General features: G+C 38.0%; 215 protein-coding genes and 3 pseudogenes (1 of these 218 only partly in view). 89 read left to right on the top strand and 129 right to left on the bottom strand.

Features of this window, described 5'->3' with window-relative positions; all coding sequences use genetic code 11:
- The 7 genes in view from JGE69_RS08455 to JGE69_RS08425 are tightly spaced (at most 15 nt apart) and all read right to left on the bottom strand, a layout consistent with a single transcriptional unit that may run on beyond the window.
- On the bottom strand, window positions 1-504 hold the 5' portion of the coding sequence (locus tag JGE69_RS08455) for an RraA family protein (RefSeq protein WP_069123562.1). 123 nt of this gene lie to the left of the window's left edge; 504 of the gene's 627 nt are visible here — the first part of the coding sequence; its start codon is at window positions 502-504; the stop codon falls past the left edge of the window.
- Complete coding sequence (locus tag JGE69_RS08450) at window positions 489-1367, bottom strand: (2Fe-2S)-binding protein (protein WP_199112776.1); 879 nt, start codon at window positions 1365-1367, stop codon at window positions 489-491. Before JGE69_RS08450 ends, JGE69_RS08455 begins: the two co-directional genes overlap by 16 nt.
- A complete protein-coding gene (locus tag JGE69_RS08445; protein ID WP_199112777.1) occupies window positions 1345-3255 on the bottom strand; it encodes an IucA/IucC family protein in 1911 nt (636 codons plus the stop codon). The genes JGE69_RS08450 and JGE69_RS08445 overlap by 23 nt, the downstream gene beginning before the upstream one ends.
- 12 nt (window positions 3256-3267) lie before the next feature.
- Window positions 3268-5103, bottom strand: a complete 1836-nt coding sequence (locus JGE69_RS08440; protein ID WP_069123566.1) for an IucA/IucC family protein — start codon at window positions 5101-5103, stop codon at window positions 3268-3270.
- A gap of 11 nt (window positions 5104-5114) precedes the next feature.
- Window positions 5115-6566, bottom strand: coding sequence for an MFS transporter (locus tag JGE69_RS08435; protein ID WP_199112778.1), 1452 nt, complete (start codon window positions 6564-6566; stop codon window positions 5115-5117).
- A gap of 15 nt (window positions 6567-6581) precedes the next feature.
- Window positions 6582-7979: a lysine N(6)-hydroxylase/L-ornithine N(5)-oxygenase family protein gene (locus tag JGE69_RS08430; RefSeq protein WP_199112780.1), complete on the bottom strand. Its 1398-nt coding sequence runs from the start codon at window positions 7977-7979 to the stop codon at window positions 6582-6584.
- Entirely contained in the window at window positions 7972-9762 is a 1791-nt protein-coding gene (locus tag JGE69_RS08425) for an IucA/IucC family protein (RefSeq protein WP_104074382.1), read from the bottom strand. Before JGE69_RS08425 ends, JGE69_RS08430 begins: the two co-directional genes overlap by 8 nt.
- 264 nt (window positions 9763-10026) lie before the next feature.
- Between JGE69_RS08425 and JGE69_RS08420 the strand changes: the two are divergent.
- The 6 genes and pseudogenes from JGE69_RS08420 to accC all read left to right on the top strand — a co-directional run.
- Window positions 10027-10299, top strand: a pseudogene (locus JGE69_RS08420) (aldolase); the annotation flags it as partial.
- Window positions 10300-10453: 154 nt separating this feature from the next.
- The gene (locus JGE69_RS08415; protein ID WP_199112781.1) at window positions 10454-12724 is read left to right on the top strand and encodes a TonB-dependent receptor; all 2271 of its coding nucleotides are present in this window, start codon (window positions 10454-10456) and stop codon (window positions 12722-12724) included.
- A gap of 267 nt (window positions 12725-12991) precedes the next feature.
- Window positions 12992-14317 (top strand): Y-family DNA polymerase, encoded by a 1326-nt coding sequence (locus JGE69_RS08410; RefSeq protein ID WP_033847358.1) that lies wholly within the window; start codon window positions 12992-12994, stop codon window positions 14315-14317.
- A gap of 235 nt (window positions 14318-14552) precedes the next feature.
- Complete coding sequence (gene aroQ / locus JGE69_RS08405; RefSeq protein ID WP_017480934.1) at window positions 14553-15008, top strand: type II 3-dehydroquinate dehydratase; 456 nt, start codon at window positions 14553-14555, stop codon at window positions 15006-15008.
- Between the two features lie 17 nt (window positions 15009-15025).
- On the top strand, window positions 15026-15445 hold the full coding sequence (accB, locus tag JGE69_RS08400; protein ID WP_000354611.1) for an acetyl-CoA carboxylase biotin carboxyl carrier protein: 420 nt from the start codon (window positions 15026-15028) through the stop codon (window positions 15443-15445).
- Between the two features lie 17 nt (window positions 15446-15462).
- Complete coding sequence (gene accC, locus JGE69_RS08395) at window positions 15463-16830, top strand: acetyl-CoA carboxylase biotin carboxylase subunit (protein ID WP_199112783.1); 1368 nt, start codon at window positions 15463-15465, stop codon at window positions 16828-16830.
- 47 nt (window positions 16831-16877) lie between these two features.
- Here the strand turns inward: accC and JGE69_RS08390 are convergent, their stop codons facing one another.
- From JGE69_RS08390 to JGE69_RS08365, 6 genes are all read right to left on the bottom strand, one after another.
- Window positions 16878-17381 carry a hypothetical protein gene (locus JGE69_RS08390; RefSeq protein WP_002115710.1) on the bottom strand — a complete coding sequence of 168 codons (504 nt, stop codon included), beginning with the start codon at window positions 17379-17381 and terminating at the stop codon, window positions 16878-16880.
- A 155-nt stretch (window positions 17382-17536) separates the two neighbouring features.
- Window positions 17537-18703: an MFS transporter gene (locus JGE69_RS08385; RefSeq protein ID WP_199112784.1), complete on the bottom strand. Its 1167-nt coding sequence runs from the start codon at window positions 18701-18703 to the stop codon at window positions 17537-17539.
- Between the two features lie 571 nt (window positions 18704-19274).
- Window positions 19275-20303 (bottom strand): spore coat U domain-containing protein, encoded by a 1029-nt coding sequence (locus tag JGE69_RS08380; RefSeq protein WP_199112785.1) that lies wholly within the window; start codon window positions 20301-20303, stop codon window positions 19275-19277.
- Window positions 20294-22702: a fimbria/pilus outer membrane usher protein gene (locus JGE69_RS08375; RefSeq protein WP_227602401.1), complete on the bottom strand. Its 2409-nt coding sequence runs from the start codon at window positions 22700-22702 to the stop codon at window positions 20294-20296. The genes JGE69_RS08380 and JGE69_RS08375 overlap by 10 nt, the downstream gene beginning before the upstream one ends.
- Window positions 22703-22742: 40 nt before the next feature.
- Window positions 22743-23450, bottom strand: a complete 708-nt coding sequence (locus tag JGE69_RS08370; protein WP_032063415.1) for a molecular chaperone — start codon at window positions 23448-23450, stop codon at window positions 22743-22745.
- A gap of 82 nt (window positions 23451-23532) precedes the next feature.
- The gene (locus tag JGE69_RS08365) at window positions 23533-24063 is read right to left on the bottom strand and encodes a spore coat U domain-containing protein (protein ID WP_060466594.1); all 531 of its coding nucleotides are present in this window, start codon (window positions 24061-24063) and stop codon (window positions 23533-23535) included.
- A gap of 682 nt (window positions 24064-24745) precedes the next feature.
- Here JGE69_RS08365 and JGE69_RS08360 point away from each other — a divergent pair.
- The 3 genes from JGE69_RS08360 to JGE69_RS08350 all read left to right on the top strand — a co-directional run bounded on the left by JGE69_RS08360 (window position 24746) and on the right by JGE69_RS08350 (window position 28243).
- Window positions 24746-26419: an FMN-binding glutamate synthase family protein gene (locus JGE69_RS08360; protein ID WP_016145697.1), complete on the top strand. Its 1674-nt coding sequence runs from the start codon at window positions 24746-24748 to the stop codon at window positions 26417-26419.
- 211 nt (window positions 26420-26630) lie between these two features.
- Window positions 26631-27686: a linear amide C-N hydrolase gene (locus JGE69_RS08355; protein ID WP_174723368.1), complete on the top strand. Its 1056-nt coding sequence runs from the start codon at window positions 26631-26633 to the stop codon at window positions 27684-27686.
- Between the two features lie 65 nt (window positions 27687-27751).
- The gene (locus JGE69_RS08350; RefSeq protein WP_174723370.1) at window positions 27752-28243 is read left to right on the top strand and encodes a hypothetical protein; all 492 of its coding nucleotides are present in this window, start codon (window positions 27752-27754) and stop codon (window positions 28241-28243) included.
- Between the two features lie 56 nt (window positions 28244-28299).
- Here the strand turns inward: JGE69_RS08350 and JGE69_RS08345 are convergent, their stop codons facing one another.
- From JGE69_RS08345 to JGE69_RS08325, 5 genes are all read right to left on the bottom strand, one after another.
- Window positions 28300-29328: an alpha/beta hydrolase gene (locus JGE69_RS08345; protein WP_002115207.1), complete on the bottom strand. Its 1029-nt coding sequence runs from the start codon at window positions 29326-29328 to the stop codon at window positions 28300-28302.
- Window positions 29328-30452: a YdcF family protein gene (locus tag JGE69_RS08340; protein ID WP_199112787.1), complete on the bottom strand. Its 1125-nt coding sequence runs from the start codon at window positions 30450-30452 to the stop codon at window positions 29328-29330. Before JGE69_RS08340 ends, JGE69_RS08345 begins: the two co-directional genes overlap by 1 nt.
- A 4-nt stretch (window positions 30453-30456) precedes the next feature.
- Window positions 30457-31491: a UDP-N-acetylmuramate dehydrogenase gene (gene murB / locus JGE69_RS08335; protein WP_174723372.1), complete on the bottom strand. Its 1035-nt coding sequence runs from the start codon at window positions 31489-31491 to the stop codon at window positions 30457-30459.
- An 18-nt stretch (window positions 31492-31509) separates the two neighbouring features.
- Window positions 31510-32013 (bottom strand): low molecular weight protein-tyrosine-phosphatase, encoded by a 504-nt coding sequence (locus tag JGE69_RS08330; protein ID WP_032005952.1) that lies wholly within the window; start codon window positions 32011-32013, stop codon window positions 31510-31512.
- A 257-nt stretch (window positions 32014-32270) separates the two neighbouring features.
- Complete coding sequence (locus JGE69_RS08325; RefSeq protein WP_174723374.1) at window positions 32271-32498, bottom strand: tautomerase family protein; 228 nt, start codon at window positions 32496-32498, stop codon at window positions 32271-32273.
- Between the two features lie 62 nt (window positions 32499-32560).
- Here JGE69_RS08325 and JGE69_RS08320 point away from each other — a divergent pair, with 62 nt between their 5' ends.
- A complete protein-coding gene (locus JGE69_RS08320; protein WP_044100709.1) occupies window positions 32561-33028 on the top strand; it encodes a winged helix-turn-helix transcriptional regulator in 468 nt (155 codons plus the stop codon).
- Between the two features lie 279 nt (window positions 33029-33307).
- On the opposite strand, the gene JGE69_RS08315 is transcribed toward JGE69_RS08320, so the two are convergent.
- The 3 genes from JGE69_RS08315 to JGE69_RS08305 all read right to left on the bottom strand — a co-directional run bounded on the left by JGE69_RS08315 (window position 33308) and on the right by JGE69_RS08305 (window position 34937).
- Window positions 33308-33856: a cysteine hydrolase family protein gene (locus JGE69_RS08315; RefSeq protein WP_044100710.1), complete on the bottom strand. Its 549-nt coding sequence runs from the start codon at window positions 33854-33856 to the stop codon at window positions 33308-33310.
- A 231-nt stretch (window positions 33857-34087) separates the two neighbouring features.
- The gene (locus JGE69_RS08310) at window positions 34088-34318 is read right to left on the bottom strand and encodes a hypothetical protein (protein WP_005068773.1); all 231 of its coding nucleotides are present in this window, start codon (window positions 34316-34318) and stop codon (window positions 34088-34090) included.
- Window positions 34319-34607: 289 nt separating this feature from the next.
- Window positions 34608-34937 carry a YcgJ family protein gene (locus JGE69_RS08305; protein WP_199113250.1) on the bottom strand — a complete coding sequence of 110 codons (330 nt, stop codon included), beginning with the start codon at window positions 34935-34937 and terminating at the stop codon, window positions 34608-34610.
- 340 nt (window positions 34938-35277) lie between these two features.
- Between JGE69_RS08305 and JGE69_RS08300 the strand changes: the two genes are divergently transcribed.
- Both JGE69_RS08300 and JGE69_RS08295 read left to right on the top strand, forming a co-directional pair.
- Complete coding sequence (locus JGE69_RS08300) at window positions 35278-36435, top strand: iron-containing alcohol dehydrogenase (protein ID WP_199112788.1); 1158 nt, start codon at window positions 35278-35280, stop codon at window positions 36433-36435.
- The gene (locus JGE69_RS08295) at window positions 36435-36869 is read left to right on the top strand and encodes an acyl-CoA thioesterase (protein WP_032042460.1); all 435 of its coding nucleotides are present in this window, start codon (window positions 36435-36437) and stop codon (window positions 36867-36869) included. Before JGE69_RS08300 ends, JGE69_RS08295 begins: the two co-directional genes overlap by 1 nt.
- A gap of 48 nt (window positions 36870-36917) precedes the next feature.
- Here JGE69_RS08295 and JGE69_RS08290 read toward each other — a convergent pair whose 3' ends face one another.
- The 6 genes from JGE69_RS08290 to amvA form a co-directional block, all read right to left on the bottom strand.
- Complete coding sequence (locus tag JGE69_RS08290) at window positions 36918-39146, bottom strand: phosphocholine-specific phospholipase C (RefSeq protein ID WP_199112789.1); 2229 nt, start codon at window positions 39144-39146, stop codon at window positions 36918-36920.
- Window positions 39147-39172: 26 nt separating this feature from the next.
- Window positions 39173-39325: a hypothetical protein gene (locus tag JGE69_RS08285; RefSeq protein ID WP_155279910.1), complete on the bottom strand. Its 153-nt coding sequence runs from the start codon at window positions 39323-39325 to the stop codon at window positions 39173-39175.
- Between the two features lie 145 nt (window positions 39326-39470).
- Window positions 39471-41600 carry a DNA polymerase III subunit gamma/tau gene (locus JGE69_RS08280; protein WP_199112790.1) on the bottom strand — a complete coding sequence of 710 codons (2130 nt, stop codon included), beginning with the start codon at window positions 41598-41600 and terminating at the stop codon, window positions 39471-39473.
- A 123-nt stretch (window positions 41601-41723) separates the two neighbouring features.
- Window positions 41724-42356 (bottom strand): metalloprotease secretion chaperone CpaB, encoded by a 633-nt coding sequence (cpaB, locus tag JGE69_RS08275; protein ID WP_032007409.1) that lies wholly within the window; start codon window positions 42354-42356, stop codon window positions 41724-41726.
- 22 nt (window positions 42357-42378) lie between these two features.
- Window positions 42379-44160: a metalloendopeptidase CpaA gene (gene cpaA / locus JGE69_RS08270; protein ID WP_199112791.1), complete on the bottom strand. Its 1782-nt coding sequence runs from the start codon at window positions 44158-44160 to the stop codon at window positions 42379-42381.
- 267 nt (window positions 44161-44427) lie between these two features.
- Window positions 44428-45906 carry a multidrug efflux MFS transporter AmvA gene (amvA, locus tag JGE69_RS08265; RefSeq protein ID WP_199112793.1) on the bottom strand — a complete coding sequence of 493 codons (1479 nt, stop codon included), beginning with the start codon at window positions 45904-45906 and terminating at the stop codon, window positions 44428-44430.
- Window positions 45907-46030: 124 nt separating this feature from the next.
- On the opposite strand from amvA, the gene JGE69_RS08260 reads away from it, so the two are divergent.
- Window positions 46031-46609: a TetR family transcriptional regulator gene (locus tag JGE69_RS08260; protein WP_199112795.1), complete on the top strand. Its 579-nt coding sequence runs from the start codon at window positions 46031-46033 to the stop codon at window positions 46607-46609.
- A gap of 47 nt (window positions 46610-46656) precedes the next feature.
- On the opposite strand, the gene JGE69_RS08255 is transcribed toward JGE69_RS08260, so the two are convergent.
- The 3 genes from JGE69_RS08255 to JGE69_RS08245 form a co-directional block, all read right to left on the bottom strand.
- Complete coding sequence (locus JGE69_RS08255; RefSeq protein WP_199112797.1) at window positions 46657-47916, bottom strand: serine hydrolase domain-containing protein; 1260 nt, start codon at window positions 47914-47916, stop codon at window positions 46657-46659.
- 71 nt (window positions 47917-47987) lie between these two features.
- Window positions 47988-48842 carry a MaoC family dehydratase gene (locus JGE69_RS08250; RefSeq protein ID WP_068562765.1) on the bottom strand — a complete coding sequence of 285 codons (855 nt, stop codon included), beginning with the start codon at window positions 48840-48842 and terminating at the stop codon, window positions 47988-47990.
- A gap of 74 nt (window positions 48843-48916) precedes the next feature.
- Entirely contained in the window at window positions 48917-50308 is a 1392-nt protein-coding gene (locus tag JGE69_RS08245) for a 3-oxoacyl-ACP reductase (RefSeq protein WP_016145715.1), read from the bottom strand.
- 235 nt (window positions 50309-50543) lie between these two features.
- Between JGE69_RS08245 and JGE69_RS08240 the strand changes: the two genes are divergently transcribed.
- Window positions 50544-52112, top strand: coding sequence for an acetyl-CoA C-acetyltransferase (locus JGE69_RS08240; RefSeq protein ID WP_199112799.1), 1569 nt, complete (start codon window positions 50544-50546; stop codon window positions 52110-52112).
- A gap of 67 nt (window positions 52113-52179) precedes the next feature.
- Here JGE69_RS08240 and aceI read toward each other — a convergent pair whose 3' ends face one another.
- Window positions 52180-52614: a chlorhexidine efflux PACE transporter AceI gene (gene aceI, locus JGE69_RS08235; protein WP_139841498.1), complete on the bottom strand. Its 435-nt coding sequence runs from the start codon at window positions 52612-52614 to the stop codon at window positions 52180-52182.
- Between the two features lie 90 nt (window positions 52615-52704).
- Here aceI and JGE69_RS08230 point away from each other — a divergent pair, with 90 nt between their 5' ends.
- The 3 genes from JGE69_RS08230 to leuE all read left to right on the top strand — a co-directional run bounded on the left by JGE69_RS08230 (window position 52705) and on the right by leuE (window position 55442).
- Window positions 52705-53598, top strand: coding sequence for a LysR family transcriptional regulator (locus JGE69_RS08230; protein WP_199112801.1), 894 nt, complete (start codon window positions 52705-52707; stop codon window positions 53596-53598).
- A gap of 130 nt (window positions 53599-53728) precedes the next feature.
- The gene (gene tal, locus JGE69_RS08225) at window positions 53729-54718 is read left to right on the top strand and encodes a transaldolase (RefSeq protein ID WP_162285091.1); all 990 of its coding nucleotides are present in this window, start codon (window positions 53729-53731) and stop codon (window positions 54716-54718) included.
- Between the two features lie 73 nt (window positions 54719-54791).
- A complete protein-coding gene (gene leuE / locus JGE69_RS08220; protein ID WP_016803130.1) occupies window positions 54792-55442 on the top strand; it encodes a leucine efflux protein LeuE in 651 nt (216 codons plus the stop codon).
- Between the two features lie 53 nt (window positions 55443-55495).
- Here the strand turns inward: leuE and JGE69_RS08215 are convergent, their stop codons facing one another.
- Window positions 55496-55969: an Lrp/AsnC family transcriptional regulator gene (locus tag JGE69_RS08215; RefSeq protein ID WP_199112803.1), complete on the bottom strand. Its 474-nt coding sequence runs from the start codon at window positions 55967-55969 to the stop codon at window positions 55496-55498.
- Window positions 55970-56155: 186 nt separating this feature from the next.
- Here JGE69_RS08215 and JGE69_RS08210 point away from each other — a divergent pair, with 186 nt between their 5' ends.
- Window positions 56156-57334 (top strand): benzoate/H(+) symporter BenE family transporter, encoded by a 1179-nt coding sequence (locus JGE69_RS08210; protein ID WP_199112808.1) that lies wholly within the window; start codon window positions 56156-56158, stop codon window positions 57332-57334.
- Between the two features lie 57 nt (window positions 57335-57391).
- Here the strand turns inward: JGE69_RS08210 and JGE69_RS08205 are convergent, their stop codons facing one another.
- The 3 genes from JGE69_RS08205 to JGE69_RS08195 form a co-directional block, all read right to left on the bottom strand.
- Window positions 57392-57835, bottom strand: a complete 444-nt coding sequence (locus JGE69_RS08205; RefSeq protein WP_002115195.1) for an RDD family protein — start codon at window positions 57833-57835, stop codon at window positions 57392-57394.
- A gap of 267 nt (window positions 57836-58102) precedes the next feature.
- Entirely contained in the window at window positions 58103-58276 is a 174-nt protein-coding gene (locus tag JGE69_RS08200; protein ID WP_005068723.1) for a hypothetical protein, read from the bottom strand.
- 175 nt (window positions 58277-58451) lie between these two features.
- Window positions 58452-58679, bottom strand: a complete 228-nt coding sequence (locus JGE69_RS08195; RefSeq protein WP_199112809.1) for a hypothetical protein — start codon at window positions 58677-58679, stop codon at window positions 58452-58454.
- 290 nt (window positions 58680-58969) lie between these two features.
- Between JGE69_RS08195 and JGE69_RS08190 the strand changes: the two genes are divergently transcribed.
- Together JGE69_RS08190 and JGE69_RS08185 are read left to right on the top strand one after the other, a co-directional pair.
- On the top strand, window positions 58970-59413 hold the full coding sequence (locus JGE69_RS08190) for a universal stress protein (protein ID WP_002115225.1): 444 nt from the start codon (window positions 58970-58972) through the stop codon (window positions 59411-59413).
- A 262-nt stretch (window positions 59414-59675) separates the two neighbouring features.
- Complete coding sequence (locus tag JGE69_RS08185) at window positions 59676-61259, top strand: ATP-binding cassette domain-containing protein (protein WP_199112810.1); 1584 nt, start codon at window positions 59676-59678, stop codon at window positions 61257-61259.
- Window positions 61260-61327: 68 nt separating this feature from the next.
- On the opposite strand, the gene JGE69_RS08180 is transcribed toward JGE69_RS08185, so the two are convergent.
- Entirely contained in the window at window positions 61328-61756 is a 429-nt protein-coding gene (locus JGE69_RS08180) for a DNA breaking-rejoining protein (protein WP_199112812.1), read from the bottom strand.
- 37 nt (window positions 61757-61793) lie between these two features.
- Window positions 61794-61910: pseudogene (locus JGE69_RS08175) on the bottom strand (hypothetical protein).
- A 54-nt stretch (window positions 61911-61964) separates the two neighbouring features.
- Here JGE69_RS08175 and JGE69_RS08170 point away from each other — a divergent pair.
- Window positions 61965-62471 (top strand): GNAT family N-acetyltransferase, encoded by a 507-nt coding sequence (locus JGE69_RS08170; RefSeq protein ID WP_060466573.1) that lies wholly within the window; start codon window positions 61965-61967, stop codon window positions 62469-62471.
- 91 nt (window positions 62472-62562) lie between these two features.
- Here JGE69_RS08170 and JGE69_RS08165 read toward each other — a convergent pair whose 3' ends face one another.
- The 4 genes from JGE69_RS08165 to JGE69_RS08150 all read right to left on the bottom strand — a co-directional run bounded on the left by JGE69_RS08165 (window position 62563) and on the right by JGE69_RS08150 (window position 64926).
- Window positions 62563-62925: a NirD/YgiW/YdeI family stress tolerance protein gene (locus tag JGE69_RS08165; protein WP_060466572.1), complete on the bottom strand. Its 363-nt coding sequence runs from the start codon at window positions 62923-62925 to the stop codon at window positions 62563-62565.
- A 247-nt stretch (window positions 62926-63172) separates the two neighbouring features.
- The gene (locus JGE69_RS08160; protein ID WP_017398397.1) at window positions 63173-63460 is read right to left on the bottom strand and encodes a hypothetical protein; all 288 of its coding nucleotides are present in this window, start codon (window positions 63458-63460) and stop codon (window positions 63173-63175) included.
- Window positions 63461-63735: 275 nt separating this feature from the next.
- Window positions 63736-63867: a hypothetical protein gene (locus JGE69_RS08155; protein ID WP_002114618.1), complete on the bottom strand. Its 132-nt coding sequence runs from the start codon at window positions 63865-63867 to the stop codon at window positions 63736-63738.
- 189 nt (window positions 63868-64056) lie between these two features.
- Window positions 64057-64926, bottom strand: coding sequence for a LysR family transcriptional regulator (locus tag JGE69_RS08150; protein ID WP_057062364.1), 870 nt, complete (start codon window positions 64924-64926; stop codon window positions 64057-64059).
- Between the two features lie 222 nt (window positions 64927-65148).
- Here JGE69_RS08150 and JGE69_RS08145 point away from each other — a divergent pair, with 222 nt between their 5' ends.
- The gene (locus JGE69_RS08145; RefSeq protein WP_060466570.1) at window positions 65149-66003 is read left to right on the top strand and encodes a DMT family transporter; all 855 of its coding nucleotides are present in this window, start codon (window positions 65149-65151) and stop codon (window positions 66001-66003) included.
- Between the two features lie 55 nt (window positions 66004-66058).
- Here the strand turns inward: JGE69_RS08145 and JGE69_RS08140 are convergent, their stop codons facing one another.
- The 10 genes from JGE69_RS08140 to JGE69_RS08095 form a co-directional block, all read right to left on the bottom strand.
- Window positions 66059-66322, bottom strand: a complete 264-nt coding sequence (locus JGE69_RS08140) for a hypothetical protein (protein ID WP_199112813.1) — start codon at window positions 66320-66322, stop codon at window positions 66059-66061.
- A 159-nt stretch (window positions 66323-66481) separates the two neighbouring features.
- Complete coding sequence (locus JGE69_RS08135) at window positions 66482-67588, bottom strand: minor capsid protein (RefSeq protein WP_199112814.1); 1107 nt, start codon at window positions 67586-67588, stop codon at window positions 66482-66484.
- Window positions 67589-67771: 183 nt separating this feature from the next.
- Entirely contained in the window at window positions 67772-68014 is a 243-nt protein-coding gene (locus tag JGE69_RS08130) for a hypothetical protein (RefSeq protein ID WP_199112815.1), read from the bottom strand.
- 570 nt (window positions 68015-68584) lie between these two features.
- Window positions 68585-69157 carry a lysozyme gene (locus JGE69_RS08125; RefSeq protein ID WP_199112816.1) on the bottom strand — a complete coding sequence of 191 codons (573 nt, stop codon included), beginning with the start codon at window positions 69155-69157 and terminating at the stop codon, window positions 68585-68587.
- Window positions 69158-69173: 16 nt separating this feature from the next.
- A complete protein-coding gene (locus JGE69_RS08120; RefSeq protein ID WP_199112817.1) occupies window positions 69174-69683 on the bottom strand; it encodes a hotdog fold domain-containing protein in 510 nt (169 codons plus the stop codon).
- A 183-nt stretch (window positions 69684-69866) separates the two neighbouring features.
- Window positions 69867-70067, bottom strand: a complete 201-nt coding sequence (locus JGE69_RS08115) for a hypothetical protein (protein ID WP_002114613.1) — start codon at window positions 70065-70067, stop codon at window positions 69867-69869.
- Window positions 70068-70253: 186 nt separating this feature from the next.
- Entirely contained in the window at window positions 70254-70712 is a 459-nt protein-coding gene (locus JGE69_RS08110) for a hypothetical protein (RefSeq protein ID WP_199112818.1), read from the bottom strand.
- Between the two features lie 307 nt (window positions 70713-71019).
- Window positions 71020-71289, bottom strand: a complete 270-nt coding sequence (locus tag JGE69_RS08105; protein WP_017386729.1) for a hypothetical protein — start codon at window positions 71287-71289, stop codon at window positions 71020-71022.
- A gap of 269 nt (window positions 71290-71558) precedes the next feature.
- A complete protein-coding gene (locus JGE69_RS08100) occupies window positions 71559-71933 on the bottom strand; it encodes a TonB C-terminal domain-containing protein (protein WP_199112819.1) in 375 nt (124 codons plus the stop codon).
- Window positions 71934-72084: 151 nt separating this feature from the next.
- Complete coding sequence (locus JGE69_RS08095) at window positions 72085-72315, bottom strand: hypothetical protein (protein ID WP_005068685.1); 231 nt, start codon at window positions 72313-72315, stop codon at window positions 72085-72087.
- 266 nt (window positions 72316-72581) lie between these two features.
- Here JGE69_RS08095 and JGE69_RS08090 point away from each other — a divergent pair, with 266 nt between their 5' ends.
- Window positions 72582-73304 carry a type 1 glutamine amidotransferase gene (locus tag JGE69_RS08090; protein ID WP_199112820.1) on the top strand — a complete coding sequence of 241 codons (723 nt, stop codon included), beginning with the start codon at window positions 72582-72584 and terminating at the stop codon, window positions 73302-73304.
- 113 nt (window positions 73305-73417) lie between these two features.
- Window positions 73418-73933 carry a hypothetical protein gene (locus JGE69_RS08085; protein WP_060466596.1) on the top strand — a complete coding sequence of 172 codons (516 nt, stop codon included), beginning with the start codon at window positions 73418-73420 and terminating at the stop codon, window positions 73931-73933.
- Window positions 73934-73993: 60 nt separating this feature from the next.
- Here JGE69_RS08085 and JGE69_RS18065 read toward each other — a convergent pair.
- The 10 genes and pseudogenes from JGE69_RS18065 to pepN form a co-directional block, all read right to left on the bottom strand.
- Window positions 73994-74134: pseudogene (locus JGE69_RS18065) on the bottom strand (TetR family transcriptional regulator); the annotation flags it as partial.
- 14 nt (window positions 74135-74148) lie between these two features.
- Window positions 74149-74706 (bottom strand): chorismate mutase, encoded by a 558-nt coding sequence (locus JGE69_RS08080; RefSeq protein ID WP_063099119.1) that lies wholly within the window; start codon window positions 74704-74706, stop codon window positions 74149-74151.
- 78 nt (window positions 74707-74784) lie between these two features.
- Window positions 74785-75468 carry an SDR family NAD(P)-dependent oxidoreductase gene (locus JGE69_RS08075; protein ID WP_199112821.1) on the bottom strand — a complete coding sequence of 228 codons (684 nt, stop codon included), beginning with the start codon at window positions 75466-75468 and terminating at the stop codon, window positions 74785-74787.
- Window positions 75469-75477: 9 nt separating this feature from the next.
- Window positions 75478-76239, bottom strand: coding sequence for an SDR family NAD(P)-dependent oxidoreductase (locus tag JGE69_RS08070; protein WP_069030393.1), 762 nt, complete (start codon window positions 76237-76239; stop codon window positions 75478-75480).
- A 7-nt stretch (window positions 76240-76246) separates the two neighbouring features.
- Window positions 76247-76933 (bottom strand): glutathione S-transferase family protein, encoded by a 687-nt coding sequence (locus tag JGE69_RS08065; RefSeq protein WP_199112823.1) that lies wholly within the window; start codon window positions 76931-76933, stop codon window positions 76247-76249.
- 226 nt (window positions 76934-77159) lie between these two features.
- Complete coding sequence (locus JGE69_RS08060; protein ID WP_199112824.1) at window positions 77160-78182, bottom strand: spore coat U domain-containing protein; 1023 nt, start codon at window positions 78180-78182, stop codon at window positions 77160-77162.
- On the bottom strand, window positions 78173-80632 hold the full coding sequence (locus JGE69_RS08055; RefSeq protein WP_199112825.1) for a fimbria/pilus outer membrane usher protein: 2460 nt from the start codon (window positions 80630-80632) through the stop codon (window positions 78173-78175). The genes JGE69_RS08060 and JGE69_RS08055 overlap by 10 nt, the downstream gene beginning before the upstream one ends.
- Before the next feature lie 9 nt (window positions 80633-80641).
- Window positions 80642-81346: a molecular chaperone gene (locus JGE69_RS08050; RefSeq protein WP_069123582.1), complete on the bottom strand. Its 705-nt coding sequence runs from the start codon at window positions 81344-81346 to the stop codon at window positions 80642-80644.
- A 73-nt stretch (window positions 81347-81419) separates the two neighbouring features.
- Entirely contained in the window at window positions 81420-81956 is a 537-nt protein-coding gene (locus JGE69_RS08045) for a spore coat U domain-containing protein (RefSeq protein ID WP_014207080.1), read from the bottom strand.
- A 578-nt stretch (window positions 81957-82534) separates the two neighbouring features.
- Complete coding sequence (gene pepN, locus JGE69_RS08040) at window positions 82535-85141, bottom strand: aminopeptidase N (RefSeq protein ID WP_199112826.1); 2607 nt, start codon at window positions 85139-85141, stop codon at window positions 82535-82537.
- A 318-nt stretch (window positions 85142-85459) separates the two neighbouring features.
- On the opposite strand from pepN, the gene JGE69_RS08035 reads away from it, so the two are divergent.
- The 3 genes from JGE69_RS08035 to thiM all read left to right on the top strand — a co-directional run bounded on the left by JGE69_RS08035 (window position 85460) and on the right by thiM (window position 87889).
- Window positions 85460-85717 carry a hypothetical protein gene (locus JGE69_RS08035; RefSeq protein ID WP_005068647.1) on the top strand — a complete coding sequence of 86 codons (258 nt, stop codon included), beginning with the start codon at window positions 85460-85462 and terminating at the stop codon, window positions 85715-85717.
- A gap of 151 nt (window positions 85718-85868) precedes the next feature.
- Window positions 85869-87026 (top strand): hypothetical protein, encoded by a 1158-nt coding sequence (locus JGE69_RS08030; protein ID WP_199112827.1) that lies wholly within the window; start codon window positions 85869-85871, stop codon window positions 87024-87026.
- 35 nt (window positions 87027-87061) lie between these two features.
- Entirely contained in the window at window positions 87062-87889 is an 828-nt protein-coding gene (gene thiM, locus JGE69_RS08025; RefSeq protein WP_086265960.1) for a hydroxyethylthiazole kinase, read from the top strand.
- A 122-nt stretch (window positions 87890-88011) separates the two neighbouring features.
- On the opposite strand, the gene JGE69_RS08020 is transcribed toward thiM, so the two are convergent.
- Both JGE69_RS08020 and JGE69_RS08015 read right to left on the bottom strand, forming a co-directional pair.
- Complete coding sequence (locus tag JGE69_RS08020; protein WP_199112828.1) at window positions 88012-88371, bottom strand: 5-carboxymethyl-2-hydroxymuconate Delta-isomerase; 360 nt, start codon at window positions 88369-88371, stop codon at window positions 88012-88014.
- A 43-nt stretch (window positions 88372-88414) separates the two neighbouring features.
- A complete protein-coding gene (locus JGE69_RS08015; RefSeq protein WP_199112829.1) occupies window positions 88415-90127 on the bottom strand; it encodes an AAA family ATPase in 1713 nt (570 codons plus the stop codon).
- A 230-nt stretch (window positions 90128-90357) separates the two neighbouring features.
- Here JGE69_RS08015 and mdh point away from each other — a divergent pair, with 230 nt between their 5' ends.
- The gene (mdh, locus tag JGE69_RS08010; protein ID WP_002119340.1) at window positions 90358-91530 is read left to right on the top strand and encodes an iron-dependent methanol dehydrogenase; all 1173 of its coding nucleotides are present in this window, start codon (window positions 90358-90360) and stop codon (window positions 91528-91530) included.
- A 195-nt stretch (window positions 91531-91725) separates the two neighbouring features.
- Entirely contained in the window at window positions 91726-92694 is a 969-nt protein-coding gene (locus JGE69_RS08005) for an alpha/beta hydrolase (protein ID WP_199112831.1), read from the top strand.
- Here the strand turns inward: JGE69_RS08005 and JGE69_RS08000 are convergent.
- Complete coding sequence (locus JGE69_RS08000) at window positions 92691-93881, bottom strand: helix-turn-helix domain-containing protein (protein ID WP_199112833.1); 1191 nt, start codon at window positions 93879-93881, stop codon at window positions 92691-92693. The two genes, JGE69_RS08005 and JGE69_RS08000, sit on opposite strands and share 4 nt — an antisense overlap.
- 142 nt (window positions 93882-94023) lie before the next feature.
- Between JGE69_RS08000 and JGE69_RS07995 the strand changes: the two genes are divergently transcribed.
- From JGE69_RS07995 to JGE69_RS18060, 6 genes are all read left to right on the top strand, one after another.
- Complete coding sequence (locus tag JGE69_RS07995; RefSeq protein ID WP_199112835.1) at window positions 94024-95535, top strand: aldehyde dehydrogenase family protein; 1512 nt, start codon at window positions 94024-94026, stop codon at window positions 95533-95535.
- A 220-nt stretch (window positions 95536-95755) separates the two neighbouring features.
- Window positions 95756-97192 carry an ethanolamine permease gene (gene eat, locus JGE69_RS07990; protein ID WP_199112836.1) on the top strand — a complete coding sequence of 479 codons (1437 nt, stop codon included), beginning with the start codon at window positions 95756-95758 and terminating at the stop codon, window positions 97190-97192.
- Window positions 97193-97206: 14 nt separating this feature from the next.
- Complete coding sequence (locus JGE69_RS07985; RefSeq protein WP_199112837.1) at window positions 97207-98592, top strand: ethanolamine ammonia-lyase subunit EutB; 1386 nt, start codon at window positions 97207-97209, stop codon at window positions 98590-98592.
- A 10-nt stretch (window positions 98593-98602) separates the two neighbouring features.
- Window positions 98603-99418 (top strand): ethanolamine ammonia-lyase subunit EutC, encoded by an 816-nt coding sequence (gene eutC, locus JGE69_RS07980; protein ID WP_199112838.1) that lies wholly within the window; start codon window positions 98603-98605, stop codon window positions 99416-99418.
- A gap of 166 nt (window positions 99419-99584) precedes the next feature.
- Window positions 99585-100307 carry a glutamine amidotransferase gene (locus JGE69_RS07975; protein WP_104074341.1) on the top strand — a complete coding sequence of 241 codons (723 nt, stop codon included), beginning with the start codon at window positions 99585-99587 and terminating at the stop codon, window positions 100305-100307.
- Window positions 100308-100478: 171 nt separating this feature from the next.
- A complete protein-coding gene (locus tag JGE69_RS18060; protein WP_081325758.1) occupies window positions 100479-100592 on the top strand; it encodes a hypothetical protein in 114 nt (37 codons plus the stop codon).
- 114 nt (window positions 100593-100706) lie between these two features.
- Here the strand turns inward: JGE69_RS18060 and JGE69_RS07970 are convergent, their stop codons facing one another.
- On the bottom strand, window positions 100707-102434 hold the full coding sequence (locus tag JGE69_RS07970) for a glutamine--tRNA ligase/YqeY domain fusion protein (protein WP_017385407.1): 1728 nt from the start codon (window positions 102432-102434) through the stop codon (window positions 100707-100709).
- 167 nt (window positions 102435-102601) lie between these two features.
- Here JGE69_RS07970 and JGE69_RS07965 point away from each other — a divergent pair, with 167 nt between their 5' ends.
- Together JGE69_RS07965 and JGE69_RS07960 are read left to right on the top strand one after the other, a co-directional pair.
- Window positions 102602-103111 (top strand): peptidylprolyl isomerase, encoded by a 510-nt coding sequence (locus JGE69_RS07965; protein ID WP_002122280.1) that lies wholly within the window; start codon window positions 102602-102604, stop codon window positions 103109-103111.
- 15 nt (window positions 103112-103126) lie between these two features.
- A complete protein-coding gene (locus JGE69_RS07960) occupies window positions 103127-103846 on the top strand; it encodes a UDP-2,3-diacylglucosamine diphosphatase (RefSeq protein WP_199112839.1) in 720 nt (239 codons plus the stop codon).
- A 7-nt stretch (window positions 103847-103853) separates the two neighbouring features.
- On the opposite strand, the gene JGE69_RS07955 is transcribed toward JGE69_RS07960, so the two are convergent.
- Window positions 103854-104084: a hypothetical protein gene (locus JGE69_RS07955; RefSeq protein WP_104074338.1), complete on the bottom strand. Its 231-nt coding sequence runs from the start codon at window positions 104082-104084 to the stop codon at window positions 103854-103856.
- Between the two features lie 139 nt (window positions 104085-104223).
- On the opposite strand from JGE69_RS07955, the gene nfsB reads away from it, so the two are divergent.
- Window positions 104224-104877: an oxygen-insensitive NAD(P)H nitroreductase gene (nfsB, locus tag JGE69_RS07950; protein WP_069037210.1), complete on the top strand. Its 654-nt coding sequence runs from the start codon at window positions 104224-104226 to the stop codon at window positions 104875-104877.
- A gap of 39 nt (window positions 104878-104916) precedes the next feature.
- On the opposite strand, the gene JGE69_RS07945 is transcribed toward nfsB, so the two are convergent.
- From JGE69_RS07945 to tsaE, 5 genes are all read right to left on the bottom strand, one after another.
- The gene (locus tag JGE69_RS07945; RefSeq protein ID WP_199112840.1) at window positions 104917-105774 is read right to left on the bottom strand and encodes a DMT family transporter; all 858 of its coding nucleotides are present in this window, start codon (window positions 105772-105774) and stop codon (window positions 104917-104919) included.
- Between the two features lie 141 nt (window positions 105775-105915).
- Window positions 105916-106431 (bottom strand): RNA chaperone Hfq, encoded by a 516-nt coding sequence (hfq, locus tag JGE69_RS07940; RefSeq protein ID WP_060464643.1) that lies wholly within the window; start codon window positions 106429-106431, stop codon window positions 105916-105918.
- A gap of 93 nt (window positions 106432-106524) precedes the next feature.
- Entirely contained in the window at window positions 106525-107469 is a 945-nt protein-coding gene (gene miaA, locus JGE69_RS07935) for a tRNA (adenosine(37)-N6)-dimethylallyltransferase MiaA (protein WP_199112841.1), read from the bottom strand.
- Between the two features lie 6 nt (window positions 107470-107475).
- The gene (mutL, locus tag JGE69_RS07930) at window positions 107476-109425 is read right to left on the bottom strand and encodes a DNA mismatch repair endonuclease MutL (RefSeq protein WP_199112842.1); all 1950 of its coding nucleotides are present in this window, start codon (window positions 109423-109425) and stop codon (window positions 107476-107478) included.
- The gene (gene tsaE / locus JGE69_RS07925; protein ID WP_046812018.1) at window positions 109418-109891 is read right to left on the bottom strand and encodes a tRNA (adenosine(37)-N6)-threonylcarbamoyltransferase complex ATPase subunit type 1 TsaE; all 474 of its coding nucleotides are present in this window, start codon (window positions 109889-109891) and stop codon (window positions 109418-109420) included. Before tsaE ends, mutL begins: the two co-directional genes overlap by 8 nt.
- A gap of 120 nt (window positions 109892-110011) precedes the next feature.
- On the opposite strand from tsaE, the gene JGE69_RS07920 reads away from it, so the two are divergent.
- The 3 genes from JGE69_RS07920 (at window position 110012) to JGE69_RS07910 (ending at window position 111881) form a co-directional block, all read left to right on the top strand.
- Window positions 110012-110920 carry a pseudouridine synthase gene (locus JGE69_RS07920; RefSeq protein ID WP_199112843.1) on the top strand — a complete coding sequence of 303 codons (909 nt, stop codon included), beginning with the start codon at window positions 110012-110014 and terminating at the stop codon, window positions 110918-110920.
- A gap of 110 nt (window positions 110921-111030) precedes the next feature.
- A complete protein-coding gene (locus JGE69_RS07915) occupies window positions 111031-111339 on the top strand; it encodes a type II toxin-antitoxin system RelB/DinJ family antitoxin (RefSeq protein ID WP_002122138.1) in 309 nt (102 codons plus the stop codon).
- Window positions 111340-111437: 98 nt separating this feature from the next.
- Complete coding sequence (locus JGE69_RS07910; protein ID WP_002122286.1) at window positions 111438-111881, top strand: GNAT family N-acetyltransferase; 444 nt, start codon at window positions 111438-111440, stop codon at window positions 111879-111881.
- On the opposite strand, the gene JGE69_RS07905 is transcribed toward JGE69_RS07910, so the two are convergent.
- Window positions 111874-112578, bottom strand: coding sequence for a pseudouridine synthase (locus tag JGE69_RS07905; RefSeq protein ID WP_199112845.1), 705 nt, complete (start codon window positions 112576-112578; stop codon window positions 111874-111876). The genes JGE69_RS07910 and JGE69_RS07905 overlap by 8 nt on opposite strands.
- Before the next feature lie 102 nt (window positions 112579-112680).
- Window positions 112681-112899 (bottom strand): hypothetical protein, encoded by a 219-nt coding sequence (locus tag JGE69_RS07900; RefSeq protein ID WP_002122273.1) that lies wholly within the window; start codon window positions 112897-112899, stop codon window positions 112681-112683.
- Between the two features lie 250 nt (window positions 112900-113149).
- On the opposite strand from JGE69_RS07900, the gene JGE69_RS07895 reads away from it, so the two are divergent.
- Window positions 113150-113602 (top strand): DUF441 domain-containing protein, encoded by a 453-nt coding sequence (locus JGE69_RS07895; RefSeq protein ID WP_002122149.1) that lies wholly within the window; start codon window positions 113150-113152, stop codon window positions 113600-113602.
- 60 nt (window positions 113603-113662) lie between these two features.
- Here JGE69_RS07895 and JGE69_RS07890 read toward each other — a convergent pair whose 3' ends face one another.
- Both JGE69_RS07890 and JGE69_RS07885 read right to left on the bottom strand, forming a co-directional pair.
- On the bottom strand, window positions 113663-114583 hold the full coding sequence (locus JGE69_RS07890) for a LysR family transcriptional regulator (protein WP_002122195.1): 921 nt from the start codon (window positions 114581-114583) through the stop codon (window positions 113663-113665).
- 270 nt (window positions 114584-114853) lie between these two features.
- The gene (locus tag JGE69_RS07885) at window positions 114854-115651 is read right to left on the bottom strand and encodes a DUF4198 domain-containing protein (RefSeq protein WP_199112847.1); all 798 of its coding nucleotides are present in this window, start codon (window positions 115649-115651) and stop codon (window positions 114854-114856) included.
- A 213-nt stretch (window positions 115652-115864) separates the two neighbouring features.
- On the opposite strand from JGE69_RS07885, the gene JGE69_RS07880 reads away from it, so the two are divergent.
- Complete coding sequence (locus JGE69_RS07880) at window positions 115865-117064, top strand: MFS transporter (protein ID WP_199112848.1); 1200 nt, start codon at window positions 115865-115867, stop codon at window positions 117062-117064.
- Between the two features lie 26 nt (window positions 117065-117090).
- On the opposite strand, the gene JGE69_RS07875 is transcribed toward JGE69_RS07880, so the two are convergent.
- The 7 genes from JGE69_RS07875 to JGE69_RS07845 all read right to left on the bottom strand — a co-directional run bounded on the left by JGE69_RS07875 (window position 117091) and on the right by JGE69_RS07845 (window position 131022).
- Entirely contained in the window at window positions 117091-118074 is a 984-nt protein-coding gene (locus JGE69_RS07875; RefSeq protein WP_199112849.1) for an ion transporter, read from the bottom strand.
- A gap of 116 nt (window positions 118075-118190) precedes the next feature.
- A complete protein-coding gene (locus JGE69_RS07870; RefSeq protein ID WP_199112850.1) occupies window positions 118191-118625 on the bottom strand; it encodes a hypothetical protein in 435 nt (144 codons plus the stop codon).
- A 229-nt stretch (window positions 118626-118854) separates the two neighbouring features.
- On the bottom strand, window positions 118855-121494 hold the full coding sequence (locus tag JGE69_RS07865) for a bifunctional aconitate hydratase 2/2-methylisocitrate dehydratase (protein ID WP_005068571.1): 2640 nt from the start codon (window positions 121492-121494) through the stop codon (window positions 118855-118857).
- A 253-nt stretch (window positions 121495-121747) separates the two neighbouring features.
- The gene (locus JGE69_RS07860; RefSeq protein WP_081309626.1) at window positions 121748-122110 is read right to left on the bottom strand and encodes a hypothetical protein; all 363 of its coding nucleotides are present in this window, start codon (window positions 122108-122110) and stop codon (window positions 121748-121750) included.
- A gap of 134 nt (window positions 122111-122244) precedes the next feature.
- A complete protein-coding gene (locus tag JGE69_RS07855) occupies window positions 122245-123480 on the bottom strand; it encodes a lactonase family protein (protein ID WP_199112851.1) in 1236 nt (411 codons plus the stop codon).
- 271 nt (window positions 123481-123751) lie between these two features.
- Window positions 123752-128260, bottom strand: coding sequence for a translocation/assembly module TamB domain-containing protein (locus JGE69_RS07850; RefSeq protein ID WP_199112857.1), 4509 nt, complete (start codon window positions 128258-128260; stop codon window positions 123752-123754).
- A 26-nt stretch (window positions 128261-128286) separates the two neighbouring features.
- Window positions 128287-131022 carry an autotransporter assembly complex protein TamA gene (locus JGE69_RS07845; RefSeq protein WP_063099152.1) on the bottom strand — a complete coding sequence of 912 codons (2736 nt, stop codon included), beginning with the start codon at window positions 131020-131022 and terminating at the stop codon, window positions 128287-128289.
- Between the two features lie 166 nt (window positions 131023-131188).
- On the opposite strand from JGE69_RS07845, the gene JGE69_RS07840 reads away from it, so the two are divergent.
- Window positions 131189-132511, top strand: coding sequence for an MFS transporter (locus JGE69_RS07840; protein ID WP_014207111.1), 1323 nt, complete (start codon window positions 131189-131191; stop codon window positions 132509-132511).
- A gap of 3 nt (window positions 132512-132514) precedes the next feature.
- A complete protein-coding gene (coq7, locus tag JGE69_RS07835; RefSeq protein ID WP_002119684.1) occupies window positions 132515-133150 on the top strand; it encodes a 2-polyprenyl-3-methyl-6-methoxy-1,4-benzoquinone monooxygenase in 636 nt (211 codons plus the stop codon).
- Window positions 133151-133194: 44 nt separating this feature from the next.
- On the opposite strand, the gene JGE69_RS07830 is transcribed toward coq7, so the two are convergent.
- Window positions 133195-133743 (bottom strand): DUF2799 domain-containing protein, encoded by a 549-nt coding sequence (locus JGE69_RS07830; protein WP_002132149.1) that lies wholly within the window; start codon window positions 133741-133743, stop codon window positions 133195-133197.
- A 406-nt stretch (window positions 133744-134149) separates the two neighbouring features.
- Between JGE69_RS07830 and JGE69_RS07825 the strand changes: the two genes are divergently transcribed.
- The gene (locus tag JGE69_RS07825; RefSeq protein WP_199112859.1) at window positions 134150-135574 is read left to right on the top strand and encodes a glutamine synthetase family protein; all 1425 of its coding nucleotides are present in this window, start codon (window positions 134150-134152) and stop codon (window positions 135572-135574) included.
- A 76-nt stretch (window positions 135575-135650) separates the two neighbouring features.
- Here JGE69_RS07825 and JGE69_RS07820 read toward each other — a convergent pair whose 3' ends face one another.
- From JGE69_RS07820 to JGE69_RS07780, 9 genes are all read right to left on the bottom strand, one after another.
- Window positions 135651-136367, bottom strand: coding sequence for a response regulator (locus JGE69_RS07820; protein ID WP_000625746.1), 717 nt, complete (start codon window positions 136365-136367; stop codon window positions 135651-135653).
- A gap of 11 nt (window positions 136368-136378) precedes the next feature.
- Entirely contained in the window at window positions 136379-139033 is a 2655-nt protein-coding gene (locus JGE69_RS07815) for an ATP-binding protein (RefSeq protein ID WP_199112861.1), read from the bottom strand.
- A gap of 38 nt (window positions 139034-139071) precedes the next feature.
- Entirely contained in the window at window positions 139072-139677 is a 606-nt protein-coding gene (gene kdpC / locus JGE69_RS07810) for a potassium-transporting ATPase subunit KdpC (RefSeq protein ID WP_199112863.1), read from the bottom strand.
- 13 nt (window positions 139678-139690) lie between these two features.
- The gene (kdpB, locus tag JGE69_RS07805) at window positions 139691-141730 is read right to left on the bottom strand and encodes a potassium-transporting ATPase subunit KdpB (protein WP_199112865.1); all 2040 of its coding nucleotides are present in this window, start codon (window positions 141728-141730) and stop codon (window positions 139691-139693) included.
- An 8-nt stretch (window positions 141731-141738) separates the two neighbouring features.
- Entirely contained in the window at window positions 141739-143448 is a 1710-nt protein-coding gene (gene kdpA / locus JGE69_RS07800) for a potassium-transporting ATPase subunit KdpA (protein WP_199112867.1), read from the bottom strand.
- Between the two features lie 258 nt (window positions 143449-143706).
- The gene (locus JGE69_RS07795) at window positions 143707-144144 is read right to left on the bottom strand and encodes a 2-amino-4-hydroxy-6-hydroxymethyldihydropteridine diphosphokinase (protein ID WP_000993399.1); all 438 of its coding nucleotides are present in this window, start codon (window positions 144142-144144) and stop codon (window positions 143707-143709) included.
- On the bottom strand, window positions 144101-144481 hold the full coding sequence (gene folB, locus JGE69_RS07790) for a dihydroneopterin aldolase (protein ID WP_000338783.1): 381 nt from the start codon (window positions 144479-144481) through the stop codon (window positions 144101-144103). Before folB ends, JGE69_RS07795 begins: the two co-directional genes overlap by 44 nt.
- A 15-nt stretch (window positions 144482-144496) precedes the next feature.
- Complete coding sequence (locus JGE69_RS07785) at window positions 144497-145795, bottom strand: ABC1 kinase family protein (RefSeq protein ID WP_199112869.1); 1299 nt, start codon at window positions 145793-145795, stop codon at window positions 144497-144499.
- A 58-nt stretch (window positions 145796-145853) separates the two neighbouring features.
- Window positions 145854-146630: a HesA/MoeB/ThiF family protein gene (locus tag JGE69_RS07780; protein WP_032054155.1), complete on the bottom strand. Its 777-nt coding sequence runs from the start codon at window positions 146628-146630 to the stop codon at window positions 145854-145856.
- Between the two features lie 173 nt (window positions 146631-146803).
- Between JGE69_RS07780 and JGE69_RS07775 the strand changes: the two genes are divergently transcribed.
- A complete protein-coding gene (locus JGE69_RS07775; RefSeq protein ID WP_068930452.1) occupies window positions 146804-147382 on the top strand; it encodes a flavin reductase family protein in 579 nt (192 codons plus the stop codon).
- An 89-nt stretch (window positions 147383-147471) separates the two neighbouring features.
- On the opposite strand, the gene JGE69_RS07770 is transcribed toward JGE69_RS07775, so the two are convergent.
- On the bottom strand, window positions 147472-148608 hold the full coding sequence (locus JGE69_RS07770; protein ID WP_199112871.1) for an acyl-CoA dehydrogenase family protein: 1137 nt from the start codon (window positions 148606-148608) through the stop codon (window positions 147472-147474).
- Between the two features lie 18 nt (window positions 148609-148626).
- Window positions 148627-149397: a 3-hydroxyacyl-CoA dehydrogenase gene (locus JGE69_RS07765; RefSeq protein ID WP_199112873.1), complete on the bottom strand. Its 771-nt coding sequence runs from the start codon at window positions 149395-149397 to the stop codon at window positions 148627-148629.
- 169 nt (window positions 149398-149566) lie between these two features.
- On the opposite strand from JGE69_RS07765, the gene JGE69_RS07760 reads away from it, so the two are divergent.
- The 3 genes from JGE69_RS07760 (at window position 149567) to JGE69_RS07750 (ending at window position 152655) form a co-directional block, all read left to right on the top strand.
- The gene (locus tag JGE69_RS07760) at window positions 149567-150595 is read left to right on the top strand and encodes an AraC family transcriptional regulator (RefSeq protein ID WP_199112875.1); all 1029 of its coding nucleotides are present in this window, start codon (window positions 149567-149569) and stop codon (window positions 150593-150595) included.
- Window positions 150596-150837: 242 nt separating this feature from the next.
- Window positions 150838-151812 carry an aliphatic sulfonate ABC transporter substrate-binding protein gene (locus tag JGE69_RS07755; protein ID WP_199112876.1) on the top strand — a complete coding sequence of 325 codons (975 nt, stop codon included), beginning with the start codon at window positions 150838-150840 and terminating at the stop codon, window positions 151810-151812.
- A gap of 3 nt (window positions 151813-151815) precedes the next feature.
- Window positions 151816-152655 carry an ABC transporter permease gene (locus JGE69_RS07750; RefSeq protein ID WP_199112877.1) on the top strand — a complete coding sequence of 280 codons (840 nt, stop codon included), beginning with the start codon at window positions 151816-151818 and terminating at the stop codon, window positions 152653-152655.
- 2 nt (window positions 152656-152657) lie between these two features.
- On the opposite strand, the gene prmC is transcribed toward JGE69_RS07750, so the two are convergent.
- From prmC to JGE69_RS07735, 3 genes are all read right to left on the bottom strand, one after another.
- On the bottom strand, window positions 152658-153473 hold the full coding sequence (gene prmC / locus JGE69_RS07745; RefSeq protein ID WP_199112878.1) for a peptide chain release factor N(5)-glutamine methyltransferase: 816 nt from the start codon (window positions 153471-153473) through the stop codon (window positions 152658-152660).
- Window positions 153473-154561 (bottom strand): peptide chain release factor 1, encoded by a 1089-nt coding sequence (gene prfA, locus JGE69_RS07740; protein WP_002119588.1) that lies wholly within the window; start codon window positions 154559-154561, stop codon window positions 153473-153475. The genes prmC and prfA overlap by 1 nt, the downstream gene beginning before the upstream one ends.
- A gap of 288 nt (window positions 154562-154849) precedes the next feature.
- The gene (locus tag JGE69_RS07735) at window positions 154850-155689 is read right to left on the bottom strand and encodes a type 1 glutamine amidotransferase domain-containing protein (protein ID WP_033848029.1); all 840 of its coding nucleotides are present in this window, start codon (window positions 155687-155689) and stop codon (window positions 154850-154852) included.
- 119 nt (window positions 155690-155808) lie between these two features.
- Between JGE69_RS07735 and JGE69_RS07730 the strand changes: the two genes are divergently transcribed.
- The 5 genes from JGE69_RS07730 (at window position 155809) to JGE69_RS07710 (ending at window position 159915) form a co-directional block, all read left to right on the top strand.
- Window positions 155809-156711: a LysR family transcriptional regulator gene (locus JGE69_RS07730; RefSeq protein WP_199112879.1), complete on the top strand. Its 903-nt coding sequence runs from the start codon at window positions 155809-155811 to the stop codon at window positions 156709-156711.
- Window positions 156712-156903: 192 nt separating this feature from the next.
- Window positions 156904-157323: a glycine zipper domain-containing protein gene (locus JGE69_RS07725; RefSeq protein WP_005068514.1), complete on the top strand. Its 420-nt coding sequence runs from the start codon at window positions 156904-156906 to the stop codon at window positions 157321-157323.
- A 235-nt stretch (window positions 157324-157558) separates the two neighbouring features.
- Complete coding sequence (locus JGE69_RS07720) at window positions 157559-158065, top strand: hypothetical protein (RefSeq protein WP_002119687.1); 507 nt, start codon at window positions 157559-157561, stop codon at window positions 158063-158065.
- 133 nt (window positions 158066-158198) lie between these two features.
- Complete coding sequence (locus JGE69_RS07715) at window positions 158199-159203, top strand: LLM class flavin-dependent oxidoreductase (protein ID WP_005068512.1); 1005 nt, start codon at window positions 158199-158201, stop codon at window positions 159201-159203.
- Between the two features lie 148 nt (window positions 159204-159351).
- A complete protein-coding gene (locus JGE69_RS07710) occupies window positions 159352-159915 on the top strand; it encodes a hypothetical protein (RefSeq protein ID WP_002119689.1) in 564 nt (187 codons plus the stop codon).
- A 39-nt stretch (window positions 159916-159954) separates the two neighbouring features.
- Here the strand turns inward: JGE69_RS07710 and pgaD are convergent, their stop codons facing one another.
- The 5 genes from pgaD to JGE69_RS07685 form a co-directional block, all read right to left on the bottom strand.
- On the bottom strand, window positions 159955-160413 hold the full coding sequence (gene pgaD / locus JGE69_RS07705) for a poly-beta-1,6-N-acetyl-D-glucosamine biosynthesis protein PgaD (RefSeq protein ID WP_005073598.1): 459 nt from the start codon (window positions 160411-160413) through the stop codon (window positions 159955-159957).
- Entirely contained in the window at window positions 160410-161657 is a 1248-nt protein-coding gene (gene pgaC, locus JGE69_RS07700; RefSeq protein WP_046811962.1) for a poly-beta-1,6-N-acetyl-D-glucosamine synthase, read from the bottom strand. The genes pgaD and pgaC overlap by 4 nt, the downstream gene beginning before the upstream one ends.
- Window positions 161657-163483: a poly-beta-1,6-N-acetyl-D-glucosamine N-deacetylase PgaB gene (pgaB, locus tag JGE69_RS07695; RefSeq protein ID WP_199112880.1), complete on the bottom strand. Its 1827-nt coding sequence runs from the start codon at window positions 163481-163483 to the stop codon at window positions 161657-161659. The genes pgaC and pgaB overlap by 1 nt, the downstream gene beginning before the upstream one ends.
- The gene (gene pgaA / locus JGE69_RS07690; RefSeq protein WP_199112881.1) at window positions 163483-165921 is read right to left on the bottom strand and encodes a poly-beta-1,6 N-acetyl-D-glucosamine export porin PgaA; all 2439 of its coding nucleotides are present in this window, start codon (window positions 165919-165921) and stop codon (window positions 163483-163485) included. Before pgaA ends, pgaB begins: the two co-directional genes overlap by 1 nt.
- Window positions 165922-166293: 372 nt before the next feature.
- Complete coding sequence (locus tag JGE69_RS07685; protein ID WP_002119749.1) at window positions 166294-167130, bottom strand: pyruvate, water dikinase regulatory protein; 837 nt, start codon at window positions 167128-167130, stop codon at window positions 166294-166296.
- A gap of 147 nt (window positions 167131-167277) precedes the next feature.
- On the opposite strand from JGE69_RS07685, the gene ppsA reads away from it, so the two are divergent.
- From ppsA to alr, 12 genes are all read left to right on the top strand, one after another.
- Window positions 167278-169665 carry a phosphoenolpyruvate synthase gene (gene ppsA / locus JGE69_RS07680; RefSeq protein WP_005803576.1) on the top strand — a complete coding sequence of 796 codons (2388 nt, stop codon included), beginning with the start codon at window positions 167278-167280 and terminating at the stop codon, window positions 169663-169665.
- Between the two features lie 64 nt (window positions 169666-169729).
- Window positions 169730-170485 (top strand): RDD family protein, encoded by a 756-nt coding sequence (locus tag JGE69_RS07675; RefSeq protein WP_002119677.1) that lies wholly within the window; start codon window positions 169730-169732, stop codon window positions 170483-170485.
- A 316-nt stretch (window positions 170486-170801) separates the two neighbouring features.
- Window positions 170802-171854, top strand: a complete 1053-nt coding sequence (gene cyoA / locus JGE69_RS07670) for a ubiquinol oxidase subunit II (RefSeq protein WP_002119579.1) — start codon at window positions 170802-170804, stop codon at window positions 171852-171854.
- A 3-nt stretch (window positions 171855-171857) separates the two neighbouring features.
- A complete protein-coding gene (gene cyoB / locus JGE69_RS07665) occupies window positions 171858-173849 on the top strand; it encodes a cytochrome o ubiquinol oxidase subunit I (RefSeq protein WP_005068497.1) in 1992 nt (663 codons plus the stop codon).
- A 4-nt stretch (window positions 173850-173853) separates the two neighbouring features.
- Window positions 173854-174474 carry a cytochrome o ubiquinol oxidase subunit III gene (cyoC, locus tag JGE69_RS07660; protein ID WP_016140562.1) on the top strand — a complete coding sequence of 207 codons (621 nt, stop codon included), beginning with the start codon at window positions 173854-173856 and terminating at the stop codon, window positions 174472-174474.
- Window positions 174474-174803 (top strand): cytochrome o ubiquinol oxidase subunit IV, encoded by a 330-nt coding sequence (locus JGE69_RS07655; protein WP_000094534.1) that lies wholly within the window; start codon window positions 174474-174476, stop codon window positions 174801-174803. Before cyoC ends, JGE69_RS07655 begins: the two co-directional genes overlap by 1 nt.
- Window positions 174804-174813: 10 nt before the next feature.
- Complete coding sequence (cyoE, locus tag JGE69_RS07650) at window positions 174814-175692, top strand: heme o synthase (protein WP_002119614.1); 879 nt, start codon at window positions 174814-174816, stop codon at window positions 175690-175692.
- A gap of 180 nt (window positions 175693-175872) precedes the next feature.
- A complete protein-coding gene (gene rpsF, locus JGE69_RS07645; protein WP_002119610.1) occupies window positions 175873-176256 on the top strand; it encodes a 30S ribosomal protein S6 in 384 nt (127 codons plus the stop codon).
- Between the two features lie 11 nt (window positions 176257-176267).
- On the top strand, window positions 176268-176495 hold the full coding sequence (gene rpsR, locus JGE69_RS07640) for a 30S ribosomal protein S18 (RefSeq protein WP_000090661.1): 228 nt from the start codon (window positions 176268-176270) through the stop codon (window positions 176493-176495).
- A gap of 8 nt (window positions 176496-176503) precedes the next feature.
- On the top strand, window positions 176504-176950 hold the full coding sequence (rplI, locus tag JGE69_RS07635) for a 50S ribosomal protein L9 (protein WP_000382591.1): 447 nt from the start codon (window positions 176504-176506) through the stop codon (window positions 176948-176950).
- A 197-nt stretch (window positions 176951-177147) separates the two neighbouring features.
- Window positions 177148-178593 (top strand): replicative DNA helicase, encoded by a 1446-nt coding sequence (gene dnaB / locus JGE69_RS07630; protein WP_002119718.1) that lies wholly within the window; start codon window positions 177148-177150, stop codon window positions 178591-178593.
- Between the two features lie 32 nt (window positions 178594-178625).
- Entirely contained in the window at window positions 178626-179696 is a 1071-nt protein-coding gene (gene alr, locus JGE69_RS07625) for an alanine racemase (RefSeq protein ID WP_104074307.1), read from the top strand.
- Between the two features lie 60 nt (window positions 179697-179756).
- Here the strand turns inward: alr and JGE69_RS07620 are convergent, their stop codons facing one another.
- From JGE69_RS07620 to JGE69_RS07605, 4 genes are read right to left on the bottom strand one after another with little or no spacing between them, the layout of a single operon-like run.
- The gene (locus JGE69_RS07620; RefSeq protein WP_199112883.1) at window positions 179757-180491 is read right to left on the bottom strand and encodes a proteasome-type protease; all 735 of its coding nucleotides are present in this window, start codon (window positions 180489-180491) and stop codon (window positions 179757-179759) included.
- 16 nt (window positions 180492-180507) lie between these two features.
- Complete coding sequence (locus tag JGE69_RS07615; RefSeq protein ID WP_039758311.1) at window positions 180508-181287, bottom strand: transglutaminase family protein; 780 nt, start codon at window positions 181285-181287, stop codon at window positions 180508-180510.
- Between the two features lie 2 nt (window positions 181288-181289).
- Entirely contained in the window at window positions 181290-181886 is a 597-nt protein-coding gene (locus JGE69_RS07610; protein ID WP_199112885.1) for an alpha-E domain-containing protein, read from the bottom strand.
- Window positions 181887-181908: 22 nt separating this feature from the next.
- Entirely contained in the window at window positions 181909-183459 is a 1551-nt protein-coding gene (locus tag JGE69_RS07605) for a circularly permuted type 2 ATP-grasp protein (RefSeq protein WP_199112887.1), read from the bottom strand.
- A gap of 225 nt (window positions 183460-183684) precedes the next feature.
- Between JGE69_RS07605 and JGE69_RS07600 the strand changes: the two genes are divergently transcribed.
- The gene (locus tag JGE69_RS07600; RefSeq protein WP_002119763.1) at window positions 183685-184692 is read left to right on the top strand and encodes a helix-turn-helix transcriptional regulator; all 1008 of its coding nucleotides are present in this window, start codon (window positions 183685-183687) and stop codon (window positions 184690-184692) included.
- 375 nt (window positions 184693-185067) lie between these two features.
- Here the strand turns inward: JGE69_RS07600 and mnmG are convergent, their stop codons facing one another.
- Window positions 185068-186948 carry a tRNA uridine-5-carboxymethylaminomethyl(34) synthesis enzyme MnmG gene (gene mnmG / locus JGE69_RS07595; RefSeq protein WP_005068479.1) on the bottom strand — a complete coding sequence of 627 codons (1881 nt, stop codon included), beginning with the start codon at window positions 186946-186948 and terminating at the stop codon, window positions 185068-185070.
- Window positions 186949-187180: 232 nt separating this feature from the next.
- Here mnmG and JGE69_RS07590 point away from each other — a divergent pair, with 232 nt between their 5' ends.
- The 11 genes from JGE69_RS07590 to JGE69_RS07540 all read left to right on the top strand — a co-directional run bounded on the left by JGE69_RS07590 (window position 187181) and on the right by JGE69_RS07540 (window position 197632).
- Complete coding sequence (locus tag JGE69_RS07590) at window positions 187181-187411, top strand: hypothetical protein (protein ID WP_199112889.1); 231 nt, start codon at window positions 187181-187183, stop codon at window positions 187409-187411.
- 154 nt (window positions 187412-187565) lie between these two features.
- Window positions 187566-188471, top strand: coding sequence for a 50S ribosomal protein L11 methyltransferase (prmA, locus tag JGE69_RS07585; RefSeq protein ID WP_002119634.1), 906 nt, complete (start codon window positions 187566-187568; stop codon window positions 188469-188471).
- Between the two features lie 12 nt (window positions 188472-188483).
- On the top strand, window positions 188484-189329 hold the full coding sequence (locus JGE69_RS07580; protein ID WP_032035554.1) for a zinc-ribbon and DUF3426 domain-containing protein: 846 nt from the start codon (window positions 188484-188486) through the stop codon (window positions 189327-189329).
- Between the two features lie 376 nt (window positions 189330-189705).
- Window positions 189706-189975 (top strand): DNA-binding transcriptional regulator Fis, encoded by a 270-nt coding sequence (gene fis, locus JGE69_RS07575; protein WP_001086304.1) that lies wholly within the window; start codon window positions 189706-189708, stop codon window positions 189973-189975.
- An 85-nt stretch (window positions 189976-190060) separates the two neighbouring features.
- A complete protein-coding gene (gene purH / locus JGE69_RS07570) occupies window positions 190061-191635 on the top strand; it encodes a bifunctional phosphoribosylaminoimidazolecarboxamide formyltransferase/IMP cyclohydrolase (RefSeq protein WP_068529963.1) in 1575 nt (524 codons plus the stop codon).
- A gap of 123 nt (window positions 191636-191758) precedes the next feature.
- Complete coding sequence (gene purD, locus JGE69_RS07565) at window positions 191759-193045, top strand: phosphoribosylamine--glycine ligase (protein WP_032035559.1); 1287 nt, start codon at window positions 191759-191761, stop codon at window positions 193043-193045.
- A 472-nt stretch (window positions 193046-193517) separates the two neighbouring features.
- On the top strand, window positions 193518-194390 hold the full coding sequence (locus JGE69_RS07560; RefSeq protein WP_199112891.1) for a MetQ/NlpA family ABC transporter substrate-binding protein: 873 nt from the start codon (window positions 193518-193520) through the stop codon (window positions 194388-194390).
- A gap of 75 nt (window positions 194391-194465) precedes the next feature.
- A complete protein-coding gene (locus JGE69_RS07555) occupies window positions 194466-195491 on the top strand; it encodes a methionine ABC transporter ATP-binding protein (RefSeq protein WP_002119636.1) in 1026 nt (341 codons plus the stop codon).
- Window positions 195488-196183, top strand: coding sequence for a methionine ABC transporter permease (locus tag JGE69_RS07550; protein ID WP_002119707.1), 696 nt, complete (start codon window positions 195488-195490; stop codon window positions 196181-196183). The genes JGE69_RS07555 and JGE69_RS07550 overlap by 4 nt, the downstream gene beginning before the upstream one ends.
- Window positions 196184-196335: 152 nt before the next feature.
- On the top strand, window positions 196336-197067 hold the full coding sequence (gloB, locus tag JGE69_RS07545; RefSeq protein WP_005068466.1) for a hydroxyacylglutathione hydrolase: 732 nt from the start codon (window positions 196336-196338) through the stop codon (window positions 197065-197067).
- Window positions 197068-197428: 361 nt separating this feature from the next.
- Window positions 197429-197632 (top strand): hypothetical protein, encoded by a 204-nt coding sequence (locus JGE69_RS07540; protein ID WP_002119766.1) that lies wholly within the window; start codon window positions 197429-197431, stop codon window positions 197630-197632.
- A gap of 158 nt (window positions 197633-197790) precedes the next feature.
- On the opposite strand, the gene JGE69_RS07535 is transcribed toward JGE69_RS07540, so the two are convergent.
- Window positions 197791-199032 (bottom strand): dicarboxylate/amino acid:cation symporter, encoded by a 1242-nt coding sequence (locus JGE69_RS07535; RefSeq protein WP_320158874.1) that lies wholly within the window; start codon window positions 199030-199032, stop codon window positions 197791-197793.
- A gap of 514 nt (window positions 199033-199546) precedes the next feature.
- A complete protein-coding gene (locus JGE69_RS07530) occupies window positions 199547-200107 on the bottom strand; it encodes a TetR/AcrR family transcriptional regulator (protein WP_014207150.1) in 561 nt (186 codons plus the stop codon).
- A gap of 137 nt (window positions 200108-200244) precedes the next feature.
- On the opposite strand from JGE69_RS07530, the gene JGE69_RS07525 reads away from it, so the two are divergent.
- Window positions 200245-201447: an MFS transporter gene (locus JGE69_RS07525; protein ID WP_199112893.1), complete on the top strand. Its 1203-nt coding sequence runs from the start codon at window positions 200245-200247 to the stop codon at window positions 201445-201447.
- Window positions 201448-201486: 39 nt separating this feature from the next.
- Here the strand turns inward: JGE69_RS07525 and JGE69_RS07520 are convergent, their stop codons facing one another.
- From JGE69_RS07520 to JGE69_RS07505, 4 genes are all read right to left on the bottom strand, one after another.
- Complete coding sequence (locus JGE69_RS07520; RefSeq protein WP_060464681.1) at window positions 201487-202638, bottom strand: sterol desaturase family protein; 1152 nt, start codon at window positions 202636-202638, stop codon at window positions 201487-201489.
- Between the two features lie 224 nt (window positions 202639-202862).
- Window positions 202863-204209 carry a PQQ-dependent sugar dehydrogenase gene (locus JGE69_RS07515; RefSeq protein WP_069123645.1) on the bottom strand — a complete coding sequence of 449 codons (1347 nt, stop codon included), beginning with the start codon at window positions 204207-204209 and terminating at the stop codon, window positions 202863-202865.
- Window positions 204210-204381: 172 nt separating this feature from the next.
- On the bottom strand, window positions 204382-204801 hold the full coding sequence (locus JGE69_RS07510) for a PH domain-containing protein (RefSeq protein WP_069123646.1): 420 nt from the start codon (window positions 204799-204801) through the stop codon (window positions 204382-204384).
- A 58-nt stretch (window positions 204802-204859) separates the two neighbouring features.
- Window positions 204860-205549, bottom strand: coding sequence for an aspartate/glutamate racemase family protein (locus JGE69_RS07505; protein WP_199112894.1), 690 nt, complete (start codon window positions 205547-205549; stop codon window positions 204860-204862).
- 137 nt (window positions 205550-205686) lie between these two features.
- Here JGE69_RS07505 and JGE69_RS07500 point away from each other — a divergent pair, with 137 nt between their 5' ends.
- From JGE69_RS07500 to JGE69_RS07485, 4 genes are all read left to right on the top strand, one after another.
- A complete protein-coding gene (locus tag JGE69_RS07500; protein WP_033847530.1) occupies window positions 205687-206193 on the top strand; it encodes a GNAT family N-acetyltransferase in 507 nt (168 codons plus the stop codon).
- A 154-nt stretch (window positions 206194-206347) separates the two neighbouring features.
- Complete coding sequence (locus JGE69_RS07495; RefSeq protein ID WP_033847533.1) at window positions 206348-206920, top strand: nuclear transport factor 2 family protein; 573 nt, start codon at window positions 206348-206350, stop codon at window positions 206918-206920.
- A complete protein-coding gene (locus tag JGE69_RS07490; RefSeq protein ID WP_199112896.1) occupies window positions 206887-207381 on the top strand; it encodes a chalcone isomerase family protein in 495 nt (164 codons plus the stop codon). Before JGE69_RS07495 ends, JGE69_RS07490 begins: the two co-directional genes overlap by 34 nt.
- 17 nt (window positions 207382-207398) lie before the next feature.
- Window positions 207399-208094 (top strand): response regulator transcription factor, encoded by a 696-nt coding sequence (locus tag JGE69_RS07485; protein ID WP_199112898.1) that lies wholly within the window; start codon window positions 207399-207401, stop codon window positions 208092-208094.
- Here JGE69_RS07485 and JGE69_RS07480 read toward each other — a convergent pair.
- The 10 genes from JGE69_RS07480 to JGE69_RS07435 form a co-directional block, all read right to left on the bottom strand.
- Window positions 208091-209419 (bottom strand): sensor histidine kinase, encoded by a 1329-nt coding sequence (locus JGE69_RS07480; protein WP_199112900.1) that lies wholly within the window; start codon window positions 209417-209419, stop codon window positions 208091-208093. The two genes, JGE69_RS07485 and JGE69_RS07480, sit on opposite strands and share 4 nt — an antisense overlap.
- A gap of 32 nt (window positions 209420-209451) precedes the next feature.
- Window positions 209452-210498, bottom strand: coding sequence for an SAM-dependent methyltransferase (locus JGE69_RS07475; protein WP_199112902.1), 1047 nt, complete (start codon window positions 210496-210498; stop codon window positions 209452-209454).
- Window positions 210499-210506: 8 nt separating this feature from the next.
- Window positions 210507-211286, bottom strand: a complete 780-nt coding sequence (locus JGE69_RS07470) for a DUF1295 domain-containing protein (protein ID WP_033847538.1) — start codon at window positions 211284-211286, stop codon at window positions 210507-210509.
- A gap of 29 nt (window positions 211287-211315) precedes the next feature.
- Window positions 211316-212515 (bottom strand): SAM-dependent methyltransferase, encoded by a 1200-nt coding sequence (locus tag JGE69_RS07465; protein WP_068563399.1) that lies wholly within the window; start codon window positions 212513-212515, stop codon window positions 211316-211318.
- A complete protein-coding gene (locus JGE69_RS07460; RefSeq protein WP_199112904.1) occupies window positions 212512-213303 on the bottom strand; it encodes a DUF1365 domain-containing protein in 792 nt (263 codons plus the stop codon). The genes JGE69_RS07465 and JGE69_RS07460 overlap by 4 nt, the downstream gene beginning before the upstream one ends.
- A gap of 21 nt (window positions 213304-213324) precedes the next feature.
- Complete coding sequence (locus tag JGE69_RS07455; protein ID WP_199112905.1) at window positions 213325-214587, bottom strand: NAD(P)/FAD-dependent oxidoreductase; 1263 nt, start codon at window positions 214585-214587, stop codon at window positions 213325-213327.
- Window positions 214584-215555, bottom strand: a complete 972-nt coding sequence (locus JGE69_RS07450; RefSeq protein ID WP_199112907.1) for an acyl-CoA desaturase — start codon at window positions 215553-215555, stop codon at window positions 214584-214586. The genes JGE69_RS07455 and JGE69_RS07450 overlap by 4 nt, the downstream gene beginning before the upstream one ends.
- A gap of 119 nt (window positions 215556-215674) precedes the next feature.
- Window positions 215675-216238: a lipocalin family protein gene (locus JGE69_RS07445; RefSeq protein WP_199112909.1), complete on the bottom strand. Its 564-nt coding sequence runs from the start codon at window positions 216236-216238 to the stop codon at window positions 215675-215677.
- Window positions 216239-216334: 96 nt separating this feature from the next.
- Window positions 216335-217738 (bottom strand): heavy metal sensor histidine kinase, encoded by a 1404-nt coding sequence (locus JGE69_RS07440; RefSeq protein ID WP_199112911.1) that lies wholly within the window; start codon window positions 217736-217738, stop codon window positions 216335-216337.
- Window positions 217735-218406: a heavy metal response regulator transcription factor gene (locus JGE69_RS07435; RefSeq protein WP_017480807.1), complete on the bottom strand. Its 672-nt coding sequence runs from the start codon at window positions 218404-218406 to the stop codon at window positions 217735-217737. The genes JGE69_RS07440 and JGE69_RS07435 overlap by 4 nt, the downstream gene beginning before the upstream one ends.
- A gap of 125 nt (window positions 218407-218531) precedes the next feature.
- On the opposite strand from JGE69_RS07435, the gene JGE69_RS07430 reads away from it, so the two are divergent.
- Window positions 218532-218999: a GlcG/HbpS family heme-binding protein gene (locus JGE69_RS07430; protein WP_199113252.1), complete on the top strand. Its 468-nt coding sequence runs from the start codon at window positions 218532-218534 to the stop codon at window positions 218997-218999.
- A gap of 10 nt (window positions 219000-219009) precedes the next feature.
- Window positions 219010-219411: a hydroxyisourate hydrolase gene (uraH, locus tag JGE69_RS07425; protein ID WP_199112916.1), complete on the top strand. Its 402-nt coding sequence runs from the start codon at window positions 219010-219012 to the stop codon at window positions 219409-219411.
- 57 nt (window positions 219412-219468) lie between these two features.
- On the opposite strand, the gene JGE69_RS07420 is transcribed toward uraH, so the two are convergent.
- Genes JGE69_RS07420 through JGE69_RS07405 form a run of 4 tightly spaced genes read right to left on the bottom strand, consistent with a single transcriptional unit; the run spans window position 219469 to window position 223255 of the window.
- On the bottom strand, window positions 219469-220176 hold the full coding sequence (locus JGE69_RS07420) for a membrane integrity-associated transporter subunit PqiC (protein ID WP_199112918.1): 708 nt from the start codon (window positions 220174-220176) through the stop codon (window positions 219469-219471).
- Window positions 220166-221833: an intermembrane transport protein PqiB gene (locus JGE69_RS07415; RefSeq protein ID WP_199112920.1), complete on the bottom strand. Its 1668-nt coding sequence runs from the start codon at window positions 221831-221833 to the stop codon at window positions 220166-220168. Before JGE69_RS07415 ends, JGE69_RS07420 begins: the two co-directional genes overlap by 11 nt.
- 7 nt (window positions 221834-221840) lie before the next feature.
- Entirely contained in the window at window positions 221841-222650 is an 810-nt protein-coding gene (locus JGE69_RS07410; RefSeq protein WP_068557711.1) for a paraquat-inducible protein A, read from the bottom strand.
- A complete protein-coding gene (locus tag JGE69_RS07405) occupies window positions 222647-223255 on the bottom strand; it encodes a paraquat-inducible protein A (RefSeq protein WP_002116639.1) in 609 nt (202 codons plus the stop codon). Before JGE69_RS07405 ends, JGE69_RS07410 begins: the two co-directional genes overlap by 4 nt.
- Before the next feature lie 1004 nt (window positions 223256-224259).
- Here JGE69_RS07405 and aspT point away from each other — a divergent pair.
- A complete protein-coding gene (gene aspT, locus JGE69_RS07400; protein WP_002116621.1) occupies window positions 224260-225945 on the top strand; it encodes an aspartate-alanine antiporter in 1686 nt (561 codons plus the stop codon).
- Window positions 225946-226001: 56 nt separating this feature from the next.
- A complete protein-coding gene (locus JGE69_RS07395; RefSeq protein WP_002116631.1) occupies window positions 226002-227600 on the top strand; it encodes a bifunctional aspartate transaminase/aspartate 4-decarboxylase in 1599 nt (532 codons plus the stop codon).
- A gap of 91 nt (window positions 227601-227691) precedes the next feature.
- Here the strand turns inward: JGE69_RS07395 and JGE69_RS07390 are convergent, their stop codons facing one another.
- On the bottom strand, window positions 227692-228246 hold the full coding sequence (locus JGE69_RS07390; protein ID WP_199112922.1) for a TetR/AcrR family transcriptional regulator: 555 nt from the start codon (window positions 228244-228246) through the stop codon (window positions 227692-227694).
- A gap of 676 nt (window positions 228247-228922) precedes the next feature.
- On the bottom strand, window positions 228923-230014 hold the full coding sequence (locus JGE69_RS07385; RefSeq protein ID WP_199112924.1) for a DUF6670 family protein: 1092 nt from the start codon (window positions 230012-230014) through the stop codon (window positions 228923-228925).
- Window positions 230015-230426: 412 nt separating this feature from the next.
- On the opposite strand from JGE69_RS07385, the gene JGE69_RS07380 reads away from it, so the two are divergent.
- On the top strand, window positions 230427-230660 hold the full coding sequence (locus JGE69_RS07380) for a hypothetical protein (RefSeq protein ID WP_032005361.1): 234 nt from the start codon (window positions 230427-230429) through the stop codon (window positions 230658-230660).
- Window positions 230661-230686: the final 26 nt, after the last annotated feature.

The raw sequence follows: 230686 nt of genomic DNA, 5'->3' as shown, positions 1-230686 counted from the left end.
TGGACTCAAAATAAATACACCATCAGCATCTCCAACCATTAAGTCGCCAGAGGAAATACAAGTATCTCCCATATGTATTTGCTGGTTAAACTCCACCACACTCTCGCCCTGCTGACGTGTAGTCAGACAACTGACCGATGAAGCAAAAACGGGGACTTTCATGTTTCGTAAAGCAGTTACATCCGTTACAGCACCCAATATCACTACAGCGGCAAGCTGATGAAATATGGCAGCGCGATGTCGCTGTTCTCCCCAACAGGCACGATGTTCCAACTGACGTGCATCAATGACCAGTACATCACCTGGTTGACTGTTCAGCAAAGCCTGACGCAGTGCCATACCATTGACTGAATGCAATGTCGCCGTACGCACTCGACCCACAACATGTCCAATTTGGTTAATCGCATGAATCTGTGGTAAATGCCCTTGGTCCAGTACATGACCAATAGTTGAGCTGGCAATACCTGCATAGCTCTGGATTAAATTATTTAACTGGTCTTGCATGAGTATTCACCTCTGTGTTCATCCTGTCTCAGTAATGGACAGCTTGCACAATATTCTTTCTGTGCTTCAGGTAACTGAAAATAAAAGCAGCATTTTTTACGTTGGTAGGTGGTGGACGATTGTTGCCGACTCTGATCCAGTAAATAAAATGGGTTCTGTTTTAGACCCAGATCAGCTGCGGGTAAATCTATCAAAAACTGCCGTTGAAACTGGATACGGCTGAGTAAAGCTTGGCTCCCCCCTTTTCTGTTCATCATGTCGTAAAATTGCAGAATTCGTAATGCAGTATTTTCCCACAACAAAAATTTCTGTACTTTCCCTATACGGGCGAGGACATCAAATAACTTTTGCAGGTCATCTAGAATGAATCGCACGTATCCTTCAAAAGATTGCTGTTTTCTACTGATTCCATGCTGTAATTGAGGCAGATTAATCAGATGCAGTGTTCTATCCCAATACCAGTCAGGAGGCAATACTGTAGAAATACAGGATATTTCCCATGGCAAATCAATTTCCTCAGAAGTCAAGGCATAAAAATATGGAAATAACAGAGGAACAGCCCAATATTTAATGAACATGGATGTAGTGCAGGTTAAACTCACTGCACCCACGCGGGAACCAAAATCATTTAATGCTGTCAGACATGCAGAGGGATTTAGCAGATCTGTAAAACTAAGTATCTGCTGATCCTCTACAGGTAGCACATCAAATTGAATATTCAAGCGTTCAGCCAGCAACTGCCGAAGTACTGGGATATTAGATTCTGTCATTTTCAAACCAGACTCAATATTCAATACTGCAATCTGTGACTGCACACCTGAGTTTTCTCTATTCATGAAATTAAACAACACTCCTGAATACATTCGGCACAGTTCCCATACTGCTTGGCATACTTCCTACCCGATTATCTTGCTCAAGTAGCGGACGGATCAGTTGCTTATATGGCCACAACTCACTATCAAACAGGATATGCTTTAATTCAGCGCGGGCTGTATCCGTAAATGGCACATCATTCAGCGCTTGCTGTAACTGCTGAGCCAATACGCGCCATAAATCCGCCGAGTCAATCTGATAGAACTCTGCAACAGTTTCCAAGATACTCGCCAAATTGACCTGTATACCGAGTGTTTGCAGATAGAGAATCAAACTTTTCACACTGTCGTGATACAGCGTAATACGAAAATCATGTGGACTCAGGTACTCCGGATCAGGCAGACCCTGCTGCTGCATCCACGGCTGATAAATACGGACAGAATCATGGTCACGGAGCATGAAACCAGCGAATTTCCCGTGTTCTAGTACAATACAAATATTTTGGCCGTGAATTTCGCCCATCAAACCAAGACGGAACAGGCGCAAATTCACCTCAAAGAAATCACGGCATAATGCAGCAAAAGTATTGCAGATATGCTGTGGTGTGATCGTTAAATTCTGCCATTTGAGAATCAAATCAAATACACATCCCTGCCCATCCATCAGTTGCCCTAAGCTAGCCATAGGAATAATCTGATAAGGTGCTTGTAACAACTCAGCAGGAATTCTACGGCGCTGTGCAGCGAGATGCATCGGCCGTTCATTGAACAGCATTAAATTATCTGGCGTTAAATTATCCTGTTGGTCTGGAAGATATGCCCACCATTGATTTTCATCGCATAACCACAGACGTCTCTTCAGTACCTCATCTTTTTGCTTAGCAAGCTGCAATAATTGCTGATTTTTTTGCCCATTGATCATTTTTACAATCGGCAAAAAACGCAATGAACCCAAAGACTTAACTGCAAGTGGTAATTTTAGACTATCCTGTGGCTGTGTCGCTGAAAGAAGACTTCTTAGTGACGAACTGGCGTACCAGCCGCTAGACTGGAACGCTAAAGGGATAATATCCTTATGGTGCAACTCTTCAGAAAATTTGTCGGACAGCACATGCTTGAACTGCCACGCATGTAGGGGAATTGCTAAATAGCTATCCCCCAGCGCTTTTTCATCGCACTCCTGTTTCAATATCAGGAACTGTTCCGCATTCAGAAAAATACGTGCAGGTTGCTGCCTGCTGATCTCAGTAATATCCTTCCCATAGACCAACTTTTCTTTATTTACTGCAACCCAGTGAACATTCATATCCTGAGCAAATTCAGGACTGAAATACTGATATTCATCGGGACTAAAACCGTCCTTTAATTTGGCCAGCGGATGATAGGGACGATCCCGCAAAGCAGCATACTGCTCAAGCTGTATAAATAAGTCTGCGGGATGCTGAGTTAACCATTCTGAGAAGGACAATTGATGTTGCTGAGACAATTCTGCATGCAACATTGCCTGTTTTAAATCTGCACGAAAATCTGCCAGTTTTGATGTATTAGCAGAGTTGAAGCAGTGTAATTGCTGCATGAAGTCAAATAGCTGCAATGCACTTAGTTTCTGAACATGATAATCCTGTGCTTCGTCCAAGCTAAGCTTACAGATTGATGCTCCAACATACATCTGCCAACGCTGTTTCAAACCCTGTTTCAGCGGTAGAATCAAACACTCAGTCTGTGCAGAATTAAATAAAACTGCAAAATGCTCTCCAGCTGTATAACTGTCAAAAATTGTTTCAAGTCCACGCTGAAACCTTTGTCTACATAGTCGTTGAGCCTCATCCTTTGTTAGGATCTCCGATTCTGAAATATATTGCTCAGCAAGTAGACTATTAACCAAATCCATCAATATCTCCTGCCCTGAAACGGCAGGTGAAAACACCATGGTATTCATTTATTTATTCCCCTAAACAGGCTGACGGAAATGGAACAGAGGGTTATTTACATAACGCATCTGTACATCACCATCACCGAATAAGCGGCGGCGGGTTAGCGATTCAATACAATATTTCTCTGCAAATACATCAAACACAGCATAGCGTGACTGGTGTTCGGGATATTGCTGCTGAAAATGATGAATAATATCTGCTGCTTTTTGCCAGAAGACCTGTTCACTAAAGTCAAGGTGCTGTTTTAGTGTTATGGCAATATCACTCAATGCAACAAAGAATAGACAAGCGCAACTAAAATCCCGCACTGCATTTAGGTCATCCGTGAGAATAAATGACATACGATTAGCTTTCGCATGTTCTGCGGGTAATGCATGCAAGACCGGAAAAGCTTCTGGATGGGTCAGATGATCAGGACTGAAGCGGACCCCATCATGAAAATCCTTTAAAATGATTCGTACTGGCCAGCCATTACGATGAACCAAAATAATATTTTGCCCATGCGATTCAGTTCCAATTCCTTCAGCAAAGAGTAAATATAGAATTGGCTGAATGACCACAGACAGCAATTGCCCAACCCATGCATCCACACCATACTGATCCAGCCAAGGTGCGATCAGTAACTTCCCATCCTTCTGGACATGACCAATTCCATTCAGAGGAATAGCATCTTCACCAGATTTTAGATACTGCTGAACACTTTCACGCCACAAACTGGCAATAGTTCCATATGCCTGTTTGGCATGTGATTCAGGTAGACGAGTGAAATCCACTGCTGAGGCATGTACTTCACCAAGAATATCAAAATCCAATTTTTGGGCAATTTCACTGTTCTTTTTTAAACCCTGTAGCCAATCTGTAATTAACGGCCCATTCATTGCTGTATGTGTCGCCAATATCCGTGAACTTGAGGTATTTGTCAGACTCATGGACAATTTGATATAAGGCTTTTCAGGATGTTGTAAATTGGTCAGTGTTCTCAGTGACTGCTGAGCAATATAGGCATATTCGCCTCGTCCCAGATAAACAATCTTCTGTTCAGCAATTTCCTTAAAGAACACATGCACAATAGTATTTTCCCATTGCCATGGATGAACGGGTAACCAAATATACTCATCTGCATTTTTTTGCTGACCCAAAACCTTTGTAAACTCTTTCTGATCCTGTTCAGTCAACTGCTGCTGCAGGAAATCATCCGCATTTAAATGACTGGATGCATTATGGGAAAATATGGACTGATGTACTGCAATCCATACCAGATGGATAGGTTGTGCATATTCCACCCCATATTTCAGATTATCCTGCAGATTAAAACCCACTCGGGATTTATAGCAAGGATGATAGGGATGACCATCCATCAGATAGGTTTCCAGCACATCATAACTATATTGTGCTGCTGGTAGTACATACTCATTCTGGCAGTGCTGAGACTGCACATCATGAATAAAAGTTCGCTTCAACTCACTGATAAAACCATCAATCTGGGCTGCCTGTGGAATACTTCGGATAACCTCATCAATGACTAAATTCAATTGTGCAACCGTTTTCTGTCCCTGATGATCCTCACGGATGACATCTGTAGCATTCATGCGTACTAGGCCAAAACTGAGATGTCGCTGTCCTGCAGCTATATAACGTACCGATTGCCTTTGTGAATTGATCACATCTATATAAAAAACACCATCCTCAAACTGGGCTGGAATCACCTCTTCATAAATCAATGCCTGTAGCAATTGTTTAATCACACGCTGTTCAACTTTTTTCATCGTGGCTTGATCAGGTTGCTGCCAAGCCAAAGTACTTGTATTCACAGAATGTGTGGTCGTGGAAAGTGCTGGATGTAAATTGCCCATTATTTTTACCTTTATTGATTTTGGACCAAAACGTCCGCTTGCTTTTGACTCGGAAACCTCCATGCCGCGGGTAATGCCAACAGCATTACGCCTGCACAGATCAAAAACAGTTCCCGTATCGCATGAATTTGAGCAATTGCGGGTTCTGGTAAATATGGAATATTGTGTGTACGAATTTGTAGATAGAGTGCAGCAATCACGACAGCAATCGCAGCGCAGATCCGGCGCAGTAAGTTATTAACAGCTGCTCCCTGAGTCACCAGTTCCTGATCTTCCAGACTATTTAACCCAGCTGTTGTCGCTGGCATATAGGACAAACCAAATCCCAGCCCATGCAAGATCATACAAAACATTAGGGATATAACATGTGTGCCAGGAATCAATGCCAGACCAGCAAATGCAGCAACAGTCAACAGAAGACCAAAACAGATTAATTGTCGTGCACCATGTTGATCGAGATATTTACCTGCCCATTGACTACATAGACTGGTGGTCAGTGCACTACTCATCAGGATTAATCCTGTCCACACTGGACTGAGTTTTAAAGTATTCTGTAACAGTAGCGGGATCAGGAGTAAGGTAATGAACAGTCCGATGGTATGCACAACTGAAATAATCACACTGTAGTTAAAACCACTACTGGTAAACAGTTGCCAGTCAATTAAAGCATTGGGCTTATTACGACTAAACCAGAAAAAGCCACAACATGCCGTAATGCCTATACTGAACAACAGCATAAACTCAGACGTTTGAATGTCACTCAAATGTTGGATTCCACTCAAGCTGAGTAACAACACTACAATACCCACAGCAAGCAGGACAAAACCACTCCAGTCAAAACGCAACAATCTCACATTAGTCTGCTGTGACGGCAACCACCGTAACCCCATCACTAATGCACAGATCGCCAAGGGAACATTCAATAAAAATAAGGTCTGCCAGTTCCACCACACCAAAACCAGTGCACCCAGCATGGGTCCACATGCCAAAGTCAGCATGATCATGGCACCCCATAATCCCGTAGCACTGCCCCGCTGCGCACGCGGAGTTACCATAAATATAATTCCCAGTGACAGAGGGATCATCAATCCACTTGAAAAGCCTTGTAAGGCACGAACCAGCAGTACAGTTTCAAAATGCCCAGCAAAAGCACCATATAGCGAGCTCAAACCAAAGACTGTCAGCGCAGTCAGATATACTTGACGTTTACCAAATCTCTGACTCAAATAACCTGTAAGCAATAGACTCAGGCTCATACTAAGCAGAAAAATAACCATGACCCAGCTAACTGCTGTTTCATTAATCTGAAAATCATGCATCAACTGAGGAATAGCGGGGTTAAAACTACTGTTGTTTATACTGACGGTGCCAGTCCCCAACATCACACAGATCATCACCCAACGTTGTAACCCTGTAGATACAGGATTTTCTGCTTGCAACAGTGATTGTGGCTGTTCAGCCATCTCCTGTCCCCTGTGTTATTTGCTCATGACTTTTAAATACTGATCATCGGTTTTCCCACAGGGATGCGGCATGACTGTATTTGTTCGGGAATTATTCATCTGGAATTCAGTCGTCAAGGCCTGATTATCAAGCTGAAAATCCTGAAAGCCTTGTTTCCCGTCTACATCAAAATAGTTTTCTTCCAAAATCTGATTGGCAATCCGTGCGGAACGGAATGCACCCAATCCCAGATCTGGAGTACCAACGCCATGATGTTGGAGACTGGTATTTTGTACATAAATCTCACCATCCCCTTGATACTGCAGTTGATGATGCTCACTAATTTTCCAGCGTTGCTGGGTATCTAATACAATCCTGTCATTTAGCTTATTCAGAAATGTCTGTGCAGGATATTGATAACCCGTTGCTGCAATCACTGTACTTGCTCTGAGTTTCAACATCTGCTGTTGCTGAATCTGTAAAAACTCAAGTTGAATATTATTCGGACCAAGTAACTGTGCATTCTCCAACTGATAGTTGCCAGCAATAGTCACACAGGTATCCGCTTGCCCAATACTACGGTGATAAAGGCGTTCATAGATTTCCTGAATAGTTCTGCTACTGATTCCCTTGTACAAGTGGGCTTGTGCAGTTGGCAGAGTATCCTTGAGAGCTTCTGGTAAATGGTAGAAATAACGCATGTAATCTGGACTGAAGCTTTCCAGACCCAATGGTGTATTTTCCATGGGTGAAAAACCTGCGGAGCGAGTCAACCAATATAAATGGAATCTGGGCTTGCCTGTTTCTGATGAAATCTGCTGATCAAATAAATCAATAAAAATTTCCGCCGCAGACTGACCAGAGCCAATCAGTACCACATTGCCAGAAAGATTATCGGCACACTGCTGTAGATAGCTTGAAGAGTGCAAACAAGATGCGGTTTGTTCTGAAATTGTTTGTAATGGTTTGGGTAGTCGCGGTACTGTTCCTACCCCTAATACCAGTTTGCGGGTCTGATGAATGGACAATCGTCCACACTGTTCAGCAATCACCTGAAAACCGCCAGAGATTGGAGCAACGTCCACCACTCGATGACCAAAATGTAGATCATGCAACTGCTGCACCACCCACTGGCAATAATGGTTGTATTCTTTGCGCGGAATATACAAATTCTCACGAAAGTAAAACTTATAGAGGCGTTGCTGTGCCTTTAAATAGTTCAGAAAGCTATAAGGGCTTGTCGGCTCAACCAGACTGACCAAATCGGCCATAAAAGGGACCTGCAACATCGCACCTGGCAGCTGTAATCCTGCATGCCAGTCAAAATTTTCCCGTTTTTCAAAGAAACAATATTTCAATGAAGCATGCTGATTCACCAACGCAGCAAGACTTAGATTAAAGGGCCCCAGACCAACACCTATGAAATCAAGCATAGTCGGCCTCCTCAATGACTTGTCTAACATAGAGTGGATTTTTTAAATCAACATAGATTGATTGCTGAGAAATATCAGCTTGTAACTCATCCAGCTCATACAGACGTGTCATCATATTGCCTTTATAAGGAAAAGTTTCATGATGTAAAACAGTCTTTAATAAATTGCTTTCAGGATATTTCTGATAGGCCTGCAACAAGTAGGATTGCAGCATTTCTATTAATTGTTGCTCCTGAACGGCGCCAGTCATACCTATGGCATTAATCAGACCGAATAAGGTATTACCAATAAAGTAATAACGGAAACGTTCATCTACCAGTGACAATGGGCATACTGCCTGACCATCTGTTGCCAATGTCGGATAATGTTTCAAAATTTCTGTGGCAAGCTCACGGATATAGTAAAATCCTTGATTATCCCTAAACCATACTGTTTTAGGCATACCCTGTTCCAGTTCAATCAAGGTATTCTGTTGATGTGCTTCAAAAGCCATTCCATATTCATGATACAACTCCATCAATGGTAGAATGGTCATTTCCAGGAAGCGATCAAACCACAGCAAGGCAACTTGTGACTGAGATTGACCTGTTTGTTTTGAAATATCTGCAAAAATTTCACTGAAACGATTTTTTGCCAATATAGGATGATCCTGACACAATGAAGCAATACAAGTCACATCATCACTGACCTTAAATGGATTTTCACGCAAAATACAGATGGTTTCATCCAGCACTTGACCACCAAATTTCAATGCAATCCAAGCAGGATCACTCAAAGCCTGAAGGTTCGGATTTCGCTGCCTGAATTCACTTAGACAATCATCATGCCACAGTTGATAACTCAACAAACCACGGTGGCATTCCTTATACAGATTGACCCGAACTGAATTAGTCACAGCCACAGTCATTGATGCCTTGAACATCCAAGGTGATTGCTCACTGTACAGCGTACGCACTGAAGTTGTTGCTTTGACATCCCAGCCTAACGCGCCAAAATCAATCAATTTCTCTTCATGTAGAAGCTGTTGATACCAGTCCTTATCCTTTAGATAACGTGCCTGCCATGGATGTAAAGGCAACAAGGCATATTCAGGAAACTGAGCTATTTTTGCTCGGTGGAACGCATTGAAATATGGTTCTAAATCATGTTTGAACTGTGTAGGAATATCAATTTTATGTGCATTATCCGAAGCAATATGTTCTGGGTGCACATATAGAAATTGCATTTTGAAGGTATTCTGTGTTTCAGGTGAAAAAATCTTCCAGTCATCTTGTACAAAACCCTGTCGGCTTTTGGGTGAAGGATGCATGCTGTGGCCAAGTACCAATGCCTGTTCACTCTGAATAAAATTTTGCTGTTTTGCTATAATCTGATCAAAATTTGGTTCACGATGACTGAGAAATTGCTGCAGTGCTTTGTGACTCTGAATCCAACATTCCAGCAATGAAGATGCATCAAGCTGCTGAGCTTTGGATTGTTCAATTAAATTTTCCAGTAGATTTGACGCAATATTTACAGGACTAAGTGCCAAATATTGACCTTCCCGCTCGACCCACGGCAAGTCAGCAAAACGGTGCCGCCCTACCTGACTAAAATACTCAATCGGTGCATAAAGAAACCCATTGATTGCATGTAAAGGGATACTCAGTAAAACTTTGCCCTTACCTCTTTCTGTCAAATGAGGAGATTGTTCTGTTAAAGAGAGAAAACGTCCATGACCTGTTTCTTGTAAATATGAGTTCACTAAATGCTGCAAGGCAATTTTATTTGTGATTGATCTCATCAGGATTACTCTGTGGAGGGATAAATACCTACGGAGAATATCCATATTTAATTGCAAATACAAATGATAATTATTATTATTAATATTCAATAATAAAAAATTACATTTTATCAGCAAATTTCAATTTTATTCGCAAATTAAAATCAAACATAATAAAAAGTTGAGCCTTAAATATCCTAAAATACTAATCAATATAAAATTGAATTAGATGAATTTATCTTAATTAAACGTGATATAAGTCACGGTTATTTTATGATTTTTAACAAAGGTATCGATATTATTCTTGAGGGTGCTGCCGACCTTTCTCAATCTATGGGACTGCCGTGGCAATCCAGTCATCCAAAAGTGAAAGAAAAAGTTCAAGAGATGTATGCTAAGATTAGAAATAGTCAAAAACATTTCTGTGCTATTCCTCGAAAGTCAGAGGATATTGCAGCGTGGAAACAACAATCCGTTCTGCTTTTTGTGCTTGGTGATGACCGTAGCATTATTCGTCGTGCCCATCAAAATCACCTAAATGCTTTTAAAGAAATCTAATCACTATTCAATTTTTTGGGGGAATAGACACCTACTCCCCTAATTCATTGAATAAATTTCAAATATATTATTTTTAAGCAATTAATCATATTGTTAATTACAATGATTCTCATTTATAATTCGCTCAATTTAAAATCACTCTCAGGGCGAGACAATGGGAAATAAGATAAAAAGTCACAAACTTTTTACCAGGAAGTCTGAAGTAAAAAATATCATTCCACTCCTTTCACTTGGTGGGGCCATCTTTCTCTCAAACTCGGCCTTTGCAGCCTCAACCTCTGAGACAACAGATGTTGAAAAAAAGCCTGAGGCACTTCCTACAATTACAATTACCGCTTCACGCGCAGATGAACTTTCTACTTCTGCCAAGCAAGTCACCAAACTAGATGAAAAACAAATTGAACTTTTAAGAAATGGTTCATCTGGCAGTATTGCAACTGTTTTAGCAAAAGCCGTACCGGGCCTATCAGACTCAAGCCGAACCATTACCGATTATGGTCAAACTTTACGTGGTCGTAATGCTCTCATCTTGGTCGATGGCGTTCCAATGAACCTGACACGCGACACATCAAGAGGACTTTCAGCAATTGACCCTGAAAGCATTGCCAACATTGAAGTGATTCGAGGCAGTAACGCAATTTATGGTGGCGGTGCTTCTGGCGGTATTATTTCAATTACTACGAAAGCGGCTGGTGGCGAACCTACAGCAAAAACAGTCGTTGGGCTTCAAACACCTTTAACAAATTTCCGTTCTAATGCTTTAAGTGGCGATATTCATCAATATTTCACAGGCAGCTTTAACGCTTTTGACTATGCGCTCGACTTTGGTTACCAACGTATTGGTAGTCCGTACGATGCAAGTGGTGACCGTGTTGCACCGGAACCAAGTCAAGGCGATTTATATGATGCCGATGCTTACAGCGTAGGTGGTAAACTTGGTTACCATATTGATGACAACCAATACCTACAGTTTGCTGCAAACTATTATAATGCCGAGCAAGACTCAGATTATGCATCTGACCCAAGCGTTAAGAATGCTCCTGCTGGAACTGTACCAGCAAAAGCCATTAAAGGCTTAAAGCTTAAAGACCAGACTAAAAACGAAAACCAAATCTACAATTTAACCTATAACCATAAGGACTTTTTTGGCAATAAGATTGATGCTCAAATTTATTACCGCGACTTCTTTACACGTTTTTCACCATTTGATGCACGAAAAAATCCGAATCGGGGTGGAAACGTAGATCAGATCTATCAAGAAAATAACATACTCGGTAGCCGTTTAACTGTTACCACACCACTTGAGTTTTTAGGTGATACATCCCTAGTTTGGGGGGGTGACTTTAGCCGTGAAAAAAGCGAAATGCCTTTAGATACTTTCAATCCTGATATTTATGACCAATCTGGTGGCCTAGATTTTGTAAAAACTGGTAAGCTCATTTATTTACCTGAACTTACCACACAAAGTGTTGGTGGCTTTGTACATTTAAAACATCGCTTTAATGACCAATGGTCGGCTGAAGCAGGTACACGCTATGAAGATAGCTATGCCCAAATTGATAGTTTTATTCCATTATCACAATTTGATCCTAAAACACAATCATATAAGCCAAACCCTTATGTATATCAAGGTGGGAAAGTAAAAGCTGATGCATGGTTATACAATGCCAATTTGACTTTCTCTCCAAATGACCAGCACTCGATTTATGCATCGTTTAATCAAGGTTTCCAATTACCTGATGTGGGTGTGATTATTCGTAATGCAGATAATACTGATAAGAAAAAAAATTATGAATTATCATCTTCATTTTTAGAACCTGTAAAAGTTGATAACTATGAGTTGGGCTGGAAAGGGAACTTCAATAACTTTTCATCAAGCTTAGCAGTCTTCCACTCTACTTCTGATCTAGGCGCTGTGCAGTCTTTCAGCAATGGTCTGGCACTTACTAGAACCAAAGAAAAAGTTAGTGGTGTTGAAGCAACTTTTGACTATCTTGACGATGCTAATGTTTGGGGAACTGGTGGTAGTGTTACGTGGATGAAAGGTCGCGAAAAACCGCAAGATGGTGCTGAACAAGACATGACGGGCTTCCGTATTCCACCATTAAAACTCACAGGTTATATTTCTTATAGCCCAACGGAAACTTGGACCAACCGTCTACAAGCGACTTACTTCGGTTCAAAAGATTACCGTTTAAATGATGCTACTATCACTGGTCGTGCTGATGTAAAAACCTATACAACAGCAGATTTAATCAGTAGCTTTGCGCTTAACAAAAAAGACACTGTGACGATTGGTTTAGAGAATATGTTTAACCGCAAGTACTACCCTCTCTATAGCCAATTATTAAGATCTGGTACTAACACTAGCCATTTAGTAGCAAATGGTGCAACGCTGAAAGTTTCTTATAGCCATAAATGGTAATCAAAAACTGACATTCAATGTGTCACAAAAAGGAGATCAATACGGTCTCCTTTTTTTATTAAAAATATTAAATCCTTATCTATTTTTTCCATGGTTAACCTAAGTTAAACCCACAGAACCACCCTAGTATTCTGCTAAAAATTTTGTTAACTTGATTTTGTTACATATTCAAGATGCAACTTTTTCATCCAACACTTCCTCCCACTGTGTTTATGAAAACAATATCAATATGTAGTTTTACCAATATTCTTAATGGGGCAAATCATAATGGAAATCTCACACCGCGAAATTTACGCGCTCGTAGACATTAATAATTGTTATGTGAGTTGTGAGCGACTATTTAATCCCAAACTTATTGGTCTACCAGTCGTAGTACTTTCTAATAACGACGGATGTGTTGTATCACGTAGTGAAGAAGCAAAAAATATGGGTATCAAAATGGGTATTCCATGGTATCAAATCGAACAAGAAGCTCTTCAAGCAGGTGTACACGTCTATTCAAGCAACTACACTTTGTATGCTGAAATGTCACGTCGCTTTTTTTCAGTTCTTGGTGAGTTTTTCTCGCCCGATGATTTAGAAGCTTATTCTATAGATGAATGTTTTATTCGCCTTACGCCTTACCTTCAATCTCTAGATATTCATTCTTATTGTGTCAAAGTCGTAGAAACCTTAGAAGAATGGTTAAGCTTACCCTGTTGTATTGGCATCGGATATTCAAAAACTCAAGCAAAATTAGCCAATCACTATGCTAAAAAAATTAGAAGCTTTAATAGAATTTGTAATTTCACCACTTTAGATCCTCTGCTTCTTGAAGACCTCATGCAACACACTTCAGTCAAAGAAGTCTGGGGAATTGGCTATCAATTAGTCAAACAATTACGGAGTTATGAGATTTATTCATGCTTAGACTTAACTTTTGCCAATGAGCATCATCTAGCAAAAGCTTTTTCTGTGGTTATGGCGCGTACCATTCGTGAGCTAAAAGGCCAATCCTGTATTCAACTCGACGATCCTGCAATTGTCACCAAACGAATTTTAGCATCACGTAGTTTTGCTCAAGCTTTGTCCAGCATTGAAATTATTAAGCAAGCACTTATTTTTCATCTCAACCGTGCTCATCGCCGTTTAATGAAACAAGAACAGCTCTGTGCCTGCGTTCAAGTCTTGCTTTATGAAAAAATAGATAAACCACCTTATAAAAAAGCATCTTCTCAAGCGATAGGCTTAAATTATGCAACAGATGATTTATGCATATTAACAAAAGCAGCCATGCAGCAAATTGATGTTTTATATAAAGAAAATAAAAAATATATAAAGATTGGAGTTTTATTTTGTGGTTTGCATCCTCGTCAACATCACATTGATGATTTATGGCAACCTCTTGAGTTGATTCAGCAAAGACAACAATTAATGCAAACGCTCAGCACAGTTCGTAACCGATTTGGCAGTCACTATTTACAAGTCGGTTATCATTCCCGTAATCCATCTTGGCACATGAAACAATGTCACCGTTCAAAAAATTATCTAACTCGATGGAATGAGCTATTAGTGATTGGAGAGAACTCTATAGCCGTTACACAAAATACATGAACTGTTTTTGTCAATTCAGTTTAAAATAAGCTCCATTAAATTACTTGAAATTTTGTCATTTTTTAACATTGCTAAATCATCGCAAAATTTACAATATATAAGCCGAATTTGGTATACCCTTTCTGCGACGATGAAAACAAATTATAAAAAAATTGTAGAAACATATGCCATAATAAGCAAACTTTGCAGACATCTTGCAAAGAATATTTGCAACTTTAGAGCTGGAGCAATCTGAATGAGTTCGACCATTTTGGTGATTCATGGACCGAATTTGAATTTGCTGGGAAAACGCGAACCAGAAGTATATGGTCATCTTACCTTAGATGATATTAACCAACAACTTATTAGCCAAGCTCAACAAGCTTCACTCACATTAGATACTTTTCAAAGCAACTGGGAAGGTGCCATTGTTGATCGTATTCATCAGGCTCAAACTGAAGGCGTAGAACTTATTATTATCAACCCTGCAGCCCTCACCCATACATCTGTTGCTCTACGCGATGCCCTACTTGGCGTTGCCATTCCATTTATTGAAGTACATTTGTCGAATGTCCATGCAAGAGAGGCATTCAGGCATCATTCTTATTTATCTGATAAAGCAATTGGCGTGATTTGTGGTTTAGGTGCAAAAGGCTATCGTTTTGCACTCGATTACGCTATTGAAAAAATTCAACCATCTAACCCAAACTAGTTTAGGAATAGTCGCCCATGGATATCCGCAAAATTAAGAAACTCATCGATTTAATGATTGAGTCTGACTTGCAAGCGATCGAAGTTAAAGAAGGTGATCAATCAATCGCTTTAACTCGTCGCAATCCTGTCGTTGCTGCGGCTGGTGTAGCACTTCCGGCTGCTCCTGTTGCAGAAGCACCAGTTGCAAAAACACCGCGTGGAGCAGTTGAAACTTCTCCAATGGTTGGCGTGTTCTACGCTGCTCCAAGCCCAGGTGAAGCACCATTTGTTAAAGTAGGTCAAACAGTATCTGCTGGTGAAACTTTGGGTATTATTGAAGCAATGAAAATCATGAACCCAATTGAAGCAACTCAAAGTGGCGTGATCGAAGAAATTTTAGTGAAAAATGGTGAAGTTATCCAATTCGGTCAACCTTTATTCCGTTATCGCGCGTAATTACCCCGGGGACGTCTATGTTGCAAAAAGTTTTAATTGCAAACCGTGGTGAAATCGCTTTACGTATTACCCGGGCTTGTAAAACATTAGGAATCAAGACTGTTGGTATCTATTCAGATGCCGACAAGGATTTGATGCATTTACGTTTTGTTGATGAAGCAGTATGTATTGGTCCGGGCGCAAGTAGTGATAGCTATTTAAATATCCCGGCAATTATTACTGCTGCAGAAATTACCGGTGCTGATGCTATCCACCCGGGTTATGGTTTCCTTTCAGAAAATGCTGAGTTTGCTGAAATTGTAGAAAGCTCAGGCTTTACTTTTATTGGCCCACGTCCAGAACATATCCGCCTTATGGGGAATAAAGTTTCTGCGATTGTTGCCATGAAAAAAGCTGGCGTACCTACTGTACCAGGTTGCGACCACGCAGTAACCATCCACAATGCCTTGGCAGAAGCGAAAGAAATCGGCTTCCCGCTTATTGTTAAAGCGGCTTCTGGTGGTGGTGGTCGTGGTATGCGTATTGTTGAACGTGTAGATACACTACTTGAATCAGTTCAAGCAGCACAGCGCGATGCAGAAATGTGGTTCGGTGATGATACCGTTTACATGGAACGCTTCTTACAAAAACCTCGCCATGTCGAAATTCAAGTTCTTGGTGATGGTAATGGTCATGCAATTCATTTATATGACCGCGACTGTTCATTACAACGTCGCCATCAAAAAGTACTAGAAGAAGCACCTGCACCAAACCTACCAGAGCAAGCTCGAGCTGATATTTTAGAAGCTTGTGTTCATGCATGTCAGTTGATGCAGTATCGTGGTGCTGGTACGTTTGAATTCTTATTTGAAGACGGTGAATTCTTCTTCATTGAAATGAATACTCGTGTTCAGGTAGAGCACCCTGTAACTGAAATGGTTACTGGTGTCGATATTATTGAACAACAGTTACGTATTGCTGGTGGCCTAGGACTAGAGCTTCAACAAGAAGATATCAAAGTTCAAGGACATGCAATTGAATGCCGTATCAATGCAGAGGATCCTACAACATTCTTACCTTCACCAGGTAAAATTGAAAGTTTCTATGCGCCAGGGGGTGCTGGTATTCGTTTAGATTCTCATATCTACCCAGAATACAGCATTCCACCTTACTATGACTCTATGATTGCTAAATTGATTTCTCATGGTAAAGACCGTGAAACTTCAATTGCTCGTATGCGTCAAGCGCTAGATGAAATGATCCTTACGGGAATTAAGACAAATATTCCTCTACATAAAGATCTTATTTTGCAAGATAAGAGCTTCTGCTCTCAAGCAATGGATATCCATTACCTTGAAAAACACTTGTTAAAGCAAGTCGAAGAAAAGAAAGCTGAAACTGCATAATAAAAAAAGCCTCTTATTTTTAAGAGGCTTTTTTTATATCTATAATTTTATGGTAATACCCGACGTAAAGTCGCAAAGCACTGCTCACCTTTAGCTGTTGAACAGAAATTGATTGTATGGTCGTTTTTCCATTGTACAAAATATTGTGAGACATCACCTGTTTGGTCTTGCTTCTGACCAGAACAATCTACTTTATTATTATCAAATTTAATTTGCATTACTAAAGCGGCTAGCTGCTCTTTAGGGTCATCAGATGGTTGATATTCATAAATACCATAAGACCATTCCTGACCGCTTTTGATCACTACATCATTACTACTACGAAAGTTATAGTATTCCACACATTTCTTATTATTTGGAATTTCCATTCCCCATAATCCCATAATTTCAGGGCGCGTAACAATACGTATAGCATTAGGATTACTTGCAGTCCGAACTGGTTGTTCAGCTGGCTGTTGAGTAGCCGTTTCTGCCACAGCCAAACCAGAACAAGCCCACAATAATCCAATAATATAAATATTTTTCATAGATTTATTAATCATTAAACGCATGAAGTTAAGTTAGCATATTTTTTGACAAAATCACTGCTCCATAACCATATAAAAACAATATTTTTCAACTGTAACGTGTCACAACAAGTCATCAAACAATTTTATATTTACTTGCATTTTTCAATATAAATTCTTTGTTTTGCATTATCTCAAGCTTAGGTGGTTGAAGAATCGACCTGTTTCGGAAGCCACTTTACAAAGCACAAACCTAAGAGCACAACCACACTGGCACACATAAAGATGAATTCACCAGAAAGAGTTTTCCAGAAATGCCCAGCCAGAACACTACCAAAAGCTACACCTAACCCCCACATGGTACTATAAAGTGCTTGTCCACGCCCTTGCTGTCCAGCAGAGAAGTTTTGAAAAATAACTCTCATTGCGATCAAGTGAAATAAACCAAAACTAAAGGCATGTAAGCACTGCGCAAAAAGTTGACCAATAAAATAATGTGAAAATACTGCAACTAGCATCCAACGTATGCTCGTCACTAGCAGACACACTATCACTAAACTGCGCCACGAAAAACGTTGAAAAATCTTTGAGGCAATTGAAAACATAAAAATTTCAGCAAAAACGCCCATGGCCCATAAAAATCCAATTTCAGTCGTACTGAAATTCAAAGATTTCAGAAAATTACTATAAAAACTATAAAAAGGCGCATGTGAAAAAAGTAGAATAAATTCAATTGTAAAAAATGCAGCTACTGTTGGGCGCTTAAGAACAGGAAGTAAAGGTTCTAAATATTTTTGGGAAGTAGGCGCGCTATCAGGTTCGCGGATTGTGAAAGACCAAATAAACGCTAGAGACGCGATAATTAATAGTAAAATTGGGAGCATTGAAATATGCACTATTTCTAAAATAGCCCCAATAGTGAATACCCCAACGATAAACCCAACCGATCCCCACTTACGAATTTTGCCGTAAAGTTTAGCCTTTTGATCACCCAACCAAAATAAAGTCACTCCCTCAAATTGAGCTAAAATCGCATTTTGAAAGAAACTAAAAATAAGCATAAGCAAAGCAACTGATTGAAAAGTATTTGGCACTATAAAAATAGCAAACCATATACAAGATTCCATCCAAGTTGCTATCCGAACAAGTAACATCCGCCTACCAGATTTATCAGCAATCCAACCCCAAACTAAAGGCGCAAAAAAGCGAGTTACAATCGCAATTGATGATAAAACACCAATTTCTTGATAATTAAATCCCTGATCTTGAAGATATAAATTCCAATAAGGCATGAATGTGCCCACGATGGAATAGTAAAAGAAGTAGAATCCACCAAGTCGAGTTTGGATAGTAAGTGGTTGAAACAATTTATAAACCTTTGTATTTTCATGAGGTTAAAATTTGGGATAGCTGTCACGCATGTAGCCATTTGTCTTTAGTACTACTAAGCATCCACAAATTTCGATTCGTAGATTCACCGAATAAAATACAATTAAACATATCAGAGCATCTCAGCCTTTCAATTTTAACACTTTGTTTTCCAATACAAATCATTAAATGATTGATAAGACAAAATAAAGAAAGAAAAGAGAACTGTAATTTAATTTGTACAATCTGTTAACTTGTGTAAAAATACATTTAATATTCACAAGGTATATATTTATCAGATGTTTTTTCTAATTTTTTTAATTTGTCTTTTTCTGTTTTTACTCATCCTGAAACAACATTATCGCTAACCACTTATCATCCCTACTTTTTTAAACTTATCTGCTTCTTTTAAATTAGAACAATTAAACATCAAATTCTATAAGTAAGGCCCCTTTTAAACTACACCTTTAAGTCGAGCCTAGCTTAAATATCAATTTTAAAAACTAATTATTATTCATCTCCGCCAATCAAAACATTGGCAAAATATCCAATCTTAGAATCAAAAAATTCTTAATAAGTTACTGTAACAACGATCGTATCTGAGTAATTACCCGGAGCTGTTGCAATAGTAGTACCTTGCGGAATTTTTCCATAGACATTTGTACCCTGAGAACTGCCCGAACCTGTTTTAGAAACACCTCCAGAACCTCCAACTGCGCTTACACCACCAGTAGTATCCCATACCGTAATATAATTCGAGTTCTGATATAACTGATACTGAATGTACTGACCACTACCATTTGCCATTTGCCTAAAGCCACCGGCAATACGGTTATTTCCATCCCCCAAATAAATACTATATGGCAGTCCATTATTACAGGTCGTATTCACCACTCCTTGAGCTGTATAATCACGAGTAGTCTTACCAATATCATTAATATTTCCAAAATCGACATTTGATGTTGAATCTATTTGACACAAACTTGGCACAACATAATTAGCAGTTATGGTGGTATTACCCGAGTCCCAACCTCCACCACTATCCCCCTCACACACAGTGCTAGAGCTTGCTTGCATGTCCCAAAATAGCTGAACCGTACCCGTATAGGTTCCTTTAGGATATGCCATGAGCGAACCCGTACGAGCTGGTACTTTTATATTTACTGAGTAACTTATAACATTCTTTGAAGAGACGGTTTTCACAGGCCCATACCAGACATTCGAATTTTGATTAGGCGTAGAAGAGCCAGCCCCACCTACACTTGCAGTTACCGTATAGGGTAATGAAACATTATTATTACTACTCGTGGTTCCAGTAAAAACGGTTTTCATACACATATAACCTGAAATTTCTGGTGTTGAACGTGCTCCATAACAACGTATTGTCCCAGTGTATGTCAGTACTGCATCATTGTTAATTGTTGCAGCAGTGTATGTATATGTGCCAGAATTTGGCGCTGTAGCTGTGCAATCTGCATGGGCGGAATTAAAAAATGTAAAGATCAGGCATAGCAAACCCGTTCCCAAAAAATATTTCAGGATAAATGAAAGTGCTCTAAATGTTGTCGGTTGGTTAAAGCTAGCAATATTTATCGACATACATAAGGCCCCAATTTTTTAGCACTGTATTGCTTATTTTCATACGCAAAAACAACTTGGCATGAACCATGATCCAGAAGATCAACTTCAAGTTTGTTTTGCTTCAATAGGTTTGGAATAAATACTTCGCCGTCGTAACCAATTATTCCATCTTGCTGACTATTAATTTGAACGGCATAACCCGGCATTAACGGTGAGTTGTTTTGATCAACCAGTTTCACTAACCCTGAAATAACCTGATGAGCACCGAAGTCAACCAAGGTTCCTTGGCGGTAACCTACAAACGCTGTCTGATTCGTAGAGCTAACTTCCCACTCTAAAGGTAAATATGATGGGTCTAGGTAGATATGATGAGACATGTAGGGTCTTAAATTCGCAATTAAGAATCGGCCAGACTTATCGGTCGCACCTAAATTAACACCACCATTTAGAATTTGGCTTTGCGGCCCTGCATTAGTGACAACCGCATAGCCGTCTCCAATTTCATTGGCCGCAAAGATGCGTCCCGCTGCCGCAACCAGTGAACCTGTTGCTGAAAGTGCGACCTGATCGTTATCTCCAAATCGGTTATAGCGTCCTGTCAGGTAAGCTGCTCGGGCACGGTAAGAGGCATAAATTGAAGCATTATTCTCCTGCGCATCCTGATCACGTTCAACATAACCGCCCCAGCCAAACGAACCAATTTGTGGATCAGTAAATCCATTGATTTCTTGTCTATAGGTTGCTTTACCACTATCACTAGAAACACTCGTGATCGCATTCACTTTACTGGACGGTGTATATCGCAGCGCAAAGTAAACTCCATAGTCCTTGTGGTTTTCATAATCTTTATACGCTGATGCATAAAAACCCCAGTTCTTGTCCAGACTTCCACTTAAACTGGTAGACAGTAATTTATAGGAGTTGTCGCTATATTTAATCTGGTTATAACCCAGATAAACCCCGTAACCTGCATAAAAGTTATAATTAATCCCTGCCCTAAAAATCTCATCTGCCAGTGCGCTGTAGTTCAGGTAGTTCTGCGGTTCAGAAGTCATCTGGTTATCTTTTAAATATCTCACTTGAGACACACGGGCAAGGTCAAAGTAGTTATCGAATACTTTGCGGTAACTGGTGTTAAATGAAATGTTCTTACTGATGCGCCCCTCTAAACCCAACAAGGCAGAATAGCCGTTTTCATCTTTATATTGGCTCGCTGCAATGTCGGCATTGATCACGCCAATACCCAAAATATTTTTGGCAAATCCTGTGCCTAGGTTCGACAGACCATCTGTTGAAGCTTCTGCACCACCGCTTAAGGTCAGAGAGTTACTGTAACCGTATCGGATCGCACCTGAGGCAAAGGTGGCATCATCATAATCGTTTGAATAGAGTCCATAGTTGTAGCGTGGCACCCCAACATCTACTGAAAACTCATTTATGCCTTTTGCCAGAATCTTGGATGAAAAATAGTACGGCTTTTTGGTAATGCTCTGCTGTCCCGTTGCATCGGTAGTCACAAGGGTGACTTCGTTTCCTGAAATAAATGGGAGCTGTTTAATATCAAAGGGACCAGATGGCACTAACCCTGAATAAATCTTTTGCTGGTTGACGTATAAATCTAGGGTTGAAGGCAATGCTGCCGAGCCGGAAAATTGTGGTAGCGCCGAGGTGACAATATCACCGCGTTGGCTATAAGCACTCGACCACTGGAAACCGGCAAGACGGACACTGCTTCCCCAGTCTGGGCTATTAGAAATAAAGTCGCCTAGGGTATATATCCTGATCTTTTCAGGGTCGACATATTGCCACTTAGTTTCCAGTCGCACCCACTTTTCATGGCTATAGCTAGTTTCATTACTACCGTTATATAAAACCCCTGATGAAAAGTTACCGATTGCGCTGTTAAAGATCCCTTCTGCCGTACCTGAGAAAACATTCTCATCATTGGTTATAGTATGATAGAGGCTGTAGTTCAAAATAGCCGCGTTTAAGGGTTTCATCTTTAGCAAATGTGGGTTAGTGACCTGCTGGCCACTTAAGTCGACTGAGTAACCCGTTAACATGTTCGACGGAACTTTTAGGTTTAAAGACTGCTCATTCTCGAGATATTTAAACTGGATTCCGTTTAGATCGTTGATACATACCCACTGGTTATCTGGGATATGTTCATCCATTTTTAGTCTTAAAGTTTTTAAATCACGAGAACGGATATATAGTTTTCTATCTTGATCCTGCCGTACCGATATTAAATCTTTAGAAATATTTGAGTTAACAGAAATATTTAAAAATAGCTGTATATATCCCTGATCAGAACCAAAGGCCTGATGAGCAGAATTCGTAACTTCTGGAATACTTGGTAAGACAGCATTGGTACTATCTTGTAATGATTCAGCAGCGGCATGAATCGGCAAGTACATAACACATAAGGCACTTACGATATATTTCATATGTGCCTCTTTAAAGAGATGTTTGCTTACCGTTAATATTTAATGAAATATTATATTTATGATCTGCTTGAAATTTAAAATCAGGACTAATATTAAAATTTCTCGCTTTCCCGGCAAGAATATAACCATTCACGGTGTTTACTTTAATGGGATAGCTTTTATTTGCTGTTGTATCCACAAGTATTAAGTTATTTAAAAGCGCATGTCGATTACCAACATTACTTATAGTGAGATAAGCGTTATTTTGTTCTTGTTGTATTGACCAATTCAGTTTAGTAATCGCATCTTTATTGACGACAAATACAGGTAATGACGAACGTAGTAGTACGTTAACGCCTTGATCAGCTTTACGACTATCAATTGGTTTTGGTAACTCATCAATAATAATACGATAAGTTTTTTCACCAGAAATAGGCTCTGGGTTAATTCTAACTACACGTAAGTTATAAGAGTCACTAGGTTGTAGTTTTAAAAATGGCGGACTAATTACAATCTCATCCGTAGGGATTAACTGATCTTGACCAGCATTTTGTCTCCACTCAAATACACGCACCTGCAAATCAGCACTTTCATTTGACTGGTTATATAAACTAATGGAAGATGCAGCCTGATCACTCAATATTTCAACACTAACAGGTGAAAGGCGGATTGATGCTGCATTTAGCATACTAGGCAAAAATAACAATAAGCTTGTAACAACAAAGATATTTTTTTTCATGATTTGCCCAGAACTACTTTTCTCAAATTGAGCTAGCTCTTTTAAAAAGAGCTAGCGATGACGCAACTAAACTTATTAAAAATTAATAAGTCACTGTTACAGTCACAGTGTCAACATAGCTACCCGCACTTGGTAAAGTTGAACCAGCAGGAATACGACCATAAACATTAATTGTTTGTGGCGCACCAGTACCATTACCACTATATGCAGTGGTTGCAATACCGATCGCTGTTGCACGATTAGTGTCAGAGTAAAGGTTGTAAGGAATATATTCGTTGCTTGAAGCACCACCAATCATATTACGTTGAGAAGATTGCGCGTTTTTACCGCCATCAAAAGCCAGAGTCCATGGCACAGTGTTGTTACATAACACTTTAATTGCAGTTCCACCTGTCGTTGTAGTATCTGCATCTACGTTGTTTGCAAGCGAACTTAACGTACCAAAATCTAAAATTGCATTTGAGGTAGTACCAGTTGCAGAAGTATTGAGAACACAACTATTTGCAATTGTTGCTTTAACAGTTAATGTACCGGCGGCATTTGCGGCATTTGCAGCATTAATAGACATTGAACCCATAGCAATTGCTGATAAACAAATGAGAGACTTATTCATGGTTAAAAACCTTTTTACATTACGCCAATAAAATTAATAGATGTAAAAACTAGCCTTCCCCATCACAATCACTAGCTTTTCTGATTGTTTTTTCAAAGCATTATTTTTTTACTCTATTTAGGGCGCATAATACAAAAAAACAACAAAATCACTAACAGGACTTTCATTCTAAATATCAATTAATAATTCAACTTCTGATGAATTTCTCAATTATAAAATTTTCTAAGGTTTATCATACCTTTTATATCAATTTTTGATACTTTCATTCAACTTTTATTAGTTTTTCTAAAAAAAATATAAATTTTCATTAGTTAAAGTTTACCATCACTTTTAGTATTTTATATTTTTTTAATATTTGGTCAAAAAAACTAGAACAAAAAGTAAGCGCCTGATTATTCTATATATTTTAAATGAATAAGAAAATAATACTTTATGAATAAGAAATCTAAGTGCTTTATCACACTTTTAGAATTTTTTTAAAGATTTCAGTAATTAAACACAAGTGTTCGCCAACAATAGCATGTGTTGCCATCTCAACTATTTCTAAAAATTAAATGAAAAATTAAACCCAATAATCTTTGGATTTTGTTATACCGTCCTTAAGCTAACAATTCCATACTTGTGGTTTTAGTTCCTTCTTGGCAAGGTATGTATCAGTAAAACATTAGGAATTTGTTCCAATATGGCGAGTCCAGCACAAATCATCCGACATAAATTTCTCAATACATTCTTTTCACGCCATTCTCTTTGGTTTTTATGTATTTTTACTGCGCTCAGCATCACATGGTTTCGAACCGTATATACCCCGCATAGTATCTATTATTTTATTTCTGATACTCTCCTTAATGGTTTATGGGTAGTTACAGGCGCCTTAAGCCTATTAGGCCTCTATGATGTTTTACAGAATAAACATTCAATTTTAAGAAATTACCCAATTATGGGACACTTTCGTTTTTTGTTTGAAGATATACGCCCCGAAATTCGTCAATACTTTATTGAAGCGGATCAAGATGCTCTACCTTTTTCTCGCATGCAACGAAGCTTAGTTTATCAACGTGCTAAAAACGAAAATGCAGATAAACCTTTTGGCTCAATTATTGATGTCTATCAAGAGAATTACCGCTTTATTGTCCACTCAATAAGCCCTTGCCCACCAGCTGATCCAAAGAGCTTCCGCATTCAGGTGGGTAATGCACAATGCCTTCAACCCTATAGTGCATCCATTATGAATATCTCTGCCATGAGCTTTGGTAGTTTAAGTGCCAATGCAATTCGAGCACTCAATAAAGGAGCGCAATTAGGTGGGTTTTATCACGATACTGGTGAAGGTAGCTTAAGCCCTTATCATCTCGAAAATGGTGGAGATATTGTTTGGCAAATTGCCAGTGGTTATTTTGGTTGCCGTACCCTAGATGGAAAATTTGACGAGCAAAAATTTGCTAAACAATCTCAATTGCCACAGATCAAAATGATCGAATTAAAGCTTTCACAAGGTGCAAAACCGGGCCATGGCGGTATCTTACCTAAGCATAAAATTACCGAAGAAATTGCCCAAATTCGTGGCGTTTCACGCGATCATGATTGTATTTCTCCTGCTAAGCATTCTAGTTTTTCTACCCCCATTGAAATGATGCATTTCTTACAGAAGCTGCGAACATTATCTGGCGGCAAGCCAGTTGGTTTTAAACTGTGTATTGGCCAACCTTGGCAATTCATGAGTATTGTTAAAGCAATGCTTGAAACAAAAATTGTTCCCGACTTTATTGTTGTGGATGGTTCTGAAGGTGGTACTGGTGCAGCACCAATTGAGTTTAGTGACAATATTGGTACCCCATTACGAGAGGGCTTACGCTTTGTCCATAATACTCTTGTCGGTGCAGGACTAAGAGATCAAGTTAAAATTGGCGCAAGTGGTAAAATCATTAGTGCTTTTGATATCGCTAGCACTTTTGCACTCGGTGCAGACTGGGTTAATTCAGCACGTGGTTTCATGTTTGCAGTTGGATGTATTCAGGCACAAAGCTGCCACACCAACCAATGCCCTGTGGGTGTAGCGACTCAAGACAAAGATCGTCAAAAAGCAATTGATGTACCGACTAAATCAGAACGAGTATTTAATTTTCATAAAAATACCTTGCATGCATTATCAGAAATGATTGCTGCAGCAGGTTTACGCCATCCTTCTGATATTAAAGCTCATCATTTGGCTCAACGAGTAAATGACCGTGAAATTAAGAACTATGCTCAGTTGCATTTTTTCTTGAAAGAAGGTGAACTTTTACAATCTGAACTTAATAATGACGATGATAATTTTTATTATCGGATGTGGAACATGGCCGATGCCAATCATTTTTAATTTATATTAATTTTTATAATTTGAGCATCACCTTTATAGTGTGATGCTCTTCCATATTTAAAACTAATATGTGATTTTTGCTTAAATTTCACTCCCCTTTTAATTTGTATTTAATAGATTTTTCACCTAATATAAAAGTATAAATAACGTACACATTTTAATTTTATTTAATAAAAATTTTTTAATGCTTATAACAAGAAGGTACCTCATCATGTTGAAAAAAACATTCATCTCTTCTTTTGTTGCAATCGCTGTAGGCTTAAGTAGCTATGCTGTTGCTTGTACACGTGCCGTATATTTAGGTAATAACCAACATATTATTACTGCTCGCTCAATGGACTGGAAGGTTGATACAGGTACCAACTTATGGATTATGCCAAGCGGGGTTAGCCGTGACGGTAGCGCTGGTCCCAACTCAATAAAATGGACGTCGAAATATGGAAGTGTAATTGCTACAGGTTATGAAGTTTCCACAACAGATGGAATGAATGAAGCAGGTTTGGTTGCTAATATTTTATGGTTAGTAGAGTCTGAATACCCAGATGCAAAAAAGACAGATAAGCCTTTATTAAGTATTGCAGCATGGGCTCAATATGTACTTGATAATTTTGCAACTGTAGATGAAGCCGTTAAGGCCTTAGAAAAAGACCCCTACACTATTATTACCGACAATGTTCCCGGTGAAACACGGCTCACCACCTTACATTTATCTATTTCTGATAAAACAGGTGATAGCGCAATTATTGAATATATTGGTGGAAAACAAGTGATTCACCATAGCCGAAGCTATCAGGTCATGACCAATTCACCTACTTTCGATAAACAACTTGCACTTGTTGAATATTGGAAGCAAATTGGCGGAACGATTATGCTTCCCGGTACGAACAGAGCATCTGATCGCTTTGCACGTGCATCGTTTTACATTAATGCTATTCCTAAAAATGATAATACAAAACAAGCACAAGCTTCTGTATTTAGTGTGATTCGCAATGCATCTGTTCCCTATGGCTTAAATACTCAAGAAGAACCTAATATTTCCTCGACTCGTTGGCGAACTGTTGCCGACCACAAACAAATGCTCTACTTTTTTGAATCCGCTCTCTCACCCAATGTATTTTGGGTTGACTTAAAAAAGATTAACTTTAAAGATGGCAAAACACGTAGACTTGATTTAGGGCCTGATCAAAGCCATATCTATGCAGGTGATGCCACCTCTTTCTTTAAAACTACAAAACCATTTGTATTTTTAGGTCCAACTACGCGTTAATTTATGTCAAAATTTATTACTCTTAACATAAATAATATTAAACATACGATCTTGGAATTTATACGATGAAGAAATCTCTACTCTTATTGGGTTCATGTCTACTTACTGCAGCTTGTAGCACCACACAGGTTAGTACACCAGCTCCTAAAGAGGTAAAGACAGCTGGTCAGCTAAACTGCTTACCAACTGAACTATGCCCAAGTTTATTGGTTAAATGGAATGAAAATCAAAAAAATCAGCTTCGAGTAGATGTTCATTTAAGTAGTAGTTATAACTTTTATGATATTAACGCTTTGACTTTTGATATTGATGGCAAACGATTCAATTACGAACCAGCTCAAGCCACTGAAAAGACAAATGTGAGCCGATTAGTACCTAAACATTCAACCACTTACTTTGTTATTCCAAGTCAATTCCTACAAGAATTTAAAAATGCTCAAAATGTGAATGTTTTAATCAAAACAGATAAAGGAACAATCGAGCGCAATATGTATAGTCCACAAAAGCAGTCTTCGGTTTATAAAAACTTTATGCAGCTTTATCAAAATTCAAAATAAACTACAAAGATTAAATAATGCATCTATCTAGAATTTTGGATAGATGCATTATTTTTCTAATAATAAAAATGTTTTGGCTTTGCATGCAAAAAGGCTGGAATCAATCCTGTTAATGCCGCACGTATATCTGCACGTTCATTAATTAATTGATGAGAGCCTTCTTCAAGCATTAACAACGTTTGGAGTCTAAATTTACGACGAATAAATTCAATGTTGTATCGCCAATCAACAGTCTGATCGAGAGCACCTTGTGCAAGCCAGACTGGGATACGGCAAGCAGGTCGCTCTTCCATTTCCTGCATCCATTTTGACATTGCTAAAATCCAGTCCATGCCCATCATTCGGGGTTGCAAAGGATCCTTTAAACGAATAAAACGCAAAAATTCAGGATTATGATTATTACGTCTAAAATGCCTTGGCACTTGACGTTTAATACGGCGAATAATGCCTAATCCAACGGGGTTATGCCACCATGCGGTTTTTGCGGGGCGAATTAGCGGAGAAAGTAAAAGTACTCGATCTACAATCGGATCTTGGCGTTTTTCAGCATATTCTAATAAGTGATGCATCCAAATTGCTCCACCCGTACTTTGACCAATACCGACCCATGGTTTAGGTAACTGATCTGCATGTTTCACATATTGATAAACAGCCATCAAAACTTGCTGGTAATGATCAAAGTTTTTAATGCTGGCTGGTGAGCCATCACTTAATCCATGCCCCGGCAAATCATAAGTAATGATACTAAAGCCCTGCTCAAGAATTTCACGAATGATTGGCTGGTAAATACCACTATGCTCAAGATAACCATGCAATAGACAAACCGTACCTTGTATTTTTTCTACTTTAGGTTTGAAAACTTGCACATGCAAACGAAATAACGGCATTTGAACATAGCCTTGCCAATGGTCACATTCAAGTAAATGTAAACCATACAATTTGCGATAGGCCAGCAAATCACGAGAAGGTTCTTCTAATGTGTTTAAATTAAGTGGACTCAAAACCTGCGGCGTAAGATCACGATTAGGAACCGGTAAATCTAATTGTTTTAATACGGCAGGATTGAGAAATGGAATATCTGACATTAAGGAACCTCTCGACAATCACTTGAGCCAAACAACATGTCACGAATTGTCGCAAGTAATTCATAATTTGCACGGCGGCTATGATCGTAATTTTGCACACTTGGTTGCCAGCGTGTCAGTGGAGTTGGCATTGGAGCCACAACAGGAATAGTTTCTATACCATTTAAAGCAAAAAGTCGGCGTGTACGCGGCATATGATATTCATCTGTAACCAACATGACTGTCGGTGCCCCGCCTTTTTTCTGAAGCAATAAAGAGCTAAAACGGGTATTTTCACAGGTATTCATACTACGCTTTTCTAATAGCTTTGCATCAACACCGCGCTCTTTTAACCAAGCTTGCATATAAGGTGCTTCTACACCGCTAAGCACAATAGGCAGATGATTTTGTTTTTCAACTTCTAAAGTTTTTTCTAATCGCAAACGCGTATAGCCATTAACAACAATATCCTTACCATTTTTATCTAAGGTTAATCCGCCACCCAACACAACAATTGCATAAGGTTCTGATAACTTTTTAGGTTGTACGGGTAATGGATTTTTACGCACATACTCGACTTTTTGTTCAGGTTCACTGACAGCTTTTTGATGCTCTGGTACCACAGGTTTTCTTGCTAAAAACTCTGTATATTGCTCAGTAAGCGCTTTATTTTCAGAACTATTAATAAAAAGTGCTTCGTCAACAGGACTACTCGCCTCATCTGCGGCATCAATTTCTGAGTTTTTAGCGACTAAAGGAACCGTTACAGATGCTGCTTGTTCTTCTGAATCCTGTTCCTTTTCTTCTAAAAGAATAATTTGCTGCAAGGCTTTATAATTCTCTTGAATATAGGTCAGATCAGATGTTCTTTTTTCACGTAACGTTTGCTCTGTCAGTTTTAAATAGGCCTGACGAGCGATCCATAAATTTGAACCCGGCTCTAAATTATCATGCTCACTTAATGCAGCCTGTCTTTGGCTCTCAGCAGCGACTTGATTAACATCAACAGGTACAAAATAGTTAAGCCCAGCTACAATAAGTTTTGAATAAAATGGCGAATATAAAAAAACCACGAAACAGCCTAATAGTACAAATAGCACGGTGACTACTTGTACTAAACGTACCATTAAGTGTACTTTTGGCATAAAACTATTCCGTATGATTTTCAATTAAACCTAAACTGTTATAAAGCACAGGTTCTGGTTCTAACATAATATGGAAAAGCTGATCAACATCATGTTGTACAGCCTGATAAGTTTTCCTTACATCAGCTAGAGATGCATTGGCATAATTCACCAGAACTAATGCCTGTTTATGGAACATCCCTACCATATCGAGTTGCTTCCCTTTCCAACCCGCCTGATCAATTAACCATCCTGCTGCAATTTTAACGTTTCCGTTAGCTTGAGGATAATGTGGAATTGTTGAGAATTGTGTGACTAAGCGTTCAAACTCTTGAGGTTTAACAATCGGATTTTTAAAGAAACTCCCGACATTTGGATACTCTTTTGGATCAGGAAGTTTACTTTGACGAATATGGATGACCTGATTTTGTAAATTTTCGGCAGTCTGATTGTCTCCAACTGCTTGTTTCAAGTCGCCGTAGTTAAGTTTCAAATGCGGCTGTTTAAGCAATTTAAAAGTAACATGCGTGATAATGTAACGGTTTGGATCATCTTTAAAAATACTATGGCGGTAGGCGAAATGGCAGTCGGCCGCTAAAATTGTCTGAGTTTGCTTCAATTTACGGTCATACACTTGTACTGACTCAATAAACTCACCTACCTCTACCCCATATGCACCAATGTTTTGTACGGGTGAAGCACCGACTAATCCTGGAATAAGGGCTAAATTTTGCAAACCAAACCAGTTCTGTTCAGTGCTGTATAAAACAAAATCATGCCAGACTTGGCCTGCGCCTACTTTAACCCGCACAAAATCACCATCTTTTGATAAAACTTCAATTCCCTGAATATCAAGATGAATCACTAAAGCATTGATCTGCTGCGGTAATAACATATTACTACCGCCCGATAATACAAGTACATTTAACTGATGCTGCTCAGCAAACTCTAAAGCTGCTTCAATATCTTGAATATTGCCAACTTTAGTATAGTGAGAAACAGTTGCATCTAAACTTAAAGTATTGAATGGCTTAAGCTGTACTTGATTCTGAATTTGCATTGTGTTGAAAACCTATTCTTAAACATTCAATTGTTTTTTTAAAATATTAACCCAAGCCAAACTACTGGACTCACATTGATTGAGTACACGTTCAAAACCATCAGCACCGCCATAATAAGGATCAGGCAACGCTTGTTGTGGGTATTCAGGATCATGCTCACTCATTAAAGCTACTTTTGCACGAATTTGGTGTGCGCCAAATTGAGAAACGGCTCTTTGCAACACATCATGAATATCTTCAAAATTTTGATGATCCATTGCCAAAATCAAATCAAACTCTAAAAAGTCTTGGGTTGAAAGTTGTCTTGCACGTAAAGATGATAAGTCATAGCCCCTTTTCTTGGCATGCAACTGACTACGTTGATCAGGCGATTTATTTGGATGATAATTACTCGTTCCAGCTGAATCGACAACCACATTGAGTTGATGTGCGTCACAATAATGTCTGAAAACCACCTCAGCCGTGGGAGAACGGCAAATATTTCCTAAACAGACACATAACACCTTATATTGTGTTTCCATTAGAAATTACTTCCAAACATTTGAATTACATAAAAATAAACAGGGTCATGCACAATCTTAACAGACTATAAGTTTATAAGAACCGAATTGACCATTGTGACTTGTTGCATTTTGTCAAAACTCACTTGGGTTGAAAAGGAAAATAATGTTTATCAATAGATTAAAAGTTGATAAATCAGGCGATAAATTAGCTAATCTTGTATTTTTTGTAGTAATTAAATAAAAATAAAGCCCTAATTTATAGGGCTTTACAAACATCACTTGGATGCAGTGATTAATTCAATCATTTCCTTTGTTGGTCTTAAGCTGCCTAATTGCCAATGCTCAGGAGGATGCTCATCAATTCTGATCCAAACATGTTCTCGAAAAGCAGGATTTCCCTTTCCTTCTATTTCTACAAATAAATCTGTTATTCGCTTGAAAACCTCAGCCTTACTATCTTTATCTAATAAACCTTCTATAGTTTGTATATTTATAAATGGCATAATGCTACCTGAATTAATGCTAGGTCTAAATTATAGACTCATACTAATTGGAGCTCCCACTGATGTCAAATCAAATTATTCCAGATCATAAATTTCCAGTAGATGTATGTGGGATCTTCAAAATTACAGAAATATTGAACGACAGATGGACGATTCTCTTGTTAAGAGAAGCCTTCTATGGGGTAACAAAATTTAATGATTTTTTAGAAAATACAGGCATATCAAAGCAAATTTTATCTAATCGTCTAAAGCATCTCATCCAATTAGAAATATTTGAATTATCAATTTATAAAGAAGTTGGAGTACGGGAACGTAAAGAATACTTGCTCACTAAAAAAGGCAAAAGTCTAAATATTGTTTTACTCGCCATGCTTGAATCTGGCGGTAATTTCATTGAAGCTGGTAAAGATGTGGTGAAAGTTTTTAATAAGAGTACTGATGATGAACTTAAATTAAAACTTGTTGATTCTTCTAATCAAGTTATAGATTTTAAGAATTTGGAACTTAAGCTCATTCATAGCAAAAAATAAATTTTTATAACTCAGCTACCATGATCATAAAGTCCTCAGTATGTTTTTATAAAGAAATAAAAAAAGCCTACTTTTTCAAGTAGGCTTTCCCCTTATGACTTTTGCGCTGATCATTAAGGTTTATTGTTGTTTAAAGCAACGGAAGGATCTTACAGAAATACTTAAGAATAAAAAAGCCCTTCCAATAACAGTATTTAACAAAGCCTCCTGTACCGCGCCCTTCTAAGGCTACACAGCCTCTCCAAAACAAGCACTTGGCTTTACTGTTTTGTTTCTAAATTAAAACTCATCTATAAACTCTTCTGTAGTTATTACCTTAGCAAAAGCATTGTTAAAAATTTGGTTGTGGTGATCAATTATACGCTGAGCACTTAAATGCATAGAATCAAATGTAGTATGTGCATCTGAGATTAAAGTTACTTTATATCCTACTTCTGAAGCGGCTCTAATAGTAGAGTCGATACAATATTCAGTTTTCATGCCAGTAACTATGATTTGATCAACATCAAGTTTTTCTAACCAATCTTTTAGAACAGTGCCCTTGAAACTACTAGGGTATATTTTCTCAATGACAGTATCTATATCTGGATTAAAAGATAATTCTGCTATCAATTGCGTATTAGAACCATCTGGATCTAATGGAGTACCTTTTGCTCCAACGTGACGGATAAAAATAACTGGTCTCTCATTTAAGCGCTGATACTCAATAAGCTCACGAATATTTGAAAGTACACTTTGATGGTTATACGGCTTTAGCTCTCCTTTGAATAGGCCATTTTGCATATCAATAACGAGTAAAGCTGATTTTGAGTTATGACTTTTATCCATAATCTTTCTCTGTAAAAAACCAATAATGTGCAGAGAAAAATAAACCCAGCCATTATTGGCTGGGTTTGGTTATCTTATTAAGTCGCTCTAATAAAAAATCACACGCAGCCTTTTCTGTAGGTCGTGGTGGTTGTATTGATTTTCTTTAGTAAACAGTTCATGAATTAAACTTGCTCATCATTAAAGCGCAAATAAACATACCATAGTTTTTTCTCAAGAAACAAAGCTTATTTACTTAACTGAATGTAAGTACTCATAGGCTCCTTTTTCGTTACTCTCCAGTTTAATGACTGCATCTGTTTCATCATTTAGTGTCAGGTTAAATACTTTTTCACCATCATATGAAATTTGATGGCCCATACGAAACTCTGAATCAAGTGACTCAAGAATAATAAAATTTCCTTCATTGTTCGAAGCAATATAGTAAGTGTTGTTCCGATGAACATATCTAATTGTGTACATCACTATTTAAATTCCACCTAAAAATTATGTTTTTTCTTAATAATAAAAAGATCCTTTTTCCCTTCCCAATCAGAAAAGATCCTACCGAAAACTAAACCCTCCCTTATTAATTATTGCCCCTGATCATTTAGTATTTTTTCAACCTATACTATTAAATTGATATTACAGAAATACTTAATAATAAAAAACCCCGCCATTAGTCGATAATTAGCGGGGTCTTTTGCGATTTAATTTTACTTTGATAGACTCATCTATCAGAGATATTTACCTCATTTCTGCAATAGAAAAATCATTTATTTTTGAAAAGCTTACCTGTCATAGTTCTATCAATTTTACTGCGATGCCCATTCTCAAAGTATCGATCGACATGGCATAGTTTTGTTTTAGTATCACAGAACACACCGTTTGAGAGCGTAAACGCTGAAGTATCAAAATCACCTTGAGAGAAGGCTTTATTCGCTTTATAAGTGCCTAAATATTTAGCTGTAAGCTTTTTAGAAACACCTTTTTTGTCAGCACAAATATATTTGTCACAAATTACACCTTTTGTAGGCGAATATACACTAGAGCTGGTTTTCGCGATTGCTGCCGAGCTAAGCATCAAACACGTACATCCCATAATACTAAGAAAAGTTTTAGAAATTTTCACTTTTTAGAACCGATAAAATTATAAATTGTTAAGGCATTATATAAATTAGAAGCTTGCCAGAAAATCTACAGAACCCTATAAATAACAAAAAGCCCCCTTTTCGACGAGAGTTTAAATATTTTGGTAATACTCACCTATATTTCGGGGCCTACATTGCAAAAAAGTATTTATCTATAGGTGGCACAAGGCTTAAGAAAAGTCAGTCACGTCAGAACTACTTTATTTTAAAGTTTCTTATGCTAACTTATTTGAAGATTGAATCTTATAGAACCATTCAACAATAATGTTCAAAAATAAGGAAATAATGTATATGAGCCATTTTCAATTTCAAACTGTTCCAAATATCATCTCTGGCTTAGGCTCTATACAAGAATTACAGAATGTTTTGTCGTCAAATGCTTACCGTAAGTTATTGCTAGTCACCGATGCAGGCATGGTTAAAAATCAATTACACCATCCCATCCTGCAAATTTTAGATAACCTCAACATTGAATATGTCATCTATGCTGATGTGCAAGCTGATCCACCTGAACAAGTAGTACTAGATGCAGCCAATTACGCTAAACAGCAAAATGTTGATGTCATTATTGGTTTTGGTGGTGGTAGTTCTCTAGATGTTGCAAAAGTTATTGCTTTACTCGCCCACCCTAACCAGACTCAAAGTTTGCAAGAGATGTACGGCGTAAACCAAGTCACCACAGCTCGCCTACCCCTTATTTTAATTCCTACTACAGCCGGTACAGGCTCAGAAGTAACGCCAATCTCAATTGTCACTACAGGTGAGACGACAAAGATGGGGATTGTCTCTCCAGTACTCTACGCCGACACTGCGATTCTTGATGCTACTTTTACTCAAAACCTTCCAGCACATATTACCGCTGCAACAGGTATTGATGCGATGGTACATGCTATTGAGGCATATACCTCTAAACATAAAAAAAATATTTATACGGATATTTTAGCCAAGCATGCTTTGAAGTTGTTAAACCATAACTTACCGAAAGTTCTTAAAGATGGGAATGATTTAGAAGCACGTCAAAACATGCTGTTCGGTTCAATGCTCGCGGGTCAAGCCTTTGCAAACTCGCCCGTTGCTGCGGTGCATGCTTTAGCTTACCCATTGGGCGGTCATTTTCATTTGTCGCATGGGCATACCAACGCCTTAGTGTTGGTTGAAGTATTAAAATTTAATGCGCCCAATGCAAAAAAATACTATGCAGAGCTTATGCAATGGCTCGATCCATACAGCAATGGCAGCACTGATGGCTTGTGTGATCTGTTTATTGACCATATGCAGAACCACTTAGACCGTAGTGGTTTGACTTTAAGACTTAGTGATTTGGGTATTGATGAGTCCAGTTTACCTCGACTTGCTCAAGATGCCATGTTGCAAACCCGCTTACTACAAAATAACCCACGTGACATGACAGAAGCCGCTGCTTTGGCAATTTATCAGGCGATTCATTAATGACTAAACCAGTTTTAAAAAACCGTGATCAATTTAAGTTCTTTTTAGACATTCAAACGCGTTGGGCAGATAACGACATCTATGGTCATGTAAATAATGTGACTTACTATAGTTATTTTGATACAGCAGCCAATGCTTTATTGATTCAAAAAACAGGTTTTGATATTCATGAAGCAAAAGCAATTGGGTTAGTGGTCGATTCAGCGTGTAGTTTTTTTCAAGAGTTATCATTTCCTGAGATTATTCAAGTAGGTGTTGCGATTGGCAAAATCGGCACGACTTCTCTACGCTATGAGTTAGCAATCTTTAAACAAGGTCAAGATCAAGCCTCAGCTCAAGGACATTTTGTGCATGTTTTTGTTGATCGCGAAACGCGTAAGACTGTGCCAATTTCCGAGACAGTTCGTGAGGTTTTAGAGAATTTCTTATTATAAAAAATGAGGCAAAAAGAAAATACACAGCTCTTTTTGCCTCGTCTTAGCTTACATCATTGCAGGATCACTAAAGGAATCTTCACCCGTTTCGACTCGACCAGCAAAACGTCGGTAATAATATGGATCACTTTGACTGGTAATTTCAAAATCATACCAATGCCCTACATCGGCCAAAGCCCAATGCTGCTTAACAACCTGTCCCGCTTTTACGGTAAGTTGTAACGGCGTATCTTGTCGATATGCACAAGGTTTTACCGTCAATATTGCATCCTTAGTACCATCATTCATGAGTTCAACGTATACATCGCCATTGGCAATGTCATAGCACACTCGAATTTCAGGTTTAACGCCACTATCAACAATACGTTGAGTATCCCCTTTGAAATGACGATGATAGCCATTTGGACCAAGTACCCATAGGTCATAACGACCTAAATTATCTTTTAAAGCGTCCCATACATCATCTAGAGTCTTATTCGGCTCGACAATATAACGCTTTGGAATACGGTCTAAATTGAGCTTGTCATAAACATGGAAAACCGCTGCTTGCGTACCCGTATTAGAGAAAATCAATTGCACTTTGCCATCAGTACTACAGCGTGCGCTGGTGTGTAGCTCGTAAGGTAACGCACGTGAAAGACGTATACCACTTTGCTGAATCGGTAACTTCGTATCCGTGGGTACAGGCACAGCTGGTAAAGCTTCTTGATTTTCTCTTAACTCATCTGCTTGCACACGTGTTTGTTTACCATTCAGCTGCGGTAAAACATCTGCATTTGGTGTTTTAAAGTTAAATGCACTGGTCAAATCACCACACACTGCACGGCGATACGCACTGATATTCGGCTCTTTTACACCAAAACGTTTTTCTAAGAACATGAGCACAGAGGTATGGTCAAACACTTGTGAGTTCACCCAACCACCACGACTCCATGGGGAAATCACATATAACGGAACACGAGGGCCTGGTCCATAAACTCGTCCATCCGGTGTAGGCTGTGAATGACTTCCTTCAGGCGCGACATGGTCAAAGTATTCGTCCTGCATATCGGCACTACTTAATGTCGATTTGCCAGCATACTGACCATTTTTAAGTCGAGATGGCGCTGATGGCGATGGCATATGGTCAAAGTAACCATCATTTTCATCAAAGTTGATAAGTAGCGCAGTTTTACTCCACACCTCTGGTACAGCAGTTAATGCATCAATAATTTCTTGAATAAACCAAGCTCCTTGAACTGGGCTTGAAGGGTCTGGATGTTCGCAATAAATCGATGGCGCATTAATCCAAGAGACTTGAGGTAACTTCCCTTCACGAATGTCGCGTTTAAAAGCATCAAGATATTCTTCTGGTTTATTACCCGGTAGCGTATTTGCAATGCCCTTATATAATGGATTTTTGGCATTATCAGTTGCAGCATCATAGGCTTTATACGGTAGTTTTTGACCCGTATCAGCATACGGTTTATTCGGTTCGCCGCCACTTGCAACCGGATAACCAGAAGCAATGTTGGCCTTTCTAAACGATCGAAATGCACCCAACATATTATCGCCCCATTCATCTGGCATATTTTGATAACAAATCCAACTTACCCCTGCTTCTTCTAAGCGTTCGGCATAAGTTTTCCATGTATAACCACGGTCTGCCGTCGCTGGGTTACCATCAATCCAATCCCACTCGTTGTTTACAAATGAACGCTTGGTCGGTGTTGCACCATTTGTACCCGTTAAATGATAAGAACGGTTTGCATCTGTTCCAGTGTGCATAGAGCAATGGTAGGCATCACAAATCGTAAAAGCATTTGCAAGCGCAAACTGATATGGAATTTCTTTTTCTTTAAAATAACCCATTGAGATATCAGTTTTATGAGCTGGCCAATTCGCCATACGCCCATTATCCCAAGCCAGCTGACTGTCATTCCACGTATGTGGCGTACCATCTGCACGCTGCGCATTATTGGCTGTACCATCTAAATGAAAAGGCGTTAAAACTTGCCCATTACTTCTAAGCTGCTCCCAAACACGGCGGCCACTTGGCAAAGGAATCGTAAAACGATCGGCAAACCCTCGGACGCCTTTTAATGTTCCGAAGTAATGGTCAAAAGATCGGTTTTCCTGCATTAAAATAATAACGTGCTCGACATCCTGAATGGTTCCAGTTTTATTATTTGCAGGAATTGCTAAAGCTTTTTGAATACTAGATGGGAAAGTTGCCAATGCCGCAGCACCAAAACCCATATTTAAAGAGTAATTTAAAAATTTACGACGTGTAATCATGATCAGGTTCTTTTTATTATTTAAGTTTATGGAGCACAGCGCATTACAGGCTTTTTACCTGTTTCTGGTGTATTTGAACTATCATTTGCAGAGTCGTTACAACCACTCAGCAGAATCGCGCCGATTAATAAAAAATATGAATATTTAAAACAATTTATTCCAATGCATTGCCTTTTCATGACGATATATAGTCCATTTAAAATCTAAAATGGCTAACATAGAAAAGTACAATGACAGTGACATGACCCAAATATTTCAATCCAATGAAGAATATGAAAACTCTATTATTTTCATATTCTGCACCAGATCAAAAATCAGATGAATTTAAGGCTTTAATTGAATATTTTGTAGTTCGCCATCAAAAGTTTCTATGAGACTCTTAATAACTGGCTGTTGCTGTAATAGCTCAGCTGCTCGGTGAAAGGCTTTTTCTTTACGTGCACTTTGAATAGTGTAGGGAGTAGATGTATTCAAAGCACCATATTCAACTGTAAACTGAGTATTCGGCCATTGCTCATTTAATGCATCAATAAGGCCTTGTTGTAATTGGGTCAGCATATTTTCATATTCTTGAGGAATATGGAAAATAGTATTGCCACCAATTTCACCAGTCATCACACCATGTTGAGCAAGTTCTTGAACGGCTGGAGAAAGCTGACTATTTCTAAACCAATATTCCCACTTTTCGAGTGTCCACTCACCTTCCAAAACTTGAGGAGAAAGCTTCAAGATATCTTGAGGCATCAACTGACCGTGATCAGTTGCACTAGGCTCTTTTACAACGGCAACTATTTCTGTTTGAACCATTACTTCGGCTTGTACAAATGACTGTTGTTCAATAACAGGTTCAGAAGACAAATCAGGAGTTATAGGCACATCTTGACCAAGGGAAAATTTAGCGCTAGATGTCTCAAACAAACCTTGAGGTTCAGCAGTGAAAGCTGGTTCAGGTTCAATATTTTTAGTTTGTGTTTCTGCCTGAACTTGTACTAACTTTTGTTCTGGTACCGGAATGAAATCTTCTTCAAGAACACTAACACTAACAGTCTCTTGAACAACTGCTGAATCAAGCCCAATCAGCTCATGATGATTTGGGTCAAATACCATTAAATCCTGATTAGACTGAGGTTCAGGTTCAGGTTCAGGTTCAGGTTCAGGTTCAGGTTCAGGTTCAGGTTCAGGTTCAGGTTCAGGTTCAGGTTCAGGTTCAGGTTCAGGTTCAACCATAGCAGGTTGGTTAATAACTTCAACAGGCTGAACCGTATTTACCGGAGTAATCTCCTGAGCTGTTTGCTGAACTTGTTGACTCAAACCCACTAGTGTTTGTCCATTTTGTTGAACAGGCTCTGACACCACAATTTCATTTGGTGCTAAAGGACGGAATGCCAATAAGCGTAAAACGCACATTTCAAAACCTTGCTCTTGCGTTACAGCAAGCTGTAAGTCTGAACGACCTTTACATGCGATTTGGTAATAAAGCTGTAAATCTTGAGCAGAAATCAGCTTAGACAATTGCATGATTTTGCGATTGATTTCATCGCTATATTTCAAACTCAAATCAGGTAGATATTGTAAAATTGCCAATTCATGCAATGTCGAAATGAGCTGATCAAGCACAAGTGAAACATCTAGCGCTTGATGTCTAAATTGCAATAAAAGCTGACTAACTTTCTCACGTTGATTTTGATGAATCGCCAAAATCAAATCATAAATGATCGTACGGTCGATTAGACCAAGCATTTCTTTAACATCCTGATGATGTACAGAACCTTGACCATAAGCAATGGCTTGGTCAGTTAAAGATAATGCATCACGCAGTGAACCTTGAGCAGATTCAGCAATTTGCCAAATTGCATCTTGGTCAGCAATAATCTGTTCTTTTTCAAGAATAGCGCCAAGATGCTTGGTAATTTCATCGACAGCCAAAGGTCGTAAAGTAAATTGCAAACAACGTGAAATGACTGTAATCGGTAGCTTTTGTGGGTCAGTCGTAGCAAATAGAAACTTAACGTGTTCTGGTGGTTCTTCTAGTGTTTTTAATAACGCATTAAAAGAATGCGTCGATAGCATATGTACTTCGTCAATCAGGTAAACCTTAAAACGTCCTTGCGTTGGCGCATAAGGAACGTTGTCTAAAAGTTCACGCGTATCTTCTACTTTGGTTCTTGAAGCAGCATCGATTTCAATTAGGTCAATAAAACGGCCTTCATTTACCGCTTTACAGGTTGCACAGACTTCACATGGTGTAGAAGTTACACCCGTTTCACAGTTCAAACACTTGGCTAAAATACGTGCGATTGTAGTTTTACCTACACCACGGGTTCCTGTAAATAAATAAGCATGGTGAAGACGACCGCGTTCCAATGCACTGCTTAATGCACGAGAAACGTGGTTTTGCCCCACTAACTCATTGAAATTACGTGGACGGTATTTTCTAGCAAGTACTTGATACATGTATGCTCCTTGTTACAGGCATAAGCATACTTTGTTTTTAAAAGAGTGTGAACGCATAAAGCTCATATCCGTACAGATAAACTGCGAACTGGCTTCTTTTCTCTACCAGAACCGTTTATTTGTCTAAGGATGATCATGGTGTAACTCCTGATCTGTAACACCCTCATCCATCGTTTGCACGAGCCCCACACCATCCTTAATTTCAGCCGAATAATTTCCCTTCTCGGTAAAAATTTGCATGATTGTATAATGGTCTTTTTGACTTTGAGTAATGGTAAAGAAATTCTGATTCGGATCGCCCTGATCAAATTTCCCAGTCCATCGAACAATATCTTGGTCAACAGGTTCGATCTCTACAATTTTACCCGTGCGATTAATGCCATATTGCAACATTTGGAACTTAACAGTGTCGCCCACTTTTTTAAGTTCAATCACATTTGGATCATATTTAATGACCATACCTTCTGCATTTTTAATTAGTGGAAAATTAACATTAGAAGGCAGTTGATCCTTTTCTATTTCATTAAAAATAATCTGTTGCTGAGACAATCTTTCTTTTTCGGACGGACTCAAATTCAGTATATTTTGACGAGCAAATTCATTCTGATTATCTGCCAGTTTTTGCCCAGTCCCTTGCCCATTTTCTGAAGACGACGTTAAAGCAGAAGAGCTCTGCTGTGAAAAGGCAAACCAGATTAAAACTGCTAACGCCACACAAGCGATAGCAGTTCCTATTAACAATTTATTTTTCTTCATTATTTACAGCTAAAAATAGAGATTAGTTATACAGAGAAATTTTCTGCGCATTCAGGTTAATCACACTAACCGCATCAATTTTTCCTTCTACACCTAAACGTACACCATATTTCGGGTTGTATAGATATGGACTCGAATAGAAATTAATATTATTGCCACCCATTGCAGTACTTCCTAACGGATGGGCAAAACCTGAGCCAATATTAGTTGAACCATTATGGTACAGACCAAGATTGTGCCCGACTTCATGACGCATGGCCGCGAAAGAACAACCTGCAATATCATTTGCGCCAATCATGTTATATGCAGAAGCATTAATCCAAGCCCAACCACAACCGCCATCACCCGGTTCATTACCTTGATAATAAACACCGTCTGCCAATACACGTTTACGCTCATTTTGTACCGTGGTGTCATCTCGTCCAGTCGAGATTGCTTCTTTTAAAGTGGTAGCAGGGATTTTATAAGTTAAATAGCCCACATTTCTTAAGTAAAAGCGTGCATTCGAGTTTTCAGCAGTTAAATTCGTTAAATTTACGCCTTCAATCATTCTAAGTTTAGCAGCGCTCTCTCCTAAAATTGAGTTTACTTCTGGGCTAGAAACCAACAACATATCAATTGTATAACTATCTACTGTCCAGCCTTGAGCGGTATAAATAAAACGGCGATTTTCACCATTTTTAATTGCAGTAGACAAGCCATTAGCGGCATTAATCAAGGTGTCTGCCGATGCATTAGACACAATAACAACTTTATCGCCGACTTGAGCTTTAGCAGGTAGTTGTAAGGTTGGCTGCCAATTTGAGGTAGAAAGTTTTACCTTTAAAGTAGGCTGAGTCATATTCGGTAAAGTTGCAGGGATTGTTGCGGCTGAATCAATCACCTTTGTAGGTGAAGAGATCAGTTGCCAATATCCTTTGTCGCTTACATACATAAACTCATATTGATCGCCTGTTTTAAGCGTTAGGGTCGCTTGGCTATTAATATTTGTATTATTAATTTTTGCAGACCAAGTCGCTGTAGACTTGATAACAATTCTATCTCGATCACTTGCAGTGCTCGGCAAAGTGAAATTGGAAACCCAGTTTCCATCTCCAAATGAAATTTCTGTAAGTGGACTATTAACTGTCGCTAATGACGTTCCGATTTGCTGAACATTTAGCTTCTGAGGTTTTATATATTCTGGAACCCATTTTCCTAAAGCAGAATAATATTTAAACCAATATTCAGATCCATTTTTTAATATAAAACTGCTTGGGAATAGTAAGTTTGTTTTATCAATGTCCGAACTTGTACTTGCTGTAGAAATAACTTGTACGGTTGTTCCATCACGGACATCACTCGGTAATGCTATGGTTTGTGCCCATTTGTCATTTTGAATAAGTACTTTTTGCATTGATGCAATTGTTAATGGAACGACTTCATAGGTCGCACCATTAGTAGGACTCACTGTCGCTAACTGAGCGATCCATTTATTTTGACTACTATTAAAGATGAATTGGTAAACATCACCACTATTTATCTTTAAAACCTCTAACGGAATATTGGTATTAGAAGTATCTAAATAACTACTATAGGCAGCACTAGAACGAATTGTAATTTTGTCCAAATTATTAGCGCTTGTGGGTAAAGTAAGGTTTTTGACCCAATTTCCATTTGCTAGATTAAATTCTAAATCTGAATAACCGGATGGAATTGATCCACTATTATTATTCTGATTTGGTGAAAGTACAGTTGCGGCATATACAAGTGAAGACGCAACAATTGCTCCAATAATGAGTGATGTTTTTAATTTAAAATTCACAGCAGCCTCTTTTATTTGTTTTTAGATTTTTCGAATAGCAGGTTAGCAAACCATTTTTACACAGTCAATTTCACAACAATTAATTTTTTATTAAATTTCAATTACATGAACACTAAATCATTTTGAAATAAAAATATGAACCTTTTTAAAGAATAGTTTATTTATGAGAATTAAATAACCAATTTTTAATATGTAGAAAATATTAAAAAAAATATTTAAGGATAAAAAGAAAGATCATCTCTCTTTTTATCCTCTATTTTGAATTTCTTAATTTACTTTCTTTGGAAAGCTAAACCAGACAAATACAGTTAAAAGAAAGAAACAAATGGCGGAGATTGTAAGCACCCAACTATGCGCATAGCTAAAAGCTTGCTGCGCAACTGCAATTAATTGTCCTCCCAAAGGATTTTCAAGGTTAGACGCTAATTGCATGGTTTCTCCAATCGAGATACTCGCTTTTTCAATTAAGTCCGTTGGGAGCTGTTCTGGCAAAATAATTGAACGACTATAAAACCAAGATAACATTAACCCAAATATAGCAACGCCCAAACCAGCCCCAAGCTCGTAAGCCATCCCTTCAATGGCACCTGCTGCACTCGCCTTTTGCGGAGGTACAGATGACATAATCGCAGCAGTTGAAGCTAGTAAGGCAATCTCAATGCTAAAGCCTAAAAAGACCATACACGTCCATGCTAAAAAGTGGTCGGTCGAAAAGTTAAGCTGGGCAAGCCCCCATAGGCTAAATCCACTTATTAAAATACCAACAGTAGATACAAGTCTAAGTCCCCACTTATTCAAGCAAATTCCAGCTAATGGACCACCTAAACTAATCGCGATCATGAATGGAATAATAAACATGGCTGCCTGTAATGGAGAAAAACCATGTACAAACTGCAACTCTTGAGACAAGAGTAATTCAAAACCAACCAAAGCAATCATAGAAACAACAGCCATGACAATGCTGGTAGAAATCACTGGATGTTTAAACAATTCCAGATCAATCATTGGCGTCGTAGCTCTTTTTTGGCTTCGAATGAAGTGGATTAAAGTACTTATACCAATTACAAACATCACGACTGTAAGTACCGAAAAGCTGTACATAGCCGATTTGATTGAATAGATCAGGCTTAAAATGGCTACGACCAAAATTAAAGCTTGCCCTAAATTAATTGGCTGATCAGTCTTCTCTTGTTGTTTAGGGATGATGATCGCAATCATAACTAGAACCACCAAAATAATCGGGATATTGATAAGGAATACAGCTCCCCAATGGAAGTGTTCCAACACAAACCCACCCACTAATGGACCAAAAGCTGCTCCGCCACCACCCACTGTAGACCAAAGACCCAGTGCAAAATTTCTCTGCTTTTCTTCGGTAAAGGCATTACGAATGCCGGATAAAGTGGCTGGAATAAGCATAGCTGCCCCTAGCCCTAAGACAGCACGAGAAGCAATTAAGGCATAGGCAGTTGGAGAAAAAGCTGCAGCTAACGAACCCACACCAAAAACTGCGGTTCCAATAAATAATAATTTTTTAAAGCCGATACGATCACCGAGTGCGCCCATTGGCAAAATCAAACCCGCCATAATCAATGAATAAATATCGATGATCCATAAAAGCTGATTGGCAGTTAAATTCAATGCTGCACTTAAAGATGGTGTTGCAACATGCATCACCGTTGCATCAATCGTAACTGGTAAATAAATAAGGACGATAATTGTCAGGATTAACCATTTTTTTTGCATAACGCTCTTCAATATCCAAAACTTGGACATGTGTTCAAATCATGGTTATTATATACACAATTGGACACTTGTCCAACTTTTAGTTTTAATGTAATTTGTGTCGAATTCAGTCAGGTGAAAAAACATGGCCTATCTTAATCGCGATCAACGCAGAGAAATGATTCTGCAAGCTGCCATGCAAGTTGCTTTGGCTGAAGGTTTTACTGCCATGACGGTACGTAGAATCGCAACAGAAGCACAAACCTCTACCGGACAAGTTCACCACCACTTTTCTTCGGCATCTCATTTAAAAGCTGAAGCTTTTTTAAAGCTGATGGAACAGCTCGATGAAATTGAACAAACTCTTCAAACAACCAGCCAATTTCAAAGACTGTTCATCTTATTAGGTGCAGAAAATATCGACAGACTTCAGCCCTACTTACGTTTATGGAATGAAGCTGAACTCTTAATTGAACAAGATGCAGAAATACAAAAGGCTTATAACCTTGCCATGCAAAGTTGGCATGAAACAATTGTGCAAGCGATTGAGTGTGGCCAAAAAAAAGGCGAATTTAACAACATATCTAACTCAACAGACATTGCATGGCGACTCATTGCCTTTGTTTGCGGCTTAGAAGGTATTTATAAACTTGGTTTACAAGGTTTAGCTGAGGAAGACTTCAAGCGCCATACCGAAGCGATTATTCGCCTAGAATTATTATAAATATAGAAGCTGGCATTGATTAGGATGCCAGCTTTAAAATACTAAAATTAGAACCAGCCTTTACGACCTTTTAAAATTTGGTCGGTGCAACGTAAGGCTTCTTGAGTCAGTCCCCACAAACGATAATCACCTGTGATTGAACCAATCTGGAAGTTATGAGTATAAGCAAAGCTGAGTTCACGCTCAGGGTCACACCATGCACCTGAACCATTGTAACCAATATGCCCAAACCCATTTTTAGCGCGTTTACCCATGGTAATAATGCGGTGATATCCTAAACGCCAATTCATCGGTATTGGCATGACACGATCACGTGCATAACTTTGAATGGTACTGAGTTCTTTAAATACTTCTGGACGAATGAGTTGCTGTCCGTCCCATTCACCGTGATTTGCCAACATCGCATAAATTTTAGCAAGACTATTTGCAGTAAATGTGCCGTTTGCTGCTGGAATGACTGCTTGCAACCCCTCGTCACTAAAGAAACTAAGATGTTTCATTCCTTTTGGAATCATGGCATCTTGAAAGTCTTGAGGGTCTTGTCCAGTCCAAGTAATCATTTTTTCAGAGAGTGAACTCTTGCGCGTCTGTGGCTTTTTAGGTTTTTCAACTTGAGTAGATGCTGGTTTTTCTGGTTTTGGTTGAATAATTAAACGTGCTACACGATCCAACTCATTTGCAGGCGTCCCAAAATAAGCGCCGTCTAACTGCAACGGTTCAACAAGATATTTTTGCATGAGCTGATCTAAAGATTGACCAGTTGCTTTTTCAAGTACACCACCGACAAGCCAACCAAATGTTAAAGCTTGATAAGCATTACCCTCTCCTGCAAGGAATCTTGGCTTAGTCGCCGCGACCACATCTAACATGTGTGACCAGTCGAGCATTTCTCGCGCACTTTCGATGATATTTCGCACATCAAACATGCCACTTTGATGGCTTAGCACATGACGCAATGTCATTTGCTCTTTTCCATTTTGAGCAAACTCAGGCCAATAAGTCGCAATCGGTTTGTTGTATTCTAAAAAACCTTCACTTACTAAAATATGCGCTAAAGTTGCAAGTATGCCCTTACCTGTAGAATAACAAACTGCCAATGTGTCAGGTTGCCAAGCTTCGGTTTGTGATTTTAGACCCGTGTAGATATCTACAACTTTCTGACCTCTAAAATAAACCGCTAAAGCAGCTCCACCTTGTCCTGTTCTAGCATCTTGAAGACGGCTAAACTGGTGAGCTAAATCAATAAAATGTTCATCTAAAATACCGTGATAGTTATGGGTATCGGCCAGTAAAATTTCTTTAATCACATGAAGTTCCTTGCATTTTTTGTTATTTTGCTCAAAAGCAGCCCAAACCTCTGTTCAGGCTGCTGATATTTTTATAATGCTTTTACTGTTCCTGCAACATGCGGTTTTTGTGATTTGGCATTACGAATCAAGAAATCAGTCTTTTTATCTACATTGGCAGTTAAAAACTCAACTTTTGACGGTAAGAACATTGGCAGCTTAAACCATACATCTGCTTCATAAGCATTTGGTAATTCAAGGTTTGCTAATGCTTTAGCTTTGCTCCACATACCATGTGCAATGGCTTGCTTAAAGCCAAATGCTTTTGCAGTAATGGCATGAATGTGAATTAAGTTAAAATCACCAGACACTTTCGCATAACGGCGACCTGTGTTTTCTAAAATATTCCACTCTGCCTTTGGAACATAAGCTGGTGCTTGTTCTTCTTTGGCTTTCTCACCTACTCTTTTCTCGACTTTTTGGCGAGATAAATAAGTCGTTAAGCCTTCCATCACCACTTCATTGCCAACTTTTGCCGTGGTAATAAAGTCGAACTGAACACCTTTATCATGCGGTTTTAGTTCCCCAAATTTACATGACAAAGTTAATTTTTCAGTCACAGCAATTGGTCTGGTCTGTTTAATCTGGTTACGGATATGAACTAAACCTAAAATTGGAAATGGAAAGGCTTCTGCCGTCATCATGTGCATTTGCAAACTTTGAGAAAGCACAGCCAAATAAATTGCTGGTACAAAGCCATTATTTTGAAAGCCACATACTTCGTTATAAGCTTTGAGGTGGTTCTGATCAATTTCTAAAGTATCTACCACATATTCAACTTGCGGTAATATTTTTGGACCTTTCGGCTTTTTAAAAATTAAACCTTGCACTACTTTTGGATAAGCCAATGCCGCTTTTGGTAGCTGGCTAAAATGACGAGTATTCATACCTAACCTTTTATAATTTATAGATTCTTGAATAAAAAAGGGATGCACAAGCACCCCTATTTAGCTAAAAGTGCTTAAGCGCCCAACAAGCTTTGACCACACACTCGTACAACGTTGCCGTTTACGCCTGTAGAAGCAGTTGATGCAAACCATGCAATCGTTTCTGCTACATCAACAGGTAAACCACCTTGTTGCATTGAGTTCATACGGCGACCAGCTTCACGAATTGCAAATGGAATCGCAGCAGTCATTTGAGTTTCGATAAAGCCAGGTGCTACTGCGTTAATGGTAATACCATTTTTTAAGATAGGCGCAGTAAATTTAACTAGACCAATTACACCAGCTTTTGATGCAGCATAGTTGGTTTGACCAAGGTTACCAGCAATACCGCTAATTGATGATACACAAACAATACGGCCATTTGCATTTAGACCATCGTTTTCTAACAAGTAGTCATTTACGCGTTCAGCAGCAGACAAGTTAATATTAATTACCAAATCCCAAAGCTCTGGCTTCATGTTTGCCAAAGTTTTGTCACGTGTAATACCTGCGTTATGAACGATAATATCTAAACCGCCTTGTTTTGCCGCAGCAGCTTTAATTTTTTCGCCCGCATCAGCAGCTGTAATGTCAATTGCCAATGTAGAACCGCCAATGTCAGCTGCTACACGGTCAAGGTCAGCTTGTTGTTGTGGTACGTCTAAACAAATAACATGCGCGCCGTCACGCGCCAACACATGTGCAATCGCCTCACCAATACCACGGCTTGCACCAGTTACTAACGCAGTTTTTCCAGCAAGTGGTTTTGCCCAATCAACATCAACTACATCTGCTTTAGATACACGAATCACTTGACCAGATACATAAGCTGAACGTGGTGAAAGTAAGAAACGTAATGTTGATTCAAGATTTGCAGCAGCACCTTCATCTACATAAACAACTTGAGCGGTAATACCCTTTTTAAATTCTTTACCTACAGATTTGATAAAGCCTTCAAGTGCACGCTGAGCAATCGCTTGTTTTACAGTTTTCGCAGTTTCAGGAGTTGTACCAATCACAATCACTCGACCAGAAGTCGCAACTTGACGTGCAATCGGGTTAAAGAATTTATAAAGTTCATTTAACTGTTCTGAGTTTTGAATACCAGATGCATCAAATACAACTGCTTTGAATTTTGATTCTTTGTCGCCTGCATTGAACGGACGTAAATTTAAACCAACTTTTGCAGCTTCTTGTTGCAAAGCAACGTTATTGCCTACATAGCTATCTGCATGAACATTGCTAAGTACTTGTGCAATCGCACCAGACAATACACTTGACGGCGCTGCGCCAACCAATACTGCACCATTCACTACTGGCTGAGCACTTTCAAAACGCTCTAATACAACTGGCGATGGTAAACCCAGATTTTTAACAACGAATTTACCAATAGGAGATTGTGTAAATGCTTGGTATTGATCAGTCATGATTATTATCTCTCAAAGAAATGAATTTTCTACGACAGGCTTCATTATGTTATGAGATGGATAGAAACAATATGAAAGCAGTCGTTCATTAGAGTTACTCCAAATCATACTTGACTTCATCTTTGGATGTCTTGACCTGAATGCTATCTACAATGTCATTCTAGTCAATACAGGTCTATTTGAATTGTGTTAAGGTAGCTTACAAGAATATCGTTATTATGCTTGGAAAAGCCTTATGAGCAAAACAACTCAAGAAAATCCAGCAGTCGAGAATTCTGCTCAGGAAAAAGTGTCAAATACATCAAAGTCGGCTTCTAACACGGCTAAGCGTAACAGCACTACTCCTAAAGCAGCAACTAATACATCAAAAACGACACGTACTCGTTCAACGACTGCACCTGCACGTAGCCCTCGTACCAAGAGCGCTGCTTCAGAAACCTCGTCTACATCTTCAAATGTAGCTGCAGCACCAAAAGCAACAAAAACCAAAACTTCTGTTCAACAGGATAAAACCATGAGCCAAAACACTGTTCGCCGCGTTGCAATTATTGGTGGCAACCGTATTCCATTTGCACGTTCAAATACTGCTTATTTCAAAGCGTCAAATTCTGACATGCTGACAGCAGCATTGAATGGTTTGGTTGAGCGCTTTAACTTACAAGGTAAGCGTATTGGTGAAGTCGTTGCTGGTGCTGTTTTAAAACACAGCCGTGACTTTAATATGACTCGCGAAGTTGTATTGAGCACAGATCTTGCTCCTGAAACTCCTGCTTATGACATTCAAATTGCTTGTGGTACAGGTTTACAAGCAGCGTTTGTAGTTGCAAACAAAATTGCGCTTGGTCAAATCGATGTAGGTATTGCAGGTGGCGTAGATACAACTTCTGACGCTCCTATCGCTGTGGGTGATGGTTTACGTAAAGTTTTACTTGAGCTCAATGTAGCTAAAACAGGTAAAGACCGCCTTAAAGCTTTAACAAAAATTGATTTTAAAAAGCTTCTTGATGCACCAAGCAACGGTGAACCACGTACTGGCCTTTCAATGGGTGAGCACCAAGCAATCACTGCTTTAGAATGGGGTATCACTCGCGAAGCACAAGACGAGCTAGCTGCAAGCAGCCATCAAAAACTTGCTGCTGCTTATGAGCGTGGTTTCTTTGATGACTTAATGACTCCATTCTTAGGTCTTAACCGTGACAACAACTTACGTCCTGATAGTACAGTTGAAAAACTTGCTAAATTAAAACCAGTTTTCGGTAAAGGCGAAACTGCAACAATGACAGCAGGTAACTCAACTCCGTTAACTGACGGTGCTTCTGTGGTATTGCTTGCTTCTGAAGAATGGGCAAAAGAAAACGGGCATGAAGTTTTAGCTTATCTCTCTTTCTCTGAAACAGCAGCTGTTGACTTTATTGGTAAGAGCGGCCCTAAAGAAGGTTTGTTAATGGCTCCTGCTTATGCAGTACCTCGTATGCTTAAGCGTGCTAACCTTAAACTTCAAGATTTCGATTTCTACGAAATTCATGAAGCATTCGCATCTCAAGTGTTATCTACTTTGAAAGCTTGGGAAGATGAAAAATTCTGTAAAGAACGTCTTGGTTTAGACGCACCTTTGGGTTCAATTGACCGCTCTAAACTAAACGTAAATGGTTCATCTTTAGGTGCAGGCCATCCATTTGCTGCAACTGGTGGTCGTATCTTAGCAACTGCTGCTAAATTGATTAATGAAAAAGGTTCAGGCCGTGCATTAATCTCTATCTGTACAGCAGGTGGTGAAGGTGTGGTTGCGATTGTAGAAAAATAATTTCTATTTATCGACCTAATAAAATAAGCACCCATTTGGGTGCTTATTTTCATTTCAGTATATTGGCTTAATGAAGTGATGCAGCTTTTGCATCTGGGAAAAATTTATCTTCAATATGGTCATAGCACCACTGGAAAATAAAGGTATAAACCAAAATACATAAAGTTAAGCCAATGTCTAAAATAAATGCATCAATGACACTCATCTGGAGCATATAGGCAATCATCGGTACTGTTGCAAGCAACAACCCACCTTCAAAACCAATCGCATGTAAAATCCGTACAGGGATCGTTCTTTCCCAATTATATTTATGCTCTACTTTTTCAAAATAGTGGTTAAAAATCATGTTCCAGAAAACTGAAACCACTGCCATAAACACACCGAGTGTTCCTGTTACTTCCATCGGCATATCAAAAATAAAACTTAATGCAATCGCAATGATGACCAATAAAATTCCTTCATAACTGATTGCATGAATGAGTCTTCTCTTGGAAATCAACATTTTTAAATACTCAATAATTACTTGGATAATGTGTATTTTATTTTTATAATATTGATTAATCCAATCAGGTTCTTTCAGTTTTTTTGACAGATGAATATTAATCAAGAACAACTACTCATGTTTCAGGCCGTGATTGAAACAGGATCCTTTTCAGCAGCAGCACGTAAACTTGGCAAAGTTCCTTCGGCTGTCAGCATGTCTATTGCCAACTTAGAAATTGATCTGGACTTAACTCTATTCGACCGCAAAGGCCGCGAACCTATCCCTACTGACGAAGCACGGGTTTTATATGAAAAGACCTCTCAGCTTTTGATTGAGATGAATCAATGGAAACAGCATGCTCACGCCTTAAGTACAGGGTTAGAAGCTAATTTAACTATTGTGATTGTGTCTGAACTTTTACATACCAATTGGACCGACTATATTTGTCTTTTAGAGAGTCGTTTCCCTGACCTACAAATTAATATTGTGTCTGCTCCACAAGAAGATGCTCTGCAAATGTTATTAGATGGGTCTGCACAACTTGCACTGATGTTTGAACGTGAGCATCTAGATAACAGAGAACAATTTGTAGAGCTTAAACGTGAGGCTTTAATTCCAGTTATTTCAAATAGCCATCCTCTCGCAAGCCAAAATCAGGTTTCTTATGAGCAGATTCTCACTACACGACAAATAGTAGTTGCAAGCCGAGATGAGACTTTAAAACCAGAATTATTATTTTCAAAACACTATTGGCGCACCGACAACCACCACTCTGCTTGTTTAATGATCTTGCGCAATTTGGGTTGGGGTGTACTTCCTCAAGAAATGTTTAAAGAAAATCCTGAATTAAAAAATAAACTTAAGGTATTGGATTTATTAGATTTCACCCCCCGATTTGAATATTATGTCGACTTGGTATGGAGTCGAGAAAGTGAACTCGGTGCCGCTGCTAGATTTTTGATTGAACATATCCGTAAGCAACGAATGCAACCACTACCTTAAAAATATTTCAAATTAGATGCAGAACCTAAACGTTTTTCTTTGAAATATAACAATTGATATATCGACAGCATGAATAGACTTTGTGCTATAAAGAAAAGATAAGATTTATTACCGAAGATGTTGAATATCAATGACTCATACAGCACTTGACCAATTAAAAACATTAACGACCGTAGTTGCCGACAGTAGTGACCTTGATGCAATTCGTAAATTCCGTCCATTAGACGCAACGACTAATCCTTCATTGATTACGGCAGCAGCAGAACAACCAGAAAGTAAAGAGCTCATTGAAGATGCTTATTATCAAGCCAAAGAAGAAGGCTATAGCAACGATGAGTTAATCGAAAGAACCATTGATATTTTAACCGTAAAATTTGGTGTAGAAATTTTAAAACTGATTGAAGGCCGTGTTTCAACGGAAGTTGATGCTGCTCTTTCATATGACACTGACGCAACCATTCAAAAAGCCCATGAATTATGTGAACTTTACAAAGGTTATGGTATTGATCAGTCTCGCATTCTGATTAAAATCGCGTCGACTTGGGAAGGTATTCAAGCTGCCAAAGTGCTCGAAGCTGAAGGAATTGCTTGTAACCTCACTCTCCTTTTCGGTTTGCATCAAGCCCAAGCGTGTGCAGATGCAAAAGTGACTTTAATCTCACCATTCGTAGGCCGTATCTTAGACTGGTACAAAAAAGCTGAAGGTGTAGACGCTTACCCAATCGAAAAAGACCCAGGCGTAGTTTCAGTTAAGAAAATCTACACTTACTACAAGCAGCAAAATATTCCAACTCAAGTGATGGGTGCGAGCTTCCGTAGTATAGATCAAGTGCTTGGTCTAGCTGGATGTGATTTGCTAACCATCTCACCAAGCTTACTTACCCAGCTTGAACAAGATAACCGTACAGTCGATGCAGCACTTGATGCATCTCAAGCAAAACAAGCAGAAGCGATTGTTAGACCAGCTCAAGATGAGCAAAGTTTTAAAGATGAACTTAACCATGACTTAATGGCATTCCAGCTTCTACAAGGCGGTGTTGATGGATTCATTAAAGCACGTGACCAATTAAGCCTTTTGTTACGTCAGTCTTTTGGAATTGATGCGGAAATAAAATCTTAAAAAACTGCACTTTTCATACAAAATTGCCGATTTTTGTTATCATGATAAAAATCGGTTTTTTATTGGGTTTCTCGTGTTCGGCATAACAGATTTAACAACATATATTATTGGTACATTCCTAATTGTGTTATTGCCGGGGCCCAATTCTCTTTATGTGATGTCAATCGCTTCGCGCTATGGTATTAAAACCGGATATATGGGTGCATTCGGTATTTTCACCGGTGACCTTATTTTAATGCTATGTACAGTACTCGGAGCTGCGTCTCTTCTTAAGGCATTCCCATGGGTATTTGTCATTCTTAAATTAACAGGTGCACTTTATTTATCTTATTTAGGTTTTAAACTGTTGCAAGGCAGTATTCAACGCTGGAAACAACGTAATCAAACTCAACCAGAAATGGCTGATTTACCTGCTTTAGATAAAGTTCATCCTTATAAAACAGCACTCAGTATTAGTTTACTCAACCCTAAAGCGATTTTATTTTTCCTCTCTTTCTTTGTTCAATTTGTTGAACCAGATTATGCTTATCCTGCTCTGAGCTTTTTAATTTTAGCAATTATTTTACAGATCATTAGCTTTAGTTATTTAACTGCATTAATCTTCTCTGGAATTAAACTCTCGGCATTTTTTAAAGAGAACCATAAAATTGCAGCAAGCGGTATCTTTTTAGTAGGAATTCTATTTTTTGGATTTGGTTTAAAACTAGCAACCTCAACGATTTAATTATTTTTACTCTAATAAGCTTTTGCATTGGAAAGTTAAAACATCATGAACTGCTAAAAGTCCAGCATGCCATCTGTTTTAACTTCACTAAGTACAAAAAAAGTTCTGACTTGTCTTACTCCGGGTAAGGCAATAATCTTTTCACTATGAAATCGGTTAAACGCAGCTAAATCTTTAACACGAATTTTTAGAAAATAATCGACTTCTCCCGCCACCAGATAACACTCTAAAACATTTTCCAAATCACCCGATGCTTGTTCAAATGCTTGAAAGCTGTCAGGGGTTGAACGGTCCAAAACCACTCCAACTAACACCACAGTACCACGTTGAACCGTATTGGGATTGATCCGAGCACGGACATCCAAGATTGCTCCAATCTTAAAAAGACGCTGAGTATGATTCCAACAAGATGATGTACTAATACCTACAAGTTTTGCCAATTCAGAATTACTTAAACGCCCATTTTCTTGTAAGGCGCGCATAATTTTCAGTTCTAATGGTGTTAAATTTTCGGCTTTCTCTTCCATAGAATAATATTCTTGATTCATTGTTATTTATGAAATAAATAATAGCATTATTTTATAATTTTAAAATATTATTTATTATTTAACCTAAAAATAGAAAGCACCTTCTTAAAAAAAATTGTTAAATTCACCCCAACTGGAAGCAATGGCAGAAGCCTATTAATTTTTCTTGGATTTAGAACACGTATCATGCAAAAAATTCTTCAAGATTTTTCAATTCCAGCAGTATTTGCTGGTTTTATTACCTTTCTCATTGGTATTAGTGTTTCGGCCGTTTTAGTAATTCAGGCGGCTCAAGCTTTAGGTGCTTCACCTGCACAAATCACTTCATGGTTTTGGGCTTTGGGTTTGGGTATTGGCTTATCAGGACTCATTCTTTCTTGGAAATTTAAATATCCTGTAGCGACGGCGTGGTCAACCGCAGGTCTTGCTTTAATTATGGCAACAGGTAGTGGATATAGTTTAAATGAAGCGATTGGTGCTTTTTTAGTTGGTGGTTTATTAACAACTATTTTAGGCTTTTCAGGTATTTTTCAAAAAGCACTGTCATACATTCCTCAAAGTTTAACAAGTGCCATGCTTGCAGGCGTTCTACTCAAATTTGGTATTTCACTTTTCGGAAGTTTACAAAATGATTGGGCATTTGTTTTGTCCTTACTTAGCATTTATGTCATTACAAAAAGATTATGGCCGCGTTATAGCATTGTATTTACCGTAATTGCAGGTATTGCCCTATGCCCTGTCTTTTTAGAATTTCATATGCCTACAGTTCAGTGGTCTTTAGCAAAACCTGTTTGGATTAGTCCTGACTTTAGCTGGTCAGCACTTTTGGGTTTAGCACTGCCACTGTTTGTGATTAGTATGGCTTCTCAATATTTACCGGGTATTGCCATGATCAAAAGTTATGGCTACAAACCACACGTGAATCAACTCATTGGCTGGACAGGTTTAACCCAAGTTGTGCTTGCACCGTTTGGCTGTTATAGCGTCAATATTGCTGCGATTAGTGCCGCTGTAAGCTTAGATGACCAAGTTCATCCTGACCCAAGCAAACGTTATATTGCAGGTATAAGCTGTGGGTTTTTCTACATCTTAATGGGTTTGTTTGCCACAACACTTACAAGTTTATTAATGTCTTTCCCTCATATTTTTATTGTAGCTTTAGCGGGTATTGCATTACTTGGTACGATCAGCCACAACATTGCGATTGCTTTTGCTCAAATTGAAGAACGTGAAGCTGCATTATTTACCTTTTTATGTAGTGCTTCGGGTATTCAATTCTTCGGGATCGGCTCAGCATTTTGGGGATTGGTTGTCGGAATTATTGTATTTGTTGTTCTCAAATTTAAAGCCAAAAAAAGCGAATAAAAAAAGCGTTCATAGCTCTCTACTTTCAATGCTATGAACGCTTTTTAGTATGGTTTCTTATAACTCTCTTACTACGACTGATTTTGCCATTTTGTCGTGCCAGCCTTGTTTTTTAGCGTCAAATGCCACCCAAAAAAGACCAATACCAAATACTAAAATTGATGGAATATAGCCAATATATCGAATAATACTTTGCATGACTGTGAGCTTATTACCTGTTTTTTCATCTAAAACTTTTAAGCGCATCAAACGTTTGCCGGGTGTACCTGCAAAATACAACCAACATAAGATTGAATATAAAAAAGGAAATGCGTAGTTCACAATTAAGTCGAACCAATAATTTTGTGGCTGACTACTTAAGCCTGTAGCAAATACTAAGTCGTAATCTCCCCGATAAAAAATCCATGCGGCTGGAATAATCGCTAAACAAAGAATAAGACTATCAATAATCATTGCGCCAAATCTTAACCAGAACCCTGCATACTCATACTTATAAGTCATGCCTACCTCACTTTGTTATTGTTTAATAGCTAAAATGGTCTTACTACTTTACTTTTATCCTAATTGAAACTTTTTTATTTTTAAATACTTAAATAAATTTTAAATTTCTTACTTTTATATTTTATTGTAATTATTTTGATCAAAAAACATTATTAACCACATATCTCTACAAAAATTTAATTTAATCTTTTAAAAACTGACATTTTTTTATGTCAGTTATATCGAAATACGTTTATAAATAAATTAAATTACAAATAAATATTATATTTATTGCCAAAATAAAATATCTATTTTAAATTCTTTTTTTAATAAAAGTGCTGCAAATAATAGAGCCAATCCGATTGTAATTAAAAAAACACTTAAACTGATTAATCCATAAACAATTGTTATACCGCCTAATATAGCTAAAATATAAAAAATAATTACACTGATTGTTGGCATTTCAATTTATTCCACTACTTAAAATAAAAGCAATTTATTCTATCGAGTTTATAAACGATTGCTGTTTTCAAATGTTGGTTACACTATTAATTTGTATCATCATACATTAATAATGTTATTAAACTTATTTAATGTTAATTTAGTTTAATAGAGAGTGATGAAGTTCACATAAGTTTTATTTAATTTCAAAATAATGTTTTTCAGTCACAAGTTTAATTTTTAAGTTTTTATATAAGCGTTCTTTTGAGTCTTCTAGTGAAGGAACAACTTTTTCTACAAATTTATCTTCAGTCATCAGTCTTGCATAAGTTTTGTAGCCAATGATTAACTTTTGAGGTTCTTTACCTGTTTGACTAAACTCTTCAATGAGTTTATTGACTTTCTTTGCTGTTAAATCTGCCATCTTTCTTAGCCCCCCTTTAATTTACTATTTTGTTATACGGCTTCTTTATGACAGAAATATGAACCGTAATTTTTTGTAATTTTCATGTAAATATTAACAATTATTGGTCTACAGCATACTTATCAGTTCAAAATCAGCAAAGCAATCAATTCAAATATTTGATTTATATATAATTTGTTTAATTTCAATTACTTTTAATTGAATAGATGTCTCCACAGAATGAAATATGTTAATCTTTAATTGATAAAAGCTTCATACATATAACAACTGTAAATAAGAGGAATAACATCATGAATTACCAACATATTATTGTACCAGTAGATGGTTCTGAGATTTCTTTAGCAGCAGCTCGACAAGCAGCTCACATTGCAAAAGCATTTGGTAGTAAATTGACCGCCATTAGTTTGGTTGCGGTAGATCCTTTTAGTGGCGTAGATTTTTATTACATCTCACCTGTTGTAAAAGATTATTTTGTTGAAGCACGTGCTAATGCAGAAAAAACTCTCGCAAAAGTTAAAGCTTTATGTGCTGAAGAAGGCATTGATGCAGAGACTCAAATCATCCAAGGTGAAATTTCTTCAGATGGTATTTTGAAAGCCGTAGAAGACTTAGGTTCTGATTTGATTGTGATTGGTTCGCATGGTCGTAAAGGTTTCCAAAAACTAATTTTGGGTAGCTTTGCTCAAGATGTTTTAAATAGCACCAAGATTCAAGTTTTAGTCGTAAAAGAGTAAAATTCTTGAAAGATAAAAACCCAATCCTATGATTGGGTTTTTTAATAAAATAACTTATAGAAATTTTACACCCACTAAAAAACCCTATAGAATAGTTCACTATTCCATCAATTTCGTGAGTCACGCCAATGAAGTAAGTCTTTTTTCTCATCAATTTTTTCTTTTTTTGATGTGCAAAATAGACTATTTTTGTGATTTACCGTCTCTATTAAAAATTATCATTCTCCTATTTTGTACATCCTGTATTTATGAGGTTTTTTTTATGACTCAGCAGGCATGTGTAATATCGCAACTTACCTTAGAGTTCCCTTCAAAGGTAATGTTTAAGCATCTAAATTTTAGTCTTGAATCGAATCAGGTATCTGCCCTAATTGGTCGTAATGGCCAAGGCAAATCTTTGCTTATGCAATTTTTAAATGAGACGCTTGCATTAGATTCAGTTGTTACATCAGGGCAAATATCCTGGCATGTAAAACATGCGTATTTACCTCAATTGCATCGTTTGACAGCACTGACGATTGCTGAAGCCTTAGATATCTTAGATATTTACGATGCTTTTAAAAGAGTTGAACAAGGTAATGCCGACTTCGATGATTATGATTTATTGGAAGGTAAATGGGACCTGCCCACTTTATGGAACAACCTCTTAGAATCTGCTGGTCTACCAACAGATTTAGATTTCCCAGTTAAAAATTTAAGTGAAGGCCAAAAAACCAAGTTGGCTTTAAGCTGTTTATTTTTAAAATCAGACCACTATCTATTACTTGATGAGCCTAGTAATCATCTAGATCAGGAATCTAGACAATGGTTAATCGATCATTTAAAAAAACACCCGGCAGGTAGTCTTATCATTAGCCATGATCGGAATTTATTAAATGAAGTCGACCATATTTATCATTTAAATGAACATGGTCTACATCACACCACCGGAAACTATGAAAAATTTTATGGGCAGTATCAAACCAATATTGCAGCTCTAGAGCAATCTATTCAACAGAACCAACGTGAAGTTAAACACATGAAGCAAAAGCAACATGATGTATTAATGAAAGCTCAAAAACGTGAGCGTGCTGGAAATAAATTAAGAGAATCAAATTCTCAAGCCAAGATTTTGCTCGACTTTAAAAAGGAACAAGCAGGCCAAAGCATTGCTGCTATACAGTCTCAACACCAACGTCAGATTTCGAACAGTCAAAATGATTTAAAAGATAAGAAATTGCTTCTCGAAACCGTTAAACCTCAACATTTTGTCTTCCCGTCTTTTCATAAGAAATCTGGTGAAATTCTGCGGATTAAAAAGTTGAAACTGAAACATGGTACTCAAAAACCCATCGACCTAGCTGTACAAGCAGCTGAAAAAATTCACATAACAGGACAAAATGGTATTGGAAAATCAACTTTACTTAAGGCAATTCATGCACAAAACAATCAACCCTGTGACAGCATTCACTTATCTGTAGAGTGTTTCTATCTCGACCAGAACTTTAGCTTTTTGTGTGATGAAATCACTGTTATTGAAAATTTATCTCACATGAATGATGAACTTTCAGAACTCGAATGGAGAAATTTGCTAGGTCAACTTCGAATTCGTGGGGATAAAGGTACCCAACTATTATCTCAGTTAAGTGGTGGTGAAAAATTAAAAGTAGCTTTATTGGCCCTTAGTCAGATAAAACCTACACCTGAACTTCTGTTATTAGATGAACCCGAAAATCACTTAGATATTGAATCTAGGGAGTTACTCGCTCATGCAATTCAGAGTTATGAAGGTGCGGTATTGCTCGTTTCACACGATCAACTGTTTGTTGAAAGCTCGGGCATTCATGAGTCATTTTCCTTAACGTAATCGTTAGTAATATACTAAGTTTCAAATTTACTAGTTCTCATTTGAGAGCTAGTAAATTCCATCAGTTATTATTTTTTTACGTTATTTAATAATTCGAGATCTAGATTATATTTGACAGTTTTATTTTTACGAGCACTATTACGCATTTGATAAACCTGAATAATATAATCACCATCGGTTGGTAAAGTAAGCTCTCCTTTAAAACCTATGGTTGAGCCAATCAATAATGCATTATCTTTACCTGGTTTTTTACCAGGTGCAAAAATATTAATGTAGGCTAAATTCCCCAGACTATTGATATCAAATTTTAATATTTGGCCTTTTTTTGCATAAATTCTATATCTTACATCGTCGTAGCCCTGAAATTTTCCAGTTAAAGTGGTATGTGGTGAACTTTGTAAAAAATTAACTTTTTGCTCAGTATTTTTGGCATAGATAGTGAATGAAGTAGCTGAAATAAGCGTAGATAGTAATAATGTTTTAATGATTTTTCTCAATTTATTGACCCTCGAAATTATTTTTACAATGATTATATTAAAAATGATTTTTATAAAATTTTACTTTATGTATGAGTTTGATGAGTAGTAGTTGCTTTTTATAACCAGTAACAAATAAAGTATCTTAGAAATCTAAATTATCTTTCTTTTCAATAATTATTTAAAAGTTAAAGTATATGAATAATCTATAAGTCTGGAAGAATTTTTAATGAATATTATTATTCGTGATGAGCAAGCCGAAGATATTGAAGCCATTGAAGAATTGACAAAAGCAGCTTTTCAAAATGCTGAGCACACAAGTCATACCGAGCATTTTATTGTTAATAGTCTAAGAGATCACGGACAACTTACTATTTCTCTAGTTGCAATTGAAGATGAGTCTATTATTGGACATATTGCTATTTCTCCGGTTGAGATTAGCTCAGGCGAAATAGGTTGGTATGGTTTAGGTCCTATCTCAGTTCATCCAAATAAACAAGGATGCGGTGTTGGCTCTCTTCTCATCAATAAATCACTAGAAAAATTAAAACAACTTGGCACTCAAGGATGTGTTTTATTAGGTGATCCAAATTATTACAGCCGATTTGGTTTTAAAAATTATCCTGAGCTAATTTTGCCTGATGTACCAAGTGAATATTTTCAGGCTCTAACTTTCTCGGGCAATATTCCAAAAGCTAATGTCAAATACCATGAGGCTTTTAATGCAACGCAATAATAAAAACTTACTATCTTCAAAAGAAAACTCCTAAAAATAGGAGTTTTCTTTTTCATTGGTTTTGAACAATATTTACTTAAAATATTAGCTTTTATTTAACACGCTCAATTTGGAAAACTTCAATATCGGTAGGCTTAACTCTATGCTTATCTACCTCACCAACGACACGTACTTTATCCCCTGCTTTTAGTTCAAGAGGTTTCCATAAGTCATCATCAATGTCAATTATGATTGAACCCGTAGCATCTTTTAACTCAAAATGATCCCCAGCAATATGCTTTACGATCGTACCAGTTAAAGTTACTCCAGATTCATCAGCCAAAGTTTTTACTTTGGACACTGTGGCTACATTTTTTGTTGCTTCTTTTAATAAAGCAGCATCTGGTTTAGCCATCACAGCACTACTTCCTAATAAAGCAAATCCAGCCAATGCTGTTAAAAGTATTTTTTTCATGACGATTACCTACTTTTTAACATTCTTAGTTATATAAACAAATTCTTTTAAAGTTATAGATTTAGCTTTTGTGGCTTTTTGTATCTTATTAAGTTCTTTGTTTAATGAGAATAAATAGTAACATTAAAAAATTTCTTTAAGTTCTCTTTTCCAACAACTATTTTATGGCCTTTATTTTTTCGTGAATTTACTTAAGAAAGCTTTTTCTTAAGTAAATTAAACTCAGCATTAAAATATCACTTCATTGTTAAGCAACAAGTTGTCCTAAATTCAATAAAATATTTATGGCTTCTGTCTCATCCTCGGTTTGCATAACAATCATTCTGTCATAAGAAATTCCACCAACCTCAATATAAATTTTTGGATGTGGAAGCTGAGGAATATAGACTTTTAGTGGTTGATAAAGAGCAAGAAGATAACCAAATGAATCATAAGGATAATGATCATCTTTTAATGTCTTCTTTATAACAACATAGTTGTTCAATATATTTAAAATAAAACCATATTCATTTTCAGAATGAAATTTAGCGTCCATACTTACCTCCTTGATTAGTTAATATTTTTATAATCAAACTTAAAGGTTAAATTTCTGATCTGAGGATATTTGAACCAATTTATTTTAAATATAGAGTTCTATTTAAAATAATGAGTTTCTAATTTAAATATATTTAAAACCAAGTGTATTAGTCAACATATTTTGAACAGCACCATTAAAAATAAATATTTTGTGTTACAAATCACGCTTTAAGACAAAAATAAAAAGATATAAAAAAAACCCATCTTACGATGGGCTTTGAGCATTCAACTAGATTATGAATCTTTATCCATTGAATGAGGAGTTGTGGTTTTATCTTGCTGTTTTGTGTCGTTTTCACCTTGGCAAGCACTCACACTCAAAGAAATAAAGGCGGCTAAACCCAAGGTCGCTATAATTTTTGTCATGTTTCACCTCATGAATTGTTTAGATTGATGAGTTAATAAATACTTTTTATTAGTTTTACGATCAGCATAGGTTTCTAGGCTTTTTTGTAGATTTAGCGCAAAAATGTAAAGCTATTTAGTTTTGACTTTAAGCGCTCATTTAAATTTAACTCAACAAGTTCAAAGCCGAGCACCTAACATAAACTTAAATTAAATATTAACTGAATGCCTGAGCGTTTTGAGGAGTAAGTCATATAAGTGATCTACAGCTTTAGACTCCAAAGATGCCCGACTCCGATAAACAGCGACCTCCATAGGTTCTAAAGGTCCTAAGCCATGATCAGCACTTAAAATAGTTAAATGCTCAGGTGCACTACACTGTGTGAACACGGCAATTGCTAAACCACTTTCCACCGCTGCAATTTGACCAGCTAAACTTGAACTGTTGTATACCACCCGATAACGGCGTCCCTGTAAGGCCAAAGAATTAATAGCACTCTTTTTGGCTTGACTTGTACTTTCATAAACTGCAATTGGGAGTGGATCTTCTCGCCAGAGTTCAAACTGTGGAGAGCCTACCCACACCATTGGTTCATGAAATAAAAGTGTTCCTTGACGAGCGTTATCTCTCGAAATTAATGCGAGGTCTATATCTCCACTTTCTACGCGTGGTATTAACGAAGTAGACTGCTCACAAATTAATTCAATTTCAACACCTCCATAACGTGGAGCAAAACGCTTCAGTACGGGCGTTAAATATTTTGCAGCATAATCATCGGGCACCCCAAGGCGTATACGCCCCTTCAGCTCATCTCCGTGAAATGCCATTTGGGCTTCTGCATGTAAGTCGAGAATACGGCGCGCATAACCTAAAAGCAGCTGTCCTTGAGACGTTAATTCAATTTGTCGGTGCGTTCGTATTAAAAGTTGGCAATGTAGAGCTTCTTCAAGTTTTTTTAGTTGCATGCTAACAGCTGACTGTGACCGATATAACTCAGGTGCTGCGTTTGATAAAGAGCCTGTATCTACTACGGTGACAAAACACTTTAGCCAATCAATCTGTAAATTTTTTAAAGTCATTAGAATTTATCTATTCGATTTTCAAATAGTATATAAAAGAATTATGCGCTTTTCTTTATTTATTGTCTCTTTCATACTGAGCTTATAAGAAGTTAAAACAATTTATTTTTAACGTCGCTAACAGTAAATTGATTAACAACTGAATAACTCGTTAATCACTGTCCTTACTAACAATTTTATCACTTCGTATTTCTTAGGTATTACGCACTAGGAGGAGGTTTTATGCGCCTAAATAAACAGATGCTTGCGTCACAAAGTGCGACATCCACTTTCGTTTTACTTTGGGGAAGTGCTGCGATTTTTACTCGATGGGGACTCGACAGTGCCTCACCTATAGCATTATTAATTCTGCGCTTTGCCACAGCTTTGTTTGTTCTATTGTTAATTGCTATTTTTAGAAAAAGACTTTTACCTAAGCATGGAACTCGAAAGCAAGTTTTATTAACTGGACTCCTGATTATTGCAGGTTATTCAATTTGTTATTTTAAAGCCATGGCTCACGGAGTCACCCCTGGTTTAATGGCCACAATCATGGGAATACAGCCGATCTTGACGCTTTGTCTTTTAGAAAAGAATTTACAAAAAGAGAGATTATTAGGTCTATTGATTGCTTTAGCCGGACTCATACTTTTAGTGTGGAAAAGCTTAACTATGTCTTTTATCGCTCCAATCGGCATATTCTTTGCCTTAGCAGCACTGATCTGTATAACTTTTGGTGCCATCATGCAAAAAAACATTCAACAAGCCCCTACAGATGTTTTACCGCTCCAATATGTAGTTAGCCTTGTAGTTTGTTTATTTATAGTTCCATTTGAACATTTTGAAATAACGTGGAATTCACAACTCATTATTTCGGTCTTATTCCTTGGAATTTTAATTTCTGTGGTTGCTCAACTTTTACTTTACCGTCTTCTAAATCAGGGCAATCTTGTAAATGTAACAAGCCTATTTTATTTAGTCCCTGTTGTTACTGCACTTCTAGATTTTTTAATTTTAAAAAACAAGTTGCCGCTTGCAGGCTTAATAGGAATGATTGCAATTTTAATAGGCTTAACGCTTGTATTTAAAAAGAAATAACTCATTTAAGGTACATTAAAAACCCTCGACTGAGGGCTTTATGCTGAGTTAAAGACTAGTCTAAATTTTTCCAGTCTTTACCAATTTGAGCTAATGCTGGCAGTTCATCGCTATTAAAAACATTAGAATTACGATCAATAGCAAATCGATAGATAGGCACAGAATCAGCTTGAGTTTTTTTATAGAAGCTGAAATTTTCAGTAATATGATAATTGCCAGCTTCTGTAGATTTTCCAGCTGCTCCTGATGGAATATGAATATAACTTTCGCATTCCACTTCAATATTATTTCCAGCAAGATCTTGGTAGGAAAATTTCATGTTTTGATCCTTTCTAAATTTTTATGATTGAGAAAAACTTAACATGCTATCTGGCTAGATTATTGAAACTTTTTTCAACTAATTGTTTAAGTGTGTGTATTTAGTTAAAACTAAAAAAGTTGTTCAAGATAAAATCCTATTTCTAATACTTCTACTCTCTCACAATCCCAATACTTTAAAAGCTCGCTCATCAAGTTCTTTAAGCTCCTCAAGTGTATATAACCGTCCTTCTGGGTCAAAAAACTTATCAAAGTCGAATTGCCCTTCTTTATATAGTTGATATCTTTTAGGCCCTAACCACTCTTTTTGAAAAAAATCATCTGTTAGTTTAAAAAACTCTTTAAATGACATATTTGCATCTAATTGGCCAATTAATTGTTCACGTTCATTTTTAGGAATATCCCTAAATTTTCTCTCATCCATAATGAAGGCTCGGCTGCCGACTAGCTGACCATCTTCATGAGTTGGAACTAAAATACTGCGGCAATGAGGATGCAAAGGCGGAACTTTTTTTGTAGGATCATTGATATTCCACACACTACTATCAAGGGCTGCACATACTTTTGAGGTTCTACCATCAAGCACACTTACAAATCTAACATATTCAAACTTTAACTGTTTATAGCTGTTTAAATAAGCCTGATTGGATATATGACTTCGAATCGTACGCACAGTTCGCTCAATATCAATCTTAGAGCTATTTAGTAGTCCATCTTCATATTTAAGGCGTTTAGTCCCTAGAATCCTTTGAATAATTTGTTGATTCGTCGCTCCAGTATTGAGGCCATCCCGAATTGCATACTCCACTCTTTGACGGGCGACCTCTGCAATTGTAGAAAGTAACTCATCCACCAATGCTCCACCTGCTAAAGGAACACGTTTAGCAGCTTTATAGAGCTGTTCACCTTTTAATTCTTTATGTTTGCCACCAAAAACTTTTGACATATATTTGGCTTCATAGACAGCCAATGCCACAGCAGAGATGGTAAAAGTTTCAATGAGCTTATCGTTAGTGGTATTAAACCACTGAGAAATCAGTGCACGTATCTCTTTTAATGGGACTGTTGAGTAAAGCCCACCCGCCAATGCAGTTTTTTCCTTTTCATTTAGCTCATCTAACAGCTTACTTAGTTTAGTAAGCATGTTAACTGTTTCGGAATTAAATAAATTAAGAAGTTCATTGACCGATCTTGAAGATGCTCGATATAGATAAGCTTGATGTTGAGTCAGAACATCAAAAAGTGATTTCTGATGAAGATTAACCATAAAAATTACCTCTACAGAATTGCCCTTTTTATTATTTTCTATTTGTTTGTCTTACCTTATGTAATTTGCTTATTATTAATATCTCTAGAATAAGTTATGACTAACAAGTGTACCTACGTAAAGTTATTTAGCTAACAGCTTATCCTTGTAATTTATATCTTTATAAACTTGTCTCGTGTCTAACTACACCATCTCTTTAATGCTGAGTAAAACAGCATTACTCGGAATACTTTTCAGTATTTTCTTTTGTGCTTTACGCCATTCTTTATAAAATTTTTTATCAGATTGTTCGGAAAAACTATCTCTATGCTTCTGACAATCAGCATCTTCTAAATTTGCTGATTGTATACATGGCCAATTGTTTAATTGAGGTGTTAAAACCGCATTACTCATCAATGATAGTTCTTCTAATCTAATTAAATTCATATTTACTTCCCTGCTTACCTCTAGCTCCTGATGTCTTCAATATGTTCAAAACTTTATACTGAACCTTTAAAAGATAGCTATTGTTTTATTTCCTAAGCCAATCAGAGCCTACACAAATAGCACATCCATAAAAATGCAAAGTGCAAGTTTTGTGTATTGATTTACCAATGATGTAACTTGCTATACGCTCAAATAAATTAAGTTTAAATAGAATGAAAAAGGTATTTATAAGGTTTTCTTCTCAGTTGCTCCAATTTCAGATATACTGACCTTAGTATGAGATGAGCCTTATATAGTTAATTGGTAGATCAATGAATGACTAAGCCCTTCGCTTTTGAGCAAGGGCTTTTTTAATGTGTTTAATTTGGAAAAATTACTTTGATCTGACTCAGCAATTCAAGCCTCGGTTTGCCTTTACTGAACAGGTCTGTTAGATTGGTCTTGTTCATCAACTCCTATTGTCGATGAATACTGAAGCCTGATTCGTAGCATCAGGCTTTTTTTATGCCTAGATTTTATTAAAGATCGGAACGGCTTTTCTGATAAAAGCCTATAAAAATTAAAAAGACTCTACGATCCTAAAAACAATTTCTTTTCAATAGCGCGGCGTCTAACCAATCCAGCCAAACGCTTACCGCCTGCGTTTACCCATACATCAAATTGGTTTGCGGCCCCTTTGTAATCACCTGAATTTAATTTTTTTAATAAGGTCGATTTTTTAAAGGCTCCTGCCCCGATGTTATAACTTAGTGAGACTAATGCGTCGAATTGATTTTGCTTTAAAGGAACTTTTACAGCGCCATTGACTGCACGCTCAAATATTTTCAAATCATGCTGCATATATGCTTTGGCCTGCTCAAGAGTACATGTGTCACCTTTTTGAACGCTCAAACCGTTTGGGTATCTGGTTGTGCCATAACCAATGCTCCAGACACCTACGCCATCATCATAAGCACTGAGTCTTAATCCTTCAAAATTACAAATATGATTTACCCATTCCTGACTCAGAAACATCTCATCTACCGCAAAACCAATTTCCTCATTGCCATTGTCTGTTGCGGTAGCAATCGGACTATTTATAGCGGCACGTGACCGAGACTTGGTAGTAAAAAGCTTGCAAAGATAATCCAATATTTTTTGCATCTAATCCTCTGTCATCTTACTTTTTCTCTGTAACCCAAAGTGTAATATACCCTTGAACTACAGGCTGTCCATCTGCTCTATAGGCATTTACTTTTATTTGCATATCGCCAACTTTCCATTCTTCATCAATTGTTGCGACGACTTTAATATCAGAATCGGCTTTGGCGACATAATTTACGTTCATGCTTTTAGGTAGCCATCTTAAATGTTGAGGAATAGATGCTTCGGTTAGTACACCCATAACAAATTCTAATCCATTACATATGGCGATAACGTGAACTGTTCCTATGTGATTTTCGACTGATTTATTCTTTTTGATGAAAGCTTCACACACGTCAGCATCTAGTTTTTGAATAATTGGATTTACTGTTTGAAAATATGGAGCAACACGGCTAACAACTTTTGACAACAACGTTAATCCACCTGGTATTGCTTTCAATGTTCTAAAAGCGAGCAAAACGTCATTAATTGGTGGTACAGCGTTATATTTGATTTGGTTGGCAAATTTATAAATATAATTACTCATAGTTTTACTTCTGGCTGAGAATAAGAATTTAATAAATATATAGCCTCATATCTCTAGACTCATTGCTTAACTTTCATGTTTTTTAAGTCATTAATGATAATTTTTGAATAACATCTAGGGTTTGTTGTTGTTCAACCAAATACACTAGAAATTAAAATGCCCAATATAAAATTGGGCTATAGATTATTCTTCGACTTCTATGGGATCGCCATCTTCAGGTCGAATATGTCGCTCACCATCATCTGCCGGATCGACACTAGAGCCATCTTTGGTAATACTGTTATACAACTCATCCTCTTTTTTATCATCGATAAATTCTTCATCTGCAAAATCAAGAGGCTCTTCATCATCATCAAAATTTAAGGGTTTTTCTTCATCTATCATGAGATTTATCCTTTACTTCACTTGTGTCATTCCATGCTCAAATAATTAACAGATACATTCAACATGAAACAATCATCATTTATGTAACAGACACTTTAAGATACATATAACAAAGAAAACCGCCCTCAAAGGCGGCTCTTAAGCTCTAAATTGTTAGAGATAATTGGCTTATTACTTTTATATATTTTAAGAAGGTAGTTTATTATTTTTAATATAATCATCTGATTTAAAATAATTAACAATCATTTCTGCATTTTCTTCTTTTACAGGTAAAGTAGTTACCGGAATATTTTCATTTCCCATACTAAAGCCTTGAGGGACCAACTGAGAAATAGGAGGAAATTTGGCTTTACCTCCATCAGTGATTCTTTCAATAAATCCTGCAAGCCATAAAATAAACTCACCTTCATTATCAAACTTAGGCATAAGACTAAAATCAATTTTTACCGAGCATTGCTCGATAGGCTTGGTTAAGCAGTCTTCAAAATTAATAAAATTATACTTTAATTTGAATTCAGTACCTTTTATCGCATTACGAATAAGCCCAATCAAACAATTTAAATTTTCTATTACATCATCAGAAAACAAGTTGTCATTTTTAATTTTTTTATAAACCTTATCTGCTATAGCTAGATATTTTGGCATCTTAACCTCCTATCTTCTCATGCGTATATTTATATACTTCTTTAAACTATTATTTTTTTATGTAAGATAGGGTAAAACTCATCAACTAAATGTAAGAAATACAAGGTTTTTGAAAGTTAATAGTAAATTACTTATCAAAAACATTTAAAAATGCGAAACATGCAACATAAAACACCAAAATAAAAGAAGATTTTGAAAAATTTTCTTTCAATTTATTTTTATAGATGAGCAATACTTCCAATACTAACTTACCATCCATTTAAGATGAAGCATGCTTATATAAGATATTAATTTACTAAGATATTTTTTAATTTTTATTGTTTTCAAGGTGATTCAAAATACTACTAATTTTTAAAAACAAATACCCGAAAAGTAGTCCATTAAATATAATAAAAAGACCAACAGTAACCATTTCTTTAGACCACACTTGGATAATATCTAAATTATCATTTCGAGTTTCAACTTGCCCGTATGACAAAATAAAAGCCAAGCCTAAGACAATTCCAAACAAAATCACAACCCATGCTACAACTGATGTAGTCTTACTTTCTTTAAAAGATTTCTTCACTTCACTCATAATTTTTCTTGATAAATTTCTAGATTTACATATTCTTTTATATTAATTCGCTATGTATTTAAAGTTTTATTTCTTTAACTTTTTGATAAAAATGTTATTAATTTTTATATTTTGTTTATCAAAAAATATTAATTAGTATATTTAATATTTCTGTAACCTCAAAATTTTAAAGTAAATAGTATTAAAGATATTTACAACAAAGGGGCGAATTTAATATAAATAAATGAAAATCCTTTAAATCCGCTCCTCATGTTTAGTAAGATCTTATTTTATTTTACCTGAAATTTAATATTGAATTTTCTTGCTTGTTTTCTTACTTCCGGATTAGATGGTAAAACAAATGGACTTGAACGCCAGATAGCTTTTTCAATACTTGTTTTAAATTTTTGCTCTTCTTTATCTAAAAAGATAATTTGCTCAATTTCGCCAGTCTCCGTTAAAAAGACTTTAACACTTGCACTCATACCTGTAGAAGACTTGGGAATATCCCATGTTTTATAAATTTTCTTTTGATATTGTTTTTTATATTTTTCAGCCTCTGAAATAATTTTATTATCTGCCACTGGCGCAGGAGTGACTTGTTTGTGCCCTGTAGCACACCCAACTAACAAAAATAAAGAAGCAACAATAGTGAAGTTTTTCATTTAAAATACCTTATTTTCAATAACTAAAATTTAACAGTTTAGAGTTTAAAAAACCACCCAAAAGGTTGTATTAATCATTAATTATTATGAGTTAGCAAAGGTGTGAGGCCACCTTTGCTCTTCCCTTTTTTTAGTTAATATTTTATTTTCATTAAAAAGGAACTTCATAACGAAAATTTAGATTTGAATTTTCTGATATATTTATATTATAGACATCTCGATCAGTAAAAATCCCGTGTTCAGGTGTTTTAAAACTATTAAAAGCTTTATTCTCTGGAACTATTGGAGGTTTATTCAAATAATTTTCTTGAGAATTATATGGAGATGAAGCACAACCAATCAGCCCAAAACCCAATAAAGATATAACTAAAAATGTCTTCATAAATTTTGTCCACTTTGATAAAAGCTACACAATTTAACAAATTGAACTGCTATTGTCACACCAGAATAATTTAGTTTAACTTAACAATAAATATATCGAATGTATTTTAAAAAGAAATAACTAATTTCAACTTCTATAAAAACAAATAAAGCTGGCCCATATAAGTTTTCAAAACTGGATGTATTAAAGACTCTATTCTACTTTTAAGATTTCCTTGATTTTTAACCAATGATCTACCTATTAACGTTTAGATTTTAAGGATTGTTATGTGGCTACATTTTATTGTTCATGAAGATTTTGAAGCGCCTGGCGTATATGAAATTTGGGGCAAAATGAATAACTTCAAAATTACCTATTCAAGAGTGTATTTAAATGAAGTTTTGCCAACTTCTGTTGAAGATATTGACTTTCTTATTGTAATGGGTGGTCCACAAAGTCCTGATACTACATTAGATATGTGCCCTCACTTTAATTCAATAGCAGAACAAGCAATCATTAAAAAAGCGATTGAAGCAAATAAAGTGGTTATTGGGGTATGCCTAGGATCTCAATTGATCGGTGAAGCTTTAGGTGCCAAGTTTGAACACAGCCCTGAGCGAGAAATTGGTAAGTTTCCAATTATGCTTACAGAATATGGAATAACACATTCTAAGTTTTCTCACTTAGGAAAAATGACCGAAGTTGGCCATTGGCATAACGATATGCCAGGCTTAACTCCTAACGCAAAAATTATTGCTTTTAGTGCAGGGTGCCCAAGACAGATTATTGAATATTCCAAATTAGTTTATGGCCTACAATGTCATATGGAATTAACTTCAGAAGTAGTTGAGTTGCTGATTCAACATTCAGAAATCGAGTTAAATGATGCTCATAATTATAAATTTGTAAATACTCGTGAAGAATTACGGAAGCATGACTATCAAAAAATGAATCAAAACCTCTTTATTTTTCTGGATAAATTGAAAGAAGAATATTCAAAACGATCTTAAAAAAATGAGTGTAAAGAGCCTTTTTAAATTGCCTTTTACGCTCCGCTACAGATCTTATTATTTACCAGTTGATCAAGCATACTTGAAGTCAAACCTTCAAAAATCAAATTTTAATGTTACAATACAGTGATTTACTCAATTTCAATTGGACTCCCAAAGAAATGAATAGATTTTTATTAACTTTTTTATCTTTAAATATTGGGCTTTTTTCTTCTTCCACTTTTGCTGAAACAAACACATTTCAAACCAAACAAGAATATAACCGCCCTAGATTTAATCAGCATAAAAGTATGCTTGAAGTAAATGCTAACACTCAGAACCATCAGCTGACTGAACAACAAAATTCATTTAATTCTCCTCATTCTCAAAACGTAGATTTTTTTGAAATTGCAAAACAATATCAAGAAAATGAAACAAAGCCTTCTTCGTTTACTGATGAAACAGTGAATATGAGCGATCATGAGCGTAGTCTTTACTACATTAGACATCATGATAATGTGGGTATTCAAAGAGAAATTCGTGGCCAACAGTTTAAATCGCTAAAACAACAGCGAGATAAAGGTGTAATTTCTAATGATGTATATAAAGAAAAGGTCTACAAAATCTTAAATCAACCTAACTTTAAATAAATTTGAAGCCCTCCTCGGAGGGCTTTTTTATAAGAATTAAACCTTAGAGTACTAACCAATCTAAGCGAGCGTCGACATAAAATATTCTAATAATTTATCTCTTTCATCGATCTTATTTGCACTTAAAAGCTGAATCATTGCCCCATCAATCACAAACAAAAACATGTAGGCATCTTCAACTGTAGCGGTAACTTTTACGGTTATAATTATTGTTTTCAGTCTTTTAACTTAATTTTATTTAGTGCCACACATAAAGCTTTTTTGTCGGCTTCTTTAAGTTGTGGATGCTGAACAGGCCACATATAGCTACAGCCATGAGGTGCTTTGTTATGATTTTTCTTAAGTTCAACGGCAATATTTTTTAAAAGTTCAGTATTTAGAGAACTAATTTTTAAACGTACTTCTGCTAAATCTTGTGGCTTCCAATTGCTTTCTGGACTCGATAACCAATCTGCGCGATAGCGATACTGAATGGCCTTGGCAACATTCATTTGCGTCACAATAAATGGCTTTACTGTTTCGCTATTTAAACCAAAAGATTCGGCTTCAGAAAGTGATTGATCCAGAACTTTCTTTTCTTGAGTTAAATCTTCAATAGGTAAATGCTGCTCTGCTTTATAACCTGCAACATCCTTCATATAAGATAAGCGTTCGTTAACTAAACGAGCAGTTTGAGTGTATTGTGAAGCTTGCGCGAGTGAAGAAAAACACATAAAAGCTGCCAAGGTCGACACTACTTGAACCGTTCGCTGAAAACTCTTTATATTCACCATTTAAAAACCTACCGAAATTATTGTTCTATGATCATTTCAGATCAGTACTGTATTTTAACAATATGTAAAAGTAAAACTTCAAGATAGGCTAAGTTCTTGGCTCCATGCAGAATCAGGTTGCTGATAGATGTGTTGGCATACTTGCTTGAGAGATGAGGTAAAGTGCTGGTTTTGCCCTTCCCATTTTTCAATCATGCAATAACTAACATGAATGCCTTTAGGTTGAAACTCTCTGGCTAATGACTGTGCTAAAGCACGGATGCTTGCAAACATGCTTTGGCTTAACACATCGTAATGGGTCGAGTGATTAGAGGGTGCGCCAAGAAAAATAACTGTGCCCCGCTGTTGTTTAAGCATAGGTTTAATCACAGCTTGAGCGACACTTACTGCACTTAAACCTGTGGTCTGCCAACTGTGTTCAATCTCTTCTAAAGATAAAGCTTCAATATTGGGCGAAGATGAAAAACTCGACTGAAATACACAGAGTTCAATGGTATGCCCGTGTTTTGAAATATAACGCAATAAGCATTTTAAGTGATCTGCATTCACTAAATTTAAATGTACTGCTGTCACGCCATCATTTATAGAATGTATTTTCATCTTTTGCGCGGTTGAATCATGCACAACTTGATAAAGATGTAATGGAAAATGTGCGTTTTTATCTAGAATTACAAAATCACGCTCAATCAGTTGAAGGTCATGACCAGCCACTACAACACAGCCCTGCTTTTTTTGAAATTTTTGAAATATTTTTTTTAGCATTTTAGTCTCTCAAAATTTTTCTTGATAAGGGCGTAAATCCAACTCATGTGTCCAGAGCTGAGGTGTTTGTTGGTAAAGCATCCAATAATTTTCTGCAATTGCATCAATATTAAGTCCGCCAGTGCCACGCGTAAGACGAGCTAACCGCCCCAGACCAAATAATGCTTTATTCACTCTATCGCCATCGACCATGCCATCAATAATCACATGAGCAATATGGATGCCTTGTGATTTATAGATTTGGGCTAGATTTAAGGCATAAGCTCTTAAGGCAGATTTTCCCATTGTAAAAGCTGCGAAAAAAGGTTTGCCGCGTAGAGACGCACTCGCACCTGTAAAAATAAGCGTACCGTGATTTTGATCTTTAAAGATTTTTAGACAGCTTTGAGAAACTAAATAGGCCGATAGAAAAGTGGATTGCCACATTCGAGTAAAAAACGACAATGGACTGCGTAAAAAGATGGAAGGAATATTCCCTCCCACATTATGAATTACAGCAGTAATGCGTTCATTTTGACTTGTAATGGTGTCAAATAGGGCTTGTACTTGGTGTATATCTTCTGCATCTAAACGAAACGCTACAGCATCTCCACCATTGGAATGGATTTGGGCAGCCACTGCTTCAATTTTCTGGAAAGTACGTCCAGCAACATAGACTTTTAAGCCTTCTTTGGCGAAAAGACGACACACCGCTGCACCAATACCTTGTGATGCCCCGACGCCAATAACAACCGCACAATCTTGTTTTTTATCTAGTGTTGCTGATGTCATAGACATTTCACCCTGTTTGTTTTTTATACCATAATGCAATAAACGGACGATTCAAAATTTCTTCACTAAATTTTTTACTGGTGCGGATCACTTCACCGAGTTGAGCAACTACAGCAATGTCTGCAATGGTTTGCCTGTTTCCAACTAACCATTCACTTTGTGATAAAACCTGCTCAATACGGTCGAGATGTCGTATAAATTCTTTTTCAACATTTTCAGCTTTCATACGTCCTAAGCCTTGAAAGAATAGCTGCGTTTTTAACTCGGCTAAAATAAAACCTTTTACCATGGGCTTTTCATAAGCTGGACGACCAATACTACTAATGCGAATCGCTTCTTCTAAAGCTTCTGAGTCATTTACTCTTAAATATACTTCATAAAAATAAAGAGATTCATCCGCCCAATCTTCCCAAAGTTCAGCAAGAGCTTTTTGATTTGGATCTTCAGGGTAAAGCCGAGGTGTGTCTGGAAAGGCTTCATCTAGATAGCGTGCAATCCGAGTGCTGTCTTGAATCCTCTGACCGTTATGGTCAATGACAGGTACTTTGCCCACCTTACTTAGTAGAGGAACTTTCGCTCCAAGAATGCCGTTATAGTTAACTGTGTCAAATGGAATTCCTTTAAATTTCAAAACCCTTGAAATTTTTTGACAGAATGGGGAAATTTCCCATTGATGCAAAATAATATTCGACATTTATTCACCTTTATTTTTAATTGCCTTTTATCTAGTTCTTTTTTAGAACTAATCAATAAATATACAGAAAGCTTTTTTAAGTCAAACTGTTTTTGATGACGAACAAGTTCCGAAAGCTAAGAATTATTTGATTTTTATTATCTATATCTTAACAATTTTTAAGCAATATACTTTGAACTATAGGGAGCTCTGCTATAAAAAGAGCTCCACATATAAATTTGAAAAATTAATAAGTCACCGTAACGACAACACTATCAGAATAGACGCCAGGTCTACTTGCGATGGCAGTGCCTTGCGGAATCTTTCCATACACAGTAGTCGTTTGAGCGCTTCCTGTACCTGTTTTTGAGACTCCCCCTGTTCCCCCAACATTGGTTACGCCTCCCGTGGCATCCCATACCGTACTATAGTTAGAATCTTTATATAGCTGATAGGGAATAAATTCATTATTACTATTGATCATACGCCTAAAACCCCCAGCTATACGGTTATTGCCGTCCCCTAAATAAATACTGTATGGCGTTCCAAAATTACAGGTTGTATTCACTGCCCCTTGCGCTGTGTAATCACGCTTAGTCGTAGCAATATCATTAATATTGCCAAAATCTACAGTTGAGGTTGAGTTTAATTGGCACAGACTTGGGACCACAAAGTTTGCTGTTAAAGTTACACTTCCAGAGTCCCAGCTGAGTAGATCACCTAAACATAACACCGCTAGAAGATCCATATCCCAAAATAGTTGAACCGTAGCTGTATAGGTCCCTTGAGGGTAGGCAATGAGCGATCCTGTACGTGCGGGTACTTTTACATTTACCGAGTAATTAAGAATATTATTTGAAGCAAGTGTTACCACTGGACCATACCAAACATTGGAGGTTTGGTTGGTGGTAGAGGAACCTGCCCCACCTACAGTTGCAGTGACCGTATATGGTAAAGTTACACTATTATTCGCAGTGGTTGCTCCTGTAAATACTGTCTTCATACACATAAATGGAGATATCTGAGGTATTATTCCTCCATTCGTGCAAGTAATTGTTCCTGAAAGGTTTACGGTTGCATCACTATTAATATTTGCTGCTGTGTAGATAAAAGTGTTATTTGTGGTTCCACTTACCGTACAAGCTGCATGTGCCGGACTAAAAAATGCATAAACAAGATAAAATAAGCAAATGCCTACAAAATACTTTAAAAACAATGGAAAAAACTTATAGCTCTCTATTTGAGCCTTATTCATAATATTTAATGACATACATAAGGTCCCAATTTTTTACTTGTGTACTGATTACTGTTATAGGTGAAGTCAACTTGGCATGAACCATGATCTAGAAGATCGACTTCAAGTTTGTTTTGTTTTAACAGGTTTGGAATAAATACTTCACCGTCATACCCAACCATCCCATCTTGCTGACCATTAATTCGAACGGTATAACCCGGCATCAACGGTGAATTATTTTCATCAACCAGTTTCACTAATCCAGAAATGACCTGATGAGCACCGAAGTCAACCAAAGTTCCTTGACGGTAACCCACCACTGTTTTTTGATCTGTAGATTTAACATTCCAATTCAGAGGAAGATACGATGGATCTAAATAAACATGGTTCACTTGATATGGCATGAGACTAGGAATCAGAAATCTTCCAGACTTGTCAGTTTCTCCCAAATTGACCCCGCCATTTATAATTTGACTTTGTGGTCCGGCATTAGTTACAACTGCGTAGCCATCTCCAATTTCATTGGCCGCAAAGATACGTCCCGCCGCAGCAACCAATGAACCCGTCGCCGAAACTGCAACCTGATCATTATCCCCAAATCGGTTATAGCGTCCCGTCAGGTAAGCAGCACGGGCACGGTAAGAGGCATAAATCGAGGCATTGTTTTCATTTGCATCCTGATCGCGCTCAACATAACCACCCCAGCCAAATGAACCAATTTGGGGTTCTGACAAACCGAATATTTCTTGACGATACCGTAGGCTACCGCTGTCACTAGATACACTCGTGATCGCATTCACTTTACTTGACGGTGTATATCGCAGCGCAAAGTAAACTCCATAGTCCTTATGGTTTTCATAATCTTTATACGCTGATGCATAAAAACCCCAGTTCTTGTCCAGACTTCCACTTAAATTGGTAGACAGTAATTTATAGGAGTTGTCACTATATTTGATCTGGTTATAGCCCAGATAAACCCCATAGCCTGCATAAAAGTTATAATTAATCCCTGCCCTAAAAATCTCATCGGCCAGTGCACTGTAGTTCAGGTAGTTCTGTGACTCGGGATTAATCTGGTTATCTTTTAAATATCTAACTTGAGACACACGGGCTAGGTCAAAATAGTTATCAAATACTTTGCGGTAACTGGTGTTAAATGAAATGTTCTTACTGATGCGACCTTCTAAACCCAGCAAGGCAGAATAACCGTTTTCATCTTTATATTGGCTCGCTGCAATGTCGGCATTGATCACGCCAATACCCAAAATATTTTTGGCAAATCCTGTGCCTAGGTTCGACAGACCATCTGTTGAAGCTTCTGCACCACCGCTTAAGGTCAGAGAGTTACTGTAACCGTATCGGATCGCACCTGAGGCAAAGGTGGCATCATCATAATCGTTTGAATAGAGTCCATAGTTGTAGCGTGGCACCCCAACATCTACTGAAAACTCATTTATGCCTTTTGCCAGAATCTTGGATGAAAAATAGTACGGCTTTTTGGTAATGCTCTGCTGTCCCGTTGCATCGGTAGTCACAAGGGTGACTTCGTTTCCTGAAATAAATGGGAGCTGTTTAATATCAAAGGGACCAGATGGCACTAACCCTGAATAAATCTTTTGCTGGTTGACGTATAAATCTAGGGTTGAAGGCAATGCTGCCGAGCCGGAAAATTGTGGTAGCGCCGAGGTGACAATATCACCGCGTTGGCTATAAGCACTCGACCACTGGAAACCGGCAAGACGGACACTGCTTCCCCAGTCTGGGCTATTAGAAATAAAGTCGCCTAGGGTATATATCCTGATCTTTTCAGGGTCGACATATTGCCACTTAGTTTCCAGTCGCACCCACTTTTCATGGCTATAGCTAGTTTCATTACTACCGTTATATAAAACCCCTGATGAAAAGTTACCGATTGCGCTGTTAAAGATCCCTTCTGCCGTACCTGAGAAAACATTCTCATCATTGGTTATAGTATGATAGAGGCTGTAGTTCAAAATAGCCGCGTTTAAGGGTTTCATCTTTAGCAAATGTGGGTTAGTGACCTGCTGGCCACTTAAGTCGACTGAGTAACCCGTTAACATGTTCGACGGAACTTTTAGGTTTAAAGACTGCTCATTCTCGAGATATTTAAACTGGATTCCGTTTAGATCGTTGATACATACCCACTGGTTATCTGGGATATGTTCATCCATTTTTAGTCTTAAAGTTTTTAAGGCACTAGAACGAATATATAGTTTTCCATCCTTAGATTGCTTTACAGCAACCAAATCTTCAGAAGCATTTGAGTTAATCGAAATATTTAAAAATAGATGAATGAAATTAAGATCTTGCTCCTGCTCATTCGTTCCTACGTGTTTATATTTATTATCGTTACCAACAGATTTAGGAACACTCGGAACTGCAGTATTCGTATAATCTAGTAACTGTTCGGCAAAAGAATACGTAGGAAAATACGCAACACATAAGACACCTATAATGTATTTCATATAAGCCTCTTAAAGTGTGGTTTTCTTACCATTAACTGTTAGAGATACGCTGTATTTATGATTTGGTTGATAGGTAAAGTTACTAATCGAGTAACTTTTCGACTTCTCCGCAAGAATATAACCATTCACAGTATTTACTTTAATGGGATAACTTTTATTGGCAGTTGTATCAACAAGCATTAGACTATTTAACAACGCATGTCGGTTACCTATATTGCTAATATTTAAAGAAGGTGTGTTCTGGTTAACATCAATTTTCCAACTCAGTTTGGTAATCGCATCTTTATTTACTACAAATACAGGTAATGATGAGCGAAGTAATACATTTACTCCCTGAGCTGCTTTACGGCTATCAATTGGTTTGGGTAACTCATCAATAATAATACGATAGGTTTTTTCACCAGAAATAGGTTCTGGGTTAATTCTAACTACACGTAAGTTATAAGAGTCATTAGGTTGTAGTTTTAAAAATGGTGGACTAACTACAATCTCATCCGTAGGGATTAACTGATCTTGACCAGCATTTTGTCTCCATTCAAATACACGCACCTGCAAATCAGCACTTTCATTTGACTGGTTATATAAACTAATTGAAGCAGCATTTTGATTACTTAATATTTCTACATTTACAGGTGAAAGACGGATTGTTGCGGCGTTAATAGAGCTAGATAAAGATAAGAATAATCCCGTAATAATAAAAATATTTTTTTTCATGATTTGCTCAAATATAACTTTTTTAATGTATTAGCCCTTTCAAAAGGGCTAACGTAATTCTAATTTATGCAAATTAATAAGTTACCGTGACAGTCACACTGTCAACATAGCTACCTGCACTTGGTAAAGTTGTTCCTGCAGGAATACGACCATACACATTTACAGTTTGAACATTACCCGTTCCGGTTCCACTGTAGGCAGTCGTTGCAATACCAATTGCTGTGGCACGTCCTGTGTCAGAGAAAAGGTTGTAAGGAATATATTCATTGCTAGTCGCCCCACCGATCATACGACGTTGGGTTGATAAAACATTCTGACCACCATCAAATGACAAAGTCCATGGCACAGTATTATTACAAAGGACTTTAATTGAGGTACCACCAGTCGTTGTGGTATCTGCATCAACATTGCCAGCCAGCGAACTTAAAGTACCAAAGTCTAAAACTGCATTTGTTGTTGTACCGGTTGCAGAGGTATTCAATACACAACTATTGGTTACTGTTGCTCGAACAGTTAATGTACCTGTTGCTGTAGCTGCATTTGCTGCATTGAGAGAAAATACTCCTGCAACAACTGCTGATAAATAAATAAAAGTCTTTTTCATGGCCAAAACCTTTTAAACTAAATTATCGAATTAATAGATATAAAAAATTTAACCCTTATTCTTACAATCATTTTTATTTGACTGCTCTTTTAAAGCTTATTTTTTTATCCTACTTTCCAACATAATACATAAAAATAAATAAAATGCATGTTCACGTTATTATTTTAATTTCTAATCAATAAAACAAATTTACCTAAACCTATCTTACGGATACAAAAAAACAATAATTACAAAATTTAAGTTTTTGATTTAAATAACTTTAATAAAATTTAAAAAAAATTTATTTATTTAAATTTAAATAAATATGTCAAAAAATTATCAAACTTTATGAAATTAAATTCTATTTACATAAGTACTTAGTTATTTCCTGACTATACTTTTAATGGTAATTTTATATTATTACTTAAAAGTTTATCTCCAACAAAGTATTCAAGATTATAATTTATATAAAAATAAAATGATAAAACTTGATCTACACATGAACTATAACAAGGATAGTTTTATTTATTTTAAATCTTGAAGAGCTATGAGATATAAAAAAATAAAGGCCTCTTTAGAGACCTTTATTTAGTAAGTTTAAATAATTAAACGCTCAGCATGCTATTTAAGGTTTCAGAAACATTTTTCGATTTCACTTTAGGCTGCAATGCTTTTAAAGCTTGTTGTACTTGAGTGCGCTGAGGCTCTGCAAGCGTATACCAGCGAGATAACACCTGTAACAGACGTGAACCTAAAATCGGGTTTTTCTCGTCAAGATATTCTGCAAGGTTAATAAAGTGAGCGACACCAAAGCCCCAAGTATTTTCAGGATTATTTGATAACCCGCCACTTACCGCACGAATACGGTTTGGAGTTGTTAAATCATAGTCGGGATGTTGAGTTAAGTACTCGATTGTTTCTGTTGTGGCATTTGGGTTTGCAGCCTGAATCATAAACCACTGGTCTAAAGATAAAGCTTCATCTTTAAAGCGGTCATAGAAATCAGCAAGTGCCTCTTGAGCTTGAGGTGCGTTTTGCCAAACCAATACACGTAGCGCACCTAAACGCTCAGACATATTGCCTGTGTTTTGGTATTGAACATGTGCTAATTCAAATGCACTTTGATCACCCTGACGAGCCATCATCATCAGCATGATATTTTTTAATGCGCGTACACCCATGGCTAAAGAGAATTCTTTTTGCAAGTCAGGGTCAAGTGTAAGGTAGGTATCTTTCCAAAACGAACCCAACTCTTGTGCTAAACGATTTAGTAAAGCTTCACGTTTTACATGAATATCGGCTGGTGCATAGTTCTGATCAATACGACTACCTAAATAACCTTCACTTGGAACATCAAACAAACGTGATGCTAACAGCGGGTCGCGGCCAACCAACTCAGGCAATGTGCTTTGAATAGCTTGAATGTAAGCATCTGCAGAATGGTCTTCTAGCAAAATACGTTCAAGTAACATTTGTGTTGCTTGCCACTGGTTGAAACCGTTTGTTTCATGTTGAATTAAGAATGCTAATTCTTCATCACTGTAATCAAATACCAGATTTACAGGTGCAGAGAAATTACGTAGTAGGGAAACAACAGGTTGCTCAGTTACCCCTGTAAATTCAATGGTTGCCTCATCTTGGTCAAACAAATACACGCCATCTTTAACATCATTTACGAATAGGCTTTCACTGTGCAATGTATATTGCTCCCCTGTTTTAGCGTTAAAAAGCGCTAAAGCAACAGGAATTGGAACAGCTTTTAAATTCGGATATTTAGGATGCGCTTTTAGGCTTTGTTTAAAGCTTAAACGGTAAGTTTGTGCTATTGCATGGTACTCACCTTTTGCTTCAAGCTTTGGCGTACCTGGTTGGTTATACCAAGTTAAGAATGCAGATAAATCAACACCTGAACCCGCAGATAATGCAGCAACCCAGTCTTCTACTGTTACGGCTTGTCCATCATGACGGCGGAAATATTCATCGGTTCCTTGACGGTATTTTTCTTTACCGAGTAAGGTCGACATCATGCGGTTAATTTCCGCACCTTTTTCATAGACTGTCGCTGTATAGAAGTTATTAATTTCTACAAAGTGATCTGGACGCGGTGGATGCGACAATGGACCAGCATCTTCCGGGAATTGATGCGATTTAAGTACAGCGACATCATCAATACGTTGAACTGCAGCAGATTGTAAATCTTCAGAGAAAGACTGGTCACGGAAAACCGTTAAACCTTCTTTTAAGCACAGCTGGAACCAGTCACGGCAAGTAATACGGTTCCCGGTCCAGTTATGGAAATATTCATGCGCAATCACAGACTGTACTCGCATAATCGCTGCGTCAGTTGTGTACTCTTCATCGGCAAGCACGCATGAGGTATTAAAGATGTTTAAACCTTTATTTTCCATGGCACCCATGTTGAACTGACTAACAGCAACAATCATATAGTTGTCGAGGTCATAAGCACGGCCGTAGTGTTCTTCATCCCAACGCATTGAATGCTTTAATGCTTCCATTGCGATATGGCATTTTGGAATGTCTTTCTCGATTGCATAGATTTCTAAAGCAACATCGCGCCCTTCAGACGTCGTATAACGATCTTTAAGAACAGCTAAATCACCAATAACACAAGCAAACAAGTAGCTTGGTTTTTTAGTCGGGTCTTGCCAGATCGCAAAGTGACGGTTTTCACCTACCTCACCTGTTTCAAGCAAATTACCATTGGCAAGTAACACTGGATATTTTTTGTCGGCTTCTACACGTGTCGTAAAGACTGAAAGTACATCTGGACGGTCTGGATAGAACGTGATTTTGCGGAAGCCTTCAGGTTCATTCTGGGTTACAAACAACTCATCTGCTTTATATAAACCTTCAAGCTGAGTGTTGGTTTCAGGATGAATAATCACTTGAGTTTGTAAAATGGCTTCATCTGGTGCATCAGTGATCACCAGTTGTTCACTATCGAGTGAATATTGTGCAGGAGTAAGATCTTGACCATTGAGCTGAATAGATTGCAATTCAAGATCACGGCCCAATAACACCAAGTCTCCAGCAGTTTGACGCTTCATGACTAATGTTGAATCAACAATTGTTTTATCGTCATATACTTGAATATCAAGATTAATAGATTCAACCAAGAATGAAGGTTTTTGATAATCTTTTAAATAAACTGTTTGATCTGCCTGAACTGGAGGCTGCGCCGCAATATTCATCTTTATTCCTTATATACTTTTCGGAAACCGTAGTACGAATTTTATGAACTTGATCATACACATTCATACATACCGTGTTTGTTTACCTTTATAAAATTAATGGGACTTCATTTATACATTTCAAATTAGAATCGTCTTTTATTAGCACAGATTAGACCAAATTTACGATAATCGTTGCTTATATAATCAATCTATACAATAAAAATAAAACAACTTCAGCTTTTAACATTTTTTAGAGTCAGCTTACATTTTGGGCATGGTTCTTGCCTTTATTAATGCACCAATATAAATATTTCAATCAGAACAAGAGGTGTCAGTATGGAATTAAAAGCACATTTTCATCGTTTAGAAAATATTAAAGCGATTCATGATCTAGACGCAGCAGGACTCGATCACCATGTGATCGCAGTATTTTTATCTGCGGAAGGTATTTCTATTACAGCTCAGGAGGTGACTTCTATCGTCAATACTTATGATGCTTTAGGTAAAGTAAAACTACCAAGTAAAAAAGTGCAGGCACTTATCAATGCCAAAAAGCTTGGACAGAATGATGAGAGCTTGCCGTGCCCTGTTTAATTTTAAATTTTAACCCCTTATGAAAACCTAAAATCATAATAAAGATTTTAGGTTTTCTATTTTTGCACCAAACAAAAAGACAATCTCAGCTATCGGCAATGCGGCTGTGTATAATAGCTCTATCCTGACTAATTTATGCATTCGGAGCGAAATGGCCTTACAAATTCTACAGAAACAGCTAGATGAAAGTAGCCATTGTCCTCTCTGCCAAGCTTCAATGTACTGGGTAGATGCCGAGCAATTTGAACAAGACATTCAGTTTCATGAATGCAGTCATTGTCAGCACCGTATATTTAAAGATACGAAAATGACTTGTCATTGTGAAACATGCACAAAACAACGGAAAAAGCTTTTACAGCAAACACGCCTACAAGAACAACGCCAATTCAAGTCAAAAGAGCAACCACAACGTAGTCTGGAACAGCTCAGTTTTTTACATAAACTTTTTTTACTCAGCCTACTTGATGACTATGCTCGTGATGATCTTGCACATGACGAATACATTCACTGGGATCAGATTAAATATCAGTCCATTACACCAAACTGGATTTTTCAAAACTATCTGATTAAGCAACTCCATAAAGATGGAATTTTAAACGCCCAAGATCAAGCTGATGAACCTCAGTGCTTTTATTTAAACATTCGCTTGGATGGTTATAGTGACCCAAGTTTATTTAGTGTTGCCCAGCAATTACGCTACTGGTTTTATGAAAATTTAAGTCTTGGTATTCCGTTTCGTAGTGCCGATGAAGTAAAAGACGTACTTTTTCAGGTTCTCTACCAAGAGATTATTCAGTTTATGCAGTTCTATTGCCGCACTTGGGGCATTCAAATTGCAGGAAGCTCTAATTTCCAAACTTTTTGCTATCGTTTAATGGATTCATTGGCAATTGGTCAAATTTATTATTTAATTCAAACCGCGCTTGAGTACCTTTATAAACAAAAAGCTCTACAGCCGCGTAATGAAAAATTTATTAACACCAATTTGTTAAAGAAAACCTTAGAGCAATATCGTGAGAGAGCCTTAGCTGAAAAGTGGGAAACCTCAATGTTGCCTCGCCCTCACAATATTCCCTACAGTAAAATGAGTTATATTTTACTTAATCGCTTCTTAGGCTACGACGAACAGATCTTTGTACAACCTGTCTGGAAAGCATGGCGGAAAATTGAACCTCGATTAAACTTTTATTCAGTTAAACGCTGTATGCATTGTGGTTCAAATGATTTAAGTGTTGATTATGATGCGGCAGATTATGTTTCTTTGATTTGCCAAAGATGTAAGCATCAAGATCATTATTTTACTCACTAAATCTACAATCACTTTGGCTTAATAAGGATAGTAACATGACATCAGCATCGACTTTGATTGAGCAGGTAATTGACGCTTGGCAAAACATGCAGGCAAAAACGCCTCTTGTGCAATGCATTACCAATAGCGTTGCAGCCAACTATACAGCCAATGTCTTACTTGCTTCTGGTGCTTCACCTGCCATGATTGATAATCCTTATGAAGCAGAAAGTTTTACCAAAATTTCATCGGCTTTAAGCATTAATTTGGGCACACCTACTTCAGAGCAAATGCAAGCCATGCAAATCTCTGCCAAGGCAGCACAGCTTCATAACATTCCGTGGGTACTTGATCCAGTCGGCTATGGACCAATTTTAGCTTGGCGTAGTCAAATGACAGACGAGCTTTTACAGTTCAAGCCAAGCGTTATTCGTGGTAATGCTTCAGAAATCAGTACGCTTGCAGGCAACCAAGTTCAATCTAAAGGTGTCGATAGTACCCTAAGTAGTGATCAAGCCTATCAACAAGCCTATGCACTATTAGCACATGCGGACTGTATCGCTATTTCAGGTGAGTCAGATTATATTTTATCTAAAGAATTAGATGCTGTGATTCAAGTAAACGGCGGAAGCCCTTTACAGCCCAAAATCACAGCAACAGGCTGCGCTTTAGGTGCGTTAATCGCAGCATATAGCGCTGTGACGACGCCAACGATTGCTGCTCTTTCAGCTCATGTTCATTTTGCGATTGCGGGTAAACTTGCTGCAAATCAAGCGCAAACTATGGGAAGTTTTAGTACCATCTTTATGGATTATATCCATATGCTAGATGACAACTTGATCGAACAATATGCAGATATTAGGCTTTTAGAGATACAGGCATAACCTAGATTATGCCTGTATCACGCTAGAATCACTTTAAAAGTAAGTAGATATCTGTAATAAGATCGGACTACTTTTACATAGTGCTGATCTCTATTCTTGATTGAAATTGCGCTTTTTTAGAATTATACAACTTGCTTAAAGTAATCTTCTCTTGGCATATCGATAAGCTCAACGCACAATTGAATTTCTTTATTAAACTCTTGTTGTAAATAATTTTTATTGCTGAGTGCCGTTAATAGCTGTTCACCCATTAGCTGTTTTTGTTCGTCAGTTCTTCCAGACAAAATATAGACCTTTGCATGAATATAAGCCTGTTCCAGTCCCAAACCAATCAAGAAAACATCATCTTTACGCGCGCGGCTTTTAATGTCTTCTGGACTAAATAGCTCTGTTTCAATCAGTGTGGTATTAATTTCTTCAAGTAATTGTTTTGCGTTTAATCCAGTTAAATTTTCTGAATAATCAACTACAACGTGCGGCATAGCCACCTCAATTTATATAATAAGTCATTAAGCGAATTAAACTTTATTCAATAAATAATAAAGCTAATCGGACCTGATCATATCCCATTCGAGGACTGGTTGCTTCAACAATTGGTCTTAGTCTGATCGAACCATCATCAGAAAAATGATCTGGATTTTGACGCTTTTTCAGCTTCTTATAAATTTTACGAATTTCTTCGACCACCTCTTCACCCGGATGGGCAACTGAAATATCCAGCTTTTGCTCTTTATGCAGTCGAGCCAAGTGATTAATAATCGTCGCTGGGGTTAAACCACGTTCATGCGCGATGTCTTCAATCTCATAGCCTTCTTCAAACAACGCACGTGTCTCATCTAGCGTTGCCGTAGCGTAATTTTGCTTGCCACCTTTTGCGAGTTTCTTCTCATTACGAGAAATCTCGGTTTCATTTAAGGTGCCGCCACAGTGACGAATAAACGCTTTATGCTGAGCCGTTAAATCTACATCTGCAAAGTTATCTTCGGCTTCTTTTGAAAGCTCTTGAAAACGACGATCCGCTTTTACAGCTAAACTATCTAACTCTAAAGCTTGCTCGTTAATCCCTAATAATTTTAGACCAGTTAAAGATTTTAGGCGCGACAATGCAACATAACCCTGCCCTTTTTCAAAGGTGTTCATGAGGTTAATTTCAGCCGCTTCTAAAGTCATCCCTTGGCTTTTATGAATAGTAATCGCCCACGCTAAACGAAGCGGAATTTGCTGAAAACTTGCAATCACTTTGCCTGCTTCATTTTCAACGGACCACGTTTCAGGAGCAACCAACAATGTTGTTCCATCGGTCAATTTTACTTTGGGCAGTAAGCCATTTTCATCATCTTCTTCAAAGCCGATGACTTCACCCAAGCTTCCATTGATATAACCCATATCAAAGTTATTTTTTACAAACATGACTTTGGCATGTTTTTTAAGTGTGAGTTCTTCTGGCGCACGCACTGAAGATTTTAAAGTTTCTAATAACTTTTCATTACCATCTAAAACAGCATTGAATTGATGCCCTTCATTATCAATTTCATTTAAGTGCTGATAATTGATGTTGTCGACATCCATATTATGCGTATAAAGACGAGTAAAGGTGTCACCAATATCATGCGAGCGTGATTGACGCAGTGCTTGTAAATGATCTGGTTGAATATTTTGCGCACGAATCGCGTTTAAAATCTGGTTCAGAATTTCATCGTCTTGACGGTGCTGTTCTGTTAAATAGCATACGCGGAATTTAGCTTCGACCCATGCATCTGACATAAAGCAGAACTTATCACGGTTGGCTTCACCATTACGACCTACAGGCGGTAACTGGAAGAAATCTCCAGCCACAATGACTTGAATACCACCGAATGCTTCATCGCTTTCTTTAAAATATTTTAGAACTTGATTGACCAGATTAAGCTGTTTCGCATGTAGCATTGAGATTTCATCAATCACAAGAACTTGCGCATTTTCAAGGTGTTCCTTGAGATATTTACGCTCTTTCATGCGTTTTAGATCGTCGTCAGTTAACAGATCTTTAATGCCAATGCCAGCCCATGTATGAATGGTCATACCGTTCATATGCGTTGCCGCAATACCTGTAGACGCCGTAATAGCTACAGGCACTTTACGTGCTTTTAGGTATTGGATGTACTGATTGAGTGTATAGGTTTTCCCTGCACCAGCCGAACCGGTTAAAAAGACATTTTCACCTGCTTTAAGCAGTTTAAGCGCAGTTTCCTGTTTCATAATCTCATATGTACATCTTCAACAGCCCATAGCTTAACGATTTTCCCGAAAAAATTAAATGAATGTGCCAAACTTTCTAAAAAGCACATATAAATCAATAATTAAAAACAAAATAATATTTGGTAGGTTTTTGGTAGGTAGGAAAATAAACTTCACATCACAATACTAAGGCCATGGTGAGGCTCACCTGTAATAACAAACAATGGATTTATGGAAGAAGGAATCACTCCATGGCTTTTAAAAATATTGCAGATCAAACAAACGGTTTTTATATTCCATGCGTATCACTCTTTGGACCAGGATGTGCTAAAGAAATTGGTACAAAGGCACAAAACCTCGGCGCAAAAAAAGCATTAATTGTGACCGATGAAGGCTTATTTAAATTTGGTGTTGCAGATCTTATCGCAAACTATTTAACTGAAGCAGGCGTTGCAAGCCATATATTCCCAGGCGCAGAACCTAACCCAACCGATATTAATGTTCATAATGGCGTAAATGCCTATAACGACAATGGCTGTGACTTTATTGTGTCTTTAGGTGGCGGTTCATCTCACGACTGTGCAAAAGGGATTGGGTTAGTCACTGCTGGTGGTGGTCATATTCGCGACTACGAAGGTATTGATAAAAGTAAAGTCCCGATGACGCCATTGATTGCAGTGAACACCACAGCTGGTACGGCATCTGAAATGACTCGTTTCTGTATTATTACCAATACAGATACTCACGTAAAAATGGCGATTGTTGACTGGCGTTGTACTCCACTTATCGCGATCGATGATCCGAAACTCATGATTGCAAAACCGGCTGGTTTAACCGCTGCAACAGGTATGGATGCATTAACCCATGCAGTTGAAGCATATGTTTCTACAGCGGCAAACCCAATTACTGATGCGTGTGCAGAAAAAGCGATTACGATGATTAGCCAGTGGTTACAACCTGCTGTCGCAAATGGTGAAAACATCGAAGCGCGTGATGCGATGAGCTATGCACAATATTTGGCTGGCATGGCATTTAACAACGCATCTTTAGGTTATGTTCACGCAATGGCGCACCAGTTAGGCGGTTTCTACAACCTACCTCACGGCGTATGTAATGCAATCTTGTTACCACATGTTTGTGAATTTAACTTAATTGCTTGCCCAGATCGCTACGCAAAAATCGCGGAGTTAATGGGTGTAAATACTCACGGACTCACCGTAACAGAAGCTGCCTATGCCGCAATTGATGCCATTCGCAAACTGTCTTCATCAATTGGTATTCCATCTGGCTTAACCGAGCTTGGTGTGAAAACTGAAGACCTTGCGGTGATGGCAGATAATGCTCAAAAAGATGCATGTATGCTCACCAACCCTCGTAAAGCAAATCATGCACAAGTTGTGGAGATTTTCAAAGCAGCACTTTAATACTGATGTAATGGCATATCCCTCTAGTAAGTCAAATCCCTCCGACCGTTGACTTACTTTTTTGGGGAATACTTAGCTCCAGCGGTATTCCCTTTTTTTAGAACCTAAACTCCAACCCTCTCTAAACCTAATTGACAATTCGCCCATTTCATTGAAGGATACTCTGCATGTCTTAATTACAATAGCTCGATAAAAATGAATACATCTTTAGCTAATCAAACTTATGTTCCAGATATTTTAGGTACGGGTTATGAACAACGCACACTCAACTTTCCGGATGATTATGAAGGAAAAGTTGTAGCCACCTTAGTCCGTAAAAAGGCCGCTCAACCGACTCAAAAAGCCGTGCTGTATATTCATGGTTTTTTAGATTATTTCTTTCAAACCGAAATGGCTGAGCAATTTAATGCTCATGGTTATGACTTCTATGCACTTGATTTAAGAAAATATGGCCGCTCAAAGCTACCTCATCAAATTTTCTATAATGTGCTTGATTTAAATGAATACGATGCCGAAATTACTCAAGCATTAGAGATTATTGGTGAAGAGCAACACACTCAGGTTTTACTCGCAGGTCATTCAACTGGTGGTTTGACAGCAACACTTTATGCTGCCCATCATCCAGATCATCCTCTTATTAAAGCGCTATGGGCAAATAGTCCGTTTTACGACTTTAATTTAAGTCTAATCGAAAAGAAATTTGGTATTCCAATGCTCAGTCGAGTAGGAAAATATCTACCAAAAGTTAAATTCCCAAGCCAACTCAACAAATGGTATACCACCAGTCTTCACAAGCAGCTCAAAGGTGAATGGGAGTTTAACCTTGACTGGAAACCAACCTCTGCCCCTACAGTTCAACTCAGCTTTGTACATGCGATTCATACGGCACAAAAAGAGATTCATCGCGGGGTTAAACTAAACATTACCGCAATGATTATGCATTCGCATCAAACTAAAAACCCGCGCAAATGGGGTCCAGATGCAACTCAAAGTGACGTGATTTTAGATGTTAAAGACATTGAGAAACATGGTAAAAAAATTAAAGGTGATGTCTCTGTAGTCTCTATTCACAATGGATTGCATGACTTAGTCCTTTCGGCCCAGCCAGTACGAGAACAAGTCTATCAACAATTGTTCCAGTGGCTGGATCAAAAAATTACTTAACTAAGCTTAGGTGAGTCAAGGTATTTCACCAGCAGTTGATGCGCAGGATGTTCACTTGGTAAGAGCTCCATAAGGCGTTCTACCGCATCAATTGCTTCAGGGAAATGCGCTAGATGCTTTAACAGTAAATCTGTTTCTTGGGTTTTAAAAATTGCATCGCTCAAGCGCGACTCAAGGCAGTCGCGCCATGCACATAAAAACGGACTTTCAGTTTTTGCCAGAAATACACCTGTGTAAAGCTGCAAAGCTGAGGCTGCATATCCTGCATCGAGCGCTTGTTCAGCTTGTAAGAAATCAGCTTCAACGTGTACAAGTAACCGATACGGGCGTGAACCAAGTAAACCTCCCAGAATATCTCGTAGTTGAGACATTTCAGCTTTAAGTGTGCCCATGCTGACTTTACGTTCGCCATAGAGCGCCTGATAAAGATGCTCTAAAGTTAAACCATGCGGACATAGCGCCAATATGGTTAAAATTTCAATTTGACGCGGCGTTAATAATAGACTCTTGCCGTTAAATTTAACTTGCGGCGTTGAAAATGCCCGGATATGTAAATGTTGACGCTGCTGCTCTAGCAAAGCAGACTGAATAATGGATGCACAACGTTCAGCAGCCAATATCCCTAAACTATTATGGTTCTTCCACGTGGTTGATAGATCAACGACGCCTAACGTCTGTTTTGAATATGGGTCGATAATCGGCGCGGCATAACACACCCAATCATGAATCGACTCCATGTAATGTTCATTAGAAAAAACACAACTTGATTGTTGAGTTTTTAAAGATAAAGCCAAGGCATTGGTGCCAACAAATTCTTCACGCCACTGACCACCTTGTACAAAATGTACACGCTCAGCAGCACTTTGCATTTGAGCACTTGGTGCCGTCCAGATAATCGTACTGCCAATATCACCGACAGCAATTACCATTGAAGATTGTTCTGCAATATGACGTAAGTCGTCGGCACATTGGCTTAAAGCCATATCTAAAGCATTTTGTGAAGCAGTTTTTTTCTCGACTAATGGAGCGGCAAAACGCTCCTTAGGAATTGCGGCAGAAGCCGATCGTTCCCACGAGCTTGCAATACTTTGGCCGAGTTTGGCAGCGTTCTGAGGAGAGAGACTATTTTGCGTGCGCAGTTGATCAATCAACGTCCGTTGCTGCAATAAATCCTTTTTTGTGAACATTTGTAAATTCCTTATATATCCACATTTCTATTCCAACCTTTCTCCAACCTTCTTCTTTATATCCTAATTATACAAAGTACGAAAGTACCTACTGACAGGGTTCTTGTTAGTCTTTAGTCCTAAAAAGCAAAGGAATATTTATATGCGCTATATCGATCCAAATCAACCAGGCTCAAAAGTTCAATTTAAATCACAATATGAAAATTTTATTGGCGGTGAATGGGTGGCACCTATAAAAGGTGCATATTTTGACAATGTATCTCCTGTTGACGGAAAAGCTTTCACACGTATTCCACGCTCTAGTGCCGAAGATATTGAGCTCGCTCTAGATGCAGCACACAAGGCGAAAGCAACATGGAATAAAGCATCACCAACAGTACGCTCAAATATACTTTTAAAAATTGCTGATCGTTTAGAGGCAAATCTTGAAATGCTTGCTGTTGCCGAAACTTGGGATAATGGTAAAGCAGTCCGTGAAACTTTAGCAGCTGACCTTCCGCTCGCGATCGACCATTTCCGTTATTTCGCTGGATGTATTCGTGCTCAAGAAGGCGGCATCTCTGAAATTGATGAAGATACTATTGCTTACCATTTCCATGAACCACTAGGTGTCGTTGGTCAAATCATTCCGTGGAACTTCCCGATTTTGATGGCAGCATGGAAACTTGCACCTGCTTTAGCAGCAGGTAACTGTGTGGTAATTAAGCCAGCTGAACAAACGCCAGTGGGTATTTTGTTGGTCGCTGAACTCATTCAAGATATTTTACCACCAGGTGTCCTCAATATTGTGAATGGTTTCGGTTCAGAAGTCGGCCGTCCTTTAGCAACAAATCCACGTATTGCAAAAATCGCGTTCACAGGATCAACTCAAACTGGACAAATGGTGATGCAATATGCGACCGAAAATATTATTCCAGTTACCTTAGAACTTGGCGGTAAGTCACCAAACCTTTTCTTTGAAGATATCATGGATAAAGAAGATGATTTCTTAGAAAAAACGCTTGAAGGTTTTGCCATGTTTGCCTTAAACCAAGGTGAAGTATGTACTTGCCCTTCTCGTGCTTTAGTACAAGAAAGCATTGCTGATCAGTTCTTAGAGATGGCTGTCGAACGTGTAAAACGTATTAAAACTGGCCATCCTCTTGATACAGAAACGATGATTGGTGCTCAAGCATCTCTACAACAGCAAGAGAAAATCTTACGTTGTATTAACACGGGTCGTGAAGAAGGTGCAGAACTCTTACTTGGGGGTAGCGGCCGTAAAGAAGTAGGCGATGGTTACTATGTCGATCCGACTATTTTTAAAGGTCACAATGGCATGCAAGTTTTCCAAGAGGAAATTTTTGGACCTGTACTTGCTGTGACAACGTTCAAAGACTTTGACGATGCAATCAAAATTGCCAATGATACCATGTATGGTTTAGGTGCTGGCGTTTGGTCACGTTCAGCACATATTTCTTACCGTGCTGGTCGTGCTATTGAAGCGGGCCGTATCTGGACAAACTGCTATAATATCTACCCTGCACATGCTGCATTTGGTGGTTACAAGAAGTCTGGTATTGGCCGTGAAAACCATAAGATGATGCTAGATCACTATCAACAAACTAAAAACTTGTTGGTGAGTTATTCAACTAAACCAATGGGCTTCTTCTAAGTTTCGCACCAAGTTGATACCAAGCTATCAACACTACGAAGAAATAAGATACCTAATTATATAAGAAGCCAGTAATTTAGATTACTGGCTTCTTTATTCCCGATTGTTAAGATTGAATTTTTATCATTTAGAACAAAAAAGTTTCATCTACTCCCTGAGGTGCTTCATTTAGGCATTGCTTTTGCATTAATTCATACAAATCCACTCGCAGGAGTATTGTATGAATCAACCAGAAACAGCTTCCGTTATTTCCTCAAAGACAGAAGTCTCGTCAGCAGAATATTTTGCTCAGCGTCAACTTAAACAAGGTACCGTTGGTTGGTTACTCCTGATTGGTTTAGGCGTGGCTTATGTGATATCTGGTGATTTTGCCGGTTGGAACTTCGGTATTGCTCAAGGCGGTTGGGGTGGTATGTTTATTGCCACTGCCCTTGCTGCGCTTATGTACTTGTGTCTGTGTCTTTCCATGTCAGAAATGTCCACCATGATGCCGACAGCAGGCGGCGGTTATAGTTTTGCACGTGCTGCCTTTGGTCCTTTTGGGGGCTATTTAACAGGAACAGCTATTCTAATTGAATACGCAATTGCACCTGCTGCTATTGCCGTATTTATTGGCGGTTATTGTGAATCTCTATTTGGTATTAATGGTTGGATGATTTACCTCGTCTGCTATGCCATTTTTATGGGCATACATCTCAAAGGTGCTGGCGAAGCCTTAAAAATTATGTTCGCAATTACCCTTGTCGCTGCTATTGCCCTTATTGTGTTTATCGTCGCAATGATTCCACACTTTAATGCACAAAATTTGTTTGATATCCCAGTTGGTACAGGTGTTGGTGCAAGTCTTTTTTTACCTCATGGCTATTTGGGTATTTGGGCTGCAGTTCCCTTTGCAATCTGGTTTTTCCTTGCAGTTGAAGGTGTGCCATTAGCAGCCGAAGAAGCAAAAGATCCAGCCAAATCCCTGCCACGCGGTTTAATCGGAGCAATGCTCATCTTAACGGCCTTTGCTATGCTCATTTTATTCTTAGGTGCAGGTGCAGCGGGTGCAAGTACTTTACAAAACTCTGGTGCTCCCCTCGTCGATGCTCTGGTTAAAGTGTATGGCACCAATACTTGGCTTGCGACTTTTGTTAACTTTGTTGGTTTAGCAGGTTTAATCGCGAGTTTCTTTTCAATTATCTATGCCTATTCGCGTCAAATTTTTGCACTCTCTCGTGCTGGTTACTTACCTACTTCACTCTCTTTAACCAATAAAAATAAAGCCCCTTATCTCGCAATTATTATTCCGGGCATTATTGGGTTCTTGCTTTCACTTAGCAAAGAAGGTGATTCACTGATTTTAATCGCGGTTTTTGGTGCAACTATTTCTTATGTGTTGATTCTTTTATCCCACATCAAACTACGCCTATCTAAACCCGACATGCCTCGTCCTTATAAAACTCCTGGAGGAATCGTTACTTCAAGTATTGCCTTAGTTCTAGCAGTCGCTGCTGTGGTTGCAGGCTTTGTTGTTAATCCGAAAGTTTGGTTTATTGCTGCCGCTATTTATGTCGTATTTATTGCTTACTTTTTACTCTATAGCCGTTATCATTTAGTTAAAGGTACACCAGAAGAAGAGTTTGCAAATATTAAAGCCGCGGAACAAGAACTATAAAAAAGGATTCAACTATGAGTTATCGCAATATTGTCGCCAATCAACAGTATCACTTTGCTGACTTGAAGACCTTGATGGCAAAAGCAACGCCCTTACGTTCAGGAGATGAATTAGCAGGTGTAGCGGCCAGAGACGCAACCGAACATGTTGCGGCACAAATGACTTTGGCCGATGTACCACTTAAAACTTTTTTGAATGAGGTTGTGGTCGATTACGAAACTGATGAAATTACAAGACTAATTATTGATGAACATGATCTGGCAGCCTTTGCCCCTATTTCACACTTTACAGTAGGTGATTTTCGAAATTGGTTACTTGGTGAAGAAGCCACTGCACAAAGCCTAAAAGCCTTAGCGTCAGGTTTAACTCCAGAAATGGTAGCTGCTGTCAGCAAAATTATGCGCAATCAAGATTTGATTTATGTTGCCAGTAAATGTGAGGTAGTCACTCAATTTCGTAACACGATTGGTTTAAAAGGCCATCTTTCTACCCGTTTACAACCGAACCACCCTACCGATGATGTGCTTGGTATTTCTGCAAGTATTTTAGATGGTTTGATGTATGGCAATGGTGATGCCGTGATTGGTATCAATCCAGCGACGGATAACCTACATAATTTGTCAGAGCTACTGAAACTGCTTGATCATGTCATTCAGGAATATCAGATTCCAACACAATCTTGTGTTCTCACACATATCAGCTCAGGCATTCAACTTGCTGAAAAAAATGTGCCAATTGATTTAATGTTCCAATCAATCGCTGGTACACAACTGGCTAACGAAGGCTTTGGAATATCGCTCGATTTACTACAAGAAGGATATGAAGCCACACTTGCACTCAAGCGCGGAACCATTGGACAAAACGTCATGTACTTTGAAACGGGTCAAGGCAGTGCGTTATCCAGCAATGCACATCACGGCGTTGACCAGCAAACATTAGAAACGCGTGCTTATGCAGTAGCTCGTAAATACAATCCGCTTTTAGTGAATACAGTCGTTGGCTTTATTGGTCCTGAATACCTTTTTAACGGTAAACAAATTATACGTGCGGGACTAGAAGATCACTTCTCCGGTAAGTTGCTTGGCGTGCCAATGGGCTGCGACATTTGTTATACCAACCATGCCGATGCCGACCAAAATGATATGGATGTTCTTCTTACTCTATTTGGCGCCGCGGGTATTAACTTTATTATGGGGATTCCGGGTTCAGACGATGTCATGCTCAACTATCAAACGACTTCATTCCATGATGCCCTCTATTTAAGACAACTCCTCGGTTTAAAACCCGCTCCTGAGTTTTCAGCATGGCTTGAACAGCAAGGTATTTTTAAACAACAAAACTCCCAAATATGTTGGGCAGATCACATGCCCGACCAATTCTCTCGTCTGCTCATGAACTAGGGAGAACGTTATGAAACTTAATCGTGATATTCAATATCCATCTTCTACCCATCAAGATCAGTGGGAAAAACTTAAACAATTTACTGATGCCCGCATTGCATTAGGACGTGCTGGTTGTAGCATCCCAACACGTGCCTTACTTGAGTTCCAGTTGTCGCATGCGCAAGCAAAAGATGCGGTTTATCAAGAGATGGATGTTTCCTACCTCTCGGAGCAATTAACACAACGGCAGCTGCAAAGTCTTCATGTACAAAGTAATGCACCTAATAAAGAAATTTATCTTAAACGTCCAGATTTAGGACGTCAGCTTTCAGATCAATCAAAAGAAGCCTTAATTAAGAAGTATGCAGAAAATCCGCAACAGTATGATGTTTGTATTGTGGTCGGTGACGGTCTCTCCGCGAGAGCGATTGAAGCGAATGCTATTCCACTCATTACAGCGCTAAGTGAACAAATTCAGCAAGAAAAATGGAGCCTTGCACCGATTACACTAGCAACAGGCAGTCGGGTTGCTTTAGGTGATGAAGTTGCTGAGATCTTTAAGGCACCCATGCTAGTGATGCTAATCGGTGAGCGCCCTGGTTTAAGCTCTCCTGATAGTATGGGAATTTACTACACATGGAATGCATATTCAGGCTGCCTCGATGCCAAACGTAATTGTATTTCTAATGTTCGCTCAGCAGGTTTAAGTATTCCAGTTGCAGTACAACGTTTAATGGCATTAATGAAAAAATCAAAACAGCTTGGCTTTTCAGGAGTTAATTTGAAAGATGAACATCAACTTTCAGATATAGGTCTTGAGGGAACTCAAAAGCTATTATTTTAAACAGTAGAATATGTTTAGGGATTTATTCATAAATAGATAATCCTTTGCATAACAACCTCATTTTAACGAAAAATATCAATTTTCAGGTATTGACGATTTATACAGATATTTTCTTCTTTATATTTATCGCTATACTCCACCTATTGATCTTCTATGAATCATTTGTATGAACACAACAAACGCCTTCCCTAAAACTATTTATGCCATTCAGCATCTTGCTTTCGAAGACTTAGGTTCATTAGAAGATGTCTTTTATCAACTCGGATTTCGCGTTCGTTATTTTGAAGCAGGTGTTGATGATTTAACCCCTGCTTTTTCACATGAAGGTTTAACTATTATTTTAGGCGGTCCAATCGGAGTTTATGAAACTGACGATTATCCATTCTTAAAAGATGAAATCGCTTTACTCAAACAACGTTTAGCAGCTGACAAGCCTACACTTGGTATTTGCCTAGGCGCACAGCTTATTGCTCATGCACTTGGCGCAAAAGTATATGCAGGACATCAAAAAGAAATTGGCTGGGGTCCATTGAGCTTAAGTTTACGTCCTAATCAGGTATTATCTGCTTTGCTTAATAATGTCCATGTTCTACATTGGCATGGTGACACTTTCGACCTCCCTGAAAACGCGGTGTTATTAGCTAGTTCAGAGATTTATACCAATCAAGCATTTGAAGTTGGAAATAATATTCTCGCGTTGCAGTTTCATATTGAAACAACAGAAGAAAATTTTGAGAAATGGTTAATTGGCCATACATGTGAACTTCGAAATGCCAATATTTCTATTCCAAAACTTCGCGAAGAAAACTTACAATATGCTCAAGCACTTGAACATGCTGCTTTTGATGTTATTCAAAAATTTCTTAAACGAATTGGATATAGCGGTTAATAAATAAAATTATCTTCAATCTAATAATTAATCTATATATCTCAATAGAGCCAACTGCTTTTTTATTAACCAAAAGATAGGGTAAAAACCTATTTTTTGGCACATTTTATATTCAACAAAGTCTACTGTTTTACTATACTTTTATTCACAAATATAAATAGTTAAATCATTATGGAAATCCTGAAATTTATTAAAAGCTTTAATACAGTGAACACTTATTTATTGCTAGCATCTATTCTTCTTATAATCATTGTTCTTTATTTCTACGTGGTTAATCCGGCTTAGCTTATTTGCCAAAGCACCATAAAACATAATATATGTAAGAAAATAGATATAAAAAAGCCCAACTCAGTTGGGCTTTTTTATATCTGCTATTTGCTCAAAAACATTTTACGCGTCTTACTTTTTCTCAGGCTTGAAGCTATCTTTCAAATCCAGAATACGGTTGAAAACCGGTTTCTCTGGTGAATGATCATATTGATCAGCGACAAAATAGCCTTCACGCTCAAATTGGAAACGATCTTCAGGATTCGCTTGTGCTAAAGCTGGCTCAATAACAGCTTGTACCACTTTTAATGATTCAGGATTAAGATTTGCCAAGAAGTCATCATCTGCATCAGGTGCGGCTTCAGTAAACAAACGATCATAAATACGTACTTCAGCAGGAATCCCTTTAGTTGCAGATACCCAGTGAATCACGCCTTTAACTTTACGGCCTTCCGGATTCTTTCCTAGAGTTTCAGGGTCAATTGAACATTTCAATTCAATCACTTCACCATTTGCATCTTTAATAACTTCATCACATTTAATCACGTAAGCATGGCGTAAACGCACTTCACCGTCAGGAATTAAACGTTTAAAGCCTTTTGGCGGTACTTCTTCAAAATCTTTACGATCAATATAGATTTCCTTGGTTAAAGGAATCACACGATCACCCATATCAACATTAGGATGGCGAGCATGCGTAAGATCCATATCTTCAGGTAAATTAGTTAAAGTCACTTTAAGTGGACTTAAAACAGCCATACCACGCGCAGCAGTATTTTCTAAAGATTGACGAATACAGAACTCAAGCATTGCAACATCAACAATACCGTCAGTTTTTGACACGCCTACACGCTTACAAAAATCACGTAAGCCTTCAGGAGTAAAACCACGACGGCGCATACCGACTACGGTTGGCATACGCGGGTCATCCCAACCATTTACATACGCACCTTCCACCAATTTACGTAATTTACGTTTTGACGTAATGGTGTAGTCCACGTTTAAACGTGAAGATTCGTACTGATGCGGAACAGCTTTAGATTTTACTTTTTCTACAATCCAGTCATAAAACGGACGGTGATCTTGGAACTCTAATGTACAAAGCGAATGGGTAATCCCTTCAATCGCATCAGACAATGGATGAGCATAGTCATACATTGGATAGATTTTCCATTTATCGCCAGTTTGGTGATGCTCTGAATGCAATACGCGATATAAAATCGGATCACGCATATGTACATTTGTACTTGCCATATCAATCTTGGCACGTAAAACCGCTTCACCCTCTTTAAACTCACCGCTACGCATTTTTTCAAAGCGAGCAAGATTCTCTTCAATAGATGCATCACGGTATGGAGAGTTTTTACCTGGCTCAACAAAGCTACCGCGGTTTAACTTAATTTCTTCTGGAGATTGTAAATCTACATATGCATCGCCTTGTTCAATAAGTTGAACTGCCCATGCATATAATTGATCAAAATAACCTGATGCATAGCGTGGTTCACCATTCCAGTTAAAACCAAGCCATTTCACATCATTCGCAATACCGTCAACATACTCTTGTTCTTCAGCATCAGGGTTTGTATCGTCAAAACGCAAATTACACAAACCATCAAACTCTTCAGCCACACCAAAGTTCAAGCAAATCGCTTTTACATGGCCAATATGTAAATAACCATTTGGTTCTGGTGGAAAACGCGTTACGATCTGCTTTGCACGTCCCGTAGCCAAATCATCAGTAATGACTTGGCGAACAAAATCTAAGCCAGCCTGTTGTTCTTGCTGCGCAGAATCGACAGAGGCATGAGTATTCGGTGTCGGGTTATTAGGCAGGCTCGAGACAACATCATTAGGCTTCATAGTGTATCAATCACTTCTTTGTAGATAAATTTCGAAAAATTTAAACGCTATCTTCATTTTTCACAAAGATTTTAACGTTTTTTACTTGCCTTGTAGTTTACAGTTTGCTTATGCTTCTCTCAACCAAAAACCCATGGTCATAAGCCCATGTTTAGGAGATTAATGTAATGAGTTTTCCTCAAGTCGAATTAAACACCAATAAAGGTCGTATTGTTCTTGAACTAAATACTGAAAAAGCACCAAAAACAGTAGCAAACTTTTTAGAATATGTACGTGACGGTTTTTATGACGGCGTTATTTTCCACCGTGTCATTGATGGTTTCATGATCCAAGGTGGCGGGATGGATGAAAACTTCAAAGAAAAAGCAACTCGTGATTCTATCGAAAACGAAGCTGACAACGGTTTAAGCAATGATGTTGGTACGATTGCTATGGCACGTACTCAAGCACCTCACTCTGCTTCTGCACAGTTCTTCATTAACGTAAAAAACAACTCTTTCTTAAACCATACCTCTAAAACTGCTCAAGGTTGGGGTTATGCTGTATTTGGTAAAGTTGTTGAAGGTATGGATGTTGTTGAAGCGATCAAAGGCGTTCGCACTGGCAACCGTGGTTACCACGCTGACGTTCCTTTAGAAAACGTTGTAATCGAATCTGCTAAAATTATTTCTGAATAATTTTAGGAATAAGCTGTGACTTATCTGTTTATCTCTGATTTACACTTGTCACCTGAACACCCTCGACTTGTTCGAGGGTTTTTAGATTTATTGGTGCATTATCAAAATAAACAAACACAGCTTTATATTTTAGGTGACTGGTTTAACGCTTGGATTGGCGATGATTACTCAGCACCATGGCTCGATGAAATTATTGAGGCATTAAAAGACTTTAACAAAAAAGGAAATCGGGTTTACTTCCAAGTAGGTAACCGTGATTTTGCTTTAAATCAGATTTTCCTCAATAAATTTAACGGTGTATTACTACCTGACATTTATTATCTTAATATTGCTGGACATCAGTACCGCCTAGAACACGGTGATGCACTATGTACAGATGACATTTCCTATCAAAGATTTAGAAAAATTATTCGAAATCCACTTTTAGTGGCTTTTTTACGCCGTACACCCCTGAGTTTTCGCAGCAAACTAGTTAATGGCTTTCGAAAAAGAAGCTCCGCAGATAAACAGCAAAAAAGCTATGAAATTATGGATGTAAATGAACAAGCTGTTATTTCTGCTTTAGAAGATGTAGATATACTGATTCATGGACATACCCATCGCCCTGCAATTCACCAAGTACAAGCTAAACAACGAATTGTTCTTGGCGATTGGCATGAAGATCAAGCTTATATTTTGGAAATTGATCCATCTTCAGATACACCACAGCTTGAATTGATTATCTGGAATTATTAACTAAAAATTAGTCACTTTTTATTTGAACTTTCAATTCTTTAATTTTGTTATTTAAATCAAAATCGTAAATCGCACAAAGACTGGCAATAAATACAAATTTCCAGCTTATATATGCATGAGTATGATACTCAATGTATAAAATCAAAAGACTCAAAACAAATGCAAAAATGATAAAGGCTTTCACGATTCTAAATTCTCGCAGCTTACTCTTTGCATCTGTTGGCATTAAATCAATCATTTTCAATAGATTATTAAAACTTTATATAAACATTATATTTCTTTATCAAACTACATACGAAATGTTTTTGAATAAAATAGCGTATGATGGCAAAGATTAAATTCTCTCAATTGCCATAAGATTGATATGGAGCACACCTATGGACTTATTGAATTCTGTTAAAAGCCGCTATACAACAAAAGCATATGATTCTGAAAAGAAAATTCCTCAAGAAAAAATTAATAAATTATTAGAAATTTTACGTTTTACCCCTTCTTCAGTAAATATTCAGCCTTGGCACTTTGTAGTTGCAGACAATCTTGCAGCTAAAGAACGAATCGCAAAAGCATTAACAGGAAAGTATGCTTACAATGCTCCTAAAGTGCTAGAGTCATCACATACACTTGTATTCTGTACAAAAACGGATATTACATCTGAGTACTTAAATCAACTACTTGAGCAAGATGATTTAAGTGGCCGTTTTAAAGATGAAAAAGCAAAATTAGGCCAAAAAGATACTCGCCATGGCTACGTCGAGTTCTACCGAAATGAACAGAAGAATTTATTCGGGTGGATGGAAAATCAAACATTCATTGCTTTAGGACAGCTACTCTTTGCTGCTGGCTTAGAAGGCATTGATGCGACTCCAATGGGTGGCTTTGATGAAAAAGTTCTAAATACTGAGCTCGGGTTAACTGAAAAAGGCTTACGAAGCTCTGTGATTGTTTCTCTAGGCTATCGTAGTGAAAATGACTTTAATGCTAAGCTTCCTAAATCACGTCTGCCAGATGAAGTGATTTTCACATATTTATAAAAATCTCTATAGTTCAAGAGATTCTATTCTCTTGAACTATCAAACCATTGCGCTAGCTAAACAAACTACTCCACTTATTCCTAAAAGAATCCCCAAAATGGTAGGCCATTTTAATTTTTCTTTATATAAAATCACTCCGCTTAAAATTCCCAATAACACAACAAGAATATTCATGCTCGCAAAAACAATTGCAGGAGAATCTTTTAAAAGAATATGAGCTTTTACATATAAAGCAATATTTGAAAAATTGAGTATTCCTAATATTAACCCAGCTATCGTACTTTTAAACTGCCACTTTTGAGTCTTCTGTAGCAATAAATATGAAATCGACAATATAAAAGCAGTAATAAAAATAAGATTTAAAGTGAGTGCAAACTGCAGACCTAAACTACTTGTATATTTCAAGAGAATATCTACTGCTGCATAACCACACCATACACTTAAAAGAGCAAAGATCGCTTTTCGAGATTGGTGATTTGCTGAAGAATTGATTTGCCCAAATAATACGAGTAAGACCGCAGAAATCCCTAGGCCTACACCCCACAGTTTTAAGGTATTAAATTGTTCATGAAAAAAGAAATATGCCGCAAGTAAAGAAAGAACAACTGAAAGACGCTGTGCAAGTTCGGTTCTCACAATTCCTGCATACTCTAATGATTTAGCAAGACATAAAAAAATACTAGGTAAAATTATTCCTAAAGCAAAGATTAACCACCAAGGCGTATGTTGTATTGAAACATGTTGAATATCAGGCTGAAACCACCAAAAACAAAGAAGACTTGCGCTTGCATAGTTCCATGCAATCATCTGTAATGGCTGATAACCTTTTTTCTTTAAATTTTTTAATAGGATAGATACCAAGACACTGCTCAAAGCAGCAGCTAATATTAATATCATTAATTAAAGCCCTATCTATTTAAATATATTAGTTATCATGGCCAAATCGCTATCCATGACCGTTTAAATGCTTTGGATTAACTTTTAAATACACATAAAAAAACCAGTCATTATCTGACTGGCTTCTTTTTTAGATTTCAATTAACGATTATTTTCGTCGTCTTGACCATCTTCAAATTTAGAATCGTTGTCAAAACCACCTTGATGACCGCCGAAGCCGCCTTGGCCGCCGAAGCCACCTTGACCACCAAAGCCACCGCCTTGACCACCAAAGCCACCGCCTTGACCACCGAAACCACCTTGACCACCGAAGCCACCTTGAGCGCCACCGAAGCCGCCTTGAGCGCCACCGAAGCCACCTTGAGCGCCGCCAAAGCCGCTACCTTGACCACCAAAACCGCCTTGAGTGCCGCCTTGTGCTGGGAAGCCTGTACCTTGTGCGCCTGCTGGACGTGGATTACGTGCTGGAACAACAGTTGAAATCGCGTGCTTGTAAACCATTTGACTTACAGTATTTTTTAATAGAACAACATATTGGTCAAAAGATTCAATATGACCCTGTAATTTAATACCGTTCACAAGGAAAATAGAAACAGGGATACGTTCTTTACGGAGAGAATTTAAGAACGGATCTTGTAAAGTTTGACCTTTAGACATTTTTAACTCCAAAAAAAATTTTTAAATCAGCGCAAAAAAACTATCTTTATTTTTCAACTAAAAATTATAAAAAGACAGTGTGCAAATTTTGCTTTATCCATAAGAGTTTCGCAAGTCTTCTTTCGCCTGCTTTATCGTCAAGTAAGTTTTAAAATCGTGTATTTCTTGCAAAGAACGTAACCACGTATATTGACGTTTGGCAAGTTGTCGTGTTGCAAATAAAGCTTTATCCTCCATTTCACGTTTACTTTTGAGACTTAAGTCACTTTTTAATAGAAATTCTAGTGCTTGTCGATAACCCACCGAACGCATTGAGGGTAAATTTTCATCTAAATCGTATTTTTCAATTAGAGCTTCAACTTCACTCAAAAAACCGATATCCCACATTTTGCTTAATCTTTGCTCAATGCGTTGATGTAATTCTACCCGATCTGGAAGTAAAGCGTAGTTATGAAATATGTATCGATATGGTACGTTTTTTGGTTGTTCTGCCTGCAATTTAGTGATTGGTTCACCCGTAATTTTATAAACTTCCAGAGCCCGAATAATTCGTTGCTTATCAGTTACATTAAACTTTATAGCGGCAGCAGGGTCTACAGAAACCAACTCATCATAAACTGCTTGCCATCCTTCATTTAAAGCTTTTTCTTCAATGGCTGCCCGAACTTGAGCATCAGCACTTGGTAGATTACCAGATAATCCTTCTAACAATGCCTTGAAATATAACATTGTCCCTCCTACTAAAATAGGAGTTTTGCCACGTAAATGCATTTCATCAATCAATTTACATGCATCTTCAACAAACTGAGCAGCTGAATAGACTTCCAGAGGAGTAATAATATCAATAAGATGATGAGGATAGAGTTCTTGCTCTTCACGAGTTGGTTTAGCCGTACCAATATCCATATCTTTATAGACAAGAGCGGAATCAACAGAAATTAGCTCAAAATTTCCACGCTCGTATAATTCACATGCCAAAGCGGTTTTTCCGCTCGCAGTTGGTCCCATTAAATTGATGACGGGCAATTGATTTGACATGTAAAACTACTCTCCTCGAGCAAATAATTTATCTAATTGAGATAATGGAAATGCACGCCAAGTTGGCCGCCCATGGTTACATTGGCTCGCAAATTCGGTTTGTTCCATTTGACGAAGTAAAGCATTCATTTCTGAAAGACTGAGTTGTCGATGTGCACGTACTGCTCCATGACATGCCATTCCAGCTAACAACTCATCTCTTTTTTGAAGTAATCCTTGTGCTTCATCATTTGGATCTAAATCATTTAAAAGCTCTGGAATAAGATTTTCAAAATCAGCTTTTTGTAATATGGCAGGCACACCGCGAACAATAACTTGCTCATCACCATATAAATCAATTTCCAAACCTAAGCGCTCGAGCTGAGGTTTTAACTCTTCGACCCTAACAGCTTGCATACGGCTAATGGAAATCACCTTAGGTATAAGCAATTGCTGAGATGTCCAAAATTCAGGTTTATCCCAAGCGTTTTTCATTTGCTGTAATAAAATACGTTCATGTGCCGCATGCATATCAACAATAATAAGCCCTTCGGTATTCTGCGCTAAAATATAAATTCCATGCAGTTGAGCAATTGCGATACCTAACGGAAATTCATCTACTTTAGCAACTGGCTCAACATCCTCATTTACCGAAAAACTAGTAGGTTGGTCGCGAAGTGGGGCTAAATAAGTTTTTAAAGCATTATTTAATTGAGCAGAACCATTATATTTTGGTGTTTGATCTGCATAGTGAACAGCTTGCGGACGACTAGCGTTAAAATCGGTTAATAATTCTGTCGGTGCATGCTGAGTTCGTGCTTCACTGTCTGAATTTAAAGTTTCATTTGCGCGATGCAATGAAAATTGTTCTTGATATTTGGGGTGCGGCTGCACTGAATAATCTGAGCTTTCATCTGCTTTCATCGCTTGAGCTAGATCAGCACTCGCTGTCTGAAATTGTGCGAGAGTTTCTTTTGCATAATGCCTTACAAACTCATGCACTTCTCTTTGATTTAAAAATCGAATCTCATGTTTAGTCGGATGAACATTGACATCAATATTTTCAGGATCGACTTCTAAAAAAAGTAAATAAGATGAATGTTGATGACCATGTAAAATACCATCATAGGCCATGCGTAGCGCATGCGAAATCGTTTTATCTTTGACAATACGACCATTTACATAGACATATTGCATATCAGCCTGTGCACGTGCATCTGAAGGATGACCAAGCCAACCTGATAAACGCATACTAATACTTTCAGCATCAATCCAATATGCATTTTGTACAAATTGCGAGCCTAATAATTGCTGAACTCGCTGAAAACGTAGCTCTCCGCTATCCGCTATAGGTAAATTAATTCTTATATTATCATTATGCTCAAGCACAAAACGTATATCGAAATGCGTTAGAGCCAAACGGCGAACAATCTCTTCGATATGCCCAAATTCAGTGGTTGGTTTTTTTAAGAATTTACGGCGTGCAGGAACATTAAAAAATAAGTCCTGAACACGTATATGGGTTCCCTTTTGAGCAGCAACAGCTTGTACTTCTTGATGATCAAATGCTGTACCGTTTACTTCAACTTGATGACCAATACCACTTTCATCTTGGCTACTGGTCAAAGTCAATCTTGAAACCGCAGCAATCGAAGCTAGGGCTTCACCACGGAACCCCAAACTCACAATCGCATGTAAATCTTCAGCAGTTTTAATCTTACTTGTGGCATGACGCATGACAGCAAGGGCTAAATCATCCGGATGAATACCATGCCCATTATCAATGATTTCGATTAAAGTCGAACCACCTTGAGCAATCCGTACAATCAGCTCAGTTGCACCTGCATCAATTGAGTTTTCTAATAATTCTTTGACCACAGAAGAAGGACGCTCAATCACCTCACCTGCTGCAATCTGGTTCGCTAACGCTGCGTCTAATGTATGAATACGACGTTGTGTTAGCTTTTCATCAGTCATGAAGCTGTTCCTGCAAAGTCTGGTATAAATTTTCTGTTGGTAAAGTTAACGTTACTAAACGAGTCAACTCATCATCTGACTTTTGAATGTCAATGATGATATCCGCTTGTGGAATTTCATCACCACCTTTAGAAGGCCATTCAAATAAAAATAATGCATCAGTGATATCTAAATAGTCACGGATTCCCATTAATTCAAGTTCGTAGGGGTCATTCAAACGATATAAGTCAAAATGAAAAATTTCTTTATCATTAATTTTATACGGCTCAACAAGCGTATAAGTTGGACTTTTAACAGAGCCTTTGTGGCCCAAAGCCTGTAAGAAATAGCGCGTAAGTGTGGTTTTACCCGCGCCCAAGTCCCCAATTAAATAAATTACACCCGACTGAACATGCTGCGCCAAAGCTTGAGCTAAACGCTCAGTATCTTCTTCATGATTTAAGACCAATTTCAATGAATACGACATAGCACACATAACATGATTCAAAATAATCGATATGATAACATTGCCCTGCCTTAAAAGCCTACTTAAGCCCTAGAAGTTGGCTTTTTTTATATCAATTTTCTTAAATATTCACACTTTCTTATGTCTAGTCCAAACGAATTTCTGCCACCCATGATTGATGGAGTAAGTGCGAGTCAAGTCTATCTTCCTATGCAAACAGATGCTCAAACTATTTATGAGTATCTATGTGGTCACTTTGCACATATTAGAACAGATGAGTGGAAACAAAGATTTCAGGACGGGCTTATTTATGGGGCAAATGGACAAAAACTAACATTAGATAGTCCATACCAAGGTAATACGCATATTTTTTATTATCGATTTCTTGCTTATGAAGTCCACGTTCCATTTGAACATCGGATTTTATTTGAGAATGATGATTTACTGGTGGTCGATAAACCACATTTTTTAACAATTAGCCCCACTGGACAATATGTTCAAGAAACGCTTTTAGTGCGGCTAAAAAAACAAACAGGCAATGAATTTTTAACACCTATTCATCGCTTAGACCGCGAAACCGCGGGTGTTGTTCTATTTTGCAAACGTGTTGAATCGCGTGGTATTTATCAACAATTATTTGCAGAGCGCCGAGTCAATAAAATTTATCACGCTATTGCACCTTATAAAAAAGATTTAAATTTTCCTCAAACATTATATTTGCATTTAGATAAAGGGCATCCTTTTTACACGATGCAGGTTATAGAAAATGTGAAAGCCAATACCCAGACTGATATTGAGCTTATTGAGCACAACCAGATTTGGGCAAAATATCGCTTAACTCCTACAACGGGCAAACAGCACCAACTTCGAGTGCATCTTAATTACTTAGAAATTCCTATTAAAAATGATCCATTTTATCCAGTAGTTCAGCACAAAGCTGAGGATGACTTCTCGGAACCATTACAGCTTCTGGCTAAGCATATTTCATTTACAGACCCCCTCACAAAAGAGGGAATGTCTTTTAATTCCGAGTTTGAATTGACATTGTAATGTAACCGTAATGACAAAAAGATTATTTTTTATGCCAAAAAGCATTGAAATTACATTGCGATGGTTTAAAATAAATTCCTAAAAATTAAAATCATTTGGTTTTGTTATTCATGCGAAAAACAGAAGTTTATCAGGTTCGACTTGACTCCCAAGAAAAAAAGCAGGCCTTTGCTGTTTTTAAACAACTGGGAATTACCCCTGCCCAAGCAGTACGACTTTTTTTTAAACAGGTCGTATTAACTAAATCTATTCCTTTTGCGATTGAAAATCAGAATATTAATATGGAACAATTATTAAAGCTGAGAAAAGCAAAAGCATCTTCATTAAACCAAAACTCATCAACTTTAGCTGAAGATGATGACCATGAAGATTTATTTGAAGAACTTAATGCCCTTCTTGGTGAAAGCGACAAAACTTAACACTGTTGCATTTATAAACAAGTTTTAACGTCAAAAAGCTCTTTTTTTCGTTATGCTCTCTTTGTAAAAACATAATGATAAGTTACAAGGAGTGCCAAATGATCGTTAGACGAGCGACTTTTGAAGATTTAGAGCAACTCGCCGTTTTATTTGATGAATATCGCCAATTTTATGGGGCCTCTTCTAATTTTAATGAATCACTTCACTTCCTAAAACAACGTTTTGAGAATAGAGAAAGTGTGTTCTTCATTCATATTAAAGACGATAAAATTACGGGTTTTATTTTACTCTATTTAGGTTTTTCTTCAGTTGCGTGTTCAACTTACTATATCTTAGATGATGTCTATGTTACGCCTGTTTTTCGTCGTCAAGGTTCTGCTAAACAGCTAATCGATACAGCAATCTTATTTGCAAAGCAAGAGAATGCTTTGCGGATTAGTTTGGAAACTCAAAGCAACAATCATGAATCTCATCGCTTATATGAACAAATGGGATTTATTCGAGATAGCGAGTTCCAAACCTTCCATTGTTTTCTCAAATGATATTTTGAGCAAGCTGTTTTTGTTGTTCAGATAAATAAACCCATTCACCATCTTCAAGTTCAGGTAAAACCAATTGCCCGACTTGATGGCGATGTAATGCTTCTACTTTATTTCCCACAGCTGCAATCATTCTTTTTACTTGATGATAAACACCTTGATGAATCGTCATGGTTAGTTGATGCGTTTCTAATATCGCTACATCCGTTGCAGCGAAAACGCCTTTTTCTTGATGTAGGCTCACACCTTGGCTCAGCATTTCAATTTGCTCAGGTGTAACCGGATCTATGGTCGTAACATGATAAACCTTTGGAACATGTTTACGAGGATGGGTTAAAGCTTGAAGATATTTACCGTCATCAGTAAGTAAAAGTAAGCCTGTTGTATCTTGATCTAGACGGCCAATGGCTTGCACACCACGTTGAATCATGTTTTCTGGTAAAAGGCTAAATACGCTTTGATGATGGTGAGGTTGATGTGAACATTCAAAACCTTTCGGTTTTTTTAGCGCAAGATAAACTTTTTCTCGATATTGATAAGTTTCCCCAAAAAGAGAAAATTCTAAATTTTCTGGAGAGAATTGCTTTTTAAGGTCACTTACAACCTCTCCATCAATACTTACAGATCCATTTTTTATTAACTGCTGACAATATTTACGAGAACCAAACCCTTGTGATTGTAAAATTTTTTCCAGCAGCATGAAGTTTTCTCATTAGAACTAAGTTGTTATTTTAACGTAGTTTCCATTTTTTAATAAACACTACTCGCTACTGTTTTCATCTAATTGAACTAGTTCGCACCCTTACTCTTCAACGACTCGATAAATATTTTCGTTCTGTTCGCTTTCAAATAATAATTCGGTAGTAGGCAAAATAATTTCATTATCAACAATAATATGCTCAATTCGTTGGCTTAGTTTTAAAGATTCATTTTCATGTTCCACTAAATTTTTCTTTAGTTGTGCTTTTGCATCATGAATCTTATCAAACTGATCTTTGATCTTGATATCTATAATGTCCATAAAAATATCCCGTACTCATGAGTAATGATTATTTTTATATCATAATTTTTAAACACTATAATGTTTAACTTGTTAATTTATATAACATTGTGTCCAAGCGTAACTAAAAATTAAAATTCCTTATCATTGAGAGATATACACTCAATTTTTAATTAAGAAGAGATGAAATCAGCTGTATCTTTTAAAGCTTTCACATTCCAACTCTTAAATATTATACAATTCCATTTATTTATAATGCCCTCCGCTCGCCATGCTTGCCCAATTTGATGTTAATTTAGTTGTTCTACTCGTTCTGCTTGTCTGCGGCTTATTAAGTCAAAATGCAGCTGTAACTATTGCAGCAGGTGTATTGATTGTCGTTAAAATCACACCATTAAATGAGTTTTTCCCTTATATTCAAGCTCATGGTCTTAATTTAGGAATTCTTATTTTAACCATTGGCGTACTCACTCCAATTGCCAGTGGGAAACTCAGTGGAGAGAGTATTTTAAAATCCTTTATTAGCGTTAAGTCGCTTATGGCTATCGCAATTGGCCTATTAGTCGCCTGGCTAGGTGGTCGCGGCGTAAAACTAATGTCGAGCCAACCTGACGTAGTTGCAGGTTTACTCATTGGTACAGTTGCTGGCGTCGCCTTACTCCGTGGTGTACCAGTCGGTCCTCTAATTGCAGCAGGCTTACTCTCTTTATTTATTGGCAAATAAAAAATCAACATGAAAAAGGTGCAATAAAGCACCTTTTTAAGACTTAGGCTAAATTATTTTTTAGCCAGAATAATAGGCGTTTCGTTTTAAAGAGAACTTTTCCAACTGCTTTAAAAAGCCTTCAAAATAACTTTTCTCTTTTTCTTCAGTTCGGTAGCCTGCATATAAAGTTCGTCTTAAACCTGTAGGAGAAACACAATCTAAACGACGACTAGTAACCCATCCCTTTTGTTCATATTCATTGACTACCCAATCAGGTAAAGCAGCAATACCTCGTCCACTTGCAACGAGTTGAATAAGCATTTGAGTTAAATCTGTTGTCCGTATTTGTTTAGGCTGAATATTCGCGGGGATGAAAAGTTTAGACATAATATCTAAACGGTGCTTATCAACCGGATAAGTAATTAAAACTTCTTCGGCCAACTCTTGAACTGTAATATTTTCAGCCCGCACCAAAGGGTGAGTATTTGATAAGACTAACCGTGACTCATATTCAAAAATCGGAAAATACTCAATTCCTTTTAATGCAATTGGATCAGCTGTAATCAGTAAATCAAATTCTGCATTTTGTAAGAGTTCATGCGGATTGGCTTCAAAACCTGATGCAAAGTCTAAATCTACATCTGGATATTGCTGGCGATACTGATTTAATAAAGGCATTAACCAATCAAAACAACTATGGCATTCCGATGAAAAAATAATTCTACCTGTCTGTCCATGCACAATGCGTGTGATATCACTATGTGTAATCTGGATTTGTGGTAAAACATCATCAGCCAATTTTAATAAGCGCTGTCCAACATTAGAAAAACTAACAGGTCTACTTCGACGATTAACTACTTCCACCCCGTACCAATGATCTAATTCTTTTAATTGATGGGAAATAGCAGATGGCGTTAAACAAAGGTCATTAGCTGCTGAAACTAATGAACCATGCTCACGTAAAGCAACTAAAGTTTTAAGGTGGCGTATTTCTAACATGGGCCCATGCCTAAAAAACAGATTTATCTATAAATAGAAAAAGCTCATATTTGCTTTTCCATAAAACTTTCGATAAATCTTTATTAATGAATTTTATTCACTTTAACATAAAATTAGTTAGTTTGTCTCAACATGAATTTTATTTCACTATTTTTATTGGCGATGAATTTTTGTTTCTTCAGGATCTAAGAGAAATTAAATTTTTTAATGAGTGAGAAGATTAAAACTAAAAATAGGCCTAATAAAGGCCTATTTTTTAAATACTAAAAACTATTGTGCTAAAACATTTAAGCTAATAATCGTATAGCTCTGATCTTTAGGTTTTAATTTCAAATTTAGAGGAGCTGTTACTTCTACTAAATACTCTCCAGCTTTTGGAAACGTAAGCTCAACTTGACCGTTGCTTTCTGCCTTAAACTGCTGCGCTTGCTTGTCAGTTGCACCCTTTTCTCTTAAATTCACTTCAGCATAAGCTAAAGGTTGTCCTTTTTCAGTTATGGTTAATTTTACAGGTTGAGCAGCTTTAATCTGGTTAGGATGTACAGAGAAACTAACTTTAATCGGTGTATTCGGGAGCTGGATATCTGAAACTTTTCCCTTAGAAAGATAACTTTGTAATGTCCACTCTCGTGTTACTTGCTCTGTTTTAATTGTTTTTGTTTTAAGGTCAGTCGGAATCAAATATTCACGTTCTGCTTTCGGTGGAGCTTTATCAGCTGGCATATCAAAAAATAAATGCCATGCTTTTTGATCATATACATATTTTAAAGGGTAACTCGCCTGAGTTTGAACAATATATGTGCCTTCTTCAGGTAATTCTACATCAAAAAGAGTTGCAGACTTATGCAGAGCTTCTGAGTTGACAGTTTTAAACTCATTTTTAGGGGTGATTACAGTAAGTTTCGCGTCTTTTAAAGCATATTCACTATTTAACGCTTCTTCAGCATAACCAGCAATTACCAGCACTTGGGTTTGTTCTGTTTTATAAGCTACAGGAGCTACATAAGGTTCGTGAGCAAAGCCTGTTGTACATATCAATGCAAGTGACGTCATTAAAAATCTATTCATTATTAAAAAATCCTGTTGTATAAAAAGTTAAAAATTTCAGACAAAATATAAGCGGATACAGTATACATAAATAAAAATAATTCTTATTATCATTAATGGATTTAATTTTACTTTAAAAAGAAATACGTAATCTTTTTCTCAATATTTTAGTTTTTTATTATTCTGTTCTCTTTTCCCTTATACTTCTCTTTTTGTATCTTCCCTTAACTTATTATGGCGTCCTCGCAATCTCCTCTTTCCACACCTCGACATTACTCTCTCTTTTTAGCAATTTTCTCACTCGCTGTAGGTGGTTTTTGTATTGGAACCACTGAATTCGTCGCAATGGGACTAATTCAGGAAATTGCAAATAATTTAAATATTACAGTACCTGAAGCTGGCCACTTTATTAGTGCCTACGCATTGGGTGTGGTTATTGGTGCTCCTATCATCGCTATTCTTGGAGCTAAAGTACCTAGGAAAACTTTATTGCTCGGCTTAATGCTATTTTATGGTGTTGTGAATGCCTGTACTGCTTTAGCTCATACACCTGAAACTGTTTTAGTCTCACGTTTCATTGCAGGTCTACCCCACGGAGCATATTTTGGAGTCGGTGCGTTAGTTGCAGCTGAACTAGCGGGTCCGTCAAGAAGAGCTTCTGCAGTTGCCCAAATGATGATGGGCCTTACAGTGGCAACAGTAATTGGCGTTCCTCTAGCAACTTGGTTAGGCCAAAACTTTGGTTGGAGAGCAGGTTTTGAGTTTTCAGCAACTATTGCTTTCGTCACTTTAATTGCTGTTGGCTTCTTTGTACCCAATATCCCAGTTCAAGCTAGTGCCAGTATAAAAACTGAATTAGCTGGCCTTAAAAATATCAATATGTGGTTAACACTAGCGGTAGGTGCTATCGGTTTTGGAGGCATGTTTTCTGTTTATAGCTATGTCTCTCCAATTTTGACCGAATACACAGAAGTTAATATCCAAATCGTTCCTATCGCTTTAGCTATCTGGGGTATAGGTATGGTTATTGGTGGTTTAGCGGCAGGATGGCTTGCAGATAGGAACCTCAACAAAACTATAGTGGGTGTATTAATTAGCTCAGCTATCGCTTTTGTTGTCGCTAGTTTTTTAATGAGTAATATCTATAGTGCCATCGCATCTTTATTCTTAATTGGTCTCACGGTAATGGGGTTAGGTGGAGCATTACAGACTCGTCTAATGGATGTCGCAGGTGACGCCCAAACTTTAGCTGCCTCACTCAACCACTCTGCATTTAATATGGCCAATGCATTAGGTGCATTTTTAGGGGGCTGGGTACTCAGCCACCAAATGGGTTGGATCGCTCCAATCTGGGTAGGTTTTGTTTTAAGCCTTGGCGGTCTGATTATTTTACTTATCGCATTTGCAGTAGAAAAAGCTAACAAAAAAGCTTAATTAAAGAAAAGGCTAACTTATTACTTCTAATCAGTTAGCTTTCCACCACAGTGCGGGCAATAACATTTTTTCTCTCGGACAGACTCTTCTTCCTCTAATACTTTTTCACGCATAATTTGAATAATCAGGTTATGCGCTTGCTCTTTTGGCAATCCTACTTTTTGACGAACCCGCTCTATTTCAATTTCATCATGTAAAATATCAATACCTCGTGCTTGAAGTAGCTCACGAAACTCTTGCTCTAGTCTCTGATTCCGTTGATTAAGCTCATTGGCAAGTCCAGACGCCAAAATACCAGCAGGCAATGCTGCAATACCCACACCTAAAATAGTAATAAGCGCCCCTAATAACTTTCCTAGGCTAGTTACAGGAGTGACATCGCCATACCCCACTGTAGTTAAGGTAACCACTGCCCACCACATAGATTTAGGTATTGAACTAAAAGCTTCTGGCTGAGCTTTGTTTTCAACCACATAAATTCCAGAAGCAGTCATAATAATCATGATAATTAAAATAAAGATAACTGCTTGAAAAGAGCCCTTCTCACGTTTAATCACGCATAACAATATCTGTAACGAGATAAAATAACGTGTTAATTTTAATAAACGAAGTAAACGTAAAATCCGAAGCATACGAAGATCAATTCGTACAAAGAAATTGAGATAGGCAGGTAAAATTGCCATCAAATCAATAATTGCTTCCCCGCTTTTCACCCAGTTCAAGCGGGTTTTCCATGCGGATTGTGTCGTATCTCGATCTGCAACACTCCATAACCTTAATAAATACTCAATACTAAAAATTGCGATTGAAACATTCTCAAAGTGGTCAAACCAAATACGATAATTTGAGTACAAATCATTTACTGTTTCCAATAAAACAGCAGCAACGTTACCAATAATTAAAATAACTAAAAAATAGTTAATGCATTTACTTACCGTCGTTTCATAGTCATGGTTGTGAAGATTATTATAAAAAAACTTACGTAATCCCTTCCAAGCTGAATTATGCATATTGATCTGACCACTTAATATTGTAGATATAGTAAGCTCATCGCCTCTATTCACCAATATAGTCTTTAATAATTTTTGTTTTACTTACCCCAATATTTAAGCCTTAAATTTTTTCATCAATTCGTGCCTACACATCGAAATTCATTCTCTTCCCACCACATCACATCGTAGATGCCTGGGTGCGATTTTAAGATAATATTTATATAATTTTGCAGCGCCATAATATGATGAGTAATATCAATTTTTCTAAATAGAAACTTTCTTAAAATCGGAGTATTTGGAGAAATAAAAATTGCGAATCCATTACTATATTCTTCATAAACACTAATTCCGAGATACATTGTTATTTCAGCCAAGGGAATCTCAATTTCCCACCCCCAGCTTTCACTATATAACTCTACATTTAAATGATATCTATTCTTTAATATACTAAAAATATATTGTGCAATATCTTCAGTTTTTTGAACTAAAATACCACCTTCATCAGCATAAGTTTTTTGATCATATAATTGATAATCATCAAATTTAAATTCAACAATTGTCTTTAGCATTCTTAAGTTCCCTATATAAAATACTCATATTTTTTTTAATTATTTTCAAGTTCGTTGAAATATTTTAAAACAAAAATCAATTTAATATCTAGAGTAATATTTATTTTTACATTTTCATTAAATAAAATTTGATCTATTTATTATTTTCTAAGTCTAATAATGTACAAAGTCTCATTTAAAATAAAAAGGAGCTGAATAATCAGCTCCTTTTTTGTACTAAATCGACGTATTAAGTCAATTGAGCAGCTTGGATTTTCTTAGTATCAACTTGATCAGCTTCTTTAGTATATTCGCTCATCTTGTCGAAGTTTAAGTATTTGTAGATGTCAGCAGAAGCGCTGTCGATTTGCGACGCGTACTGTTGATATTCTTCTGGGCTTGGTAATTTACCAAGAACCGCAGCTACAGATGCAAGCTCAGCAGACGCTAAGTAAACGTTTGCACCTTGACCTAAACGGTTCGGGAAGTTACGAGTAGAAGTCGATACACAAGTTGTGTTCGGCGCTACACGTGCTTGGTTACCCATACATAATGAACAGCCCGGCATCTCTGTACGTGCACCAGCACGGCCATAGATGTTATACAAGCCTTCTTCCATTAATTGGTGCTCGTCCATACGAGTTGGTGGAGCCAACCATAAACGAGTAGACAATGAACCACCAGGTACTTTGTCAAGTAACTGACCAGCTGCACGGAAGTGACCGATGTTAGTCATACAAGAACCGATGAATACTTCATCAATCTTGTCGCCTTGAACGTCAGAAAGAAGTTTCGCGTCATCTGGATCGTTCGGGCAGCAAAGAATTGGTTCTTTGATGTCAGCTAGATCGATTTCGTAAACTTTTAAGTATTCAGCATCAGCATCAGCTTTTAACAAGCTTGGGTTATCTAACCACTTCTGCATGTTTTCAGCACGACGAGCAAGTGTGCGTGCATCGCCATAACCTTCTGCGATCATCCACTTCAACATAGTGATGTTAGAACGTAGGTATTCAGCAACTTTCTCTTCAGAAAGTGTGATTGAACAGCCTGCAGCTGAACGTTCAGCAGAAGCATCAGAAAGTTCGAATGCTTGCTCAACAGTCAAGTCATTTTCCATTTCTGATAAATCGATCTCGAGGATACGACCAGAGAAGATGTTTTTCTTACCTTTCTTCTCTACAGTTAAATCACCCGCTTGAATTGCGTAGTAAGGAATTGCATGTACAAGGTCACGTAAAGTGATACCAGGTTGCATTTTACCTTTGAACTTAACAAGTACAGATTCAGGCATATCAAGTGGCATAACACCAGTTGCTGCTGCGAATGCAACAAGACCAGAACCCGCTGGGAATGAAATACCGATTGGGAAACGAGTATGTGAGTCACCACCAGTACCTACTGTATCTGGAAGTAACATACGGTTTAACCAAGAGTGGATAATACCGTCACCTGGACGTAAAGATACACCACCACGGTTCATGATGAAGTCAGGTAATGTATGGTGAGTTGTTACATCAACTGGTTTTGGATACGCAGCAGTGTGACAGAAAGACTGCATCACTAAGTCAGATGAGAAGCCCAAGCACGCTAAGTCTTTTAACTCGTCACGAGTCATTGGACCTGTCGTATCTTGAGAACCAACTGTAGTCATTTTAGGTTCACAGTAAGTTCCTGGACGGATACCTTGGCCTTCTGGTAAACCACATGCGCGGCCAACCATTTTTTGAGCTTGAGTGAAACCTTTGCCAGTGTCAGCAGGTTGTACTGGAGTACGGAATAATGTAGAAGGTGCAAGACCTAATTCTTCACGTGCTTTAGCAGTTAAACCACGGCCAATGATCAAGTTAATACGACCACCAGCACGTACTTCGTCTAAAAGTACTGGAGTTTTAAGATCTGCTTCAGAGATTTGTACACCATCTTTAAAAGCAGTTACTTTTGCAGCAGCATGGTCAATTTTCAATACTACTTCGTCGCCCATGTTCATGTTAGCAACGTCGATTTCTACAGGTAATGCACCTGCATCTTCCATAGTATTGAAGAAAATTGGAGCAATCTTAGAACCTAAGCACACACCACCGTCTTTTTTGTTTGGAATGTGTGGAAGTTCATCACCAAAGAACCAAAGAACAGAGTTAGTTGCAGATTTACGGCTTGAACCTGTACCAACAACGTCACCTACGTAAGCAACTTGATTGCCTTTCGCGATAAGTTCTTTAATTTGGCTTAATGGACCAACTTCACCTGGTTTTTCAGGGTTGATACCATCACGCTCGTTTTTCAACATTGCATTTGCGTGTAATGGAATGTCTGGACGGCTCCAAGCATCTTGAGCTGGAGACAAGTCATCAGTGTTTGTTTCACCAGTTACTTTGAACACAGTGATTTTGATTTCTTCTGGAACGTCAGGACGGCTAGTGAACCATTCTGCTTCAGCCCAAGATTGTAAAACAGCTTTAGCAGCTTCATTACCAGCTTTTGCTTTATCTGCTACGTCATGGAATGCATCAAATACAAGAAGTGTTTTCTTTAATGCTTCAGCAGCTAAACCTGCAAGTTCGGCATTATCAAGAAGTTCAACAAGTGGTGCTACGTTATAACCACCCAGCATAGTGCCAAGTAAGTAAACTGCACGTTCTTTAGAAACGAGTGGTGAAGTTGCTTCGCCTTTTGCAATCGCTGCCAAGAATGCTGCCTTTACGTAAGCTGCTTGGTCAACACCTGCAGGAACACGGTTTTCAAGCAAATCTACCAAGAACGCTTCTTCGCCTGCTGGTGGATTTTTTAATAGTTCAACAAGCTGAGCTGTTTGAGCGTCATCAAGTGGCTTCGGTGGGACTCCGAGTGCGGCACGTTCTTCAACGTGTTGGCGGTAAGCTTCTAGCACGGTGTTCATTCCTCTTTTTTTGAAAAATTACTTGCAAATTCCAGCTTTCTTAAAAGCTTCACAAGTAATATGGACTACAAAAGTTTACTAGAGTTCAAGGTAAAAGTTAATGAGCGCGGGGTGTTTCTCCGTGATGCCCATTATTTTGTATCTAAATACCTGTGTCTAAATAATGAGCATATTGGGCTAAATTGAGCTTTTTTTGAACAAAAAGAGCTTCTGCTAGATGAAAATTCAATAATCGCAACCGCAATTAGAACGATTTATATTTTGGCATTTTGTCATGAGGTGTTGCCAAACATTCATCCGTCATTTGCTTTCTAACTTTTTCTTGAATTGCTTGAGGATCTTTTGTCAGTTCTTCTTTTGGAATCGCATAAACTTTTTCAATAATATTAAGAATGAATTTTTTAGTTATCTCATCTTCAATTTTATTTGCATGCTCAACTGCCTGTGTTTTTTCAATTGCTTGCTGACGATCAAAAACAATACTTCTTGCAGCATTTCCTACGCTAGTACAAAAGCCATGCCACTGCTCTTCTGGTGTTAATGGTTTCTTTTCTGAACAACCAACAAAGAGCAAACTCATTGCAATCAATAAAATCTTTTTCATCATTTCACTACACTAATTATTGCTGTCTATATCATACGGAAAATCATCATTTTTGCCAAAACTGCTATAAAAGACCGAGATAACAAAATCTCGGTCTTTTATATTAAGCATTAGAAATGCCAGTTTCATGATTTGGATTAATTAAAGAATTTGATATCCGTAGGTGTTGATATTTTTGCTGCATCACCAGCTGGTTTTAAGGTCCCATTTTTTTCATCAAAACGGAATAAACTTATATTATTACTATAAACATTGGTTACATATAGATATTTACCAGATGCATCGAATGAGAAAGCACGTGGTTCAATACCATTCGCTTTATAAACAACTGGCTTACCTAGCAATCCATTTTGTTGGATTTTAAATACTAAAAGTTTGTTGTCTGCACCTCGATTGGCAGCAATCACATATTTACCATTTGGGCTAAGGATAATTCCACTCGCACTCTTAAATTCAGGTGTTTTGTCCTCATGGATCAGTTTTAGCTCAGCCACTTTTTTCAAATGGCCATCCTGCACGTTAAATGTCACAATCTCACTTCGCATTTCTGCGGTAACATATGCATGTTTTCCATTTGGTGAAAAAACCATATGGCGCGGGCCAGAACCATGAGTAAAAGTCACATCGCGGTTGGTGTCCGCTTCGAGTGGCTGAGCCTTGTTCGGGTTATAACGGAATGCATAGACTTTGTCATTACCAAGATCGCTGGCATATAAATACTTACCATCTGGACTAAAAGTTGTGGAATGAGCATGTCCACTTTCTTGGCGGCCCTTGACGTGACCAGAACCTTCCTCAAAAACAATATTTTGTACTTTTTCACCTAAATGACCGTTTGACAAAATTGGTAAAACAGCCACACCACCTCGCCCTTTATCGAACGCTGAATAGTTCGACACAAACAGGAATTTACCATCTAAACTGATTGTTGCATGTGTTGGATGTCCACCATGACTATCTACTGTGTTCAACACTTCCACCTTTCCGTTTTGAATAGATAATGCAGTCACCGCACCTTCGTTTTCTTCATTTGTGGTATAAGCAAAACGGCCATCTTTCGATTTCACAATCCAAGAAGGACTTTTCATTTTCAACACTTTAACAGGAGTTAAAGTTCCATCCTTATTCACTTGAAGCTGGTACAAACCTTCACTGGCTTGTTTTGGTTTTTGCGCAAGCGGTGCATTAGGAATTGATGTCCATGTTCCTACTAAAGCAATTTGTTGTTGTGCAGCATTTACGGTGGAGCACCATCCAAATGACAAGAGCGTCAATGACAATGTTGCTGTTAATTTTTGAATTAGGCCACGATATTTAACGTTGATATCGTTTTCCTTGCCATTTTTAATTTCAACATAAGTATCTATATTCACTACTATATCCTTGAAAAAACCCACCTTATTTGCATTTATCAACAAGGTATATCAATCTAATTTCATTTAATGTTTCTGAAAACTAATTTATAAAACAGCAATTTTCAAGTGAATTTTCTTTAATCAATACCTATCCAAGGCTTCTTTACTCTTAAGAGAAGCGATACTTTAAATCATAAATACTAAACTTTTTTAAATGTTATGAAGACGTTATTAAATTAAAAGCCCACAATAGTGAGCTCTTAATTCATTCATTATTAGTTTCAACTAACTAAAAGCGCCAGTTGTAGAAAAGATCGATTGCTCTTTCTAGAGATTGACTTGCTTCTAAATATAAACGTCGATTCATTTGATAACGTAAAGTGAGTTTGTTTACAGGAGTAAACACCCCAACACCATAGCGAATAAACAGATCTGGTGTGATATAACCCGTTAAACTCACTTGCGTATCATCACCTGTACCTTGTGCATCTAAAGCTAAACCGCTCAAACCAAACGTACGTCCAATCTGGTTAGTTAAAGCACGTGTACCACCTAAGCCCATACTAATACCTGCAGCTGCGATGGTGTTGTTTACATCAGATTTAAAACCTTCTGCATTACTCAAGCCACTCGAACCTTCATTAATACGACCAGTCACAAGCGCATTCAATGCTTCTTGCTCAGATAAACCTGCATCGTTATAAACCTGAATGTTTGGCGATGTCGCAGTACCTGTAACACGTACGCCAACCATGCTTCCCTGAACATTTTTATTCGCATCGATATCTAAAGTCGGGTTAGCCAATGGTCCATTAAAACGGGCAATTGCTCGGTTCAAGTCTAGACTTTGTCCATAAGCTTCAATTTTCACTTTTTGGCTAACACCAATCGCTCCGTTAGCTCTCATTGCGGTCTCATAGCCACGTTGGCTTAAGTTTAGACGACCAACTAACGGAATATTACTGTTAAAGCCTTGGAAGATCACTTGTTTTCCAATATTAACAGAAATATCAGCTCGAATATCCCAAGGTTTAGCGGCCCGTAAAATTGCAAGTGGATCTTGACCTTGGCGCACGATGCGAACATCTGATGAAGTATTAATAATTGGAGCAGTTGTTTCTGGCATTGAAATACGTGCACGAGGAACATCTACAGATCCTTTTAAGCTTAAACGCTTATCAAAAGGATACATATCAAGTGTCAGATTCGGGTTGGCAATTGCTGTAATTAATGGCGCTTGACGGACCAGTAAATTATCACCTTTCAGATTTAATTGAAGGCGTGGCGCATCTTTCCACTCAAAACTACCTTTAAGCAAGCCTACACCTTGCCCACTATTAAATGCTCCATCAATTGTTGCCATATCCTGACGAATTGATGAATATACCTGCACATTGGTTAGATTTACTGGCAAAGAAATCATGCTAATCGCACCATTTTTCAGACGCATTTCACCAGTAAACTGAGGTTGAGTTAATGTACCGTTGACTTTACCAGCCAAGGCTAACGTTCCACTCATTGAGCGAACATCTTGAATAAATGGTTTCAAGACTTTTAATTGAACATCATTAAAGGCCACTTCACCATGCATTGGCATTGAAGACTGGAATGGGTTGATAATAACGTTCGCGTAGCCCGTACCAATATCTGGTGTTTTCACATCAACACGGAATAACAGACCCTCTGATACACTTTTTGCAATTACCCCTAACTCATCATAAGCCAAAGTCGTTGCAGGATCTTGTGGATCTTCAGCAGCTAAACCGATTTCACCTTTACGCGTAATTAAACGCGCATCAAGTTTTGGATTACCGCCATTTACCCACGATGCCTTAGCGTAACCATTTAATTGTCCAGTCATCGCTAAGCCTTCTGGCATAAATGCCGCGAAGTCGCTTAAATCCATGTTCTGAGTTACAAAAGAAATATTACCTCGTGCTTTACTCACTCGGACAGGCTGATCAAAACAGAGCTGACTATTGGTACTTTGCCAGCAATGTTGGCCCACATATAGCTCAGATTTCGCCGAAGAAAAAATTACTGGAGCATTTTGATTTTGTGCCAGACGAATTCGTCGTGAATCAAAACTTCCTTTCTGGATTTGACCTAACCAATCATTCTTTTGATTAAATCCACCTGCCAACTGAACATAGAACTTGGAAACACTATTATTGCCAAGTACTTTCAATAAATGTGCTTTTCTTGTTCCTGTCAAATTCACTTCAGCAGACTGGATTTCTCTATTTCCGCTACGTAGATTATTTAATTTTGCGGTTAATTGAGTCGGTGTTGTTTCCGATGTTGGAAGCTCACCCTGAATACTCAATCTCTTCACACTTACAAGTGTATTAAAAGCAAAATTATCTACGGCAATATTCGCTGTTGCTTTTAAACGTGGTTGTGATTGAACATTCAAATCACCATAAGCTCGTCCGCGCAGTCCTGGATATAACTCGTAGAGTGCTGGCGCATTCAGCTTAATTTTTAGATTTTGTGCATTGCCAGTAGCTTGTAGCTGGTTCTGTCCATACACTAAAAATAAGTTGTTCGCTTCAAATTGCTGAGGTAAAAAGCCATTTTGATTGGAATCCATCAATAGAGATAGATTACCCTTACCCCGAACAGGTTTATTATTTAAAAAGCCTGCAAGATTCAATTGCTGAATATTAATTCGCTTCAAGTGATCAGACCAAACCCCTTGAGTTTTCAGGTTTCCTGAAATTTCACCTTTAACAGTTGAGGCAAAATATTGAGGCTTAAAGCGTACTAATGAACTATTAATATCCCATGCAATGCGGTCTTTTAAATTGACAGAACCAGTAGCATAGATTTTTCCAGCCACCCCATCATGTTGTAACTGGCTAATTCGAATAAAATCTGGCGTGCCCGCTATAGAAAACTTCAACAAACCATTTGCTTGTTTTAAGGCTTTTAAAGACCCGTCATAATTAACCGCAAAGCCTTTAAAGCCGCCACCAGCTTTAACATCATGAAATAATAATGCTGCTGTACTTTTTCCACCTAAACTTACAGTTTCTTGACCTGCTTGAGCCAATCGACCAGTTAAATCAATTTTCTCAAACTGAATAATTTGCTGGTTTGGTTTAGCGAAACCATTTGCCTTAATCGAACCGTTTAATAGATTGACTGGCGCTGCTGCATGAATACTTTGCGGATTAAAATCTTTTGCATTTAATAAAGCATTCCAAGCCAGCTGACGTTTTTCAGTAGGTAATAAAACTTTAGCCTGACCTGTTAAGCTACCTTTTTCAGCAGCAAAACTAAAATTAGGCACATTTAAGATATTATCTTTAACATTCAGGTTGGCTAGATATTGTCCTGCTGGCAATAGAGTTTTTTCATGCTGATATACTTTTGTAGCAACCTTAATATCTTGTTGACCGTCACGTAATGTTAAATCGACTTGACCATTATCACTACTTAACCATCCAATATAAGGCATTGCACGGTCTATATTCGCCCACGCCACATTCATGAGCATTGGTTGAGGTTTATTATTTTTTTCAGGCGCCTGATTAAGCTTGAGTTTCCAAGACTCATAACGGTCAAAATCAACGTTAGCAAATACTTCTGTGCCTTTTTCCAAAGAACCAGTTGAAGCAATAGCAGCATCTAAACTTGGCGGTAAAAAGTCTTGAACCACCTGAGGAATCGCTTTGTCTTTAGGATTAATGCGATCTAAACGACCTTTGATGTCCCAAGTCACATGATCTTTCCAATTCACCAGACCTTTAAGATTAACGGCACCTTTCATAACTTGGCCATTAAAATCGGTAATATTAAGCTGATGAACTAAATCAGTATTCATTAAAGCGTTGTACTGACCTTCAGGTAAATTCTCACCCTTCAAATCTGTATCAAGTGCCAAATTAAGCTGTTTAATATCACCTTGAAACTTGATCACACCATTTTTTGCAAAAAGTTTTTGTTCTTGTAATAAAGGTAAGTGGTAGTTTTTTAGTAATAATTCACCTTGCATCGGAACTTCATCACGAACAGGATGCAATATTACCCAACCTGTTAATAGATCGGGAGTGGTTGTTGCAACTCCAGCTTTTATAGTATCTAAACTTCCCCGAGCAGCAACTTTAATATTTTGAATATTTAGACTTTTTAAAGATGGGATTCTTAAATCTGCTGTGGCATCTAATGGATATTTACCACTAAAATCCATTTTACCTGTTGCGTTATGGACCGAAAGATAGCCCATATCCATACTAGATTTTTCAAATTCCAGTTTGGTCTCTGACCAAAGTGCATCCTGCAAATGAACGTCATGAAAACTTACATCTGAGGTTGCCAACTTAATTTCTAAATGATCAACATCACCTTCATCTACGCGTAAAACAAAGGGTAACTTGATTGGTTTAAATTCAAACGGTTTACCAGAGGGCGGAGTTTTATTAATAATACGTAAGTTGCGTACATCTGCATGGCTTAAATGCACTTCTTTTTCTAATAATAAAGAACGCCATCCTAAGCCTACATCAGCTCGATCTAATGAAACATCAACGTCTTTTAATTGCACCAACACATTTTTGAGAATAATGCCTCGCAATAAGTTCCCGCCTTCGTATTCATATTTAATTATTTTCTGAGCTTCTAAAACCCGATCTAATAAAAAACGGCTTCCGCGATCCGTTGACATCATGATGACTAACGAAGAAGCCAATAATAACAATATGATCAATATCGTCAGCAAGAAGCTACGCAAAATGCGACGCTTCTTCTTAGGAGAGCTTGGTGCCGAAGTGGGCTGCTGTTCTACTTCCGCCATAAAATAAACCTAATAAAATTTTATTTTTAAAGTTGTGGGCCTATAAAGAAATGTAAACGAATCGGATGGTTCTCATCTGAAATACCCGAAGCGACATCTAAACGGATTGGCCCAATTGGAGACTTCCAGCGAATTCCGACCCCAACACTATAAGCTGCTGGATTACTGAAATCTTTATCGTAAGCATTACCAAAGTCAGAGAAAACAGCTGCTCGCCATCCATCTTTGAACTGATAGTTATATTCTAAAGAACCTACAGCTAAAGCTTGGCCCCCAATTTTATATCCATCTACTTCTGGAGAAAGACTTTTATAGTCAAATCCACGAATCGTTTGGTCACCACCCGTAAAGAATCTAAGATTGTATGGAACTTTGTCAAAGTCATCTGTAAAAATATAACTAAGGTCAGATCTTCCAACAAATTGGTGATCATCATTTTTACCTAGAGAATAAATAAATCTCCAGCCTGCACTCGCAATTGCCATATTGGCATCAGACAGTAAACTCTCGCTGCCTAATTCTAATTTATAAGTTTGTTTAAAAGCTTTTGTTGGGTTTAAACGTGTATTACTTGAAGTTTTAGATGTTTCATAACTAAACAATAATGCTTCTTGCTCAGATGCAGCTGTTTTAAAAGCATCTGGTAATTCAGAAATATCAACATTACCTTTTTGGGTCAAACGGTCTAAACGATAACGAACACCAATAGTGTGTTGCCAATTTCCTAATGGACGTTTGATTACGCGCTCCCCGCCCACAACAGCAGATTCGGTTAATAGGCTTACATCCGGACCGATATCATCCCGTGTTTCACGCTCATAACCGCCAACGATATTAAAATAGTCATTTAACGGATGTTTATAGGGAATACTATATCGACCATCAATCGATTGACGAATTTCAGAGACTTCTAAGTTGGCATCAAAAGAATGACCATATTTATTTACGATAGAACGGCGATATTGACTACGTAAACGCGCCCCCGTATCGGTTCCATAACCAATACCAGTTTCCAAACTATTTAGCTTGTCAGCATTTAAAGTCACAATAACTGGAATTCTTTTTGTTTCACGTGCTTGAGCTTGTAAACGATCCTGTTCAGTTTCCTGTTCATCATGCTGAGCTGCGGCGCTTTGCAACATCGCAGTTTGAGGCTCTGCCTGTTTCGCATTTTGTGTTCCGGCAAACTGTTTTTCATCGACTACGTTTTGCGTAACTTCTTTATTGGATGTCGCTAATTGACGAGCTTTTGCAAGTTGTCTTTGTTCTGGTGAAAGTAAATTAGACTCATCAACATCAATATTTTGCTCATCCACCAAAGCTTGTAAATCTGGTGGTAGCTCAAGTGGCTTTTCAATTGGATCTGGTTTAATGCTATCAACCAAGGTGTAATTAAAATAACGCGAGTTGGTTAAGTTATTCGCGAGCACGTTTACACGCCAGAAAGCATAGTCATCACCTTCTTTCCAAGGCGCCATACTTTCTAAGATATTTTGATTTAATGGCAAAGGTTTCGAAGGATCGCTCATACGAAACTCGACCTTATCTAATTTATAACGCTCACCTGTCTCGTAGCGTAAATTAATATCGGCCTTATTTTCTGGCTGACTTACTTTTACATCATGCAATCGCCAATAAGCATCAAAATAACCGTTATCAGATGCTGCATCGACAATACGGGTTTTAGTGGTTTCATATAAACCGTGATTAAAGATATCACCAACATCTTGATCAGGAACTAAGCGAATAACCTGAAATTGCGGCTGCTTTTCGCCTGGACCTGTAAACTCAATATTTTGCTCATTAATTCGTACTGGTTCATTTGGTGTCACTCTGACACGAACACGACTCGGACTTAATTTTTCAAATCGGAACTCAGCATTATAGTAACCAACAGCTTGAGCAGCCTGATTACTTAATGTTCTAAGCTGAGGTAAAGCAGCATTAAAGTCTTCAAAAGATTCTTGAGTAAATGTTGAAAGCTTACCTTTAATATTTTTAGCTAACACATCTGAAGCGCCTTCTACCTCTGCGCTAATACGCGGTACTTGTTCCATCGGAATTGCACGCGGCGGACGTACTTTATTTAAAATACGTTTAAAGAAACCAGCTTGCTCAGGTGGTTCTTCGGCCTCTGGTGTCAATTCAGGTAGTGTTTTTCCAGTCTCATTGGCTTCCACTACAATCTTACTATCAGACTTAATCTCTTGCATAAGCTGATCGATATTTACTGGCGCCTGATTAATTTGATTTAATTCAGATTGAGTTGCATCGCTTACAGTAACTTCAGGGAGTTTCTGAGTCCCATTTTGAAAGTTCTGTGCTTCATTCTTCGCTTCTTCCGCTACCCTATAAATTTCATTTGCCATGTTTTGATCAACAGGCATATCGGGTAAATCTTCAAGATTATCAAGAGTAATTGGCTTAAATTCATCAATTTGATTTGGAAATTGTTCTTGTTGTTGCAATATAGCCAAGCTATCTTGTTGCTGCTGAGCTTGGGTTACAAGTGTAGCGATATCTGTAACTGGAGCAGTATATTGCTCGTTAACCTGAGCTGATTGTTCAGTTGACTCATCAGATACTGTCTGGTTTAAAGTTGTTGATGAACTATTCTCAACAAAAGTTTGAGCAAAACTTGGCGTTACGCAAACGCTTAACAACAAGCTGCTACAAATAAGTTTAGGAATGCCCTGCATTTTTAAAATTAAATGCATAGAATGTGAGAGAGTTGACTGTTTAAACTTAATTTTAGAAGGCATAGAAAACTCTAGACTTATTTTTTAATAAAACGCACCAATGTGAGTGTAAAACTCACTCAAAACCATTGATTTTTCATTTAATCAAGCGTTAAAAATATCATACATGGTTTTCGATGCAAATTAACACTCGGTCACATTTTTTTATAAAACACAATGAAGTTTGCACATGATGAAACAAGATGAGCACCTGATGACCTCACGTCGGTTTGTACCGATGTTTTTTACCCAGTTTTTTGGCGCATTAAATGATAACGTTTTTAAGCAAGCTTTATTATTGGTGATTACTTATGGATGGATTCAGCAACAATCTGCTCCCGTAAGTACTCTTAATAATTTGGCAGCCCTCTTGTTTATTCTGCCATATTTCTTTTTTTCAGCCACAGCTGGACAAATCGCCGACAAATACGAACGATCTCAACTCGTCCGTGGTATTAAAATTTTAGAAATCATCATTATGCTCATCGGTACTGCAGGTTTCCTGTTAGGAAACTTATGGCTACTTCTTTTTGCTTTATTTTTGATGGGTACACATTCGACGTTCTTCGGCCCGATTAAATACGCAATTTTGCCTGAAATCTTAAAACCGAACGAGTTAATGTCTGGTAATGCGCTATTTCAATCCGGCACATCCATGGCGATCTTGTTCGGGATGATCTTAGGTGGCGCCGTAATTGCCTCATCAGATGGTAATTTATTGTGGATTAGTATCACCGTAGTGGCTATTGCTTGCATAGGCTATTTATTTAGTCGCTTCATTTTGCCGCAAAAAGTTGCTGCACCTGACTTAAAGATTGACTGGAATTTCATCCGTACCAGCTTTCAAACCATTAAATATGCCAAAAGCTTACCGTTAGTATTCACAATTTTGCTAGGCAACTCATGGTACTGGTTTTATGGCGCGACTTATTTAACTCAAATTCCGCAGCTTACCCAGCAAAACCTTCATGCATCAGAAAATGTCGTTAGCCTGTTACTGACTTTCTTTTCAGTCGGTATTGGTGTGGGTTCTCTTCTTTGCCGTAAAATTGGTGGTTCAGAAATTAATATTAAAATGGTGCCGATTGGTGCAATTGGCCTTACTGTTTTTGCGCTCTACCTTGCTGCCAGTTTAGCTTTTGTACCAGAAAGAACCGGAGCATTACTTACCTTAAAAGACGTTTTCACCCAAGGCTGGGTTTACTACCATGTCATGATTGCTGTGACTTTATTGGGGATTAGTGGCGGTTTTTATATTGTTCCCCTATATGCCATGATGCAGGCTTATTCACCACGTTCACATCGTGCACGAGTTGTTGCAGCGAATAACATCTTAAATGCCGTTTTTATGGTTTCTTCTGCAATTTTTTCAATCTTAATCTTAAGTGTTTTAAAAATTGATATTAAAATACTATTTATTATTACAGCTGTACTTAGTGCAATCTTTAGTATCTGGCTTCTCGCTAGACTAAAACCAATGCTTGCCACAGCCCACCTTTCTTTAGAGGACTAATTTATGCGCCACTATACTGGAATTGATCAACTTATTAACTCATTTGATCAGGCATTGCGTAGTCTTGTTCCGGGTGCAACAGCAGCACAGCGTCAAAATCCAGCTGAAACAGTAGAAACAAAACTTGGTGTAGAAGATGCTCGCCATGTCGCAGGTTTAATGCGTGTTAACCACAGTGGTGAAGTATGTGCTCAAGCACTTTACCATGGGCAAGCATTAACGGCGAAATTGCCAAATGTACGCCAAGAAATGCAACAAGCAGCGATTGAAGAACAAGATCATTTAGCTTGGTGCGAAGACCGTTTAAAAGAATTAAACAGTCATACAAGTTTGTTAAACCCAATCTGGTACGGGTTGTCATATGGCATGGGTGCCCTTGCTGGTATTGCAGGTGATAAATATAGCTTAGGTTTTGTTGCTGAAACTGAGCGTCAGGTTAGTCTGCATTTGCAAGATCATTTAAACCAGTTACCTGCTCAAGATGAACGCTCTCGTAAAATTTTAGAGCAAATGAATGAAGATGAATTGCATCACCGTCATACTGCACTTGAAGCAGGCGGTGTTGAATTACCATATGCAGTAAAAATTACGATGACTGCTATTTCAAAATTAATGACAAAAACGAGTTATTATCTTTAAAAACCAAAGGATTGATCTCATTCGGATCAATCCTGTTTTAAATATTATTTTAAGCCGTGATCATATTTGAAACGTTCGATATCTCGAATTGAATTCCAATAGTTTCTGTTAATACGGTCACGATCAATTTGTAATTCTCTTAAAAGCTTACGATAACGCTCACGCTCTTCTGGCTTTAATTTTTCGTTGTAAGCATTATCAGAATATTGCTTAAACTTCTCGTCATAACGATCATATTCAGCTTTTGCATTGTAGTAATCTGAGGCTGCTCGATAATAAGGTCTTAAACGATTACGCTGCTCAACTGGGCATACATTAATATTGCCGTTACCCTCTAAAGCATTATAAAAAATATTTGATGGCTGGCAATAATACCCTAAGCCCTCTTTATACCCACGTTCATATGACTTTTGATCTGGAACAATATTGGCTTTTCCACACGCTTTGTAATATTGATCTAAACGTGGCGAAGACCCCTTTGAACCATCTTTCTCACCCACTAATGACCAATTCGCAGTCTTACATTCTTCTACGCTCATTGCAGCACAACCTGAAAGGCTGATTGCTAAAATGGCTAAACCGATATTTTTCATATTAAGAAAACTCAAAAATAAAATTTAAAAAACGCAAAAAATAAAATTCCAGTAAACACCCTAAAAGATCCTGCTCTATTCAAGACTTCAAAAATAAGTGATTCACTGGATAAGTCTTAAGTTTAAATCAGTTTATCCCTCTCACCAAATGAGACGCTTAAATTTTTAGCTTTGTTTAATTTTAAAAAAGAGAAATCAGTAAAATTTTATAATGCGCTGACTGCTCTTATACGCTAATTTTACTTTAAAAATTGATTATAAACATGAGACTCAATATATTGATTATAAATATAAAAAATCAAATTACTCATAAAATATTGTTCAACCATCTTTACTCTTTTTTTACGCGATTTCCTTCAAAGGCTAAGGTAGGATTTTAGCTAATTAACCACCAAGGTTTTTTATAATGAGTACACTTATTTACCCAAATTTAAACTTAAAAGATCCTCACTTTAAGGCATTTAAAATATCAGATAATTTTATTTCTCAGACACAATCTGGTACTTTCCAATCAGATCTTTTTTTAAAAGAAGTTGATGAATATTTAAGTTTATATCCTCACACTCAGCACATTGATATTTGTCTACATGACTTAAACGGGCATATTCGTGGCAAACGTATTGATGTTAAGAGTTTGAAAAATCTATCTAATGGATGTTATTTTCCTCTTTCTGTTTATGCCATGAGTCTGGATGGAAAAGTAATTGAAGAAACAGGCCTGGGAAAATATATTGGTGAACCAGATAGACTTTGCCTGCCCATTTTAGGCAGCTTGCAACCAAGTGCCTTATCCCCAGAATTAAATGCTCAGCTTTACCTATCAATGCACGAAGAAGATGGTTCAGACTGTCGCTATGAACCACGTAATATATTAAAAAAATTATTAAATCAGTTACATACGAATCATTATTTCCCTGTCATGGCTGCCGAGCTAGAGTTTTACCTTCTCTCACCTCAACAACAATCTGAGACATGTTCAGAAAACCAATGTTTTGATATAGATGCACCAAATAACTACCAACAAGTCCTAGATGAAGTTGAAAAAGCAGCCTTACTACAATCAATTGAAATTACCGCTATTGTTGCGGAATCATCCCCTGGACAATACGAATTAAATCTTCAACACAGTCATGACATTTTAAAACTCTGCGATCAAATTAATGCTTTAAAAAGAATTGTAAAGCAAGTCGCAAGAAAACATGACTTAACTGCTTGTTTCATGGCGAAACCGAACTTGGCAAAAGCTGGTAGTGGTATGCATTTTCATATGAGTATGCTTAATCAATACCATGAAAATATATTTAGTTCAGAAGTAGAAAAAGATCAGCTTTCAGCCAAATTATTGAGCGCGATTAGTGGCCTAATTGAGTTAATGCCTGCATCTATGGCGATTTTAGCGCCTAATATTAATTCTTATAGACGTTTTAAAATTGGTCATCACGTGCCATTAGAAGCCAATTGGGATACTAACAACCGAAATGTTGCAATCCGAATTCCATGCTCAGATGTACAAAATCAACGCTTAGAATATCGTGTTGCTGGAGCTGACTGTAACCCCTATCTAGTTACAGCGACTATTTTAGCGGGCGTATCTTATGGCTTATCTCATAAATTACCGCTGCCAAAACCTGCACATCTTTTAAAATTTCTAGACGAGCACATTTTGTTAGCCAACAATCAGCCAGAAGCCTTAAAAATATTTAAAGGAAGTCTTATTTTAAAAGGGTATTTAGGGGCAGACTTTGTAGAACATTGGTACACGGTTAAACAGGCTGAATATCAAAACATTTATAGTCAAATGACTGAAGCAGAACAACATTGGGATATATAAATAAAAAAAGCAAAAAAACTATAAACCACTTTGCAAACCCTTAGGGAGAAATACCCTAAGGTTTTTTTATATCTAATTAGTGATTTTTCTGTTTAGCTAAAAAACGTAACCCAACACCTGGTTCAGTAGCAATATAGCGTGGCTGAATCGCGTTATCTCCCAACTTACTACGTAACTTGCCCACTAAAATACGTAAATAGTGAGTATCTTCCTGATGGGTGGGTCCCCATAGCTCTTTTAAAAGCTGAGGCTGTGTTAAAAGCTGCCCTTGATAGCGCATTAATAACGTCAAAAGTTGAAACTCTTTTCGAGTTAAAGTAATTGGCTGTTGCTCGATCCAAACTAATCGTTGCATGACATCAACCTTGAGATAACCATCGTCATATACATGGGCTTCTTGCTGAATCGGTTGATTTCTTAAAATGACACGTATGCGCGCCAAAAGCTCTTGCACACTAAAAGGTTTGGTCATGTAGTCATTTGCACCTGCGTCTAGCAAGGCAACTTTTTCATATTCATCAGCACGTACAGATAACACAATAACGGGAACATTCGACCAGCTACGTAATTCTTGAAGCACTTCTTTTCCGTCTAAATCGGGTAAACCTAAGTCTAAAATAACCAAATCAGCCCCTTGGGTTGCCAATGCCTCTAGGCCTTTGTAACCCGTTTCACAGAGCGTGGTTTTGTATTTTTGAGTTCTTAAAGCAATGTCTAAAAATTTACGGATTTGAGGCTCATCATCAATAATCACAATACGTGTTTCTACAGGTGATGTTTCTGAACTTATCATGAATTTACAACTTATTCTTTTACTGGATGAATGGGTAATTTGATTTGAATTAAAGTACCTTTATTTTGGCGCCATGAAAATGCTTCTATTGTACCCATATGAGCACCAATAATCGCTTTTACAATTGTTAGCCCTAAACCTGTACCGAATTTTCCACGGTCTCCACGCTCCATAGTATAAAACATATCGAAAATGCGGTGTCTTTCGTCTTCAGGGATTCCCGCACCTCTATCTTCAATTTCAATTTTTACTTCATCTTCTGACAAAAGTTGAGCACGAATCATGACTGGCTCATCGGGAGGTGAAAAGTTTGCAGCATTTTCTAAAACATTAAAAATAGCTTGTTCTACCAGTGCTGGGTGGACATACAAACTAATCTGTTGCTCAGGTAACTGAATTACCACTTGCGTATCTGGTTTATATCGCTTTAAACGGCGGGTTGCCGAACCAATTAATTCATCTACACCAATCCAGTCTCTTTTTAAAGTTAGACCTTCGTGACCTAAGCGTGTCATATCAAGCAAGTTTTGAATATAACGGTCTAAGCGCTCACCTTCTAAATGAATTGTTTCAAGTAAATCTTGCTGGTCTTGTTCGGACATATCAGCTTTAAAATTCGCAAGTGTGTCTGCTGCCCCAATAATAGAAGCGAGTGGCGAGCGCAAATCATGCGATACCGAAGATAATAAAGCAGAACGTAAGCGCTCTGTTTCACTGGTTACTTTTGCTTGTTCAAGTTCATTGACCAATTGGGTTCGAAGTACAGCCTGTGCAATGTACTCAATTACACTTTCTGTCAATTTCTTTTGCTCAAAATTTAAGGAAACCACTTCATCATTAAAGTAAATTCCTACAATACCTAGGCTATTTTTTTGTTCTAAAAGTGGTAAAAACCACCAGTTTGACTGACTCAGAGTATCGGTAAAACGTCCGCACGGTTGTTGATGTTTTAAGCACCAATCTGCCGCGACTTTTTCTTTATCGTTTAACTCTATATCAGATGAAATGACTCTATCTTGAATAGAAATCCACACCTTAGTTTGAAGTTGGGTTTCTAAAGTCATTCGTCCTGTTTGCATAACTTCTTCAAGATTTACTGCACTAGAAAGTTTACGTGCTAAGTCTTGCATTACCATAGTGTAAGCATTTGCAGCTTTTAAGGATAAAACCTGCTGACGTAATTGAGAGGCCAACCGTCCAGCAATTAAAGCTGCCGCAAAAAAAGCAACAACAGTGACCACGCCTTGGTGTGCTGAAATTTGTAAGGTAAAACGTGGTGCAATAAAGAAAAAATTATAGGCCAAGAAACAGATTAAAGCTGCGACTACAGCAGCGAGCATTCTAGTTTTCGTCGCTACAATTAAAACTGAAATAATGAAAATGACAGAGAAGTCTTCAATACCGAATAGAACTTCGGCAAAGTGAGCTATAAAAATGCTGGCACATGTAACAGCTAAAACAAAAATACTTTCTTTTAATGATAAAAATGATGGTTTTTCAATCTGATTGATCTTTTTAGTACCCTGTTCTGGGTGCAAAATGGTTAAAGCAATCGAGTTTTCTTGATTTAATAATTGCTGAGCTAAATTTTTCTTAAATAACTTTAACCACCAAGGCGAAATACTTTTGCCAATGACTAAATTCGAGACTCCTCGGTCAATCGCGGCATCCATTAACACTGATGCAACTCGCGGCCCATATAAAACTTCGGTTCGACCACCGAGTTGCCGAGCTAATTCAAACGCACGATCGATCTCGATATATTCTTTTTTATATGAATTTGCTGAACTCTGACCAAAGTCCAGACTTTTAGCAACATTTACTACCGTCCATGTAGCACCATTACGTTCTGCTAAACGGCAGCCTGCCCGTACTAAATACTCAGAAGAGCCTTGCCCATCTATCGCAATCATCAATTCATTTTGCAACGATATAGATTTCAAACCCTTTGAGGCATAACTCTCTTTTAAGTCTGAATCGACATGCTCAGCAACGCATTGCATTGCCAGTTCACGTAATGCCGTTAAATTTGAAATGCTAAAAAAGCCTTGTAATGCCAGATTTGCTTGCTCTGGCACATAGACTTTTCCTTGGTGGAGCCTTTCAATGAGCTCACTGACGGGTAAATCAATTAAGCGGATGTCTCGAATACGATCAAATACCCGATCTGGTACCGTTTCATTTACTCGAATGCCCGTAATTTGGTAGACCACATCATTCAGGCTTTCTAAATGTTGAATATTTATAGTGGTAAATACATCAATACCAGCGTCTAGCAACTCATTAACATCTTGCCACCGTCGTTCATGACGACTATTTGGGACGTTGCGATGAGCCAATTCATCAACCAAAACGATTTGCGGATGCCTAAGTAAAATAGCATCCAAGTCCATTTCTTCTAAAATATGCCCCTGATATTGCATTTCTTTTCTAGCAATCTGAGGCAACCCTTCCAAAATTTTTAGAGTTTCGATTCTTCCATGGGTTTCAACAATACCAACAACAACATCTGTGCCCTGTTGAAATAATTCTTTGGCGCGGGCAAGCATGGCATAAGTTTTTCCTACACCAGGTGCCGCACCAAGAAAAACCGTTAGTCGACCGGCTTGATATCTGTTGACATGATTTAATAAGGCCTCAGCCTGATTTTCGCGATTGCTTTGCACTTGATGCCATCCGGTAAACTAACAACTTTATTTTTAAGTTAATGTGTAGATTGTAATTGATCTAAAGCAATATTGAGCTGTAATACATTAACACGAGCTTGCCCTAATACACCAAACTGCATCGGTTCAATATGCTTTTGCAAAAGCTCTTCCACAATCTTAGGGTCTAAATGACGAGCTTGAGCCACTCGAGCAACCTGTAACTGAGCAGATTCAGGACTAATATGCGGATCAATACCACTACCAGATTTAGTCACCAAATCACTTGGTATAGGTGTATTGCCCGTGTGATCTTGTTTTTTCACCGCAAGAATCTGAGCATCAATTTGTTGCTGTAGTTCAGGATTAGTACGCGCTAAGTTTGTACCTGCCATCGCCATCGGGTCATAAGCGACTGCTGAAGGTCGCGGATGAAAATAAGCCTCTCCAACAAATGGCTGAGCGACTAATTTTGACCCTAGAACTTTATGGTCTATTTCAACCAAACTACCATTCGCTTGATTATTAAATAACACCTGCCCAGCACCTGTAGCGATAGCACTATAAGCAGCGCCACAGCCAACTAAGGTAAAAATTAATAATCCCAAAGATGCTCTTAAGGTCTGACCCAAATTTGCTTCTGAATTTTGTACATAAGTTTTCATTTCAAACTCCAGATTACAAACCAAATAATTGAACAATCACTACATCAATTGCTTTAATGGCAAGGAATGGCAGAACCACACCGCCCACACCATAAATCAACATATTTCGACGTAATAACTGAGTTGCCGTTGAAGGTTTAAATTTGACGCCTCGGAGTGCGATTGGAATTAATAGCGGAATAATAATCGCGTTAAAAATTAATGCAGATAAAATCGCGCTGTTTGGACTTGCCAAGTGCATTACATTCAATACTTGCATTTGTGGAATCGCAGCAGCGAACAATGCAGGCAAAATGGCAAAGTATTTAGACACGTCGTTTGCTAACGAAAATGTTGTTAAAGCACCACGGGTAATCAGCTGCTGTTTCCCAATCTCAACCACAGCAAGAAGTTTGGTTGGGTCAGAGTCTAAATCAACCATGTTGCCCGCTTCTTTCGCGGCTTGTGTACCCGAGTTCATGGCTAGACCAATATCAGCTTGTGCTAATGCCGGCGCGTCATTGGTTCCGTCACCGACCATCGCAACTAAACGACCTTGTTGTTGTTCGGTGCGAATACAAGCCAATTTGTCTTCTGGTTTTGCTTCGGCAATATAGTCATCTACACCAGCTTCAGCAGCAATCGCAGCCGCAGTTAATGGGTTATCACCTGTAACCATAACGGTTTTGATGCCCATTTCTCTTAAACGAGCAAAACGTTCTTTAATGCCATGTTTAATCACATCTGAGAGTTCAATCACACCCAACACATGATGTTGATTAGCGACGACTAAAGGTGTTGCTCCTTTTTTGGCGACTTGTTCAACACGCGCTTTTAATTCTAAATCTTGAGAATAATCTTCATCTACAAACTTCAAGATCGCATCTAAAGCACCTTTACGAATTTGGTCACCATTAGGTAAATTCACACCGGAAATTCGAGTCGAAGCACTAAAAGAGATAAATTCAGCTTGCTCAGGTTCTTGCTGTTTTAGACCTTGCTCTTTTGCTAACTTAACAATTGATTTCCCTTCTGGTGTTGGGTCGGCAAGTGAACTTACCCAAGCAGCAGCTCTCAACTCTGACTCGGTTACCGAAGTTAAGGGATAAAATGAAGTCGCTTGACGGTCACCATAAGTAATGGTTCCTGTTTTATCGAGTAAAAGCACATCAATGTCGCCCGCAACTTCTACCGCTTTACCTGATTTTGCCAAAACATTGGCTTTGAGTGCACGATTCATCCCCGCAATACCAATCGCAGGTAACAAGCCACCAATGGTTGTAGGAATCAAGCAGACCAATAACGCCACGAGCACAACTGGATCAAGTTCAATATGCAAATACTTGGCAATAAATGGCAAGCTAATCACGACAATTAAAAACGTGATTGTCATTACCATTAACAAGAAGCCAAGCGCAATCTCATTCGGAGTTTTCTGGCGATTTGAGCCTTCGACCAAAGCAATCATACGGTCTAAGAAACTTTGACCAGATTCAGCAGTCACTTGCACAACAATACGATCTGTCAGAACTTTGGTTCCTCCAATAACACCTGAACGGTCTGTTCCAGCTTCACGTAACACAGGCGCTGACTCACCTGTAACAGCTGATTCATTAATAGTGGCAAAGCCTTCTACAATCTCACCGTCGGCTGGAACAAGCTCACCTGCATGTACTTCAATAAAATCATTTAAATGAAGTTCAGTCGCTGCAACTTGAGTCGCTTGACGGTCTGTCAAAGAGTTGAGTCTTCGAGCTGTTAAATTTTCTCTTGCTGCACGTAATGAAGATGCCTGTCCACGACCTCTGGCCTCTGCAACTGCTTCAGCATAGTTAGCAAATAAAATGGTAATAAACAGAATTGCTGTAACTGCGAAACCAAATAACAGCGTGGTGTAACCCAAGACTGTACTAATTGCAGCAACCACTGTTCCAAGCCATACAATTGCCATCACAGGGTTTTTAATTGCATGCTGCGGTAGCAGTTTCACAAATGCATTTTTCCAAACTTCAAAATTTGGCACTGCCATGGTTTGTTTATGGCTATTTACATGAGTTTGTGTATTCATTTTCACTCGCCTCCTTAGCCTTTAACCAACAAAAGTTGATCGGCAATAGGCCCAAGGACAAGAACTGGCATAAATTGTAATAAGGTAAGCAACACAACAATCGTAATCAGCGTTAAAGCAAAGGTTGGAGTTTCAACCTGAAGACTACCTGCTGTTTCGGGTGCTTTTCTTTTTGCTGCTAAATGTGTTGCAATCATTAATGGCAAAATTAAGGTTGGAAAACGTCCTAAAAGAAGAGCAATACTACAAGTGACATTCCACCATACAGTGTTGTCTCCAAGACCTTCAAAACCTGAACCATTGTTGGCAAATGCAGAGACATATTCATAGAACACTTGGCTAATACCATGTGGTCCCGGATTACTAATTCCAGATATGCCTGGAACGCTGAGGCTTAATGCGGTAAATGCAAGAATGACTAAAGGTTGAATCAAGATAATAATCGCGAGCAACTTAATTTCTGCCGCTTCAATCTTGCGCCCAAACAATTCAGGGGTACGACCTGTCATTAAACCTGCAATAAATACTGCGAGTAACAGATAAATCATAAACTGTTGCAGACCACAGCCCACACCACCCCAAATGGCATTAATCAGCATGTTAATGAGTTCGACTAAACCGGTAAGCGGTGCAGAAGAATCATGCATCATATTGACCGAGCCGTTATTTACCTGTGTAGTAAGCGCTGCCCAAACTGCTGATGCTGCTGGTCCAAATCGTTGTTCTTTACCTTCCATTACGGCAAATTGAGATGCTGTCGATGACATACTCTCAGACCAGACAGCCGCTGCACCTGAAATAATTGACATGAAAAGCATGCTGCCAAAGACAAAGTAAGCAAACTTTTTACGCTGAGTAAAATGCCCGACCATAAAAATGACTGTGATTGGAATAAGTAAGATCGCAATCATTTCTAGTAAATTAGAAAATGGTGTTGGATTTTCTAAAGGCACAGAACTATTTGGACCGTACCAACCACCACCGTTACTACCTAATTGCTTAATCGCCACCATTGGCGCAACTGGTCCTAAAGGAATTTTTTGAGTTTCAACACTATTGGCTTTATCAATAAGCTGTACTTCTGGCCCACCTTGGAAAGTTGCAGGCACACCTTGGCTGTTAAGCAACAATGACCAGACAAAACAGACTGGAAGCAAAAAGCGGACTGTAGGACGAATTACATCTGCCCAATAGTTACCAATTAAAATTTGATCTGGCTGCTCGGCAACATCAGCCGCAATATGGCTTGGACGCTGATAAAAGAAAGCTCTTAATGTCGCAACAACCAAAGCCAGCCCCATCATTGGAGTAATGACTTGCAAACCTACAATACCTGTCATTTGCGACAAATAAGATAACTGAGCCTGACCAGAATAATGCTGTTGGTTGGTGTTTGTTAAAAATGAAATAACAGTGTGTAGCGCTAAATCCCAACTCATATTTGGTGCATGGTTCGGGTTTAATGGTAGCCATGCTTGCGTCATAAAAATAGCAAAAACGGCCACAGCTAGAACAACACAGCTAACAACAAATGCTAGAGAATATTGTTTCCAGTTCATTTGTTGTTGTGGAGATACACCTAATAAGCGGTATACAGGATTTTCAATCCAACGAAATAATCCATCACCCCACATCGGCTGATTTGCCATCACTTTGGATAGATATTTACTGAGGCACCATGCTAGAAAAATAGCAATAAATAAAACAAGTATAAGTTCTAACATGGCTATTCTCCTCTATACCCCTTGGCTTGATTTGCCAAACTGGAAATAAGGAGAGATGGAGAAATATCATTTGTTTTAAGTCCGCATAAGACAATGCCAGACTGATGCAAGATGCGCATTTGAGAATTTATAAGCATCTTTATTGTCCTGAAATAACACTAATTTAGTGAATTTCAGTATCGATAAAATGCCCGTAAATTCTCTATTGAGGAAGTCAAAGCCCGCGTAAAGTTTGCGTAAAATTTAGTTTGAAGGGTATTAAACTTTAAAATTAACGACTGGATAAATCATGCTATCAGCCTTTAAGGTTTCACAATGCCAAAGTTCATATAAAGGAATTTTTACATCGAGTGCCAAAGGTAGCTTTTTAGAATTAAATTGCATATGGTCCAGATCACTTCCCCATGCAATCAAATCTACATCTAAAGAAATATGATGCGACGGACGAACACGCCCCGAATCTGACTCAAGTTTCTTTAGAAAAGATTCAATTTGTTCACACGATAAATTGCTTTTTAATAGACATGCCGAATTCCAATAATCATCGCCAATACCATCTCGGCATGGAATTTGATAAACAGATGAAAACTGCACTTTCCCCAATGTTGCCAATTGCGTATAAGCAAAAGTAAAGTGCTGATCTGCGTCTAAATTACTCGCTAGGGCGAGCGCAAAAATTGTTTCTGGTGCGTTCAAGACGAATTCCTACAGCATTTGCTTCTGCAATGATGGCTGGCTTACGGATGGTTATGGTAATTTTTTCAATTGATGGAAAGGTTTCAAACAAACATTGTAAAACCAGATGTGCTGCATGCTCGATTAATTCAGGTTTGGCTTGTTGAATGGTTTGAGCCGATAACTCACAAATCTGCGCATAGTTGAGAGTGTCCTCAAGCTTGTCAGACTCTGCTGCGCGGCTCAAATCATTATGGATGGTTAAATCCAACATTAAAGGTTGAATGATTTGTCTTTCCCAGTTGAAACAGCCAATCACTGTCTCAACTTTCAAGCCTTCAATAATAATGGCATCCATAAATTTAAACTGACCTTAGTGCTTTAATAACGAAGCAGGTTCCATATTTTGAACCATTTTCAAACGCTGGTCTGCATAAATATCAGTATATGGTGCGAGTACGCGCATAAAACGATCGAAATAAAGCATTTGCTTAAATAATAAGGCAAAATCACGTGGGAATTTAATACCGTGGCGCTCACCAACCCCTACCATATCCATCATAATGTCATTTAAATCGGCTGGATTTGAAGACAATATCTGTTGCGGATCGGCCATTAATACGCCATTAAACAAACGCTCTAGATCTTGAGCCAACACCTGAACGTCAATTTTGTTATGGGTCATACCCATTTTCAGCATATTTTCAGCCATTGCCTGATAATCAGTTTTTTGTAAGGCATCCATAAACTCAATACATGCTGTCCAAACTTCAGGTTTTAACTGACCCACGATACCAAAATCGATAAAACCAATACGCCCATCTTCAAGCAACATTAAGTTCCCAGCATGTAAGTCAGCATGGAAACTTTTACATAGCATGAGACTACCAAACCATGTATTCATGGCAGTAATCAGTACTTGCGATGGATCTTTAGCATATTGTTTTACAACACTAAAGTCTGTCAAAGACACACCGTATAAACGCTGCATAGTTAAGACACGGCGTGTAGAAAACTGATGATAAACTTTAGGTGCTGTCGCTGCTTTATTTTGTGAAATATTAAGATATTCCACAAAATCATCTAGGTTTTGTGCTTCTTCAATGAAATCGACTTCACGGACCATACGGCTTTTAATTTCATCTACAATTTCAGAAAGAGCTGCGAATTTGATTTTTGGTACTGCACGTTCAAGCAACTTGGCAGCCCAATGCACTACACTTAAGTCTGTATATAAAATGGTTTCAACACCAGGCTTTTGTACTTTAATAACAACATCTTCACCTGTCGTAAGTTTAGCTGCGTGAACCTGAGCAATTGATGCAGAAGCTAATGGCTTTTCATCGATATAGCTAAAAATCTGGCTTAAATCGCGCCCTTCAAATTCAGATGCAAGCACACCTTGAATATAACTAAATGGTAGTGTTGGTGTTTGGTCTAAACAACCTTGAAATTCTTCTACATATTCACGTGGGAAAAGCGATGGCGTACTCGCAATAAACTGACCAAGCTTAATATAAGTTGAACCAAGTGACTCAAAAGTCTCTCGCATGAGTTTGGCATTACTTGGTTTTTCAGTTGCGTATTTAATTCCAGCTTTGGCCGCAACCACTGCTGTTTCACCAATGCGGGCGACTGAACGTAGCCCATCAAACAAAATATTTTTTTTCATATTTCTTCAAAACCAAATCATTCAGGTTGAGTGTAGCAAATTTTGTTTAATTTACTGATTAGCTTGCCTGACAAAGTGGGCAATTTACATCTTTATCAAAACTAACAATACGTTGTGTCATATTTAAACCATCCCACAATAATAGTTTCTGCTTTAAAGGTGTACGATTTAAACCTAAATATAGCAAAGTGTGATGTGCTTGTAATGACGCTATCATTACAGGAGTAGTTGCAAGTACCCCTGACTCTGCACAGCGCAGCCCTTCATTACTATGTTGTTCTTTCGGAAAAAGACATTCATAACAAGCTGAATCTCCTTCAACCATGAACATTTGCGCCTGAAAACCAATTGCTGAAGCGCTAATTAATGCGACTTGATGTTTCTTACAAGCTGCGTTTACCAAATAGCGAGTTGTAAAATTATCACAGCCATCTAAAACCACATCTTGGTGTTCAACCAGTCTATCAATGTTATGTTCGTCTAAACGTTCGTTATAGTATTCAACACAGATATAAGGGTTAATTTTCTGTAACCGTTTAGCTAGAATTTCTGCTTTATAGCGACCAACATCTTCATGACCAAATGCGATCTGACGTTGTAAGTTACTTATCTCGATCGTATCCGCATCAATCAGTGTAATTTTCCCAACCCCTGCTCGCGCTAGTAGCTCTGCACTACTACATCCTATTCCGCCAGCACCGACAATCAGTACATTAGCAAGTTTGAGTTTTTCCTGAGCTTCAATATCCCATCCATCAAGTAAAATCTGACGGCTATAGAGATGCATTTCTTCATCACTTAACTCTACAAAATCGATATCTTGAAGCTCGGTCACGCGTTAATCCTTTCACTTAGAAGCGAAATGATTTTATGACTAAGTTCGTTATTATGAAAGCTATAAAATAGAAACAACTTTTTTATTCTAATAAAGCTTATTTGCCAACATTGCATCTATCAAGCTTTCTGCAACAATAGAAATATCTATTTTCTTTATTACTTAGGCTAAATATGACCCAATCATATATTGCACCTGTAGAGTTAGAAAAAGCTTATCGTTTATTAAATCATGGCCCAACTGTGCTTGTTTCTGCGCAACATGGTGACGACCGCAATGTAATGGCTGCTGCTTGGGCATGTGCATTAGAATTCAAGCCAGCCAAAGTCTCCGTTGTTCTCGACAAAAGCACTAAAACACGACAGCTGGTTGAGCAAAGTGGCTATTTCACACTACAAGTTCCCTGCTATGCACAGCTCGATCTGACTCATCAACTTGGAACCATTAGTAAGCTAGATGATCCAGAAAAACTTGAGCATTGTGGTGTTGAACTATTTTATCAAGAAGGTCTTCATAGCCCGCTTGTATCAGGTTGCATTGCATGGCTTGTGTGTAAACTTATTCCAGAACCCCATAATCAGTCAGCTCATGATTTATTTATTGGTTCTGTTGTAGGTGCATGGGCAGATAGCCGCGTTTTTAGAGATGGGCACTGGCATTTTCAAGATGCACCAAAAGAACTTCGCAGCCTGCACTATATTGCAGGTGGAACTTTTTATTTGATTGGTGAAGAAGTCAAAGCTCAAATTTAATCATTAAAAAGTGAGTTTCATTTAATTGCAAAAAACCGCATAACAATTGCGGTTTTTTGCAGTCAACGACATTTTTTAAAATCTAATACTTAAACTTGAGCCACTTCACGAGCAATCACCAAGCGTTGAATATCAGAAGCACCTTCATAAATCTGGCTTACACGAACATCACGATAAATTCTCTCTACAGGGAAATCACTCACGTAGCCATAACCACCATGAATCTGGATTGCATCCGAACATACTCGCTCAGCCATAGTAGACGCAAATAGCTTTGCCATTGAGGCTTCTTTTAAACAAGGCAGCCCAGCATCTTTTAAAGTTGCAGCATGCAAAACCAACTGATGCGCAGCTTCGATCTGGGTCGCCATATCGGCTAAACGGAAACCAACCGCCTGATGCTGAACTAATTCGACTCCAAAGGCTTTACGCTCATTTGCATATTGCACCGCTGCATCAAAAGCCGCTCTTGCCATACCTACCGATTGAGCTGCAATACCAATACGTCCAGCTGCCAAATTAGATAATGCAATTTTATAACCTTCACCCTCTTGCCCCACCAAATTTTCTAAAGGAATTCGGCAGTCCTCAAAAGTAATAGTGGCTGTATCTGAAGCATGTTGGCCCATTTTATCTTCAATACGAGTGACCAAGTAACCTTGTGTATTGGTAGGTACAAGAAAGCACGAAATCCCTTTTTTACCAGCTTGTTTATCTGTGACCGCAAACACCAAAGCCACTTGGGCATTTTTACCACTAGTGATAAATTGTTTGACGCCATTGAGCACCCAATGGTCGCCATCGCGTTCAGCTTTACATAAAATCGCGCTTGCATCTGAACCGACATGTGGTTCAGTTAAACAAAAGCATCCTAGCCATTCGCCAGAGGCAAATTTTGGTAAATATGTTTGTTTTTGCTGCTCTGAACCGTATGCCAGTGTAATACCGCAAATCAAGGAATTTTGTACACTGACGATAGTCGAAATAGCACCATCGCCTGCGGCAATTTCCTCAATTGCGAGTACCAAAGATACATAGTCCATTCCCGCACCACCCCATTCATCGGGCACGGTCATCCCCATAGCACCTAGTGCACCTAAATCTTTTAATTCCTGAGCAGGAAATTCATAGGTTTTATCGCGATGTGCGGCTGTTGGTTTTAACTGATTTTGCGCATAGTTACGCATCATCTCCTGAACCATGCTTTGTTCAGCATTTAGAATCATTTCAACATCCTTATTTTATTATTTTGCTGCCATGCGAATTGCACCATCTAAACGGATAACTTCACCATTTAAGTAAGAGTTTTCAGCAATATGTGCCACCAAACGAGCAAATTCTTCTGGCTTTCCTAAACGCGATGGATACGGCACCATTTGCCCCAAAGCATCTTGTACATTTTGTGGCATACCCTTAAGCATTGGGGTTTCCATAATTCCTGGGGCAATGGTCATAATACGAATAGCATGTCGCGCAAGCTCACGAGCAATTGGCAATGTCATCGCAACAATAGCGCCTTTAGATGCTGAATACGCAGCCTGACCAATTTGACCATCAAATGCGGCAACAGAAGCAGTGTTAACAATGACGCCACGGTCTTCTTCACTTGCTTCAACCGTATTTTTACTCATTGCATCTGCTGCAAAACGCAGCATGTTAAATGTACCTGTAACATTAATATTTAAAGTCTTTGCAAATAATCCCAAGTCATGAACGCCCTCACGGCCAACCACTTTCGCAGAAGGGCCAATACCGGCACAGTTCACCAAACCATGCAAATGACCATGTTTTGTCAACACATCTTTAAAGAACTGTTCAGCAGCAGCTTCATCGGTCACATCAAGTTTTACAAAGTCAGCTTTTGGCCCCAACTGTTTTGCTTGTTGCTCGCCTGCTTCTGTATTCATGTCTACTAATGTGACTGAAGCACCTTGCTGGACTAAATACTCAGCTGTTGCAGCACCCAAACCAGACCCACCACCTGTAATTACGAAATGTTTCCCTTGAATTTTCATTGTGTAATGTCCTATAGAAATGTTCTTTAAACTTAGTAGTGAGAGTAAAAGTTGTTGTTTTCCGATACAATTTCAAAAAGCCTCAAAATGTTTGCAGCTTTTGATCAATCCAAATTTTAAATATGCAGTATTTCACTTGAAATATATGAAGAAAATATGAGTCTTTGACATGGTTGTCCAATCTTCTTTAAGTAAAGGCACAATTTCGATTGCACTAGTACATGAAGCACTGAGTGCGGCTTATGCCAAAGGCCTAAATACACAAATAATTCTAAATAAAGCAGGCATCCCCGCTGAATTACTGATGTCGCCAAAGGCACGTGTGCCTGTTACAACCTATGCCCAATTGTGGATAGAGCTTGCCAATGCCATGAACGATGAGTTTTTTGGGATGGATAGCCATCCCATGCGTCGTGGAAGCTATAAATTACTGACTAAACTCGTCAGTACGGCTGAAACTTTAGAAAAAGCACTCTACGATATTTTGAAGTTTTTTAACTTTGTTCTAGATGACATGCATGGAGAACTCATTCGAGAGCAAGACAAAGCTTATTTAGTGATTCATGATCGTGAACAGCCTAAACGCATGTTTACCTACGCAACCTTTTTAATATTAGTGCACGGACTTATGTGTTGGTTGGTAGACCAGCGAATTGGTTTAAATACTATTATGGTACGTTGTCCTAAACCTCAAGATATTCAGGACTATTTCGTTCGTTTTGGTGAAGATATTCAATTTAATGCTGAGATAAATCGAGTTGAGTTCGATGCCCACTATTTAGATATTAAAATTAAGAAAGATAAAAAAGCGCTTTATGATTTTTTAGAGCAAACTCCGCAAAATCTTTTAGTTCGCTTTAAAAATGAAAATGCCTTAAGTGTACTTATTCGTCGCCATTTATTGAAACTCCACCCTGCACAATGGCCCGAACTCAAAGATGTAGCTCAGCAACTCAATATTTCAGAAGCCACCGTTCAACGTCGACTGAAACATGAAGGTGTAAGCTATCAACAAATTAAAAATGAAATCCGCTGTGATATTGCTGTTGAACGCTTAAGCAAAACGAATGACTCAATTCAAGATATTAGTGAAGATTTAAGCTTCCATGACCCAAGTGCCTTTCACCGTGCTTTTAAAAAATGGACTGGCGTCAGCCCAGGTGCATATCGAGATAATTTAACTGGACACAAGCAATAACATATACATCGAATGAAGCTTAAGGCGTTAGAGTTTAAGCTTATGATATTTATGTATTTTAAATTCAATATTTCAGATAAATGCATTATTTAAAATTTGATAATAGTCATAAAAACAGTGATTTATCATTTTATTCAAACTTTTATCTTTCAAACTGATTTATAAATCAAAATAACTAAGTTCATAAGCCTCTAAACACGTGAAAGGATGATCTCCTATTTCATTTCGGTTTTATTTTTATCATGTCTTTAAAATCAAAATTTTCTCTACCAAAGACTTTGTTGGCATCAACATTGGGGTTTGTATTTGCTTCATCTGCTTTTGCAGCAATTCCGACTACACTTAAACTTGATTATGCTTACTATGCACCAACCAGTTTAATCGTTAAAGATCAAAAACTTCTCGAAAAAGCACTGCCAAATACCCAAATTAAATGGGTTTTTAGTCAAGGTAGTAACCGCTCATTAGAATATCTCAACAGTAACAGCATCGATTTTGCTTCTACCGCTGGATTAGCTGCTGTATTAAGTCGAGCGAATGGTAGTCCAATTAAAACGGTTTATGTACAAAGCCAACCGGAATGGACCGCGCTTGTTGTCGCAAAAAATTCACCAATTAAAAGCCTAAAAGATTTAAAAGGTAAAAAAATTGCAGCTACCAAAGGAACCGATCCTTTCTTATTTACACTACAAGCACTAGATACAGTCGGTTTGAGTAAACGTGATGTACAACTGGTTCATCTACAACACCCAGATGGAAAAACTGCATTAGAGCGTGGCCAAGTAGATGCTTGGGCTGGACTTGATCCATTAATGGCTTCAGCTCAAATTCAATCGGGTGCAAAATTGCTTTATCGTAATGTTGGATTTAATAGCTATAGCGTACTGAGCGTTAAAGAAGATTTTGCAAAGCAAAGCCCTGAAGCGGTAGAAGCCGTTATTAAAGCCTACGAACAAGCCCGAAAATGGGCAAAAGCCAATCCAGATAAAGTGGCAGCACTTTTAGCTCAAGAATCAAAACTTCCTCTACCTGTGGCTAAACTACAACTGAGCCGAACCAACTTCGATCAAAGCATTCCATCAGCAACTCAAGCACAAGCACTAAAACGTTCTGGGAAAATTTTGACAGAAGAAGACTTGGTCAGAAAAGGCACCAATGTCAATCAAGTGGTCGATCAGTTATTAGACACACGTTTTGCTCAAAAAGTCGTGAAATAGTATATGAGTGATTCACTTAACAAAGCTGAGCTAAATCAATTCTTAGCTCAGCAGGCTTTAAAATCTGAGAAAAAGCATCTAAACCACAAATTTACACGGTGGTTTAAAGCGCTACTCATTCCACTTATCTTTTTAACGGCTTGTGAGTTTTTAGTCAGAAATGGCTATATCGATGCTTATCTACTCCCTGCACCGTCTAGTTTATGGCAATCTTTTTTAGATTTAGCTCATAGCGACCTGTTTGCCCATATTTATATTAGTACATGGCGTGTTCTGTTGGGCTTTATTATAGGAAGCGGTTTAGGTTTAATTTTTGCGATTTGGGTTGGATTAAGTAAAGAAGCAGAAGCTTATTTAGAACCAACTTTTTCAGCAATTAAATCAATTCCAAGTCTTGCTTGGATTCCCCTGTTATTACTTTGGTTAGGAATTGATGAAGGTTCTAAAATTACATTGATTGCAATCGGAGCATTTTTTCCAACCTATACCAATACAGTTGCAGCAATTCATAATGTAGATAAAAAGCTCATTGAAGTTGGAAAAGTTTATCGGCTTAATGCTTTTCAGCGGATTATATCTATTATTTTACCGGCAGCCTCTCCGGGTATTTTAACGGGTTTACGTAACAGCTTAAGTTTGTCTTGGATGTTTATGATTGCAGCTGAACTGATTGCGGCCACTCAAGGGATTGGCTATTTACTCAGTGATGGCCGAGAAACGTCTCGACCAGATATTGTTATCATTGCAATTATTTTATTGGCGCTATTGGGTAAAGTAACCGATACCTTAATGAAACTTATCGAAAACTGGTTATTACGTTGGCGAGATACACTACAAAAGTAATTTTAAATCCAGCATGCTAAAGTGACTCGATCATTTTGGCCATAGTCTTGAATAGTTTTAATTTGGCTAAAACCATGTTCTGTGAAAATATCTCGAACAGCTTGTCCCTGATCATAACCATGCTCTAGTGCAATCCAGCCTTGCGGTTTTAACCAGTTTTTGCCTTGAGCAATAATAATTTCAATATCAGCCAGTCCCTGATGATCTGCAACCAATGCACGGCGTGGTTCTGTAGCCAAAGCTTGCATGTGTTCATCGTCAGGGTCGATATACGGCGGATTAGAAACAATTAAATCAAACTTTTGCGGTTCAAGTGCGTCAAACCAAGCGCCGCAGGCAAATTTCACACGTTGCAAATTATGAACTTGTGCATTTTCTTTTGCGACTTCTAAAGTAGGCGCATAAATATCAGTTGCCGTGACTTGCCAATCTGGACGTTCACTTGCTAATGCAAGCGCAATTGCACCTGTTCCCGTTCCCAAATCAACAATATTTGCAGTATTTGGCAAATTTAGATTTAAAACGGTTTCAACTAGAACCTCAGTATCCGGACGTGGTACTAAAGTATCAGATGTTACTTTTAAATCGAGTGTCCAAAATGGTTGTGAACCCGTCACATAAGCTAAAGGCTCACCATTTTGGATACGTTCAAGACCAGCCAAGTAATCTTGCTCTTGTTGGGCAGTTAACTCTTGCTCAAGTCTAAACTTTAATTCAAGCGAATTGATTTTTAGAAAATGCTCAAGTAACCAAGCATTTTCTTGCCGTTCATAACTGTCAGGCTCACCACGAATTGCAAGCGCTTGAGCAATATTCATTAGCCGCCATTTTCCTGTGCAAGCATCGCAAGCTGATCTGCCTGATATTCACGATGTAAGCTATCGAGCAATTCAGTCAAATCACCTTCCATAATGGCATCTAACTTATATAAAGTTAGGTTAATACGATGGTCCGTCATACGCCCTTGTGGGTAGTTATAAGTACGGATACGTTCAGAACGGTCACCAGAACCGACCAAATCACGGCGCATTTCAGAAGTCGCGGCATCTGCTGCCGCACGTTTAGCATTTTCTAAACGCGATACTAACAATGCCATCGCCTTAGCTTTGTTTTTATGCTGTGAACGTTCTTCTTGGCACTCAACGACTGTACCAGTTGGAATGTGAGTAATACGCACCGCTGAATCGGTTTTGTTAATGTGCTGACCACCCGCACCTGATGCACGGTAAGTATCAATACGTAAATCTGCAGGATTAATTTCAACGTTAGTATCAACATCAATTTCAGGCAAGATCGCAACTGTACAAGCTGATGTATGCACACGACCTTGTGATTCAGTTGCTGGCACACGTTGTACACGGTGAGCACCACTTTCAAACTTCAAGCGACCATACACACCATCACCATCTACACGGCAAATAACTTCTTTAAAGCCACCATGCTCGCCTTCATTTTCAGAAAGGACTTCAATACGCCAGCCTTGTGTCTCGGCATATTTGCTGTACATACGGAACAAATCACCAGAGAAAATCGCAGCTTCATCACCACCTGTTCCAGCACGGATTTCTAAATAAGCCGCATTAGAATCATTCGGATCTTTTGGAATCATCAAAATGTTGAGCTGGCTTTCTAATTCTTCAAGCAATGTTTTATTGGCTTGAATTTCTTCTTCTGCCATATCTTTAAAGTCTGGGTCCGACTTCATCATTTCAGCAGTTTCAATGTCTTCTTCTGCTTGACGGTATTTGCCCCAAACTTCGGTAATTTCAGATAAATCACTATGTTCACGAGACAATTTACGGAAACGTTTGTTATCGGAGATCACTTCAGCATCTGCAAGCAATGCAGTAAGTTCTTCATGTCGATCACAGAGTTGATCAAGTCGTAAACGGAGTGACGCTTTCATAAGAGGAAATATCTCAAAAGTCCAAAAAGCTTATCGAACGCTATGTAAGTATAGAAGATAAGCAAAATCGTAAAAATAGCGCATAGTTTACAGATTATGCTGCTTAAATGACATATATAATCAGCCAATTCATCAACTTTCCCAATAAGTAGAGGCGTATAAATATAATGATTTCGAATAAGATTTATTACTTGCCTATAATTTGGCTGTTCTGTAGAAAATAATAAGTTATATTTTCCCTCTATATGACAATAGAGGCTTTGTTTAAAAAACCTCTTGCCAGCCTACTTATTTTAATTTTTCTAATAAGGTTTTGCCCACCAAAACAGCCGACGCTGGATTTTGTCCTGTAATAAGTTCACGGTCCACCACCACATTTGGAGTCCATGCAGTGGTATTACTTTGATACTTACCGCCAAGTGACTGTAAAGCCGTTTGTGGATAAAACTTCATTTCTCCACCTTTTAATAAAGCTTTAGCCTGCTCTTCTTCCTGATTACTAATCACCGTCATTCGATAATTTTTATAAATCCATTCGCCAGTTTTGACTGTTTTACCTTGTTCTAGTTGACCAACTACTTCCAAGGCATTAGGTAAAGTAGACATCAACGCAATAGGACCGTGACAGACCAACGCAGTAGGTTTACCAGCTTTATGGAAAGCTGTAAGTACTTTTCCAAGTTGTTTATCTTTTAATAGATCTTGCATAGGTGCATGCCCACCTGGAATATAAATAGCATCAAACTGACCCGCACCAATTTGCTCAATACGAGATAGGCTCACAACTGGAGAATCTTGAGCAGATGTTAATTTTAAATCATGTAATAAATTTGCATATTGCTTTAATGCTTTTTCATCTTGGTTAAAATACATCGCATTATTTGATGATTCATCTAAGGTTGGAGCTTTTCCTTTTGGTGTAGCGAAAGTTACTGTATGACCTGCATCTAAAAGCATTTTTGTAGGTTGCATCAACTCATTTAAGTAAAAGCCTGTTTTAAAAATATGACCTTTTTTTAGCTCTAAATGCGCCTCATCAGACAATACAACCAACACATGAGCAGCATTTGCACTGAATGCTGCTGAAACGGCAACTACTGCAAGCATTATTTTATTTAGAGATTTCATCATTCGACCTTCATTCCAACCATTTGCTGGATTTATATTTTGGATGGATATATTCTATTTTTGCCAATCAGGTAGATAAACAACTACCTTTGCAAATCTTTTTTGCGTTTGAGGACTAAATGTCACGTCAATTTGACCATCTTGCCGATATTGAAGTGTTTTTAATTGTCGCTGAGAAGCTTTCTATTAGTGCAGCTGCAATTTATTTAGCAACAACTCCTTCAGTCATTAGTAGAACAATTACGCGGCTAGAGAAAAAACTTGGCATTCAGTTTTTTAGAAGAACAACTCGTCATTTGAGCCTGACTGAAGCTGGTCAACTTTATTATGAAAAGATGCAACATGCATTTCAGTTAATTGACCATGCAGAGCGTACTATTCAAGGTAAGCAACTGCAAATTTCCGGCAAAATTAAATTAAGTGTACCCACCACCTACGGACACTATCGCCTTCCAGAATTACTACAAAAATTTCTTTTGCAATATCCAGATATTCAAATTGAAGTCAGTATTTCTAATCGAAATGTCGATTTAATTGCGGAAGGATTTGATTTAGCTATTCGTCAAGGTCAGCTTCCTAATAGCACTCTCATTGCCAGACCTTTGGAGCTTGCCCCTCTTCAACTTGTTGCTTCACCCGAATATTTAAAACGTATGGGTGTTCCTCAAACCTTGCAAGAATTAAATAATCACCAATGTATTGCCTTTGAATTACCGAGCACGGGTAAGGTTACTCCATGGTTTTTTAAAAATGGTGATAATGAAATTCAATGGATACCATCAAATCGGATTTTAGTAAAAGAAGATATTTTGGGAGTAGTTTCTCTTGCTGAAAGTGGATTAGGAATATGTCAGAGTTATAGCTTTATTGTTAATGAAAAGATCCGGCAAGGAAAATTGCAGCCCCTACTTGAGGGTTATGCAGGTCACACACGGCCCTTTTCTTTACTGTACGCACAGCATAAACATATGTCGTCTGCGACAAGAGCTTTAATAAATTTTCTATGTTCTGATCGTGAGTAACCCCGTCAAAACTAAATAAAGCTAAATTTATCTATATGAGTATTAAATATTCTATTTTAATAGAAAACATACAAACCAGACACTAAACTGCAATAATCAAAAGATGGTTCTCCATATTTGGGGAGAAGTGTTTTGTTACATTTGCCGTAACAAAAGATATAGGGTCCTGCAACTAGGGACACGGAGTCAAAAATGAAATTAAATGCTTGGTTATGTAGCGCTGTTCTCGCAACTTCAATGGTTACTGTGGCACATGCTGACAATACAACACATGTAGCAGCCGCTTCTGCTTTAGGTAGCGTAGCAGGTACTGCAATTGGTAAAAGCATGGGCGGTACATCTGGCGCAACAATTGGTGCTGCTTTAGGTGGTGCTGGTGGTGCAGCTGTTGCAAGCGATCGTCGTAACCGTACTGAATCTGCGATTGGCGGTGCTTTAGGTGGTGGTGCTGGTTATACGGTTGGTAAAAGCATGGGCGGTACAAATGGTGGTTATGTAGGCGCTGCTTTAGGTGCTGCGGGTGGTTCTGCTTTGGGTAATAAAATCTCTAAAGACCGTGATGCAGACAGATCTTCTAAGCACTGGAAGAAAAAACACCGTCGTCATCACTAATTAAGCTGATGAAGCAATTTTAAGCACCTTCGGGTGCTTTTTTATTGTGATGAAGTTATACACTCATATTTCGTATGCTCATGATTTATCCACAAATTAATACAAACACTACAAACAGACACAAAACACTTGTATCACCCTTGGGGTTCTCCATAATTATCACGAAATTTTTTATTACATTTACCCCAAGATAAAGATAACTGTCCTTCCAGTAAAAAGGACATGGAGTTCTACGATGAAAATGAATATTTGGTTGGCTAGTGCATTAATTGCAACATCTTCTATGGTAACAGTTGCACATGCTGACAATGGTACACGTGTTGCTGCAACCTCTGCTTTAGGTAGTGTAGTGGGTACTGCAATTGGTAAAAGTATTGGTGGTACCTCAGGTGCAACAATCGGTGCTGCTTTAGGTGGTGCTGGTGGTGCAGCTGCAGCAAGTGATCGTCGTAATCGTACAGAAGCTGCAATTGGTGGTGCTTTAGGTGGTGGAGCTGGTTATACAGTCGGTAAAAATATGGGCGGTACTAACGGTGGATACATCGGTGCAGCAGTAGGTGCAGCTGGTGGTTCTGCATTAGGTCGTAAAGTTGCTGAAGATCGTAACTACGATGACCGTTATGACCGTGATCGTTACGATCGTGACGACCGCAGATATTACGATGGTGACCGTCGTTATTATAAAGGTGGTAGCCGTCGCCATGACAATGGCTTACACCGTGGTTGGTACAAAAACCGCTAATTCATATATGAATCAAAAGAGCACCTTCGGGTGCTTTTTTATTAATAGATAAAATTTAATATCGAAAAAAAACGATATACATCGCACCCTATATATCGTATTATTTCGATATACCCTTATTCGAGAATATCGCATGCGATCACTTCAAGATACCAAGTTCTCTATTTTGGAACTTGCTCCTATTCGTAATGATAAAACCATCGAATTCTCATTACGTCACGCATTAGAATTGGCACAACATGCAGAAAAACTAGGTTATGAACGTTTCTGGCTTGCTGAACATCACAACATGGATGGTATCGCAAGTTCAGCTACCGCTGTCTTACTCGGTTTTATTGCAGCACATACACAGCATATTCGCTTAGGTTCAGGCGGAATTATGCTTCCTAACCATGCCCCTTTAGTTGTCGCAGAACAGTTCGGGACGCTTGCTACACTCTATCCAAATCGTATTGAACTTGGTTTAGGCCGTGCTCCCGGTACAGATCAACTCACCATGCGAGCTTTACGTCGTGGCCATCAAGAAACAGAAGATCAGTTTCCTCGAGATGTTGTCGAAATCTTAAAATATTTCGATGTACCTCAAGCAGGACAAAAAATTATTGCAACACCAGGGCAAAGCACCCATGTTCCTGTTTGGTTACTTGGATCTAGCCTATTTAGTGCACAACTCGCCGCAAAACTTGGACTTCCCTACTCATTTGCATCACATTTTGCACCACGTATGTTAGGTCAAGCGATTCAACTTTATCGGGAGAACTTTGAACCTTCTGAGTATCTAGATAAGCCATATGTTTCAATGGGTGTACCTGTTGTTGTAGCAGATACAGATGAGGAAGCACAGTTTCTAGCAACAAGTGCTTACCAACGCGTATTAGGTTTAATTCGTGGAGAAAGCTTAAAGCTGAAACCACCTGTTGAATCAATGCAGGGATTATGGAATACAGCAGAACAACTTTCTGTCGAAAACTTCTATGCAATGGCGCAAATTGGTTCTGTAGATACGGTTCGCTCTGGCTTACAAAAGTTATTAGCGACATACGATGTTGATGAATTTATTTTTACATGCGATGTATACGATACAGCTAAACGTTTAGAAAGCTTTACACAACTCATGAATGTAAAAACAGAACATTAAACTCTACTTTAAGCTCCCATACTTGAATTGATTTTGAGTATGGGATGACCATCTATCTGAAAAGACTTTACCCCAACTTCCTGCTTGGTTATTTATATTAAAACGATAAAAACATCATGATTTAAAAAACCAAAAGGACTTTTGGAAAATGAGTATTAATATTAAAAATAACACTTCAAAATCAGTAATTTTTCAGAATATCTCTCAAGATTTCGAAGATTTTACTGGTCAAGTGATTTCATCAACATCAATTAAAGAGTTTGACTTTTCACATTCATCTGTCGCGATTATTGGTACAAATCAAGATAGCGTGACTCATCTTGAAAAAATCTGTCAGCAAGCAAAATTTGTGACTGTCTTCCAAATCACTCCTCATTTTATTTTGCCCCATAGTCAGATGGGTACACATAAGTTAATTACTCACCCACTTATTATCAAAAACCGCAGGTTATTTAACAATCGTGTTAAGAGCATTCTGGCATTGCGGTTTCTAGAAACTCAAGTAAACGAACCATGGCTTAAGCGTCTTTTGACTCCCAATACTGCAACCACCAAAAAAGTATTTTTTAAGTCCGACAGTTATTATGCAGCACTTCAAAAACCCAACTGTAAATTGCAAACATGGCCAATTGTTAAAATTACCAATAGATCTATTCACAGCATGGATGGTATAGAACAACCCGTTGATATTATTATCAGAGCAATGCCATAAAAGTAAAAAAAAGCATGGTTTTAGGCCATGCTTTTTTATTTACTCATATTTTTGCAAATTACCATGATCATCGTAATGCAAAATGATGCGCTGTTTTTCTTGCAAATCATTTAGCATGTCGGAAGTAACTGAAAATTGGGCCGCTAATAATTCTACAGAACTATTAGGTGCCTTAGCACGTCGGTCCTCACCACTAAACCTAATCCAGTTATAACTTGCCCATAAAATTAAAATAAGCGCGCTAATTCCGATCATTAATGCTAAATGTAATAAGGTCTTAACTTCTGATAAGTGGTCTACCCAGACGTAATCATAAATTAAGTGACCTTCAAAAACCCATAAAAATAGTGAAACCAACGGGAAAAGCAACCACATTAAACAAATCCAGCCAATGGTTTGTAATGTATAGTTTGCTGTTTTATTTTTGACATATTCCGGCTGATCAATATATTCAGGGATATCTAAAGTCTCTATATCCTTATTTTCCTCAAGTTTCATGGGTTATCTCCACGGAAGCCTCGATCTGGACTTACCCAACGGGCACGTTTTTTTGTGTTAAATAAAGTTTTTGGTACCGCAACGACACTCGTGAACAAAGTCAGTAGCCAGAAAAATAACGGGTACCAAATCACCCAAAAGTAATTTCTAAAAAAACGCCCTCGGTCATAACGATGATCAATCCACAAACTCACTAAAAACTGGATCAAACATGTTCCGCCGAGTATTACACCGTACCACTGTGGCATAAGCGTTTTGATCTGCCATTGCTGAGGCAACTCAATAAACAATCCCACAAAAAATAACGTGAAGATCATGATCATCACATAAGACCAGATAATACTGACTAGCGCCTCAATCATGACCGGCCACATTCTGCGAACACGCAGTTTGAACATTTGTGGAATATATTCTATAAGAACCTCTACTCCACCTTGCGCCCAGCGAAGACGCTGTTTCCATAGACCTTTAAATGTCTCAGGCATATAGATATAACAAAGCGCTTGTGGAATATACTGAATATCCCAATGGTCGAGTTGTAACTTCCATGAAATATCAATATCTTCGGTAATTTTATCGTCAGACCAAAACCCGACTCGAACGAGTGCAGTTTTACGAAATGCTGCAATCACACCAGATACGGTAAAAATACGACCATATGTACGTTGTGCACGTTTGATCAAACCAATAATCGAAGAAAACTCACCAACTTGTAATTTTCCTAAAATACTAGATCGGTTTAAGATTCGTGGATTACCAGTTACAGCACCAATTCGCGGGAAGTTAATAAATGGTTGCATTAACCAAAGTACCGCATGCGGATGCAACAACGCATCTCCATCGATACAAACAAGATATTCGTATTTACTAACCAGTACTCCCGATCTTAAAGCTACGGCCTTACCCTGATTCTCTGCTAAGTGCACAACCCGAAGTCGTGAATCTTGCGCTGACAATTCATCGAGAATTTCGGCGGTCCTGTCACTACTTCCATCATTGACGGCGATCACTTCAAAATTCGGATATTTGGTTTGTAGCGCATAACGAATTGTTTGGCGTACTTGCGCTTCTTCGTTAAAACACGGAATGATGATACTGCATCCTTCACCTGTAGGTTCAGGAAGCGCTTGTTCGCGGTATTCTCTTTTAAAGAAAAACCAAAGTCCCCCTACCATCCATGTCCAAGCCATCAGTAAGGGATATAAAAAGGCAAAAGCAAACAGAATATCGAGTAATACCCTCATTACTTTTTCCCCTCTACCAATTCAGCAAAAGGCTGATACATCACAGGGCTAGCATTCAGACTAAGCGGATTATATAAATATTGATGAACATCTTTTGATTTTTCAAAATCATAGCCATCGATACCAAATTTCTGGATTCCTATTCGCTGAATCGAAAAAAGTCCTTGCTGTACTTCTTCCCAAGCAGTTTTTTGCGAGTTTTCTGGTAATTCTAAAGTCAGCATTATTCGTTGCTTATCATTATCATCAAGTGTATTTAAAAGCATTAGCAACTCATTAAATTGCTTTTTCTTACCAATTACATCGAACTTCAAATTGACTAAATCATGTTGTAATAAAAGCGTTTTTATAAGCTCAGGTAGATTTTCCACATGATCTAAATCAGGTGTAAGCAATAAACTAAACTGCGCCTGATTACTCATATTTAAATAAGGTTTGACCACTTTTTTAGTCAATTGGGTCAGTTGTTCGAGCTGTTTTGATTGTTCAATGCAACTGCTTTCTTGCACGGTTATTTTTTGCATTGCGCAATTTAAAGATGATCCTGCATTAAGCTGAACACCGCTTAAATTACTATTGAAACGTGCAATATCTTTAGCCAAATCTACAGCTAAAAATGGTTTATCTTTTTGCGGATAAGCAGGCAATTCTAATATTACAGATTGGCCTGCACGAGTTTGAGCCTGCCATAAACTACGATTTAAAATATCTTGTTGAACAGACATTTTATTTGTAGGGAAATAAGCAACATCATATTGCCCATCTCCATCTTTGTCTTCTAAAGGCTTTAAGATTAAAGCGTTGTTTTTTAAGCTATACAGTTTTGATAACAACTGCCCAAGTTTTTCATCAGTTTGAGTATTGTGCTGCGCTGCTAACTGCTTTAAATCCATACTCACAAAATGACGTGGCTGCTTAAATAAATCTGACTCTTCAAAGTTCAGAATATTTAACATGCCTTCTGTCAGTTGTTCGGCTGTAGGGTTATTAATGACTAAGCTACGCTTAAAAGTTGAGTCACTCACGCGATTCATACCATCACGTCCCAAACTGAATGAAAACTGGAAACCTGCCTGTTGTGCTAGCTTCTCTAACTGTTCATTCACGGCGCCATAAGGCCAAATAATTGCTTTAGGATTAACCCCTACTTCTTTTTTCAAAACTGCATAAGATTTTTTTAAATCCTGCAAAATACGTTGTTGATATTCCGCATCGGTTTCATAACGTGATTGCGATTTTAAATAAGAATAAGAAGTAGCAGCAGGTTGCTCATTGCCTTGAGGATTGGCTAATACCCCATGATGTAAATCATCGCTATGGCTTGCAAACTCGGCTAACCCAGATGCTTGCATTTCACGAACTTGAGCCCAGTTCACCAAGTTACCTTGACCATAGGCTTCATAACCCGCTTTTGTATTACCATTTAACCAACTTGTTGGAAGAGCAAAAACTGCTGGAATCTGATATTGCTTCAGCAAAGGAAATACTCGGCTATAACTACTTAAAGCACCATCATCAAAGGTCAGTAGAATAGAGTTATGAGGTAATTCTTTACCTTGCTTACGTGCCTCTTCAATGTCTTTTAGACGAATCGGTTTCCAATCCGACTGACTAAGCCAATCGAGAAACTGTGCCAGATTATTGGTCTGAATCGCATAAACATCGCGGTCACCTTCCTTGAGCACATCATCTCGCACATCATGAAAAGTTAAAGAAACCGTATGGTTTTTTGGTAGTTCAGTTTCAATGCGGGCATAGGCAAATTGTACGGGTAATAACGTTGAGGCAAACACACAGCTCAACATTTTTGACATCATATTATTCATTAAAAACGCCCTTCAAATCCGAAAATACCGTAGGTATGTTGTTCATCATGACCATCGTATGGATGGTATTGCCAACCAATTCCATAATTAAGTTGCCAAGTCCGTGAGAGCTGCCATTGATGTTGATATTGCAAAGAGTATGTTGGTCGAGCTGAGTAATCTGCTTGTTTATATAGCCCTACTCCAGCTTCAAAATGTTGTTTAAATGAGCGTTCGTACTCTCGCCAAGTGACCCAGTCATGGCTTAAATTCAACTCGGCACTGTAATGATTGCTTGGGCTAAAGTAAGCAGTCTGATCTTGGCTATTGCTGCCATAAAATCCACGAACGGTTCCGTAAGTAATATGGTGAGGCGCATCAAATAATCGCTCACGCCAAAAAGTAGAAAATTCTTGTTGTTTATTACCGTCACTTATATCGGTTAAGCCATAGCTCGCTCCAATTTGGCGTGACTCATCTTTTTGCCATGTCAAAGCAGCACGGTAAGCTTGTCCATCCTCACCAGCATCAATTGCTTGTAATGGAATATTAGTCTGACTGTCATATTGCAATTGATATTGCCAGTGGTCGTTTAACCATTGCGACCAATCAAGACGAACACCTGCTTGGCCACCATCTGTACTTTGCGACAAAATTGCCGACAATGCCTTACGGTTTGCTTGCCACTCAGCACCAACACCGTAACGTTGGTCATGCACATCACCAAAACGGTATTCACCGTAACGATCTTGATGCCAAGCAAATAGACGATAATTATCTTTAATCCAAGGGCTATTAACACGAGTTTCCATTTCTCGATCTTTTAAGCCATTTTGCCCACTCACAGAATCGCTATTTTCTGCTTTACTCTGGCCCCAAGTCGTTGAGTGCGAGATGGTTGCTCTATCACGATCATCCAACTCTTTTCGACTTTTAACTACACCGCTATCTTCAGGATAATATTGCAAAAGACTTTCTGTACTTTTGCGCCACTCAGGAATATCCCCTAAAGTCTGAGCATTTTGCATCTGGTTAATTCGAGTATCTTTGGCAACTGGTGTTAAGCCATTTAAACGTGCAATTGTTTGTTTGGACTGTAAAGGTTTATCTCTCCAACGCTCAACACGAGCCAAATTATTAATTAAACCTTCGTTGGCAGGTGCAAGATCTACTTGTTTCTGGAAGTGTTTTTCTGATTGATCCAAATGATTTGCATAAGCTAAATGCATACCTTGTAAAGCAATATAATCATCACGATCAGGGTGGCTCGATTTATCCACCCCTTTCGCTTGACTATATTTATATGTAGGAATTAACCGATCAACATCACTTAAAAGTTGTTCAGCTTGTTTATATTTTTCTTGTTCAATATATGAGTAATACAGTCCAGTATATACCGTCATATCTGAATAGTTTTTTTCAGCAAGCAAGGTTTTAAAAGCGAGTTCAGCCTGCTGCGGTTGTCTTTCAGCTAAATAACTATCAGCAATCGCATGACGAACATAAGCCGGTAGTTTTTCTAACGGTACATTTAATTTAGTAAATTCATCTAATACCGTACGGCTACGCCCACGAAAGTCCAAAGCATATAAATAGTCATAATGAAATCTTAAATAATTAGGGTCTGACGGTTGAATCAAAGGCTGTATTTGCTCACCTTGTTTCAACACAGCATCAAGTTCGGCAAAGCCTTCACTGTCCGACATGCCTTCCCGATTCAAATATTTATAGCGAGTAATTGCGTTATTTACACGTTGAGAAAACTCGCTGACTTTTAACCAGTGTTGTAACGATTCTGTTTGCGTATTTTTATCGCTGGCAAGCAGCAACTGCTGAGCTTTTTTATAAGCGCCTACAGCCGCCAAGTCGTAACTATATTCTTGCAAAACCGCAAAAGATTTTGGTTGTTGTTGATAAGCTTGCTCAATTGCAGATAAAGCATCTACAGGTGAATTAATGAGTCGATATGCATAAGCAATTTGAACAAATTGATCAGCTGTAAGATTTTTACTCTTAATACCAGATAAATGCACCTTAGCATTTACAGGGTCTTTAGCCTCAGCATATAGAACCGCTAATAAAATCTGCCCATCAGATGTCTTTTGAATATTAAATTTATTCGACCAATCAATTGCATCTTTAAAGTGTTTAAAATCACGAAAATTACGAATTAATGGTAGCTGCCCATATTCTGGAAAATTCACATAATTAACATTTGCTAAATGCTGAGAAAAGGTTAATAAATCTCTTTTTTCACTTGACATGACAACTAAATAATCAGCTAGTAATTTTTGGTCATGCGGGTACTTATTTAGCAATTGTTCTAATTGCAATATTGCTTGTTGAGTTTGCCCAGTTTTGTAAGTGTGAATAGCTTGCTCTCGCAATTCATCTACTTGAGCCGCATATAAATTAAGAGGCAAGATATATACCAATGAAAAAACACATTTTTTTAGCATTTTGATAATCGGATAGTCCCATATCGAGGTGGGAAATTATAATTAAAATAAAAAATCAATCACACAAAGCAAAAATAGTGTGACTTATTTAACATTTTTAATTATTAAATATTTTTTTACATAGCTTTTCTAAATAGTTAGCAAAATTAAATAATTAGAGTTTTTGCCCAATTTCAAATTTATACATTTCTTTTCAATATTGTTATTTTATTTCACAATAGACTTGTAAAAACTCAACAGCCTGATAACTAATAAAAACCTTTTAATAACTTTTTGTTTTATATTTAAAACTTTTCTGTGCTATTTATAACCACTCAATTTACTCATTATTAGATATATAAATTGAATGGTTAAAATAAACATTTGATTAAATTAACCAATACGACGTTTTAATCCCGTCATTTGTAAAATACGAGTTGAAATCTCTTCAATCGACATTTCGGTCACGTTTAAATATTTAATGCCTTCTGAAATATAAATCCCTTCAATTGCTCTTAGCTCCATTTGGCATTGGCTAAAACTTGCATAACGGCTATTCGCTTTACGTTCACTACGAATTGCGACCAAACGCTCAGCATCAATCATCAAACCAAATAACTTGCTACGATGAGCTCTTAATACTGCTGGTAAACGGTTATCATCTAAATCTTCTTCAGTTAATGGATAGTTTGCAACGCGAATACCGAATTGAAGAGATAAGTAAATAGAAGTCGGTGTTTTACCCGAACGGGAAACTCCAATTAAGATTAAATCCGCTTTATCGTAATGACGAGTACGTGCCCCATCATCATTATCAAGCGCAAAATGAACAGCATCGATACGGGCTTTATAATATTCAGAATCGGTTACAGCATGAGTCTGCCCGACCAATGTTGTTGGTGGCGTTCCAAGTTCTTGTTCAAGTTTACTAATTAAACCTTCAAACACATCCAGATTAACCGCTTTAGCCGTATTAATAATCTCTCGCACATGCGGATCGACTAAAGTATCAAATACTAAAGGTAGGCAACCGTCTTTGGTTTGGCATCGATTAATCTCAACCACCACATCCATTGCCGCCTCTTCAGTTGTAATATACGGCATGATGTGAATATCAAAATCTACATTGGGAAATTGTGCTAATAACGAATGTCCAAGAGTCTCGGCAGTAATTGCAGTTCCATCAGAAATAAAAAAAACACTCCGCTTAAATTGTTTACTTTCTGACATTAAAATTCTCCTTAAACATTTGTCTTAGTGCTATATAATCTTTATAGTAAACTGATCTTACATGACTGTCGCTTAGTATAATTCTCAACTAAGCACTTTATTTTTATAATTTCATGCCAAGATAGACATTAATACTGCAAAAGTGGAGTGAAAACTTTGGAAGCGCGCGTAATCGGTCTAGAAAAATTAGGGAAACACGATGTCGAACTCGTAGGTGGGAAAAACTCATCTTTGGGTGAAATGATCAGCCATTTATCAAATGCTGGTGTATCGGTACCTGGTGGCTTTGCAACTACTGCTGCTGCCTATCGTGAGTTCTTAGACCAAAGTGGTCTTAACGCTCGAATTCAAGCAGAACTTGCTCAACTCAACGTCGATGACGTAAATGCTCTTGCAGAAACAGGTGCAAAAATTCGTCAATGGATTGTAGAGACTCCACTCACTGCAACCTTAGAACAAGAAATTCGCGCCGCTTTTACAGCACTTTCTAACGGCAACCCTGATATCGCGGTTGCCGTTCGCTCATCTGCAACTGCTGAAGATTTACCAGATGCTTCTTTCGCGGGTCAACAAGAAACTTTCTTGAATATTCGCGGTATTGATAACGTACTTATTGCGATTAAAGAAGTGTTTGCTTCTTTATATAATGACCGTGCAATTTCTTACCGTGTGCACCAAGGTTTTGATCATGACATCGTTGCACTTTCTGCAGGTGTTCAGCGTATGGTTCGTTCTGAAACTGGTGCTGCGGGTGTAATGTTTACACTTGATACAGAATCTGGTTTCCGTGATGTTGTATTTATTACTGCATCTTACGGTTTAGGTGAAATGGTTGTACAAGGTGCCGTTAACCCAGATGAGTTTTACCTATCTAAACCATTATTAAATGCAGGAAGACATTCTGTTTTACGTCGTAACCTTGGTTCTAAACACCAAAAAATGATTTATGGTGAGGAAGGTTCTGCTGGTAAATCTGTTGTTGTTGTTGATGTTGAAAAACAAGATCGTCAACAATTCGCTTTAAATGACCATGAATTACAAGAGTTAGCTAAACAAGCACTTATCATTGAGCAGCATTACGGTGCGCCAATGGATATCGAATGGGCAAAAGACGGTGATGATGGTCAAATTTATATTGTTCAAGCTCGTCCTGAAACTGTAAAAAGCCGCCAAAATGTAGGTACTATGGAACGCTACCTTCTTAAACAAAGAGGTACTGTTCTTTGTGAAGGTCGTTCAATTGGTCAACGTATTGGTTCTGGTAAAGTCCGTATTGTTAACTCAATTAAAGAAATGGACAAAGTTCAAGAAGGCGACGTTCTTGTATCTGATATGACCGATCCTGATTGGGAACCGGTAATGAAACGTGCTGCTGCAATTATCACTAACCGTGGTGGTCGTACATGTCACGCAGCAATTATTGCACGTGAACTTGGCGTACCAGCGATTGTAGGCTGTGGTAACGCAACAGAAGTATTAACTGATGGCCAGGAAGTAACTGTTTCTTGTGCTGAAGGTGATACAGGTTTCATTTACGAAGGTGCATTAGATTTCGAAGTTCAACGCAACTCAATTGAATCTATGCCTAAGCTTTCGTTCAAAATTATGATGAACGTAGGTAACCCTGACCGTGCATTTGACTTTGCTCAAATTCCAAACGAAGGTATTGGCCTTGCTCGTCTTGAGTTCATCATTAACCGTATGATCGGTGTGCACCCTAAAGCTCTACTCAATATTGATAGCCTACCTCGTGAAACTCGTGCTGCGGTTTTAACTCGTACAGCGGGTTATGCATCACCTGTAGATTTCTATGTTGAAAAATTGGTTGAAGGTATTGCGACTCTTGCTGCTGCATTTGGTGACAAGCCAGTTATCGTTCGTATGTCTGACTTCAAGTCAAACGAATATGCAAACTTAATTGGTGGTAAGTTATACGAGCCTGAAGAAGAAAATCCAATGCTCGGTTTCCGTGGTGCAAGTCGTTATGTATCTGATAACTTCCGTGATTGTTTCGAATTAGAATGCCGCGCACTTAAGAAAGTTCGTGATGAAATGGGTCTCACCAATATTCAAATCATGATTCCTTTTGTACGTACAGTATCTGAAGCGAAACGCGTTATTGAATTACTTGCACAAAATGGCTTGAAACGTGGCGAGAATGGCTTAAAAGTAATCATGATGTGTGAATTACCAACTAACGCCCTGTTAGCTGAACAATTCTTAGAGCACTTCGATGGTTTCTCTATTGGTTCTAATGACTTAACACAGTTAACGTTAGGTCTTGACCGTGACTCAGGTATTGTTTCACACTTATTTGATGAACGTGATGCAGCTGTTAAAGCACTTCTTTCAATGGCAATCCATGCCTGCCGTAAAGCAGGTAAATATGTAGGTATCTGTGGTCAAGGTCCTTCAGACCATCCAGATCTTGCAAAATGGTTAATGGAACAAGGTATTGAATCTGTCTCTCTTAACCCAGACTCAGTTTTAGATACATGGTTCTTCCTTGCTGAAGAAAAAATCAAGCAAATCTAATATGTTATAAAAAAAGGCCCATCCGTGGGTCTTTTTTCATCTTTAGAATAGAGAATTTTTATTTATGCAAATTTACTTGGCACGTAATAATCAACAAGCTGGGCCTTATACTTTAGAACAAGTAAATCAAATGTTGGCTAGCCAACAAATTTTGTTAACTGATTTAGCTTGGCATGAAGGCATGACAGAATGGAAAGCTTTAGGAGAATTAACCCAAGGTAAACTTGTATATCAACCTATCGGTTATTCTGTACCTACAATAAATACGAATACATCAACTAATGAAACTATTCGTCAAATTCGTGTAGAACCTAAAGTTCATGAACTTGCGTCTATTCCAGCTCGGGCTTTAGCAAAAATTATTGATTTATTGCTTTGGTTACCAATCGCTGCAATTCCTTCTTTTTTCTTTAATGAAGCTCAATATAAGCAATTATTCGAGCTGCAAAAACAGATGCAATCTGCCGAAGTCGCATCGACTAAAGCTGCAGAATTGCAACAACAACTTTTTACTTTAATTCCAATCGAAGCTTGGCATTCAATGCTTCTTTACGTCGTAATTATGCTTGCAATTCAAGCCGTTCTTTTAACAAAGTTTGGTCAGAGTATAGGTAAGAAAATCGTTGGAATTAAAATTGTAGATGCTGAGGACAATAGCAAGGTTAATTTAACTCGCATCTTCTTATTAAGAAGTATTGTTTTTATCATATTAAACTTACTGTTTATGCCGATCAGTACAATTATTGACTATGCTTTTGCATTAGGACAAAAGCGACAAGCTTTACATGACAAAATTGCAAGAACAAAAGTGATCAAATGATAGTGAATGACTCATTCATTTAATGTCTAAAAAAAGAGGAGGCACCCTGCCTCCTTTTTTCTATAGTGAGTTGATATTTAAATAAAAGCTCTATTGAAATTAGATACCCTACAAAAAAAATCGGGTTTTAAAACAATTATTTCAGCCTACTTTATGTATAGCTTAGTTTGTCGATATGAGGCATAATGCCCTACAACGTAGCGGTGTCATATAATTGAGAAGTCTAAATTTAAGGATTAGCGTTCTCAATCATGCGACACTTTAATCGCTATCCCATATTTAATTAGGGAATGGGACTCTTCACCGAGGTTGTAAAATGAGACAAACGATTTTAGCTGTATTGTCTTTATCAACGCTTGCCGCACTTTTGACTGGGTGTGGTGGTGATATGGTACTTCTAAACTCTAAAGGTCCAGTTGGTCAAGGTCAAAGTGACCTTATGATGACTGCGATCTATTTAATGTTACTTGTGGTGATTCCTTCAATCATCATGGCATTATGGTTTGGTTGGAAATATCGCGCGTCAAATAAAGATGCAGACTATAAACCTACATGGGCACACTCAACTGCAATTGAAGTTGTAGTATGGGGTATCCCTGTCATTATTATTGGTATTTTAGCTTGGTTAACTTGGTGGGGTTCCCACAAGTATGACCCATACCGTCCTTTAGAATCAGATAAAGCACCTTTAACTATTCAAGTTATTGCTGAACAGTTTAAGTGGATCTTTATTTATCCTGAACAAAACATTGCAACAGTTAACGAAGTACGTTTCCCTGAAAAAACTCCGTTAAGCTTTAAAATCACTTCTAACTTTACAATGAACTCATTCTTCATTCCACAGTTAGGCGGCCAGATTTATGCAATGGCAGGTATGCAAACTCACCTTCATTTGTTAGCAAATGAAACTGGTGTATATCGTGGTTTCTCTTCTAACTACTCAGGTTACGGTTTCTCTCAAATGCGTTTCAAGGCGCATAGTGTTACAGAGCAACAATTCAACGAATGGGTAGCAGCGGTTAAAGCAGGTAATGGTTCAACCATTAACCCAGAAGCAGTTCAAAAAACTACGCTTGACCAAGCTGAATTGGCAACCTTACGTGATGGTAACCGTTCTAAGCATCAGATCGAGCATTTAGTAAATCGTGCTAAAGCTGCTGGTGATGAAAAAGCAGTTGCTGAAGCTGAAGCTATGAAACCGTTCCCGACTAAGCCACACCCTGTGACTTATTACTCTACTGTTGAGCCTAAATTGTTTGAAACAATTATCAACCACTATATGAGTAACTATCATGGTGTTGACCACTCTGCTGAACACGCAACAGCTGACACTCATGCTGCAGCTGAACACGCTGCTCAAGGGGAATAAGACATGGATATGATTTTTGGTAAACTGGGTTGGGACTCTATCCCGACAGAGCCAATCGTACTTGTCACCATGGTCCTTATGGCAATTGGTGCAATTGCAGTGCTTGGCGGTATCACCTATTTCAAAAAATGGGGATATTTGTGGAATGAGTGGTTTATTACGGTAGACCATAAAAAGATTGGTATCATGTATATCATCGTATCTGTTGTCATGCTTCTGCGTGGTTTCGCCGATGCGATCATGATGCGTTTACAACTTTTCCTCGCTAAAGGCGGCGGCGAAGGTTATCTACATCCTGACCACTATGACCAGATCTTCACCGCACACGGTGTAATCATGATCTTCTTCGTAGCAATGGGTCTCGTTGTAGGTATGATGAACATCTCTGTACCTTTACAGATTGGTGCTCGCGACGTTGCTTTCCCATTATTGAACTCTTTAAGCTTCTGGTTATTCGCTGGTGCTGCTGGTTTGATGATGCTTTCACTTGTGTTAGGTGAATTTGCTGCGACTGGTTGGATGGCTTACCCTCCTCTATCTGGCATTCAATATTCTCCTGGTGTAGGTGTTGACTACTATATCTGGGCACTTCAGGTTTCTGGTCTAGGTACGCTTTTATCTGGTGTTAACTTCTTCGTTACCATCATCAAAATGCGTGCACCTGGCATGAAATTAATGGATATGCCTATTTTCACGTGGACTTCACTTTGTACGGCTGTATTAATCATTGCATCATTCCCTGTATTAACAGGTACTCTTGCAATGCTTACTCTTGACCGTTACTTCGGCTTCCATTTCTTCACAAATGAGCTTGGCGGTAGCCCAATGCTTTATGTGAACTTGATCTGGACATGGGGTCACCCTGAAGTATACATCTTGGTATTACCAGCATTTGGTCTATACTCAGAAATCGTTGCAACCTTCTCTCGTAAAGCGTTGTTCGGTTACAAGTCTATGGTGTATGCAACTATCGCGATTACTGTTCTTGCGTTTGTTGTATGGCTTCACCACTTCTTCACCATGGGTGCTGGTGCGAACGTTAACGCGTTCTTCGGTATCATGACCATGGTTATTGCGATTCCTACTGGTGTGAAAATCTTCTCTTGGTTATTCACCATGTATAAAGGTCGCATCACCTTTACCACTCCAATGTTATGGACGCTTGGCTTCCTTGTAACATTCGGTATCGGTGGTTTAACTGGTGTACTTATGGCTGTTCCACCTGCGGACTTCTTGGTACACAACTCATTATTCTTGATCGCTCACTTCCATAACGTAATTATCGGTGGTGTGGTGTTTGGTATGTTTGCCGGCATCATTTACTACTGGCCAAAAATGTTTGGTTGGAAGCTCAACGAAGCATGGGGTAAAGCTGCGTTCTGGTTCTGGTTCTTCGGTTTCTATTTTGCATTCATGCCACTTTATATCCTTGGTTTCATGGGTATGACTCGTCGTTTGAATACATATGACAACCCTGAATGGGATCCGTACCTTGCGATTGCATTATTTGGTGCTGTTCTTGTTGCGATTGGTATTGCATGTTTCTTAATGCAAATCATCGTTGGTTTCTTACAACGTAAAGACAACATGGACCTTACTGGCGATCCATGGGATGCTCGTACGCTTGAATGGGCGACCTCTTCCCCTGCTCCGTTCTATAACTTTGCGCATGAACCAGATGCAAGCGGTATCGACCGTTTCTGGACTGACAAAGAAAATGGTGTAGCATACGCACGTAACACTAAATATGAAGACATCCACATGCCGACTGATCGTGCTGCTGGTTTTGTCATTGCAATGTTCATTACTCTTCTTGGCTTTGCACTCATCTGGCATATTTGGTGGCTCGTTGTTGTTTCATTCGTTGCAGCTGTTGTTAGCTTGATCGTAAGTTCATTCACTAAGAATGTTGACTACTACGTTCCTGCTGCTGAAGTTGAGCGTATTGAAAACGAACGCTATGCTTTACTTGAAAAACACTTGAAGAAGGACTAAGGAAATGGCTGAAGTACTTCATCACGACAACCACGGCCATGATGGTCATCATGAACATGATGATACTGATTTAACGGTTTTTGGTTTCTGGACATACTTGATGAGTGACTTGATTCTTTTCGGATCACTCTTCATTGCGTTCGCTGTATTAAGCAGTCATGTTCCAGCAGGGACTCCAAGTGCATACGACCTATTCCATGAATCATTAGGCTACGTGTTAACTGAAACATTTGCCTTATTGATTTCATCGGTAACTTTCGGTTTTGCTGTACTTGCATCTTATAAAAAGAATGTAAATCAAGTTATTACTTGGTTATTTATTACATTCCTTTTTGGTGCGACCTTCATCGGTATGGAACTCTATGAATTCCATCACCTTGTAGAAGAAGGTCATGGTCCAACTCACAGTGCATTCTTATCATCGTTCTTTACTTTGGTTGGTACACACGGTATCCACGTAACTTCTGGTTTAGTGTGGATGCTAGTATTAATGTATCAAATCAAAACTAAAGGTTTGACTTTACCGAATACACGTCGTCTTGCTTGCTTAAGCTTGTTCTGGCACTTCCTTGACATCGTTTGGATCTGTGTATTCAGCGTCGTTTACTTACTGGGAGTTCTCTAATGAGTAGTCATGAGCATAATGCTGCTGGTGCGTCACACGGTAACTTTAAGCAATACACTGTTGGATTTATCCTTTCTGTTATCCTCACCATCATCCCTTTCGGGATGGTGATGGCGGGTGGTTTCAGTCGTGGTCTTTTAGTTACAGTGATTGCAATCACTGCGGTTGCTCAGGTTCTTGTACAACTTGTGTACTTCTTACACATGAATACATCATCTGAACAACGTTGGAATATGATTGCATTCATCTACACAATCCTATGTATCGCCGTACTTTTAATCGGTTCTGTGTGGATTATGAATTACCTTCACTACAATATGATGATCTAAACTGATTGTCATGTTGAGAAAATATCTATTCCTGACTAAACCAGGAATTCTCTTCGGTAATTTCATTACCACCTTGGGCGGCTTTTTCTTAGCCGCCCAAGGCTCTATAGACATCTTATTATTACTTCTCACCCTACTTGGAACAACTTTAGTTGTGGCTTCTGGTTGTGTGGTTAATAATGTTATAGATCAAGATATTGATACAAAGATGCAGCGCACTCAAAACCGTGCACTTGTTAAAAAAACAATCTCTCCTACTGTTGCGCTGATATATGCATTAGTGCTTGGAGTAATTGGTTTTAGCATTTTGTGGTTCGGTGTAAATGGTTATGCATTTTTGTTTGCAATGATTGGTTTTATTGTCTATGTCGGTTTTTATAGCTTGTGGACCAAACGTACTTCAATCCATCAAACCGTCATTGGTAGTATCTCCGGAGCGAGCCCTCCTGTTATTGGTTATACAGCAGTAACTCATCAATTTGATGTGGCAGCCTTGCTTTTGTTTTTAGCATACGCTTTATGGCAAATGCCTCACTCTTGGGCAATTGCAATTTATCGTTTTGATGATTACAAAAATGCGGGAATTCCAATTTTGCCTGTAGCACGTTCTATTTATCGTACGAAAATTGAATGTGTAATCTATATCCTATTATTTGCAGCTGTTTTGAATGGGTTATATTGTTTTGGCTATACCAATGTATTCTTTTTAATTACTTTTAATGCTTTGACTGCATATTGGTTATATTTATCAGTTATTGGATTTAAAGCCGAAAATGATCAATTGTGGGCTAAACGTTTTTTCCTGTACTCGGTCATATTAATTACCCTGTTAAGTTTGAGCTTTAGCTTTACCTATCAATCCCCTGCTCCAAATCTTCCTCTCTTTTAAACAAGAGAGGATTTCCTCTTTATAGTAAAGAAGTTTTACTTTTCTGATCAAAAGATTTGTTTTTAGTCGAACTTTTACCTATAATTCAGCCTTCGCAAATTTTGCGACATAACTTATTAAGTTATGACTCCTTGCTTCTAATTTTTTATTAGGGGCTGTTTAAACCGTAAGGAGCTGACAATGCGTCATTACGAAATCGTACTTTTGGTACACCCAGACCAAAGCGATCAAGTTGTAGGTATGGTTGAACGCTATATCTCTCAGATCAAAGAAGCTGAAGGTCAAATTCACCGTTTAGAAGATTGGGGCCGTCGCCAATTGGCTTACCCAATTAACAAAATTCACAAAGCGCACTACATTCTTATGAATGTTGAATGTGGTCAAACTACGCTTGATGAGTTAGAAGAATTATTCCGTTATAACGACGCGATCATTCGTAACCTTATCATCCGTCGTGAACACGCAATCACTGAAGAGTCATTGCTTGCTAAGAGTGCTGAAGAAAAGCGTGCGCGTAAAGCTCAACGCGAAGAAGCACAGCAAGTTGCTCAAGAAGCTGAATAAGGAGAACATCAATGGCACGTTTTTACCGTCGTCGCAAGTTCTGCCGCTTTACAGCTGAGAATGTTGCGTACATCGACTACAAAGATATCGACACTTTAAAACAGTACATCACTGAAAACGGCAAGATTGTTCCTAGCCGTATCACTGGTACTAAAGCTCGTTATCAACGTCAATTAGCACTTGCTATCAAACAAGCTCGCTATTTGTCTTTGATTCCGTACACTGACAACCATAAGTGAGGTGATCTGTGGACGTTATCTTATTACAACGCATTAAGAACCTTGGTAAATTAGGCGATAAAGTATCAGTTAAAGCTGGTTACGGCCGTAACTTCCTTATCCCTCAAGGTAAAGCAGTTGCAGCTACTGAAGCTAACACTGCTGCTTTTGAAGCTCGTCGTGCTGAACTTGAGAAGCAAGAAGCTGAAGTTTTAGCTGCTGCTCAAGCACGTGCTGAACAATTGAATGAAGTTAACATCGTTATCACTGCTAAAGCTGGTGACGAAGGTAAACTCTTCGGTTCTATCGGTACTCGTGACATCGCTGACGCATTAACGAATGCTGGTCTTACAGTTGACCGTGCAGAAGTTCGTTTACCAAATGGCGCGCTTCGTCACACTGGTGAATTCAACATCGCAATCCAATTGCACCATGATGTTGTTGCAGAAGTTCTCGTTACTATCGTATCTGAGTAATTTCTCATCAAAAAAAGAGCATGCTTTTGCATGCTCTTTTTTTATGTTTCAAATTTTAAAATAAGATATATTAATTCCTGATCAGTTCTTCAGTTTAATTGGTTTTTTAATTAGGTAGTTTATTTAATTTTGTTTTAAGATAGTTCTCGGCTTTACAGCCTCTTTGTGTACACCTTTCTTTATCATCAGGTCTAATTATGTCTCAGGCGAATGCCACTTCTTTAGCGCTTTCATCTCCAACAGAAAATAAAACGAGTGAATCAGGCCAACTTAAAGAGTTTCGCACTCCCCCACACAATTTAGCTATTGAACAAGCTGTTCTAGCAGCCCTGATGACAGTTGCCGAATCTTTCGAACAAGTTAACGATGTACTCAAAGAAAATGATTTTTACGCGACTCGCCATAAATATATTTTTCGTGCAATCGAGAAATTAGCACAAGAAAACTCACCCTATGATGCTGTCTTAGTAAGTGACTGGCTCTTAAAACAAAATTTACTTGATGCTATCGGTGGCGAAGAATACTTAATGCAGCTTATGGCTGACTCACCTTCAAGTTTCTATAACTTAGAAACTTATGCTACTAAAATTAAAGAGTTTTCTACACTTCGTAGTATGATTAAAGTTAGTACTGAAATTTTACAAAATGCTTATGACACGAAAGGCCGCGGTGTTAGTGAAATTTTAGACTTAGCTGAAACAAGTATTTTCTCATTAGCAGAACAGCACAATAACAATAAAAAAGATGCTGGTCCTAAATCTATTAGTTCTGTTACCGCAGACGTAATTAGTAAGCTTGATGAGCTTTCAAAATTAGATGGCAATATTACAGGTTTAACGACTGGCTTCTTAGAACTTGATAACAAAACATCTGGTATGCAACCTGGTGACTTAATTATTGTTGCTGCACGTCCATCGATGGGTAAAACTACTTTTGCCATGAATCTGGTTGAGAGTGTTTTGCAATATAACAAGTTACCTGCTCTGGTCTTTTCAATGGAGATGCCAGCAGACTCGATTGCGATGCGTCTTATTTCCGCAATGGGTAAAGTCCATCAAGGACATTTACGCTCTGGTAACCTCGATGCAGATGAATGGACCAAAGTGACTGGTACAATTTTGCAGCTTCAGCAAATGCATTTGTATATTGATGACTCATCAGCCCTACCTCCAACTGAACTTCGTGCCCGTGCTCGTCGTGTTGCCAAAATGCATGATGGTAAAATCGGTTGTATCATGGTCGATTACTTGCAGCTCATGAAAGTCCCAGGCATGGGTGATAACCGTGTAGGCGAGATCTCGGAAATTTCACGTAGCTTAAAAGCATTAGCGAAAGAGATGCAATGTCCTGTTATTGCACTTTCCCAGCTTAACCGAAGTCTGGAAAACCGTCCAAATAAACGCCCTGTAATGTCCGACTTACGTGAATCCGGAGCGATCGAGCAGGATGCCGACTTAATTATGTTTATTTACCGTGATGAGGTTTATAACAAAGAGTCAAAAGAAGCCGGCACTGCAGAGATTATTATTGGTAAGCAGCGTAACGGTCCAATTGGTTCAGTTCGTCTTGCTTTTGAAGGTCAATATACTCGATTTAGTAATCTCTCTCCTGAGTATTACAGCCAATATGATGATGAAGAATAAGCTCTATCTCTAGCCCAAAGGAGTAAATGAGGGTGCGCCAAGCAACAGTTTATATTGACCGCAATGCAATTCAATATAACTTAAACCGTGTCAAACAACTTGCAACAAATTCAAAAATTGTAAGTATGGTAAAAGCCAATGCTTATGGACATGGAATCAAAGACTGTTTAGCAGCCTTAAATGCATCAGATGCCTTTGGTGTCGCCTGCCTACAAGAAGGTCTGGAAATCCGTGAACTCGGATTTCAACAACCTGTTACTTTAATTGAAGGGGTATTTTCTGAAAATGAAATGCCAATTGCGATTAAACAAAAATTTGAATGTGTCATTCACCATCAACAACAGTTTGAATGGTTGATTAAACACAAACAAGCATACATCAGCCAAGGCTTAAAAGTCTGGGTTAAACTTAATAGTGGGATGAACCGGTTAGGTTTTAAAAATCCAGAAATTATTGAAGTTATTAAGACTTTAAAATCTGAAGGATTTACTTGTGTACTTGCGATGCATTTCGCAAATGCAGATGTAGACCATCCACTTAACGAGCAACAAAAACAACAATTTCTACAAGTTAAACAAGCTTGTGATCCAGTGTTAGCTTCTTGCTGTAATTCTGCTGCTATTTATAAATGGCCAGAGTTACATTTTGATTATGTTCGTCCGGGTATCATGCTTTACGGCGCCTCGCCTTTTGCAGATCAAACAGTCCATGATCTTGACTTAAAACCAGTGATGACTTTTTCAGCAGAAGTAATTGCACTCAACCATATTCAAACTAATGAACATGTCGGTTATGGCTCTACTTTCTGTGCCACGCAAGCAATGGATATTGCAATTGTTTCTATAGGTTACGGTGATGGTTATCCACGAGCTTATATTAAACAAAACTATGTCGCTATCGATAAACAACTCTGTGCGGTTGTAGGGCGCGTGAGCATGGATATGATTGCAATTGACGTGACAGGCAAGCAAGTAAAATTAGGCACTCCAGTTGAACTCTGGGGTCCACATCGCTTAGTTGATGATGTTGCGGATGCAAACGGAACGATAGGATATGAATTACTCTGTCGCTTAAGTAATCGCCCCACTCGTAAAAGCACTTAAATAATAAAATATAAAAAAAATCCAAGCATGCTTGGATTTTTTTATTTAAACATTCAAAGTTTATCGCCAGTAATCATCTGTAGGCTTTGGCATTTCCTGTAATCCCCGACGAAGAGTATCTGACCATTGTTTACTAATCTGTGAGAAATAAGGATCATCTTCGGTAATTCGTTTTCCCATGGGAATAACAAAGCTATCTTTAATGTAGACCAATGCATCAAGTGGTAAGCCAACAGAAACATTTGAACGCAAAGTCGAATCAAAAGAAATCAGGCTACAACGTAATGCATCGTCTAGTGGCATTGCATAATATAAAGCTCGATCCAGAATAGGCTTCCCATATTTACTCTCACCTATTTGAAAATAAGGTGTATCTGTAGTTGCGCAAATGAAATTGCCTTGTGGATAAACATTATAAAGTTGCATGTCACCACCCTTAATCTGCCCACCCACCAAAATACTACAGGCATAATTCATTTGTTCTTGGGTATCCGAACTAATATCCTCTAAAACAGTTTTTAAGGTTTTACCAATTAGTTCAGCCACCTCAAACATCGTATTAACACTATATAAATTAGGCTCTTGCTGCAAAGTCAGGGCATTTTGTAAATGACCTATAACAGCTTGCGTGGTTGCTAAGTTACCTGCAGTTTGCAAGGCAATAAAACGTTCTCCGGTAACGCCGAAAGTATGCAGTTTTCGGAACACAGAAATATGGTCAACTCCTGCATTGGTTCTTGTGTCACTAATAAACACTAAACCTTGTTCCAATCTTAGCGCACAACAATAGGTCATTTCATTCTCTTTACATTCAACATGCCAACACTTGAACCACAGACATCATGTTCTCAACTCCACCTTGCTCTCTTACGCCACGAATAGGTGCCACATCGAGATAGTCACGTCCTACTGCAAGGTAGATATGATGTTTGGGTGTAAACAACTGATTGCTTACATCAAAACAATACCACTGATTTTCTAAAAATACCTCCGCCCAAGCGTGACTGGCAAGGTGCGGATAGTTTTGATCAAATAGATAACCAGAGACATAACGTGCAGGTAATTGTAGCGCACGACACATCGCAATTAAAATGTGAGCATGATCTTGGCATACACCTTGACCAGCATGAAATGCTTCGATCGCAGTTGTCTGAACCGAAGTACTTTCAGGCTGATAAAGTATTTTTTGCAAGATATATTCGCTTAATAACGCAATATGCTGTCGATCCTTAACCACTACAATATGTTTGGCAAAGTCCAACATTTCCGAATCACATCGAGTTGCACCTGTCATCTGCAAAAACAAATTTGTAGGTGTAGAGAGATCTACACAACCTAGTTCTACATTTCGAAGCTCAACAATTCCTTGGGCCATAAATGTAAGATGTTGATATGGATAACGCTGACTAGCCGTCATCCATACATTGTTAAATATATCTCTCTTTATTGTTTTATCACCCGGCACGCTAATTGCCCAATTCATAACATGTTGGTGAGGCGATGTTTGAGGCATCATTTTAATATACTGAATGCTGTTCCGAGCAGTTTCAGTATAGCTATAATGCGTTTGATGATTAACCATCAATTTCATAATCAGCCCTCAAACATATTTTCCAACTGCTGTGTAAAATTATAGTAAGCGTCCCACGTAAGTTGCTGCTTTAGTGCTTGCCAATTTTCATTTATATTTTCCCAATTCAAATTAGCGAGCTGTTGCACCACAATATCTAGCTCTGATATGAGAACGGATAAATCTTCTCCAAAACGCAGTTCTATATCAAATTGCTCTATTTTTTGGCCTAAATGCAAAAATAAACGAACATCTTCATGTTCCACTTCTAGTATTTGCGTGCATTGTTCGACTGCTTTACTCAATGCATCAGGTTGAGCTTGAAGCGTATTAATCACATTATTTAATTCTGCATAAGCATGTGATGACAAAATACCTCTTAGTTCCTGAATATTATCTTTAGCAATAATGAGCTGGTTCAGTAATGAAAATGTTTGCTTCTTGTCTAACATATAGTGATTTAGTAATTCAGCATTTTCTATGACCAAACCAAATGCTGCTGCAAATCTTGTTGCTTTCTCATCTTCTGTAAAGGGTAAATGAGAGGCTGCAAATTTAACTCGCATCAAATATCGACCCAACCAATATATTTGATGCGCACTCGAATTGAGTAAAACCATAAAGTTCCTCTTTAACCCACAATCAGGAATGTAATGTTTCAACAACCCATGTATCTTTTATACCGCCACCTTGAGACGAATTTACAACTAAAGAACCCGCTTGCATGGCCACACGTGTTAAGCCTCCAGGCACAATCTCTGTACGATAAGGTGAGCTCAATACAAATGGACGCAAATCAATATGACGCTCAGCCACCCCGCCTGTCGTTAAAGTTGGAGCGACAGATAAAGCTAAGGTAGGCTGCGCAATATACATATGTGGCATCGCAATCAATTTTTTTCTAAAGTCATCAATTTCGCATGAGCTTGCTTTAGGTCCAATCAACATGCCGTATCCGCCCGAACCTTGTGCTTCCTTAACGACTAATTGATCAAGATTAGAGAGTACATAATCTAAGTGTTCTTCTTTACGGCACTGATAAGTGGGTACATTTTTTAGAATTGGTGTTTCATCTAAATAATATTGAATCATTTGATCTGCATAAGGATAGATAGATTTATCATCAGCCACACCCGTTCCAGGTGCATTTGCAATCACAACATTTTTTTGTAAATAAGCAGACATAAGACCTGCTACACCTAAAGCACTGTCTGGTCGAAATGCTAAAGGATCTAGAAAGTCATCATCTAAACGGCGGTAAATTACGTCTACTTTTTGACGCCCACGAATAGTTTTGACAAATACTTGATCATTTTCTACAAATAAATCCCGATTTGTAACTAATGGCACATCCATTTCACGCGCTAGAAAAGCGTGCTCATAATAAGCACTGTTAAAACGCCCTGGTGTTAGCACCACAATAAAGGGTTGATCTGCAGAAGAATTTTCTTGCAATATTTCTTTTAAAAGTTTTGGATAATGCTCAATCCCCTGTAAATTATTGGCTGTACATAGCTCAGGCATTAATTTCTGGCTAATATTTCGGCTCTCAATCATATAAGACACCCCAGAAGGTGTTCTCAAATTATCTTCTAATACAAAAAACTCCCCTTCACCATCACGGATAATATCGATCCCACTAATTTGTGAATAAATTTTTCCTTTTAAAGAATGTTTAAGCATATGGGGCTGGAAAGCGTCATTTCCCATAATTTGTTCTTCAGGAATGATTTGTTCTTTTAAAATATGCTGTCCATGATAAATATCATCCAGGAAATAATTTAATGCTTTAACACGCTGTGCACAGCCTGAGGCAATTTTTTCCCATTGTTTTTTCTCGATTACTCTTGGAATTAAATCAAAAGGAATAGTGCGCTCTGTTCCTTCTTTATCGCCATAAACATTAAAAGTAATCCCATGATAAAGAAAATGCTGTTTTGCTTGGGTATTTAACTCCTTTAACTCATCTAAAGTACGAATGCTTAACCATTGTTCAATTTTTTTAGAAGCTGCACCATTTGACGTTACATCATCAAGCATCTCATTAAAGAACTGTGATTTTAGTTGCTCAAAGAGATTGGTTTGCACAGAAATATGTTCTAAAAAAGAGGTTGGGTTAATGAGTGCTGTTGTTGTCTGCTCTTGTATAAAAAAATCATTATCTAGATGTAATTCATGCTCTTGTTCTGACATAACCACCTCGTCTTATCATTTATCTATATTTCATTTTTAAATAAGCAATTTCAGTGCCACTTATATATCTGTAATACTTGTACGGCATCATTGTTATAACTTTCTTCTAAATCTTATCATCGTTTGCCCAATGGGCTATAAACTGAATCTGACAAACTTGCTAAATCTGTAAAGTTTTTTTATTGTGTTGACACCAAAGCAATTGGCTATAGATGCATTACGCTTATGTCTGTAATAGAAAAAGAAACTTCGAATAGTTTATATCGCCAATGGCAGATCTTGTCTCGCTTACCGACCGGCAAATGGATCGGGACTCGAGAATTGCAAGAAATGCTTGAGCGTGAAGGTATTGATATTAGTTTAAGGACTATTCAGCGTGACTTAAATCAAATTGCTCAGCGTTTTCCGATAGAGAGCAATAAAGCCGTACCTCAAGGCTGGCGGTGGCAATCAGATGCACCTATTCAAAGCTTACCTCACATGACAAGTTCTCAAGCGGTAACCTTTATGATGGTTGAGGAGCACCTTAAACACCTCCTTCCTCCGAGCCTGCTTGATGAGATGGGACCATGGTTCGATTTGGCCAAACGTAGCCTTTCTACACAAAATAATGTGAGACAGTGGATTAACCGTGTACGTATTGTTCCAGCAAGCCAACCGTTAATTCCGCCTGTAGTTGACCGAAATGCTCAACAAGCAATTTATGAAGGCTTACTCCAAGACAAGCAAATAGAATGTGTTTATCGGGCAAGGGTCAATCAGGGTGAAGACAGAACTTATGTTTTAAATCCTTTGGCTTTGGTACAAAAAGGTGCAGTCATTTATTTAATTTGCACACGACATGACAAAACTGAAGTGCAAACATTTGCTCTGCACCGTTTTAAATCAGCAAAAGTATTAGACAGCCGAGCACTGCATCCAGTTAATTTTGATATTGATCATTATATTGATTCAGGGGCTTTAGGCTTTAGAGTGGACTATAACCAACCAACTGAATCAATTCAGCTCACCTTAACCATGACAGAGCAAACTGCGAAAACCTTTTATGAAAGTCAGTTAAGTAAAGACCAAACGATTACTCCGCTTGAAGAAAATATTGTAGAAGTTTCAGCGACTGTACCTTTTACATCTCAACTAGTATGGTGGTTACGTAGTTTTGGTAAGAAATTACTGCATATTGAACCAGTACAAGTACATAATGCTGTGCGAGAAATTGAAACTGAGAATAAATAGATATAAAAAAGAGAACCATAAGGTTCTCTTTAGATTTTGAATTATAATTTTCTTAATTTTATATTGTTCTTATTTTTTACTGTTTTCAGATCAATGTGTTCTCCCCCATCAAAACTGATCTGCCCTTTCTTTTGCGCTATTTTGAACATGAGCATTGGCATGCCATTTCATATCCATTGTAGCGAATTGATTTCATTGTCATGATTAAAGCCCTCTTGTTTGAACGTGAATTCAATATAACTGGCGACTTAAAATATGTGAAATAAGAAAAAAAGGAAGCGAAATCTCTTTTCTTCCTTAGGAAGTTTCCATATATTTTTTGAACAGAAAATAAAAAAGCCCAGTCTTAACTGGGCTTTTTGTACATTTAAATGATTAAGCTGTTTTCTTAATCATATTATTCTTACGAATTGTGATCATTACAAGCTGAACTGCTGCTGGTGTAACACCAGGAATACGGCTTGCTTGAGCTAAAGTTTCTGGAAGAACTGTTTTTAACTTCTGCGTGATTTCACGTGACAATCCAGACACGACATCATAGTCAAAGTCGGCAGGAATTTTAGTTTCTTCAAGACGCTTTAATTGAGCAACATCTTCATGCTGACGGTTAATGTAACCTTCATATTTCACAGCAATTTCAATTTGCTCACCCACTTGTTCTGAAACTTCAGAACCAGTAAGTTCAGCAATTTGACCGAAGGTGATATTAGGGCGCTTAAGCAAATCAATCGCACTACATTCCTTACTCAAATCAGCACCCGTCATTTCAACGAATTTTTTACCCATAGGGTTATTTGGTGCTGCCCATAAATGTTGTAAACGAGAGGTTTCACGCTCAACCGCTTCCATTTTTTCGCAATAAGCAGCCCAACGTACATCATCAACCAAACCAAGTTCACGACCGATAGAAGTTAAGCGCTGATCCGCATTATCTTCACGTAACATCAAACGATATTCAGCACGTGAGGTAAACATACGGTACGGTTCTTTAGTACCTAACGTGATGAGGTCATCAACCAACACACCCATATAAGCTTGGTCACGTTTAGGCGTCCATTCTTCTTGCTCCCACGCACGACGCGCAGCATTTAAACCTGCAAGTAAACCTTGGGCACCAGCTTCTTCGTAACCTGTTGTACCATTAATTTGACCAGCGAAATACAAGCCATTAATCGCTTTAGTTTCGAGGGTAAATTTCAAAGCTTGCGGGTTGAAATAGTCATATTCAATTGCATAGCCCGGACGTAAGATATGAGCATTTTCCATACCACGAATTGAACGTACAAGCTCGAACTGAACATCAAATGGTAAAGAAGTTGAAATACCGTTTGGATAAAGCTCGTGTGTATCTAGACCTTCTGGCTCCAAGAATACTTGATGTGAGTCTTTATCAGCGAAACGATGAATCTTATCTTCGATTGATGGGCAGTAACGCGGACCTACACCTTCAATAACACCAGTGTACATTGGTGAACGGTCTAAACCACCACGAATAATGTCGTGTGTTTTTTCATTTGTATGAGTGATATAACAGTTTACTTGTTCAGGGTGCATAGAAGCATCACCCATGAATGACATCACTGGAGATGGGAAATCACCTGGCTGCGGAATCATGACTGAAAAATCAACTGAACGTGCATCAATACGTGGCGGAGTACCAGTTTTTAAACGTCCCACTGGTAATTTTAATTCACGTAAACGTTGAGCAAGTGCAATAGAAGGAGGATCCCCCGCACGACCACCGCTTGATTTTTCTAAACCAACGTGGATGACACCACCCAAGAATGTACCTGTAGTCAACACAACAGTTTTAGCATCAAAGCGAATACCCATTTGGGTAACAACGCCTTTAACGGTATCGCCTTCAACAATCAGGTCATCCGCTGCTTGCTGGAAAATATCAAGATTTACTTGATTTTCCAAAGTATCACGAATGGCAGCTTTGTAACGAACACGATCAGCTTGAGCACGTGTTGCACGCACAGCTGCACCTTTACGCGAATTTAAAATACGGAACTGAATACCACCTTTATCGGCAGCCAAGGCCATTGCACCGCCAAGTGCATCAATTTCACGGACTAGGTGAGACTTACCAATACCACCAATTGCTGGGTTACAACTCATTTGGCCCAAAGTCTCAATGTTATGGGTCAAAAGCAAAGTCTGTCGTCCCATACGCGCAGCAGCAAGGGCCGCTTCCGTACCTGCGTGACCGCCACCGATAACGATAACATCATAAACTTTAGGATAGTGCATGAGTACAAAAACACCAGAAAAAAAAGACGGAACATTATAGCAAAATTATCTGCTTATTGATGTACATAATTACAAAATTGTCTTCACATAATTTACGCTATGCCACATGATTTGACATTTTGTTTCATGAATTCAATACAAAGTGAATGTTTTTAAAATTAATTCATCTTAGAATAAAAAATGTACAGCACTTCTATGACTTTAAAATTAACGCAACGAGAAGGAATACAAAATGAAAACGACCATGTTAAAAATCTTAACTGCATCTCTAATTTGTTTTTCAGGCGTAACTTTTACCCATGCTGCTGACACGAGCAAAGCCGAAACGCAAAAACAAATTCGAGTCTGTTCAAAAAAACAGCAAGGTGAATGGGTTTCTTACAATCACAACGGTGTAACCTTTAACGGTACTTGCCAACCAAACGAAAATGGCAAGTTACAATTTAAGGCCCCTGCTCCTTAATCTGTTTTAACATAGGTATAGAAGAAGTCATTTATTTTCCGCTATATCTCATCAGTATTTTCAAAGACGGTCCATTAAAGATGGGCCGCTTTCTTTTTTAAAATGGTCTAGTCCGCTACAATACGCCTTTAAATAAAATTTTTAGGTCCTTTTCGTGAAGTGGTTACAAATACACATTACCGTTGATCAAGAACAAGTTGAGTTCACAGAAACACTTTTAATGTCTCTAGGTGCGGTAAGCGTAACGCTGGATGATGCTGAAGATCAGGCTTTACTTGAACCATTACCGGGTGAAACACCTTTATGGAACAAAGTTATTGTGACAGGCATCTATCAACAAGACGAACAAGACCCTATTGATGTCGACACTTTAGAAGCTTTTTTAAAAGCTCAACTTCCAGATGTCCCTATGCGTCATGAAGAACTTGAAGATCAAGTGTGGGAACGCGCATGGATGGATTACTATGAGCCAATTCAGATTGGGGAAAAGTTCTGGATCGTGCCTGAATGGCTAGAGCCACCAGAAGCAGACGCAACTAACATTAAGTTAGATCCAGGTCTTGCATTTGGTACAGGTAATCACGCAAGTACTTTCCTATGCTTACAATGGCTGGGTAAAACTGACGTTAAAGATAAAATCGTGATTGATTATGGCTGTGGTTCAGGCATTTTAGGCGTAGCAGCTTTATTATTAGGCGCTAAAAAAGTATACGCTACCGATATTGATCCTCAGGCTGTTTTAGCAACAAAACAAAATGCAGAGCTCAATGGTGTATTAGATCGACTATATGTAGGTCTTCCTGAAGAGTTTGATCAAGAATTCAAACCTAAACAAGCCGATGTTTTAGTTGCAAACATTTTAGCAGGACCTTTAATGATGCTTGCGCCTGAATTTGCAAATTTAATCAAATCTGAGGGCGAGTTCGCACTTGCTGGTGTGATTGAAGAGCAAGTTGCTGATGTTTCACGTGTTTATTCTGAATTTTTTGATATATTAGATGTCGAAAAGCGCGAAGAAAACTGGTGTCGCATTTCAGGAAAACGTAAAACAATAAATTGAGATTTTTAACTCATGAATGAAAAACAAACCCGCTGCCCTAAGTGTTTAACAGTTTATAAAGTATCTCTTACTCAATTGACTGTTGCTCAGGGTATGGTTTGTTGCCCTAAATGTAATTCAAGCTTTAATGCCTTAACCCATCTAATCAATATTGAACAGCCAGTTATGGTCAACTCAACGACGTTAGCCAACGGTTCAATGCAGACAAGATATATGACGCATTCTCACGTATTAGATATCTTTGACCAAAAAGTAGAAAACTCTAATATTGATCTTTTAACTTACCTCAACAACTTAAATTACTTTCACAACGAACCTATTAATGCTCTACCAAACCTTAATTTAGCTGAGCAGGCATCCCCACAAGAACAAGACAACAATAAAAAGCATAGTTGGCTTTACTATACGCTCTGGAGCTCTGCCAACCTTATTTTAATTTTAGTTTTTACTTTTCAAATTCTCTGGTTTAACCCTAAGCTCATGCATGCAAGCCCAACCGTTAGCCATGCTTTTAATTACGTTTGCCAAATACTACACTGCAACAAATCAGCAGAACTTTATCAACTTATCTATATAGAAAAGTTAAAAGTCCGCAAAATCGACGCAAACCATACCCAGTTCTCAGGCATATTGCTCAATCAGAATGATAAAAGTATTGAGCTTCCTAATCTAAAGTTGATTTTTGCAACAGAGCCAGACAAAACAGAGGAAATCATATTAACTCCTCAACAATATCTAGTTGAAAACTTAAGGGGTATTCAACGTATTCCATCAAATACCCCTTTCCGATTCGAATTTGAGCTAAACAAAAGCAAAAAAAGGCTAGTAAATTATCGATTAGAAATTGTCCACCCCTAAAATGTAAAAAAAGTGAAAAAAAAATAAAAAAAAATGCAGTTAATTTGCTCACTTTTTCCTAGACAATGGTATGATACGCGCCACGAAAGCTTTGACTCATATACTCCTCGCTCTCAATCCAAAAAAAATACTGTTAAGCATGTGTGCTTTTCTACTTTAAGCGCATAGCCTAACTTTTTTTGTTTTTGAGGGGGCTGTAACAAATATTTAATTATTGTTACGCTTATTTTTTATTCAATACGAAGAAATATGGCAAGCTAATTGTTCTTATGTTTTAGAGTCACTGTTTTAGGATCTAAAACAGGACTCCGTATTTTTAGACCACATTTATATACTACTTTACCCAAGCTAGTATTTGATTTTCGGATTAACTCGCATGAATAGCAAATCTCCTATTTTTACTGCACAATCTGATGTTGCTCTTCGCATCCACGTGGATCGCGCAGTTCGCCATTATTTTGCACAATTGCAAGGTGAGCAACCATCTCAGGTATATGACATGGTGCTAGCAGAAATGGAGAAACCTCTTTTATCTGTAGTTCTTGAATATACACGTGGTAATCAAACGCGTGCTGCAGAAATTCTTGGACTCAACCGTGGCACTTTACGTAAAAAGTTAAAAGCTCACGGTTTAATGAGTGAATAAATGATAAAATGCTCACGACGTCGTGGGCATTTTTTTATGCTTATTGGTTTTAATCCGTAGACTTGAAATTGTTGAATTAAACATCATGACTATTAAACGTGCTTTGATTTCTGTATCTGATAAGACAGGAATTGTCGAATTTGCTCAAAACCTTGCAGCTCTAGGGGTAGAACTATTATCTACAGGCGGCACATATAAGTTGCTTAAAGATAATAATATCGCGGTTGTAGAAGTATCTGAACATACTGGCTTCCCTGAAATGATGGATGGTCGTGTTAAGACATTACATCCAAAAATTCATGGCGGTATTCTTGCTCGTCGCGGTTTAGATGAAGCAGTTATGGAAGAACACAACATCGATCCGATTGATCTTGTTGTTGTAAACCTTTACCCATTTGCTGCAACTGTTGCAAAACCTGACTGTACTCTTCCTGATGCAATCGAAAATATCGACATCGGTGGTCCTACAATGGTTCGTGCGGCTGCTAAAAACCATGCTTCAGTAGGTATTGTAGTTAATGCTTCTGATTACGACACTGTAATTAATGAATTAAAAACTGCTGGTTCACTTTCTTATGAAACACGTTTTGATTTAGCAGTTAAAGCATTTGAACATACAGCTCAATACGATGGCATGATCGCTTCTTACTTAGGCGCTCGCGTTGGTAAGACCGAAGGCGAAGCTGATTTATTCCCTCGTACATTCAATACTCAATTGAACAAAGCACAAGATTTACGTTACGGTGAAAACCCACATCAATCGGCTGCTTTCTATGTCGAAGCTAATGCAAAAGAAGCATCAGTTTCTACTGCAAAACAGTTACAAGGCAAAGAATTGTCTTATAACAACATTGCAGATACAGATGCTGCACTTGAATGTGTTAAATCATTCGCAAAACCTGCTTGTGTCATCGTGAAACATGCTAACCCTTGTGGTGTTGCGGTTTCTTTAGACGGCATTAAAGCTGCTTATGATTTAGCTTATGCAACTGATCCAGAATCTGCTTTTGGCGGTATTATTGCATTCAACCGTGAATTAGATGTTGCAACTGCTCAAGCAATTGTAGAGCGTCAATTCGTTGAAGTGATTATTGCTCCAAGTATTGCTGATGGCGTACTTGAAATAACTGGCGCTAAGAAAAATGTACGTGTTTTAGTATGTGGCGAGTTACCTGCTATTGATGCACGTGCACCGCAACTTGACTATAAACGCGTAAATGGTGGCTTACTTGTTCAAGATCAAGACTTGGGCATGATCACTAAAGATGATCTTAAAGTAGTTACTAAGCGTGCGCCAACTGAACAAGAAATTGATGACCTCATCTTTGCTTGGAAAGTTGCGAAATATGTAAAATCAAACGCAATTGTTTATGCTAAAAACCGCCAAACTATTGGTGTAGGTGCAGGTCAAATGAGTCGCGTTAACTCAGCTCGTATTGCTGCCATTAAAGCTGAACATGCTGGTTTGGTTGTTGAAGGTGCTGTAATGGCATCTGATGCATTCTTCCCGTTCCGTGACGGTATTGATAATGCTGCTAAAGCTGGCATTAAATGCATCATTCAACCAGGTGGTTCTATGCGTGATGAAGAAGTAATCGCTGCAGCAGACGAAGCTGGTATTGCAATGGTGTTCACTGGTATGCGCCATTTCCGCCACTAATTTAAATTTAGTCCTCCCTAACCCTCCTTTCATTCAGGAGGGTTTTCCACAATAATGGAGCTAAACTCCACCTTGAGGAATAGAGGGGGATGAAAAGGATTAAAGTTAAGGAACAAATTAAAAATGAATATTTTAGTTTTAGGTAGTGGTGGTCGTGAACATGCTTTGGCATGGAAAATCGCGCAAGATACCAAAGTTACTCAAGTTTTCGTTGCACCGGGAAATGCGGGAACTGCAACTGAAGACAAATGCGTTAATGTTCAGCTTGATATTTTAGACAACCCTGCAATTATCGCTTTTGCTAAAGAAAATAATGTTGAACTTATTATTGTTGGTCCAGAAGCACCTTTAGTGAATGGTGTGGTAGATGCTGCTCGCGAAGCAGGTCTAAAAATTTGGGGACCAACTCAATATGCTGCGCAGCTTGAAGGCTCAAAGGCATTTGCTAAACATTTTTTAAAGCGTCATAACATCCCAACTGCTTTTTACGAAGTATTTACGGAAATTGATGCAGCTAAAGCTTATGTTGAAAAAAATGGTGCACCAATTGTAATTAAGGCAGACGGTCTTGCTGCTGGTAAAGGTGTAATCGTTGCAATGACCAACGAAGAAGCTTTTGCAGCAATTGATGACATGCTTGCAGGCAACAAATTCGGTGATGCTGGTTCACGTGTTGTAATTGAACAGTTCCTTGCAGGTGAAGAAGCTTCTTTCATTTGTATGATTGATGGTAAAAACATTTTACCAATGGCAACTTCACAAGATCACAAGCGTATTTTTGAAGGCGATCAAGGTCCTAATACTGGCGGTATGGGTGCTTACTCTCCTGCTCCGGTGGTAACTTCTGAAATTTTCGAACGTGTTATGACTGAAATCATGCGTCCGACTGTTGAAGGTATGGCTGCTGACGGACATGTCTACACTGGTTTCTTATATGCTGGCTTAATGATTGATGAACAAGGTCAACCACGTGTGATCGAGTTCAACTGTCGTTTCGGTGATCCTGAAACTCAGCCAATCATGATGCGCTTAAAGTCATCTCTTGTTGAATTGGTAGAAGCTGGTATTGCTGGCAATTTACCAAAAGAAGCTGAATGGGACGAGCGTAAGTCAATCGGTATCGTACTTGCAGCTGAAGGCTATCCTGATAGCGTACGCAAAGGCGATGTAATTTCTGGTATCGGACAATCACCTGAAGATACTAAAATTTTCCATGCAGGTACTGCAACTCGTGAAGATGGTCACATCGTAACTTCTGGTGGTCGAGTTCTTTGTGTAACTGCGCTAGGCGACAGCGTGCTTGAAGCACAAATTAATGCACTTGAAGTATGCGGACAAGTGACCTTTACAGGTATGCAATATCGTAGTGACATTGGCTATCGCGCAATTGCTCGTGAAAAAGCTGAATAAAAGTTAATAAAAAAAGCTTCCTACTTAGGAAGCTTTTTTTTATTTTGTACCCCAGCATAAGAAAATAATATAAATTTTTTATAAGATTTATTAAGATATCAACAAATAGAAAAAAGCCCTCTATATCAACTACATTTTTATTGCTATCATTAGTACATAGTTGTAACTGTCATCAGACACTGCTGTTTTAATAATTTCCATAAAGACTTGCTCTACAAATTATGCCTGTAGAGAGTTTTTTAATATTCTAAATTTATGAATGCTCGTTTGGCTACTGTTGGGGATGAACTGTTTGGGGAAACAGTTTTTGTTTATTAAACAATTACCCTCTGTTATAGCCAAAATGCAAGCAAATTATGGAACCCCAGAAAAAGATCACAGAGTTTAGACTAGTTGTAATTCCAACTCCTCTCTTTTCATATTGATATAGATCAATCGTTATTGTTCTATATCTTAATCAGGACTTTTTTAAATGAAAAAGCTGATCAGCCTTTTTTTAAGCATGTCAGTAGTATTATTGACAGCATGTAGCAAACAAGAAAATGCTCAACAAGCCGAACAAAACAATGATAGTTCCAAAGTACAAAATGTAGTAATTGCCTCTACAGGTTCGGATGCTGACATTTGGCGTTATATCGCATCTTTACCTGAAACCCAAGCTGCTGGACTAAAGTTAGAAGTAAAAAACTTCTCAGACTCCGTTTCAATGAATACAGCAATTGCAAATAAAGAAGTAGATTTGAACGCATTCCAAGCTTATTCTTATCTTACTGCATATAATAATTCAAACCCGGATAAGATTGCAGCGGTTTCTACCACTTATATTGAGCCAATGGGGATTTATTCAAGTAAATACAAAAAAATTGAAGAACTTCCTGAAGGTGCAATTATTTCAATCCCGGATGATGCTGCCAGCGAATCTCGTGCGCTACTCTTGTTACAAACTGCTGGCTTAATCAAGCTTAAAGCTGACTTTAATCCTATTCAGGGCAGTCCAATTGATGTTATCGAAAATCCTAAAAAGATCAACATCAAACCAATCAAAATGGAAACTGCATTACGTCTTAAAAATGAATTTGATGCAGTTGTATTAAATAATACCATAGCACTCGAGGGAGGTTTAAACGTACTCAAAGATTCTATGTTCTATGAACCTATTGATCAAATCTCAAAAATTAGTGTCAACGTTCTAGCAACTACTGAATCACGTAAAAATGATCCTGTCTTGCAAAAAGTTGGTAAGCTTTACCACAATGCAGCTGTTAAAAAATACATTGAAGAACACTTTGGTGGAACAAAAGTTGACGTAGACAAACCAATCAGCTATCTCTCAGAAGCTAAATAGTAATATAATAGCTGCAACGCGAAACAGGCAAAAACTCTTTGCCTGTTTTTTCTTTTCAGCATAGTTTTTGACGACATGATTCAATTTAAAAACATTTCAAAGCACTATCAGCTTAAAGGCCAAACCATACGAGCTCTGGACCAAATTAATTTGGAAATTCCTGAAGGGAGTATTTTTGGTATTATTGGCTATAGTGGTGCAGGTAAAAGTACTTTAATCCGCCTGATTAACTTACTTGAACGACCAAATGAAGGTCAGGTTATCATTAATCAAAAGGACTTCACTGCTTTGGATGCGCGTTCATTACGTCAGGAACGTGCAAATATTGGTATGATTTTTCAGCACTTCAATTTGCTACAAACCAAAACGGTTGCTGAAAATATCGAAATGCCAATGCGTCTGCTGAATTACAATAAAGCAGAACGTGAAAAGCGCTTAAATGAGTTATTGGAGTTCATTGATCTTAAGCATAAAAAAGATGCTTATCCTGATGAACTTTCTGGCGGCCAAAAGCAACGTGTCGGTATTGCTCGTGCTTTGGCAAATCATCCAAAAATTCTTTTGTGTGATGAAGCAACCTCTGCCCTAGACCCGCAAACAACCAAATCTGTTTTAGAGTTACTCAAGAAAATCAATCAAGAGCAAAAAATCACAATCGTTATGGTGACCCATGAAATGGATGTCATTGAAACTGTTTGTGATCATGTAGCTGTGATGGAAGCAGGTAAAGTCATTGAACAAGGTTCAACGATTGATATCTTTAGTAATCCTCAACATCCGACGACTAAAAACTTTATTCAAACTGTGTTACATCAACAGTTGCCTGTGAATATTTTAAATCAACTCGAAAATCAGCATCACCATAGCATCTACTGTTTACAGTTTTTGGGCCGTTCTGCCCAAGAACCTGTAATTCAGTCACTGATTAAACAATTTGATATTAGTTTAAATATCTTATTCGCTAACATGACTGAAATTAACGGTACTGTCATTGGTCAAATGTTTGTACAGCTTCTAGGTGAGCCACAGTTGATTAAGCAGGCTATCGAGTTTTTAGAGAAAAATGAAGTGAGTGTAGTTCAATCAGGAGATCAAGTATGAGAGATTTAATCGTACAGTGGTTAACTGAACTTACTCAACCTTTCTGGCACAGTTCGCTTTCAATTGACCAGTTTGTAACAGCTCTACAAGAAACATTTCACATGGTGTTTTTTGCGCTGTTATTTGGTGGTATTTGGGGTTTCATTCAAGGGGTTATCCTGCTTGTAACTCGCCCAGAAGGTATTTTGCCAAATAGATTCGTCTATCATTTACTCAACCCGATTGTAAATGCGTTACGCTCTCTCCCATTTATTATTTTACTTATTGCAGTGATTCCTCTTACCAAGTTATTGGTAGGCACTTCAATTGGTACATGGGCAGCGATCGTTCCTTTAACAATTTACGTTGGTCCATATATGGGACGTCTGATTGAAACTTCCCTACTCGAAGTAAATGAAGGAATTATTGAATCTGCTCAGGCGATGGGTGCTACACCTTGGCAAATTATTTACCGCTTTATTTTGCCAGAAGCACGCAGTTCACTCATTCTAAACCTCACAACAGCCACAATCAGTTTGATTGGTGCAACAGCAATGGCTGGTGCAGTGGGCGCAGGTGGTATTGGTGACTTAGCAATCTCTTATGGTTACCAACGTTTTGATACAAGCGTTGTAATTTTAACAGTAATTGTTCTATTGCTCTTAGTACAGATTGTACAGACACTAGGTAACTGGCTCTCTAAGATCCGTTAAATTACTCATATAAAAAGCTCCCTAAATGGGGGCTTTTTTGTTTTACATACATCATTTTCATAAAAAGGTTGAGTGAGTGGCTTAATACCATTTTCTGTTATTATCAAAAACAGTGATTACTTATTCTTTGGATTTGGTTTTAGGATAAAACAATGCGTTATAGAATTCATTTTATTGATGTACAGAATGCCCTCCAAAACTATATCTGGATTTTAGAAGATACTGAAACCCAAGAGGCTGTTGCAGTTGATCCAACAGAAGCTGATCTTGTGACTCAATTTTGTCAAAATTATCAACTCACTTTAAAACAAATCTGGCTCACTCATTGGCATAAAGACCATATCGGTGGTGTAGCGGATTTAACGGCTGGCCAAAATATTACTGTCTATGGTCCACGTGATGAGCTCTCAAAAATTCCGGGAATTACTCACCCCTTACAACATGACGATCATTTAAAATTTAATGATTTAAAAGTAGAGATTATCGCGACCCCAGGTCACACCTTAGGGCACATTGTGTATTTTATTGAAGAGTTAGAAGCTGTATTCTGCGGTGACACTTTGTTTGCAATGGGATGTGGACGATTATTTGAAGGTACGGCTGAACAAATGTATCACTCACTTAGTCGTTTAGCAGCGCTACCAACACAAACCAAAGTTTATTGTACGCATGAATACACGCTTTCAAATGCCGAATTTGCCTTAACGGTAGAGCCGCATAACCACGCCTTATCTGAACGAGCTGAAGAAGTTCGTGAGCTACGTAAACAAGGATCAATCACCCTTCCGAGTACGATTGAACTAGAATTAGCCACCAATCCTTTTCTTCGTGCAGAAAGTGCTGAAGACTTTGCTCATTTACGTGCACTTAAAGATAACTTTTAAAGTTAAAGCCTCTCCTTTTAAGAGATACAGTTTCATTTTAAAAACTGTATCTTTTTGCATAGTGCACGTTGATCGTAATTATTTTTTACATTTAGTATCTTCGTATTTATTTATATTTTTAAAAATTCCCTCAAATTTATATTTTCTTAAAAACACGCCAACAAACAATCCACTAAATAAAAAGTTTTTATTTTTTAGTTACATAACACCTCCATATTTTTATAAAAATGAAAACTGTTCTTTCTCTATCTTACTTTTTTTACAAGTTGCAAAATAAAACAAAGTTTTCCCCCTTTAAAAAATCTAATTAAAACCCTATTAATAAATAAGATGTAATGCCACGGATAGAAGGAGTTCTCACGTGAAAAAGGTTGTTAAAGCTAAAAATTTGATTGCGTTTCGTATTTGGTTAGAAAAGTTAGGGTATTCAGTTAAAAATCTTGCTGATGGAAAAGGTTTTACTTTTAGTTTTAAAAAAGAATATGGTTTAGTGACCTGTGATTTAGCAGGTAATTCATTAGCGATGCAATTAGGTGAAGAGTTTGAGGATCACTTAAAAGCATAATTTTTACGACTCGATTTACAGTATTGTCTTTTTGAAAGATAAGTAATATTGCAGAACTTTAGAATGGTTTAATTAAAATATATTGTTAGACATTAAACAAAAAATCTGTAGCGGGGCTACTCTCCCAAATTGCCCTCAGCTACAGATTTTTTATAAGATTATTCTGCTTTAGGGTGCTTTAAAGCTTTATCTAAAAGATCTTTATCTAAAGCTTTATCCCATCGTGCTACAACAATTGTTGCGCAAGCATTACCAACTAAATTTGTTAATGCACGGCACTCTGACATAAAACGGTCAATACCAAGAATTAAAGCCATACCTGCTACAGGAACCGCCGGTACAACCGATAGAGTTGCAGCCAGAGTAATAAAGCCTGCACCAGTCACCCCTGCTGCACCTTTAGAACTTACCATTGCCACAAGAAGCAATGCAATTTGTTCACTAATTGATAAGTCAACATTACACGCTTGCGCAATAAACAGAGCCGCCATAGTCATGTAGATATTTGTACCATCGAGGTTAAATGAATAACCTGTCGGAATCACCAAACCTACCACCGATTTTTCACAACCTGCTTTTTGCATTTTATCCATTAAAGATGGTAAAGCTGCTTCAGAAGAACTTGTTCCTAAAACTAACCAAAGTTCATCTTTGATATAACGGATTAAATGAATAATTGAGAAGCCATTGTAACGGGCTACGGCTCCTAAAATCACTATGACAAACAATACCGCTGTAATATAGAACGTCATAATTAATAGTAATAAATTACCAATTGACTCGATTCCATACGCACCGATGGTAAAAGCCATTGCACCAAAAGCACCGATTGGAGCAAGCTTCATTAACATACCAACAAGGTAAAAAACTGGAGCTGTTAAGTTATTTAAGAAGTCGGTAATTGGACGTGCACGGTCACCCAATGCAGCCAAAGAAATACCAAATAACACCGCCACAAACAGAACCTGCAAAATCTCGCCACCTGCCAGAGGGCTAACTAGAGTTTGCGGGATAATATTCATGAAGAAGTCAGTAATATTTGTTGCATGCGCCTTTTCAACGTAAGTATTTACTTTATCGTTGACTAAGGTAGCAGGGTCAATATTAAGACCTTTACCTGGTTGGATAATATTTGCCACAATCATACCAACCACAAGCGCCAAGCTTGAGAAGGTCAGAAAATAAAGCATAGCTTTACCAGTTACACGGCCAACTCGGCTCATGTTTGTCATACTGGCAATGCCTGTAACAACGGTTAAAAAGATGACGGGAGCAATAATCATTTTAACGATCTTGATGAATGCATCACCAAGCGGTTTTAAACTTTCGCCAAGTTCTGGGTAAAAATGACCAATTAAAATGCCCAAAATAATTGCAAAGATGACCTGTACATACAAAATTTAGTGAAACTTCTGTTTTTTCTGTACTGTTTCTTGGTCAAGGGTATTGAAATCCATTATCTAAATACCTTTTCGATGGGGATAAAAAAATAAAATATAAAGCGTGCACCACAAGCTGCTTTATCAAGGAAAAGCCATTGTAAAGAATAAAAAACGGCCTGTGTTATAAATTTAAAAAATGTCAAATTCAATAATCATGCAATAAATTATATAAAATGATTTTAATTTTCTAGTTTTAAAAAATAAAAAAACAACCAAAATTCGCTATAAAGCATTATTTAATCTTAATATTTTAAGTAAAAACATGCACAAAAATGGCTGTAGAAGTTTAATTGTCTTATACCAGCACAACATTTATTAAATAAATGATTTTATAAAAAACATGTAAATTATAAATTATGAAAATTTAATTTAAAAATAATAAGAAAAATTGATATATAATTTTTTAACAAGATAAAGTGTCTCGTTCTTGTTAAAAAAATCTCACTAATAGGCTTTAATAAATTAATTCAAATTAGGGAGCGTTAAATAACCGTTCCAATAAAATGTGGACGTAATCTAAGCTTAAGGTACGTTCAGTGAATAAGATGCGAAATAGCATAGGGGCAATAACAGCTTCGATAATTTCTTCATTATTTATAGTGGGTTCATTACGCGATTTAGCTCTGGCTTGAATAATATCAAGTTGTTGAATAATTAAGGTTTCACATTTTCTTGCATTTGAAGAGTCGGCTGTATATAGCACATCACGCAATAATGTTTGACCAACTTCAGAAGAATACTCCTCAAAATATTGTTCAATCCATGCAGTGATATCTAGCTGAAATGAACCTAAATCTTTTGGTTCCATATCAGGTTTAAGTTCATTTAGGGCTACATCTGAAAATAGCTGATTAATATCGCCCCAACGGCGGTAAATTGTCGAAGGTGTTACTCCTGCCTCATGAGCGATCATAGGTATGGTAATTTGGCTCTGCTCTAAGGTTTTTTGAAGCTCTTTTACCGCTTGATGCACCGCAGTTTGAATTCTTTCACTACGACCACCAGGACGTAAGCCAGTAACAACTTTTGCCATTTATAAACTCTGTAAAGGGATCAAAAAATTTATAAATATTTATATCTATATACAAAATACACTAAAGCTAAGGATTTGCTTTAGTGTGAAAATAATGTATAAAAGCTAAATATTCGCTTTTATGTTATTCATCTTATATGAACAATTCAAGTTCAAAACGGTCTGGATCAGTTTTTCAGTTAGATAGTGCAAGTGCATTGACACTCAATACAATCACGCTCATGACCTTTATGGCGGCGTCTAGTGCACCGACTCCACTTTATCGTCTATATCAACAGCTTTGGCAATTTTCACCTGTCACTTTGACTTTAATTTTTGCAACTTATGCTTTTACTCTGCTGGGTTCATTACTGATTATTGGTTCTTTGTCTGACTATATTGGACGTCGTCCTGTCATTATTGCAGCCATTTTTCTGCAAATTATTTCGATGAGCTTTTTCTTATTTGCTTCAGATGTTTCGATGTTATTTATTGCACGGGGCTTACAAGGAATCGCAACAGGGCTTGCTGTCTCGGCTATAGGCGCAGCAATTTTAGATTTTAGTAAGCTTCAGGGTTCGCTTATTAATAGTATCGCACCAATGGTCGGAATGGCTGTTGGTATATTTCTAACTTGTTCTATTTTGCAATTCTCTGCCCAACCGTTACAGCTTGTTTTTGAATTTTTATGTCTTCTTCTTATTTGTGAACTCATTTTAAGTTTTTTTACCCCTGAAACAGCCCAAAAAAGATCAGGTGCACTTGCCTCTTTAAAACCCAATATGGCTATTCCCCCACAAACAAAAAGTGCTTTATTTAGTATTAGTCCGATTAATATTGCTCTTTGGATGGTCAGTGGTTTCTTCCTATCACTTATGCCCTCTTTACTGGCAAAAATTTTCCATACTTCATCTGCATGGCTAAACGGTATTATGTTTATGGCGCTCGCCCTTTCTGGTGCGGCAGGTATATTGACGCTTAGAAAGTCGACAAATTATCGTATTTTATTAACAGGTACTCTTTCAATTGCTATTGGTTCTACCATTTTATTTTTAGCAATTAATCTTATAAGTGCAGTAGTTTTATTTCTCGGTTCTATTATTACTGGAGTTGGTTTTGGTACAGCTTTTATGGGCGCAATCCGCACAGTAATGCCTCTAGCTTTACCAGAAGAACGTGCAGGTCTTATGGCTGCATTTTTTGTTGAAAGTTACTTGGCATTTAGTATTCCTGCAATTTTAGCTGGTTATTTTGTTGGGAAAATTGGGCTGATGAGTACAGCAAATAGTTATATTTGTTTTATTATTCTACTATCGTTTGTCGCGCTTCTCCTGATTTTTAAAAACTTTAAAAATAAATAAGCCTAAAAAAAATAGCCTCTATAGAGGCTATTTTTTATTTCATTGGTCACGCCAAGGTTTTAAAAATCGCTTTACATATTTTTTAAATGGCCATGTAAATTGTTTTATAAAACTATTTGGAATTTTATAACCCACCGTGCCATACACGCTTGCCAGATGATTTGGCATATATACACTTTTGAAGATGACATCATATAGAGGAATAAAAGCTGCGTAATTTTTATCAATCGCAGGTTTTTCTGAAGAGTGATGCCAATGGTGGAATTCTGGTGTAGCGATAATCCAGCGCAAATATGGAAAACGAAAACGCACATTGGAATGAATAAAAATAGCGTGAAACGAAATAAAGATTAAATAAGCAAAAACAGCTGAAGTATGAAAACCTAACAGGAAAATCGGTAAAGTCGCAATAAAGCGAGTCATGAGCACTTCAATGACATGCAAACGAGAAGAAGCTAACCAATCCATATATTCAGTTGAATGATGAATCGCGTGAAAGCGCCATAAGAAATTAACCTCATGCATGGCACGATGTAACCAATACACCGTAAAGTCGACCACGATGAGCAACTCAATAAATTGCAGCCAGATCGGCTGAGCTTGTACATAAGGTACAATTGGATTATCAGGTAGATGTGTAATCCAATATTGAATTGGCATAACTGTTAAAAAACTGAATAATTGGATTCCAATATGGCTGACCATGAAATATTTCATATCGGTCACCCACCCTACTCTTAATATTTTTTGTTCAGGATTTTTAGCAAAAAAGCCTTCAAGCGGAATAAAAATGAACGCTAAAATGAATAAGGTCAGTACAAAATAATCGATACCTGCATAAAACGGTACACTTGGCAAAACGGGTGCTTCAATTACACCACAGCCCAAAACTGCTGCTACAAGTGAAAAACACAGCCCGTAAAATCCATATCGGTTTTGACGGATAATGGCACTAAAAGCTCCAAAACCTGCACTAACAATAATGCCTGTGATGAGGCCATAATAAAAAAGATGATAGTGTTTTGCGTAAATAGGACGGAGTTCTGGGGTAGTTAATACACTGGGAAATAAAAAACATAATGCACCAAATAAGCAAAGTAAGCTGAGTGACATGGAAATAAAGGCGCTAATTTTCCCTAAACCTGCGTTAAGTTCTAAATTCTCAAATTTTGCTCTTAATTGATCGGTCATAATTCATATACAGTTCTTATTGTGTATAACGCGAATGCTATCAAAATTTAATAATAAATTGTAAAAAGAACCAGATTTAATTCAGACTAAAATAGATAGATAAAGGAAACTAACTAATTCACCAAATCTCGGGCAAATTAGTCAGTTATTTTAAAATATTTATTTATCTCATACCGTTGAAATAAAATAAAAATAATGAAGTCATGAAATGAGATTTAGACCATTTATTTTTTATATGGAGTCTCATAAGTCGTCTCTGCAACTGGCGAAACGCGCCAAATCGTATTGCCCACATCATCTGCAACTAACACGGCACCTGAGAAATCAATTGCTACACCTACAGGACGGCCATACGCTTTACCTTGGTCGCTGAGGAATCCAGTCAAAATATCTTGCGGTGGACCAGAGGGCTGACCACTTCGAAATGGTACAAAAATGACTTTATAACCACTGTGAGGCTTCCGGTTCCAAGAACCATGTTGACCGATCAATGCCCCACCTCTAAATTGTGGTATCAGTTCGGCTGCATAAAATGCAAGGCCTAAAGAAGCCGTATGGTTGCCTAGTGCATAGTCGGGTTTAATTGCACGAGCAACCATTGCTGGATTTTGCGGTTTTACTCGCACATCTACATGTTGACCATAATAGCTGTAAGGCCAACCATAAAAAGCACCGTCTTGAACCGACGTCATATAATCGGGTACTAGGTCACTCCCAATTTCATCGCGTTCATTAACAACCGTCCAGAGTTTACCGCTTTGAGGTTGCCAAGCCATACCATTAGGATTACGCAGTCCTGTTGCAAATGGGCGAGACTGACCACTTGCAATATCAAACTCTGTAATTTGTGCTCGACCTTTTTCTTGATCTAAACCATTTTCAGCAACGTTACTGTTAGAACCAACGGTAATGTAGAGCTTTGTACCTGCCGCGTTAGCTATGACATTCTTGGTCCAATGGTGATTTAAAGGACCGCCCGGTAAGTCCAACACTTTGGTTCCACTGGCCGTAATTTGAGTTTCACCCTCTTGGTAAGGGAAACGCACGAGAGCATCCGTATTGGCGATATACAAGTTATTACCGACCAATGCCATACCAAATGGAGAATTTAAGTTTTGAAGAAATACCGTTTTCTGATCGGCAACGCCGTCTCCATTGGTGTCACGAAGTAAGCTAATACGGTTTGCACTTGGATGAGATGAGCCTGCACGCCTCATCACAAAAGTCATGATTTTACCTTTAATACCTTTACTGTCTTCTGGTTTAGGCGGAGCATCTGTTTCAGCAACCAATACATCGCCATTTGGTAATACATAAAGCCAACGCGGGTGTTCAAGTCCTTTGGCGAAGGCTTTGACCTTTAAACCTTCTGCTGGAGTTGGCATAGCGCCATTTGGCCAACCTTCTGCTGGGGCTATATTAACGGTCGGTAATAAGCTTGTTTTTGGTTCAGGAAGTTTTGGTTCTGGCCCATAACTATCAGTAATTGGATATTGAGAGGATGAAGCACACCCTGCAACAAGAACTACAACTGTAGTGCCTAAAATTGGCATTAAAAAACGTGTAAGCATCTTTTATCTCCATTTCTTATTTTTTCGCAATAAGCACAGATTAATGCTTTAGAAGAGAGACTTATAGTTTATTTATTTAACCAAACTAAGGATTACCGTCTATATTTTCAAAATTTTAATACATAACTAGTGTTTTCTAGATATTTAAAAGACTCTATTTATCAACTACATATTAATACTTGGCGTTAGGATTATTGCGTAGCATATTTAAGAAACCCTTTTTATCTTTTGGTGAGATCATTACTGTAGCCATTCTTCCATCTTTCATATAATAAATTTTAAGTCGATCTAGCGATAATGCTGGAGAAGAAAGTGGATTATGGGTAGGTTCTATTTGAGTAATATCATTGATATTAATTTTCCATCGAAATACCAAGCTCTTAATGATTAATGTGTTGTTTTCTACTACGTAATACGTGTTAAAGACCGGAAGCCAAATAACCAAAATGACTAAACTATAAATGAAGAGGTGCTGAAAATTTGAAGCTAAAGAATAATGATGATTTGCTTCATAAATTTTCATAAGGATATTGCCAGTGACAACAATAAATATGAGTAAAAGCCACCAATCAATTTTTGATCTAAATTTCAAAGTTATCCTCCATCTTTAAAATTAATTTCTAACAATTTATTGTTTCTAATTTATCTTCTTAAGTTAAAGCAAAACTCACCGCCTCTTTTGCATGAATGGTGGTCGTATCAAATAAAGGAACCGAGAATTTAAGCTCACCAATTAACATACAAATTTCGGTACAACCTAAGATAATTCCTTGGGCACCTTCAGCTATAAGCCTCTCTACAATAGCAATATACTTTTGCTGAGAATCGGGGTTAATCACACCTAAACAAAGTTCTTCATAAATAATGCGATGGACTGTCTTTCGATCTTCTTCATTTGGAATAACAACATCAATTCCATGATCTTGTAATCGAGCTTTATAAAAATCTTGCTCCATTGTAAAAGCAGTCCCTAACAATGCAACTTTACCAATGTTTTGACTCAAAATTTCTTTTGCAGTTGCATCAGCAATGTGTAAGAAAGGAACCGTAATTGAATCTTCAATCTGTGCAGCAACTTTATGCATGGTGTTAGTACACACCAAAATACAATCTGCCCCTGCTTTTTCTAAATTTTGTGCTTGCTCAGCTAAATATGTGCCAGCTTCTTGCCATAAACCCTTCGCTTGCAAGGCTGCTATTTCTTCAAAATCAACACTATTAATAATGACCTTAGCTGAGTGCAATTTTCCTAATTTATGATGAACCATTTTATTAATTTTCTGATAATAAAGCGCTGTCGATTCCCAACTCATTCCGCCTAATAAACCGATTGTTTTCATTATTTAACTCTTCTATCTATTCAAAACTTATCTATATCTCTTATGAGTAAAGCCCAGCTAGAATAAAATTGCTTTCTTTATTGAATTATTATTCATCTTATAAGCTATAATTTTTTAAACTATTTAATAAGAACTCTATGTTAGAAACAGAACGTTTAATTCTACGGCCATTTCTTGAAGAAAACTTATCCATTATGGTCGAGTTTTTGAAAGACAAAGATTTTATGGCCTTTTCACCTCAGGGTGCCTTATCGACTGAAGCAGCAACTGATCGATTTTTAGAAATTTTGGAGCATTATAAAAATTATAATTTTGGCAAAATGGCTATCGTTTTAAAAGATACCCATAAAATTATTGGTTATTGTGGTTTTGAAACTTGTGAGGTTGATGGCAAAGCAGAAGCTGAACTAGGTTTTAGACTTATTAAAACTGAGCGAAATAAAGGTTATATTGTTGAAGCTTCACTTAAGTTACTAGAAGACATGCAAAGTCGAAACTTTAAACATGTTATCGCTTTTTCAGAAAAAGATAATTTACCTGCCCACAACCTATTAAATAAACTTGGTTTTGAAAAAACAAATTCATCTAGTTACATGAATATGGATGTTATCTTTTTCAAAAAAGACCTGTCATTTCTTCGATAAAAATAACGTACTACCTTAAAAAACTTTAAGTGAATGAAGATCTATTGGTTTCAAGAAAACCACTATTAAACCCAAACCATAAAACATAAGAATTCACGCAAAATTCACGACCAGCTCTTTAATTTAATCTTATAAAGTTGGCTTGGATATCGACATGAAAATTATAACTACAGCCCTAGGGTTGATTACTTTGGTAGGTTTAACGGCGTGTAAAAGTGTGCCTAGCTACTCAGGTGACTATGGCAAAGCTGAACAAAAAATTACTGGTGTAGAATTAGATGACCAACAGGCGCTAGATGTCGGCAATCGTTTTGTCGCTGCATTTAATACGCTCGGCACCCCTTCTTTTGTAAATAATGCCAGCAATCTTTACGCTGATCAGCTCTATATCAACGATACACTCTCACAGTTCTCTCAAAAGAAAGATCTCATTAAGCATTTTGAAGGCATGAATGCCCGAGTGAGTAATGTCACTGTAAAACTCATTAGTGCAACTCATCACCAAGATACAGCCTATATCCATTGGTACATGTCCTATGACTTTAAAATGCTAGGTCGTTCAAAAACCATGGCTTCTTATGGAATTAGTCAAATTAAGATTAATGACCAACAAAAAATTATTTTCCAGCAAGATTATTGGGATCCAGCGAATGGCCTCTACCGTTCTTTACCAATATTTGGAGGAGTATATAAATGGGTATTGCCATTCAAAAAAGTCGAATCTTGATATTTCTGGGAATCTTAATCATATCTCAAGCGAATGCGGCTGAACTAAAAAAATGCAGTTCAGCTCCTTTAATGGTGACGGGCAAGAAAGTGGGAAATGTCAGTTACTTTGCTGAAGATTGCCTAAAAAATTGGCAGAGCCAAAGCATCAAAATGGACTTTAGCTATAACCGCGATATTCCCGAGTGGGCATTTAAACGCGCAGCAACCCACTTTTTGAAGAAAAATGTTAGCGGCTTTGATGCGAAATCCCCGCTTAATCATATTAATGAACTATATAGGCCAATTAAGAGTGGAGATCTCTATAGTCTCTACTATCAACATGAAAATCAAAAACTAGAATTAAAATTAAACCAGAAGCTGCTCGGCTCTTTGAACAATCCGAATGCAAATCAATATTTTAAAATCTGGTTTGGTAGTGAACCGTTTAATGCTAAATTAAAACAACAACTATTAAATTAATGGCTTAATAAAATCTCATGGGTAATCACTTTATCCTCATGGTTGAGGACCATTTTGAACTTGCAGCAACAGTCTGCGAATTTCTTGAAGTGCATGGTTATATCGTCGATCATGCACGTAACTTAGATGCTGCACGGACTTTTCTCAAATCTCAGCATTATCATCTTTTGTTGCTCGATATAAATTTGCCCGATGGCTCGGGTTATGACCTATGTAACTGGCTACGTACCGAACAAGGCGTTGATATTCCCGTTCTTATGCTCACAGCAAGAGATACTTTAGATGACAAACTTAAAGGTTTTACTGCTGGCACAGATGATTATTTGGTAAAACCTTTTGATTTTAATGAACTAGTAATGCGGATTCGTGCATTAATCAAAAGAGCAGCTGGCGAAGTTACTCACCATAAAATTCAAATTCACGACTTAATTCTTGATAGCGCAACTCAAACCGTGGTTCGTGCCGGAAATAATATCGAGTTACCCCCTATTCAATTTAAACTATTAAAAATTTTGATGCGCCAGTCTCCAAAAGTGGTAACCAAGCAAGAACTGATGATGGAATTATGGGGTGATGAAGAGCCTGAAAGTGATGCGTTACGCAGTCATATTTATAACTTAAGAAAAATAGTTGATAAACCTTTTGACCCAAAGCTATTACATACAGTGGCAGGTGTCGGTTTAAAAATTGCTTTGGAAGATTCCGCGACTTAACTTAAATAGACCACAACAATTAAGCCTGTGGTTGGCTCCAAATCGAGTTCAGGATGAGTGGTTAAATAATATTGTCGATCAAACAGCTCCACTCTCCATCCTAGTTGTTTGCAAAGCTTTTGTACCAATTGCAAACCAATGCCATGGCCTTTAGCCTTTAAGGAAAGTTGTGAATCGCTGAGCTCTTGCACCTTTACATCGTTAGGTAAAGAAATTCCAATTCCGTTATCTGCAATAATCAGGCTGTTTTTTTGTTGAATAATGTCGATTTGTGAGCCTTGAGAATAGTTCAGCGCATTACGTAAAATATTACCTAAAACCATTTGAGTCATCGAAGGATATAACCAACGCGGCTGTTCAGAAACATCAGGTTGAATATTAATCTGTATCCCTTTACCCGCACTCATCGCTTCTAAACTTTCAACAAGATCCTTTACCGTTTTCGATAATAAATTTTTCTCAGACGGCAAGCTTTTTACCGTATTCCGAGCAATCGCCAGTAAGGTATCAACGAGCAACTGCATATCTTCAATGGTACTGTGAAGACGGACTAAGGATTTATCCTCTCCATATTTCGCCTGACACAGTTGAACATTACCTTTCAAAATGGTGAGTGGAGTGCGTAACTCATGACTCACATCTCCAGTAAATTCTCTTTCGCGTCGGATAAAATCACTTAAAACCTGATGATATTTTTCTAAAGCTTGTTTGAGATATTCGGCTTCCATGTTGCCATTGGTATTAATATCTCTAAAAGGAGATGCCTGAGTATCTTGATGTGCCCAATCAATATTTTCTAAAGCATTCGCTAAGCGCGTAATCGGGGAAAAATAGCGTCTTGCTCTTCGGTTTGACCACCACAAAAAGCTATATAAAACAGATAAGCTGAACATGAGGGGAGCAAGACCAAATAACCAGATCAGCTTATTAACATTGCTTTCGCCAAATACCAACAGAACATGCTGACCATTACGCTCACCATAGACGGTCATTCGTTCTTTACCATCAACGAATACTCGGTGCACGCCACTCTCTAAATGCATGCCCCGAAAAGGTTGAGGCGCGACTTGTGTATTCCACCGATATCCATATAAATTTTTAGTATCTGGTAAATCAGCATTTGGATTACGTTCTATGCGTAACCAGTAATGCTCCATTTCCTGTTCTAAAGCGGTTTTAAGTAAAGAGCCCTTAATCACCCAAGCACTACAAGCCAACCCGACCACGATCGATAATGCAATCAGACCAATCTGCAACCAGTAATATCGATTGAACATTTGGGCTAATGGATGACTCGCTTTGCCATCATGTCGATTTTTTATCATATCTTTATCACCGGGATAGGCTATAGAAATTACTATGATCGCTTTTTAAATAAAAAGTGACCAATGACCCATTCTTGACCTTGCTCAAAACCAAATAACTCAGCACAAGCCATGAAGAAAATACGCCAGCGTTGCCACCAAATATTGGCATCTTTTCCATAGATTTTTTTAAACAGTGGCTTCAGTTCGACTTCTTGATTATCCATGTTATCAAGCCAAGCATTTGCCGTTCTCATATAATGCTCACCCGACCACTGCCACTGTTGAGCCAACTCTAAATGCTCTTGAAAATGCAAAAAAGTCGAAGTCGAAGGCATTAAACCGCCAGTAAAGAAATACTTGGACATCCAATCATAATCTGATTTCACTTCAAAAGGATAATGTAAAAAGCGATGGCAAAAAATATGACACCAAAGTAAGCCGTCTGCTTTTAACCAGCCCTGAATTTTTTCAAAAAGACGTTGGTAATTACGAACGTGTTCAAACATTTCGACCGATACAACACGATCAAACTTGTCTTGGTCTAATTCAAGTATATTCACATCACAGGTAAGCACTTCAACATTGGTTAAACCCCTCAACTCTGCTTGCCGAAGAATATGCTTTTTCTGAGTAGCAGAATTTGAAACAGCCGTAATCTGTGAGCGTGGATAGTTTTCTGCCATCCACAAAGTTAAAGAACCCCAACCACAGCCTAACTCTAAAATGTGTTGACCGTTTTTAAGTTGTGCTCTTTCACAATAAAGCTGAAGAGCCAGCTCTTCTGCCTGATCTAAAGTTGTGGTTTTAGTCGGGAAATAGCACGCACTATATTTAAGTCTTTTTCCAAGCACCGCCTGAAAAAACTCGGTCGGCAATTCATAGTGCTGCTCGTTTGCCTTATCCGTTTCAACCGCGATTTCGCTCTTCTTCAGCATATTAAGCACATCCATGTAGCGATGCGCCCCTTGTTCAGGGTCATAACGGCCTTCTTGGATTAAGCGCTTTTTACTTAAAGCACGAATTGCAGCTCGAATTGCATGATCTGGAATCACACCACTTTCAACAATTTTCAAAGACTGATGAACAATAAAATCCATATGCGCACCTATTTTTTGGGTTTTCGCGGAATAAACATTGATGTTTTTTGTTGATAATCAAGATAATTTTGACCGCGACTTTTAATTGCTTGTTTTTCACTAAATGGAATACCCGTGACGTAATATAAAAATAGCCACATCAGTAACGGATAAATCCACAATACATATTGGCCTGCTGCTAAACCAATAATTGGGTAGGCAAACCAATGTAACCATTCAAAAAAATAATTGGGGTGACGTGAATAACGCCATAAACCCTGATCCATCGTTTTGCCATGATGATCTGGATTTAATTTAAATCGGTATAATTGCTGATCAGCGAGTTGTTCTCCAATGAAAGCAATTGCCATGATGACAGCAGCAATCACTAAAGCGACTTTATATCCACTATTCCATTCAGTTGCCTCTACATTGAGTAGCGCCCACATCGGCAAAAAGAACAAAAGCACTAAAAGTGTTTGAAAGATAAAAAAGAATAAAAAGCCAATATGCTGAAACTTACCCATCGCTTTACGCATGCTCGCGTAACGGCCATCTTCTTTTTGTTCAGATTGATAACGTCTTAACAGATGCCAAAATAATCTTAAAAACCATAAGCCGCTAAAAATACCGATAAAAAGACGCACTTCAACTGGGGCAACTGAAATGAGTAAAGAAGACACGATAATGTTTACTGCCAGACAGAAACTCCATGCAGCATCTACAATTCCAGCTCGGCCATTTAGAGTGGCAAGTAACCAGCTCAGCAACATGATCATTAAATCTAGAATCAGTAAATTCCAAAACATGAGCAGTCTCCTTACTTGAGCTGTTTGAGTTAGTAACTGGTACTTTCAAACAACAAGTGAACATTGCTTATCACGCCTTCTTTAAAACCACCTTCGCAATAACATAAATAAAAATCCCACATGCGAATGAAGTTTTCATCAAAACCTAGAGCCAATACTTGTTCCCGCGCTGCTAAAAACCGCGCTCGCCAGTGATGAAGTGTGTGCGCATAACTTAAACCAATATCATTTAAATGCTTTAACCTTAAACCACTTTCAGAAGCAGTTTGTGTCAATACACTTACACTAGGAATGAAGCTACCGGGGAAAATATAGCGCTTAATATAATCAACTGTATTTAATGCTTTTTTATATCGGAAATCTTCAATAGTAATGGCTTGAATAAATGCCAAACCTTTCGGTTTTAATAGTGCTTTACATTGATCAAAGTATGTCGATAAATATTGCGCACCAACTGCCTCAACCATTTCAATTGAAACCAGCTTATCGAACTTACCTTCGAGCAAACGGTAGTCTTTAAGTTGCACATCAATTCGATGTGCCAAGCCAGCTTCATTTACACGAGTAACGGCTTCATCATATTGAGCTTGTGAAATGGTAATGGTGGTTACTCTACAGCCATAATGTTGAGCTGCATAAATGGCAAAACCACCCCACCCACTTCCAATTTCAACCAAATGATCTAGCGGTTTTAAATCTAACTTTTTACAAATGATCTCTTTTTTTAAATCAGATGCTTCTTCGAGGGTCATGCTTTCATTTTCAAAAACTGCGCTCGAATACATTAAAGACGGATCTAAAAATAATTTAAAAAAGTCGTTGCTTAAGTCGTAGTGCTCGGCAATATTTTTACGGCTACCACTTATAGAATTCTTTCGATTTTGATACCAAGCTTTAAGAAAAAACTGGCTCGCTTGAGCAATAACATTCTGGTTGATTTGGTCCAATACAGCTCGGTTACGTGCCAAGATCTGAATCAACTCGACAAGGTGCTCGCTGCTCCAGTCACCACGAATGTAGCCTTCTGCTGCTCCCAAAACACCATTTTTTAAAATAAGATCCATCAATAAAGGATTGTGAACTTCAATCACAGCATGTAAGTCTGAAACTTCACCGACCGTCCCATTCCACGTGCCCTGAAAAGTGATCTGTCCATGACGTAGTTTGAGAAGACTCTTGAGCAGTAACGGTAGTGAGTCATCTTCACCATAAAGAAATGTTTTTATCATGTCTTATCTACCTTGATCTTTTTAGGATGACGATAAAATGGAACTTTTTTTCGCCACAACTTAAATGCCTCTAAATATATTGAAAACAACATTTTAAAAGGCGCTAGGCTGTTTATAAGAGCATATCGATATTGCTGTGAAGGAAATGTGATGGGCACAAGCTCAAAGCGCATAGTGGCATCAAAGACTTGTTTTTGCTCTTCAAAAAGCTGCATGTGAATGACATTCTGCTGATCTGAAAAACTAAATCGCCAACGGTAAGTCAACTGCATGGGCATGAACGGCGAAACATGAAATGATTTTTCAAAGTTAAAATCAAAACTCTGATAATCACCCACCTGACTTTGTTGTTTTATACAGTCATGTGTATAGACTTTTCGTTCATTCCACGGGGTGTTGGTGATTTCACTAAGAATAAATAACGGTTTTCCGGCTTTATTTAAAACAAAATAAAATACGACCGAATTAAACCGAAAACCTAAACAACGAGGCAAAGCCAAGACTCGAATTTGCCAGTCTGGCCGAAGATGTAAGTGATTATTTTGCAGTATCGCTTTCTCTACTCTATCCCTTATAGAACCGTGATACATGTTTAAAAAATCATTTTTAGATAGCTTTAATACATTCCAATGATCCGTCGACCAGAGTGAACAATCTTTTGTGATATCAACTAATTGATCTGGATCGAACCATAAATAATTTAAGGTCGATGTAAACTCATGCGGTTTAGGGTTATAACGCCGATGACGAATAAGCGCAGGAGCGATAGCAAGTTTATTTAATAACATTTGAAAGCTCCTTATTTATTCTTATAACGCTAAGAGTTGCTCAACAACACGTGCTGCACTGCGGGAGCCGTCTTCATGAAAGCCCCAGCCCCAATATGCTCCACAAAATGAAGTACGATTTTGCCCATTAATTTCGTGCCAACGAGATTGAGCTTGAATCGCTTTTGCATCAAATACGGGATGCCGGTATTGCCGCTCAACCAAGATGTCTTCGGCTTTGATTTTCATATTCGGATTTAAAGTAGAAAAAATTTGCGTAGCGCAGGATAAATTCTGCAAATTATTCATCCAGTAGGTAAAACCATAATGTATGTCGGACTCATCGTTTTGAACTTGAGATTTTGGTGTTACATGTACATGCCAGCTTGCCCACTGCAAACGGCTTTTAGGCATAATTGAAAGATCACGATGGACGACCATTCGATTATCTTGATAACCAAATTGGCTTAATATTTCTTGTTCAAGTTCTGACGCATCTTTAATTAAACTTAGGCTATCGTCAGCGTGGCTTGCAAAAATCACCCAGTCATATTGGGTTTGCCCTTCAACGGTTTCGATCAACACAGTTTCTGGTGAACGACTCACAGCTTTTACTTCTGCAAATTTCCATTCAATGGATCGGCATTTATTTTGAATAGCACGAATATAGCTTGCCGAACCATCTTTAACTGTTTGCCATTGTGGGCGGTCTTTTAACTGTAACATGCGGTGATGTTGAAAAAAGCTCACCACAAATCGATATGGAATTTGTCCTACCTGCTCAACGGGTGCCGACCATAAGGCACCGCACATCGGATAAAGATGCTCATAACGGAACTCATGACTATATTTGTGAAGGTCCAAATACTCTTCAATCGATAAATTAGGATCAATATCCGCCACATCTATATATTTATTATCATCATAGAAACGCAGCAAATCTGAGAGCATTTGCAGAAATTTTCGGTTTAAAAAGTTCTGTGGACGGGCAAAGAGCGACCATTTTTTTGAAGGGTTATATTGAAGTCCACTGACCAGATTATTCACCGAAAAACTCATATCGCTGCTTTGAGTTTCTACGCCTAATTTTTTAAGCATGTCAGTAAATAACGGATAGTTATAGTCGTTAAACACAATAAAACCACTATCTACCGCGACTTTAGTGCCTTCTATCTCTAGCTCGTGAGTGTCAGTATGACCGCCAAAATAGTTATTTTTTTCATACACAGTGACTTGATGTTGTTCTGACAATCTCCAAGCTGCGTAAAGTCCAGATATACCTGAACCAATAATGGCAATTTTCATAACACTTCACCGTTTTCAATTTTCTCTATCGATAAGTCTTTAATCTTTTTATATTGATAAACCTTGTCTGGTACGGGCTTTAGCCCCCACACCAAACCAAATAAAGACATCAGTTTGAGCACATAAAAGGTGATATCAATCTGCCACCAATAAAAACCTTGTCGCACACTGCCTGCGTAAAAGTGATGGTTGTTGTGCCATCCTTCACCCAATGTAATTAAAGAAAGTAGGAAGTTATTACGGCTATCATCTGGGGTATTAAACTCACGTGAGCCATAACGATGAGCGAGTGAATTAATACACAAGGTTGCATGTGTTAATAGAACAGTGGAAATCACAAATCCCCACACTAAAAGTTGTAAGCCATTGGTGCCCAACTCAGGAAAATGTTGCGCAAGCCAAGAACCTAGGCCATAAATTGCTAAGGCCGTCAAAATCACAATAGGCAAACTAAATCGGTCTAGCCAAATCAGCTCAGGATATTTCAACCAGTCTTTAATGACTTTTTTTCGAGTAGCAAAATTCTGCTCATTTAAAAACCAGCCTACATGCGAATACCAAAAACCTGCTTTCGCTGAATGCGGGTCCTGATCGGTGTCGGTAAAGTGATGGTGATAACGGTGATGGGCTGCCCACCATAGAGGTCCGCGCTGCGCACTCATGGTCCCGATCAGTACAAAAATGAATTGAACAAGACGTGATGTCTGAAAAGTTTTATGCGAAAGATAGCGGTGGAAAAAAGCAGTAATTGCAAACATGCGAAGAAAATAAAAACCCAGCATGAAAACAACCGCGAACCAAGATACGCCCACCCAAAACACTGCTAAACAAGCGATATGTAATAAAATAAAAGGAATAATTCTTAACCATTGAATTTTCTTTTCAATGACATATTCGCTAGAAGCACCCACTTGCGCATTTTCTGAATCTGACCAGCTATCGATCCAGCGCAGAAAAAATTTAGACATTGATTCTTCCTGATCTAAAGCATTTCTTTTGGTTCTAATTTAGAAAATGCGCAATGAATTTTATGTGAAGTTCACTCGGTTACGAGATCAATATAAGCATCTACGCAACCAGCATTTCACTATTTAGACTGTGTTGTCTTAACGAGTTTAGAAACGTCGTAGCCATAGCTTTTTGCGGTTTGCAGATAAGACAGATATGTCGCCTCATCAAGTTGAGGGCTACGAGAAAGAATCCATAAATATTTATGGCTTGGGCCACCGACTAAAGCAACCTGATAATTTGGGTCAACTCTTAAAACCCAGTAATCACCTTTTGTAAAAGGAATCCATCTAAGGCCAGAAGGTAAAAAGCTTACCTTCAATTTACTGTTGCCTTCATTTTGCGAATAAGCAACGCCTTCAGATGAGATCGTTTCTCCATTTTTATTCGTACAACTATTTAAAACACCAACAGTTTTATCCGCGTTAATAGAATAGTTTGCAGTTGTATTGGCTACACAATTACGCTGAAAAAACATAGGTAAATGCGCAATTTCATACCACTTACCTGCGTATTTATTAATATCGATAAAATCAACAGCGACGGGTTTAGTATTGGTGTCTGCAAAGGTGCTCAAAGGAAGCATTAAGCTCACCGCTGCAAGGCTGCTGCTAATGATAAGTGATTTAAATAATAATTTCATGATCGCCCTCTTCTGTTTATTTCATACGTTTAAACATACATCAGAGGGCTGTGAACAAAGTGTGAATTTTAAAAATTAAGCAACATTAATAAGCATTTAATTGTATTTCTTTAGAGCATCTGCAACTGGAAAATCAAGTTCAAAGCACACACCCTCGACCGTGTTATAAACTCGATAGCGGCCATCATGTAGATCCATAATTGAAGCAACAATCGATAAGCCTAATCCACCTGTTTGATTCTCATCACTTCGACTTGAATGGCATTGGTAGAATCGTTCAAAAAGATGCTCAAGTTGATGTTCAGCAATTGAAATAGCACCCGTTACCACAGTCAGACTCACCCATTGCCTATGTTCAATCATTTTATGTTTTGTTGCGATATAAATAGTTCGCTTGTCACCACCGTGAACCAACGCATTTAAAATCAGGTTATAAACGGCTCTTTGAAAAAGCTCAGGATCTGCAAATAACGTTTGAGCTTCTAAGTTAAAACTAAAATGACAGTCTTGTTCCTCGGCCTGATATTCAAAAATCTGGCATAGCCCATCTATAACATCTTGGATATTTATTTCTTGTTTGTTTACAAACACCATTTTCTGATCGGCTCTTGCCAAGAAAAGCATGCTATCAATCATGCGTTTTAATCTGTGGTAATCGTCTAAATGAGACACCAGCAAATCTTCATATTGCTCAACCGAACGTTCGCCAGTTAAGGCAATCTCGGTTTGCCCAATCAGATTATTTAAAGGTGTGCGGAACTCATGTGCGATATCTTCAGAAAAACGGTTGAGCTGCGTATAGCCCTTTTCAATACGCTCAAGCATGTGGTTTATATCTTTTGAAAGCAGATCAACTTCTAAAGGTGAATTTGGAAGGTTTAACCGTTTCTGTAGCTGATTTACGTTAATAGAATGAGTTTGCTTGCGAAGCTGTTGTAGCGACTTTAAACCTAAATGACACACTAAAATGCAAAGCACAAAGATCGCAAACACGCCCCCGACCACATACATCAAGAGACTTTCTTGAAAAGGTAAAAGAATATTAATGCGTTCCGACCATTGTTTACCTGCAATGAGCAGATAAGGTTCGTTATTAATTTTTATGGATTTCCAAGCAATGCGCGTTGGATAGGGGTTGTTAGATAAATCTTGAAATTGAAGACTGTCGCGCTGTGCAAGTTCAGGTAGTTGAATGTGAAGCGGATTGATATTAATTAAAGTTTTGTCTTTATGAATAAGTAGAAACAAGTTGTCTTGATTGCCAAGCATGTTTTGATACAGCTTAGGCCGCGCAATGATTTGCTCTACATTTTCGCTATCTTGCAGCAAAATTTCCAAACGGTTAATTCTGTCTGCTAAAGCTTTATCTTGCTGCTTTAATAAAATCTGGTTAATACCCAAATAGGTCATAAAGCCGACTGAACATAAAATTAAGGCAGAACAGAGCGTGACCAGTAATGTAATACGGACTTCAAGAGAACGCACAAATTTAAAGTTCATAAACTAACCGAAATTTTATAGCCCAAGCCACGTATGGTATGAATAAGTTTTAATTCATATCCCTCATCAATTTTGCTTCGTAAACGGCGTACAGCGACATCAATAAAGTTTGTATCAGTGTCAAAGTTAATATTCCAAACTTCGGAACCAATTTGTCTGCGTGTCACAATTTGCTCTTTGTTGAGCAATAAATAACGCAACAAATTAAATTCGGTTTTACTCAGTTCAATTAAGTTTCCGTTACGCCATACTTTATGGCCGACCACATCCATTTTTAGATCACTAATAGACAACTCATTTTCTTGCAGATATTGCTGTCGTCTTAACAGACTTTTAATGCGTGCCAACAGTTCAATATAGGAAAAAGGTTTAGCCAAGTAATCATCTGCTCCCAACTCCAAACCTTTCACTCTATCCATCACCTGATCTTTCGCCGTTAAAAAAATCACCGGAATTTTTGAAAACTGGCGTAGGACTTGTAATACGCTCCAGCCGTCTATGTCTGGCAGCATGACATCAAGAATAAGCAAGTCATATTGATCTCTCTTTAGCATTTCCAAACCTTGCAGCCCTAAGTGAACACACTCCGCTTGATATCCAGACTCTTTTAATCCTTTGACCAAATAAGTGGCGATCTTGATCTCGTCTTCAATAATAAGGATACGCATTTTGTAGAGACTCATTTGAAAGATGACAACTTTGTAATGTGATTGTCATGCTTGAAATTAAGCAATTTGTTTAAGATTTTCAAAGCGACATAGAGGCAATCATCATGAAAAAATTGAACTGGCTGATGTTAGCAGCCGTGCTATTCGGTAATAGTACTTTTGCACAGCCCCCTGCTTTGAATCAAGTTTATTCGTTAGATCTTCAAACTGCCCACCTGCTAGCCGACAGTGCAAAAGAGGCATGCAAAAAATTAAATCAAAACATTGCGGTTGTTGTTGTAGATCGCGGTGGTAATCCATTAACTGCCGAACGGCATGAGTTGGTGGGCCCGCATAACTTAATGGCTGCCGAGAAAAAAGCCTATACCGCGTTATCTACCAAAACATCGACCTTAGTTTTAAGCCAAAACAGTAACCAAAACCCCGATGCAAAAAATTTAACTACCGTAGCAAATTTACTTTTGTTAGGCGGTGGCGTACCTGTCCGTTTTGAGAACCAAGTGATCGGTGCTATTGGAGTTGCGGGTGCTGGCGGCGCACAGAATGACAATCAATGCGCAAGCAAAGCCATTGAAATCGTTTTTCATTCATAAGGAGTTCATTATGACTAAATCATTTATTGCTTTATCTTCATTATTTATAGCTTCAACTACATTTGCACAAACTAATCCACTAAGTGTGCATGTGTTAAATTTAGAAACGGGTTTACCCTCTTCTCAGGTTGAAGTCGTTTTAGAAAAAAACACCAATAATCAGTGGGTAAAACTCAACCAGCAAGTGACCGATTCAAATGGTCGTATTACTGCACTCTATCCAGAAAATAAGAAACTTGAGCAAGGCGTTTATAAAGTTACCTTTAAAACTGAAGACTGGTTTAAAAAGAACAAACAGCAAACGTTCTTTAGTGAAGTACCTGTGATTTTTAAAGTGGACGGCAGCGTAAACCACTACCATATTCCATTACTGCTCAGCCCTTACGGTTACTCAACCTACAGAGGCAACTAAAATAAAAAAGCCTTTATCTGTTTTTAAACAGATAAAGGCTTGTGTTAGAAAATTTTACTACGAACAAACACCATTCGTGATCACTACTTTTTTGTTTGAATCTAACGCCACAATTGAAGAAGAAACCGTATTAATGATTTGAGTCATCGCTTCACTTGAAGCATTCACAATACCTTCCATCTTTTTAGCTTTCTGATCAATCGGCTGCTTAAAAGCAATTCGACAATTGAGCTGAGATCCTGCATTCGTGATGACTTTTGCATTATTTGACTCTAATTGAGTGGGCGGTATTTGACGCTTCACTACCCAAGACACCGCAATATTAATATAGCTTTTATCTACAATATCAAAATGAGAAAAGTCTGTAGAAACTCGATATAAAGGCTGATTGTTTCCAGCTAACCCGCTGCTATAACTGTCAATTGCCCCTAATTTTTGCTGTAAACCCGCCGACAAGGTATCGCGTAATTGCGTACCCATGGTCGATGTCCAGCGTTCATTGTTTAACACCGTAGACTTACCACTACTGTCTTGGAGTACCAAAGGCGCACGGTCCAATCGGTCTGGAATCCCGACGGGTAATACCTCAATCACCTGCACAGTTGATTTTGTAGCCGCAGTAATTTTAGGGGACATCGTATAATAATTTGGCGTTGGCGAACTCGAACATGCCGTCATGGCAACAGCCGTTAAAAACAGGCCGCTCCCAAGCAGCCATTTGGCTGCTTTAGGATGTTGAAAAGATAGAGTGTTTTTATTTTTCATCATCGGTCTCTGGTGTCTTACCACGAATAATTGATTCAGGATGTTGCTCAATATAGTCTGCCATTAACTGTAATGAAGCAGCTGCACGTGTCATTTGCTGCAATGCTTTACGTACGTCTTGTTGTAACGGCGCATCGCTCGACAAAATAGACTCTGACGATCTTACAGTTTTACGAACATCGTCTAAGGTTGCTTGTAAACCAGGTGCAACTTTTCCATCTAACTGTTTAACCAGTTTGTCGGTAGACTCAATGGCTGTGTTCATATTGTTGAGCGTTTTACGTACATCTTGCCCAATCTCAACTAACGGGAATTTAGTTAATTTATCAGCAATCTGAGAAACTTGTGCTTGTAAGCCACTCAATTCAGTTGGTGTAGTTGGAATCACCACACGGTCATCACTCAAAATTTGTAATGTGGCTGGCTTAGCTTTAGGGAACTTATCTAGGGCAATATAGTTTTGGCCCGTGAGAAGGTTGCCTGTTCTCATTTGAGCACGCCATCCATGTTCAACAAAATCTTTGAAAATATTGCTGTTTGGATTGAGTGCCTGTCCATTCTCCACGCGTGACGGATAAATAACCGCCTCAACACGCATACGAATCTGCTTATAGTTGTTATAAAACTCTGCATTAATCGATTTAACATTACCAATTTCAATGCCCATGAAATCAATTGGCGCGCCAACAGACAGTCCACGTAATGAATGATCAAAGTACATAATCACACCACGAGGTTGCCCGTCAGGCTCTTTTAATGCCTCAGATTTCGAGTCCCATAGATTAAAGCGACTATGATTTGCCGCTGTAGTAGCACGCGAGCTTTCAGGGATTCCAAAAGCAATACCGCCTGCGACAATACTTGCCAGCGATTGAGTATCTAAACTAAATCCTGAAGCATTCAAACTCACATCGATACCACTCGCCTGCCAAAAACGTGCATCTGTGGTGACAAACTTGTCATACGGTGCACGGATAAAAGTTTGCAGCTCTACAGTTTTACCATCATTTGACAATTTATAGGCTGTAATTTGGCCCACATTAATTCGACGATAATAAATTGGAGAACCGACATCTAAAGACCCCAAGTCATCTGCATTTAAGAAAAATTCTTTACCCGGTACATCGGAAGTAATCACTGGCGGTACTTCTAAGCCTGTAAATTCAAGCTTTTTCTCTTCCGACTTACCACCATCCACTTCAATATATGAACCTGACAATAATGTGTCTATTCCTGAAACCCCACTCGTCCCAATACGTGGTCGCACGACCCAAAAGCGTGAATCTTTTGCGGCAAAGTTACTCGCATCTTTACGCAAATCAATTCTGGCAATCACGTGTGAACGGTCTTCTGAAAGATCAATCTGACGTACTACACCAATATCCACCTGTTTATAACGGACCGTTGTTTTACCCGCGACCAATCCCTCAGCCGTCCTAAAAGATACGTCAATAGTAGGGCCGTGAGACAAGAGCGCTTTTATCGCTAATGAAAGCGCGATTAAAAGAGCAATCAATGGAATGAGCCAAATTAAAAGAGGCTTCCACCGACTTTTCTTTTCTTGGGGTTCTGGCAAATCATTCATGCTATCCAGTTCAACATCCGGATCACGACGATCTGAGTTACCAGGGGTTATTTCATTTTCAGACATACTCATTGTTCTTTTATTGACTGGGATTAATAGAATCATTATTCAACGGCGGATGTTCTGCCTGAATAATCTTGGTTTTGTTTGAGGCAAAAGAAGAAGGCTTATTTTTATTTTGAGATGCGTAGAAGTTATCCCAAATAAGCCGTGGGTCAAAACTTAACGATGCAAACATGGTTAACACTACAACTGCACCAAAAGCAATCGAACCCGGCCCTGCTAAAATCGTAGCAAGCGACTGAATCTGAATGAGCGCTGTTAAGAGTGCCACCACAAATACATCAATCATTGACCAACGGCCAATAAACTCGACAACTCGATATAATTTAACGCATTGCTCAGGTAAAAACTTCCAAGCTGAAGATTGTTGAAGATATACCGCCACCAATAAAAAATACAAAATCAGTAGCTTTAGCATGGGAATAAAAATACTGGCCATAAAAATGACCACTGAAACCAGATAGTCTCCACTTTGCCAAAAGTAAATGACTCCACTCATGATGGTATCTTGCTGGCTACCCAACAGTGAGTCAGTCACCGTCATTGGAAGTACATTGGCGGGAATATAGAGAATGGTCGCAGCCACCACTAAGGCAAAAGTTCGATTTAAACTCGCTGGCTTACGTGAATGCAGAACACTATTACAACGAGTACAACGTAAAACCTGATGGCTTTGGTTGAGTTGTCTCTTTTCATTTTGAGCAGAATTTACAACCCCACAGCAGTGACACACAATTAATGAGAGATCTTTGGCTCTTGGGTATTGCTTAAGCATTGCCCCTTGCTGCGAGCTTTGTGTTTGGGTCACATTTTTTATCGTTTTCATGGCAGTGACCTATCAATTTCGTTCCATATATCACTCACCTTTATGGAAGTAATATAAACCAACAATACACTTAAAATCGCAAATGCCCATAACGCAATCTCGGGAATCACCAACACCATTCCTATTAACTTCACAAGCGTAACCAAGATTCCAATTAAGAAGACCTCAACCATTCCCCACACTCTCATAAAATAAAGTGTACGTAAGGCAAATACTAAAAATGTGGGTCTTTTCTTCAATACGCTTACTGTGCCCAACACATAGGAAAGTAATAAAAGATAGGAAAGTGGCACAATAAAAGTGGTGATTAAAATAAGAATGCCAACAAAAGCCCGATCATAATGAAACATTACCCAGACCGCACCAAGTAAAGTGGTTTCAGAGATGTTGCCCTGCAATTCAATTTTTACAATAGGAAAGCTATTGGCAATAATAAATACGATCAACGCCGTTAAGATTAATGCCAACAGTGTCGAAAAAGGTTTGGTGTGCCGATAGAGTTCAGCACCGCAGCATAAGCAATAAGCTCTTTTTCCATAAGCAAGCGGGGTTCTACGATAGACAGTATCGCATTCCTCACAACCTGCTAATTCTTTAAGCTTCATAGTTATACTCTGAGATTTATAGTTTTAACTGTGTCACACAAAACTCTTTTTATTACTAAGGTAAATTAAAATATAAATCAATCGAAAAACTATCCAAGTCATCATAAATTTTGAGATGAAAATTACCATGTACTCTTCAATATATTATTGAAACTCCTGAATAATCTGTACAAATTCTGTGGTCAAATTAAAATAGAACCTAAAAGTCAAAGGCTTAAGCTGAGATAACACAGTTTTATGACCAACATATCTTAGATCGGCATGCGACAGCACGAAACCATCAAAAATTTAGCATTTCTGAACAGTACGGCATGTGAGTCATTGGGAAACCAGTACGAAAGAATAGCGTATTGGTTATAGAGGCGGACAGAGATTTACTTAAAAATATGAGCGCTCATAGAATAACTCTAAAGTTTCTAAATTCTTAACCCTCTCTTTTTAATATGATAATTTTAATTAGAACATAAAACCAAAAAATTAATCACTTTTACATTCAAATATACACTCCATTTAATAACGCTAATTTCAAATCTTATATTTTTCTTTAAAATAAATGTAATTATGAAGATTAATTTAAATATATTAAAAATTAATTTATGCGACACAATTATCAAAAAACCAATTTTAAGTAGATTATTTTTTAATTTATATAGAAATTAAGACTAGTCTAGCAATTAAAAATTAATTATTTAAATATCAATATATTAAAAATTTATTTTCAAGATTAGATATAAGCAAGACGCTTTAATCTCATAAAATATTCTTTATATTATTGTAAATAAATTTTACCTTTCATTAAAAAATTAATAGTTGATTTAAATACTCAGAATTACCACCAGACCTTAGTTCACACGTATTTTAAGCATATTATTTTTTATAATTAAACTTAAGAAAACCACTAAACTTGAAGGTTTGCTTAAGTAATTTTCATACTGTATTTTAAAAATGAAAAATAAATAAATTTATATATTAAAGATAGAGCTAATAATAAAAGTGAGATCAAAATGATTGAATGGTTACAAGGTGTTTTAAAGCACAGCCCCGAAATATTATTGTTCTTATCACTCGCAATCGGCTTCTGGATTGGACAATTCCAATTTGGAAAATTTCAATTTGGTGGAGTCGCAGGCTCCTTACTCGTCGCAGTTGTTTTAAGCCTTATTGGCGTACCTGTCGATAACGGCGTTAAAGCAATTTTATTTGCTCTCTTCATTTACGCAGTAGGCTTTGAAAGTGGCCCTCAGTTTTTTAAATCACTGGGTCCACAGTCCATAAAAGAAATTTTATTAGCAGTATTCATGGCAGTGTGTGGTTTAGTCACTGTTTTAGTGATGGCTAAAATTTTTCATCTCGATAAAGGCTTGGCTGCGGGTCTCGCTGCGGGCGGCATGACTCAATCAGCGATTATTGGGACTGCGGGAGATGCAATTTCTAGACTCGATCTCCCACTCGCAGAAATTCAAAGACTTCAAGCAAATGTCGCGATTGGCTATGCGGTCACTTATATTTTCGGTTCATTGGGAGCAATTATTGTCTGTGTGAATATCTTGCCTAAATTTATGGGTAAAGAAATTCACGACGATGCTTTAAAAGCTCAAAGTGAACGACTGAAAGGTGCTTTTGAATTAGCCCCAGGCCAAGAACTGGCAATGCCCGAAATTGTTGGCCGTATTTATAAAGTTAAACAAGCCAATGGGCAAACTATTGCGGAAATTGAAGCAAAAGAGCCGAGTATTACGATTGAACGGTTAAAACGTAAAGATCAGTTTATTGATGTCGCACCCGAGCTAACTTTACAAACAGACGATGTCATTCTACTGGTTGGTCGCCGTGCCAATGTAGTTTCAGTTGCCGAGCAAATCGGTAGCGAATTACAGTCATCGCAAGGTATGGAAATGATTATGGATACCAGCGATGTCATCCTAAGAAATTCCAAATATCTCAACCGTACTTTAGGAGACATCAAGGCCAATACACCTGCGTATTTAAAGCACGGTATTTATGTACTTGCGATTAAACGTAAGGATGAGCCACAACCTTTAAGTGACGATACTGTTTTACGACAAGGTGATGTAGTCACAGTATACGGAACAAAAAGCGACCTCGACCGCTTGGTGAAAGAAGCAGGTAAAGCCCTACCTGAAAGTTTAAAAACGGACTGGATTTTCCATGGTGCAGGCCTTGTGGTTGGCTTAGTGATTGGTCTTTTTGTGATTCGTTTGGGTGATGTGCCATTAACTCTTGGTGCTGGTGGCGGTGCTTTACTATCAGGTCTTCTGTTTGGTTGGATTCGAAGTCGAAATCAAGTGCATGGCAATATGCCTTTAGCGGCTTCACAGCTTCTTAAAGATTTGGGTCTTGCAGGCTTCGTTGCTGCCGTCGGCTTACAATCAGGTTTACAAGCAATTCAAACCATTAAAGAAAGTGGTCTTTCACTCTTTATGATTGGAGTTGTGGTAACACTGGTTCCTCTCCTACTTTCCATGCTCTTTGCTCGTTATGTTCTGCGTTATGACAACGTTGCAGTAATGGCAGGTGCACTATCTGGTTCACGCAGTGCAAACCCTGCATTTGGTGCAATTTTAGACAAAGCAGGAAACTCGATTCCGACCGTTCCATTTGCAATTACCTATGCCCTAGCAAATGTGTTCTTAACCTTACTCGGACCACTGATCGTAGGCTTGGCCTGATTTTATACATTGAATTAGAAATTTTATTCATCTCACTATAATTAAGGAGACGTCCCATGGGGAAAGTCGATTATTCTAAATACGCAAAACTCAGCCCATTTGAACTAAAAGATAATTTAATAGAATTAGCTCAAAGCAGAACTGACCGAATGATGCTAAATGCTGGGCGTGGTAATCCAAACTTTCTTGCTACCATCCCACGTAGAGCATTCTTTCAACTGGGTTTGTTTTCTGCGACCGAATCCGAATTTTCATTTTCCTATATGCCGGAAGGTTTAGGTGGCTTCCCGCGCCCCGTTGGACTCCAGTCACGTTTTGATAACTTCATTTTGGAAAACCGTGACAAACCAGGTGTGGTCTTTTTAGGCAAAGCCGTGTCTTATGTGCGCGACCAGTTAGGCTTAGACCCAGATCTTTTTTTACTTGAAATGGTTGAAGGGATTTTAGGCTGTAACTATCCAGTGCCAGACCGAATGCTTCGAGTGAGTGAAACAATTATTAAAGAGTACGTCTTAAGAGAAATGGGCGTACAAGGCATGCAAAAAAGAGACTTAGATTTGTTTGCGGTCGAAGGCGGAACAGCCGCAATGGCCTATATTTTTAACTCATTAAAAGAAAATAAAATTATCAAAAATGGCGACCGTATTGCCATTGGTAGCCCTATTTTTACACCATATCTTGAGATTCCAAAACTCAATGACTACCAGCTTGAAGAAGTATTGATTGAAGCCGACCCTAAACTCGGTTGGCAATATCCAGAGTCGGAGCTTAGAAAGTTAGAAGATCCGTCTATTAAAGCATTCTTTTTAGTCAATCCAAGTAACCCACCATCGGTGAAAATGAGTGATGAAGGACTTGCGATTTTGGCCGATATCGTCAAAAAACGCCCTGATCTGATCATTTTGACCGATGACGTTTACGGTACGTTTGCAGATAACTTCAAATCACTTTTTGCAATCTGTCCTGACAATACAATTTTGGTTTATTCGTTCTCTAAATACTTTGGTGCGACTGGTTGGCGACTCGGTGTCATTGCACTTTCAAATAACAATGTGCTTGATAAACAAATTGCGAACTTATCGAAAAAAGAGAAGAAAGAGCTTGAAGAGCGCTATTCATCTTTAACTACCGACCCAGCAAGCATTAAGTTTATTGACCGTTTAGTTGCCGATAGCCGAAATGTTGCTTTGAACCATACCGCTGGTCTGTCTACCCCACAACAAGTTCAAATGGTTTTATTTGCACTATTTAATATGATGGACTCACGCCAAAGCTATAAAAAAGCAGTTAAATCTGTTGTTCGTGAACGCGATGCAGCACTTTATAGACAGCTTGGTGTCGAGGTTCCAACAGATCCAAATGCTGTGGACTACTACACCCTAGTCAACCTTGAAAACACATCACGGACTCTCTATGGAGATGAGTTTGCAGATTGGGTTATGAAAAATAAAAATCCGACCGAGCTATTATTTAGAGTAGCAGATGAAACAGGTGTGGTTTTATTGCCGGGTTCTGGCTTCGGTGTGCAGCACCCTTCTGCTCGTGCATCTTTAGCTAACCTGAATGAATACCAATATGCCGCAATTGGTGATTCTCTAAGACGTTTTGCAGATGAAGCTTATGCAGAGTATTTAAAAACTAAAAAAGGCAAATAAACACCTATATACAGTGAGGCTCTAGCAGCCTCACTTTTTTCTTTCTGTTCTTTAATTTGCTATTTCAGTTTTTGAATGTAAAAGGTTCAATTTAAGCATTTACCTTTAAAAAGTAATCTAGCAACTGATCAGGTTCTTCATTTTGGCTTGAACCTAAAAGTCCAAAAATCGCACCATCAATCATAAATACAAAAATATCTGACTCTTCATACGTAGCCCTTTTTTTAGATTCTCGCAGAACCCAGAAAATTTCATTTTTAAGCCATCGCCTATAGCGAATTGCGGTTTGATAAGCGTTTGGATAAAGCTGTTTAATTTCAAAAATCGCTTTAAACAACAGGTAATACGCCCCCTTTAAGTCCGCATGTAAAAGGTAGATTTGTCTAAGCGTAAGAGCCAAATCTGGATATTGACGAGATTCACTTACCGCTCTCACTTTTTCTTTTAAGTGCTCTTTTTGAACCAACAAACACATTTCAATTAATCTTTCTTTGGAGTGAAAGTAGTTGTAAAAAGTGGCTTTAGAAATTTTAGTCTCACTAACAATCCGGTCCACCCCGACCTTGTTGAAGCCGTATTGTTTAAATAAATCTGCTGCTGTGTTAAGCGCTCGCGTCGCTCTAAATGAAACTTCTAAATTTTTCATGTTTACTGCTTAAAATAATTTTTTGTTGTATATAAAAGAGATAGAAATGCCGTCACTCTTAAAATGAGTGCTAAATACAGGCATGCAAAAACCGCACAATAATGGTGTGCTCACCTATCTCTGGTTTATTGTTGCTATGTTTTAGTCGTAACGATTCTTAAGGTATAGAAACCTAAAGTCGGTTAAATCGTTTTAAAGACTGTTTAAGCGGTATGGATAGAAAGAATTTGGCAAAGGTTGCCAACGAGAGAGAAGAAATAGTACGCATAACGGCGGACTCCTTTTGATTTAGAAGAGTCTTACCAATTACTGCTAAATAATGGTGGCAAGACTAGAAGGGTTAGCAGACTGGTACAAAAGGAAACCAGCACACCCGAAGGTGTCCCTCCTAGCCTCACCATAAAGGCGTGACTTAAGAGAACGCACAAAAACCAAAACAGCATTGTTGTGCGCCTTTTGTAGACGGTCTGCTAAAACCGACTGGCAATGTAGGCCAGCAGGCAAAGGATAGTGCCCAACCCTATTTCAGTCAAGCACACAAAATGACATCTGTTTTAAAATAGATCATTAAAAAGTAAGGATAAATAATTAAAATCTATTGTTAAATTGAGTTTATAAAACAGATATTTTCTAGTTCGCTTGAAGCTGTAGATAAACAACTAAGTTTTAAACGATTTTATCTTCGGTCAATATATTCCAGATAGCCCCTTCCTACTAATGGCTGATCATAGAATTCGCCTTGCCATGTATATGAAGAAACGAAACCAGCAGCCAATCCAAAACAATATGGAGTGTCTACTTGTGCTGAAATATCTAGAACCTTTTGATTATTGTGATAAGCAGCCCAGCGAAAAGTATTTGGTAAATTCATTGGAAAACCATCAGGTGTAATCTGTGGTTCTTCTTGAAGACTGGTTACTTCAAAAAGTATATCTCCGTTGTATTGAATTGATGTTCCATCAATATGACGATAGTAAACAGAAGTCAAAATGGGTTGGTCTTCATAGCAAATAAAAGCCAGTAATAACTGCTGTTCATGGTCAATATTAATAACTTGATAGCTAAAGACTTTTACAGGAAGTTGAATATTCTCAACTAACCATTTGTTTTTGAGCATTGAGGTCGCTACAGCTTTCCAAGACTCAAGCGTACAAAGCCCTTTAATACTCTCACTATTGCCTTTTTGTTTAATATAGCCGTCATAATGCATCAAGACACTAAAATGTTTATAAAAAGCACTATAGGCAAACCATGAAATAGCTTTGGTAGGCTTTAAATGAAGTTCTAGTTCTAAATCTTCTCTTTTAGTAATTAATATAAATCCATCACCATCCTCATGCATGACACTCTGATTGTCAAAATTAATCCCAAAAGGGGTTTGGTTAAACTTGATATCATTTTTGATTGAAAATGTTCTGTAGGCCTCAGGCGTTGTCGATAATGCTGTTCCATGTACCAAAGAAGCTGTATCCCCTTTTCCATCTTTAGACATTTGATAGTTGGTATCTGTAATCGTAAATCCAACATAACCTAATACCGAAGCCCAAGATAAATATCGAAATGGTTCAGGTAAGTCAGGAATCATGACCCCGTAATGTGTACTACCAAAGCGCTTATAAAGCGTATGAGGACTGAGTTCAAACTCTTTTGGCAATGTTGCTTGTCGTTCTGGTGTAACAGCTCCCAACAATGAGCCTGAAAGTTTGGCAACCTTTTGATTGGCTTTGTCTTTAAAACTCTTTGGTAATCTATCGCTTGAGATTAACATTTTTAAGATCCTTTATTTTTATCTACTTAAAAAATTAAGTTCCATATTAGAACTTGATAATTTGCAATTGAATGTTAATAAAGGACATCTTGATCTAAGCAAATGCACTAAAACAAAAAAGCCAACTCTTTCGAATTAGCCCTAATTACCTCACGACCACGTCTGTGAAAATTGCTTTTGATTTTATTGTTCGCAACAATCTTCATCATTTTTGTTATGAGTCTAAATTAGCCTTTCTTTATGACATTTCAATTAAAAAAACACCGCAATCTGGCTTAAAACATACTTGATACATAAAAGATAATTTTTAGAGAACTGCATCACAATTTAAAGAGGTATGTATTATAAACACGTACACAGCGCAAGGTTTAAATCTATTATGCTTGAGTTATCTAATTGTTAAGTATGTATGATGGAACAGCAAACTTTATTACAAGAACTGAACTCACTCATTGAATACTACTCAAAAAGAACCGATTGCCCGCCTACTCGTATACGCATCGGCTACAGGGCTTATGCAAAATTGATGCAGTGCCCGCCTTTTGCAGATGAAGTGATGAACTCAGCCCTAGATCCCAATAAGCGAAAATATAAAAAGTTAAAAATTAAAATTACAAAAGATGATGACCAATTAGAGCTTGAGTAAGTTTTTAAGAGTTCAAAATAAAAAGT

The organism is Acinetobacter sp. C13 (assembly GCF_016809775.1).
GTDB lineage: Bacteria > Pseudomonadota > Gammaproteobacteria > Pseudomonadales > Moraxellaceae > Acinetobacter > Acinetobacter pittii.
This window is presented reverse-complemented; position numbering and strand designations above follow the sequence as displayed.

Bases quoted from the DNA above. Each gene is read 5' to 3' on its own strand.
- JGE69_RS08450 (WP_199112776.1), bottom strand. From the start codon at position 1,367: ATGTATTCAGGAGTGTTGTTTAATTTCATGAATAGAGAAAACTCAGGT.
- JGE69_RS08445 (WP_199112777.1), bottom strand. From the start codon at position 3,255: ATGAATACCATGGTGTTTTCACCTGCCGTTTCAGGGCAGGAGATATTG.
- JGE69_RS08440 (WP_069123566.1), bottom strand. From the start codon at position 5,103: ATGGGCAATTTACATCCAGCACTTTCCACGACCACACATTCTGTGAAT.
- JGE69_RS08435 (WP_199112778.1), bottom strand. From the start codon at position 6,566: ATGGCTGAACAGCCACAATCACTGTTGCAAGCAGAAAATCCTGTATCT.
- JGE69_RS08430 (WP_199112780.1), bottom strand. From the start codon at position 7,979: ATGCTTGATTTCATAGGTGTTGGTCTGGGGCCCTTTAATCTAAGTCTT.
- JGE69_RS08425 (WP_104074382.1), bottom strand. From the start codon at position 9,762: ATGAGATCAATCACAAATAAAATTGCCTTGCAGCATTTAGTGAACTCA.
- JGE69_RS08415 (WP_199112781.1), top strand. From the start codon at position 10,454: ATGGGAAATAAGATAAAAAGTCACAAACTTTTTACCAGGAAGTCTGAA.
- JGE69_RS08410 (WP_033847358.1), top strand. From the start codon at position 12,992: ATGGAAATCTCACACCGCGAAATTTACGCGCTCGTAGACATTAATAAT.
- aroQ (WP_017480934.1), top strand. From the start codon at position 14,553: ATGAGTTCGACCATTTTGGTGATTCATGGACCGAATTTGAATTTGCTG.
- accB (WP_000354611.1), top strand. From the start codon at position 15,026: ATGGATATCCGCAAAATTAAGAAACTCATCGATTTAATGATTGAGTCT.
- accC (WP_199112783.1), top strand. From the start codon at position 15,463: ATGTTGCAAAAAGTTTTAATTGCAAACCGTGGTGAAATCGCTTTACGT.
- JGE69_RS08390 (WP_002115710.1), bottom strand. From the start codon at position 17,381: ATGCGTTTAATGATTAATAAATCTATGAAAAATATTTATATTATTGGA.
- JGE69_RS08380 (WP_199112785.1), bottom strand. From the start codon at position 20,303: ATGTCGATAAATATTGCTAGCTTTAACCAACCGACAACATTTAGAGCA.
- JGE69_RS08375 (WP_227602401.1), bottom strand. From the start codon at position 22,702: ATGTACTTGCCGATTCATGCCGCTGCTGAATCATTACAAGATAGTACC.
- JGE69_RS08370 (WP_032063415.1), bottom strand. From the start codon at position 23,450: ATGAAAAAAAATATCTTTGTTGTTACAAGCTTATTGTTATTTTTGCCT.
- JGE69_RS08365 (WP_060466594.1), bottom strand. From the start codon at position 24,063: ATGAATAAGTCTCTCATTTGTTTATCAGCAATTGCTATGGGTTCAATG.
- JGE69_RS08360 (WP_016145697.1), top strand. From the start codon at position 24,746: ATGGCGAGTCCAGCACAAATCATCCGACATAAATTTCTCAATACATTC.
- JGE69_RS08355 (WP_174723368.1), top strand. From the start codon at position 26,631: ATGTTGAAAAAAACATTCATCTCTTCTTTTGTTGCAATCGCTGTAGGC.
- JGE69_RS08350 (WP_174723370.1), top strand. From the start codon at position 27,752: ATGAAGAAATCTCTACTCTTATTGGGTTCATGTCTACTTACTGCAGCT.
- JGE69_RS08345 (WP_002115207.1), bottom strand. From the start codon at position 29,328: ATGTCAGATATTCCATTTCTCAATCCTGCCGTATTAAAACAATTAGAT.
- JGE69_RS08340 (WP_199112787.1), bottom strand. From the start codon at position 30,452: ATGCCAAAAGTACACTTAATGGTACGTTTAGTACAAGTAGTCACCGTG.
- murB (WP_174723372.1), bottom strand. From the start codon at position 31,491: ATGCAAATTCAGAATCAAGTACAGCTTAAGCCATTCAATACTTTAAGT.
- JGE69_RS08330 (WP_032005952.1), bottom strand. From the start codon at position 32,013: ATGGAAACACAATATAAGGTGTTATGTGTCTGTTTAGGAAATATTTGC.
- JGE69_RS08325 (WP_174723374.1), bottom strand. From the start codon at position 32,498: ATGCCATTTATAAATATACAAACTATAGAAGGTTTATTAGATAAAGAT.
- JGE69_RS08320 (WP_044100709.1), top strand. From the start codon at position 32,561: ATGTCAAATCAAATTATTCCAGATCATAAATTTCCAGTAGATGTATGT.
- JGE69_RS08315 (WP_044100710.1), bottom strand. From the start codon at position 33,856: ATGGATAAAAGTCATAACTCAAAATCAGCTTTACTCGTTATTGATATG.
- JGE69_RS08310 (WP_005068773.1), bottom strand. From the start codon at position 34,318: ATGTACACAATTAGATATGTTCATCGGAACAACACTTACTATATTGCT.
- JGE69_RS08305 (WP_199113250.1), bottom strand. From the start codon at position 34,937: ATGGGATGTACGTGTTTGATGCTTAGCTCGGCAGCAATCGCGAAAACC.
- JGE69_RS08300 (WP_199112788.1), top strand. From the start codon at position 35,278: ATGAGCCATTTTCAATTTCAAACTGTTCCAAATATCATCTCTGGCTTA.
- JGE69_RS08295 (WP_032042460.1), top strand. From the start codon at position 36,435: ATGACTAAACCAGTTTTAAAAAACCGTGATCAATTTAAGTTCTTTTTA.
- JGE69_RS08290 (WP_199112789.1), bottom strand. From the start codon at position 39,146: ATGATTACACGTCGTAAATTTTTAAATTACTCTTTAAATATGGGTTTT.
- JGE69_RS08285 (WP_155279910.1), bottom strand. From the start codon at position 39,325: ATGAAAAGGCAATGCATTGGAATAAATTGTTTTAAATATTCATATTTT.
- JGE69_RS08280 (WP_199112790.1), bottom strand. From the start codon at position 41,600: ATGTATCAAGTACTTGCTAGAAAATACCGTCCACGTAATTTCAATGAG.
- cpaB (WP_032007409.1), bottom strand. From the start codon at position 42,356: ATGAAGAAAAATAAATTGTTAATAGGAACTGCTATCGCTTGTGTGGCG.
- amvA (WP_199112793.1), bottom strand. From the start codon at position 45,906: ATGCAAAAAAAATGGTTAATCCTGACAATTATCGTCCTTATTTATTTA.
- JGE69_RS08260 (WP_199112795.1), top strand. From the start codon at position 46,031: ATGGCCTATCTTAATCGCGATCAACGCAGAGAAATGATTCTGCAAGCT.
- JGE69_RS08250 (WP_068562765.1), bottom strand. From the start codon at position 48,842: ATGAATACTCGTCATTTTAGCCAGCTACCAAAAGCGGCATTGGCTTAT.
- JGE69_RS08245 (WP_016145715.1), bottom strand. From the start codon at position 50,308: ATGACTGATCAATACCAAGCATTTACACAATCTCCTATTGGTAAATTC.
- JGE69_RS08240 (WP_199112799.1), top strand. From the start codon at position 50,544: ATGAGCAAAACAACTCAAGAAAATCCAGCAGTCGAGAATTCTGCTCAG.
- aceI (WP_139841498.1), bottom strand. From the start codon at position 52,614: ATGTTGATTTCCAAGAGAAGACTCATTCATGCAATCAGTTATGAAGGA.
- JGE69_RS08230 (WP_199112801.1), top strand. From the start codon at position 52,705: ATGAATATTAATCAAGAACAACTACTCATGTTTCAGGCCGTGATTGAA.
- tal (WP_162285091.1), top strand. From the start codon at position 53,729: ATGACTCATACAGCACTTGACCAATTAAAAACATTAACGACCGTAGTT.
- JGE69_RS08215 (WP_199112803.1), bottom strand. From the start codon at position 55,969: ATGGAAGAGAAAGCCGAAAATTTAACACCATTAGAACTGAAAATTATG.
- JGE69_RS08210 (WP_199112808.1), top strand. From the start codon at position 56,156: ATGCAAAAAATTCTTCAAGATTTTTCAATTCCAGCAGTATTTGCTGGT.
- JGE69_RS08205 (WP_002115195.1), bottom strand. From the start codon at position 57,835: ATGACTTATAAGTATGAGTATGCAGGGTTCTGGTTAAGATTTGGCGCA.
- JGE69_RS08200 (WP_005068723.1), bottom strand. From the start codon at position 58,276: ATGCCAACAATCAGTGTAATTATTTTTTATATTTTAGCTATATTAGGC.
- JGE69_RS08195 (WP_199112809.1), bottom strand. From the start codon at position 58,679: ATGGCAGATTTAACAGCAAAGAAAGTCAATAAACTCATTGAAGAGTTT.
- JGE69_RS08190 (WP_002115225.1), top strand. From the start codon at position 58,970: ATGAATTACCAACATATTATTGTACCAGTAGATGGTTCTGAGATTTCT.
- JGE69_RS08185 (WP_199112810.1), top strand. From the start codon at position 59,676: ATGACTCAGCAGGCATGTGTAATATCGCAACTTACCTTAGAGTTCCCT.
- JGE69_RS08170 (WP_060466573.1), top strand. From the start codon at position 61,965: ATGAATATTATTATTCGTGATGAGCAAGCCGAAGATATTGAAGCCATT.
- JGE69_RS08165 (WP_060466572.1), bottom strand. From the start codon at position 62,925: ATGAAAAAAATACTTTTAACAGCATTGGCTGGATTTGCTTTATTAGGA.
- JGE69_RS08160 (WP_017398397.1), bottom strand. From the start codon at position 63,460: ATGGACGCTAAATTTCATTCTGAAAATGAATATGGTTTTATTTTAAAT.
- JGE69_RS08155 (WP_002114618.1), bottom strand. From the start codon at position 63,867: ATGACAAAAATTATAGCGACCTTGGGTTTAGCCGCCTTTATTTCTTTG.
- JGE69_RS08150 (WP_057062364.1), bottom strand. From the start codon at position 64,926: ATGACTTTAAAAAATTTACAGATTGATTGGCTAAAGTGTTTTGTCACC.
- JGE69_RS08145 (WP_060466570.1), top strand. From the start codon at position 65,149: ATGCGCCTAAATAAACAGATGCTTGCGTCACAAAGTGCGACATCCACT.
- JGE69_RS08140 (WP_199112813.1), bottom strand. From the start codon at position 66,322: ATGAAATTTTCCTACCAAGATCTTGCTGGAAATAATATTGAAGTGGAA.
- JGE69_RS08135 (WP_199112814.1), bottom strand. From the start codon at position 67,588: ATGGTTAATCTTCATCAGAAATCACTTTTTGATGTTCTGACTCAACAT.
- JGE69_RS08130 (WP_199112815.1), bottom strand. From the start codon at position 68,014: ATGAATTTAATTAGATTAGAAGAACTATCATTGATGAGTAATGCGGTT.
- JGE69_RS08125 (WP_199112816.1), bottom strand. From the start codon at position 69,157: ATGCAAAAAATATTGGATTATCTTTGCAAGCTTTTTACTACCAAGTCT.
- JGE69_RS08120 (WP_199112817.1), bottom strand. From the start codon at position 69,683: ATGAGTAATTATATTTATAAATTTGCCAACCAAATCAAATATAACGCT.
- JGE69_RS08115 (WP_002114613.1), bottom strand. From the start codon at position 70,067: ATGATAGATGAAGAAAAACCCTTAAATTTTGATGATGATGAAGAGCCT.
- JGE69_RS08110 (WP_199112818.1), bottom strand. From the start codon at position 70,712: ATGCCAAAATATCTAGCTATAGCAGATAAGGTTTATAAAAAAATTAAA.
- JGE69_RS08105 (WP_017386729.1), bottom strand. From the start codon at position 71,289: ATGAGTGAAGTGAAGAAATCTTTTAAAGAAAGTAAGACTACATCAGTT.
- JGE69_RS08100 (WP_199112819.1), bottom strand. From the start codon at position 71,933: ATGAAAAACTTCACTATTGTTGCTTCTTTATTTTTGTTAGTTGGGTGT.
- JGE69_RS08095 (WP_005068685.1), bottom strand. From the start codon at position 72,315: ATGAAGACATTTTTAGTTATATCTTTATTGGGTTTTGGGCTGATTGGT.
- JGE69_RS08090 (WP_199112820.1), top strand. From the start codon at position 72,582: ATGTGGCTACATTTTATTGTTCATGAAGATTTTGAAGCGCCTGGCGTA.
- JGE69_RS08085 (WP_060466596.1), top strand. From the start codon at position 73,418: ATGTTACAATACAGTGATTTACTCAATTTCAATTGGACTCCCAAAGAA.
- JGE69_RS08080 (WP_063099119.1), bottom strand. From the start codon at position 74,706: ATGGTGAATATAAAGAGTTTTCAGCGAACGGTTCAAGTAGTGTCGACC.
- JGE69_RS08075 (WP_199112821.1), bottom strand. From the start codon at position 75,468: ATGCTAAAAAAAATATTTCAAAAATTTCAAAAAAAGCAGGGCTGTGTT.
- JGE69_RS08070 (WP_069030393.1), bottom strand. From the start codon at position 76,239: ATGACATCAGCAACACTAGATAAAAAACAAGATTGTGCGGTTGTTATT.
- JGE69_RS08065 (WP_199112823.1), bottom strand. From the start codon at position 76,933: ATGTCGAATATTATTTTGCATCAATGGGAAATTTCCCCATTCTGTCAA.
- JGE69_RS08060 (WP_199112824.1), bottom strand. From the start codon at position 78,182: ATGTCATTAAATATTATGAATAAGGCTCAAATAGAGAGCTATAAGTTT.
- JGE69_RS08055 (WP_199112825.1), bottom strand. From the start codon at position 80,632: ATGAAATACATTATAGGTGTCTTATGTGTTGCGTATTTTCCTACGTAT.
- JGE69_RS08050 (WP_069123582.1), bottom strand. From the start codon at position 81,346: ATGAAAAAAAATATTTTTATTATTACGGGATTATTCTTATCTTTATCT.
- pepN (WP_199112826.1), bottom strand. From the start codon at position 85,141: ATGAATATTGCGGCGCAGCCTCCAGTTCAGGCAGATCAAACAGTTTAT.
- JGE69_RS08035 (WP_005068647.1), top strand. From the start codon at position 85,460: ATGGAATTAAAAGCACATTTTCATCGTTTAGAAAATATTAAAGCGATT.
- JGE69_RS08030 (WP_199112827.1), top strand. From the start codon at position 85,869: ATGGCCTTACAAATTCTACAGAAACAGCTAGATGAAAGTAGCCATTGT.
- thiM (WP_086265960.1), top strand. From the start codon at position 87,062: ATGACATCAGCATCGACTTTGATTGAGCAGGTAATTGACGCTTGGCAA.
- JGE69_RS08020 (WP_199112828.1), bottom strand. From the start codon at position 88,371: ATGCCGCACGTTGTAGTTGATTATTCAGAAAATTTAACTGGATTAAAC.
- JGE69_RS08015 (WP_199112829.1), bottom strand. From the start codon at position 90,127: ATGAAACAGGAAACTGCGCTTAAACTGCTTAAAGCAGGTGAAAATGTC.
- mdh (WP_002119340.1), top strand. From the start codon at position 90,358: ATGGCTTTTAAAAATATTGCAGATCAAACAAACGGTTTTTATATTCCA.
- JGE69_RS08005 (WP_199112831.1), top strand. From the start codon at position 91,726: ATGAATACATCTTTAGCTAATCAAACTTATGTTCCAGATATTTTAGGT.
- JGE69_RS08000 (WP_199112833.1), bottom strand. From the start codon at position 93,881: ATGTTCACAAAAAAGGATTTATTGCAGCAACGGACGTTGATTGATCAA.
- JGE69_RS07995 (WP_199112835.1), top strand. From the start codon at position 94,024: ATGCGCTATATCGATCCAAATCAACCAGGCTCAAAAGTTCAATTTAAA.
- eat (WP_199112836.1), top strand. From the start codon at position 95,756: ATGAATCAACCAGAAACAGCTTCCGTTATTTCCTCAAAGACAGAAGTC.
- JGE69_RS07985 (WP_199112837.1), top strand. From the start codon at position 97,207: ATGAGTTATCGCAATATTGTCGCCAATCAACAGTATCACTTTGCTGAC.
- eutC (WP_199112838.1), top strand. From the start codon at position 98,603: ATGAAACTTAATCGTGATATTCAATATCCATCTTCTACCCATCAAGAT.
- JGE69_RS07975 (WP_104074341.1), top strand. From the start codon at position 99,585: ATGAACACAACAAACGCCTTCCCTAAAACTATTTATGCCATTCAGCAT.
- JGE69_RS18060 (WP_081325758.1), top strand. From the start codon at position 100,479: ATGGAAATCCTGAAATTTATTAAAAGCTTTAATACAGTGAACACTTAT.
- JGE69_RS07970 (WP_017385407.1), bottom strand. From the start codon at position 102,434: ATGAAGCCTAATGATGTTGTCTCGAGCCTGCCTAATAACCCGACACCG.
- JGE69_RS07965 (WP_002122280.1), top strand. From the start codon at position 102,602: ATGAGTTTTCCTCAAGTCGAATTAAACACCAATAAAGGTCGTATTGTT.
- JGE69_RS07955 (WP_104074338.1), bottom strand. From the start codon at position 104,084: ATGATTGATTTAATGCCAACAGATGCAAAGAGTAAGCTGCGAGAATTT.
- nfsB (WP_069037210.1), top strand. From the start codon at position 104,224: ATGGACTTATTGAATTCTGTTAAAAGCCGCTATACAACAAAAGCATAT.
- JGE69_RS07945 (WP_199112840.1), bottom strand. From the start codon at position 105,774: ATGATATTAATATTAGCTGCTGCTTTGAGCAGTGTCTTGGTATCTATC.
- hfq (WP_060464643.1), bottom strand. From the start codon at position 106,431: ATGTCTAAAGGTCAAACTTTACAAGATCCGTTCTTAAATTCTCTCCGT.
- miaA (WP_199112841.1), bottom strand. From the start codon at position 107,469: ATGTCAAATCAATTGCCCGTCATCAATTTAATGGGACCAACTGCGAGC.
- mutL (WP_199112842.1), bottom strand. From the start codon at position 109,425: ATGACTGATGAAAAGCTAACACAACGTCGTATTCATACATTAGACGCA.
- tsaE (WP_046812018.1), bottom strand. From the start codon at position 109,891: ATGTCGTATTCATTGAAATTGGTCTTAAATCATGAAGAAGATACTGAG.
- JGE69_RS07920 (WP_199112843.1), top strand. From the start codon at position 110,012: ATGTCTAGTCCAAACGAATTTCTGCCACCCATGATTGATGGAGTAAGT.
- JGE69_RS07915 (WP_002122138.1), top strand. From the start codon at position 111,031: ATGCGAAAAACAGAAGTTTATCAGGTTCGACTTGACTCCCAAGAAAAA.
- JGE69_RS07910 (WP_002122286.1), top strand. From the start codon at position 111,438: ATGATCGTTAGACGAGCGACTTTTGAAGATTTAGAGCAACTCGCCGTT.
- JGE69_RS07905 (WP_199112845.1), bottom strand. From the start codon at position 112,578: ATGCTGCTGGAAAAAATTTTACAATCACAAGGGTTTGGTTCTCGTAAA.
- JGE69_RS07900 (WP_002122273.1), bottom strand. From the start codon at position 112,899: ATGGACATTATAGATATCAAGATCAAAGATCAGTTTGATAAGATTCAT.
- JGE69_RS07895 (WP_002122149.1), top strand. From the start codon at position 113,150: ATGCTTGCCCAATTTGATGTTAATTTAGTTGTTCTACTCGTTCTGCTT.
- JGE69_RS07890 (WP_002122195.1), bottom strand. From the start codon at position 114,583: ATGTTAGAAATACGCCACCTTAAAACTTTAGTTGCTTTACGTGAGCAT.
- JGE69_RS07885 (WP_199112847.1), bottom strand. From the start codon at position 115,651: ATGAATAGATTTTTAATGACGTCACTTGCATTGATATGTACAACAGGC.
- JGE69_RS07880 (WP_199112848.1), top strand. From the start codon at position 115,865: ATGGCGTCCTCGCAATCTCCTCTTTCCACACCTCGACATTACTCTCTC.
- JGE69_RS07875 (WP_199112849.1), bottom strand. From the start codon at position 118,074: ATGCATAATTCAGCTTGGAAGGGATTACGTAAGTTTTTTTATAATAAT.
- JGE69_RS07870 (WP_199112850.1), bottom strand. From the start codon at position 118,625: ATGCTAAAGACAATTGTTGAATTTAAATTTGATGATTATCAATTATAT.
- JGE69_RS07860 (WP_081309626.1), bottom strand. From the start codon at position 122,110: ATGATGAAAAAGATTTTATTGATTGCAATGAGTTTGCTCTTTGTTGGT.
- JGE69_RS07850 (WP_199112857.1), bottom strand. From the start codon at position 128,260: ATGGCGGAAGTAGAACAGCAGCCCACTTCGGCACCAAGCTCTCCTAAG.
- JGE69_RS07845 (WP_063099152.1), bottom strand. From the start codon at position 131,022: ATGCCTTCTAAAATTAAGTTTAAACAGTCAACTCTCTCACATTCTATG.
- JGE69_RS07840 (WP_014207111.1), top strand. From the start codon at position 131,189: ATGATGAAACAAGATGAGCACCTGATGACCTCACGTCGGTTTGTACCG.
- coq7 (WP_002119684.1), top strand. From the start codon at position 132,515: ATGCGCCACTATACTGGAATTGATCAACTTATTAACTCATTTGATCAG.
- JGE69_RS07830 (WP_002132149.1), bottom strand. From the start codon at position 133,743: ATGAAAAATATCGGTTTAGCCATTTTAGCAATCAGCCTTTCAGGTTGT.
- JGE69_RS07825 (WP_199112859.1), top strand. From the start codon at position 134,150: ATGAGTACACTTATTTACCCAAATTTAAACTTAAAAGATCCTCACTTT.
- JGE69_RS07820 (WP_000625746.1), bottom strand. From the start codon at position 136,367: ATGATAAGTTCAGAAACATCACCTGTAGAAACACGTATTGTGATTATT.
- kdpC (WP_199112863.1), bottom strand. From the start codon at position 139,677: ATGAAAACTTATGTACAAAATTCAGAAGCAAATTTGGGTCAGACCTTA.
- kdpA (WP_199112867.1), bottom strand. From the start codon at position 143,448: ATGTTAGAACTTATACTTGTTTTATTTATTGCTATTTTTCTAGCATGG.
- folB (WP_000338783.1), bottom strand. From the start codon at position 144,481: ATGGATGCCATTATTATTGAAGGCTTGAAAGTTGAGACAGTGATTGGC.
- JGE69_RS07785 (WP_199112869.1), bottom strand. From the start codon at position 145,795: ATGAAAAAAAATATTTTGTTTGATGGGCTACGTTCAGTCGCCCGCATT.
- JGE69_RS07775 (WP_068930452.1), top strand. From the start codon at position 146,804: ATGACCCAATCATATATTGCACCTGTAGAGTTAGAAAAAGCTTATCGT.
- JGE69_RS07770 (WP_199112871.1), bottom strand. From the start codon at position 148,608: ATGATTCTAAATGCTGAACAAAGCATGGTTCAGGAGATGATGCGTAAC.
- JGE69_RS07765 (WP_199112873.1), bottom strand. From the start codon at position 149,397: ATGAAAATTCAAGGGAAACATTTCGTAATTACAGGTGGTGGGTCTGGT.
- JGE69_RS07760 (WP_199112875.1), top strand. From the start codon at position 149,567: ATGGTTGTCCAATCTTCTTTAAGTAAAGGCACAATTTCGATTGCACTA.
- JGE69_RS07755 (WP_199112876.1), top strand. From the start codon at position 150,838: ATGTCTTTAAAATCAAAATTTTCTCTACCAAAGACTTTGTTGGCATCA.
- JGE69_RS07750 (WP_199112877.1), top strand. From the start codon at position 151,816: ATGAGTGATTCACTTAACAAAGCTGAGCTAAATCAATTCTTAGCTCAG.
- prmC (WP_199112878.1), bottom strand. From the start codon at position 153,473: ATGAATATTGCTCAAGCGCTTGCAATTCGTGGTGAGCCTGACAGTTAT.
- prfA (WP_002119588.1), bottom strand. From the start codon at position 154,561: ATGAAAGCGTCACTCCGTTTACGACTTGATCAACTCTGTGATCGACAT.
- JGE69_RS07735 (WP_033848029.1), bottom strand. From the start codon at position 155,689: ATGAAATCTCTAAATAAAATAATGCTTGCAGTAGTTGCCGTTTCAGCA.
- JGE69_RS07730 (WP_199112879.1), top strand. From the start codon at position 155,809: ATGTCACGTCAATTTGACCATCTTGCCGATATTGAAGTGTTTTTAATT.
- JGE69_RS07725 (WP_005068514.1), top strand. From the start codon at position 156,904: ATGAAATTAAATGCTTGGTTATGTAGCGCTGTTCTCGCAACTTCAATG.
- JGE69_RS07720 (WP_002119687.1), top strand. From the start codon at position 157,559: ATGAAAATGAATATTTGGTTGGCTAGTGCATTAATTGCAACATCTTCT.
- JGE69_RS07715 (WP_005068512.1), top strand. From the start codon at position 158,199: ATGCGATCACTTCAAGATACCAAGTTCTCTATTTTGGAACTTGCTCCT.
- JGE69_RS07710 (WP_002119689.1), top strand. From the start codon at position 159,352: ATGAGTATTAATATTAAAAATAACACTTCAAAATCAGTAATTTTTCAG.
- pgaD (WP_005073598.1), bottom strand. From the start codon at position 160,413: ATGAAACTTGAGGAAAATAAGGATATAGAGACTTTAGATATCCCTGAA.
- pgaC (WP_046811962.1), bottom strand. From the start codon at position 161,657: ATGAGGGTATTACTCGATATTCTGTTTGCTTTTGCCTTTTTATATCCC.
- pgaB (WP_199112880.1), bottom strand. From the start codon at position 163,483: ATGAATAATATGATGTCAAAAATGTTGAGCTGTGTGTTTGCCTCAACG.
- pgaA (WP_199112881.1), bottom strand. From the start codon at position 165,921: ATGCTAAAAAAATGTGTTTTTTCATTGGTATATATCTTGCCTCTTAAT.
- JGE69_RS07685 (WP_002119749.1), bottom strand. From the start codon at position 167,130: ATGTCAGAAAGTAAACAATTTAAGCGGAGTGTTTTTTTTATTTCTGAT.
- JGE69_RS07675 (WP_002119677.1), top strand. From the start codon at position 169,730: ATGCAAATTTACTTGGCACGTAATAATCAACAAGCTGGGCCTTATACT.
- cyoA (WP_002119579.1), top strand. From the start codon at position 170,802: ATGAGACAAACGATTTTAGCTGTATTGTCTTTATCAACGCTTGCCGCA.
- cyoB (WP_005068497.1), top strand. From the start codon at position 171,858: ATGGATATGATTTTTGGTAAACTGGGTTGGGACTCTATCCCGACAGAG.
- cyoC (WP_016140562.1), top strand. From the start codon at position 173,854: ATGGCTGAAGTACTTCATCACGACAACCACGGCCATGATGGTCATCAT.
- JGE69_RS07655 (WP_000094534.1), top strand. From the start codon at position 174,474: ATGAGTAGTCATGAGCATAATGCTGCTGGTGCGTCACACGGTAACTTT.
- cyoE (WP_002119614.1), top strand. From the start codon at position 174,814: ATGTTGAGAAAATATCTATTCCTGACTAAACCAGGAATTCTCTTCGGT.
- rpsF (WP_002119610.1), top strand. From the start codon at position 175,873: ATGCGTCATTACGAAATCGTACTTTTGGTACACCCAGACCAAAGCGAT.
- rpsR (WP_000090661.1), top strand. From the start codon at position 176,268: ATGGCACGTTTTTACCGTCGTCGCAAGTTCTGCCGCTTTACAGCTGAG.
- dnaB (WP_002119718.1), top strand. From the start codon at position 177,148: ATGTCTCAGGCGAATGCCACTTCTTTAGCGCTTTCATCTCCAACAGAA.
- JGE69_RS07620 (WP_199112883.1), bottom strand. From the start codon at position 180,491: ATGACCTATTGTTGTGCGCTAAGATTGGAACAAGGTTTAGTGTTTATT.
- JGE69_RS07615 (WP_039758311.1), bottom strand. From the start codon at position 181,287: ATGAAATTGATGGTTAATCATCAAACGCATTATAGCTATACTGAAACT.
- JGE69_RS07610 (WP_199112885.1), bottom strand. From the start codon at position 181,886: ATGGTTTTACTCAATTCGAGTGCGCATCAAATATATTGGTTGGGTCGA.
- JGE69_RS07605 (WP_199112887.1), bottom strand. From the start codon at position 183,459: ATGTCAGAACAAGAGCATGAATTACATCTAGATAATGATTTTTTTATA.
- JGE69_RS07600 (WP_002119763.1), top strand. From the start codon at position 183,685: ATGTCTGTAATAGAAAAAGAAACTTCGAATAGTTTATATCGCCAATGG.
- mnmG (WP_005068479.1), bottom strand. From the start codon at position 186,948: ATGCACTATCCTAAAGTTTATGATGTTATCGTTATCGGTGGCGGTCAC.
- JGE69_RS07590 (WP_199112889.1), top strand. From the start codon at position 187,181: ATGAAAACGACCATGTTAAAAATCTTAACTGCATCTCTAATTTGTTTT.
- JGE69_RS07580 (WP_032035554.1), top strand. From the start codon at position 188,484: ATGAATGAAAAACAAACCCGCTGCCCTAAGTGTTTAACAGTTTATAAA.
- fis (WP_001086304.1), top strand. From the start codon at position 189,706: ATGAATAGCAAATCTCCTATTTTTACTGCACAATCTGATGTTGCTCTT.
- purH (WP_068529963.1), top strand. From the start codon at position 190,061: ATGACTATTAAACGTGCTTTGATTTCTGTATCTGATAAGACAGGAATT.
- purD (WP_032035559.1), top strand. From the start codon at position 191,759: ATGAATATTTTAGTTTTAGGTAGTGGTGGTCGTGAACATGCTTTGGCA.
- JGE69_RS07560 (WP_199112891.1), top strand. From the start codon at position 193,518: ATGAAAAAGCTGATCAGCCTTTTTTTAAGCATGTCAGTAGTATTATTG.
- JGE69_RS07555 (WP_002119636.1), top strand. From the start codon at position 194,466: ATGATTCAATTTAAAAACATTTCAAAGCACTATCAGCTTAAAGGCCAA.
- JGE69_RS07550 (WP_002119707.1), top strand. From the start codon at position 195,488: ATGAGAGATTTAATCGTACAGTGGTTAACTGAACTTACTCAACCTTTC.
- gloB (WP_005068466.1), top strand. From the start codon at position 196,336: ATGCGTTATAGAATTCATTTTATTGATGTACAGAATGCCCTCCAAAAC.
- JGE69_RS07530 (WP_014207150.1), bottom strand. From the start codon at position 200,107: ATGGCAAAAGTTGTTACTGGCTTACGTCCTGGTGGTCGTAGTGAAAGA.
- JGE69_RS07525 (WP_199112893.1), top strand. From the start codon at position 200,245: ATGAACAATTCAAGTTCAAAACGGTCTGGATCAGTTTTTCAGTTAGAT.
- JGE69_RS07520 (WP_060464681.1), bottom strand. From the start codon at position 202,638: ATGACCGATCAATTAAGAGCAAAATTTGAGAATTTAGAACTTAACGCA.
- JGE69_RS07515 (WP_069123645.1), bottom strand. From the start codon at position 204,209: ATGCTTACACGTTTTTTAATGCCAATTTTAGGCACTACAGTTGTAGTT.
- JGE69_RS07505 (WP_199112894.1), bottom strand. From the start codon at position 205,549: ATGAAAACAATCGGTTTATTAGGCGGAATGAGTTGGGAATCGACAGCG.
- JGE69_RS07500 (WP_033847530.1), top strand. From the start codon at position 205,687: ATGTTAGAAACAGAACGTTTAATTCTACGGCCATTTCTTGAAGAAAAC.
- JGE69_RS07495 (WP_033847533.1), top strand. From the start codon at position 206,348: ATGAAAATTATAACTACAGCCCTAGGGTTGATTACTTTGGTAGGTTTA.
- JGE69_RS07490 (WP_199112896.1), top strand. From the start codon at position 206,887: ATGGGTATTGCCATTCAAAAAAGTCGAATCTTGATATTTCTGGGAATC.
- JGE69_RS07485 (WP_199112898.1), top strand. From the start codon at position 207,399: ATGGGTAATCACTTTATCCTCATGGTTGAGGACCATTTTGAACTTGCA.
- JGE69_RS07480 (WP_199112900.1), bottom strand. From the start codon at position 209,419: ATGATAAAAAATCGACATGATGGCAAAGCGAGTCATCCATTAGCCCAA.
- JGE69_RS07475 (WP_199112902.1), bottom strand. From the start codon at position 210,498: ATGGATTTTATTGTTCATCAGTCTTTGAAAATTGTTGAAAGTGGTGTG.
- JGE69_RS07470 (WP_033847538.1), bottom strand. From the start codon at position 211,286: ATGTTTTGGAATTTACTGATTCTAGATTTAATGATCATGTTGCTGAGC.
- JGE69_RS07465 (WP_068563399.1), bottom strand. From the start codon at position 212,515: ATGATAAAAACATTTCTTTATGGTGAAGATGACTCACTACCGTTACTG.
- JGE69_RS07460 (WP_199112904.1), bottom strand. From the start codon at position 213,303: ATGTTATTAAATAAACTTGCTATCGCTCCTGCGCTTATTCGTCATCGG.
- JGE69_RS07455 (WP_199112905.1), bottom strand. From the start codon at position 214,587: ATGAAAATTGCCATTATTGGTTCAGGTATATCTGGACTTTACGCAGCT.
- JGE69_RS07450 (WP_199112907.1), bottom strand. From the start codon at position 215,555: ATGTCTAAATTTTTTCTGCGCTGGATCGATAGCTGGTCAGATTCAGAA.
- JGE69_RS07445 (WP_199112909.1), bottom strand. From the start codon at position 216,238: ATGAAATTATTATTTAAATCACTTATCATTAGCAGCAGCCTTGCAGCG.
- JGE69_RS07440 (WP_199112911.1), bottom strand. From the start codon at position 217,738: ATGAACTTTAAATTTGTGCGTTCTCTTGAAGTCCGTATTACATTACTG.
- JGE69_RS07435 (WP_017480807.1), bottom strand. From the start codon at position 218,406: ATGCGTATCCTTATTATTGAAGACGAGATCAAGATCGCCACTTATTTG.
- JGE69_RS07430 (WP_199113252.1), top strand. From the start codon at position 218,532: ATGTTAGCAGCCGTGCTATTCGGTAATAGTACTTTTGCACAGCCCCCT.
- uraH (WP_199112916.1), top strand. From the start codon at position 219,010: ATGACTAAATCATTTATTGCTTTATCTTCATTATTTATAGCTTCAACT.
- JGE69_RS07420 (WP_199112918.1), bottom strand. From the start codon at position 220,176: ATGAAAAATAAAAACACTCTATCTTTTCAACATCCTAAAGCAGCCAAA.
- JGE69_RS07415 (WP_199112920.1), bottom strand. From the start codon at position 221,833: ATGAGTATGTCTGAAAATGAAATAACCCCTGGTAACTCAGATCGTCGT.
- JGE69_RS07410 (WP_068557711.1), bottom strand. From the start codon at position 222,650: ATGAAAACGATAAAAAATGTGACCCAAACACAAAGCTCGCAGCAAGGG.
- JGE69_RS07405 (WP_002116639.1), bottom strand. From the start codon at position 223,255: ATGAAGCTTAAAGAATTAGCAGGTTGTGAGGAATGCGATACTGTCTAT.
- aspT (WP_002116621.1), top strand. From the start codon at position 224,260: ATGATTGAATGGTTACAAGGTGTTTTAAAGCACAGCCCCGAAATATTA.
- JGE69_RS07395 (WP_002116631.1), top strand. From the start codon at position 226,002: ATGGGGAAAGTCGATTATTCTAAATACGCAAAACTCAGCCCATTTGAA.
- JGE69_RS07390 (WP_199112922.1), bottom strand. From the start codon at position 228,246: ATGAAAAATTTAGAAGTTTCATTTAGAGCGACGCGAGCGCTTAACACA.
- JGE69_RS07385 (WP_199112924.1), bottom strand. From the start codon at position 230,014: ATGTTAATCTCAAGCGATAGATTACCAAAGAGTTTTAAAGACAAAGCC.
- JGE69_RS07380 (WP_032005361.1), top strand. From the start codon at position 230,427: ATGGAACAGCAAACTTTATTACAAGAACTGAACTCACTCATTGAATAC.